Raw genomic sequence first — 170,739 nt, 5'->3', positions numbered from 1 at the left:
ATCACTCCAGCCAAAACCTTCTTTTAAAGACATCATCCCCACCAAAATCTTCACCGAAGCATTGGGACGACCGGTAGACGAAAAAAGAATAGCAAATTTTTCTTCATCAATCCTGGAAATAAAATACTTATAAAAAATATTGTACCAGGCCTTTGGATCGTTTAGCTTCTTATCTTTCTTGTCATCAAGCAATTGGCCAAAACCAGAAAAGAGATCTGATTGAGAAGAATTCTGAGTTTTTCTAAACATGATAGTGAGTTGGAAAGTGGTTTAAAGATAGTCCATTCTTAGTATTATTCGAGTAATTTTGTTTTTAGAGTGGACTCAAGATTAAATTTCGTGTTGTATCTAATTGTCATTTCTACAGAGGAATTTCTTTCGGTAAAAAGACATGGCGACGAGAGATCTCATGATTGAACATTTAAATTCCAATAGTTTTGGCTAAAGTCCCGGGAAGATAAATGTTTAATCCTTCGGCTAAAGCCGGAGCCAATTCACAATAAGATAAATTTTGGAAGTTTTATGGAGGCAATGAATTGCCACCACCTTCAGGTGGTGGTGGGTAGAAAATTTAATTAAATTGGGCTTTAGGCTCAAATATAAAGGGATTTAAAGCCTTCAAAGTTCTCTTTTTCCCGATACTATTTTAAAAACCTCCAGATTTTAAAAATCGAGCAGACGAGAACACAGATTACGGGAGCCTATTGCTCCCGGCTCATATAAATATTCATAAACAGATTATGCGCCATATTCCTGGCTCTGTTTTTTGCAATGTTAGCTCTTTCCCCCTCGAACAGTTCGTCAAGCGTTTGGTACCACATGGTTAACCATTCCCCGAAATGTTTTTGCTCAATAGAATGTTCAAAATGCTCGTCGACCTCCTTGTGAGCTCTCATGGGATTTCCTCTAAATTTGCTAACCATGAACAGATTGGTTTCCCAGAAGTCGGTCAGCTTCTCCAGGTGGGCGGGCCAGTCGTTAATAGTTTCATTAAAGAAGAAGCCAATATTTTCATTGGCTCTTACTTTGTTATAAAAAGTAGAAACCAGGAGAAATACATCCTCCCGGTTTTGAATATCCTGTTTCATTAAATGTTTTTTAATATCTCATCCAGACATTGATCAGTAGCAGAATACTGCTCAAAACCAGACTCAAAATTAAGCTATTAAAAACAAACCTGGGTTTCATTTGAGCAAGAACCGATACCAGGTAGATCATTGCTCCTACCAGTACCAGAAATAACTGGAACATTTGCATAAAATCATGACCATTCATTAAAATAACCATTGCCGCGGCAGCTCCTAAACAGGTTGTAAGGATGATTGCAACGGCTGAATATCCCACAAAAAGGTCCTCAAAATCTTTGTAAAGTGTGTTGTAAAGTCTCATACCTATTTTTTTTTGATGAGGTAAAATTAAAAGTATGAGTGCCCGGAGAATATGATCTGAATCATAAAACCGGACATTTATATCCGGTAAGCTTTAATTAAAAGGTTCAAAATGAGCTTTTAACGGTAAATTTTTCGTTTCTTTATCTGTAGCTCTCCCTTCTTCTCCAGGCTTTTTGTAGCTCTAATAACGGTCTCTACTCTTAAACCGGTGAGATCTGCAAGTTGTTGCCGGGTAAGATCGAGGCGGTAGTCGAATTGTCCTTCCACCTTATCAACCTGTTTGAGGTAATCAATGATCCTTAAAATGCGATGCTCCGGTTCCTGACTGGATATTTCTGAAACCATTATAGCTTTATAATAAAGCCGCTTTGCCAGGGTAGTAGTAATCTTTAAATGTACTTTGGGATTAGAGGAAAGCAGCTCCAGGAATTGCTCTTTGGAAAGCTGAAAAACCTCGGCCTCAGAAATTGCTTCAGCGTTTGCGGGATATTTGACGTTGGCAAGTAAAGGAGGTTCTCCAAAACTCTGGCCTATCGAAAAAATTCCCTGTATGAACTCCTTACCGTCCTCGTTGTAGTTGTTCATTTTGATCTCCCCGGAAACGATCTGGTAAAAATTGTTGGCCGATTCTCCTTCGCGAAACAATTGGTCCCCTTTTGAAAAAGAGACTCTCCTTGCCCCGTATTTTACCAACAGGTTTTCGTCGATCATATAACTACTGGTGAGATTTTATAAGTTGTACCAGGTCAGATTTTGGTACAACCCCAGATTGACGCCACAGCTGCTGCCCGTTCTTGAACAGGATGAGGGTTGGTACTCCACGAACCTGATATTTTGCTGCCAGTGGCTGATTCTTATCGACATCGATCTTTACGATCTTCACGGCATCACCCAGATCGGCTTTGGCCTCCTTAAGAATAGGAGCCAGGGTTTTACAGGGCCCGCACCAGTCGGCAAAAAAATCGACGAGGACCGGCTTCTCATCATTGATGATCTCATTAAAACTACTTTTCATGATCTTTCTTTTTTAAAGCCATCTAAAGGTAGTCAAAAATGATAAAATTTTTAATGATTACCTGATGTTGTTAATTCTGTTAAAAGCTTCTTCTTCCAGGGCCGCTCTATGATTGGGATGTGCGATGGAAATTAAGGCTCTGGCTCTCTGTTTTAAATTTTTCCCATAAAGATTTACCACTCCGTATTCTGTAGCGATATAATGAACATGCGCTCTTGTAGTGGTAACGCCTGCGCCCTCCTTTAGATAGGGAACAATTTTAGAAACTCCTTTAGCCGTTACAGATGGCATGGCAATGATAGCTTTTCCGCCTTCAGAGAGAGAGGCACCCCGAATAAAGTCCATTTGTCCGCCCACGCCTGAATATTGATACTTTCCAATGGTATCTGCACATACCTGCCCGGTTAGATCAATTTCTATAGCACTGTTGATAGCGGTGACCTTTGGATTTCTTCTAATAATTGCCGTGTCGTTGGTATATGCCGCTTCCTTAAAATGTACAAGTGGATTATCATCAATAAAGTCATAAAGTTCTGGCGAACCCATAGCGAAACAGGTGACAATTTTACCTGTTTTAACTTCCTTTTCTTCGCCTGTAATAATACCTTTTTCTATTAGCGGGAGTACCCCATCAGAAAACATTTCGGTGTGAATGCCCAGCCGCCTGTGGTTGGAGAGATTGCTAAGAACCACATTTGGTATTCCTCCAATCCCCATTTGCAAAGTAGCGCCGTCTTCTACAAGTTCTGCTACATGCTTTCCTATTTGCTGCTCAATTTCTGTAGGCTGTGACAGGTGATGAACGTCTACCGGTACATCAACTTCTGTGGCCGCAAAGATCTTGCTTACATGTATAATTCCGTCCCCATGAGTACGCGGTACCTGCGGATTTATTTGTGCTATTACCTTCTTAGCTGTTTGTATGGCCGGGAGGGTGATATCCACAGAAACTCCTAAAGAACAGAAGCCATGCTTATCTGGAGGTGAAACCTGGATGAAAGCAACATCCAGAGGTAGTATGTTCTTTCTGAACAACAGGTGTATCTCACTCAGGAAAATTGGAATATATGCACCATATTTTGAATTGATGGTTTCCCTTACGTTTCCTGCTGCAAAGCAACTGTTGGTGTAGAAGGCTTCCCGGTATGGCTCCTCGGTGTAGGGAGCAGGACCTTCGGTGTGGATATGGATGATCTCCACTTCCCTTAAATCACGGTGCCGTTCAACTAAAGCTTCTATTAAAGTTTTGGGAGTCATTGCAGCACCCTGGAAAAAAATCCGGTCTCCAGATCTCACATGGGAAACTGCTTCGGCAGCCGATACTATCTTCATAGAAATTATTTTTTTACAAGTAGATTAAAGTCTATCTCAATCACGTCTTTCACCACGATCATTCCAAAGAGCTTTTTTGGAGGCTCGAGGTTAAAATTCTTTATATTGACCTCCAGTCGACCCCGGAATTCTGCTATTTCACCATTCTTTATATTCACAGGTACCTCATATTTCTTTTGTTTTTCGGCAATAGTGATATTTACTGTTGCCAGGCCCCGGGAAGGAGAAAGCAGAGTGACCTGATTGATCTCTAACTGAATTCTCGGATATTGATCTGTTTTAAGCAGGTCGTGAAAATCACGGTTTATCCCTTTGCTTCCGCAGTCAAAGCCACGGTTATTTAAAGAGAGTATTGCTCCTGTAAATTTGATCTCGTTGCCGGTCTGGCTATAAGTGATCTGTTGAGTGCCATTAAGGTAAGAGGTTTCAAATTCACACTGGAAAGCGGCAATATTCGAATCCCCTATGATAGTAAGATCACTGCCCGGCAGAACCGTTACATTTCTTTTCTGAAAATCCTGTGCGTGACTCATCGCACCAGTGAAAAGCACCAATAAAACAAACGCAATTTTTTTCATTTTTTTAAAGGTAAAAAAAATGGGGGAAATCATTTCCCCCATTTCGGCTAGTTCAAACGAATCTTGTTGCTTAGAAGCTGATTACGGCTTCAATGTTGAATCCGTTGAATTTGGCGTCATCATAGATGGTTCCGGCAGGATAGTCATTGTACTGCTGGTTTACATACTCCACTTTTGCAAGCACGTTTTTGGTCATAAACCATCCACCACCTACATTGAAACGATTAACGTTTACATCATCTCCAGATCCAAGTTCACCATTTACTGTGTTGTAACGGGCACCTACGTAAAAGTCTTCAGTTGCACCAAAGCGGTAGATAAGCTCACCTGCATACTGATTCCAATCATTATTTTCAGTTGATGCATTTTCATAGATTCCAAAGAACTCTAATCCGCCTACTTTGATGAATGGGTTGATCATGAAAGAAGTAAGTTCTGCTCCAGTGGCAGGGTTTATTCTACCAGCTCTGAAATCACCTTCTATTACATTGTAGTATCTTGTTCCTGCACGGTCACCACTGTAAAGGTATTGTGTAGCTCCTCTTGCACCAATAGGTCTGTAACCAGAGTGAAATACAGATCCGGTTAATCTAAATCTGAAATCTTCACTTATTTGCTTGTCGAAACCAAGTTTTGCAAGGTATGATGGGTCTCTGTCTGTTTCTATGGAACTTTGGTTGATAGTACTGTTGGTAAAACCAACCATTGCTAACCATGGACCGTTCAAATAGTAAACCTCTGCACCAACTTCAGTAGTAAAGCTATCCATTAAATAGTTACCTACAAATGGGTTGTAAAGAGCCATAGCGTTGTCAGATCTTCTAAAGTGAGCGTCACCATAGTTATTCTCCATGTGACCAATTTTTACTCTCCAGTTGTCCATAATCCCTGCCAGGTCTTCGCTGATCCATTCCAGACCATCGATTTGGATGTATCCACCTTTAACATAGGCTTCATTGTGGTGTAAAGAAGAAAGATATGTTCTCAAGTGCATTCTCATACCTGGAGCTAAAAGAACATCAAGATCAAGGTTTGCCGTAGCAAGGTTAAAATTAGTTCCCAGTTCGGCAAGATCGTCAGCAGCATTTTCCTGGCGTAGACCTTGTAATTGAATTGTAGAAGCACCACCCAATCTTACCTGTACACCATCAAAATCATAATCAGTATCTTTTGTTGGTTCGAACTCACTAATACCACGTTGGTCCGGAGCTCTAAAGTTAGGAAGGTCTCTGTCCCAAATTGATTTGTTCTCCTCTTCCACGACGATGACATCTACATCTTGTGCTTGTGCCTGAAAGCCAACGGCCATCATAAGAGCAATACTTGAATATTTAATTAAATTTTTCATTGTGATAAATTAAAAGTTGATAGTTGAAATTTTAAAAATTGTTTTGTATTAGCATTATTTGGTGAAAACTGTTTGAAATTTAACGGTGACTTCATCTCCGGTAGTAATGGTTCCAAACATTGCAGTTGGAGGATCTACCTTATAATCGGTCATTTTTATTTTATGAGCTCCCGTGAGGGTGATTCTGTCGCCTGAGACTTTAGCATCAAATACCATATCTACTGTTTTCTTAGTACCTGCGATTGTCAATACACCGGTTGTAGCGATTTTACATGAGCTTGTGGAAGTACAGTCAAGATTGTTCACTTTAGATAACTGGTAAGTGATCCTTTTATGCTTATCGGTGTTCATGGCCTTATAAGCATTTTTGTCCATTCCGCTTTTCCCGCTTTTCAAGCTTTCGGCAACAACTGCAAAATCCAATTGATCAATCTGCACTAATTGTCCGTCTTCCATTTTTACTTTAATAGCTCCCTGGAGTTCCTTAGCAGTCATTTCCCAGTCGTGGATATTTGATGTTCCTTCAACCTTAACATTAGACGCTGCACTGTTTACATTAAATGTTTGTGCTATTGTTGTGCTGGCCGAAAACACCATTACTAAAAAGCTTCCGATTACTAACCAAAGGTTTTTTGTCGTTTTCATGATTTCTGTTTTTAATTATGGTACAAAGATGGGGCACAAATAGAGTTTATATTATGACGCGGGTCAGCTTTCGGGCAGATTCTTATATATGCATAATAAAATATTATGTTCTCTTTCACATTTCTATAAGATCAATAGAATTCAGGTTTTAGATGCTCCCGTGTCTGCTCATATCTCTATAAATGTGATCCTTCTCATATTTTGACATGGCAAAATTGAGAAAAAAAAAGAGGGAAAGCCTTGACTATAATAAGCTTAAGGTTTTTTTAACCTCAGTGGATAATTCTATAAAGAAAAAGCCGACAAAAAGGTCCTGATTCCTTAAAATTGAGTGACCCATAAAAGGATGCTATAACTTTTTTTTAAGATTTTAGTGGCAGGAAGCGGAGGATGTGATCTCATGACCTATGGAAGCCGGAGATATGTATGGAATACCAAGCCCTAATCCTCTTAGGATAAACAGGGCGCCAATGAGCACCACAAATACAGGAATAAATTTCTGAATCTTTCTCTTCATTGTTCCTCCCAGAAGGGAGCTGAAATATACTGCAGTGGTCATCAAAGGAATGGTGCCCAGACCAAACAGGAGCATATATAAACTCCCCGTATAAATGCTTCCGGCCGCAATTGCTCCGAAGACGGCCATGTAAACAAGGCCACATGGCAGGAATCCATTTAAAAAACCTATAGTGAAAAAAGTGTCAGGGGATTTTTTCTTTAATGCAGCTCCAAGAGAGGACTTAATTCGTCCAATAAATCTATATAATGGCTGTGACAAATTGAATTTTTGAAACCTGCCTGACGGGAGCAGGATCACAAGGATCATAAGAATGCCTATCCCTATTGATAAATGCTGTTGCAATCCGAAAAGATTCAGGCTTTTTCCAATAAGTCCAAAAGTCAGGCCTATAAGGCTATAGGCAAGTAAACGGCCAAAGTGATAAAGAAGGATCTGGAGAAATTTCTTCACCTCATTGTCCCGGGAAACCGGCAGCATAAAGGCAATAGGGCCACACATGCCAATGCAGTGAAAACTACCCAGTAAACCTAATATGAAAGCCGTATACAGCATTAATAAATAATGTCCTGTTTAAAATAAAATTTCTCATCCTGGTATTCCCAGTCCACGATGATGTTCCAGCGACCGCCTAACAAGTTCTTATCAGGTACGAGCAATTGATTAGAAGACAGTGAAAGAGGAATCTCACTGTCCAGTTGCTTGTTCGACGGCCGGTATAGGAACACACTTCCTTTAATTGAAGCAAACTCTAATTCTTCAGGAAAACTTATAAGTAAACCTTCAGTAGTTTGTTTCAGTTGAATATTTTCCGAGAGCAGGGTAGCATTCTGTGTTTTATCCAGTTGCTCCTGGAAAGTAAGTTCATTTTTATAATATTCTTCAACAACCAGATCATGGTCGTATGCTTCATCTGTCATCATTGTCACTACAAAAAACATGATAAAGGCTATAAAACTTATAATAGCCAGGACAATGGAGGAACCCCAGGATAATTTCATGATCTTATTTTTTAATTACCAGAAAAACACTGTCTTCCAATGGTTCGACAGAATGGTATTCCCCAACGGGAATCACATGCTCGTCGTAAATGTTTAATTCTTTTCTCTTGTCACCCGCTATGTATATAATAGCACCTTTGATAACAAGTATTCTCGCAGGAATATCACTTTTATGTTCCTTCAGGATAACATCTTTCCCGAGCCCGATAGCCAGAACATGAGAACCCTCTTCCTGTTCAAATCTTTTAACCAGGGGTTTGGATGCTGTAGTCAACTGCTCAATCATATCTTTCAACATAGGCTCTCTTTTTACCTGAAGCTTCTTGGCCCCATAAAATTTGTACTGGTGGTTTCAATTAATTTTTCACCACTGTATATTCCAATTTCCACGTTATTCTTCTCATTTTTTATAAGCGTCCTGGGGATCTCAATGAAGAGGGTCCCTTCTGCCAGACCTTTACCCGGCACCACAATTCTCTCATGGGTAACCGATTCAATACTTCCGTTATGGGACAATAATTTAAAATGTACATCCTCAAAGCTGCCTGTGGTTTTATTTATCAACTTAAAAGTGTAGACATTGCTAATAATATCATTTTCATGAGTCTCATATAATTGTCCGGGTAATCTCAAAACTGTAGCCTCCACATCAGATCGTAGAAATAACATTCCGGAGAGGATGCCAACCAGGACAAAAAGAATTGCCGCAAATCCTTTCATGCGGGGATTAAACTTCATCTTCTCTTCCTTCTCAATATTCTCTTCAGAATAAAATCCTATGAGTCCTTTTGGAAGATCTACTTTCTCCATCATGTCGTCGCAGGCATCAATACATGCTGTGCAATTGATGCATTCCAGCTGCGTACCATTTCTAATGTCAATCCCTGTAGGGCAAACATGAACACATTGGGAACAATCAATACAATCCCCTTTTCCCAACTCCTGTCTGTCCTCATTTTTTTTGAACTTCGACCTTCCCAGGTCTCTTTCACCTCTTTTATGATCGTAGGCAACTACTACAGATTTTTTGTCGAGGAGTACACTCTGCAATCTTCCATAGGGGCAGGCGATTGTACAAACCTGCTCCCGAAACCAGGAGAAAATAAAATAAAACACTCCGGTAAAGATCAATAGCGCGATAAAGGTGCTGAGGTTCTCCAGAGGCCCTTCTGTAATGTATTGTAACAATCTTTTACTGCCTACCAGGTAGGCCAGGAAAACATTGGCGATTCCAAAAGAGATCAGAAAGAACAAAAACCATTTAAAACCTTTTTTCCTGATCTTTTCATTGTTCCATTCCTGTTTATCTAGTCTTATCTGTGCACCCCGGTCTCCTTCTACCCAATATTCGATCTTGCGGAAGACCATTTCCATAAAAATGGTCTGGGGACATATCCATCCGCAGAATATCCTTCCAAAGGCCGATGTGAATAGGGTAATAAAGAGTACCCCTATGATCATGGCGGTAACCCCTATATAAAAATCCTGCGGCCAGAAAGGCTGTCCAAAAATATTAAATTCCCGACCCAGCACATTGAACAACATGAACTGGTTTCCATTTATATGAATAAATGGAGAGGCAATAAGAAAGATCAACAGGAACCAGGTAAGGACTGTCCTGTACCTGTACAGCCTGCCTTGCGGTTTTTTAGGATACACCCAGGCCCTTTTGCCCTCATCATTCATGGTGCCAATCCTGTCCCTGAAGTTGTTTTCTGTTGTATCCAATTCTTTAGTTTAGATCTTTGTGCTTCCTTCTTACTCAGCTTCCCAAACGTCTCCTTCGGGAGCTTTTGGATTAGCGGGAGTTGAACCCTGCAGACTCAATATATAACTGGAAACCTGCTGTATTTCTGTAGGTTTTAAAATTGATTTCCATGCAACCATTCCTTTTCCTGCACGTCCTCCTTCACTAATAGTGTGGAAAACATCCTGAATGCTGCCACCCAGGATCCAGTGTTCATCAACCAGGTTGGGACCAATTCCTCCCCCACCGTCAGCGGCATGACAAGCCATACAGTTAGTATTGTAAAGAGCTTTTCCTGTTTCAAGATCTGAAGCTTCTGTAAGCATTACTACACTTTCTGCATCAACAAGGTCTGGTGCACTTTTCTTGTATTCCTCGACAGCAATTTTTGCAGCAAGCATTTCCTGTTCGAATTCTGCTGTTTGGTTTTCACCTCCAAGCATATGATAGTAAGCCATATATCCCACAGCAAAAATGATGGAAGCATAAAAGGAATACAGCCACCATGGCGGAAGCTTGTTGTCAAGCTCCCTGATGCCATCATAATTATGGTCTAGCTCCAGTTCTCCTTCTTCAGAAATAGGACGGGTTCCTGCAAGTTTTCTGTAGATCCTCTTAAGGTCATACTTCTTCATTCTTTCCTGGTGAGCAGCCATGTACCGCTCTTTGGCTTCAGGAGAAAGAGATTGGAAAAGCACGTTCTCAAGGGCATCCAGAATGAGTTCCGCAGCAATGAGAAAGAGCAAAATAACCACTAAAACTGCCGATAGCATGGGGTATTCTATAAAGGCAAAGTTTTCACCTGAATCAATAAAATATTCCAGGGCTCCTGCAATGATTAAAAAGATGATGGGGATCCTTATCCAGGCCGGAATTGCATGTCTCATAGGTTCTGGTCGTTATCGGTTTCTAAAGGGATTTGTTCTACAGTGTTGATGTAATCTTTTTTGGCGGTAAATACCCACCAGAATAGGGCTACAAAAAAGAGGAAGAAAATGAGCAGGGAAATAATAGGGTAGACCTCTATCCCTGCAATACTCTCCATATGTCCTTTTACGAATTTTAACATGATAATTAATTTGAGGTTGTTGAATTCACCACTTTTATGTCTGTTCCCAATCGTTGCATATAAGCAATCAGAGCTACGATCTCACGGTCTTTCATCTCTATGAATTCAAGCCCGTTCTCCTGCGCATATTTTTTATCGGCCTCATAACTTTTAACGAAATCTGGATCATTGTACAGGTTTTGCTGAATACCTGCCGCCTGTTCATCCATTAATGCCTGAGCATTTGCAATTTCGGCTTCTGTGTAAGGCACGCCCAGTTTCACCATTGCCTTCATTTTGGCTTCGGTATCTGTGCGATCGTGCTTATCTGTAATGAGCCATTTGTACCCTGGCATAATAGAACCGGAAGAAGTACTTTGTGGATCATACATATGGTTAAAGTGCCAGTTGTCTGAATATTTTCCACCAACCCTCATAAGATCGGGACCGGTACGTTTACTGCCCCAAAGGAATGGGTGATCGTAAACATATTCTCCTGCTTTTGAATATTCTCCATAACGCTCTACTTCGCTTCTGAATGGTCTTACCATTTGAGAGTGACAGGAAACACAACCTTCTCTTATGTAAATATCCCTTCCCTCAAGTTCCAGCGGAGTATAAGGCTTAACACTTGTGATCGTAGGTATATTTGACTTAACCAGGATAGTTGGTACTATCTGAATAATTCCTCCAATAAGAATGGCAATGGTAGCAAGTATGGTAAGTTGAACTGGTTTACGCTCCAGCCAGGTGTGGAAGCCTTCTCCTGCCAGCCTTCTGTTGCTTATCTTTTGAAGCGGCGCAGCTTCTGCCAGTTCATCTGTAACTTCTGTTCCGCTCTTTATGGTTTTATAAACATTGTACAGCAGGATGAACATTCCGAAGATATACATACTACCTCCAATTGCTCTAAACCAGTACATGGGGATAATTTCAGTTACAGTTTCAAGGAAATTTCCGTAAACAAGAGTTCCGTCGGGATTGAATTGTTTCCACATGGACGCCTGTACAAAACCGGCGACATACATAGGCAAAGCATATAAAATGATACCTAAAGTTCCTGTCCAGAAATGTGCGTTTGCCAGTTTAATCGAGTAGAGCTTTGTTTTAAACATTCTTGGAACCAGCCAGTATACCATTCCAAAAGTGAGGAATCCATTCCAGGCCAAAGCTCCTACGTGAACGTGAGCAATTACCCAGTCTGTAAAATGAGCAATTGCATTTACATTTTTTAAGGAAAGCATGGGTCCTTCAAAAGTTGCCATACCATACCCTGTGATCGCAACCACCATGAATTTTAGAACAGGATCGGTTTTAACCTTATCCCATGCGCCACGTAGCGTCAATAATCCGTTGATCATACCACCCCAGGATGGCATAAGGAGCATTACAGAAAATGCAACTCCCAGGTTCTGTGCCCAGTCTGGCAGTGAAGAATATAACAGGTGGTGCGGTCCTGCCCAGATATAAATAAATATAAGTGACCAGAAGTGGATAATAGAAAGTTTATAGGAGTAAACCGGTCTGTTGGCTGCTTTTGGTACAAAATAGTACATAAGCCCCAGGAAAGGAGTGGTTAAAAAGAAGGCTACCGCATTGTGCCCGTACCACCATTGAACAAGTGCGTCCTGCACTCCTGCATAAACCGAGTAACTCTTGAAAAGACCAACAGGAATTGCAAGGCTGTTGAAAATATGGAGGACGGCAACAGTTACAAATGTGGCAATGTAAAACCAAATAGCTACATAAAGGTGTCTCTGTCTTCTTTTAAAAATAGTTGCGATCAAGTTCCATCCAAATACCACCCAAACCACAGCTATTGCAATATCAAAAGGCCATTCCAGCTCGGCATATTCCTTTGAACTGGTATATCCTAAAGGTAACGTGATTGCGGCTCCAATAATGATCAATTGCCAGCCCCAAAAATTAATCTTGCTTAAGATGTCACTGTACATCCTGGCTTTTAACAGCCTTTGGGTGGAGTAATAAACTCCTGCAAAGATCGCGTTCCCCACAAAAGCAAAAATGACCGCATTTGTGTGCAAGGGACGCAAACGACCAAAACTAAGCCACGAAATACCGTCGGTAAGATTAGGAAATAGGAATAAAAAAGCTAAAAGTAGCCCGACTGTCATTCCAATCACTCCCCAGAAAAGAGTGGCGTAAATGAAGTTTTTTACGATTTTGTTGTCGTAGTAGAACTGTTGCAATTCCATGCTTTAATTGTCTTGATTAATTTTTACTCGTTTTGTTTGATTCCTCTTTGACGAGCTCATCCTCAAAAAGAATACGCACAGAAGGGGTATAGTCATCGTCGAACTGGCCGTTCTTTACGGCTATGATAAAAACAACGAAAAAGAATACCGCTACAATAATGCTTATTGTAAGGAGTAAATAGATGACGCTCATACCTATTTATATATGGGGAGCAAAACTAAAGGCATTGTCAATTTGGAAATATGATCTCGGTCATGTTTATCCAAAATGGATCTTTAAAAAATTCATTCATATATGATTAGCATCATAATTCATAGGGCATCTATTTCGGACATTTGTATCTGAAATATTACAATAAACACATCTGATCATGAAAAATTTCAAGAAATCTAAACAAGGAATTACAATCCTTTTCTTTATGGCGGCTCTTGTTGCGGGTCTGCTAACATCATGCGAAAAAGCGGTCGCGGCAAAAGAAAATCCTGAACTTATGAAGGTCTACGGGGAAAGCGAAGCCGAGATGACTGCGCCTCCTATGGTACCAAAACCTGTAGGAAAGAGGGCGGCTACCAAATTAATAGTAAACATGGAGGTCATCGAAAAAGAAATGGAAATGGCTGACGGAGTTACTTATAACTACTGGACCTTTGATGGTTCTGTTCCGGGAAGCTTTATTCGCACCAGGGTAGGAGATGAAGTTGAATTCCACTTTAAAAATCACCCCGACAGTAAATTACCACACAACATTGACCTTCACGCCGTAACAGGCCAGGGGGGAGGAGCCGAGGCTTCTTATGTAGCTCCCGGCCAGCAGGCTACTTTTAATTTTAAAACCATGAACCCCGGTTTATATGTGTACCACTGTGCTACTGCTCCTGTTGGAATGCACATCGCAAACGGTATGTATGGTCTTATATTGGTTGAACCCGAAGGAGGTTTGCCACCGGTAGATCGCGAATATTACGTGATGCAGGGAGATTTCTATACAGAAGGGGAATATGGAGAAAGAGGTCTGCAGGCTTTTGATATGAATAAAGCAATAGACGAAGATGCAGACTATGTTGTATTCAACGGTAAAGTAGGAGGTCTTACAGGAGAAAACGCACTTCATGCAAAAGTAGGAGAGACCGTTAGACTTTTCGTTGGAAACGGAGGTCCTAACCTTGTATCTTCTTTCCATGTAATTGGAGAGATCTTTGACAAAGTATATGTTGAAGGTGGAAGCACTATTAATGAGAACGTTCAAACCACAATTATTCCGGCAGGAGGTGCTGCTATCGTGGAATTCAAAGTAGATACTCCGGGAGAAATGATATTGGTTGATCACTCAATATTCAGAGCTTTTAATAAAGGAGCCCTTGGAGTACTTGAAGTTGAAGGACCGGAGAATACAAAAGTCTTTGCCGGTAGAACTGCAGAAGGAACTTACAATCCAGGAACTACAGTAGCCGGAATAGAAGAAAAAGTGGAAGATTCAGCACCGGTAGCCGAAATGTCCCTTACCGATAAAATGGAAAGAGGAAAACAGGTTTACACTCAAAGCTGTCTGGCCTGCCACCAGGCTAATGGAGCGGGTATTCCAAATGCCTTCCCTCCACTTGCATCTGCAGATTACCTGAATGCAGATGTGCACAGAGCAATTGAAGTCGTCAAATTTGGACTTAATGGTGAGATTAAAGTGAATGGAAATGTATACAACAGCTCCATGCCTGCTCAAAATATCTCAGATGAAGATGTAGCCGCCGTACTTACTTATGTATATAACAACTGGGGCAACAATAAAACTGAGGTTACTCAGGAAATGGTCAAAAAAGCTAAATAGAATAAAAATGAGAACATTAACCAGATTGGCAATATTTATTGGAATTATGATCCAGAGCCAGGCTTACAGCCAGTCTGGTTCAATGGCAAAGGTGACCGGAGGGGAATTCATTCCCCTCTATGGAACCAAAACCGAGGTGGTAATAGGTGATTTTTTAATGGATGTTTTTCCTGTCACCAATGAAGAATTTCTCAGGTTCGTAGAGGAGAATCCAAGATGGAGAAAGTCTCAGGTCAAAAAGCTTTTTGCAGATGACAGTTATCTTGATACCTGGAAAGATGATCTCAATTTTGGAGAGGATAAACAGGGAAATGCGCCTGTTACGAATGTCTCCTGGTACGCGGCAAAGAATTACTGTGAATGTCAGGGAAAAAGATTACCAACTGTAGATGAATGGGAATATGTTGCCATGGCAAACGAAAAACAACCCGATGCGCGCACCGAAAAGTCCTACAATCAGTATATACTTAGCTGGTATGAAACTCCCAGGACCTATAGCAATCCTGTTGGTTCAACCTTTAAAAATTATTGGGGAGTCTATGACCTTCATGGGTTGGTTTGGGAGTGGACTTCAGATTTTAATTCGGTGATGATAGGAGGAGAATCAAGAAAGGACAGTACGGGAGATAACAATCTCTTTTGCGGCGCGGCGGCGGTTGGAGCTACAGATCTTATGAATTATGCTGCTTTTATGCGGTACGCCTTCCGCGGAAGTATGAAGGCACAATTCTCAACCAGGAATCTTGGCTTTCGTTGTGTTCAGGATATTGAAAAACTAAATTTATGACCATGAAAAAAATAATATTAATACTCGTAGTGTCGGTTTTTGCAGCCTGTAATCAGACTCAGAAAGAAGAGGTTGCTATTGAACAGGAAGTAGCCTTAAATGAAACACCCGAAGTAAAACGGGAATTGCCCGAGCTTTCAATTTATAACCTGCCATCCACCTGGACTACCCAGGATAATGAGCATATTCAACTGGAAGATCTTCACGGGAAAGTCCTGGTCATGGTGATGATTTACACCTCCTGTAAAGCTGCCTGTCCACGTTTGATCGCAGATATGCGGAATATTGAAAGGCAGGTGCCGGCCGAAGATCTGGATAAAACAAGGTTTATCATGGTAAGTATAGATCCTGAAACTGACACCCCACAGCGGCTCCATTCTTTTGCAAAAGAAAATGAAATGGAAGACGATCACTGGATGTTCCTTCGTGGTACGCCCGAAGATACCAGGGAATTTGCTGCTGTATTAGCTGTAAGCTATAAAAAGATCTCTCCTATTGATTTTTCTCATTCCAATATCATCAGCGTTTTTGATGAAGAAGGAGTGTTGGTTCATCAGCAGGAAGGCCTTGGAGTAGATAATACCGAAACTGTGGAGGCAATTAAAGCTGAAGTTTCAAACTAGAAAGATTTCATGACAGATAGGAAAAGGCTGCTGCAAAGCGGCCTTTCTTATTTTAGTTGCATTTCCATCTCCGATGTACCCCAATCTGCTGCCCAAAAATCCAACTCAAAATGCACTTTTTGGGTCTTTGGTCCTTCAGGTCTTTACTTCGGAAGGAGGTGAATTCCATAGAGCACCCTTAAAAACTACGGTCTCATATCTTCATATTCTTCCCGGGTAATTTCATAGGTAACTTCTTTTGCAGTTTCTCCTGTTCTCCTGAAATGTAAACGAACCAGGAGGTTAATCGCCCCGAAATTTGTAGATGAAGTTTCCGCAAAGATCTTCTTTAAGCCTATGGTATCAAAACCAAAGCTTATTGCGAGACTCATTGCTTTCGTCATGTAGCCCTTGCCTCTAAAAGCAGGAAGCAACACGCATCCCAGTTCTCCCGAAGCATCTTGAAGACCGCGGTAATAGCCGCAGGTCCCGGTAATTTCTCTGGAGCTTTTATCTTCAATGATCCAATGAATGCTATCTCCCTTAATATAATCCATGTGAATTTTCTGAAGCATTTCTGCAGCTTCGGCTTCAGTTTCTGCCTTTTTGCCATCGTAATAGGAAATCGGTAAAAGCTGTGGGATATCTTTAGCCTGAGAATTCCGCAGGATCAGATCTTCAGAAATTAGAACAGGAAAATGAATATAGGGCGGGAGTGACATTTTGTATTAGAAAAAATTAAAGATAGTTAGAAATGTCATTTTTGAAGCTTCTTAAAATAATCTTCCGCAAAACAAATTACCGGTAATTGATTACAGGGGAACTATCAGTTAATTTTTAAAAGGGAATTATAAGGGGGGAGGTGGAAAATCCAGAGGACAAGAAGCAAGTAGGGGATTGCTTTCTTGTTGGCTCCTTCTGCCCAAGGGCAGAAATAACAAATAATTTAATCACTCTCCTAAAATAGCATTTCCGCCGGATAATTTTCAGATAATTTTTAAAAAATACAGGGAAGGGATTATCAGGCTCCAAAAATGGCATTTTCAGAGCCTGTTTAAATTCAGATCTTTCTGCCAATTAAATTAGTGCAAACCGTGGCAAAAGCGATTATGCTTATTGAGCTTAGAGGCATAAGAACGGCAGCAATAATAGGTGAAAGTTGTCCGGTAACCGCGAAATACAAGCCTACAACATTGTAAAGAAATGAAAGGATCATGCTGACCTTTATTACTGTCATCGCTTTCTTGGATGCCTGTATGAATTTAAACAAACTTCCAAAGCGACTGGCATCCAGAATAGCATCACAGGCGGGGGAGAAGACATTTACATTTTCTGAAATTGCGATCCCCACCTCACTTTTGGCCAGGGCGCCTGCATCATTCAATCCGTCCCCAACCATAATGGTTTTTCGTCCTTCCTTTTGAAGCTCTCCAATATATTCCAGTTTGTCTTCAGGTTTTTGATTAAACCTCATTTCGGTACCTCCCGGCAATAATTTTTCCAGTCGTTCTCTTTCGCCTTCGTTGTCCCCTGAAAGTATGGAAAGCTTATAATCTGGCGCGAAATCCAGGAATAGATCTTCAACTCCCTCCCGGTATTCATTGAAGAATATATAACGCCCTTTGTACTGGTTATTTGCGCTTATATGCACAGAGGTATTAAGTGTGGGTGCCGTTACAGCATTACCCACAAATTCGGCCGATCCCACTCTCATAGCCTGCTTTTGATGAACAGCCTCAATTCCTTTTCCGGTTACCTCCCTAAATTCTTCGGGCGGAGTAATATCATACTCGGCCAGCATATCGTAAAGCGTCCTGCTTAAAGGGTGATTTGAAGCCCGAAGCGTATTTTTTAGCAGCGATTCTTCTGCGGCAGTCAATGTGATGCCTTCATAACTTATACTGCTTTTTTTGTTGGAGGTAATCGTTCCTGTCTTATCGAAAATTACTGTGTCGGCCTTTGCAAGCTGCTCTATTACTCCGGCATTTTTAAGATAGAATTTTTTGTTTCCGAAGATTCGCAACAAATTTCCCAGCGTAAAGGGAGTGGACATGGCGAGGGCACAGGGACAGGCAATAATGAGTACCGCAGTAAAGACATTGATTGCAGTACCAACATCGAGAAAAGCCCAGAATCCTGCAGCTGTAAAAGCGATAATGAGCAGTACAGCGGTAAAATACTTACTTATATGGTTTATAAAAGAGGTAAAGGAATCCTCCTTTTTGACATGGAAGACATCATTACTCCACAGTTTTGTCAGATAACTTTGAGAAACCGATTTTAAAGCTTCCATTTCGATCATTCCTGAAACCTGCCGCCCCCCGGCAAAGAGTTTATCGCCCGATTCTTTTTGTACGGCTTCAGACTCTCCGGTAACAAAACTATAATCGATCCTCGCATTTCCACTTATGAGGATTCCATCTACCGGAATAAGTTCTTCATTGCGAATTAAAATCCTGTCGCCCTTCTCAATGTCATGAACATGAATACTCTCTTCCTTATTTTCTGCAGATATACGTGTAATTCCAATAGGAAAATAAGACTTGTAATCCCTCTCAAAAGAGAGAAAACTATAGGTCTTATGTTGAAAGAATTTTCCAAGGGTGAGGAAAAACACAAGCCCGGTAAGGCTGTCGAAAAATCCTGTGCCCCAATCGAAAATGATCTCCAGGGTGCTTCTTACAAATAATACCAGTACTCCTAGAGCAAGAGGCACATCAATATTTAAAATTTTCGCACGTAAACCTTTATAGGCTGAAATAAAATAATCCTGAGCGGCATAGAAGACCACCGGTAATGAAAAGCTAAACATGAGCCATCTAAAGAGACCCTTATATTGTTCAAGCCAGTACTCATTTACTTCAAAATATTCAGGAAAAGAGAGGAACATTACGTTTCCGAATGCAAAACCTGCTATTCCCAGCTTGTAAATTATGGAGCGGTCAATTTTTTTCTTTGCCCCTTCGGTATCCTCGAGGCTAATGTAGGGTTCGTACCCAATGCTGCTAAGGAACAGCACCAGATCTTTAAGATCGATCTTTTCTGTGTTATAGGTGACCCGGATGGTCTTTTTAGGAAAATCTACCTGGGAAGTACTAATACCCGATCTTAATTTGTTGAGGTTCTCCAGGATCCAGATACAGGAGCTGCAGTGGATATGAGGAATGTAAAGAGAAACGATCTGAACATTGCCATCGCTGAATTCCAGCAATTTGTCAACTATCTGTTCGTTACTTAAGAAATCGTATTTGCCTTCATATTTTGAAGGTGCAGCACCGGGAGCAGCCTCCATATCATAATAGGAAGAGAGACCACTTTCAGAAAAAATTTCATAAACAGTTTTGCAGCCATTGCAACAAAATGACTTTTCATCAAATTTGATGCATGACTTAATGGTATCACCGCAGTGATAACATGAAAGATCCTCCATAAATAATTGCTCGTTTCGTACCTGGGACAAAGGTTGAAAATGAGCACGTTGGAAAATATGATCCTCGTCAGATTTTTAAAAGTTTAACGGGATTGGGTTCTGGCGTATTTTTCTGTTTCAGAGTTTAGTTCTGCTCCCAGGAGAATTATAAAACTTGTGAGAAACAGCCATAACAACATGACGACAACTGCAGAGATGGAGCCGTATACTTCGCCATAGCTTCCGAAGTTTTTCACGTAAAAAGAGAATCCCCAGGAGGCGATCAACCATAAAATTGTAGCCAATAAGGCTCCCGGTAACACCCATTTGAATGCCGGGCTCTTTTTGGCGGGAGCGTAACGATAAACTGCGGCCAGAAAGTAGACTACTATAGCGGCCAAAATTAGCCAGCGACCATATTGAATTATTGATTCCAGTGTAGATGGCAGCCCCAGGAATTCAACAATGGCAGGAAAAACCACAATTACACCCATGCTGAGGATCACAAGAATGATGGCAGCAAAAGTAAAGAGTAATGTAAGACCGTTTTGTTTGAAGAAGCCACGATCATTATTCGTCTCGTATGCAATGTCAATTCCGGTGAAAAGAGATTTTGTCCCCTTATTGGCACTCCATAAGCTAAAAAGAATCCCAATTGCCATACTCCATCCCAAAGCAGTACCCGATGTTGAAACAAGAGATTCCAGCTGACCTTCCAATATTTCCAGGGCCTGATCGGGCATTACAGAAGAGATCTTTTCCAATTGTTGCTGAATACTCTGTGGGTCCATGGCAAGACCATAAATGGATACCAGGGCACCTATAGCGGGAAAAACTGCCAAAAACGCATAGAATGCAACTCCGGCAGAAACTATTGACACATTGTTATCCCCAATTTCATCCTTCACACTAAGAGCTATGGATTTCCATCCTGAAAAGGGAATTTTAGATGGTTTAGAAAGTTGAAATGATCTACTGTATTTATTACTCATTATATTGTCTTTATACTGCTGACTTATTAAAATAATAAAATACTACCTGAAGATCGGTTTTTGAGCCTATAAACTATTGTTAATTCCCTGGTGCGTCAAGGTTTCATACTTCCCTTTTTTCGAAAATGTCCTATTACCGAAGGGGCGGTAAATCCATGGATCACAATTGAAATCAAAATAATATAAGCCGTAATTGCGTAAAGTTCATTTTTATGATCAAAATAATCATAGGAAACAAAAGCCCAGGACAGGTAAAATATTGAGCCGATACCCCTTATCCCAAAGAAACTGACGGCAAGTTTACTTTTGAAACTGTCCTTAAAGCCTGAAAGTGCTATAAGACCGGCAAGAGGTCTTACGAGCAGAACAAAAATAAAAGCAAATGCAATACCTTTCCAGTCGGTTAGGCTAAGCATTCCATTCATAATAGAGCCCCCAAAGAGCAGAATATAGATCACCATGAAAAGGTGTTCCATTTCGGTAATAAAGTCATGAAGCTTCTTTTTGTAATTCTGATCTACTTTTTCATAATATCTAAGGCTGAAACCCGCAAAGAATACAGCAAGAAATCCGTAGCCATGAATGAGCTCGGTGAAACCATAGGTCATGAAAGTAAGAGACAGGGCAAGGAATCCCACAAAGGTTTTCACCCCGGCATATTTATAGAGTCGGTCCATTAACATCCCTATCAACCACCCAATGAAAAGACCTGCAATTACTCCTATGACCACCTTCAGTATCAATTTGTCCCAGAGCCAGTCGGTGAAATTGAAGGCAGCCCAACTTCCTGCCTGCGCCACCAGGACTGCAAGATAGGAGAAGGGAAAGGCGATCCCGTCATTTAATCCTGCTTCGGCAGTTAGGGTAAACCTTATGTCATTTTCATAATCTTCTTCTTCCAGGGGGTCATCCAGTTGCACCTCTGCCGCCAGCACGGGATCTGTAGGAGCAAGCACTGCTGCCAGTAAAAGACTTGAAGGAACACTTAGCAGCAGGAAATATTGTCCTAAAAAATAAGCGGACACCATGCATATAGGCATGGTAACAAAGACGAGTAAAAGAGGCTTGCGCCATGCCTTTAAGGAATAGTTTTCCCCCATCTTTAGACCGGCTCCCATTAGAGATATAATTACCAGCGCTTCCGAAAAGTACATAAGATCCAGGTCATTCCACAATGGGTCTGGCCATCCCAAAGGCAGTCCTACTGCAAAAAGACCGAAACCTATCAGCAATAAAAGTATGGGAGAACTAATTTTAAGCCTTTCAGAAAAAGCCGGAAGCCAGGCCATAATAATAGTAGCAAACCCAAGTCCTGCCAGAATGAGATAGTGTTCCTGCATATGTGTTAAAAATAAGATTTAATCTTTGCCGTAATTCATAAAGCTTTGTTAGTAATTGAGAATAATAGCTTCAGAACAAATTGCTTGGATATTATCCTATAAAAATATTGGATATTTTCCTAAATAGTTTAAATTTGTTTGTATGGGAACAGATATTTCACCGGAGATTAAGAGATTTAAAGAGGTTAGGGATGAAAATAATTTCACCCAGGCCGATTTCGCCCAGTTACTGGGTATCAAAAATTCTACTGCAGATATTGAGCGGGGCCGTACTAAATTATCGGGTAAAGTTGTGGCTGAACTTTTAAGGCAGTTCGGGATCAATCCGCTTTGGTTGTTTGGGGAAAGCAATCAAAAATATCTTCAGGTAAGCAAGGGGGATGTAAGTCCGAAAGTAGTAAGTTTAAATAGTGCAGGAGAAGAAAATATTGCCCTGGTTAATGTGAAAGCTGCGGCAGGTTATCCACACAATGTACAGGATGTGGACTGGTACCAACAGCTTCCTGCTTTTGATATTCCCTTACCCGAGTACAGGAATGCTTCTCACAGAGGTTTTCAGGTAGAAGGGGATAGTATGCTTCCTAACTTCAGGCCGGGAGAATGGGTGCTGGGAAAAGCTGTTCCTACAATCGAGGAAGCCAGTAATAACCGGGTTTATGTAGTGGTATTATATGATTCAGTTCTGGTAAAAAAGATTCAGAAGTTGCCGGATCCTTCCAAACTATTGCTGATTTCCCTGAATGAAGAATATCTTCCAATTGAAGTTAATGTGAATGATATACAGGAGTTGTGGCAGGTGAATTCGAAACTTACCTTTAATCTTGAAGCTCCTTCAGAAAGTAGCCTTCTAAAACAACTACAACAATCTATGGAAGAACTTAAAAGTGAATTTAAATCCATAAGACAATAAAAAACGGCCTGAAATAAATCAGGCCGTTCTTCAGGATCCTGAGATCCCTGGTTAAAGTTGGTTAGTCGATCCTGTTACAGATCATCTTGTCCGCCAAGGCCGGTATTTTCCCTGGTTTCATCTACTCCTTCTTCCACAGCTTCTCCCGTAGCTTCTGCAGCTGTCTGGGTTTCTCTACATGAAATTAATGCCGTAGAAAGAGAAAAAGAAAGTAATAAGAATAAAATATACTTTTTCATAGTTTTAATTGGTGCGGGAAACTCTTAGTCGATTTCATCTTCTAAGTCATCTCCGGCTTCTTCGATGTCTTCACCTACCTGTTCCATGTCATCTCTAACTTCGACATCATCGGCTTCACGCTCTGTCTCGCGACAGGAGATAAAAGCAGAACTGAAGGTAAAGAGCAGTGCAAATAATAAAGCAATACGTTTCATAAGCATAGTTTTAGTTGTTAGCATCAACAAATTTTGGACTAAATATCTAATTTTTAACACATTTAGTGCTAAAGTTTTCAAAACGAAACCTTAAAACTTAGTTGCAGCTTAATTGTCGTCGCCGATTCTATCTATTTCTTCATCAATTTCTTTGTTAACTTCCCGGTCGACCTCTTTTCCGGTTCTTTCAATAAGTCCTTCGCGGTCTTCTTCCACCTCCACTTCTTCCACTTCTCTTTCTCGTACTACTTCTCTTTCTGTAACGGTTTCCCTACAGGATGTAAAAAAAATACTTCCCAAGGCAAGTACTACAAATAAACTTTTGGTTTTCATAAGTTAGTGTTTATGGTTTGAAACAGCCAAAGTATGAAACTCTTCTCCCTGAATAGGGTATTTTGGCAGGAATTTAGGATGCTTTCTGAAGTAAATTTTAAAATGTAATGGGTTTTCTCCTACAATTTCAGATTTCTTTAAGGCTCTAAGGAATTAAAAGTTGATCAAAAGACCTGGATACAATCAGCATCCGGGTTATAAAATATCAGGTCTAATAATAGCCGTTATAAATGTTATTTTTATTTATTTTCAGAGTTATTTCGGGAATTTATGTCGGTCTTCCCGCTATTATTACCCATCATAACACGGTTATAAGTCTGAAACTCCTGTCGGTCAAGAACACCATCGTTATTTCTATCCCATCTTTTAAAGTTGGCACTTATCCATTCCTCCATACTTACAGAATTGTTTTGATCCCGGTCATAAGTCCTGAACCAGTTTGATCTGGAGAATCCTTGATTCCACTCTGTTTCTGATAGCTGATCATTCTCATCGATATCAAAACGTGTAAAATCATCTTCACTGGCATATTCTCCATAGGTGTTGAGGTAGCCTTCCTGCCATTCCTCCCGACTTATATTATTATCACGGTTGCTATCAGCATTTTTAAAGTTGGCACGGGAAAATTCCTCATTATTCAGATTTCCTGAAATATCTGCATCATATCCTGAGAACTCTGCCTGATATGATTCACTAAACTCATTTTCATCCCATTGGTTGTCTCTGTTAGCATCATAACTGCCGAAACCGCCATCCATTGCGCCATCATCTTCATAGAGATCTGGATCTCTTTCTTCCAGGATTTCCACTTCCCCGGCTTCTCTTTCGGTATCCTTACAAGCTAAAAAAGTGCTACTCAGGCCTAATAGAATACTGAATAATAAGATGTTAGTTTTCATGTTTTATAAATTAAAAACTTCTGCGGAAGATTTCCTTCCGCAGAAGTTGATTTCTACTCTAAAATATTCCTTCAAGAGCAAGCATTCCACCAACTGCTGAAGCTGCTGCCGACACAATGCCTGTGGCCACCAGCCACCAGGCTGCCGTCGCGGCTGCCTTGCGGGATTCTTCGGCTGCAATAAGAGCCTTTTCTTTAGCCTCTTCCATTTTTTCATTTACCTTGATCTGTATCTCGTAAGCTTTTTCAAGTACAGTGTCTCTTGCGCTTACTATCTTGTCTGCAATAGGTTCTGCTTCGGTTCGGCTTAGAGATGTTTGAGTGGTGATCATGGTGATCATCTCTTCTTTATTATAGTGCTCCAGCTTGTAGCGCAGATCGGGACCGGCTCCGGAATCCTGAAAGATCGAAGTGAAATCGGAATAGATCCTGTTAAGATCGGCCGTACCGCTGTTGAACATACCTCTAACCTTCGACTCAATATCGCCCTTCTTCTGTTCTAGTTCTCCTTTTTTCGCATCAGCAGTCTGCTGGCCGTCGCTAAAGAAGGCATTCACCTTGTTGAGCACTTTTTCCACCTGGGATATCTTTTGATCGGCTTCCTGTTCACTCATATCCTGAGATGCAAGCAGTTGAACAAGAGTTTTTCTATCCATTGCGCTGGCTTTTGCCTTAGCTATGTTGGTGGCCTGTTTAGGTTCATTAAGTATTCTCTTAAGATCCTGCTCCAGTTTTTCCGGTTGAAGCTCTCTGTTATCGGTGTTTTTCAGAGCTTTTCTAATCTCTTCCTGATATTTTTCAATTTGCTGCCTGTCGGCCGGAGTGAGATCTTCAATTCCTGCCTTGGCCTTTTCCTCAGGAGAGGCATCACTTTGTGCAATGTCTTTGATACTGTTCACATGATCTTTTACAGCTTGTTTGTCTTCTTTCGATAGGGTGCTCTTATCAGCTTCTTCAAGAATTAACTTTTTGACTGAGTTTGGGTAGTCGAAATCTGCTTTTTCGGTAACCTGTAGATCGGTTAAAAGATCTTTGATCTGCTTCTTGATATTATTTATGTCCACCTTCTGTGGTTTTAACTGCTGAACATAATCTTCAACCTTTTTGTCTACATCATGAGTAGTAAAAAGTTTTTCCAGCTGCTTTCTCATTTCTTTTGCCTCAGTTTTGGCTTTTGTCTTAGCCACGTCTTTAGCGACACCGGCATCAGATTTTGAGAAAACCGAACCTGCCGATGATAAACTGCTTTTTACAGTGGAAGCGAGACCTCCAACCAGTGAGGTTACCATGTTCACCTCAAGATAAGTGACCACCATAAAGAAAGCGGCCCAAATTACCAGTCCTAATGTAGCTCCAATAAAATTCGCGCCTACCAATCCCAGTTTTACAGCGAACAAACTGGCAAAGAAAAGTGCTACAGACGTGGTTATTAGGGTCCATGCACCCAGACCTGTTGAGACCTTCTGGCCCACATTCATTCCGTCGTCGTCGTCCTCTTCGTAATTTTCTTTTCGGGCCTTTTGACGACCTTTGTCGTCATTCGTATGTCCTTTCTTCCTTATGTCTCCCACAGCGGTTATTCCTCCTGCTACAGATAATGCAGTGAGCAATAGCTGAAATCCGAGCGCCAGGATTACTCCGGCTACCAGGGCTACAAAGAAGTTAGTGTCTTCAAAAAAGTATGCTGCACCAGCTTCTTCCTGTGCTAATAAAGTTGTGGGAAATAAAATCGATAAAATTAAGATATTCTTTTTCATACCTGATTTTTAATTGGTTATACTTCAATTTATGAAGATTTTCCATCAGGTAATTTTAAAGTAGTCTTAAATCCGTCATTTTTAAGGATACCTTATTATAAGTGCTGCTATTCGTTAAAGCTTTACGGAGGATTTTAAGAATTAAGCTTTGATGATAGCTTCAGGTAGATCTCTTCGCATGCCTGTTTGGAAAGAGGTTTTTCCCTGTAATCGATCACCCGCGAATATTTTTTGGCCTGTTCCCTGTCGCTCCAGTTTATAGAGGAGGTGACCATTACCACATAGACAATATCGCTGTTAGGCATCTGTTCCAGTCTTTCCAGGAAATCCCACCCATTAATTCCCGGCATATTGATATCAAGAAATACAAGAATTTTTCGGGTCCTTTTAGCCTGACTTATGAACTCAAGTGCATCTCCTGCATTCAGAAAATCCTTCACATTAGAAGGTAGCCGGCTCTTCTTAATGAGAACCTTGTGCAGGAACAAAACTACCGCATCATCATCAATAACAACAATGTCTAGATTCATATAAGCAGGTGAAGCAATCCGGGATTGGGGGCAGCCGGTATTGCGGTTGATAAAATCATGTAAAGGATCAAATATAAATAAATTATATCGCCTATAATTAAAATGTAAAAAGGACTTCCCTGTATTCCCAGACTTTGAAAATGAATAAAAGTAGAAATATGGCTGTTACAACAAATTCCATAAAAGTAGAAGCCAAAAGTCCAATAAATGAACCTGATGCAGCTTTGAGAGCCGTGCGGGAATCGGCTTTATTCATGATCTCACCAATATAAGCGCCTATAAAAGGAGCTATGAGAATGGCAAAAGGTATAGGGATGAAGATTCCGGCAAAAAGACCTATGGTAGCTCCAAACATGCCCTGTTTGCTCCCGCCGAGATATTTTGTGCCGATTGCCGGAATTGCATATTGTAACGCAAAAATTATAACAGTGATCAGGAGTGTGATGCCAAGGTACGTGTAGTTTATGGGTATCACAGAAGTGAGATGCAATAGGAGTAAACCACCCCAGCTCACCGGAATTCCGGGAAGCATAGGCAGGAAACTTCCAAGAATACCAACCAGCATAAGAATGCCGGCAAGGACAACCAGAAAAAGGTCCATAAATAAAATTTTCGGCTAAGATAAAGAAACAGCAGAAACAAAAAATAACTAAAACATTAGTTTAAACTAAACAATTAGTTTATATTAGCATTTATAATTCAGGATTATGAAACAATTGACCAAAGCCGAAGAAGAGATCATGCAGATCCTGTGGGATCTAAAAGAAGCTAATGTGGCTTCCATAATAGAGGAAATGCCCGAGCCTAAACCGGCTTATAATACAGTATCCACCATCGTCCGTATCCTGGAAAGCAAGGAATTTGTAGATCATCGAAAAGTGGGAAAAGGTTATATCTATTTTCCGCTGGTTGAAAAAGAGACCTATACCAATCAAAGCATGAACAAGCTTATTGATGGATATTTCAATGGTTCCTTTAAAAGCATGGTATCTTTCTTTATGAAGAAAAATAAAATGGACACCAGGGAACTGGAAGCCATTCTTAAAGAGATCAACAAAAAAGAATAACAATGCTGCACTACATATTACAGATCATCGTCTTTCAGCTGGCCTTTTTACTGGTGTATGAGCTGCTATTAAAGAAGGAGACTTTTTTTACAGCAAACAGGATATATCTTTTGCTCACACCGCTTCTGGCAATGCTGCTGCCCTTACTGAAACTTGAATTTCTTCAACAGGCTATCCCTGCGGAAAGTCTGGTGATGCTTCCTGAGGTCTTTATTGGAGGAAGCAGTGAAGTCCAAACAGGAATTACTTCTAATCCGGTTGCTCCTGAAGCATCCCAAAGTATAGAATGGTGGCTGCTGGTTTATGGCGCCGGATTCCTGTTCAGCCTGGGAATGTTCTTTAATAAATACATGGTGTTGAAACGACTGTTTTCTCATAAACCTGTTTTGCAAAACCGGGAAATGAAAATCGTGGAGGTACCGCAGTCGAAAATTGCCTGCACATTCTATAACACCATTTTTCTGGGAAGCCAGCTTTCTGAAAAGGAACGGGAACAAATCCTTTCTCATGAAATTGTGCACGTCAAACAGAAACATACACTGGACCTGCTTTTCTTTGAGATCCTAAAGATTGTTTTCTGGTTTAATCCACTGGTTTACATTTATCAGAACAGGATCTCTGCTTTACACGAATTCCTCGCCGATGCAGGGGTAGTCAAAAATGTAAAAAAACAGGACTATTTCCAGCAGCTCCTTAATTCAGCCTTTAATACCGAAGACATTTCATTTATCAATCAATTTTTTAATCATTCAATCATCAAAAAACGAATAGTTATGTTGCAAAAAAACAAATCAAGATCGATCTCAAAATTTAAATTTTTGATCATCCTGCCGCTTATGCTGGCCATGTTGACCTATGTATCATGTTCTGATGATCCTGTTGTTAGTGAGTCTGAAAAGGAAGCCACGGCACAGGAGAAATTAGAAGAAATCAAGGCTATTGTCAATAGTGGTGCAGAAATTACTGCCGATGACAAGGAAAAGATCAAAGAAATCCTCAGTACCATAAGTGTCAAAGAGTTTGAAGAAGGCTTTAAAGAGGAAGATGCTAAAAGACGTAAAGCTCAAGCTTTGAAAAAGGCACTTTCCGGTAACGGGGATGTCCCTTTCGCAGTAATCGATGAAGTTCCGGTTTTCCCTGGCTGTGAAGCTTTGAAGACTAACGAAGACAGGAAAGGTTGTATGTCAGAAAAGATCAATGCATTCGTCAGTACAAATTTCGATACCTCTTTAGGGCAGCAACTTGGCCTTGAGGGTATCAACAGAGTTTACGTGCAGTTCAAAATTGCCGAAGACGGAACTGTCGAAGTTCTTGGAGCTCGTGCCCCGCATCCTGTACTTGAAGAGGAAGCAAGACGGGTAGTGAATCTTTTGCCGCAAATGAAACCGGGAAAGCAAAGTGGACAGGAAGTTGGAGTGTTGTATTCTTTACCCATAACTTTTAGAGTAGGTGAATAAATTTCTCTTCCTTTTTATATTATTTATAGCCACTAAAGCCGGAGCTCAAACTTCGGCTTTAGCTATTGCTGACAGCCTCTATGCTGTGGGAAATTATTCCGAAGCCATTGAGGAACTGGAAAAATCCGAAACCCGATCTGACCCCGTTCTGCTGAAGCTGGCGCAGGCGCAAAAAGCGAATGGCAACCCGGCAGCAGCTCTTGAAAATTACAAAACTGTTTTAGAGCAAAATCCTGAAAGGATCCTTACTGCAGTCGAATATGCAAAACTGCTGGCAAACACCGGGAAACTGAAGGAAGCCGACAGCATATTTAAACAGCTGGTGAATAAATATCCCATGAATGCGAATTTCCATTATCAGCTGGGATTGGTTAGGGAAGAGCAAAAGGATTCGACTGCGATGACTCACTACAACATCACGATCCTTCTGCAAAAAAATCACCAGCAGGCACTTGGAAAAGTGGCAAAACGCGCTTTAGTTTCCGGCAAATTAATGGAGGCAGAGCGGCTGAGTAAGCAGGGCCTGGAAACCAATCCGTCTAATCGCACTTTACTTTCCATCCTGGCGCAGGCTTATTATTTTCAGAAAGAATATCAACTGGCAATAGATGAATTTGAAAAGTTGGTGGATTTGGGTGCAGGAAGCGAACTTATCCACACCCGCCTTGGGACCTCATACTACCACCTTAAGAATTATGATAAAGCAATTTTTAATTTTAATGCGGCTCTTGATTATGAAGATCAAAATCACGCCACACATTACAGCCTTGGTAAACTTTATGCCCTAAAAGGAGAATACAAGAATTCCGAAGGCCATTTACTGCAGGCCATTATTTTCAAATCTGTGATCCTGGATGAAGAGTTTACAAGCCTTGGTCTTACCTATAAACACATGGAAAAGCCAAAAGAGGCTTTGAACTATTTCAATAAAGCAATCAAAGAAAATCCCGATAATGAAAGGGCAATGTTTGAACGGGCAATTGCGGCCGACTCCTACTTCGAAGACTTGGAAACAAAAATGAATTATTACCAGGCTTACGTTGACAAATTTCGGGAGACCGGCAGCCGTAATCTTCTTCTGCTTGCACAAAGACGGGTAAAAGACATCAGGGAAGAACTCCACATGCAGGCTTCAGCTCCTGATGAGAACTAGCCTCACTTCGAGATAATCATCTTATTATTTTTTCATCAATAGAAAACTTTCCGCAAACTGCTTTAATTCACTATTTTTGAGTTAAGTTTCCAGTTCGAATGAAGAAAACTTTACTCTTAGCAATTCTGTCCTTCTTGCTTGTCTCCTGTGAAGAATTTCAAACCAGGAAGATCTCTTCGGAAGAAATACTTTCTGAAGAAACCCGGGACTTCAACTGGCATGAGGTAGACCAGTATCCCGCCTTTGAAGAGTGCCGCAATATCACCGAAGTACAGGCAGCCAAAGCCTGCTTTGGAAATAAGGTCTCACAGTATTTCTATTCCCGTCTTGAAGCCAAACAACCTGTGGTAACTGAAGAAATTGATGATACGCTTTTCCTCTACCTCAGGATCTCGGAAAAAGGTACTCCTGCCATTGATTCCATGGAGATAGATTCCCTGGTCCGTATCCAGCTACCCGATATTGATGAATGGTTATACCAAAGCGTGGATTCCCTGCCAAAGATCTATCCCGCTACCAAACGTGGTATTCCTGTGCAGACAACTTTCAGAATGCCTGTGGTTATTAAAGCGGAATAGTGTTCAGTGGTCGGTGATCAGTGATCAGGAGTTCGTCATTTCGACAGAGTGTTTTCTTTTGGTAAAAAGAAAATACGACGAGAAATCTCTTTTTTTAGTGGAGAGTGGAGAGTGGAAAGAGGGGAGGAAGTTAGATTTTAGAAGTAGAAGTACGAAGATTTAATAAGAGGTCAGAGGCCAGTTGATAATCCAATTTAGAAGGAACAACGGAAAACACTAATCGGTAAACCGGTTTTCAAAACTCGCAACTTACTAAGACTAATGTCTTGTTTCCCGGCTCTTGATTCTTTTCCAAAAGGCCACAGGCAACAGACAACCCAACTACAAATTATACTTATACCCAATTGTAAAATCTATCGGGAAATTCCCGTTGCTCTCCCAAACAACGGCAAAAATGTCATTATACCCCACGGTTATGTAACTATTTGTGGTCACCTGAATATCGGTGCCAATCCCAAAACTCAACGGTGCGGTAAAGGAAAATCCGCTTTCCTCCTTTACTGCGATTACCTCACCGCTGTCATTGGTAATAGAGATGCTGTCTTCTGAATAATAAAGCGTGGCAAGACGGGTATCAATATGCAGATCAAAATTGCTGAAATAGAGTGCTTTAAACCTGTAGTTGAGAGAAAGGGCAGTGGAACTGTAACGATAATCATCCTGTTTAAAAGACTGGCGCAATTGGAGAAAGGCCGAGTGCCGGGGTGCGAGATTAGGATCGTAGAATTCATATTCCAGGCCTACAACCGGAGCCAGGATATTCTTCGGGTTCTCTGTGTAAATATTGTTGGTAAGACCTGTGAACAGACCGATTCTTTGTTGGATATTCTCTGTGGCCTCATTGAAGGAATATTCGTCTTCAATAAGAGAATTATAAGTATTGGTAAAATGTTTAAGACTATACAGCACAAACTGCACATCCCGGGTCTTTATATCGGCATCTGCCGTTAGTTTTGCCAACTGCTCCTTATATTCCTGGTTTCCGTCAGTGTTCCGCAGCTCTACCATCCGATCGCCTTTTTGCACAAAATACCTGTAGCGATGAGCTTCTTCTGTCCAGTATAAACTCAAAGTTCCCTTCACTTCCTTGCGCAATTCCAGGGTGTCTTTATCGATTATAAAGGTTTCCTGTGCAGCAAGAGGGATTGCCATACAAAGGAGGAAGCCGGTGAAAATGATCTTAATTTGCTGCATTTTTTAGACTCAGGAAATTAAAGGTAGTAAAAATATTTGGCCGCAATCTATTTTTTAAATCTGCGGCCTTTCCATTCATATCCCGAAAATAAAGAGAACATAGCAACGCTGCTGCTAAAAAAAGGATAAAAAATACTGCTCAAAAAATAACTTTTCACGCTGCTTTTCCTGCCATAAAATTTGGCAGTGTTGTAGATAAGGAAAAAATCAACATTGAATTTTGCAAGGAAAACAACTAGCAGCAGTGATAAAGGCGAAAGGCCGGAAAGAACTCCGGCAAATACAATCAGCAGCATGAAATTCATTCCAAAGACCAGTACTCCTAATGCTTTGGCAAAAGGATTTTTGTATCGGGAGGTTTTAGCTGCCCATCTTACACGCTGAGAGAACAGTTGTTTCCAGGAAGAAGCCGGTTTTGTAAGCACTATAGCTTCAGCCGATTTTAGAAATGCGGTTTTCAAGCCTCTTTTTTGATATTTTTCTAATAGAAATATATCATCTCCACTTCCAATTTGGTCATTGCCTTCAAATCCATTTACCTCAAAAAAGGCTTTTTTTGAGTAACAGAAGTTTGCACCATTACAGAGCAGGGGAATACCCAGCCCAAAACTTCCAATAGTTGCGGCCTGCAAACTTAACATATCCATTTCCTCAAAGCTCCTCAAAAATGCCATTTTTGGCACCCCGTTCTTCAGCATCACAGGACCCGCAACTACCTGCAGTTCCTTTTCCCGGATGATTGCATCAAATTCTCTCAGCCATTTCTCCGGCACCACACAATCAGCATCTGTGGTAAGGATAAAATCTTTAGTCGCGACTTCAATTGCAGTCAATATGGCATCTTTTTTCGGACTTCCCGATTTGCGAATATTCTGAAGCAGCTGAATGTTAAGCTCCGGATACTTCCGCCGGAATTCTTCACAAAGAGCTTCCGAAGCATCTGTTGAAGAATCATTTATCAGGAGGATCTCGAACTGCTCTTCAGGATACTTCAGCTTCAGCAGGGATTCAAAAAGGGAAGGCAGATTTTCAGCTTCATTCCGCAGCGGAATAATGATCGAAAAAGTACATTCTGAAGCCATATTTTTTCCGCAGAAGTGAGAAAGATTAGAAAAGCCGTAAAGCAGAAAGAGCATTGTGAAAACATACAGCAGTGAGATTATTACAGCTGCTGCGATCATGCGATAGCGTGTTTGGCCTTTTTATATTTCAGCACATAAAAACTTCCGGCAAGACCCGGCAGGCCAAAATTCAGGATCCATACGGTAAGTACGATGCTTAAGACAATAATTTGCGGAACCTGTAATAATCCAAAGATCCAAACGGCAAATCCACCTTTGATAAAGGCATCAAAAATGATCATGGTAGGGATGATAGAAGCAAGTATGTAGGTGCTGAAAACAGCTGCTATAAGCAAAGGATAGCATACGTTGACCTGAAATTGTACCAGTAAAAAATAGAATTGATGAGTAAAGATCAAAAATCTGATACTGGCAAAAATGATGGTTTTCCATCTTATTTTTTCAGACACCTTGTGAAAGGATTCCTCGAGACGTTTGATCGAATAGCCTTTAATGCGGATTTTGAATTTCTTCATCACCACATATAAGATAAAGGGAGCGAATAAAAGACCTGTCACCAGGAGAATGTTAAACGCCGGTAAAGCGAGGTCCAGGCTGGTAATGAGAAACAGCAGGCCCGCAATTCCAAAGAAATAGGTAGCAAATAATTGTGCTGTATTTCCAAGGAAATTGAGAAAGACGATCTTTCTCCATGCCGCCCTCGTGTAATAGAGACATTTTGCGCCATATTCCCCAATGCGGCTGGGAGTGAAAATGGCAGCTGTAAAGGAAGCAAGACTCTCCCGCATAGCTGCTTTAAAAGAATTCTCCCTCACGTGGCTGCTTAAGGTCTGCCATTTCAGGATCTCAAAATACCAGTTAAAAATGGTTAAAAGCACCAGTACAGCAATATTGGTAAAGGAAAAGATCCTGTAGCGGTGGAGAATATCCACAAAACGATCAAAGTCCATAGTCTCATCATTGGTCACCTTGTACCAGATAAATGATACTGCGGCCAATACCACCAGGATCTTGAGCAGAAGTGAGAAGAATTGATTAGCTTTGTGCGAGGTAATCCGCATGAATTTATTTAAGAACCGGAACTTTCCGGCATTATTTCACCGGCAGGTTTGAACCTGCAATATTACGAAGCTTTTGAATAGCGAAAAAATCATTTTAGGCATTGACCCCGGAACCACCATTATGGGCTTTGGACTCATCAAGGTTGAGAACCGCAAAATGTCTTTCCTGCAACTCAACGAGCTGCACCTTCAAAAATATGACGATCCATACATAAAGCTCAAACTTATTTTTGAACGTACTGTGGAGCTAATAGACACCTGGCATCCCGATGAAATAGCAATTGAAGCGCCTTTCTTCGGAAAGAACGTGCAATCCATGCTGAAGTTAGGTCGGGCACAGGGAGTAGCTATGGCCGCTGGATTAAGTCGGCAGGTGCCGGTAACAGAATATTCCCCGAAAAAGATAAAAATGGCCATCACCGGAAACGGAAACGCCAGCAAGGAACAGGTCGCGGGAATGCTAAAAAGTCTACTCGCCCTAAAAACCCTTCCAAAAAATCTCGACGCCACCGACGGACTCGCAGCTGCGGTTTGCCACTTCTACAACTCCGGAAAGGTGGAGATCGGGAAAAGCTACACCGGCTGGGAAGCATTTGTTAAGCAAAATCCGGGGAAAACCAAATAAACAATGATCAATAAACAATGATCAATAAACAATGTCTGATAAATAGTAATTAATCAATTCTTAGCTATGGAAAGAAAAGAAAACGTTCTGGATGAAAAGTCTTTTGATTTTGCGGTAAAAACGGTGAAGCTTTACAAAAAGATCATTAAGGAAGAAAAAGAATATGTGCTGCCCAAACAGTTTCTAAGGTCTGGAACTTCCATAGGTGCGAATGTTGCTGAGGCCAATGGCGCAATTTCAACTGCAGATTTTTCTTCCAAAGTATCTATTGCCTATAAGGAAAGTTTAGAAACTAATTTCTGGCTTCGGTTATTTGAAGCTACCGACTACATTGGTCGTAAAGAATTCGAGGAGATGTTTGGTAAGGCAGACGAGCTCTCCAGGATAATGTACAGTATCCTGAAAAAAACCAGAATGAACAAATAATTGTTATCTATTAATTGGTCATTGCTAATAGCTCATTGTCAACTGTTCCCTGTTAATTGCTCATTGCTAATTGATGTATATACACATCCCTTTTTGCAAACAAGCCTGTCACTACTGTGACTTTCATTTCTCGACTTCGGTAAAGAAGAAGCCCGAGATGGTGGAGGCGATTTGTAAAGAATTGCTGCTGCGGAAGGATGAAATTAAAGATGAGGTCGAAACCATCTACTTTGGTGGGGGGACGCCGTCGCTGCTTTCTGCGGAAGAATTGGAGCAGATTTTTGAAGTAATTTTCAATAATTACAAAATAGCCGAAACTCCTGAGATCACCCTCGAAGCCAATCCCGATGATCTTACTGAAGAAAAGATCAAGATGTTGGCGACTTCTCCTGTAAACAGATTAAGCATAGGCGTACAGTCATTTTTTGAACAGGATCTGAAGCTGATGAACAGGGCGCATAATGCAGAAGAAGCTCTTGAATCCATTAAGCTGGCTAAGCAGCAGTTCAACAATATTTCCATTGATCTTATTTACGGAATTCCGGGAATGAGCAATGAGCGCTGGAAAGAAAATCTCAAAATTGCACTGGAGCTGGGAGTGCCTCATATTTCCAGTTATGCCTTAACTGTCGAACCAAAGACCGCATTGAAAAGCATGATCGAAAAAGGAAAGATCGCCCCGGTAGAGGAGGAGCTGGCAAAAGAGCAGTACGAGATCATGATAGAAGAGTTAGCTTCTGCCGGCTTTGACAATTATGAATTCTCCAACTTCGGCAAACCCGGATACTTTTCCCGCAACAACACCGCCTACTGGTTTGGAAAACCCTATTTAGGAATCGGACCTTCCGCACATTCTTTTGATGGTTTTCACCGCAAATGGAACGTCAGCAATAATACGCTGTACATAAAAGCGCTTCAAAAAGGGGAAATTCCCGCAGAGGTTGAGAAGCTTTCGGTTTCAGATCGATACAATGAACTTGTCATGACCCGCCTCCGAACAAAGTGGGGTATTGCCGTCGATGAAGTGGAACGCAGTTTTGGAATAAAATATAAGGATTACCTGCTTCGGGAAGCAGCGAAATTAATTCAGGATGGCATGCTTGAATGGAATGACAGCCGGCTGCAGGTTTCCAAAAAAGGCAAATTTCTTAGTGATGGTATTGCGGCGGAATTGTTTTGGGTGGAGGAGTGAATTTTCCATTTGACCTCTTTGCCCGCTGAAGTTAAACCTGTTTGGCCCTTTCACCTTTGCCCTTCATTTCTTTTGCTCGTCCAAAAGAAATCGAAGATTCACGAACTCCTATTTAAAAAATAGAAAATCGTGAGCTAAACGAAGCAAAGAAAAAGACGCCTTTTCCAAGGAATTTTTTATCCCGCTCTCGCGGCATAAAAACCGGCGGACAAAACTTCGCCGGAGCACCTGAAAAAGGTGCTCCTGAATTTCGAAGTTTTACCGCCTATTCTTCGGAAAAGGACACTACCAAAGAATAATTCCCCTTTCTAAGAAATATTCTTTTCCAAAGTTTAATCTGAACAAAAGGTTCAAAAAAAGCTCCTATTTTTACATCTGTCTACCATCAGAAAAAGAAACTCATTTCATGCAGGCCAGCATTCAGTATAAAGATCAGAATTACAAGATCGATTTCTCCAAACCCCTGGACATCTCCCTGAGCCTGAGAGGAGACGACAAGAATCCGGTAGCTTGGTATCTCAAGGCCCCAAGGATCGAACCTGTTAAGGAAGGGAGCTGGATTGGAAAGGTAAGCAAAGGCGGCTCGGTGAATTTCAACAACATTTATTTTAATCCGCATGGACATACCACCCACACCGAAAGTGTGGGACACATCACTCCGGAATTTCACGGCATCAATGAAAGCCTGAAGACTTTCTTTTTTTCAGCTAAACTAATTTCTGTAGAGCCGGTAAAGTTGGGTGAGGATGAGGTGATCACAAAGGAGCAGCTAAAATCCCATTTTAGAGAGGGAGAGGCGCAGGCGGTTATTATCCGCACGCTGCCGAACAGCATTGCCAAGCGCAGCAAACATTACTCTCATACCAACTGGCCATATCTGCAGGAAGACACAGCGGTTTACCTGCGGGAATGCGGAGTCGAACACCTGTTGATCGACCTGCCCTCTATTGACAGGGAAGAAGACGGAGGCAAACTTCTGGCCCATAAAGCCTTCTGGAATTACCCAAAGCATACCCGCTTTGAAGCGACAATCACCGAACTTGTTTACGTGCCGTCCCGAATTGAAGATGGCTTCTATTTTTTAAATCTGCAGCCGGCCTCATTTGAGAACGACGCTGCACCATCAAAGCCAGTGCTATATAAACCTGAAGACTTATGAAAACGACTTTAAAACTGGAAGAACTGGCCATGCTGCTGCTAGGTATCTATGGCTTTGGATTTCTACCTTACGAATGGTGGTGGTTTTTGGTGCTGTTCCTGGCTCCGGACCTTGGGATGATAGGCTACGCCTTTGGAAATAAAGCCGGCGCATTTTTGTACAACCTTTTCCATCATAAAGGTGTGGCTATCCTGATCTATCTTGCCGGATTCTTTTTTCTCATTCCGGCATTGCAGCTCGTCGGAATTATACTGTTTTCTCATGCCGCTTTCGACCGCATGCTGGGCTATGGATTGAAATATGAGAAAGGTTTCAAATACACACATTTGGGTCCCATAGGAAAGCCGGAGAAAGAAGACGTTCGGCTGTCCTGATTTCTTATCTTTGAGCAATGAATATAGATGCCTTCAGAAATTATTGTCTGGCAAAACAAGGCGTGACCGAAGAATTGCCTTTTGGTCCCGATGCTTTGGTATTTAAAGTAATGGGCAAAATGTTTGCTCTTGCAGCTCTGGAAAGCGTTCCATTCAAGGTAAGCCTTAAATGTGATCCCGAAAGAGCAATTGTCTTACGGGAGGAATATCCCGACCAGATAGAAGGCGCCTATCACATGAACAAAAAGCACTGGAACAGCCTGCAGGTTGAGCATCTTCCGCCACAGCTGGTCCGGGAGCTTACAGATCATTCCTATACGCTGGTGGTTTCAGGTCTTACAAGGAAACTTCAGCAGGAATTACAAAACCTATAGAATCAATGATGCAGGAACCCGCTACTTTTTATAAAGCCCAAATAGATAAATACCGTACTCATCTTCATGCCGCCTCCCGCAAACTGGGAGTATCGAGCCTGTTGAGGTTTCTCGTTTTTCTTGCTATCGTTTTTCTTGTTTATACCTTCTGGGGTAATGTCACGGCCATAGTAGCTTCCCTGCTCATAGGAATCGCAATTTTTGTATTCCTGGTTTCCCGTCATTCAGATCTACGGTATGAGCGGGATAAATTCAGGGAACTGATAAAGATCAATGAGACCGAACTGGAAGTACTAAAGCGGAATTTCCACAGCCTGCCAACGGGTGACGAATTTGCCGATCCTCTCCATCCTTACAGTCAGGATATCGATCTCTTCGGAAAAGCCTCATTTTTCCAGTATCTCAATCGTTCCACTTTAGTCGAAGGTAAGGAGAAACTGGCGCAGCTGCTGCTTTCAAATGATATAGCTCATATTGATCAAAAGCAGGAAGCTATAAAGGAACTCGCGGAAAAAGCCGACTGGCGGCAGAATTTTTCTGCCCTGGCTACATTAGTTAAAACCGAAAGTCGTACCGCAACTATTACTGGATGGCTTAATAATTACAAGAGCTTTGTCCCGGGATTAATGAAGTGGTTGCCTCTTGTTTTCTCAACAATTTCAGGCGTAGTGATCACCGCTTTTTTCCTGGATATCATTGGCGGAATTGAGCTTGCTCTCTGGTTCTTCGCCGGATTGCTCATTACCGGATTTTTCCTGAAGCGAATAAATCTCTTATCGACCAGCGTAAGTAAAGTGCAGGATACTTTTCACCAGTATCACCAGTTGCTTGCCCTTATAGAAAACACCACCTTTCATTCTGAATTATTGAAAAGGAACAAGGAAGAAATAGCTTCTGAAAAACAAAAAGCCTCTGCCATTCTTAAGAAGTTTTCCAAAGCCATAGATTCTCTTGATCAGCGGAATAACATGATCTTCGGAGTTCTTGGGAATGGTTTTATGCTATGGGATCTGCGCTATTCCCGGAAACTCGAGAAGTGGATAAAGGAGCACGGGCAGGTGGTCCAAAAATGGTTCCGGGCGATCGAGTTCCTGGATGCCTATAATTCCCTTGGAAATTTTGCCTTTAATCATCCTTCATACGTCTTTCCCGAACTGCACCACGATTCTCATATATCTGAAGCCACTCAGCTGGCACATCCATTGCTTGATCCCGAGAAAAGAGTGGCGAATGACTTTTCTATTGAAAAAGAGCAGTTCTTCATCATCACCGGTGCAAATATGGCAGGGAAAAGCACCTTTTTGAGAACCGTAAGTCTGCAGATCCTTATGGGAAATGTTGGGCTGCCGGTTTGCGCCACCTACTGTCATTACACACCAATCAAGCTCATTACCAGCATGCGCACCACAGATTCTCTTACAGATGATGAATCCTATTTCTTTTCGGAATTAAAACGCCTGAAGTTTGTGGTGGATGAGATAAAAACCGACAAATATTTTATCATTCTCGACGAGATCCTCAAGGGTACCAACAGCACAGATAAGGCCATTGGCTCCCGAAAGTTCATCGAAAAACTGGTAGGTTCTAATTCTACAGGGATCATCGCCACCCACGATTTGAGCCTCTGTCAAGTGGCAGAAGAACTGCCGCAGGTAAAGAACTACTATTTTGATGCCGAGATCATCAACGACGAATTGAATTTTGACTACCGCTTCAAAGAAGGGGTATGCCAGAATATGAATGCCTCGTTCTTGCTGAAGAAGATGGAGATTGTCGACTGAAGTTAGATTTTAGAAGTACGAAATTAGAAGTGGAATAAGTTTAGACCTCACAGGTTTTTAAAACCTGTGAGGTCTGCTTTAGAAAATTTAAAAGTAAGTTGGCGCGGATTAGCCCCCAACCCCCAAAAGGGGAGCTTTATGTAACATTATACAATATTCATTATACAATATACATTAGAGAGTGGATAGTCTCACACAAATAGTACTCGGTGCCGCCGTAGGCGAAGCTGTTTTGGGCCGAAAAGTTGGAAATAAGGCGATGCTGTATGGCGCTATAGCGGGCACTATTCCCGATCTTGATGCGCTTGCGAGCAATTTTACCGACACCATAACTGCTATAGAAGTCCATCGCGGATTTTCTCATTCCATTGTATTTGCAATACTGGCAGCACCCGTGTTTGGCTGGCTCATTTCGAAGATCGAAAAAAAGAGCGGAGTTGGCTGGAAAGACTGGGCCTGGTTGATGTTCTGGGGTTTGTTCACGCACCCCATCCTGGATTCCTTCACCACCTGGGGCACGCAGCTGTTCTGGCCGCTGGACATCAGGCTGGCGTTTAAGAGCATCTTTGTTATAGATCCGCTATATACCCTTCCCTTCCTTACCTTCCTGATCCTTGCAATGCGACGGAAGAAAGAAGATCCAAAAAGGGCGAAATTTAATCGATTTGGTTTGATCGTAAGTACTTCTTACCTGATGCTTACGCTGGTTTTAAAATTCATTGCGCATCAGCAATTTGTGGAGGACCTGGAGCAACAGGGAATTTTTTATTCCCGTATCGATACACGTCCCACGCCCCTAAATACCATTCTCTGGACCGCAAATGTTGAGGCCGAAAATGATTTTCTCATTGGCTACTACTCCTTTTTTGATGAGAAGATGGTAAGATTTGAAGCCGTACCCAAAAACCATCATTACCTGGGAAGTCTCAAAAATGACAAAAACGTGCAGCGTTTAATCGACATTTCAAAAGGCTGGTTCACCATTACAGAAAAGGAAGGTTTTCTTTATTTCAATGACCTGCGCTTTGGCAAGTTAAATCCGTCAGATGAAGAGTCAAATTTCGCTTTCAGCTATAAACTGGTTCCGGAAGATGGAACTATAAGGGCAGAAGAAGAACCGAAGCGGCCCGGGGACGGCATGCAGATCCTGAAGGATCTTTGGGAACGAATCAAAGGGATTTAACTTCAGAAAAATTCTCCCGGGGAAATTATATATTTACCATTCCTCAAAAACTTGATCATGAAATACCATTTTTGGACCCTCACATTTTTTCTCTTTCTAAGTTTTACGTTACAAAGTCAGAATCCTTCCGAAGCTCTTAACAGGGTAATCGAAAAAATTGATGAGTACGACGGCTATGATCGTAAAGCCAATCCGCTGGGGCTTTATACTGAAGAAAATTATAAAAAAGAAGCCGAATTTGCCCGGGAGCGCTTAAAGGAACTGGAAAAGATCAGCAAAAAAGCTCTTTCTGAGACCGAGAAGATCTCAGCCGAATTGCTGCGTTACAAGCTTCAGGAAACGGTTGACTTTTACCAGTATGAGGCTTATTTGAATCCGTTGCTTTCTGACGCCGGCTTCCATGTGAGTCTGCCGTACCATGTGCGGGATTTCAGCAATTATAATCAGGTAAAGGATTATCTGAACAAGTTAAACGCAATCCCCGCTTATGTGGATCAACACCTGGTATTACTGCGGAAAGGGATCCAAAAAGGCAATTTGCAGCCGGCGGTAATTTTTAAAGGTTATGAAGGTACCTACAACGACCAGATCGTGGATGACCCGAAGCAGAGTTATTACTATTCGCCTTTTTTAAACCTTCCGCCGATAATGAGTCAGCAGCAGAAAGATTCGGTTTTAGCCGCGGCTGAAATTGCAGTTGCTAAGAATGTGATTCCCCAATTCAGGCGGGTAAAGCAGTTTTTTGAGACAGAATACCTTCCGGCGGCAAGGAAGTCATTGGGCGTTTCAGAAATTCCCGGCGGGAGGGAATATTATCAAAACCGACTGAATTACTATACCACCCTGGATCTTTCCGCAGAGGAGATCCACCAGATGGGGCTGGAGGAGGTCGCGAGGATCAATGCCGAAATGAAGGAGATCATTGCAGAAGTTGGTTTTGAAGGCACATTTGAAGATTTTATCCATTTCCTACGGACAGATGAGCAGTTTTATGCGAAAACAGGCGAGGAGCTACTTAAAGAAGCCAGGGACATTTCCAAGCGCCTGGATGCGCAGCTTCCAAAATTCTTTAAGACGCTTCCGCGGAGGCCTTATGGAGTCGCACCGGTGCCCGATGCTATTGCACCAAAATACACCACCGGGCGTTATGTTGGCGGCGGGGATGATACCGAGCCGGGTTATTATTGGGTGAATACTTACAACCTTTCCAACCGTCCGCTTTACGTGCTTCCGGCACTTACCGCCCATGAAGCCGTACCCGGTCACCACCTTCAAATTTCCTTAAACAAGGAATTGGGGGACAGTATCCCGAAGTTTAGAAGAAACTTCTATCTATCGGCTTTTGGAGAGGGTTGGGGATTATATTCTGAATTTTTAGCCGAAGAAATGGGCATTTACAGAACGCCATATGAACGCTTCGGAAAACTAACCTACGAACAATGGCGCGCCGGCCGACTCGTAGTCGACACCGGAATTCATGCACTGGGCTGGACCAGGGAACAGGCGGTGGAGTTCCTGCGCTCGAATACCGCACTTTCAATGCACAACATTAATACGGAAGTCGATCGCTACATCTCCTGGCCGGGCCAGGCGGTTTCTTATAAGATCGGCGAAATAAAGATCCGCGAACTCCGTAAAAAAGCAGAAGAAGCTTTAGGACAGGATTTCGACATTAGAAAATTCCATGAGGTGATCCTCGAGCAGGGAACCGTGACGCTGCCAATTATGGAAGAGCGGGTGGAGGCCTATATTGAGAGGAGTTTGAGGTAAATTTAGGCTCAGCAGGGATTACAAATCCGCGCTATCATAGTTTTGTTTTCAGAGCTGGCGCAGATCTGTGATCTTTGCCGTGATTTTTACTGGGATTATTTGTAGGATTTTATAGTGCTCAGCACGGATTACAAATCCGCGCTATCGAAATATCTTGTTCTGAGCTGGCGCGGATCTGCGATCCGTGACGATAAACTACTTAAATAGTTTAAATTAGCCCCATATTAAAAAATACTCCTCCCCATGAGCCTCGAGCAAGACTTATTTCAAAGAAGCGAATCCCAGTGTGAACTATGCGGTTCAAAAGAAGATTTACAGGTTTATGCCATACCCGACTCCCCTGCAGATGTTGAAAGCCATATCCTCATTTGCGGGACCTGTAAGGAACAGATAGAAGATCCTGAAAAAACAGATTCCAATCACTGGCGCTCTCTGAACGAAAGTATGTGGAGCCCTGTGCCGGCAGTACAGGTTATGGCGTGGAGAATGCTGCACAGATTAAAGGGAGAAGGCTGGCCGCAGGACCTGCTTGATATGATGTACATGGAGGAGGAGCAGCTGGTGTGGGCCAAAGCCGGACAAACTATCGTAGAAAGCAGCGGGGGAGTAGTGCACAAAGACAGCAACGGGCAAACCATAGAGGCAGGAGATACAGTTGTTCTTATAAAAGATCTTCCTGTGCGGGGTTCAAGTCTTGTGGCTAAAAGAGGAACTTCGGTAAGAAGGGTGTCTTTAGTTCATGACAATCCGGAGCAGATCGAGGGTAAAGTCGAAGGTCAGCAGATCGTTATCCTTACAAAGTTTGTCAAAAAGGTGTAATGTAGAGCCGCGGAATATCCGCGGCTTAATTGTCAAAAAGGTGTAAAAACAGAGGCGCGGATATCCGCGCCTGTACTGTTCGACAAGACCTCACGAGGTCTTTGAGACCTGTGAGGTCGGCTTTTGTTATCTTTTGTTATCTGATAATCTCACTGTTTTTCCTGAAGCATTTTCCTCTACCTGTACGCTCAGGTTTTTACCATTATTTTCTTTTACTACCTCAAATGCCTTTTCGCCGGTGACTTTCTTTCCGTTGAGGTAGAATTCTGCACCCTCTTCCATCCAGTTTTTCATAGCCTCTATGGGAGAAGGCGGTGGCGGTGGAGGCATTGGAACATCAACATTTTGAGGTACCGGTGGCGGAGGAGGAGGAAGAGGTATTTCGCCCTGCTGTGTAGTTGGGGGAGTCGGCGGTGGCGGTACATTTCCTTCTTTAGTTACACTTGGAACCGGTGGCGGAGGTGGCGGGGGTGCCGGTACATTACCAACTTTATCTACGGTTGGTGCCGGTGGTGGTGGAGTAGATTGACTATTTGAACCCTTTTTGTCGGTTAATTTTACTATAGGGTTTTCACTGCCTATAATAGGTAATTCAATGAATGCAATTTTCTGAACCTCCACCAGCTCCCTTGCTTTTTCAACATCAATAGTTTTTCCTTTGTAGTAAAAAGCTGCTCCATATGCGGCCAAATCGTAGAGATTTACTCTTTCGGGAGATAATTTATTTCCTTCTTTCGCTTCTGTTTTGTCAACTAATATAGCAACCTTATTTATGCCGTTAATAGGCAATTTTAAATTTGCAGTTTTCTGAACCTCAACCAAGTTTTTCGCTTTTTCAACATCAATAGGTTTTCCTCTGTGGTAAAAAGTTACTCCATCTGCGGCCAAGTCGTAAAAATTTATTTGTTGGGGCGGAGTTGAATTATCAGAATCCTTAGTTGGTGGAGGTGGAGGGGGAGGGTATATTCCAGGTAATGGTTCTGCTTTCTCTTTTTGTTCTTCGGTCATTATACTGTGGAGATATCTCATCCTTTTGATTTCCTTAATTTTTATAGGAGATAAATCTTTTGGCAAAGATTGTCCATTGTTGGATTTCTTGTTGTAATTCTTCAGCATTTTTGCCAGTTCGTTATATTCCTTAACCATTTCTGGAGTAGCGATTTTTTGATAGTTATAATCTTCGGGTATTTTTGGATAAGGCTCTGCATCCCTTTTTTGTTCTGGGGTCATCACTTTATAAATTTCCTGCATTTTAATAAGGTCATTCGGGATGAAGGTCACTTTTGTAGTATTCCAGTCGGAATTGTATTTCTGGGCCAATAGATTATAGTCAGCAACCATTTCGGGTGTGGCTTTTTCCTGAAGGAGTTCGTTGTTCGTCGTATCTTTTTCTACTAGCACTGTTTCCCGGCCACTAAAGCTGTAGAGAAGTACGGCCAGCAGAGGCAGGAAAATAAATGTCCTGAGTAAAACGGCCTTTTGAGAGGGTTGTTTTTTCATAACTGTAAATCGTTTTTTGATTGATTGATAATTGATTGAATTGACAAGTTCGTTCTGCTCCCCCGATGAAAAGGAAAGCAGCATTTGTTGGTAAAGACTGATGTTTTCTGTCCCCCGTAATACTGCACTGTCGGCAAGAAATTCGTGATTGAGCTTTACAGCTTTTTTTAGCAGGTATATAAAAGGAAGGAACCATAGAAGCACCTGCAAAATTTCCATGAATAGAATATCTGCACTGTGTTTTTGCCTTACGTGAGCCAGTTCATGATCCAGTACTTCCTGTGGAATTTGTTTTGTCTCAAATCTTTTCCGGTTGAGATAGATGTAACTCCAGAAGGTGTGGGGAATAACTTCCTCTTTTAAAAGCACATGTATGGCACTGGCAGCTTTTATTTTTGGATTTTTTTTCGCTCTCTTCAGAAGAGAACTAAGGTTGAAAAGGAATCTGCTTCCGAAGAAAAGCACTCCCAAAATATAAAGGCTGCTTAATAGCACTTCAAAAAGGGGAAATTCAGCTGTGGTTTCAGGAGTTGAAATCGTGCTGAAGAAGGCTGTACCTTCAGATGAAACTGTAATATATTCAGGAAAGCTAATTGCAGGAATTCCGAATGAAATCACCGGTACGGCAAGCAGGTAGAATCTTTTGAATACGTGCATGTTCTCCTTCTCCAGCAGCAGCTTATAAAAGAGTATCAAAATTGCCAGGCAGGCAGCTGATTTCAACAGGTACATTTCCATAGCTATTTATTTTTTATTTCGCGGTCTATAAGGCTTCGCAATTCCTCCAGTTCCTCCTTACTCAGATTAGCTTCTTTGGTAAAGAAAGAGGCAAATTGCGATGCAGAATCGTTGAAGAAGTTCTTGATCATGCCGTTTACCTGCTTTGAGAAGTAGTCTTTCTTTCTTACCAGGGGAAAATACTCCCGGGATCTTCCATACTGCTTGTAGTCAACAAAGTTCTTATCCTGCATCCGCTTTAGCAGTGTAGCAACAGTGGTTTGAGCAGGTTTGGGATTAGGATAGGCATCGATGAGGTCTTTCATGAAAGCTTTATCCTGTTTCCAGAGGATCTGCATGAGTTGTTCTTCGGCTTTGGATAATTGCATTTGTTCTACAACTTTAGATGTATATCTACAAATGTAGAATAAATATTTTATTCTACAAGCGTAGAACTAGAAAAATGTTTGTTAAAGACCAGCAAGGTTTTCCGAACCTTGTAGGTCTAAAGAGATAAAGCAAGGAATTTAAAAAAAAAGTAAATTCCTGAACAAAAAGACATTACAGCTCGACGAGTGAATTATCAAACACCCGCTTTCAGGGTTGATAACCGCTGAAAGGGGTTGGTTAAAAAAAAGACCTCACAGATTTCAAAAACTGTGAGGTCTAAAAATTCTGATCACTGATCACCGACCACTGATCACTTTTTCTCCGCTTGTTTCAATTTAGTGAAATGCTTGAAGAAATAGGGAATGGTTTCAATGCCTTTCAGATAATTCCATATTCCGAAGTGCTCATTCGGCGAATGGATAGCATCTGTGTCGAGTCCGAAGCCCATTAGGATAGTCTTGCTGTTGAGCTCCTTTTCGAATAAAGAAACAATAGGAATGCTTCCTCCACTGTGCTGCGGAATAGGATCCTTACCAAAAACTTCAGCATATGCATCATTGGCCGCCTGGTATTCCAGGGTATCGATGGGTGTCACATAGGCTTGTCCGCCATGATGGGTAGTCACCTTCACCTTTACAGACTTTGGCGCCAGACTTTCAAAATGTTTGGTGAATAGCTGACTGATCTTTTTCCAGTCCTGGTCACTTACCAAACGCATGGAGATCTTTGCGTAAGCTTTTGAAGGCAACACCGTTTTGGCACCTTCTCCAATATATCCGCCCCAGATGCCGTTTACATCAAGAGTGGGACGAATAGAAGCGCGTTCGAGGGTGGAATAACCTGCCTCACCCTGCACATCTTCTATGTTCAGTTTCTTTTTATATTCCTCCAGGTCAAAAGGAGCTTCGGCCATTTTTGCTCTTTCCTCTTCGCTGTATTCCACTACATCATCATAAAATCCCGGAATAGTGATACGGTTATCTTCATCCTGCAGGGAGGCGATCATCTTAGAAAGTACATTAATTGGATTGGCTACCGCCCCACCGTAGAGTCCGCTGTGGAGATCGCGGTTTGGCCCCGTCACTTCCACTTCCATATAACTGAGTCCGCGCAGACCGGTAGTAACTGAGGGAGTATCTTTGGCGATCATTCCGGTATCACTTATGAGGATGACGTCGTTTTGCAGCTTTTCCCGGTTCATCTCTATAAACCAGCCCAGATGCTCACTTCCAACTTCTTCTTCACCTTCGATCATGAACTTGATATTACAAGGGAGTTCGTTGTTTTTCGTCATATACTCCAGTGCCTTCACATGCATGTACATCTGGCCCTTATCGTCACAGGCTCCCCTGGCAAAAATGGCACCTTCGGGGTGAGTCTGGGTTTTTTTGATCACCGGCTCAAACGGCGGACTCTCCCATAGCTCAAGAGGATCTGGCGGCTGCACATCGTAATGACCATAAACAAGAACCGTGGGTAAGTTCTCATCAATAATTTTCTCCCCATAGACCACGGGATGTCCGGGGGTTTCATGGATCTCGGCTACATCGCAACCGGCATCAAGTAAACTTTGCTTTACGGCTTGGGCAGTGTTTAAAAGGTCATTTTTATACTTCGAGTCAGCGCTGATTGAAGGAATTTTCAGAAGCTGAATCAGCTCATCTATAAAGCGCTCTTTGTTCTGATCTACATAATTTTTTATGTCTTGCATGCTTTGTTTTTTGGTAAGAAAGTAAAGGTAAAAAATTGTATTGAGTAATTAGTCTTCAGTATTGGTAGGAGTATGGAAAATCTCGATACTCACTACTCATATCTCAATACCAAATAAAAATTTTTCTCCATCAGGGAGAAAAATTTTTATTTTCCTATTTGCAGATTCAAACTTATACTTATATTTGCATCCGCTTACAACAAGCAAACTTATTGAAATTATCAACGCGGGCCTGCCCGCCGGGAAATTCCCGAAAGGCATGAGCAGCGTAAATACCAGGCGGGCGTGGTGGAATTGGTAGACACGCTAGACTTAGGATCTAGTGCCGCAAGGTGTGGAGGTTCGAGTCCTCTCGCCCGCACAAAAAGCCTCTCAGGAAACTGAGAGGTTTTTTATTTCCGCTATTTTCTTAAATATAAGACCTGAAGACTCTATCGTCTTTTTGCATAGAAAGCGGACCGGCTTTTTTTATCTTTGCAATTCCAATCAGCTAAAAATGCTTAATTATCCTATCCGTTTTCAACCCATTCTCAAGGAAAAGATCTGGGGTGGAAATAAACTAAAACAAATCCTTAATAAGCCATCAACTTCTGAAAGAACCGGGGAAAGTTGGGAGATTTCGGGAGTGAAAGGCAATATTTCGGTTGTGGAAAACGGACCCTTAAAAGGAGAGACCTTAAATACCCTTTTAGAGCAGTATGGAGAACGGCTTTTAGGGGAGAAGAATTTTGAGAAGTTTGGTCCTGAATTTCCCCTGCTTATAAAATTCATTGATGCAAATACAGAACTTTCGGTGCAGCTGCATCCAAATGATGAACTTGCTAAAAAGAGGCATAACTCCTTCGGAAAAACAGAAATGTGGTACATCATACAGGCAGATGAGGGAGCAGAGATCAATATAGGCTTCAAAAAGAGCATTTCTAAAGCTGAATACCTGGAGCATCTCAATTCCGGAAAGATCACCGAGCTGCTGAATTTCGAAAAAGTGAAAAAGGGAGACGCCTTTTTTATCAACACCGGAAAAGTTCATGCTATTGGCGCCAGAGTATTATTAGCAGAGATTCAGCAAACTTCAGATATTACCTACCGTATTTACGACTGGAATAGAGTCGATGAACAGGGGAATTCCCGGGAACTGCATACAGATCTTGCTCTTGATGCCATTGATTTCGAAAAGAAAGATGATTTCCGAAAAGAATATTCACGGGTTGAAAATCAGTCCGCTAATGTTGCCAGCTGTGAATACTTCACAACAAATTTCCTTCCGGTGAGCGGAAACATTCGGAAAGACTACTCCCACCTTGATTCCTTTGTCATCTATATGTGTGTAAGTGGGGAAGCGGTAATCAGCGTGAACGGAAATTCAGAAAGAATAGTCCAGGGGCAAACCCTGCTTATTCCGGCAGAAAATAATGAGGTGCAAATAAAATCCGAAGGAGCAGAGCTGCTGGAAGTGTTTGTGGCATAAGCAGCAGTTAATAATAAATGTTTTAGAACCGAATATGCTTATTTGATCTTAGAATATTTTTGATTACTCTATTCTCTTTACCTTTTGTTTTAGAGCATTCAATGGCGGCTAGAGATATTTGATTGCTTTCCTTTTTAAATTACCGATTTTTCAGTTGATTATTGAGGTTTAATCCCCGGATATATTCTACCAAAAAAAGAAGGTCCTGCAACATGGACTATCTCAACGTTCGCATTATTTTTAGGTATATGATCTATGATAAAGCGGGTGATCTTTCCGAAAGATAACCACGTCCCGGAGCGGCCGAATAAGAATGATATTTAATCTGTATATAGCTGAAGCTATTTACGGTTTTCTTACCTGCCTGAGTTTTCTGTCATTTTACATTAAAAATTTGTCCGTTGCTTACCTGTCAAAAAGGGGAAAATCGGACTTTTTTCTTTAAAGGATCATTTTTGAACCTCTTCTCTTTATCATCTAATTAAAAATAGGTTATTAATAATTTACACCCCAATAATTTAGGGGGTGTAAATTATTAATTATGCAAATTTTAGAACTTTAACCTGTTTTATTAGGGGGTGTTGTATGAAATTATATAATTTTATCTGCAGAAAATCATTTGAAATGAAAAAAGTAGAAGCAATTATCCGCAGTGAAAAATTTCAGGAGGTGAAGCAGGCGCTTCAGGAAATTGGCGTGGTATTTTTTACGTACTGGGAGGCTACAGGAGTGGGAAATGAAACCCACGGACATGTCTATCGCGGAGTGGCTTATAGTACGACAGATATTCCGCGGCGCATGTTGTCCATTGTGGTTTCCGAAGAGAAACTGGACGAAACCGTGCAGGTACTCCTAAATACAGCCCACACGGGAAAGGTGGGAGACGGTAAAGTCTTTGTCTCAACCATAGAAGAAGCCTACCGGATTAGAACGAAAGAAACAGGAACTAAATCTCTCAACTAAATGGAAAACTTGAACTTTGCAATCAACAATGTGTGGATGATGCTCTGCATTATCCTGGTCTTTATTATGCACCTGGGGTTTTCCCTGCTGGAAATTGGTCTTACAAGGGCAAAGAATACCATCAATATTCTATTTAAAAATGTAATGGTGATTATCATAGGCATCCTCACCTATACGCTCATAGGCTTTAGTTTAATGTATCCCGGAGAGATCTTCGCAGGAGGAATTTTGGGATTTTCAGGTTTTGGTATTCCGCTTCCCGAGAACGGCTTATCTCCGGAATATGCCGGGGGTAATTACACCTTCTATACAGATTTTCTCTTTCAGGCTATGTTTGCGGCAACAGCTGCGACCATAGTATCCGGTGCAGTGGCCGAAAGGATCAAGCTCACCGGCTTCATCGCCTTTGCAATAATATATGTAGGCCTCGTCTATCCCATTACCGGAATGTGGAAATGGGGCGGAGGCTTTTTAGATGAGCTCGGTTTTTATGATTTTGCAGGTTCTACTCTTGTACATTCTGTAGGGGGGTGGGCTGCTTTGATCGGTATCTATCTTTTAGGTCCGCGGATTGGAAAGTTTGGGGAGGGAGAGATCAAGGTAATTCCGGGGCACAGCATTCCGCTTTCAACGGTAGGAGCCTTTCTCCTTTGGTTTGGGTGGTTTGGATTTAACGGCGGCTCTGTCCTTTCGGCCAATCCCGCCGCCACATCGCTTGTTCTGGTAACCACCTGTATTGCAGCTTCGGCGGGAGGATTGAGTGCCTTTATTTTTACAAGACTCAGGTATAAAGCCAATGATCTGTCTATGGTGCTTAACGGGATCCTGGGCGGACTCGTGGGGATAACGGCCTCCGCCGATGTAATGGGGATCTGGGACGCATTCCTTATTGGAGCTGTATCGGGGATACTTATTGTTCTTTCTGTAGCATTTCTGGAAAAGAAAAAACTGGATGATCCTGTGGGAGCAGTTTCTGTGCATCTTACCTGCGGAATTTGGGGCACGCTTGCGGTTGGCATCTTCGGAAGCATGGCGGGATGGGGGCAACTGTTATCGCAGGTAATTGGAATAAGCGCCGTCGGAATTTTTGCTGGGCTTACCTCCTACGGAATATTCTCACTCCTGAAGCGCTTAAAGGAGCTTAGAGTAAGCGAGCAGGAGGAGATCGAAGGCCTTGATGTACATGAACATGGTACCGCTGCTTATGCAGAATTGAAGTACGAATAGTCGTTTTGAGCATTCTTAACTGTTAAAGAGGTTCCAAAAAAGCCCTTTTTGAGAGGTATTGTTGAGATAACTTTATTGGCAAAGCTGAAGGTTTGAAAATTTGAGCAGGTCGAAATTCTGAAATTCACGATTTAAACCTCTTCATTTTTGCAATTTCATTATTTTCTGAAATTTAACTAAACTGCTCATTTTAAATAGTTTAATTCTGCTAATTTGGCTTCTTTGTAATTATATTATCTGTAGAAGGAATATTTTATTGCTAATCTTTAAAACTAAATATTATGGCGGCTTATGTGACTCAATCTGAAGTGAATGCTCTTTGGAAATCCTCCCTGAAATTGATGATCAGGGAATGCAGAACCACCAAAAAAGTGCCTGAAGCGCTGGTGGAAATAATAAAGCATAATCTGTATGCAAAATATGTTTGCTACAATGCTGCCATGGAGCACATAGAAATTGGTATAAATGAATCACAACAAAGTGCAAAGACCTATCCCACGATCCAGGTTTACAGTTTTCCGCTTACAGAGATTGCCAACAGGCTAACCGCTTCATACAAGAGCAAAAGAGGAGATCTGGAATTTTATGCAAAGGTTTTTCAGGGGAAAAGGCTCGACGACAGGATGTCTATTCTGTAGCTCCCGTTTTTCTTACATATGGAATTGCCTTCTGAAAAGCGTTTTAACCCTCCGCTGAGCTTAAATAACCATAAAAACAAAGCTATGAAAAAAGGATTTTTAATAGATATGGATGGGGTGATCTATGGTAACGATACTCTGATCCCGGGAGCCGATAGATTTATCGAACAATTACAGGAAAAGGAGATCCCGTTCCTTTTCATGACCAATAACAGTCAGCGTACTCCGCTGGATGCCGTGAATAAAGTGGCAAAAATGGGAATAAATATTACCTAGCAGAATGTCTACACCAGTGCTATGGCAACAGCTTCTTTTCTATCGTTTATGAAGCCGCACGGCAGTGCATATGTGCTTGGAGAAGGAGGCCTGATCACCAGCTTGGCCCGCGAAGGTTACAATCTGGTCAATCAGCGACCCGACTTTGTTGTAGTGGGAGAAGGACGCAATTTCACATTAGAAATGGTGAATGCAGCTGTAGATATGATCCTGTCCGGCTCGAGATTAATTGCGACCAATCTTGATCCATCTCCAAAAAAGACAGGCTGGACCAATCTGGGAATCCGTGCTGTAGTGGCAATGATAGAAGAAGCCACAGGTAAAAAGGCATTTTCGGTGGGGAAACCGAGTCCGGTGATGATGCGTTCTGCAAGGAAATATCTAGGTCTGGAAGCAAAAGAGACGGTGATCATAGGCGACACTATGGATACCGATATTCTTGGAGGCGTGCAGCTGGGATATACTACCATCCTAACCCTTTCGGGCATTTCCACAAGAGAAAGTCTTAATGATTATGCCTTCAAACCCGATATTATTGTCGATTCGGTAATGGACCTGGACCTTGAGGAGGTTTTCAATCTTCACAACAAGGCCTTCGCTTAAGCTATTTCTCAGGTAAGTAAGTAAAAACGATAAAAGCTCTTCATCGGGAAACTCAGGGGAAGGGCTTTTCTTCAATATTAAACAGTCAGACTAGTAGAAGCTAATTTTTACTCACAGAGTCTCTGTGAATTGTTATTCCAACAAGAATATTTGCTGAAAGCAGGAGGATGAAGAGAACAGCTTTTCCGGCGAGGTAACCGTAACCATATTCTGTAAGACGATCAAAATCACTAACCAGAATGTCGAAAATCTGTACGGCCAGAAATAATGTGAATAGGAAAAGGATTCCGAAAATGACTTTTTTCATGGGTAAGAAAAAAGGGCGGAATTACCCGCCCGATTAAAAATTACTTGGTAACTGTCGTAGTTGTTGGAGTGTAAAGTCCAAAAGTTAGTGCATTTACCAATCCGTTTACAAAAGTTTGTCTGGTGTGAACGGTGTAGTTCTCTGCTCCATCGGCCATTGCTTTAGAATCTGATACTCCCACGGGGGCCAATCCATAAATTACATAGTGATTCCACTTGGTAACCTCTTGATTACCCTGAGCTCCATTCCCTACTACCGAAGTGTAGGAAAAACAGGAAGTTAGAAGAATTGATGCTGTAAAAGCAACAGCGGTCATTTTTGCCAATTGTTTGATCATTGGATGATTTTTTGGTTAGATAAAATTTAAAAATGGTTCAAACCTTCAGTCCGGTAATAGGCTGAAGAATAGCGTAGGGACTGCGAATATATAAAAATTAGCTATATTTTAAGAAAGTTCTTTGAATAAGTAAAGTTTTTGGGAGTTCTGGATTAGGAACAATGTAATTGACCAAATATTGCTGGGTTTTTGTATTTTGAGCCAAGCAAAATTCACCTTACATGAAAAAAATATTTCCCTTGTTCCTGCTACTTTTTGTAGGTACGCTTGTCTCTGCTCAAAAATCTCCGCTGGAGCTCACAGATTTCTTTGATCTGGAATTTGTTTCAGACCCCCAGATCTCTCCCGATGGAAAGAAGATCATTTACGTGAGGAATTTTAAAGATATTATGACAGATCGCAGTCATTCCAATCTCTGGATCGTAAATGCCGATGGTAGTCAGAACCGGCCGCTTACTTCCGGAAATCAAAATGATGTTTCCCCGCGCTGGTCACCTGATGGGAGCAAGATCGTCTTCCTTTCAAATCAGCAGGATGAGAAAATGAAACTTTTTCTCATGTGGATGGATACCCGGGAAACTTTTCCGCTTACCAATACCTCAAAAACCCCCGGCAATGTGAGCTGGTCCAATAAAGGTGATCAACTGGCTTTTACCATGTTCGTTCCGCAGCAGCAGGAGTCCATTGTTAAACTTCCGCAGAAGCCCGAAGGTGCGAAATGGAATGATGCCCCTGTTTATATTGATCAGCTTAAGTACCGGGGGGACGGGCAGGGATACCTAAAATCCGGAAACAACCAGATCTTTATCGTTTCGACTGACGGTGGAACTCCCAGACAGCTAACTTCTGAAAATGAAAACCTCGGTGCGCCGGAATGGTCAGCAGATGACAGCAAGTTATATTTCTCGGCCAATCTGCATGAGGACTCGGACCTGGAGCCGAATAACTCTGAAATTTATGAGCTGCAAGTAGCTTCCGGAGAAATAAAACCGCTTACTGAAAGACTAGGACCCGACAGCAGTCCGGAAGTTTCTCCCAAAGGGGATCTCATCGCCTTCACCGGCTATGACGATGAATACCTGGGTTACCAGATGAGCGAACTTTACGTTATGAATCCTGATGGGTCAAACATACGGCATCTGTCGGCTGATTTTGACAGGGATATAGAGAATATTCAGTGGGATGGAAAGGGCAGAGGCCTTTATTTCCACTACAACGACCGCGGAAAAACGAAAATTGGACACATCGACCTGAAAGGAAAAACCGAAACAGTTGCCGAAGATCTTGGCGGACTTTCCCTCGGGAGACCCTATAATGCGGCTGCTTTTTCAGTTTCTAATAACGGAAAGCTGGCTTACACACTCGGTACTCCGGCACATCCCGCCGATCTTGCCGTGAAGGACGGAAGAAATGTAATACGAATTACGAACCTAAATGAAGATCTTTTCTCCTACCGCGAACTGGGAAATGTGCAAGAGATGACCTGGAAATCTTCTTTTGATCAAAGGGAAATTCAGGGCTGGCTGGTGACTCCGCCAGACTTTGATCCGAACAAGAAATACCCTTTTATCCTTGAGATCCACGGTGGCCCTTTCGCGAGCTACGGATCTGTTTTTTCAGCAGAGATACAGGCTTTTGCCGCGGCAGGTTATGTGGTGCTTTACGCCAATCCGCGGGGGAGCAGTGGTTATGGTGCAGAATTCGGAAACCTGATCCATCACAACTATCCAAATCAGGATTATGACGATCTCATGAGTGGGGTAGATGCTGTAATTCAAAAAGGCTTTATTGAGGAAAAGAACCTGTTCGTAACCGGAGGCAGCGGCGGCGGAGTACTAACGGCATGGATCATTGGAAAGAACAATCGGTTTAGTGCAGCCGTTGTGGCAAAGCCGGTGATCAACTGGTACAGCTTTGTGCTTTATGCAGATAATCCGGGTTTCTTTTATAAATACTGGTTCCCTTCCAAGCCTTGGGAAGATCCTGAACATTATATGAAGCGATCCCCCATCTCTCTTGTGGAGAATGTGACCACACCTACGATGCTTTTAACGGGAGAGGAAGATTACCGCACACCAATAGCAGAATCTGAACAATATTATACAGCGCTTAAACTGGAGGGTGTTGATGCAGCCATGGTTCGCATCCCCGGTGCCTCACACGGAATTGCCAACAGGCCCAGTAATCTTGTTGCTAAAGTAGCGGCTATTTTGGCGTGGTTTGAGAAATACAGGGAGTAAACCGGTTCCCTGTTGCCGGTTGCCGGTTCCCAGTTGCGGGGTGTGAAAAAGAATCAAGAGCCATGATTTAGGTTTTTGACTGAGTACGCTATTCTGGTTGGAATTTGGCCCTCCTTCGCCTACTATGGCTCCGGCGGGTAAATGCTTGGAATTTCTGTTTCCTGTTACCTGTTGCCGGTTGCCGGTTGCGGGTTGTGAAAAAGAATCAAGGACCAAGAACCAGGAGTTAAGACTTGTTTGAGTAAGCTAATCTATTTGGAATTTGGAATTTGGTGCTTGAGATTTAATCTTATGATAAAGATATAAAAGCCAAAATTTAATTAATGATCTAAAACGATGTAAATTAGAAAGGTAATTACTGCCTTTGCGGGACAATCGAAAGGTTAATTCAATTAACTATGAAAACACCACAAGAAACCACAGATCAACGCACCGGAGGCGATTTTTTGATTTATCGGGCGAAAGTGAATCCTTCTTATAACGAAGGTCTTTCCGAAGAAGAGCAGATGATCCTTGGCAGCGTAAAGGAATTCGTTCAACGTGACGTGCAACCCCTGGCAGAGGAGATAGAACATCAAAAGGAGCACAGCCGCTCGGTGGCCCTGCTGGAAAAAGCGGGGGGTCTGGGGCTGCTGGGGCTTGGTATTTCTGAGGAATACGGAGGCATGCCGGTTTCGTTTACCACCAGCCTCAGAGTGGTGGAGGAGGTGGGCCGGGTGTCTGGATTCTCCCCCACCTTTGGGGTGCAGACCAGCATTGGCATTTCACCCATCCTCTTCTACGGTTCTCCCGCCCAGAAGCAGCGATACCTGCCAAAACTGGTGAGCGGAGAGTGGAAAAGCTGCTATTGCCTTACCGAACCTGACTCAGGCTCTGATGCCAACTCCGGAAAGACCAGAGCCACACCTGTGGAAGACGGCGCCGCTTACCTGCTCACCGGACAAAAAATGTGGATCACCAATTCCGGATTTGCCAATATCTTCCTCGTGTTCGCCAAAGTGGAGGATGACAAAAACCTGTCTGCCTTTATTGTGGAAAAGGATTTTGGAGGCATCAGCCTGGGTGAGGAAGAGCGCAAGATGGGAATTAAAGGTTCCTCTACGCGGCAGGTGTTCTTTAATGAGGTGCGGGTTCCAGCGGAAAATATGCTGGGAAAAAGGGAGGAAGGTTTTAAGATCGCCCTCAGCGTGCTGAATTCGGGTCGCATCAAACTGGGTGCAGCGGCCATAGGTACCTCAAAAAGGGCCTTTGACCTGGCCGTGGAATACGCTAACAACCGAAAGCAGTTCGGGAGCCCCATTGCTCACTTCGGGGCTATTCAGCATAAGCTGGCACAAATGGCGGTAAGGATCTTTGCCCTGGAGGCCGCAACCTACCATACGGGATACCTTATCGATGAGAAAATGGGCTTTTTAAAAGCTGAAGGTCTTTCCGAAGAAAAGGCAGAGAACGCCGCGGTATTGGCTTACGGGATCGAATGTGCCATCGTGAAGGTTTTCGGTTCTGAATGCCTGGGCCTGGTGGTCGATGAGGGGGTGCAGATTTTTGGGGGAATGGGATTTTCTGAAGACGCGCCCATGGCAAGGCTGTACCGTAATGCCCGCATCACCCGTATATACGAGGGCACTAATGAGATCAACCGGATGCTGATTGTGGATATGCTGCTGAAGAAAGCCATGAATGGTGAGCTGGAGCTGCTACAGGCGGCCGAAAATGTCCGGCAGGAAGTCAGCTCCCTTCCGAAGGAAAACGAGAAGGTAGAAGATGCACCGGAAACAGCCTTCGAGGTTCTCGAAAATCTCAAAAAAGTTAGTCTTCTCATTGCTGGTGCCGCTGCAAAGCGGCTTGGAAAGAAGCTAAAGGAAGAACAGGAGGTGCTGATGCATATTTCAGATATGATCATTCAGGCATACGTACTGGAAAGCGTACTAACAAAAACCGGAAATCATGGACCTGGTGCGGGAGAGATAGATACTGTAACTTTTCATGACATCAGCCGCGTCTTTGTGTATGAATCGGTCGAAAATTTAAGGCAGGCAGGACAGGAGGCCATCCTGGGCTTTGCCGAAGGGGAGGAGCGTAGCTTGTTATTAATGGGATTAAAGCATTTCACCAAACCCGTCAGGTTTAACCTGAAGGAGGCAAGGAGAAGGATCGCCCAAAGCATGATAGCTGAAGGGAGGTATGTGTAGGTTCAAGGATTAATGTTTAAGGTTCAAGGAGAGAGCCAAGAACCAAGAGCCAAGACTTTTTTTGAGTAAGTTATTCATTTTGGAATGTGGAATTTGGTGCCTGGGATTTCTGTTCCCTGCTTCCTGTTGCCGGTTCCGGGTTACGGGTTACGTATGTGGCCTTACCCCATTGCGCAGAAACCTTTTAGCGACTGGAGCAATCATAATCCCGCGAATTCAGAGTCTAATTTTAAATGACCTTGTACTTAGCTCAACCTGGTTATGAAAAGCTACAGTGACTAATTCAAATAAATATCCCCAGTTACGGTACTTAAGCTAAGTTGGTTTTCAGAATCCTGAAGGTCTTTAGTAACTTCCTGTCCTACAAGACCTTTTTTCCTTGCGGCAGCCGGATCATAACCGTGAATATTGCCCATAACTGTTTTGGCTTTATACGAGCTGTCTTTGACAGGAAGATCGATCTTTCCGGTGACTGATTTCAACTCGAGATTTCCTTTGAATTTTTCAATATTCACATCCCCCACAACAAGGTCGATCCGGATATTTCCCTGCAGAAATTCTGAAGTCAGGCTGCCGGTAATGCTCGATAATTCCATTTCCACTCCTTCGGGTACAAACAGGGTGTAATTGATCTCCTGTTTAAGATCATTTCTTTTGCCAAATTCGTCGTGGTAAGCCTCAATAAGTTCTACAGAATTAGAACAGATCTCAATGTTTGAATCGCTGCTGTTCAGTTTCAGCTCATACAATTCCTTATACTTTTCATCTTCCATCTTTACGGAAGCCACGATCTTAATAGCCGACTTTTTCCATGTTTTTAGTTCGATGTCACTTGCGAAATCTAAATCTGCAATAACCTGCTGCCCCTTGTAAGCAACTTCTTTTTCCAGCTTTTTCTCAGGCTGTACATTTACGATGAGCAATACGAATAGTAATAAACTTAAAGTTTTCATTGTTCGGTTTTTTGATTGATTGATGTTTACTCTTTCTATAAAGACGAGCAGAAATCTCCCGTGTTGCAAAAATTCTGTTCCCGGTTGCCGGTTGCGGGTCGAAAAAAAGAATTAAGAGCCAAAAAATAAGAACCAAGAGCCTAGAGCCTGGAGCCAAGACTTTGTCTGAGTAAGCTATCAGTTTTGGAATTTGTGATTTGGTGCCTGGTATTTAGAATTTACTTTCTTCATCCTCAAATTTTCAAATCATCACATTTTTTCAAATCTGATTTTGGGATTTGGTGCTTGAAATTTAAAAAGATTGCAGCTCTGGTGTCAGGCTGAGCTATTTTCACGACCGACAGGGAGTGGAAAAATGGTCGAAGCCGTGAGTGGAATCACTAAGTTAAAATGTTTTTTTATCGGTGCTTAGATTTTATCCTGTTCCTTGTTTATTGATCATTGTTCATTGAGAAAAAGCCACGGATTCACAGATATGTTTTATTCACTCATGCTCTAAATCTCTTGAAAATTTTTCCGGCTCCCTTTAGAGGGAGGGGTAAAACGGAAAAATTTCTGTCCTTCAAAAATTTCTCGCAGAGATCGCAGAGATAATCGCTAAGGTCGCAAAGAATTTTGTCTCCAATTTGAATTTGGCCCTCCTTCGCACAAGCTTCGGCGGGTAAATGCCTGGTATTCGGAATTTACTTTCTTGATCTTCAAATTTTCAAATCATCACATCTTCAAATCTGTTTCTGGGATATAGCTCCGCACTACAAACTTCTGATCACTGACCACCAATCACTGATCACTAAATTGTATTTTTGCATTGCTATGAAAAAATCTTTGAGTTACCTGTGGCCACTTACCAAAAAGTTTGAATCTCACTACAGCGGAAAGCTGGAAGTTACCTGGATCAATGGACGGAAAGTACTTGACAGCGCAAATGCGAATTACTCTTATGGAGCATTGCAGGAGGTGCTGGACCGCGGCCTCGCAGAAATCCGTGCAGATCGTGAAGCCCCGGTGCTGCTTTTAGGACTGGGTGGCGGAAGTGCAGTTCCCCTGCTGCGGAACAAATACGGATACTATGGAAAGGTCACTGCCGTGGAACTGGATAAAGCAATCATTGAGATCGCTATCAACGAATTCGGAATAGAAGCACATCAACCTCTTGCACTTATCTGTGAAGATGCTGAACTATATGTGAAATCAACAACAGAAGAATTCGGACTTATTATTATCGATCTGTTTATTGATCTGCAGGTGCCGGAGCAATTCTTTTCAATTGAATTCTGGAAGAATATTGCCGGATTACTAAAACCCGGTGGCAAAGTACTTTTCAACGCCGGAGTAAATTCCGCTCATGACGAGCAGATAAACTACCTGCTCAAAAGTGACATTTTAGGAATACATTTCCGGAAAAAAGAGGATGTTTATAGGAGTAATACCCTGTTGATAGGGGAGAGGAGTTAGAATATCGGTTCGATCCCTGTGAGATTTTATTGCACCGGAGTTACTACAGGTTCTTTACGGCTCTTATCTTTCTTATTTCCCATGTATACCAGCAGCATCGCACCGGGAAACATAATGATGCTATAGATGGCTGCCGGAATGGTCATTACCGAATTTTCCAGGATTCCCGCTGCTATGGCAATGCCCAGGGTGCCGTTCACAATTCCCACTTCAATGCCTACGGCAAGGGAGCGGGCTTTATTTTTCGTGATGGCTTTAGTGATATAATAGCCTGACAGCATCCCCAGCAGGTTCAGCAATAAAGACAGCGGACCCGCTTTGATAAAGAATTCCACCAGATTTGCACGTTCTTTAATAAGTACGGCAGCTATAATTAAAACCAGAAATACAGCCGACAAAATTTTCACCGGTTTCTCTGCCTTATGGGCCAGACGGGGCCACTTTTTAAAAAGTAACATGCCTATAGAAACCGGAAGGATGGTAATAAGCAGGATCTGAATAATCGTTTTGAAGAAGGGAAGTTCGATCATCTGTCCTTCTCCCATAAATTGTATCATCCCCAGGTCCACCAAAATGGGAATTGTAAAAACCGTGATCACACTTGCGATAGCTGTTAAAGTAATAGACAGTGCCACATCCCCTTTTGCAAGATGGGTAATAAGATTGGTTGTTGCACCTCCGGGACAGGCTGCGAGCAAGACGAACCCGACAGCCAGCTCCGGCTGTAAGGGGATGAGGTATAGGAGTCCGAAAGTAAGTGCAGGTATGAAAAGAAGCTTTAAGATCAGTCCGATGCCCACTGCCCTTGGAAAGAGGATCACATTTTTAAAGTCGGCAGGTTTCAGGGTAAGGCCCATGCCCAGCATGATGATAAAAAGAGCAAGAGGTAAAAAGACCTGGGTGAGGAGGTTGGCTTCCATAACCTTAAATTAAATGAAGTATTTCCAAAGATGTTTCAACAGATTCTATGATGTTATTAAAAGCTCAGAATATTTGACCATTTCAGGAGAAACAAAACGAATAATGTACCTCCCGTACCAACAAATACTACTCCTTGCCAATAGAAAAATCTGGTTGCCCATTGCTTCCACACCTTTTGACCATATTCTTTCTGAAAATGGCCACGGGTGATCCTCCAAAAAAGAAAGCTGATTATTATAAATACCAATACCGCTATAATCCAGATTTTTTCCATTTATTGAATTATTTTTCTACCATATTTTATGGGCTCAACTTCAGAGAAATGCAGATTTAAAATATGCAGGCTTTCTGTAAATCTATTAATTTTCTGCAAAGCCTTCTGCGGAAAACCGTAATGCTTCCGTAGATAAGGCTTCAAAAGTGAAATTTTTCTATTAATTTTCTGAAAAGAAGGCAGAAAGCTACGGGAGGAAATTAAAATTTATAATTAAAGTTCAGCAGGATCAGGTACTCTTTTGCTCCGCAATAAACCTATCATGTGTCCCACACCAATTCCCACATAAGTTCTGTCCTTGTTAAGCTGAACCATTGGCGAAAGGGTTAATCCATAAAACCTGCTTAGCGGAAATTCTATCTTGGGATTGATGATAAGGCTTAGGGTACGATATTTATCATACTCCCAGGTATAATTTTCCTGCAAGAGGTGACTTCCGGTGCTTTGCCAGTTTCCAGGTTCCTTGATTGTCGAATAGCCCAGGCCTACAGATAAATTCACGCGAATAGTGGCCTTTTTATTCAGATTGTAAATTCTTCCTGCTCCCAGCTGAAAATGTTTCAGCTGGTCCACGGGAGTTCCAAATCCCAGTAACAGGGCGTTAAAAAGTCCGGAAGTATAATCGTGGGGAAGGGTTTCCGCCTTTCGGATGTTACCGATATAACCCAGCTTGAAAGAATATTTTTCCTTGTATAAATAATTATAGCTGAAATCTAATCCATAGTAATTTCCAAAGCCCAACTCTCCCGATACGTAAAAAGAATGTTTCTGTTCCTCCTGAGCCTGAGCCAGATTGACGCCGGTGATCATTAGCAGAAATAATAGAAATGGTTTTAAAGTCATAATTATCTTTTACATCTGGTACACATCTGATTTCCGCGGGAAAAGATTCCGGATGATCATTGGTTTATATTATCTGGGTGAGATACACTATTGCGAAGATCCAGCCTAAATAGAGCACAGTGTACGACAGGGAATACGCTATAGACGAAAAAATATCTCCCACGGTTTTGTCTGACTTATTAAAGACCAGTTTTAAAGCTCTAAAAAAGATCCAGTACAGCATCATGATAATGATGAACAGCGAAAACCAGAAGATCGCTTCGAGCAGCACTATTGCTAAAATAATGGCAACGGTCATCACGATCCATAAAACTATTGACATGAGTATTCCCGCAATGCCTTCCCCCACATCTGTATCTGGAGTGCTAAATGTTCCGGGGGCGCTGTAGTTGAGAATATCACCGGTTTTATAGGATTGATATTTTGGAAAATCGTCTTCAAGACCAACTCCCTTAAACAGTCCGTAAGCCATAAAAGCAAAAAGTATGAAGCCTATGATAGAAAGGGATAAATACAAATTAGAGGTGACTTCCCTGTTGTAATTGATCCCGGTGAGCCAAACGGTAAGAAAGGTTACACCAATGACCAGAAGGGAAATTATAAAGAGGGTTTTTCCTTTGAAAAAAAGTTTCTTCTGCGAGAGATTCATCTGTAGTCTTGTGAGGATGTAAGGGTAAATCTATTAAAATTCTGTTAAAGCAGCATGTGGGAAACTGTAAGCTTCTGCAGAAAAGTTTATTGAAGCATTCCGGAAGCATAGAAAAGCTTCTTTAATCTCCGCTCAACAATAGAAGCTTGAAATTTTGTGGCTCCCTCACTTTCTATTACTGTCCGGGTTAAGGACAAGTAGAAGTGCATTGAGATTATCCAGGTTGAGAAATTTGTATTGATTCGGGTGGCAATGTTTTTTATCTTAAACCTCTCGCTTTTAATTCACGGGGTAAAATGCAGCTGTAAACGAATTTGTTGATGGGAGTCTCTATCCCATGCTTTTCTCCCATTTTCACGACGCTGCCATTTTGATATTCAATCTCCGATGGTTTTTGATCCCAGACATCTCTGGTTAGGGAGGAAGTAGAAGAGGGTGGGAAAGTGTCAATGAATGCAACTGCCTTCCCGACAAAGTCAGATTCTATTTTCACTCCGGCTTTTTTAGACAATAGAAATATTTCATTGAGGAGCCCGATCATGAGCTGCCGGGTTTCCTTTGTTTCTCTTAATTCCCCGTATGTGGTTTCTGAAACTGCCAATAAGCCACTCACACAAATTAAAATGAATTTTCTCCATACATCGGCTTCAATATCTTCAGATATGGTCGACTCAATTCCGGCGGACTTGAATATGCGGTCGATCCCGGAAATTCTTTCTGTTATTGATTTATCCAGCTCTCCAAAGACTATTGTAGGGGTAACTCCTATATGGTGAATCACTCCCGGGGATTCAATTTTACTAATGATGCGGCATAATCCGCCTAAAACATTTCTTTTATCAATCTTTTCTGACAATTCATCTGCTGCCAGCACACCATTTTGTAATGGAAGAATAACGGTGTCTTTGTGAAGGACTTTCCTGATATCCTCCCGAATCTCTTTTATTTGCCAGGCCTTTACACCCAGTATTATTAAGTCTGGTTGATCAATTTCTGTGATCTTTTCAGTTGCCCTGAGGTTAGCAACTCTAAAATCACCAAGAATGCTCTTCACAACAAGACCGTTGTTTTGTATGGCCTTTAAATGCTCTCCCCGGGCAATAAAATGCACATCATGTCCGGCTTTCACCAGTTTTGCTCCAAAGTATCCTCCAACCCCTCCTGCTCCTATAATTGCTATTTTCATGTAATAAATTATTTTTTAAGATCTGTTCCTCGTTCACAGTTGCTAAAAACCAGTGCAGCAGGAAAAGAAAAGAATGCGGATTCCGGCAAATTTATTGAAATAATGTTGAGGCATATTTGAAAACCGTAAAGCTTCTTCAGAAAGAGGTCCTGAAAATGTCATTTTTGGGAGGTCATGCTGAAGAACGTTTAGCCGAGAGAGAGAATTTGCAGATTTTTTTAGCTGAAGCGGCAGGCTCAAAAACGGAGGCATTCATTTATCGACGGCCTATGCGGGCGTGACCAAAATTAGGGCTGTAGATTTCATGTCTCAGTAAAAGATCGGAGGTGAGAAATCCTATGGCCTGTTGCGCCTTTTCTTCGGATGTCAGTCTCATTAGTAGGTCCCTTTTTATGTGGCGGTCATTCAAAACATATACTTCAAAGGAATTAAAGGAAGAAGCAAGATCGGGTTTAGCCGCCGAAAAAAAGGCGTACTTCCTGCTCCTTCGAAATTTCAGGATCGAGATCACAGGCCGGTCAAGAATATTAATGGAACTGGCAAAAAGCACTTTGCCCCTAAAGAATCTGGCCTTAAAGAGCTTTCCGTCGCTTTTCAGAAAACCTTTTTTTGAAAATGCAATGATTGCCACAATCAAAATGATAGCTGCAAAGAATAAAATGAAAAACGGACTGCTCCAGTGCAGCCCTAATCCCAGGAGATCAATAATGATCACCAGCACCGGACTCGAAAGCCCTAAAAGGTGAATTTTCTGATGTGTTGTGAAGCTGTCTTGCAGGATTAGTTTTTCTCTTTCCATGTATGTTTCCTTTAAATTAAGTCATAAGAACAGCTTCTCGTTATTAATATTGGAGTGGTTCGCTCTGGAGCTGGGAATCCCTGCAGCTGGATACTTTAAAGCCGTTATTCTTTTCCCTGGTTTTTGGAACCGAACTGAAGCATATGACCGCAGGATCGTTCCCTGAAAAAGTGATGTATTGCTTATATGTTCGTACACGATTGGAGCAGCCACAAAGCTGTTTTTGATTCACTTTTCTACAGGTAGGGAACGAGAAAAGAGGAAATTATAAGTAAATATAAATAAAATGATGAATCTGCTGCTGCTGAAGTTGAAATTCCGGTAAGAAATCAGTTAACAGGTAGAATTGTCCCAAAATAAGGTTCCAAAAATGGCATTTTTGAGAGGTGTTCTTTTGGCTTCACTTCTGCAGTATGAAGAGCAGATCGTCTATATTTGATCAAAATTTGATGCAGCTTAACTTTATTTGAGACCAATGATCCTGCTTAGTTTACTCGATACCGGCTTACCTATCACCAACCCGGTGCTCAAGTTTCTATTGATCCTGCTCATTATTTTGGTCGCTCCCCTGCTCCTTAACAGGATCAAAATTCCGCCGCTTCTCGGACTTATTATTGCCGGGGCTGTGGTTGGACCTAACGGATTCAACCTTATGGAAAGGGACAGCGGCATCATACTTTCGGGAACTGCCGGTTTGCTCTACATCATGTTTCTCGCCGGACTCGAAATTGATATGGGCGACTTTAAAAGGAACAGTAAGAAAAGTTTGGTCTTCGGGATGTACACCTTTCTCATCCCAATGGGACTGGGATTTTTAGCTGGATTCTACGTGCTTTCATTTTCTGTTCCTACCTCGATCCTGCTGGCCAGTATGTTTGCTTCCCATACGCTTATAGCCTATCCGCTCATTAGTAAAATGGGAGTGGCAAAGAACAGGGCGGTGAATATTGCCGTTGGCGGCACCATGATCACTGATACTCTGGCACTGCTGGTCCTGGCAGTAATTGTGGGAATGACCGCCGGAGAAGTAAATACTGCTTTCTGGGTGAGGCTTTCGGTTTCCATTTTCGCTTTTGGAATGATCGTGTGGTTCTTATTTCCTGTGATTGGAAGATGGTTTTTCAAGAACTTTCAGGACCATGTTTCCCAGTACATCTTCGTTCTGGTGATGGTATTTCTGGCGGCAGTGTTGGCCGAATTAGCCGGGATTGAAGCCATTATCGGAGCTTTCCTGGCGGGACTGGCCTTGAACAGGCTTATTCCGCAGACCTCGCCGCTTATGAACAGGATCGAATTTGTGGGGAACGCCATTTTCATCCCTTTCTTCCTCATTGGCGTAGGAATGTTAATCGATTACCGGGTGTTCTTTCAGGATCTGGAAACCATAAAGGTGGCAGCTGTAATGACAGTTGTGGCCACCTCGGCAAAATTCACTGCGGCCTGGCTTACTCAAAAAACCTATAAATTTACTGCAGATGAGCGCAGTTTGATCTTCGGACTCAGCAATGCGCAGGCAGCGGCCACCCTGGCTGCGGTTCTTATTGGTTACAATATCATCACCGGGGAAACTGCATCAGGCGAGCCTATAAGGCTGCTGAATGAAAGTGTACTTAACGGAACTATTCTTATGATTCTGGTGACCTGTACCATTGCCTCCTTTGTCGCTCAAAAAGGAGCCAGGAACCTTTCAATGGCCGAGGCTTCAGGAATTGCTTCCGAAGAAGAAGAGGTAAGTGAGAGAATTTTGATCCCGGTGAGTAATTCAGAAACAGTTGAAGAACTGCTCAACATGGGCCTAACTGTGAAATCGAAGAAAAATATTTCGGGGCTGTATGCGCTGTCCATCATCAAGAATGATACAAAGGATGAAGCTGCGGTGAAGAATTCGGCTAAATTGCTCAGTAAAGCTTCTCATATTGCTGCGGCGACCGATAATTTTCTGAATGAACTGGTGCGCTATGACATCAATATCGTCAACGGGATCAACAGCGTGGTTAGGGAGCAGAAGATCACAGACCTTATTCTTGGTCTACATCAAAGGACCGGGATCTCCGATTCTTTCCTGGGGGAGCTTACGGAAGGGATCATCACAAAATGTAACACCACCACCTTTATTTATAAGCCGGTGCAGCCACTAAATACCGTCAAAAGACATGTGATCATTGTGCCCGAAAATGCCGAAAAAGAACATGGTTTCCCATTCTGGCTGATCAAGATCTGGAACATAGGCAGAAGTACCGGCGCGAAACTCGTTTTTTATTCGGCTGCAGAAACCGGAAAATATCTGAAAGAAGTATTCGCCAAACATCCTGTGGAATGTGATTTTAGAGAGTTTAGCGAATGGGAGGATTTTCTCATTCTTTCGCGGGAAGTGCAGAATAATGACAATCTCTTTATTGTCATGAGCCGAAAGGGAAAACTCTCCTATAACAGCAACATGGAAAGAATTCCAAATTATCTAAACTCGTATTTCGACAAGAACAGTTTTATCCTTGTGTATCCGGTGCAGGCAGGAATGTCCGACACAGGAGGTATAGATCTTACGAATCCCTCAATTCTTCAACCGGTGGAGAAACTGGATGAAATAGGAAAAACTATTTCGAGGCTGTTTAGGCGCAAATAAGACAGAGGCAGAAAAGGGCTCCAAAAATGTCATTTTTGGGAGGTAAGGAGGGTGGTTATTCAGAGGCCTCGAATGGTGGAGGGGGAGGAGGTATTGGGGAATATTCGGTAATGAGAATATCGTATTCAAAGAAGTCAGTTTTTTCTCCGGAATTCATTTTTCCGAATACTTCTGCTATTTCGGCCAGCACCTTTTTTGCAGTTGAAATATCTTCGTTTTCTTCAAAATACAAATGAATCAGGCCGCGTTTCATTATATCTTTTTTTATGCGGAAGAAGTATGGTTTGTTGCTGATCTCAGTAACCAGATCCTCCAGGTTTTCTATGGGTTCTTTAATGATTCCGAAAGGGGACCTGACTATGCTGTCATTGATGATAGTGATCTGTATCTGTTGAAAGTGACAACTAGTTTCCCGCGGATTGGGGCAGCGGGCGTTGGCTGTTAAGTGAAATGCTTTCTCATCAAATGTAAATTTTAAACCTGCTGTTTTTCTCTCACAAGCCAGTGCTGCCATTTGTGAGGTTAACTCCGGAATATTATTGACGGAATCAATGTCGATGATGTTGAATTCCTCTTTTGTCAACAACTCTTTATAGTCCGCAGAATAGACCTCTTCCTGAAGGATATGTTCTTCAAGTGTGGAGCAACTATAAAGGCTTAAAAGCAGAATTAAAAAGGAAAATCCGGTTTTCATGTGCAAACGTTTTCAGGCTTCATCAGGAGAAAATTTTTCTTCAATAAATCTGCCACTACCATAAATCTATAGAAAAATGTGGGAAAATTCTTTTGCTGCCTTAAAGCCTTCCGTAGGAAAAGGGTTCAAAAATGGCATTTTAGAAAGGTATTTTTTTGAAGGGATTCTGACTAAATTTGCTACAGCAGATGTGGATCTTCGACGTTGTATATGATATCCACAATTTCCAGTTTCAGCCAGGTCCAGTCTTCATTTTTCAATTTCCAGGTGGCAGTCATTTTTGAAGGAACCCTTATGCCCTCAAATCTTTCATAATCCTCAACCTGCAGCACCCACTCGTGGCGTTTTGCATCAACTTCGTTGCCTTTGTAGCGCATTGCCGAAAATTTGATAAAGTCTCCATCGTCGTTGAAATAAAAGGTGCCGCTGCCCGTAGTTCCCATGTAATCCAGGGTGGCAATAGCAGTATTATCATTCACTTCTTTCCAACTAACGTAAGGGCTGAAGGCTAGAGTAGGGAGCCATACCATTTCTCCCAGGTATCGCTGCAGACTGCCCTCGTCGAGTTTCTCGCCTTTCCCATCCACAACGTTCACCAGTCCCTCTAATTTGATAAGCATTTCTCCTTTCCCGTCTTCGAATTTGTCTCTGCCTTTAAACCCGATGAAATCATTCATCCTGGCATCTACGCTCCAGATAAAAGCAGGGACGTCTACGGTAGAGTATTGAAGGGCCGTAGCCTTGAGCCATTTCTCCTGGCCCGGCTTCATTTTCATTTGCATTTTTTGAATTATCTTACCGTTATTTATAAACGGTTTCCCTACAATTCCGGAAGTTCTGAGCCATTTCTGAACGGGCTGGGGCAGGCCTGTGAGGTCTTTTTCTGAAACCATTTTCTCTTTAGGCACTGTACTCTGGCTTAAAAGTCTGCCGGTATCTGCCTCTACCAGTTTGCTAAAATTATAGGAGCCGAGGGAAATTATAGCCACAACCAGGATAATGAGGTTCGGCAGGGTAGCTGCCCTGGCGTCTTTCCAGTAGAGAATGACAAGTACCTGGGAAACTGCCACAGCGATGAGGGCCAGAAGCCAGCTGAATTTATAACCGGTCCACCAGGAAATCCCGTAAATGAGGATGAGAAGCCCGGTCACCAGCCATATCAGACCTAGGGCTCTGGAAATTGGAAGACTGAGCTCTTTAATTTCTGCGAGGCCGAAACCTTTTACGAATCCTAAAAAATGGAGGAGCCCGTGTAATATTATGAGTATCAGAAAAGCTGTTCTCATCTTAATTAATTTATTTGCCAGGCCGCAGAAAGTCTTGTTTACTATCTGCCGATCCTGATTGTTTTAGCGAGGGCATCAAATAATTCTGAACTGTCCTCCGTCACCTGCCCATCGGTAAAGTTGAGCTGAAAAAAGTAGCTGCCGTAAGGGATTGCATAGGTCCTGCTTCTCACTTTTATACTTTCTCCCGCAGGTGTTTGCATGGTAAATTTGCCAACAAAATAAACCGACTTTACTCCGCCAACTTCAACGACTTTGGGAGCGGTATCGAATGTAAAATCTGAAAAGTATTGTTTAAAGCTGTTCGCACTTTGAGTTATAAGGTTGGTGAATTCTGCAAAGTTTCGGGTAGCGTTTGCTCTTACGTTCAGCTGAATTGTGGGAATTAGACCGGCATGAGATTCTGGATTGTATTTATAAAAGGACGTAAGCAGCAGGGAACCGTTATGATCGCTAATTAGCTTCTGTAATTCCGCTTCTTTAAGATCAAATTTTCCCAAGTTCTGAAGCAGTTCCCGATTGTCTGTCTGCACCCAGTTTTCAGGTTGGGCCATCGCAAATCCATACTGTCTGCTTTCAAATGTTGCCTGCCCTATAGCTCCGGAGCTACAGAAAAGGAGAAATGTCAAAGAAAAAATGAGTTGTTTCATTGGAGCTTTGAGGAATAAATATAAATTTTGTTTCCAGCCCCGCTCTCTGCTTACAACCAGATCATCAGGACTAACATAAATTTATTAAATTTCTGTTAAGGAAACACAAACAGAAAGGATAAAATAAGTGGAGGAAGAGGTGTGAGAAAAGACATTTTAGAGGCAGTTTTTAGTCAAAGCTTCTCTTTTTCCAAAGGCGAAAAAGAGAATAATTTTTCCTGCAGCTCATCCAGGTCATTGAAATCAACTTCGATGACTTTGAAATTTCTGTCTACTACGATTTTCGTGGGGAAACTGGTGATCTTATATTCTCCCTGGATCTTTGAATCAGCACCTGCGTAAAGATTTACCCATTTAATTTCATCTTGTCGGGATGCTGACTCCCATTGCTTCCTGCCCATATCTACATTTATACCTATAACCTCAATTCCCTGTTGTTTTATTGCCTCATACTTTTCCTTATTCGCCTTATTAAATTTTCTGCAGGGAAGACAGCCTGCCCACCAGAAATCAAGAACCGTGTATTCATTCTTTTTGATGATTGCAGAAAGTTGTTGGTCCCTGCCAAGCATATCGGGCAAAGTGAAATCAATGAATTCTTTGTCTTTTCCAGTGTTATTGAGGTTTGCCATAGCAACAGAGACTACATTGTAATTTGGTGTTCCCTCCAGGGCTGTATCTATCTTTTCAAAGAAGGAGATCAATTGTGTTTTCTCTACTTCAGAAAGATCCCGAGGATCAAATAAAAATCGGTCTTCAGTAAGTTGGCGAAGGCGGCTCAGGTTGACTACCGAGTAATCAGGATTGGTATAATATTGCTCATAAACGGAAATAAGACGGGAGCGAATTGCCGGGTAAATGTGCCGTCTCATACTGTCATTTTTGATGCTGTCTCTAAAAACCATTGCTCCGTCGTAAGCTTTTCGGAAATTCTTATTAGTAGCATGATGATACTGATTGATCGCACTCTGAAGGATCGTATCATTTTCAAGAAAAAGGTTGTCGTGTTTTTCCGCCACCTCGGCCTTCAGTTTAATGGTGTCGCCGGTAAGAAATACTTCATAGATGCTCATGTAACCGTCCTGCTGTTCATGTTCCTTTTCGAAGGTGATAAAAGCATTTTCCGGTTTTTCAAGACTACCGCAGAATTCGAACCTGCCATCCACAATTGTGGTAATCTGCCTGTTGTCAAGATTCTGCCCGGGAATGTACAGGGCCAGTCTTTTTCCCTCACCACCGGCAATTTCTCCCTGAATTACATAGCTGCTTCCTTTCGGTTCCGGGGTAACCTCTTTTTCGTTATTGTTACAAGAGGCGGCCAGGTAGATCAGTGCAGTACCAAAGAATAAATTTTTCATGTGTCGGATTACCATAACAGCCGTTTACGATTTATTAAGACTAAAATTCCGTTTGTTTCTTCTTTTCCGTTTTAACTTTAACCTCCTCAATTGGCATAGTATACCTTACAATTGATAAATTATCTATGTCCGCAGGCTTTATTTCACCGGTAAGAGTTTTTAGCTGTAGCTGTTACACTAAAATAATTGATGAAATCTTCTCCGGGTTTCCAGATACTGTCACTCGCTGAAAAATCGATGTACTCAAGCTTAAGGGAGTTCAACACTTCTAGTGCTTTGGAATAAATAGCTTCCCTATTGAGATCTGGATCTGAATCTGTGTGATGTACAATAGGAAAAAGACTCACTGGCTCTTGCAGAACTTTCTGAAGGTGGAGAAAATCCGGAATCATGTGGTCGGGAAAACGAACGGAATCTTGTGCGGTGAGTCCGTTAGCACTGCAAAAAACTAGAATGAAAAGTAATTTTCTAAAATGTAGCATGTAGTTTTAAAGCCAGATATTTCGGAATAAGCCGGTGGATAATTTATAATGTAATCTTCCCTGTAAATCTATTGAAAAAGATTTAAGAAAGCTTCCCGAAACCGTAATTGAAATAATACCCTTCAGAAATGACATTTTTGGAGGGCATTTAAGTCATATCCAAATACATGAGCGCCTGTTCATAAACTCAATCTTCCATATCCCGTAAATCCAGTAGCCTTCAAAGGAAGATAGGTTAAGTGTTAAAAAATAAGTAATTATTCACACTCCAATAGGCGAGGGGGAGAGGGGGGTAGTGTCGTTTCCACCGGGCCCAGCCCCAGTTGTTTACTCCCATTGTTACCCCATACCCAAAGGGTTTTATCCTTTTTAAGAGCTAATGTGTGCAATTCTCCCGTATTAAGAACAAGCCAATCATTTTCAGTTCCAATTTGTATAACTGTCTTACTGTCATTTTGGGAGCCATTACCTAGTTGTCCTGAGTAATTCATTCCCCATGCCCAAAGGCTACCATCATCTTTGACAGCCAGCGAGTGGGCCAAACCTGCACTAATTTCTTTCCAGTTGTTATCTTTTCCTATTTGCATTGGAGCATTTTTTTCTATGGTACTGCCATCACCCAGAGTACTTTCATAGTTCATACCCCAGGTCCAAAGAGTGCCATCATATCTTAAAGCCAGCGAATGAAATTTTGCTACTCTAATTGATATCCAGTTATTATCAACTCCTATTTGAGTAGGACTGGTTCTGTTGTACATGGTTCCATCACCCAGGATACCATTATAGTTAGATCCCCATACCCATAGGCTGCCATCTTTCTTTATAGCAGCACTAGTCCAGTTGCCTGCACTAATGGCAGCCCAGTTATTGCTCACTCCTATCTGGATAGGCTCAAGTTGATCTGTGGTAGTTCCGTCACCTAATCTTCCATAGATGTTAGAACCCCAGGCCCAAAGGGTACCATCTTTTTTTATAGCCAGGGAATGATCTTCACCCGCATCGATCACAGCCCAATCATTGTCTGCTCCTATCCGGGAAGGTTTTAGCTTATTTGTAGTTGTTCCGTCTCCTAATTGACCGTAATAATTTCTGCCCCATGTCCAGAGACTGCCATCATTCTTTATTGCCAGGCTGTGATGATAACCAGCAGCTACAGAACTCCATTCATTACCTGTCTCTATTTGTACAGGTCTGTCTCTTTGAATTTCAGTTCCATCACCCAGTCTTCCATCAAAATTATTGCCCCATGCCCAAAGGCTGCCGTCACTTTGAATTCCTATGCTATGGTGAGCACCTGCACTTACACTTCTCCATGTACATGTTGCAACGGCAGGTTCTTCCTTTTCTCCGGTTTCTTTTTCCTCTTGAATTGTTTCGGTTGAGCAGCTAAAGATCAGAGCACCGAAGACTACAGCAATAAAATTCTTTATTTTCAATTTTTCAGTTTTAATTTAGGTTTGCCTCTTTTGTATAAAGGGTATTATACCTTCAGGGTAAATTTATTAATATTTTGTTAAAGCAGTATGAGGGAAACCGTAATCCATGAAAAAAGTCCCTTCAAAAATACCTTTTTTGAAGAGACTTTAAATTATTGACCTTGTCCACTTAGGTTAGCGCTTGTTAGGAAGTTCAATCCTCCAAATCCCGCGCACTTCATTTTCTGAATAGCCTACTGCCTTGTCCTGTGGATACAGCTTCAGGATCTTCTCTCTTACCTGCGGCTCGATGTCTTCAGGTTTGCCGTGGCATTGAAGGCACATGGTATTGGTGACTATGGGATAGTAGAAGCGGGTTTTGCCTTTTTCAGGAATCAATACCGGCTGCGGATCCTCTCCCGCCTTTATTTGTTCAGCGAAATAATCAACCAACTCTGCTTCCGCGGGAGTTGCTTCGTTCTGCGGATTACGGTTCTTGTCTGAAACCCTTTGCACAGTGGCGTTGTACTTTTCTTCCATGGAAGTAGTCAGCGGGATGGCCTCCACATTACAAAATTCCAGGGCGTGAAGAGTTCCTTCTTTCTGAATGGCTCCCATCAGGTTCTGGCCAAGCAGCTTTTTGGTTTCCGAGGCTATTTCCATGCCTTTATTGGCCGGATTTTGCTGCTGCATGCCCATTCCTCTGCCCATTCCCTGTCCCATACCTTGCCGCATTGGCCGACCTTGTTGCCGGTACATACCCTTGCCGGGACCTCCTTTCCAGTGTTCGGCGAACCATTCGGGTTCTTCGATCTGATATTCATATATGTATTCGGCAATCTTCTCTATGGCCCCGTCAGGATATTGCTGATAGGGCATTAATCCGAAACGTTTGATTGCACCGGGCATCTTTGAATACTCAATAGAAGGTTCATCTACGAAAGAGACTATTTGTTGCACAAACTCCTCCCTCGAGGGCTCTCCCATCAGGTAGTGCGCTTTTACTGCAGCCATTGGCGGACCAATCCTTCCTTCCATCATGGGTGCACTGGGGCTGTGGCAGGTATAGCAATAAGTTTCCATCAACTTTTTGCCGGGATGTTCCTGCTGTTTGGCCGTAAATCGAAATTCAGCTGTGTCCTGCCGTATGTATTCTGCTTTCCTATCCTGGCATCCCGCGAGGAAGAAAAGAGCAAAAACAGAAAAAAGAAGATTCTTCATAAGAATTGATTTAACAGGTTAATTTATAAAACTGCCGGTTCCCGAAAGATGCAATTCGTCATGTTCGGGAAATTTTCAGCTGTACTCCGGTAAAATCCTATGCTTTTGAGCGGGATTCCTTCACTTGTGGCTTTTCATTTTTTATTCCGAATTTCTTCAGAATATCTTCCATCAAACACCATTGTGTAAGGGAAGATTGTAATAAATTCACGCCTACGAAAGCTGTGAACCACAACCAGTTGATGTTTACATAAACTGCCAGTAAAAGGCTTATAAGGATAAATGTTCCGGCGATGCCGCGTATTATTCTGTTTAGCATGATAGTTAATTGTTAATGGTTAATAGTTATTAGTTAATTGTTAATTGATCATTGTTCATTGTTAGATCGATTGTTCTATGGGGACCACCACTGCACGCACAGGGTTATTGGTCTCCAGTTTATTATTGAATTCACGCACATGGCTGAAGAATTCGGTGATCTTCTCCTCATCTGTGAACGAGAAGAACATGGAGGATTCATTGCCTCCCTTTTCCCCCGGAAACCAGCTTTGTGTGGCCACCAGGTTATTTCCGTTCTTATAGCCATCGATCTCCGAAGAGCTGAAGGCTTCAATTTTTGCTTTTTTGAAGAGCTTTAGCACATCCTTCTGAAAGGCGGCTACGCTGGTTACTATTAGTAGTTTCATCTTGTAAATGTTTAAGGTCTAAGGATTAAGGTTTAATGTTGGTTTTCGGTGTTCGGTTTTCTGTTGTCGGTTCTCAGTTCTCGGTTCTCGGTTCGGTTCTCGGTTGTCGGTTCTCGGTTGTCTGTTCTCAGTTATCGGTTCTCGGTTAAAGGCTCGTCTTCGATCTCTTTTTTCGTTCTGCCCCGCCCTATCCCGAAGTGTCGGGAGGAGCCGAAAAAGGTATTGTGGCTTCTAGTATTTTTTAGTTCATTCCTTCGTAATTCTAACTTCGTACTTCGTTATACCCCCCGGCCCCTAAAGGGGGAGAAGGGTTTTTGGTTCCACCGGCAACTAACCACCAGCAACCGTTTAGAAAGCACTTCGATCCTTCGCTAAACTCAGGACAGGCTCGTCGCTCCCTGCAGTTGCTGGCTCAGTGTGACAATCGTATTGCAACCTAACTCACAACACGCAACCCGCAACCCGCAACTCGCAACCCACAATCCACAACCCACAACTGACAACTGACAACTCACAACTCTGTTCTATTCCACTTCTACCGGTTCTTTTTCTTCCACAACCTCCGGTTTCTCCTCCCTGTCTTCATACTTCTTTCTCTCGATCATGTAGTACACCAACGGCACTACCAGGAGCGTAAGGAAGGTTGAAACGATCGTTCCTCCCATCAGCGAGATAGCGAGTCCCTGGAAAATTGGGTCGAAGAGGATCACGAAGGCTCCGATCACTACCGTACCTGCGGTTAACAGGATTGGAGTTGTTCTTACGGCACCGGCTTCGATCACTGCCTGCTTCAACGGAATTCCGTCTTCGAGTCGGAGGTTCACAAAGTCAATGAGCAGCACCGAGTTCCGTACCATGATCCCGGCGAGCGCGATCATTCCTATAAAGGAAGTAGCGGTAAAGAAGGCGCCCATGATCCAGTGGCCCAGCACGATCCCGATCAGCGATAGCGGAATGGCTACCATCATCACAATAGGGGCTCTGAAGTTCTGGAACCAGCCCACGATGAGGATGTAAATGATCACGATCACTCCCAAAAATGCGATCCCAAGATCACGGAATACTTCTAAGGTGATCTGCCATTCTCCGTCCCATTTCACGGTATAGTCATCTTCATATTGCGGCTGACCCATATACAGGTCGCTGATCTCATATCCTGCAGGCAATTCAATCTGCTTTAGTTTGTCTTCCATTCCGAGGATGGCGTAAACCGGACTCTCCAGTTCTCCGGCCATATCGGCCAGTACATATACCACACGCTTCTGATTCTTGCGATAGATGCTCTTGTCCCTAATCACTTCCGTCGGCGTTACCAGGTCGGCAATGGGGATCATCTGTCCCTGTTGGGAAGCGATGTTTATCTGCATGATATCCTGAACAGAGGATTTTTCCTCCTCATCAAGTGCCAGGACAATACCTACCCGCTGGGTAGCTTCCTCGTCATACAGCTGCGTGATCGCTCTTTCTCCCAAAGCAGAATTCAGCGTGTACACGATCTGCTGAGGTGCGATTCCATAAAGCATCGCCTTTTCCTTATCGATCTCGAACTTGTATTCTTTCTGATCGGCTTCGACCATCCAGTCAATATCCACCACGTCTTCTGTGTTGTGAAGGATAGTCTGAATACTGTCTGCCAGCGCGATCTGTGTTTCATAATCAGGTCCGTAGACTTCCGCAACTATAGTTGATAATACCGGAGGTCCCGGCGGAACTTCTACCAGCTTGATATTTGCGCCGTATTTATCTCCTATTGCCTGAATATCCGGGCGCAATAGTTTTGCAATGTCGTGACTCTGCAGGCTTCGGTCGCCTTTAGGCAACAGGTTCACCTGAATATCGGCGGTGTTGCTCGCTCCGCGCAGGTCGTAGTGACGTACGAGTCCGTTGAAGGTGATAGGGGCAGAGGTGCCAATGTAGGTCTGGTAATTCACTACCTGTTCGCTTCCGCTTAGGTATTGACCTACTTCTTTGGTCACTACGGCTGTTCTCTCTAAAGTTGTTCCTTCGGGCATATCGATCACTACCTGAAATTCATTCTTGTTGTCAAAAGGCAGCATTTTCACGGCTACGTCTTTAGTAAAGAACAGGGCTACAGATCCTAATAAAAGGAAGGCGGTTAGACCCAAGAATCCCCAACGGATCTTCGGATTATCGATAAGCGGCTCCTCAAAGCGTTTGTAGACGCGATAGATCATCGAATCTTCAATTTTTTGAGCCTCTTTTACCGGTTTTCCTTTTTTCTCCTTTTCACGCAAAAAGATGAATCCGAGATACGGAGTAATGGTAAGTGCCACGAACAGTGACAGGATCATCGCGATAGAAGCTCCAATTGGCATCGGGCTCATATAGGGTCCCATCAATCCGCTTACGAAGGCCATCGGCAGTACCGATGCAATTACCGTAAAGGTCGCCAGGATAGTTGGGTTCCCCACCTCGTTGATGGCATATAGTGCAGCCTGTTTGAACGGCAGGCGTTTCATCTTGAAGTGCCGGTGCATGTTCTCGGCAATAATGATCGAGTCATCCACCACGATACCGGTTACGAAAACCAGGGCAAATAATGTGATCCTGTTCAGGGTGTAATCCAGCATGTAATAGCTGAGCAGCGTAAGGGCAAAGGTGATGGGTACCGAAAGGAATACTACCAGTCCGCCGCGCCATCCCATAGCCAGCATCACAACAAGAGTCACGGCTATGATCGCACCGATAAGGTGCAGCAATAATTCTCCTACTTTGTGCGATGCAGTTTCCCCGTAGTTTCGGGTCACTTCCACGTGCACATCTTCGGGTATAAGGTTCGTTTGCAGGTGTTCTACTTTTTCCAGGATCACATCGGCGATCTTCATCGCGTCGGCTCCCTTTCGCTTCGCTACAGATAGGGTGACCGCAGGATATTCCCCGGGATATTCCGAAGCATTTATTGCCTGTCCAAATCCAAAGTTCACATAGGAATCTGAGATCTCTGGCCCGTCCTGTACCGTTGCAATTTGCTTCAGGTATACCGGTTGCCCGTTATTGACGCCCACGATGAGGTTCTCCACATCTGCCGGAGATTCCAAAAAGCTTCCGGAGCTAACCAGAACTTCACTGTCGTTGCGGTCAAAACTTCCGGAGGAAAGCTGCTGATTCGAGGCTTTGATCTTTTCAGAAACCCCCAGCATATCAACTCCGCTGGCAGCCATCCGGTCCTTGTCGAGCACCACGCGCAGCTGCCTGTCACGGCCCCCAATGGTGTTCACAATAGAAACATCCTCCACCTTTTCGATCTCGTGCCGCAGCTCGTTGGCCATTTGCCGCAGCTGGTAATCATCATAATTTTCGCTCCACAGGGTAAGCCCCAGCACCGGAACATCGTCAATAGCCCGCGTCTTCACCAGCGGCTGAGTAACATTTGGCGGGAACTGGTCCATATTCTTCATGAGCTCGTTGTAGAGCTTCACATAGGAACGTTCAATATCCTCGCCCACGTAGAACTGCACGATCAACATCCCCTGTTCTTCCATGGAGGTAGAGTAGACGTACTCCACACCCGGAATATTGGAAACCATCTTTTCCAGGGGTTTGATAATGCGCTGTTCCACCTCGGTAGGGCTGGCTCCCGGGTAGCCTACAAAAATGTCGGCCATGGGCACGTCGATCTGCGGCTCTTCCTCGCGGGGAATTAAAAACGACGCGTACACACCCACGATCATGAACACGATCATGAGCAACACCGTCAGTTTTGAATTTATAAAGCCTTTGGCAATCTTGCCTGCTAATCCTTCTTTCATATTGTTTATGGTTGTTTGGGCGTTTCCCCACCTTCGCTTAAGCTTTGGCGGGGTCAGGCTTTCGGCGCTATCTCCCTTCCTGCGGTCGGGAGGATAACTGCCTCAATCCTTAACGCATCTTTACTCCTTTAAACTAACTTTTGCTCCGTTGAACAATTTTCCGTCTGCCGAAACTATATAGGCTTCATCAGGGTTAAGTCCGCTAAGAACTTCTACGCGGTCTCCGTACGTTCTTCCCAGTCTCAACCATCTCAGCATCGCGGTATTCTGCTGACTCACGGTATAAACTCCTTTCAGGTCACCGCGGGTAATGATGGCTTCAGCCGGGATCATTACAGCTTCAGTAGTATTTTCCTGCTTCTCTACCGGAAACCTCACCGTGGCATACATGCCCGATTTCAAATCGGCTTCAGTGTCTTCAAGAGCCACTTTCACCAGGTATTGTCCGCCGGTGTTGCTGGCCGAAGTACTTACCTCGGCAACAGTTCCCGGAACGGTCTGGTCAACAGACTTTACGATCACATCGACACTGGTTCCTGTTTCTATTTTGGAAATACTTGATTCCGGAACCCTCGCAGTCACCTCAAAGTTCCCCGGCGCCTCAATGGCTAAAAGTGGCTGACCAGGATTGGCCATGGTGCCTTCCTCGGCAAATTTGTTGGTGATCACTCCGCTAAAGGGAGCACGGATGTTCACATAAGCAAACTGTGAGTTCACCTCATTTCTCATTTGTTTGGCAGCTTCAAGTCTGGCCTGCGCCATCTCGAAACGTGCAGTCTGGTCGTCCATCTCCTTTTGGGAAGCCGACTGCTCTTCGTAAAGTGCCTTGAAGCGCTCGTAATCTTTTTGGGCGTTGTTGAAAGCGGCTTCAGCTTCGGTGATGCCGGCGTTTACCTGGGCACGCTTGGCCTGCAGATCAGAGTTATTAATGGAAACCAGCAGCTGTCCTTTGCTCACTTTGTCCCCCACGTTCACGTGGATGTCATCGACAAAGCCCATTAGGCGGGTGCTTAGGGTGGCGCTGTTTACCGCTTCAATTTGTCCGCTGGCAGTGAGAAAACGATCTCCCGCCCCCGAAGGTGTTTCCACCTGCACAGATACAACGGGACCTTCATTCACCGCCTGTTTTTTATCATCGCCTCCGCAGCTCGTCGCAAATAATCCCAGGGAAGCAATTATTGTTGTGTAAATCAATTTTTTCATTTTCTATGGTTTGTTGTTTGTTGTTTGTTGTTTTTGGTTTGTTGTTGTCGGTTGTCGGTTTTCAGTTCTCGGTTGTCGGTTCTCAGTTGTCGGTTCTCAGTTGTCGGTTCTCAGTTGTCGGTTCTCGGTTGTCGGTTCTCGGTTCTCGGTTAACTCACAACTGACAACTCACAACTGACAACTCACAACTGACAACTCACAACTGACAACTCACAACTGACAACTGCTAACTACTCAATACTACTCGTAAGGAATTCCAGATACGCCACCGCATAATTATATTCATATACCGTTTGGTAGTATTCCAATTGCTTTTCTGAATATTGTGTCTCGGCGCCTAACAGATCGGTTGTTTTTTCCAGGCCTTGCTCATAGCGATTGTTGCGTATTCGCAGGGCTTCTTTGGATTGCTCCAGGGCCAGTTGGGTGAGCTGCAGTTTGTTCTCTGCATCCTTCAATGCGCGGGTGGCGCGGTTAAGTTCCAGCTGACTCTGGTGTACGTGTTGTTCCAGTTCCAGTTCTGCCTGTTTGAATTCGGCTTTGGATTGCTGGGTTTTTCCAAAGCGTTTGCTTCCGTCAAAAATATCCCAGGTCAGAGAGACTCCGGCCATGTATCCGTTAGCGTCGCCCTGGAAAATCTCGTCATCATAGAGCTCATAACTTCCAAAGGCATTAAGCCTCGGCAAGAATGACAGCTGATCTGCCGTGTACATTTTCCTGCGTGCCTGTGCAGCCAGTTCCATGGCTTTGATATCGGCACGGTCGCCGGGAAGTTTAGGGGTGGTAACGGGATTCAGCTGTACGCTGAGGGAATCTTTTGGAATGAGCACCACGTCAATGGAATCGCCCATGAGGAACATGAGGTAATCGCTCGCATTCTTCACATTGCTCCTGGCGTACTGTAACTGGTTGTTCACCTCGGTCACGCGGACTTCCACTGCCAGCACATCAGAACGCTGCAGGTATCCCTGCTTAAAATTGTTCTCTGCAAGTCTAAGGTTGGCTTGAGCCGTTTCCAGCGCCTGCTCTAAAACAGTCACCGCTTTATGGGCGAGCTGCAGCTGCATATAGGCTTTTTCGGTTTCGAGTTTCATGTAATCCCCGGTGCGTTCACTCTGCAACCCGGTAGCTTCCATTTTGTTCTTCGCAGCGCCACGCTGCCAGAAGCCGTCGAGGTTAATAAGCGGCTGCTGAACTTCCACTTTGGTCGCGAAATTATCGATACGGTCGGGGTTATTCAGCCGGGCGGGATCGAAATCACTTTGGGTGACGCGCTCCTGGTTCAGTCTGGAACCAAAGGCCATGAGAGGATTATTAGTGGTCATCCCGGTGTGGGAGACGCTTATGTTAGGTAAAAAGACCGCGTTGGTCTGCCGGTACTGCGCCCGGGCTGCCAGGAACTCCTGTTGTGAGATCCTTAGCTGACTATTATTCTCCTGTACTCTTTCCAGGATCTCCCTTTTCCCAATTCGCACCGTCTCCTGCGCCTGCAGGAGAAAGCTAAATAACAGTATGGGAATAAGGGCAAGGGTTCTTGTTCTTTTCATCTCTTAAAATTTGTGAGACAAAAATACCCTTAGCATCTCCCGTTATCAGTAACATTTGTTACCTACAAGTGTAGCATTTGTTACAGAAGGGGTGGGGTTAATAAAAATTTTAAAGTACTTATTTACATTGCAGCCAAAAAAATATTCCAATGAGAAAAAACAAAGCTCGTACTAATCAGATTTTTTTAAAAATAGCTTAAATATTTATTCAAACATGGATGAAACATTCAAGAATCCTTTTACTGCTCGATCGGCATCTTATTTAAGAAAAATTTATTGCCACTTTTTCTGCAATTCTTCGAATGAGATATAAGTAGGGAAGAAGTTTATGATTGTTCTTCTGTGAAGGTAGAATAACCTTATTTTCTCTTGATTCTCTTAAATGAACCAACACATTTCTAATTCTTTCAATATTATTTTTAATTAATATTAAATCCCCCTCTTTTAGATTTTCAATGGCGTGTTCCCCTTTTAAAATTCTATTAATCTTTAATCCTCCTTCGAACTCGAGGTCTTTTGAAAAGAAATCTTTATTAACTTCAATTTCATTCTGAATATCCTTAATTGAGCAATTTTCAAGAATAGTTTTTTCGAGCTTAGTGGAATCATCCTTCTGCGAAAAGTGATCTTTTAATTCTTCAATTAAGGTTTTGGAGAAATAATCGGATTTGTCATAAATCTCAGGGTCATTCATAGTTTTCCGTATTTTGTCCTGAATTTTCTTATCCAAATAGTAATAAGAAGCATATTCGAGAACTTGGAAATAAAATATAAACTTTAGTCTAACATTCTCAGTTTGATTCGCCACCATAAAGGTGTCTAGAAGAGTTGAATCAATATTAGTCGAATTAATGGTCTTTGGGAAAGTATCAAATAATTCGTTTAGACACGGATTTTTATATTTCTCCTCTTCATATTCCTTAGCATGAATAACTATTTTGGGTGTCCCTCTATCAAAGAAGGACATATAAAAGTTTAAGGATTTTGATAGACCAACAAAATCAAAGTCAATAAGTTCAAAGTTGCCCGTTACGTAAAAGCTTGTGTTGATCGTTTCCTTGAAGAAATCTTTATAAAAATTATCCGTCAACAAATCTCGCAAAAACCGCAAATGTCTATAATCTGTTTGGCTTTCTGTTGAATTCTCTTTGAATGATTTCGCAATTAGTTTCAATGAATCTGAAAAACCGTCAAAAGAACAATAAAACTTTTCACCCTTGAATATGAAATCAAAACTTCTTGTGACTAGATTACTTTGCTTATCAATTGGGCCGTATATAAATTCTAATTCGGATTTGTTTTTATTAAAAAGAGCAACCAGTTGTTCAGGAAAGGTAATATGTTCCAAAGAACTTAATCTTTGACCCTTCTTTAAAACAAATGAAACCGATTTATCATTCCAAGGGTTTAAAATATGGAAAACATCATCTTTTATTTCAATTTCTATTTTAGGGTTGTTTTCTTTTAAAACTTTAAGATACTTGTTCATACTTTAAATTGGAATTATAGCTCTAGTTGTTACAAGTTGTAGAATGATGAGACATTTTTCTGAATTAGGGTCTAATTTACTTTTCTTTAAATTTTTAGATGCTTTTGTAAATCTATTAAAATTTTGTTAAGGTGCAGTTACGGGAAACCTCATTCTGGTGAATTAGTTAATTGGGGATTGGTTAATTGGTGATTTTTCAATTACCAATGATCAATAAACAATTGGCAGAAGGCGTTCGCGGCCTTTGCGGTTGAACTTTGCGGGCTTTGCAAGAAATTAGACGCTAGACTTTAGACGATAGACGGTAAACTGTAGTTGGATACTAAGATTTCTCAGTCGCTGAAAAAGCTCCTTCGAAATGACATTCATTCGAAATATCAAATTACAAGCACCAAATTCCAAAATAGGTTAATTAGAGAATAGTGATTAGGGATTGGTTGTTCTGCGAAGATCTGCGTGATCTGCGGGAAAAAAGTGATCAGTGGTCAGTGATCAGTGTTCAGGAAGAAAGATTTCTTTGCGCTCTTTGCGGTGGTGCTTTGGGGGCTTTGCGTGAAATTAGACGGTAGACTTTAGACGGTAGACGGTAGTTGAGATTTCTCAGTCGCGAAAAAGCTCCTTCGAAATGACATTTTCGGAGCCTTTTCTTTGTGCTCCTCTTTTTTGACTTTGTGAGCTTAGTGTGAAAATAGTCGTTAGTCGTTAGTCGGTAGTCGGTAGACGGAAGATGGGGAATAGTTGTTGACCTGCGGGAAACTTTTATTTATCGTTTATAAAAAATGTAATCGGTTACGATAGGATCAATTCCGCTTTGTCTTAGATCGGATATTATTTGCCCTTTATGATGGCTGAAATGATTAGCTATATGGAATAGAATTTCCTGGATCGAATTACTGAATTCGACTCCTTTCGAATTTGAATATGAGATGCTGTCTTTCAATTCCCGTTCCTCCAGTATTTTCAATGTTTCCTTGTAATTTTCATTATCAAATCGGGCACATTCGCGCAAGGAATGTACCTCATGTACACCCAATTCTTCTTTTCCCGTTATTCTTGCATTCCAGATTTGGTGCGCATTTATGGAATGGGAAAAGAGCGGGATAGTACGTTCAGGTAATTTAATTTCGTTCTTGAGCAGTTGTTCGGTCAGCTTCTGGTTAAAGTGATTGTGATATGCAAATATGTCCTTGAAAAATTCTTTCATGTTCATTCAGGTTTGTCATGGGAACTGAGAAAGGTTTCGATCTAAATCTGTTTTTTCATCTCAAATTACCCCCATTCCGGAAATTGAGTGGTGTCCAAATCTAAGGTCTTAATGAGTTCCATGTCCTGTTGAGAAAGCTCGAAATCGAAGATGTCGAGGTTTTCTCTCATGTGTGCTTTTTGGGAAGACCTTGGGATCGCCACGACCCCTCTTTGATAATGCCATCTTAGGCATACCTGTGCAATTGTCTTGTCATATTTTTTGCCGATTTTAGCAAGTACAGGGTTACTAAAGATGTTATTCCGACCTGCTGCAAACGGAGACCATGCCTCCATTTGTGTACTTGACTTTTTCAAGTATGGATAGAAATCTTTCCGCTGAAAGAAAACATGTGCTTCGATCTGATTGATGGCGGGATCAAATTTTGAGTAGGTTTTCAATTCCTCCAGGTCTTCCGGTAGAAAATTACTTACCCCAATAGCTTTTATTTTTCCGGCTTCATAAAGTTCCTCCATAGCTTTCCAGGAACCTTTTACGTCTCCTTTAGGACGATGTATTAGATATAGGTCCAGATAATCAACACCTAATTTTTTTATAGAGGTGGCAAAGGCCTGCTTTGTACTTTCATATCCTGCATCATCGACCCAGAGTTTGGAGGTGATGAACAGCTCCTTCCTGTCAATCCCGTTTTGCTTAATTCCTTCTCCAACAGCTTCTTCATTGCCGTAAATATGGGCAGTATCGATAAGCCGGTAGCCTACCGAAATAGCATCGGACACACTACGAATGGCAACATCGTCATTTAAAGTACTTGTACCAAATCCCAGAACCGGTATTTGTAGTCCGTTGTTCAGGGTAAATGTGGGTATTCCAATATTTTCCGGATGACTAAAGGCTCCAAACATTCTTGAAGTAACCGATCCTAAAACTACGGTCGCCAAAGCAGTCTTTCCCAATCCTTTCAAGAACTCCCGGCGGTTTAATCCATTTCCCTGATCTCCCATTTTATTTCTGTTGATGCTTCTGTAAATTTATTGTTTTTCATTGAACAATTAACAATTAGCAATAATCAATTAACAATGATAAAATAACAATAAAGAGAAGAATTATTAAGCAGCAATCACTGAGCACTAAGCACCAAGCACCAAATTCCAATGGGAGATTTGAAAATGTGATGATTTGAAGATTTGAAGATTTGAGAATGAGAAGAAGGAAATTCTAAACACCAAGCACCAAGCACCAAAATGGTTAATTGGTGATTGGTTAATTAGTTAATTGGGGAATGGTTGTTCTGCGAAGATCTGCGTGATCTGCGGGAAAAAAGTAATCAGTGGTCGGTGGTCAGAAAAATGCAAACAGCAAAACCGCACAGCCTTTCTTTGCGACCCGGAGATTTGAGGAACATTTTATATGGAGTCAGGGGTGGATTTTTCGAATTGTATTTCATCGTTTTCATCCATTTCGGGTTGGAACCATTTGAAATGACTAAACACTATTTTTCTTATATAATACATTAAAATAATTCCTCCTAACAGGATTGAGGAATAGATTGCTGTGATGACCAAAAAAATGTCGTAATCAGGATCATATTGATAAACCGATGTCAGTTCACGGAAGGAACCAAAAATGGTCATCGCGAACCAAATAATGCCCGGAAGAAAAAAGCGGCCATCGAATTTCCAAATATTAATTGCAATGTAAAATGATACAATCAGGGAAATGAAAAATCTTAAATCAAAAGAGACAATGAGGTCAAATGCTCCAAGTAATTCTATTAGAATAAAGAATATCCAGATTATTGACAGGATTAAATGCGTTCTTTTGAATTTGAGCCTTAATTCATAAGATGGTCTTGATGCCAGGATTTTTTTAAGAGATTGATCATCAATTATGTTTTTGAATTGATCATATAAATCAGCCTTTGAGATCCCCTGATTTAGCTTTTCATGAATCTCAGATTTTATATGCTTGTCTTTCATCTATGTAATGAATCAATTTTTAAATCCATTTCTATTCAAAATGAGTAATCCCAATTGATTTCCGGTTCCTTAGTAAATTTATTAAAATTTTGTTAAGGAGTAGTTACGGGTGCGTAGAATTTCCAAGCACCAAATTCCAATGGGAGACAAAATTCTTTGTGCTCTTCTTTTTGACTTTGTGGGCTTTGCGATCTCTGCGAGAAATTAGTAGGGAGACTTTAGACGGAGGAGGGCCAAATTCCAATTTGAGTTACAATTTCTTCGTGTTCTTACTTTTTCAGCTTAGTGGTCTTAGTGTGAAACCAAAAAGGAAATTCAAATAATTAAACATCAAATTCCAAGATAGGGTTGAAAAAAATATTAGTAGCTTAAACATAATGAGATTTCTCGTCGCCTCTTCTTTTTTCCAAAAGAAAAGGCTCTGTCGAAATGACATTTAAATTCAAAAATTCCAAGCATTTACCCGCCGGAGCCTTTTTAGGGGTAGGAGGGCCAAATTCCAAGGTCCGGTTGAAAAAATTATTAGTAGGTTAAACATCATGAGATTTCTCAGTCGCTGAAAAAGCTCCCCTGCCTGCCGGCAGGCAGGTTCGAAATGACAGAAATACGGAAAACAAAAAACCTTCCGCAGTGGGAAGGTTTCTATTTGCTTGTTGGCTATTGAACCGGCTTCAGAACTTAATTCCTCTTTTCTTCATTTCTTCCGCCAGTTTGCCTTCGATATTCCGGCAGTCACAGTTTTTCGCATGTTCAAGATGCCAGGAGATCCTTTGATCCATGCTGGGATTTTTGGGCATCTTATGTGCGGCATGCCATTCTTTGTTGATCTTTCCTCCCATGGGTTTAGGATTTTTTCAGTATATATCAGCTGAAAAGCTCATTTTACTGTGCCCTTATCTTCGCCAGCATATCTTTTCCATTCTGGTTATTGGGGTTCATCTCTATGGATTTCTCATAATTAGCAATGGCTTTCTCTTTTTGACGATCCATCATATAAGCCTCTCCCAAACTGTCATAGGTATTAAACGAATCGGGGAATTCGGCCACGTTGATCTTAAAGACTTCTATGGCCTCTTTGATCTTTCCGTTATTCAGCAGCTGATATCCCACCTGGTTCATTTCATCTTCTTTTAGACCAAAAGTGGCATCTTTCTTCAGCGTCTTGTATTTTGCAAGTCCGGCGTCCACGCCTTCTTTTGCGAATACCGGCATTAGCTCCATCGCAATGGATCTTTTTGGTATTTCGGCTGCTTCTCCGTGCAGGATGTTGTTGATGCCCACGGCTATGTCCCTCAGGTTTGTGCCCCCGGTGTTATTCAGCAGCACGATAAGATCGTCCTCCCGGGGCAGGCGAACGATTAAAGTATTAAAACCGTTGATGCCGCCCCCGTGAGCCACGATCGGCAAGCTGTCTCCCGACTTACCTACGGGTAAATTTGCTATTGACCATCCATAGCCGTAATGTGCGTCACCATCAACAATTTGCGGACTGAACATTAGTTCTTTGGAGTCATCAGAAAGTATCTTGTCCCCATATAAAGCCCGGCCCCATTTGTACAGGTCTTCGGCGGTAGAATACAGGGAACCTGCAGCATATGGGATAGACATGTCCAGGTAAGGTGCGTTTATATAATCATTGCCGCGCTTTTCATAGCCGGCGGCTCTGTTCTTCAATATAGTAGCATGATGATCATAGCCGGTGTCCTTCATGTCGAGGGGATCGAGGATCCTTTCCTGTAATACCTGCTCATAAGATTTTCCGGTTACCTCTTCTATAATATGCCCCAGAAGGAAATATCCGGAATTGTTATAGGAAAATTTTTCCCCCGGACTGAATTGCAGGGTAGAATCGGCAAAGGTCTTTACAAATTCCACAGGAGTGAAGGGATCCCGGCTTTGTTCCTGAAAGAACGCCGGAAAGGAAGTATAGCTTGGAATGCCCGAGCTGTGGTTGAGCAGGTGATGAATGGTCACCACATTTGCCGCGGGTCCGTTATATTCAGGTAAATATTTGGAAATAGGCTTGTCCAGTTCCAGTTTTCCCTCTTCGACAAGTTGCAGGATCAACACTGCCGTGAATTGCTTGGTGATAGAGCCAATCCGGTGTTTGGTATTCGGCCGGTTGGGAATATCATATTCCATATTGGCCATCCCAAAGCCTTCGGAAAAGACCACTTTGCCATCATCAGCCACCAAAGCAGAGCCGTTGAACTGACCGTACTCGTGATATTTATTCAGCAGATCTTTTATCTGTTGAGATTTTTCCTGGGCAAAGAGCATCCCGGTGCTAAGGAGCAGAATGGCTATGAGAAAGCCTTTTTTCTGCAGGGTGTGAATTGATTGTGTTATCATTTTTAAATGAATAATTGGTTACGTAGGAAAACGATCTGGGGAGGAGTTCTAAGTTATGGTAATTTTTTATAGGGGTAACTTCTTAATATTCAAAAAATAAACTTTTGTTCTTAACTTCAATTTTTCCTTCGGTCATTAAATATTGGTCTTTATTCATATTTGTTCATTTTTTTGCTGTGCATTCCTCTCCCTCCGGTCGTCGGATGCAGGCAAAACGATTTTTGATAGGTGTTTCCATTTTTGCTCCCGCAAATTGGAACCGTGCTCCCCCGGCTAAATTTTCTCCAAGGCTTCAAAAATTTTGATCCATTTTCGTAAGCCTGGTCCCGAGGCCTCGGGATTGGTTCTTTTTCATCAATGGAAATTAAAGATTCTCGAATTCCAAAAGAAAATAGAAAGCTATGAGTAAAAAGGACAGAAGCCATTTGCTTTTAAACAGAAGGTTAAACCTGATGAGATTTCTCGTCGCCTCTTCTTTTTTCAAAGAAAAGGCTCTGTCGAAATGACACACCAATTTGCGCTCTTTGCGATGGAGCTTTGCGGCGTGAACTTAAGGAAATTGCAATTTACAAGCACCAAATTCCAATTTGAGACAAATTGCTTTGTGCTCTTGTTTTTTGACTTCGTAGTCTTAGTGAGAAGTTTTATTACAATCGTGAGATGTCTCAGTCGCTGAAAAAGCTCCCCTGCCCTTCGGCAGGCAGGTTCGAAATGACATTTTAGAAACCTTATATTTATTTAAGTTTCAGGTTTTTTTCATTTGCGAGGCCAAAGCCAGTCCGGCGAATGTCTGTAGCAGACCAGTCGTGAAGTACAGGGGTTGTAGGAAATCTTTATAACCTATCCAGATCACCTGTCCAATTATCCAGCCCATGAGGATCAGGCCGAACACAGTTCCGAAAGCCGCGCGTTTTGTTTTCCTGTTAAAGGTGAGCCACATTCCCCAGACATTGGTTATTCCTATCAGCAAAAAAAGGACGATCCCCGGGATCAGGTAGTTTGGGAAGGGAGTGTTTTGCAGCCATTGCGCATCCAGTGCCAGGCTTTCTCCTGTCGGATCATCAATGAGCATATATCCGCCCAGCAAAGCACTCAGGCCATTAACCGCCTGAAGGCTTCCAAGAAGAATATTTAAAAACTTACCTTTTTGCATCCCCTTAATTTAATAAATATATCCGAGACAGAATTCTTTAAGCTCATTAGGTGAATCTTTTAAAAAATTCCAAGATACAAGTATTTACCCGCCGAAGCCTGGAAAGTGGAGGAGGGCCAAATTCCAGGTTCAAACGATTTTCTTTGTGCTCTTTCTTTTAGCTTTGTGGGCTTAGTGGGAAACTTTCTAGTGTTACGTATGCCGTAACTTTAATTGCTGCATCAGGCTGTGCGGAAGAATTAAAGGAAAAAGTTTTGTCCTGTTTTTCTTATTTTAACGTTTATTTCAAAAATTGGTCATGAACTTTAGAAAAGTCTTTTACTACTTCATCATTCTCATTAGCTGCATTGTTATAGTCGCCAGCCTGCTTTCTCTTGTCTATGACCTACCGTACTGGTATTCAAAAGTGCTGGATTTTCCACGGTTACAGTATTGGATTCTTGCTGCAATTTGCCTGCTTATCTTTGGTACCCTTACTACAAAATGGAAGTGGCCTTCGCTCTTGCTAGCTTCAGGTTTGATTGCTGCTATAGCCATACAATCTATCCGGATATTTCCCTATTGGTTTGGAAGTAAGACGGTTCCTGATGCCGTTGAAAATTTTTCCGAAGAAAATTCAGTCAGTATTTTGCTGTCAAACGTTTTAATAGATAACCGGGAATCGGCTGAACTTCTGAAAGCTGTTAGAGATTCAGATCCTGATATATTTTTAGCAATGGAAGTTGATCAATGGTGGGTGATCGAGCTGGAAACTCTAAAAGAGAATTATCCATTCTTCATGGAGGAGCCCAATGATCAGGCCTACGGAATGGCTTTGTATTCCAAACTTCCACTGAAGGAAAAGAAGGTGAAATACCTCAAGCATAAAAATGTCCCATCTTTTCATGCGAAGGTGGAAATGCTTTCAGGTAAGACTTTTATGCTTCACGCCGTTCATCCGGTTGCCCCAATGCCCAGTGAGGAGTATCCCGACAATGTTGGAGAAGCAGAAGTGGCTCTGCTAAAGGTGGGGGATCTTGTTGCCAGTGAAAATGTCCCATCTTTAGTGGCAGGAGACTTTAATGATGTCTCCTGGTCTCAAACAGCAAGGCTCTTTGAACAGTCGGGTGATCTACGGAATGTGCGGATAGGACGGGGGCTGTACAATAGTTTTGACGCAACTTCTATGGTGATGAGGTGGCCGCTTGACCATTTCTTCGTGACTAAAGAATTTTTTGTTGCAGATTTGAAGAAATTACGAAAGGTAGGGTCTGACCATTTTCCTGTTTATGCGAAGTTTGTTATGAGAGAGTAAAATTTTACCAATTCCAAGCACCAGGCATCAAAATGGTTAATGGTGATTAGTTAATTAGTGAATTGGGAAATGCTTGTTCTGCGAAGATCTGCGGGAAACCCTTTAAAGGTATAATGTATATTGAATATTGTACAATGTAAAAGCTAAAGAGAGCGAATTTAAGATGTGGGATTTGAGAGTTTGAAGATGAAAGGAAAATAGTAATCAGTGGTCGGTGGTCAGAAAAATGGTATCAGCGAATGTTTTGCAACTCAGAACGTGCATTTAGGAGAAATTAAAAATTATCTGTGGCATCCGTGGCTTTTTTCAATTACCAATGATCAATTAACAATGAACAGGATTTCTTAGCGAGAAATTTTCATTGCACATGATGAGATTTCTCAGTCGCTGAAAAAGCTCCCCTGCCCTTCGGCAGGCAGGTTCGAAATGACAAACTGCAAAGAAATTGGCTGTTATTTTTAGATCTAAAAAACCTCGTAGTACCTCATTAGAACCAGCACCACTCCAAGAAGAAAAATAGAAGTAAAAATTTCCTTGTTGTACTTCGCCAGCCACTCAGGTAAAAAGATGTCAAAATTTGCCTTTTCTGAATCTGAGTATTTCCGCGCCATAATAGTAAGCGGACAGAACATCTTAAAGATCAGCAGGACAAAACCTTCTCCCAGCACCAGCCCAATTGAAATCCAGGTGAGGGTGGTAATGTTGTCGGTAATTCCCGAGTAGACAACATAGAAAATGACAGCCACAAAGAACACCCACACCAGGGTGTGCAGGAGTTTGATCGCCAGGAGCTTTTTTTGAATTTCCATAGCTCAGCAGGTAAAAGGCAGTTGACAAAAACAATTACCAGGCAACAGCCGGAACATTATTTCCTTTTAATAAATAAATATTAGCAATGATTGCAGTGAGCAACATGACAAAATCCTGATACACTCCGAAGTTAACAGCAGCAAAAGTTCCTATTAGCGCCCAAATAGTTGGGATGATCAAAAGGTATCGTGGAAATTTGCTGTTGGTAAGCATGAAGAATCCGAAGGTTAGGATGGTGGTAGGGCAGGGTAATCCGAGCGAGATCGTCGTGCTGAATTTAGCTCCAAGGAGGTAACCAATCAGCGGGTAAATGATCAGCCCAAAAAGAATAAAAAAGTATCCAAGAAAAATTTTTGGTTTTCTTTGGAAGCTAAATTCCAGGTTGTTTCTGAACATCTCCCCCACAAAAAATAATCCCTGAAGAATAAACAGGATCCCAAAACCATACGCGGCTTTGTTGATAGAAGTGAAGAAGCCGAAATGGTAAACCATCCCTATCCAGAGCCATAAAAATCCAAGAAAGCCGGTGATGAAGTAATTGCTATAATTTCTTCGGGTATGAATAAGGATAATGGCCAGAATGCCTAATCCAATAAAAATAAATTGAGCCGGAAATACTGAGGTATTGTATTTCTCGAATACCTCAAAAAATTGTTCTATAGTAAACGGAGTTTCCATATTCCATTGTTATCATCATACTCCTTTGGCTATTGCAATGCCTGTTAAATTTACAGCATTTTTCCTGAAAAGGAATTTGAAAATGAGGGAAAAAATTCCAAGCACCAGGCACCAAAATGGTTAATGGTGATTAGTAACTAGTGAATTGGGAAATGCTTGTTCTGCGAAGATCTGCGTGATCTGGGGGGGAAAAAGTGATCAGTGGTCAGTGTTCAGTATTCAGAAAAAAAAGATCTCTTTGCGCTCTTTGCGGTGGAGCTCTGCGCCCTTGCGAGAAACCTTTTAATTGGATATTGTATATCGAATATTTTATATTGAATAATTTTTTCAGCTAATTAGATAGAATTCAAGTGACTGCAAAAAGAGTTACAATTTCTTTGTGCTCTTAATTTTTTTGGCTTAGTGCTCTTAGTGTGAACCTTATGGAAAATTCCGAATTACAAGCCATTGTTGTCCGATGAAAACAGAAGGAACCTCTGAAAAAGCCCGCTAATGCTGATCAGAGATCTTATCTATCAGTCTGAGGGGGGGTGGTCTTTAGTTCTTTGAATTTCAAATATTCTACCAATGAAGATATATTTTCACAACATTGAATTTCAATATCTTATGAAAAAGTCTTGGTTCTAGATTCTAGAAGTGGAGCGGTCTCGATTCTTTTTCCGGACAACAATGATTACAAGCACCAAATTCCAATTGAGACAAAACTTTTCGCTCTTTCTTTTTAGCTCTGCGCCCTTGCGAGAAACCTTTTAATTGGATATTGTATATCGAATATTTTATATTGAATATTTTATATTGAATAATTTTTTCAGCTAATTAGATAGGATTCAAGTGACTGCAAAAAGAGTTACAATTTCTTTGTGCTCTTAATTTTTGACTTCCTTGCTTTGTGTGGAATTTTATTGCTGAATAAAATCCCTCTCTAATAAAGAATAGATCTCAGTATCTAAAAACCTTCCGTTGTAATTATAATTCTCCCTGAAGAAAGCCTCCTTCAAAAACCCCATTTTTAAGAGTAATTCCCGGGAGGTGGTATTGGCGGGGTTGATATTGGCTTCGATGCTGTGAAGCCCCAGGTCCTTAAATCCAAAAGAGATCACCGCACGCATGGCTTCTTTCATATAGCCCCGGCCCCAGTAGTCGGGCTTTAACGTATATCCTATCTCTGCCCGAAAGTTGGTCCTGTCGATCTTTCGCAGGATGATATCCCCTAAATAATTTCCGGTTTCAGCGGCTGTGATGTCCCAGAAGAATCCGGTTTTCTGTTCGTAGCTCTCAAGGTTCCTGGCGATAAAGGCTTCCGAAGCTTTTATATCCTCATGCCGGTCTGAATCCATATACAGCATCACCTGCTCATTGGAACGCATTTGTTGCAGGTGAGGCGCATCCTTCAGCTCCTGTTTCCGAAGCAGGAGTCTCTCAGTTTTCAGCTGCGGAAATTCCTCAAAGTATTTCTCATTGATCATAACAAAAGCTAAGATAGCATTTGCTGCTGTATAAAGAACGGCGGAAGCTTTCTGAAGCCCGAGTGAGCATTGCACCAAAAATAATTTTTATCAATATCTTAGGCCACAGTATAAAAATACAAGGTCCTATGCGATTCCCTCTTTTGTTATTATTAAGTTTTTTGTCCCTGTTTTACATCCCTGCCGCTGCACAGCAGGATTATTTCTTTCCGGATAAATCTAATTTTGATCCCAATATCCCCACACCCGAAGAATTTTTGGGCTACGGAATCGGCGATTTCCATACCCGTCATGACCGACTCGTTGCCTATTTCTATGAACTCGCAGAGAAGTCAGACAAGGTGCATATTCAGGAAATAGGAAAGACCTATGAGCAAAGGCCTATGATCGTTGCGACCATTACGGCGAAGGGAAATTATGATGATCTCGAAAATATAAGACAGGAGCATTTGCGGCTGACAGATCCCGCGGCTTCCATCTCTTCATTTGAGGAGATGCCCGTGATCATTCAGCTTGGCTATAACGTCCACGGAAATGAACCTTCCAGCAGTGAAGCAGCCATGCTCACCGCCTGGTATCTTACTGCTTCACAGGAGCCGGAAGTGCTGGAATACCTGGAGAAAGCGGTGATCTTTATAGAGCCCGTTCTTAATCCGGACGGAAGGGACCGCCACACCACCTGGGCCAATATGCACCGCGGATTCCCGCCGGTTGCCGATCCGCTGGACAGGGAACACAACGAAGCCTGGCCGGGCGGAAGGGTGAATCACTACTGGTTCGACCTTAACCGCGACTGGCTTCCCCTGGTCCATGTGGAAAGCAAGGCCCGGCTTAATTTTTACCATAAGTGGTATCCCAATGTGGTGACCGATTTCCACGAGATGGGCACCAACAGCACTTATTTCTTTGAACCTACCAAACCTCATGGATCCGAAAATCCTATTATTCCGAGGGAGAATTACGATCAGTTGAACAATCTGCTGGCACCTTATTTTGCAGATGCCATGGATGAGATTGGGTCCCTGTATTTCACTAAAGAGGTGTTTGATAATTCTTATCCGGGTTACGGTTCGACCTATCCCGATATCCAGGGCGGACTGGGGCTGGTCTTTGAACAAGCCAGTTCCCGCGGACATCTGCAGGAAAGTATTCACGGCGAGGTTTCCTTTGCCTTCACCATTCGTAATCATTTGGTGAACAGCCTGGCAACCCTTAAGGCCACGGTGGAGAATAAGGACATTTTCCTGCGTCATCAGAAAGATTTCTTTGAATCGGCAATGGAGCAGGCGCGGAATAATTCCGCAAAGGGATATGTGTTTTCGGATGGAGGAGACCCAAACCGGGCAAAGGCTTTCATGGACCTGCTGTTAAGACATAAGATCAGGGTATATGAAGCAGGTGGGAATGTGAAGTCTGGCAGGGAGAACTTTTCCGCGGCAAATTCCTTTATAGTGCCCGGGGAGCAGCCGCAGTTCAGGATGGTGGCCACCATGTTTGACACTGTGACCAAATTCCATGACAGCCTGTTCTACGATACAACCGCCTGGTCTATGGTGCACGCTTATGGCCTGCCGTCTTCACCGCTGAATTCACGACAGCTTCGGAATTCGAACCTTGGGCAGCAAATCGATTCCACTTTTCTAAAGGCTGAAGAGTTTCCGGTTGAAAAGAGCAATTATGCCTACATTTTTAACTGGGAAAGTTATAATGCCCCGGCGGTGCTTCAGGAGCTTCTGAAGCATGACCTTATCACCAAAACCGCATTTAAACCCCTTAGTTTACAAACGCAAAATGGAGTTGAGGAATTCAGTTACGGAAGTATTTTAGTTCCGGTGGCCATGCAAAAGATGCCTTCAGCAGAAATTCATGAACTACTGCAAAGACTGGCTGCGGAACATCAGATTTCCATAGAAGCCGTAAGCAGCGGACTCAGCAGCACCGGAATAGACCTGGGCAGCGGAAATTTCGAAAAAATTGAAAAGCCGAAGCCTTTAATGCTTATTGGCGAAGGAGTTTCCTTATATGAAGCCGGAGAAGTATGGCACCTGCTGGACAGCAAATTGAATATGCCGCTTCCAAAAGTGGATTTGCTGGATTTTAACCGCATAAAGCTTCAGGATTACAACGAGCTGATCATGGTCAACGGAAGTTACGGTCTGCTTAAAGACAAAGATGTAGATAAGATCAAAAGTTGGGTAGAGCAGGGAGGAACGCTGATTGTTCAGAAAGGTGCCGTGAAATGGGCTGCCGAAAAAGGCCTGCTTCCCGAAGATCTTATCATCAAAAAGGACAGCCTTGCAAAGGAGGAAATGAAAGGGCAACGCTTTGATTTTGCCAGTGCAGCCGAAAGAGAAGGTCCTAAATTAATCGGAGGATCCATTTACAGAACAGATCTTGATAACAGTCATCCGCTCGGCTTTGGGTATAGAGACAGGGAGCTCATGGTCTACCGCAACAGTAACCTTTTTGTGAATCCGGCAGAAAATCCGTACAGCACCGTGGCGGTCTATAAAGAAGATCCGTTGGTAAGTGGATATGTTTCAGAAGAGAACCTTGAGAAACTTCCGGGTACAGCTTCTATTTTCGTTCACGGACTGGGAGCAGGAAGGGTGATCTCTTTTGTGGATAATCCTAATTTCCGCGGAACCTGGTTTGGTACCAATAAGCTGTTTTTTAACGCGCTCTTTTTTGGACCGCTTATCGATGTTCCTAATTTAGTGGAGTAAAGAATATATATTTTTTCAAAGCAAAGGGAATCCATAAGCCTTCAATAATAAGGAGCTTCAAAAATGACATTTTTGGAGCTCTTTATTTTTTTACATGTTTTTATTCTTTAGAAAGTGATCTGTTAAGAGATGCAGGAAATCTGGTTCAGAATAAATTTCGACATAAATAATTTATACAGTCTTTAAATAACAGCTGCAGCCGAAAAGTAATGAAGCCTCGGGAAAATTTCTGTCGGCATAAAATTGTCGCAAAAGCCCCCGGTCAAAAGCATACAAGCTGATAATTGTCATATTTTTTTTGGCTTTAGGAAGGTATTTTTACCAGCCAAATTTTGGTGTATGAACCAACCAGCCAAAAAGAAATCTTTTTTTCGTCGCCTTTTGCCTCCGAGAAAATGGGGTCTTGCTGCTGCCATTTCAATGGGAGCACTTTTAGGTCTAGGATTCTATGTGCTGAAGCTCAGCAATGCCGCTTCTTATCTCTCCGATGACCCCAAGGCTTGTATCAACTGCCATGTAATGACCCCTCAGTACCTCACCTGGAACAAGAGTTCTCATAGGGAAGTTGCGAGTTGTAACGACTGCCATGTGCCACAGGATAATGTTTTCAATCAATACTATTTTAAGGCCATGGATGGGCTTTATCACTCTACCATTTTTACTCTCAGAGCCGAACCGGAGGTGATCGTGGCAAGAGAAGCTTCCGCAGAGGTTATTCAGAACAATTGCATTCGCTGCCATGATGCCCGCATCACAGATCCAAAAATTGCAGCCACAGTAGAGAACCATGATTTTCACAGAACAGACCGCACCTGCTGGGAGTGTCACCGCGAGGTGCCTCATGGCAGAGTGAAAAGTCTTTCAGCGGTGGGATATCAAATAGAACCTGTAGAAATGCATGTGCCCGAGAAAAGGGATATTATTCCCTCCTGGTTAAAGAGCCATATAGCCGAAGAAGAAAAAGATTCTGTTCCGGCAACAAAACAAACCACTCCTTAATGATAAATACAGCCTTTACCTTTAGATATTAACCTTAGACCTATGAAAAACTGGATCATTTTTTTAGTAACCATTATAGCCGTATTCCTTCTGGCGCTGCTCGCCTATACCATTATGGACCGGAGAGCAGAGGCCCGATTCGCCTATCAGCCCAAGGTGGAGATAGAAGGCATTGAACCCCGTGATTCTGTTTGGGGTCTTAATTATCCGCGGCAGTACCAATCCTACAGAAAAACTGCCGATACTACCTTTAGAGGGCTGTACAGTACCAGTGGCTTTGCCGATGTACTTGATGATCAACCTGAGCTGGTGATCCTATGGGCCGGATATGCTTTTAGTAAGGATTACAATCAGCCACGCGGGCATGCTCATGCAATAACCGATATCCAGGCCACTGCAAGGGTTGGTTCTCCCTGGAATAAAGGAGAAGGTCCTATGCCCAGTACCTGCTGGACCTGTAAAAGTACAGATGTGCCAAGACTCATGGATGAAATTGGAGTAACCGAATTCTACAGCCACAAATTTTCTGACTTTGGCAGCGAAATGATCAATCCCATTGGTTGTGCAGACTGCCATGACAGCGGTACGATGAATCTTACCATTACCCGTCCCGCTCTGGTAGAGGCTTTTGAAGCCATGGGTAAGAACATAAATGATGTTTCCCACCAGGAAATGCGTTCGCTGGTTTGTGCACAGTGCCACGTGGAATATTATTTTGCAAAAGACCTCCCCGGGAAGGAAGGAGCAGCTTATCTTAAATTCCCATGGGATGGCGGACTTACCGTTGAAGCCATGGAGGAATACTACGACAACATAGATTTTGCAGATTGGGTACATCCTCTAAGTAAAGCGAAGATGATCAAAGCCCAGCACCCCGATTATGAGATCTTCTCTATGGGAGTTCACGCAAAAAGAGGAGTGTCATGCGCAGACTGTCATATGCCGTACAAAACTGAAGGCGGACAGAAATTTACCGACCATCACATTGGGTCTCCACTTACCAATGTTGAAAATTCATGTTTTGTATGTCACAGGGAGAGTAAAGAAGACCTGGTGACCGACGTGTATGAGCGTCAACGCAAAATAAAAGAGGGGACAGGATATTTACAGAAGCAAATCGCCAGGGCTCATATAGAAGCTAAAAAGGCATGGGATCTTGGAGCAACCGAAGCTCAGATGGAGGAAATTCTCAGGAAAATAAGACATGCACAATGGCGTTGGGATTTTTCTGTAGCTTCTCACGGAGCAGCTTTCCACGCTCCTCTTGAGACGAGTAGAATGGTCTCTTCGGGAACAGGAAAAATTCAGGAAGCACGCATCGAGCTTTCCCGCCTGCTTGCAGATCTTGGACATAACCAACCTGTTGAGATGCCAGACTTTACCAGTAAGGAAGTATTACAACGTTACATTGGCCTTGATATGCCTGAAGAACTTGAGACCAAGAAACGATTTCTCAAAGAAGTCATTCCTCACTGGATGAAAGAAGGTAAGGACCGGGAAGCAGCTAATATTCCCGTTAAAAATGTAAGTAGTAGATAGTTATAGAGTTTGTAGTTGCCGGCCGGCCTGAGAATAACAGTTACCGGAATTTTCAGGCCGGCCTTTTTTATGAAAATTTTGGAGGCAGGCTTACTGCCGGAGTGTTCAGGATAAATTGATCAAAATGAAATTAGGAAGAATCTTGTTGTCGACCAAGGTGTCATTTTTACTAATAATTGCCTTTGCGGCAGCTATGGCAGTGGCCACTTTAATAGAAAATGATCATGGAACCCTAATCGCCAGAGAACTGGTTTATGAAGCCTGGTGGTTTGAAGTAATTATGATCTGGCTTGCAATAAATTTTATTGCTCATATAGGTCAGTACAAACTCTTTTCAAAGAAACGCTGGCCCCTCGGAGTTTTTCATATCGCTTTTGTGATCATGATCCTGGGTGCAGGAGTGACCAGATACTTCAGCAATGAAGGAATTATTCACATTAGAGAGGGAGAGACCAAACACACCTATTTTTCCGCCAAAAAATTTATTCAGCTGAGTGAATCGGGCATTGATGGCAGGAATCTGCGATTTGAAAAGCCCCTGGAGATCAGTACCTATAAGTTTGAACCCCAAACTGTCGTGGCATCCATGAATGATAAAACATTCCATGTAAGTCTTGACAGGTATGTGAAAGGAGCACGGGAGGAATATTTACCGGGGAAGGATACACTTATTGATGTCGCCCTGGCTTTTGGATCGGACAGGGAAGATCATTTTATACCTCAGGGGGAGGATCTCCCTTTCGGACAAATGATGCTTTCCACTTCAAAAGAGAGCTCCGGGAATATAAAACTCTTCAAGGAAGATGACAAGTGGATGATCTACAGCGACCGGAATATGCACGTGGTGGAGATGACTACCCAGGCGATGGGAGTTTTGAGAGCCGGGGAAGTTGCTCCGCTGCAGGTAAGACATCTTTACCAGGCAGACAGCTCTGCCTTTTTGGTCAAGGGAATTTATGAAGGCAGGCAGCTGGTCTATTTTGCTGAAGAAGACGAAGAGATCGCAAAAGAACTACCCAATATGCTCAGACTAAAGGTTACCGATGAGCATGGAGAGCAATTATTGAGCACCTATACTCCCATGGTAAGCAGGGAGCCGCAGAGACATGTTTTTTTTGCAGACGGAGAAAAATATTATTTGTCCTATGGTCCCCGGCAGGAAGTCCTGCCTTTTGCCCTGCAATTGCGGGATTTTCAACTGGAGCGATATCCGGGTAGCCAGAGTCCTTCCAGTTATGCGAGTGAATTGCAGGTGATCGATGAAGCCTCGAATTTTCCTTACCGGGTTTATATGAATAATGTACTTGACCATAAAGGATTCAGGTTCTATCAGGCATCTTATGATACAGATGAGAAAGGTACAGTGCTCTCTGTGAGTCAGGATCGCCCGGGAACTTACATCACTTATTTGTCGTACACCCTACTTACTATAGGGATGTTCTTTACCTTCTTTGTAAAAGGTAGCCGGTTCAGTGTTCTTAACCGCCGGATCAAGACCCTTAATGAGAAGGGCCCAAAAATGCCAAAAGGAGCTAAGCATTCAGAAAGAAGAGCTGTTAAGGAAGAAAATATTGAGGTGGTGCCAAAATTCAGAATTCCGAAGACCACGGCACTTACTGTACTGGCCATTCTTGTTTCCCTGTTCATTGGTCTGAAGATGTATGGACACGGACAGGTGCCAGATATCAGGGAAGCTGTTGTTCCGGTTTCACAAGCAGAGGCTTATGGAAATCTCGTGATCCAGGATCTGGATGGGCGCATGAAACCCCTCAACACTCTGGCCAATGAGATCACCAGGAAGTTAAGCGGTCGTTCTACAATTACTATCGATCAACCGGGAGGAGAGATCAAACTTACTGCCGAACAGTTTTTGCTTGCAGTGCAACTGGATCCCGGAAGATTTAGCGCCCTGCCGTTGATCAAGGTGGATGAGAAAAAAGGTGCAGCCATATTTGAGGCCATGGGACATGCTCCGGTAGACAAGATCAGCTTTCAGGAACTTATCGACCCCGATGGGAGATATCTCCTGCAGGGAATGGTTGAGGAGGCAAACAGGCTTAAGCCGGCAGAAAGGAACGAAGCCCATAAGGAGCTTTTAAAGGTTGATGAGCGTTTCAATATATTCTATGCAATTTTGAGAGGAGATTTTCTAAAAATCTTCCCCAACCGGCATGACGCTAATAATACATGGTTTACAGCCAATCAGCACAACATGGGATTTGATGAAGAGGATGCGGTTTTTGTAAAGAGCATCACTCCGCTATACCTGTCTGCGCTGAATAAAGGAATCGCTTCAGGAAATTATACAGAAGCAAACGAAGTGCTTTCTTATATACAGCTGTTTCAGGAGAAAGCCGGAGCTGAGGTGCATCCGGGAGAGGACAGGATCAATATTGAAATTCTCTACAACAAGCTGAACCTTGGCAACAGGCTGTTTGGTATCTTCTGGATACTCGGTGCAGTAATGCTGATCCTGGCTATTATTAAGCTGTTTTTGCAGCCCAAGTGGTTAAAGTATCTATGGATTGCAGGACTCGCTGTTGCATGGATAGGATTTACTTTTTTTACAATTCATTTGGGACTTCGCTGGTATATTGCCGGAAGGGCTCCCTGGAGTGACGGCTTTGAGATGCTGGTGTTTGTAGCCTGGTGTATTCTGTTGTTCGGATTGATCTTTGAGAAAAAATCACATTTTACAGTACCCCTGGGAATTTTGTTTTCGGGTACGCTGTTATTTGTTGCTTTTCTCGACTGGCTCAACCCGGAGATCACCAATCTTATGCCTGTGCTTCACTCTTATTGGCTCAAGATACATGTAGCTGTAATTGTGAGTGGATATGCTCCGTTGGCGTTGGCTGCCTTACTGGCACTTTTCAGTTTAGTGCTGTTAATATTCAAGCCTATTCAACCTTCGGCAAAGTGGTGGAAGAGTATGCAGGAGCTGAGTATGGTGAATGAGATGTCAATTACCATAGGTCTGTTCCTCCTGGCTGTTGGAACATTTCTGGGTGGTGTATGGGCCAATGAAAGCTGGGGACGCTACTGGGCATGGGATCCAAAGGAAACCTGGGCTTTAATTTCTATCATGGTATATGCTTTTGTTCTACACCTGAGATTAATTCCCAAACTCAAGAATTCCCTGGTGCTCAACATAGCCAGCCTATGGGCTTTTTCTTCAATAATTATGACCTCTTTCGGAGTGAATTATTATCTCTCCGGCTTGCACTCCTATGCTTCGGGAGATCCCGTTCCTATTCCTCAATGGGTGTACTGGATGACCGCAATTCTGTTGGCTATAACAGTAGTGGCCATTGTACGTTATAACAGGATGTCAAAGCAGGAACGAAAGAATCTGTTGGCTGCTTAAAAAGACATTTTTGAAAAAAGAGAAGCTTTCCATTTGGGAGGTTTTTTTTCTCCCATTGGAATTTGGTGCTTGTAATTTGGAATTTATTAAAAGGTTTTACACTAAGTTCACGAAGACAAAAAAGAAAAGCACGAAGAAACTGTTACTCTATTTGCAGCCATTTCCATCATTTCAAGAGTTTTTCAGCTTATATAATATACAATATTCAATACAATAAAAAAGTTTCCCGCAGATCACGCTGATCTTCGCAGAACAAATATTCCAATGAACCAATCACCGATTAACTAATTAACCATCTTTAAAAAATCTACTGCCCACTAATCACTGCGCACTGCCCACTATCTTCACATGCTTCCCATAAGAAGCAGGAAAAATATCAGCGCTATTCCGATAGAGATAAGGGTAGGTTTGATCCAGCTTTTCTTTTTATAAGCGAAGTCACTGCCAATATATTTATTCCAGAAGAACTCATTTAAAATAGCGGCACCAAGTACATTTGCCACTATGGTCATGGAAGGGGAGAGGCTAAAACCCTGCATTACCAGGGCGGTGGCTATGATATAAGCTATTGCGAAAAGCAGTACCCAGCCCGCTTCTTTTATTTTTCCGAGAGTCCGGAGATTAACAATGAGCAGGGCAGCGGCAAAGATGGTGGAGAAAAGAATGGCGAATATAAGGATCAGGCTCTTAGAGTATAATTCAGGTAATCTCTGTTCCGGGTGCTCTTCCTCTGCAATCATTTTATAGTTATTTAGCGGGTGCAAATTTAAGATTTTGAAGGGGGAAAATGCCATTTAGGAGAGGAATTCAGTCGGAAATTTTGAAGATTTCCTCCCGGCTGACCTCAGTCATATTTTTTTGATGCCAACTGCTTTTATTTTGCCTGATATTCTAAAAGACTTAAAATCTTTCTCTCATGGGAAAAGTGAAAAATAGGTGGCTTATAGCCGCGTCTGCTGTCGGCATCCACATTTCTATTGGTTCTGTTTATGCATGGAGTGTTTTTACCAAACCCTTGATCCAGAAATTTGGATGGGAGCTGGCCGATACACAATTTACCTTTAGTCTTGCCATTTTCTTCCTTGGAATTTCGGCTGCATTCCTGGGGCATTACCTGGAAAAGAAAGGCCCCCGAAAATCGGGATTGCTGGCAGCGATCTTTTTCGGAATAGGGATCGCAGGTTCAGGCCTGGCTATTTACCTGGAATCTATTTACCTGCTGTATCTCTTTTACGGTGTATTTGGAGGTATAGGTCTTGGTTTGGGATATATTACCCCGGTTTCCACCCTTGTAAAATGGTTTCCCGATAAACGCGGACTTGCCACCGGTTTGGCTATCATGGGATTTGGTTTTGCGGCACTTATAAGTAGTCCGCTGATGGTTTTCCTTATCTCTAAAGTAGGAATAGCCAATACCTTCTTCATTCTGGGTAGTATTTATTTTGTGATCATATTTTTTTCTTCTTTATATCTGGCTCCTCCGCCAAAAGGATGGGTACCCAAAGGATTTTATGCTTCTGATGCTTCCGGAAAGAAAAAAGTGCAACAGGATCTTTCTCAGTTAACAGCCAATGAAGCCGTCAAGACGAAACGTTTCTGGTATCTGTGGCTTATGCTCTTTATCAATATTTCCTGCGGAATTGCTATTATTTCTGTTGCTTCCCCCATGGCACAGGAATATGCAGGAATGACTGTTGTGGCTGCGGCTACTATGGTGGGGATCATGGGACTTTTTAACGGAGTGGGACGAATTGGATGGGCAAGTTTTTCTGACTATATAGGAAGACCTGCTATGTACACCATCTTTTTCTCAATCCAGGTGGTGGCATTCTTTCTGCTTCCCACAGCCACCAATCCAATTGTATTTCAGGGGATCATATTCCTGATCTTGTCCTGCTACGGCGGTGGTTTTGCTACTATCCCGGCTTATATTGGAGATGTGTTTGGCACCAAACAGCTGGGAGCCATACATGGTTATATTCTGACCGCCTGGGCAGCAGCAGGAATGGCAGGACCATTGTTCGCCGCCTGGACCAGGACAATTTCAGACAACTATAATGTCACTCTGTATTTCTTCGCAGGCCTGCTGGGAATAGCTTTATTATTCTCTTTCCTCATTCGCAGGGATATTAAAAAGCTTAGGGAAAAGAATATAAAAAATGAAATTGAGGCACAGCCGCTGACTCCGGTTTTGGAGACTGTAAAAAGTTAGTTTTAGGTTTAGTTTAATAAGGATGGAAAGATGGAGCGGGAAACCGTTCCATTTTTTCGTTTTTATCCGCCCTGAAATTTCCCGTAGAAGAGTATGAAATCTCAGGTCAAAACCTTTAAAATCCAACTTCGAAATTTATTTATTAACTAAAACGATTGAAGCTTTTCAGGAAAATTCAGGTGGGCAGAATTATGATAATTGTCATGTTAAAATGATTCATTCCGGTAGAAATTTGCATAAAATTTAAAACGGAAGATGGCCTAAGACTAAGAAATAAAGCCACTTCAGCTAAAACAGAAGTTATGCTTAACCTATCTCGAGAAGTACTTGCGCTCCGCGAAGGAGACTGGAACAAAAGGATTGATGTCAGGGATTTTGTGACTTTGAATGTTACTCCATATTATGGTGATGCTTCTTTCCTGGCCGGTGCCACCGAAAGAACCAAACAGCTGTGGCAAATTTGCATTGCTGCCATGAAAGAGGAAAGAGAAAGGAATGGCTGCAGGGCTATTGACACCGAAACAATTTCGGGTATTACAAGTCATGGACCAGGTTATATAAATAAAGAACTGGAAGTCATTATGGGTTTACAAACCGATGAGCTTCTAAAGAGAGCTATGAAGCCTTTTGGCGGAATCCGGGTGGTTGAAGGAGCAGTGGCCGAAAAGGGTCAGCAGGTAACACAGCGTGTTAAAGAGATCTTTGATTATACCAAAGACCATAACAACGCTGTGTTTGCTGCATACGACGAGGAGATAAGAAATTATCGCTCTCAGGGTATCCTTACAGGATTACCCGATAATTATGCCCGCGGAAGGATCATTGGAGATTACCGTCGTCTTGCGCTCTATGGAATAGATCGTTTGATTGAAGCCAAAGAAGAAGACAAACGTCTTGTGGACGGGGAAATGACCGAACACAAAATACGTCTTAGAGAGGAGATCACAGACCAGATCATAGCCCTTAAGGATATCAGGAAAATGGGCAGCATGTACGGTCTCGACCTGAGCAGGCCTGCACAGAATGCGCGTGAAGCCGTACAGTGGGTATATATGGCCTACCTCGCTGCTGTAAAAGAGCAGGATGGTGCCGCAATGTCTTTGGGTAATGTTTCGTCTTTCCTTGATGTATATATTGAAAGAGATCTTGCTGAAGGTTTTATAACCGAAGAGGAAGCACAGGAATTCATTGACCAGTTTGTCATGAAACTGCGAATGGTAAGACATCTGCGTCCCGAAGCTTATGATGAGATCTTTGGCGGGGATCCAACCTGGGTGACCGAAGCTATTGGCGGACAATTTGCCGACGGAAGAACCAAGGTGACCAAAACCTCTTTCCGGTTCTTACAAACGCTTTACAACCTCGGACCTTCTCCTGAACCTAACTTAACTGTACTTTGGTCACAGGACCTGCCCGAAGGTTTTAAAGAATTCTGTGCGCAGGTTTCTATAGATACGTCTTCCATTCAGTATGAGAATGATGATTTGATGAGACTCGTGAGAGGTTCTGATGATTACGGGATTGCATGTTGTGTTTCTTACCAGGAACTTGGAAAGAGGATCCAGTTCTTTGGTGCAAGGGTGAACCTTCCAAAGACGCTTTTAATGGCTCTTAATGAAGGCCGTGAAGAAAATGCCGGTGCGAAATTACTGGAGAACATTCCTTCTTTGGAAGGTGAATACCTGAACTATGAGGAAGTAATGACCAACTTCAAAAAGTCGATGGTGGAAGTGGCAAGAGTTTACTCCAAGACCATGAACATCATCCATTACATGCACGACAAGTATTACTATGAAAAAGCACAACTTGCTTTTGTAGATTCAGATCCCGGTATCGATATGGCCTATGGAATAGCCGGTATTTCCATTATTGCCGATTCACTTTCAGCCATAAAATATGGTAAGGTGAAGGCAATCCGTAATGAAAAAGGACTTACGGTAGATTTCAAAGTGGAAGGAGATTATCCTAAATTCGGAAATGATGATGAAAGAGTGGACAGCATTGCCCGTGAGATCACTAAATTCTTTTCAGAAGAACTGGCTAAACACAAGTGCTACAAAAATGCCTTTTCCACACTTTCCTTACTTACCATCACCTCAAACGTGATGTACGGTAAAAAGACCGGTGCGACTCCCGATGGAAGAAAAGCCGGGGAAGCTTTCGCTCCCGGAGCAAACCCGATGCATGGCCGTGATGAACACGGAGCGATAGCATCTTTGAACTCTGTGGCAAAACTGGATTACCGGGATGCACAGGACGGTATCTCCAACACCTTTTCTATAGTGCCTAAGTCTCTTGGCAGTGACAGGGAGGATCAAACCGATAACCTCGTTGGATTACTGGATGCATATTTCAGACTCAACGGGCACCACCTTAACGTAAACGTGCTAAACCGGGAAACCCTTATGGATGCTTACGAGCACCCTGAGAATTATCCGCAGTTGACCATAAGAGTATCGGGATATGCAGTGAACTTTATAAGACTTTCAAAAGCACACCAGCTGGAAGTGATCGCGAGAACCTTCCACGAAAGAATGTAAGTGTTGATTTCTGTAGCATTGGGAGGTTTCAGTCATTAGTCCCCTATATGAAACCTCCTGATGCTTTTTATTAATCCGGAGTAAAAGGAAAGCTCATGATCAAAGATGGTTTGCTGGTTGCACAAAAAGTAGAACAGTTAAATTCGGAAGCTTCCAACCGGCTGAGGGTGCATTCTATTGAAACTTTTGGCACCCACGACGGTCCGGGAATTCGTATGGTGGTATTCGTTCAGGGCTGCCAGTTTCGATGTTTATACTGTGCTAATCCCGACACTATGGACGTTAAGGGTGGCCATTTTCTTGAGATCGAAGAGCTTGTAGAACGGGCTATAAAACAAAGATCTTACTTCGGTAAAAAAGGAGGAGTGACCGTTTCAGGGGGAGAACCACTGCTACAGCGCTCCATTCTGAAAAAGCTTTTTAACAGGCTACACGAGGAAGGAGTAAATACTGTACTAGATTCCAACGGCCGGCTTATAGACCAACAGGCCAAAGACCTGCTTGAGGTGACCGATCTGCTGATGCTGGACGTAAAGCATTTTAACAACGAATGGCATAAAAAACTCACCGGACTTTCAAATGTCAATACCTTTAAGGTAGCCGAACATAGAGAATCTACAGGAAAACCCATGTGGCTTAGATATGTGCTGGTGCCCGGCTGGAGTGATCAGGAAGAACATCTGCATGAATTGGGAAATCATTTTAAAGATTACAAAACTATCGAGCGGGTAGAGATCCTGCCATATCACCAGTTAGGCGTTCATAAATGGGAAGCTCTGGGAATGGAATATAAGCTGAAGGATGTCTCTCCGCCCGATGCTCAAAAAGTGGAAAAAACAGCCTCGATCTTCATGAGTTATTTCAAAGATGTGCGGGTGAATTAGGGAAGACAGAGTTCGTCTAATACGCTTCGGGTACCGGCACCAATTTTCGTTGGAATGGAAATCAGGTGTTATTTTTTGAGTATTTATAATATAAAAATGATCATGAGTTCCGGAAGTTTTATTTTTAATTCTCTTTCAAATATTTATTCAATTAGTTGAATCTTTACAGGCTAAAAATTGTGCCCCGAAAAGCCATTTTTGGAAGGTGATTTTCTGGTTCAAAAATTTAAATCTTAAATAAAACATGTCTTCACTCCTTGACTTCCTAAGCATTGATTATGTGGCTCTTTTTATAATCATTGGTATAGGTATCATCCTGGGAAAGTTTTCCTACAGAGGGCTGTCTCTTGATTCTTCGGCCGTAATATTTGTAGCTATGTTCTATGGTTACATAATGTTCTCCCGGGGCGTGGAATTTGCACTGCCGGGGATAATTCAGCAAATAGGTCTGCTGCTTTTCATTTTTACGATTGGAATGCAGGCGGGGCCAACCTTTTTTGAAGTTTATAAGGCACAGGGAAGGAAACTTATAAGCATGGCTTTTTTGACAGTTGTGGTAGGTGCTGTTACAACTTTTGTCCTGGCAATAGCTTTTGATATTGACCACAGGATCTCTGCAGGATTATTTTCGGGTGCATTAACCAGCACCCCCGGTCTGGCAGCCGCTATTGAAGCCACAGGCTCATCTTTGGCATCTATTGGCTACGGCATAGCCTATCCTTTTGGAGTTATTGGGGTGATTCTTTTTGTAAGGCTGGCTCCCAGGATTTTTGCCACTAATATGGCTAAGGAAGAACAGAAATATGCAGAAGAAACCCAGATCCAGATCCCCAAAGTAACCCATAAGAACTTTATTATAACCAACGAAAATGCCGACGGAAAAACTATCCGTGAATTGGACATTAGAATGATGACCAAGGCAAATATCTCCCGGGTCATGAGGGCAAATGAAACATCTATTCCCCCGTCAGCAGATCTTGTATTGCGTAAAGGTGACCTGGTAAGGGCAGTAGGAACAATAGAAGCACTTAAAAGGGTGGAGTTGCTTCTAGGAAAACCAACAACTATCGATATTCCTGAGAGCGGGATGTTTGAAGTTAGATGGTATGTAGTTTCCAAACGGAATGTGGTAAACACTACTGTGGGAGAATTAAATTTAAGAGAGAACTATAAAGCTACGGTTACCCGGATTCGAAGAGCAGGCATTGATCTTCCTGCAAGGCCATCTGTAAAACTGAAATTTGGCGACCGACTTTTCATATCCTCAACAAAGGGAAATGTCAATGGTCTTAGTCAGCTTTTTGGAGATAGCATGAAAGAGGTGGAAACTACCAGTTTTTTGCCGGTAGCGCTGGGTATAGTAATTGGATTGATCCTTGGAGCCATTGAAATACCTCTGCCCGGAGGCACTTCCTTTTCTCTGGGAATTACAGGCGGTGTTTTATTAGCTGCCCTTGTATTGAGCAGAATCGGGAAAACAGGACCAATTCTCTGGAATCTCCCGGGCACCGGTAATCAGATTCTGCGACAGTTTGGGCTGTTACTCTTTCTAATTCCTGTAGGTCTGGCAGCCGGTAGTCAGTTAGGACCGACCATAGAGGAATACGGACTAAGTCTTTTTGCAGTTGGAGCGGCGATTACCTTAATTCCTATGATAGTAGGGGTTCTTGTTGCGAGATTACTTCTTCATATGAACTTTCTCTCAGTCCTGGGAGCTTTGACGGGTGGGATGACCAGTACTCCCGGGCTAAGTGCTGTGGATTCCATGACGACCAGCGAAGGCCCACAGGTTGCTTATGCCACTGTGTATCCCTTTGCACTGGTTGCGATCATTATCTTTACACAAGTGCTTAGCTACGTTTTATAGGTTTCCCAAGAGATATCTAACGGATTTAAGCTGAAACTGAAGGTGTCGGATTTATTCTACTCTTGAAATTCTATTTCCTGTAAGAAAACCGTCCAGCAATTCTGCAGAAGAAATATTTCCCTCGCTATCTTTAAGAAATCTTATTGCCGAATCCCCCTGTTCCATAAAAAACTGATTGTCCGACTGTGGCTTTAAATGCACTTTTTGAGGCCCCATGAGAACGAACAGGCTGTCATTATTTGTAATAACCTGGAGTTGCATTTTAGGATTAAGAGCATAGTTGCCGGCATATTCTTTTAGTAATGCAGGGGCAATTTGTATCTCTTTGCGAGGGAGCGGTAACATGTAATTTTTGTCTTCAAGAATCGACTTAATACCTTTTGTCATTTCATCGGCGACAGGATGCCTGCGGTTGCTAAGGACGATCACATTTAGGTTCCCCGTTTTTCTTATGGCATAACTGAATCCACCGTTTTCAGAATAACCGTCCTGAACCAGGCTTTTGTCTGTTATTGTTGTTATCAATTTTTGCAGATCTGCAGCATTGGTCCAAAGTTGTAGTTCTGTATCCTGAGATACCGGAGTCGTGTCGATTCCCTGTGGCCCTATGTTGTGAACGTATCCCGTGGCGGCATTCCCGGGCGCTTCCGTTTGCAGGAATGTATTTTTCAGATGTAGTTTAGTAATGAGAGCCACGACTGCTTTCTGAGATTCAGATTTCATTGAATCTGAATTTACTTCCGATTGTAGTTGCTCACAGGTATGGTTCAGAATTAATTCTGAAAAGGGGCCCAAAGAAAAAACTGTGCTTTCAGAAAATAACTTACGTGATTCATAATCTGCTTTTCCAAAAAAGTTGCTGTAAATAATTTCACCATCTGCTGCCACAAGGATGCTTCCGCTGAAGCGTCCCAATTCTGTATAGCGTTCCCCCAGTTCATTTATTTTCTTCTTTACATCCGAAGATTTTTGCAACTGCAGCTCTCCTAAAGTAGAGGCACAAATGAACAGGTAAAATAAAACGACAAGCATTTTCATAATTTCAAATATTGATTGGCATCAATTACTTTAAATTCAGGGTCGTCCCTCAGTATATTTCTTAGAGAGCCAATATGACCCACGCCAATTACCAAAACAATTCGTTGCGGTTCTTTTTCCATTACATTAGTTACTATATTAGAATATATCTTATAGTCCCTGTTCTTGAAAACTGAGATGAGTTCTGCGCCTATGTAATCATTATTGATAAACTCAACAGGAACTCTTTCATCGGGATTTGTGAAAGTCCCATGGGTAACACGGGCAGGAGCTATGTAGCGCACATTGTAGATCGCCTTATAAGCTTCAGGCTGATTGAGGAAAGTGAGGTATTCTTTTAGCGAAATATCACCCTCTGCTAGAGCCCTTTTTTTCTCACCTGCCAGGCTTCCTAATTGCTGTAAAGCCGAATTAAAAAAGGCTATGTTTTTGCCATTTTTGAGTATGTTATGAGAGGTACCTCCGGGAGCATCCACACAAAAGATCTCCTCAAGGTGGGCCTCACTTGCAATTCTGAAGGCAATTTGGAACACTTCACTCCGACCGTATTCCAGCTCGGTAAGATTCAGCTGATTTTCTTGGTAAAGCCTGTAAAGGCTGTCTGTCTCCGGTTTCTCTTCGGGTAAGTTTTCAACCATGACCATATCTGGCCTGAAATTTTTAAAAGCAGAGACGAATTCAGCTATTCCCTGTTGATTTTTTTCAGTAAAAACGTCCGTATTTGAGGAATTGCTGTTGTAGACCTGCGTGAGATGATCAGATCCCAGAAGAAGGATTTCTGTTGGCTGTTCCTGTGAATGACCCTTTAGACAAACAAGGAAGAAAACAGCGGCAGATAATAATATTTTCATTTGATGATTTAGTTGATAAAAGATAAATCTATCGAATTTTTTCTACAGCTGCTGCTGTTTGATTATTGAAGACCTAAAAAAGGGCTTTATTTTCCCATTTTTGGAAGGTATAGAGAATTACGATTATATTTAAATTCCCAATATTCCTTCATGAAAAAGATTGTTACTGCCCTTCTTATTTTTATTTTTCTGGCACTGGGAGTTGTGGGTTATATTTACTACCCCCGCCTCATTCTTATCACCGGCTTTGCTGCAAAAAATGTTTGTTCCTGCGTGTATGAAGCAGGTCGTGATCCCGAAACTGTCGCCACACAGGACAATAATTTCGATCCTGTCCACCTTTCAGATTATGAGATAGATCGTGATAATAAGGCTGCATCATCTACTGTCTTCGGACTAAAGAAACGGACCGCAATGTTTAGTCCCGGGCTCGGCTGTATCCTTCTTCCCGAAGGCGGAGACAGAAATGACTTCCCTGATGTAAGTCCGCGGCGTAATCAGACTGCCCTGCCGCTGCCTTTTCCTTTCGGCCACGAAAAACCTGTAGATACTCTTTTTCCTGAAGTGAATTATGATCAGCTGGAAAGAGCCCTCGAAAATGCCTTTTTTGAGGAGCATAAAACCCGGGCTGTTGTTGTGCTTCATAAGGACCATCTCCTTGCTGAAAAATATACTGAAGGTTTTACTGAAGACACAAAACTCCTTGGCTGGTCCATGACCAAAAGTATAACGAGTGCTGTTCTGGGCGTTTTGGAAGAGCAGGGCCGGATTTCTGTCGAACAGGATCATCTTTTCCTGGAATGGAAGAATGACAAGAGGGCGCAGATTACGCTGAACGATCTCCTGCAAATGAACAGCAGCCTGGAATGGGAAGAGGATTATTCAAAAATATCTGATGTTACGAAAATGCTTTTCCTTGCCGAAGATATGACCAGTGTACAGCTGCATAAACCTCTGGTAGGGGAGCCGGGTGAGATATGGAATTATTCTTCGGGTACTTCCAACCTGCTTTCGGGTTATATCAGAGATCAATTTGAGAGTCAGCAGGAATACCTGGATTTCTGGTATAGGGAATTGATCGATAAGATCGGAATGCATTCCATGACAGTGGAAGCCGATCTTTCAGGAAATTATGTCGGCTCTTCCTATTCCTGGGCTACGGCCCGCGATTGGGCGAAATTCGGTTTATTGTACCTCAATAAAGGTAACTGGAATGGAGAGCAGATCCTCACTGAAGACTGGGTGGATTACACTGTTCAGCCAGTGGAAGGATCTGATGGACAATATGGCGCCCATTTCTGGCTCAATGCCGGCGGAATTTATCCAGATGTGCCGCGGGACCTTTTTTCGGCCAATGGTTTTCAGGGGCAGCACGTTTTCATCATCCCCTCCAAAGACCTGGTCGTTGTCCGCTTCGGACTCGCAGAACACCCGGAATTTGATTTGAATGTTTTTCTGAGGGAAGTGATCAATTCAATTGGCAATGATCAATAACTGATTTAATGATCTGGTGATTTGAGGATTTGAAAATGAATTTTTCAATTAAAAAGGATGAATGAACAACGATCAATTATTGATTTGCAAATTTGGTGATTTGAGGATTTGAGAATGAAAAGAATAAGGGTATGAGTAAATAGAATTATCCGTGAATCCGTGGCTTTTTAAATAGCAATAATTAAATTCCAATCACCAATCACCAATCACCAATCACCAATCACCAAATTCCAAAAAGGGTTAATTGGTGATTAGGGATTAGTTGTTCTGCGAAGATCAGCGGGATCTGCGGGAAACATTTGTATTGTATAAGGTATATTGAATATTTTATATTAAATAAGCTGAAATAATAGACTTTAAGACCTCTATTGAAATGAAATAAAAAGCAGCAAATGAATTACAATTTCTTTGTGCTCTTCTTTTTTGACTTCGTGAGCTTTGTGTGAAACCTTTTAAATGAATAATGTATATGGATTATTGTATAATGTAACGTTTTCACTTTCTTCAGAAATCCAGTTCATTTCAGAATCAGAAAGTGCGGCAGCGATCATGCCTTCTTCCGAAGATCTTCCGCAGCTATAAAAGAGGAGGAAACAAAGAAAATAAATACCTCCCGAAAATGCCCTTTTTGGAACCCTATTGATGATCATAACTCAGCACCCTTTTTAAGGTCCATTTCTCGTCCTCAAGAAGCCATACATGAGTGAATAAGGCGGAACTGGTCTGGTATAATTCTTTGCCGGGTTCTTTGATAAAAAAGTCGTGCCTGCCTTTTTGGATGGCGCCATATAATTTTCCGTTACTGTACAGCGGGAAAACCTCCAGGCTTTCCGCATCCAGCTTGCGAATTGGTTTTTTATCGGGCGAGGAGCAGATGTTGTTGCGTACGTTGTTCAGGAAATCTTCTTTGTTGGTGGTAAGTCCGCCCTGATCATGGTAGAACTCAAGATCCTCACCAATAAGGTGCTCAAAAGCTGAAATTTCGCAGTTGTTGAATCCTGCATCAAAGAGCAGGCTGTCGTTCTTTTTTAGCGCCTCAAAAAGTTCTGAATCTTTTGGTACCTGCGCAAAGGCAGAAGCAGTGAGTAAAATGATCAGAAAAAAAAGAGAAGCTTTAAATGTCATTTTTGAAGGTTTATAGATGAAAGTAATTTTTGAAGTGCTTCCGGCTTTTGGGTTCCCAGACAGAATTTTTTACCATTTTTTAGTTCAACCGCCAGGCCTTTGCTGCCTTTTACATTATAGATGGTACCATAAGGGGTATATAACCGGATGCCCCAGCCACCGGCAAAGCCATAATCGACCACCTGTGCAGAGGCAATTTCCTGCCATTTATACGCTCTTTTCAGAAAAGGAAAATAGTGAAATTTTATTCCCTTTTTATCCACTTCTGTAATAAGGCGCAGGGAAAGGAACAGCAGGCTTATCACCACCAGGATAAGTGCGCCAAGATTTGCTGCCTGGTTATATATCAAAATGATGCCGAGCGAGAGCAGCAATAACCACAGCCACCATTGGGTGAATTTTTGAACTTCCCTAAAGCTTTCCCGACTCATGATCTAAAGCTATTAAAACTTCTTCAATTGGGGGAGCGGGGAAAGCTTCAGACTTTAATATTTCTTCCTGTTGGCGTAATTCACCAGCGACAACATCACCGGAACTTCCACCAGAACTCCCACCACGCATACCAGCGCCGCCGGACTTTGCAATCCGAAGAGACCTATAGCCACGGCCACAGAAAGTTCAAAAAAGTTACTGGCACCAATCATCGCTGCCGGGGCACAAACCTGGTGTTGCAGGTTGAGCTTTTTTCCGGAAAACCAGGTAACAAAGAAAATGAAATAGGTCTGGATGATAAGCGGGACGGCAATAAGAACAATGATGAACGGATTGTTCAAAATATTCTCCCCCTGAAAAGCGAAGAGCAAGACCAGGGTAAGTAGTAATGCAATGACACTTACAGGTTTGAATTTTGGAAGGAATTCTCCCGTGAACCACTCCCTGCCTCTTGAGCTTATAAGAAGTTTGCTGGTAAGGATCCCGGCCACCAGCGGAATTACAACGTAAATAAGAATGCTTAATATGAGGGTTTCATAAGGCACCACCACATCTGTAATTCCTAAAAGCAGTCCCACGATAGGGACAAAGGCAAACAGGATGATGAGGTCGTTCACCGATACCTGCATGAGGGTGTAATTCGGGTCCCCGTCGGTAAGGTAAGACCAGACAAAGACCATTGCGGTACAGGGCGCGGCGCCGAGAATAATGGCTCCTGCGATATATTCCCCGGCCATTGAAGGATCAATGAATGCGGCAAAGATCTTTGTAAAAAATATCCATGCAAAAAATGCCATGGTAAATGGCTTGACCAGCCAGTTCATGATCACTGTCAGCACGATTCCCTTGGGCCGGCGGCCGATTTTTTTGATGCTGGTAAAATCGATCTGCAGCATCATTGGATAGATCATCATCCAAATGAGAATGGCAATTGGAATATTTACCTGATAGATCTCCCAGCTGCTCACCACCTGCATGGCATCTCCTGCGAGATTACCAATCAGGATTCCGGCAGCTATACATAAGGCGACCCAGAGACTCAAATATTTTTCGAAAAAGGCGATTCGTTTTTGTTCTGGCATGGGGGTTAGTTTTTGAGGAATTTATTTTCCGTTTCTGAGGTTTTCTGCATAAGCATTAGGCAGTCGGCTGCCTTCCACGGCTTGTGCGGCTTTCTCGACATCGTATTCAAACCTGATGAATTCCGGTTTAATGCTGTCTTTGTTGAGAACAGAAGAAGTTTCATTTATGTTAAGGATCACGTAGCAACCGCGGGGATCGCCGTCCTTAGGTTTACCTATTGATCCCAGGTTGATCGCGTGCCGGTAATGCGGAGTTTCTTCGGTCCCGGAATTCAGGATGCGGTGGTAAGGCTTATGGGTGTGGCCAAAGCACATAATATCGGCATCGGCATCTTCCATGATGCGCAGCAGACTTTTTTCTGCCCTGTCTTCGAACAGGTATTCATTGATCTTTCGGGGACTTCCGTGAACCAGGAGCAAATTGAGCTTATCCTCATTCAGCTGAAATTCCACCCGTATATGCGCCGGAAGACTTCTCAGGTAAGCACGATTCTTATCTGAAATTAACTCATTCGTGAGGGAAATGGAAACGGCGCCATTGGCTTTTTCCTCCTCGGTTTTGTAAGCACAACCGCATTCGTCGCTGTTCCTGCCAATACCGAAATCATAATTCCCGGCAATGGTGGGAATATTTCGCTTTCTAATTTCTTCGGTGACCTCGTTTGGCCAGATATTATACCCTACCAGATCGCCAAGACAATAAATGGCATCTACTTCTCTTTTTTGAAGATCTTTAAAAAAAGCTTCTAAAGCTGGGAGGTTGGAGTGGATATCACTGAAAAGTGCAATTTTCATATTCAGCTTTTTAAATGGTTAGCAGCATTGTGAAGTTGTGGAAATATCATGGTCCAGAAAGGAAATGAGCAATTTCTTCATGGCGACCCAGTTTTCTCTGTGGATGCAATAACAAACACTGGTGCCTTCCACATTTCCTTTGATGAGTCCGGCGTTTTTCAGTTCCTTCAGGTGTTGAGAAATGGTGGGCTGGGCCAGACCGATCTTATCTACCAGGTCCCCACAAATACAGGTGTTACTTTCAAAAAGCTGCTGCAGGATTGAGATCCTGGCGGGATGACCTAATACCTTGGCCATAGAAGCAATTTTGTTCTGTTCTTCAGAAAATATTTCGGATTTAGTGATTCCCATGATCTCTAATTATTTATTAAATGCAATATTACAATAAAATGCATAAACAGTGGCTTCCGAGAAAACTATTTGAATCCTGGTAGAGAAACTTCTGTAGATTCATTGTAAAAAGATTTGATTTAAGAAATGATATTGATCTTCCTTTTAGCAGAAGAGAATTTACTTCCTGTATTGATCCGGGAGGCAACAATGAAAACTGCTGTACAAAAGAAAATGCAGCTTTTACAATTTGTCGATGAATCAAGTCTTTCATCGAATATAATCACAAAAAGGAACTAAAGCTTTGTTAAGAATGTATTACGGAAAACCGTAATTCATACATTTATTTCAGAATCAAATCTGAGAATGAAATTTAGGATCAATAAAACTGTATTATTTGCTGTTTTTGTTTTCGGTGTAATAGCAGCTATTTATATAAACTACTTGCTTTCACAAATTTGATTCGGGTTCTTAATAGTGTTATAGAAAAATCCGGAGGGCACTCCGGATTTTTTTTATGTCTTTTTTCTGTGAGATCTCCCAGAATTCTTTCTGATTTTGTGTTCTAATCCAGGATCTCGTAGTGGATAGGTTTGAAGCTGCCGTTGTTGCTGTCTTCGGCAGAGCAGGCGGTGAGGGCGACGATGAGGTCCATTTCGGCTTCGAAGAGAATGTAGTCTCCGGATTGGCTCAACGGCGGATCCACACTTAGTTTGCCATTCTCATCAAACTGCACGTTCATAAAAATGTTGAAAGCCGTGGGCACATCATCGGGTTCTATTCCGAAAGGGGCGAGGTTGGTATAGAGGTTTTCGAAGCAGCTGGGATGATAGTTAGGGTTGTTATACATGATCTTAAAAGTTTCCGGGCTGCAGGGTGCTAAAAGGAAATCATTTCGCCCATTAGTATCTTCCAGGATCTTCATCATCTTATTGCTGCGGTTACTCCACAACCAGTTGCCTTTGGTGATCAATATGCTTTCTTCAAAATCAAGGGTTTTTCCGGAGGAGATCTTTTCCCGTGTATCTTCGGCATTGAACAGTACCATGTCGCTTACCTGTTCCCCCTGCGGATCAATAACCTTTAATTTTTGCCCTTTTTGGAGCTTAAATGCCGCGCCGCTTTGTTTTTCAATGATCTGTACCATGTTCTTTTTTCAAATTTTCGCTAAGTTTCGAAGATAAAGGATCCTGCCGCTCTTCCAGGTGCCGGCGCACCGATTCTACATCATCTTTCTCAAAACCCTGGTGAAGTTTCGCTATGGCCTGTACTTTTACAGGTTCACACCAGAACCCTGTGATGAGAGGAAGATGATCTTCCACCATATCATCCGGAAGATCCTTGTAATAGATCGGGCACCTCTGATCTTTCTCAAACTTCTGAATAAGGTTTTGCAGGCTGTTTTCCAGTTCTTCCCGGGATTGCAGTTTCAGCTTTACATTGACATGTACAGCCGAATAATCCCAGGTGCTAATATTCATGTCTTTATACCAGGAAGAGGATACGTATCCATGAGCACCCTGGAAGATAAGCAGCGCTTCAAGCCCATCTTTCAGAAATTTGTACTGTTCATTAGCTTCAGCAATATGTCCGTATAAAAGGAATTTTTCCGGAGTACCGGTGATCAATACGGGAATGTGAGTAGCCAGCAATTCTTCTCCCTGCAGCACGAAAGTTGCAAAGGGATGCTGTTGTATAAAATCGTAAATGTACTGCGGATCTTTCTTTAGATATTTCTGTTGCCGGAACATGTTTATTTTTTGTGGTTAAGAAAAGGACATTTCCACTCTTCTCCAACTTTTCTTCCACTATATTGCCTGGCTTCACTGCGCTCTCCAAAATCCTCGAGCATAGGATTTATATTTCCCTGCAGCTCAATATCCCGCTCCCTTATTTTATCTCTTACGGTGTGATAGGTATTCATTTCCCGCAGCTTCTCAAACTGCCAGTGGAGGTTAAAAGCTATAGCAGGATAAGGAGCCTGCCGGGCTTTTCGGGAGCTGTTTGGGTGCAGACCAACTATATAAAAAGCTTTGCCCCCCAGGCTAAAGCTGAAATTTTTATCTTCCGGATCGGGGCTTACCGCCTCATCCCAATCGGCATCATCGACCTCATGCAGATGTTGTAGCTGCTCCCAGAGTGTTTTTTCAAATTCCTCTTCAGAATTATCCTGTTTGCCTTTAAAGGCAGCCAAAAAAGTGAGGAATTCATTAGATTCAAAATCGAAAGCGGCTATGTATTGCTTCAGGTCGGCAAGAATGGCTTTGGCCGTTTCCCTGCTTCCGAAGTCATTATATTCATGGAAGTCCACCTTGTCCATGCTAAATACGGTCTGAGCCATTAAGCATGGATGGTCTTTTCCAATTATAAAATCTTCAAATTCTGCTCTAGAAGAAGCGGATTCCTTTTCCACTCCGGGGGCTGTAACACGGGACATAAATTATATTTTGATAAAAATAACTTCTGAAGGCTCATCTACAAAAGTGTTTAAGAATCTGTTAGTTGAGATTTAAGTAAGATTAACAGCTTATGGCCTTATGAGCTAAACTTTCTCGCGATACCGGTAAATAAGGAATAGCATAAAGACATTCAGACAAAACGCCACTCCGTTGGTGGCGATGATGGGGATATCTCCGGTTAATACTCCGTAGATCACCCACAGGGCGAGTCCTGTGATGAGCACAAAGAACATCCCCGGGGAAACATCATCCACCTCTTTGGTCTTCCAAGCCTTCCAGATTTGCGGAGCAACGGCCGCAGTAGTAAAAATTCCGGCTGTAAGGCCCAAAACTTCTGTCCAGCCTATCATCTATGCTCCTACTACTTCGCCACCATTGACGTGGATCACCTGCCCCGTAATATAACTACCGTCCTTACTGGCTAAAAAGACATAAGCCGGACCAACTTCACTCGGCTGTCCCGCTCTTCCCAACGGAACTTTTTTACCGAATTCCGCCACATGTTCTGCGTCAAAGCTCGCCGGAATCAGTGGTGTCCAGATAGGACCCGGAGCCACGCCATTTACCCGAATGTTCTTTTCTGCAAGCATTTTTGAGAGGGAGCGGGTATAGGCGGTAATTGCCCCTTTGGTGCTGGAATAGTCGAGCAAATGTTCACTGCCGCGGTATGCCGTTACCGAAGTTGTATTAATGATACTATCCCCTTCAGAAAGGTGTTTTAAGGCTTCATTCACCGTAAAAAAATAAGGATAAATATTAGTTTCAAAAGTCGTCCGAACCTGCTCTGAAGTCACTTCCTCCGGCTCTTCTTTAGGAAATTGCATGGCAGCATTATTCACCAGGATGTTGAGTCCGCCGAACTTATCCACCGTCTTCTGTACCACTTCCCTGCAAAACTTCTCATCTTTAAGATCACCTTTTATAGCCAGGCCTTCAGAGCCTGCTTTTTCGGTCATTTTGACCGTTTCTTTGGCGTCCTTGTCTTCAGAAAGATAGACTATAGCCACTTTGGCGCCTTCTTTGGCAAAATGAACAGCTACGCTCTGGCCAATTCCGCTATCGCCACCTGTAATTAGAGCGACTTTCCCTTTCAGTTTATCACTGCCCTTATAGTCTTTTCGAATCACCTCTGGCTCGGGATGCATTTTTTGCTGTTTCCCGGGCTGCTTTTCCTGTTCCTGCTTCGGAAGATCCTTTGGTTTGCTCATAACTTCTCGCTTTTGAACTTAAAGTTATAGAACAGCTTTTAAGGCTGCCGAATGTTTAAGAAAGATTTAGCGTCTATTAGATGATGTTTTTATGCACCTACCACCATTCCGCCATTCACATGAATGACCTGCCCCGTAATATACGTGCTGTCTTCGCTGGCGAGAAAAACATAGGCCGGTGCCACTTCACTGGGTTGGCCTGCGCGGCCCATTGGCGTATTCTGGCCAAATTCTGAAACTTCATCAAAAGTAGCCGGAATAAGAGGAGTCCATATGGGTCCCGGAGCCACACCGTTAACCCTGATGTTTTTCTGTGCCAGCATTTTTGCAAGTGACCTGGTGTAGGAGGTAATCGCTCCTTTTGTACTGGAATAATCCAGCAGCATCTCGTGACCCCAGTAAGACACGACTGATGTTGTATTGATGATCGTATCGCCTTCCTTCAAATGTTTAAGCGCTTCTTCTACAGTAAAGAAAAAAGAGTAGATATTGGTCCTGAAGGTATCATGCAGTTGCTTTGCATCTATTTGCCCGGGAGATTCTTTCGGGTACTGGATGGCAGCATTGTTGACCAGAATATTGAGTCCGCCAAAACGCTCTACGGTTTCCTTTACGATCTGCCGGCAAAATTGCTCCTCCTTCAAATCTCCCTTTAAGACAAGGCATTCCTGCCCTGCTTCTTCCACCATCTTTTTTGTGTCTTCAGCATCTTTGTCGGCAGCGAGGTAGACAATAGCAACATTGGCACCCTCATGGGCGAAATGTACGGCCACGCTACGACCAATACCGCTGTCGCCACCTGTTATAAGGGCCACTTTGCCCTTTAATTTTTCACTTCCTTTATAATTCTTCCTGATTACTTCAGGTTCCGGATTCATTTTATGCTCTTTGCCGGGTAGATTTTGATCCTGTTCCGGAAAATTTTCTGGTTTACTCATAATTTTCATTTTTATTAAGTTAATAAAACAACGGCCTGAAATGAAGGTGTTTAAGAAAGATTTAGCGCAGCTTTAAACAAAGAATAACGTCTGTGAGAAATCTCTACCTTTGGGGCTGAAAAATGACATTTTTGGAACCTCTTTCTTTTGACATTGTAATAATTGGTGGCGGTGCTGCCGGATTCTTTGCAGCTATAAATGCTGCGGAAATGGCTCCTGAAGCCAAAATCTGTATCCTCGAAAGAGGAAAGGATGTGCTGAATAAGGTACGCATCTCCGGCGGCGGAAGATGCAATGTCACCCATGCCGAATTTCTTCCCAAAGAACTAACCCGGAATTATCCCCGGGGGGAAAAAGAACTCCGCGGACCTTTTCACTCCTTCATGACAGGCGATACTATCGAATGGTTCGAAAAGAGAGGGGTACCACTGAAGATCGAGGAGGACGGGCGAATGTTTCCGGAGTCGAATTCTTCAGAAACAATAATAGACTTGTTTCTACAGGAGTCAAAAAGGTTAAAAATTGAGCTGCTTACCAAGAGAGCCGTGCAGGGGCTGCAGCAGAAAAATGATCACTGGGAGATCTCTACTTCACAGGAAAATTTTGTCGCTAAAAAAGTGATGATTGCCACAGGAAGCAACCCAAAAATGTGGAATTTACTGCAGGATCTTGGTCATAGCATTGTCCCCGGTGTCCCCTCGCTGTTCACCTTTAATATTAGCGATAAACGGATAAAGGATCTGCCCGGAGTTGCCACAAATGCCGTGGTCAAACTGAAGCGGACAAAACTGGGAACCTCCGGACCTTTATTGATCACCCACTGGGGTATGAGCGGACCGGCAATCCTGAAACTTTCCGCCTGGGGTGCGCGAGAGCTCAGCGACAAAAAAAACTTCGAAATCGAGGTGAACTGGCTTCCCGAAATTTCTTCTGAAGAAGTGGAAGCAGAACTGCTGCGCTTAAAAAAGGAAAATGCAAAGCAATTTCCACATAAATATGCGCAATTCGAACTTCCAAAAAGACTGTGGCAGAGTCTGTTGAATGCTTCAGGAATTGATGCTGAAATACGATGGGCAGACCTCAATAAACAACAGCTTGAAGAATTGCAGCAACAGCTTACCGGCGGCAGTTTTCAGGTGCATGGGAAAAGTACCTTTAAGGAGGAGTTTGTTACAGCCGGTGGCGTGGAGCTTAAAGAGGTGAACTTTAAAACTTTTGAAAGCAAGGTCTGCAAAAACCTCTTCCTGGCAGGGGAAGTTTTAAATATCGATGCCATCACGGGAGGTTTCAATTTTCAGAATGCCTGGACCGGTGGGTATTTGGCTGCGCAGGCTATGACTGCCCTGTAATTAATACATTTTAAAGCAATTATTTATAGTCATGAAGTGTTAGCCACGGGGCCTTACTTTGTTTTCCGATCCTTTTCTTTCAAAGTAATCAATGATTTCGGATTTAGTCATTTTTGTTAACTTCTCGCTCAATGTCTTCCGTTGCTCCCGCATGAATCCTACAGCATCAAATTTTTTTTTATTCTTCGTTTCCATAACTCATTAATTCTCTTGGGGAGCGAATTTCCAATTGGTTATAACCATTTTTAATGTTAATGGAATATAGCCCCGTATCCGCTCGATATTTACAATGCGTTTAAAGTTCCAGCTTAATAAAATATCAGCTCGATTAATTGTCGCCAATGCAATATGAAGACAGTCAGCATAACTTGTTTTGCCAACTACGTACTCATTAATAATTCTGCTGCCAACTCAACTACTTCGTCATCTGTTTTATTTAACTCTGTTAGATCCTCTTTTAGTCCCGTTACAAGTTTTTTGACCTTTTCAGGCGCAAATTCTAATTCTTCCTGGGTAACATCTGAAAATAGAATTATAAATTCCTCCTTTTGCATTCGTTCAAAAAGCGGGACTGTAAATTCTTGAAATTCATCATCAATATAACCGCCAAAGACCGACGTGTCAATATAAATCCGCTGATTTTTCACTCTTTAAATTTACTGAATTTTGAGATATATTCTTGATTAGCACTTTATTTCCTATCTCCAGTAAATTTAGCCATAGGAAAGAGGCACCTTTAATTATACTTTTGGGCAAGAGAAGTTTTAAATATCGACGCTATCACCGGCGGCTTCAATTTTCAGAATGCCTGGACCGGTGGGTATTTGGCTGCGCAGGCTATGACTAACGATTCTGCTGTTTGAGCACCATTTTGTTAAACCAGGAAGTTGGCAGGATCTTCCTGGCGAACAGCACTGCGCCCGCACCTTTACCGGTAGGATAGCGTAGTTTTTGACTGCCATCGTTCGCCGCTTTCCAAACTGTTTCTGCCACTACTTCGGGACCCGAAGCCTTTTCATTCCGCTTTCTCATTCCGCTGAGAATATTTTTCTCCATCTTCTCATAACCTTTAACGGAATCATTTTCAAAGACCATAAGCGACCTGCCGTGGAAATCTGTTTTTATGGCTGCGGGTTCGATCATTTTTACCCTGATATTGAATTGCCTGAGTTCATATTGCAGGGCTTCGGTAAAACCTTCAAGCGCCCATTTGCTCGAACAGTACAGGCTGTACAGCGGAATGGTAAACCGGCCGACTACGGAGGAGGTGTTAATGATCATTCCCTCTCCTTTGTTTTTGAAATAGGGAATGAATTCGCGGGTGAGCTCCATTACCCCAAACACATTCACTCTGAACTGCTGTAGCACCTCTTCTTCTGTAGATTTTTCAAAAGCGCCCACGGCGCCATAGCCGGCATTGTTGAACAAGACATCTATAGAGGCGAAATCATCTTCCACCTGTGAGATAATATTTTGCAGATGCTCCTTTTTTGTCACATCCAGCCTGTAAAGTTTCAGGTTTGATCTTTCCCTTAGCTCGCTTTCTTCTTCGGGGGAACGCATGGTGGCGGCCACATTCCAACCTTTTTCAGCAAAGAGTTTAGCGGTTGCACGGCCAATTCCGCTGGAGGCGCCAGTTATTAGAATTGTCTTAGTCATAGTTCTTTTTTTATTGAGTCACTCCCGCATTTTGTGGAAGAAATAAAATTTAAAGCCCTGAGGGGGCGTAATATACCAGCATCCCGTGAAGCGGGATGAAAAATAACAAAGCCATCACATCAAAGCCCTGCAGGGGCGTAATTTAATAGGCGCTATTTCGATATCAATCCCAGACATAGCGCTCGTCAAATTCAACATTATATTTTTTCAAAAAATCCCGATATTCATCCTGAAAAGTTTTCTTTCGATGATGTTCGTGTTGCTTTGAAATGTAAGTGGTAACAGTATCTACCTCAGAAGGGTTTACCGAGAAGGCTCCGTATCCATCTTGCCAGTAAAACTTTTCATATCCCACGCCTTTGGTTTTTATCCATTTTGATGAGTGCGATTTTAATTCTTCAATTAGTTTTATCAGGGCTAATTTTTTTGATAACATACAAAGTATGTGGATATGATCGAAATGGCCTCCAATTTTTATTACCTGACAGTCGAGTCGATTGCAAATCCCACCAAGGTAGTTGTGCAGTTCCACTTCCACAGGTGCGTATATCAATGGTTGCCGATGCTTGGTGCTAAAAACCAAGTGGATATAGTTCTTTACGAGTGACTGTCCCATGATTATTATATTACGCCCTTTCAGGGCTGATAAAATTCTCCGCTTTTTATACGATGGGCTGCACCCATCGTTAGTATATTGCGCCCCTTCGGGGCTTCACTCATTCACTTATTCACTTATAGCCTGCGCTGAAAAGGCGTAATATCTAGCAAAGGAACATCCATGATTTCAACATTTATAGGGTTTAAATATTGCTTTAGGATTTTGTTCTAAGAATTAAAATAGCAAATTTTTCGAACACCCGGGAGTGGTGAAGAGCTATTATCTCTTTTAGATTGACTAATATTCTATCACAAAGGCGACAATTTTATTTCAACCCCTCTTTCGAAGTGATATAAATATCCAATGAAGTTTCAAGGCTTTTGCAGGAAAATCTATCTTTGTGCTATGACCGAAAAAGATTTTATTCCGAAGTCCTACCCGGCGCAGGTAGAGCAGGGGGAAGTAACCTGGCAAAGCCCCAGCAACATTGCGCTTGTGAAGTATTGGGGGAAGCTCGAAAACCAGATTCCGGCGAATCCTTCCATAAGTTTTACGCTGGATTCCTGCAGGACTACGACCACATTGAAATTCAAGAAAAAGCAACAACGTGCAGATAATTTCCACTTCGACCTTAGTTTTGAGGGAGAGAAAAAGGAATCCTTCCGACCAAAAATTCAGAAGTTTCTGGAAAGAATTGATCCGTATTTGCCTTTTTTGAGGGATTATGACCTGAGTATTGAAACTTCCAATTCCTTTCCGCACAGCAGCGGGATTGCCTCTTCGGCCAGCGGGATGAGTGCGCTGGCACTTTGCCTTATGAGCCTTGAAAAGCAACTGAATCCCGAAATGAATGAAGAATATTTCACCCGGAAAAGCTCATTTTTGGCAAGGCTGGGATCGGGAAGTGCCTGCCGCAGTATTGAGGGAGACCTTGTAGTCTGGGGGATGCATAATAATATTTACAGGAGCAGTGATCTTTATGGAGTGCCGTTCAGGGATGAGGTGCATGACAACTTCAAAAATTACCGGGATACCATTCTGCTTGTCGATAAAGGAGAAAAGCAGGTGAGCAGTACTGTCGGCCATGACCTCATGAATGATCATCCATACGCCGAACAGCGTTTTCGACAGGCACATGACAACCTGGACAAGCTAAAAAAGATCTTCCGCAGCGGAGATCTGGATGAATTTATTAAAGTAGTGGAAAGTGAAGCTTTAACCCTGCACGCCATGATGATGACGAGTCAGCCATACTTTATTTTAATGAAGCCGAATACGCTGGCCATCATTAATAAGGTTTTTAAATTCCGTGAAGAAACCGGGCTGCATCTGTGTTTTACCCTGGATGCCGGTGCCAACGTGCATCTGCTGTTTCCGGAAAAGGAGGAAGAAAAGACGCTCCAGTTCATAGAAAATGAGCTTAAGCAGTACTGCCAGAATGGCCAGTATATTACCGACAGAGTGGGCAGCGGAGCGAAGAAATTGGCGTGAAATTTGGTTATACATTTCTAATAATCAGTAACATTGCACGTCAATTTTAAGCTGTATATTTGCCCCTTTCAGTAGGAACGAAAAATGTCTTAACAAGATTTTATCATAATCTGATCATAATCATGTGGCTGAAAGGATGTTGAATGCAGGATGTTAATTAGTTTTGCTAACTTTGATTAGTTTACAATAGGGAGCTTTTTTTAATTTTTGAAATCCCTGCCCCAAAAGAGATATAGTATGAAAGGACCTTTATTTTATTCTAAAATATTACTCTTCGGAGAATATGGGATCATCAAAGATTCCAAAGGTTTATCTATTCCCTATAATTTTTATAACGGGGCATTGAAAGTGGATGAAGATCCGTCTGAAGATGCACAAAAATCCAACAGGAGCCTTAAAAGGTTTGCAGATTATCTTGAGAATCTTCAGCAGGAAAAACCGGAACTTGTTCAATTCGATCTTGAGGACCTTAAAGCAGATATTGAAAAAGGGATGTACTTCGATTCCAGTATTCCGCAGGGATACGGAGTGGGAAGTAGCGGTGCTTTAGTGGCTGCTATCTATGACGAATATGCAATTGAAAAGATAACTGTTTTAGAAAATCTTACCCGCGAAAAATTACTGAAGCTGAAAAAGATCTTTGGAGAAATGGAATCTTTTTTCCACGGAAAATCTTCAGGGCTGGATCCTTTGAACTCCTATTTAAGCATTCCGATCCTCATTAATTCTAAAGACAATATTGAGCCTGCGGGCATTCCGTCACAAACTGTGAACGGGAAAGGCGCTGTGTTCTTACTTGATAGTGGCTCTGTTGGGGAAACTGCTCCCATGGTAAATATTTTCATGGAGAACATGAAACAGGAGCCTTTCAGGAAAATGCTGAAAGATCAGTTTGTAAAACATACCGATGCCTGTGTAGATGATTTCTTAAAAGGTGATGTAAAATCCCTATTTGGAAATATTAAGAAGCTTTCGCATGTGGTGCTGGATAACTTCAAACCGATGATCCCTGCACAATTCCACAAGCTTTGGAAAAACGGAATTGAAACCAACGACTACTACCTCAAGCTTTGCGGCTCCGGGGGTGGAGGTTATATTCTTGGATTCACAGAAGATATTGAAAAAGCCAGAAAAGCATTGAAGGATTATCGCCTGGAAGTAGTCTACAACTTCTAAGATCCCACAATGACCTCTATTTCAAAGAAGCGGCTTCTGCTAAAGATTCTCAGCTTTATTTCGGTTATCAGAGGTTATAACATCCTGGTGCTGGTCATCGCCCAATACCTGACCTCTATTTTTATCCTTGCTCCCGATCATCCAATGGGGCAGGTGCTGTTTGATCCCAATTTGTTCTTTATGGTGCTGGCAACCGCCTCTATTGTGGCTGCGGGTTATATCATCAACAACTTTTACGACAGCGAAAAAGATCTTATTAATCGGCCGCAGAAGACCATGCTGGATCGTTTTGTAAGTCAGCGGACAAAGCTTTCGGTTTATTTTATTCTGAATCTTGCAGGGATCTTCTTTGCAAGTTATCTCTCGTTTAGAGCTGTATCTTTCTTTGCTGTATATATCTTCGTGATCTGGTTCTATTCCCACCGATTCAAAAAGATCCTTTTTCTGAACAATTTAATGGCATCGGTCATTACCATAACCCCATTCTTTGCGGTCTTCTTGTACTACAAAAATTTCGATACGGTCATACTTGTGCATGCTGCTTTCCTTTATCTCATTATTCTAATGAGGGAGCTGGTGAAAGACCTGGAGAACATGAAAGGTGATCTTATTCAGGGGTACCGAACCATCCCCATTGTCTACGGGGAAAACCTGAGCAAAATCCTGCTCACTGTATTGACTTTTCTTTCCATGATCCCGGTTTATTTTTTGATCTTTAAGTTTGAGATCGGGAAGATGTACTACTTCTTCTACGGAGCCGTGGGTTTACTGTTTCTGTTCCTTTTGATCCTTTACTTCAGCAAAGCCAAATGGCAGTATCTGCTTCTGCATAATCTACTAAAGTTCATTATTGTTGCCGGGGTTTTCAGTATTCTGCTGATCGATGTGGATGCGCTTTTAAGTAGAGTGTTTTAATTGAATATTTTATATCGAATATTGTATAATGGCCTCATGGTGACATGACCTGAAGCTTCGGCAGGAAGATATTTCAATTTAAAATCGCAAAAGATTTCACGCAGAGATTGCAAAGACTTACGCTAAGAGCGTAAAGAAATCCTGTTCATTGTTACTTGATCACTGTTAATTGAAAAAGTTTCCCGCAGATCACGCTGATCCTCGCAGAAACCAATCACCAATTAACTGCTCTCTAATTAACCATTTTGGAAATTGGTGCTTGTAATTTGGAATTTACTATTTCCCGCAGATTCCGCTGATCTTCGCAGAGCACCAATCACCAATTAATTGTTCTCTAATTAACCATTTTGGAATTTGGTGCTTGTGATTTGGAAATTAATTTCCTTTATCTTCAATTTTTCAAATCCTTACATCTTCAAATCTTTTATTAAACAAACCACTATCTTTGTACAAAATATAATTTAATATGAGTAGAAATGACAGGTCGGCCGGAAGCAGGGGAGACCGTTCTTCCGGAAAATCATCGGGAAGACAGGGAGACGGAGAGCGCTCCAAATCCTATGCCCGCGGAAATGCGCCGGTGAACCAGAATGAAAAGGATCCAAAAAATATGTCCCGGGGCAATGCTCCGCTTAAAAAGAAGCAGGGAGGAGCCGGGAAAAGTGAAGGAATAAGACTGAATAAATATATTGCTAACTCCGGAGTTTGCTCCAGGAGAGATGCAGATATCTATATTGCTGCGGGTAATATTACAGTGAACGGACAGGTGGTGACCGAAATGGGGCACAAAGTGCAGCTGAAAGATGAAGTGAAGTTTGACGGCCGCCGCATCAATCCCGAAAAACCGGAATATATTCTTTTAAACAAACCCAAAGGTTTTTATGTAACCGGTAGTTTGGAGAAAAAGAACCGCACCGTAATGGATCTTGTTGCCAATGCGTCCAAATCCAAACTCACACCCGTTGGCAAGCTGGATACCCAGGCCACGGGTTTATTGCTGTTCACCAATGACGGTGCACTGGCAAAGAATCTGGCTAACCCGAAGAACGGTATCAGGCAGATCTATCATCTTGAACTTGATAAGGATCTTGCCTACGATGATCTTCAGAAGATAAAAGAAGGTGTTAACCTGGAAGATGGGACGGCAAAGGTGACTGAGGTAAGTTATGTTGAGAACAAGCCAAAAAAGGAGGTAGGTCTTGAAATAAAGAGTACAAAACCTCATATTGTGCAACGGATCTTCAAAAGCCTCGGCTATGAAATCGTGAAGCTGGATCGTGTAGTTTATGGAGGGCTCACCAAAAAAGACCTCACCCGCGGTCACTGGAGGGTGCTGAGTCAGCAGGAGGTGATCAACCTTACCAACATCTGATTTTGTTCAGAAAATGGAAGAAAATCCGAACCGGAAAGTTGTGACTGGAGATATTAAAAAAGTCCTGCAACTTTCTGGTTTTTTAATACATTTGCTTTTGCTAAGCTAAAATGATGAAAGAAACACCTCGGGCGTTATCCGATTGGTTTTTAGAATACTCCTTCCCCGGCACCTGTAGCCTTAACAAACTTTTATCACCTTATTTTTTCAGCATTGGCTTATAATTTCTACTTTTTAATTTTAAACCTTATTACGTAAAAATTGAATACGAAGTATAGCGATTTAATCGACCAGACTTATTATTTCCCCCAGGAAGAATTTACGGTAGAAGATGGTGAACTGCGTTTCCACGGAATTGACCTGATGGAACTTGTGAGAGAATATGGAGCACCGCTTAAGTTCACATATCTCCCCAAGATTTCAGAAAATATCAACAAGGCCAAAAAATGGTTTGCCGATGCTTTAAAAAAGCATGATTATCCAGGTACTTATAACTACTGCTACTGCACTAAAAGTTCCCATTTCGAACATGTGCTAAATGAGGCTTTAAAGAATGATATACATATTGAAACTTCGGCTTCCGTAGATATCAATATCGTGGAGAACCTGAAGAAGCACGGAAAGATCACCAATGATACGTATGTGATCTGTAATGGTTTTAAGAGGAACGGCTATATCACCAATATTGCCAATCTCATAAATAATGGTCACCACAATTGTATCCCGATCATAGATAATTATGAGGAGATTGACCTGCTTTCTGAAGCTATTGACGGTAAATATAAAATAGGGATAAGAATTGCTTCGGAAGAGGAGCCAAAATTTGAATTCTATACTTCCCGACTGGGGATTGGATATAAGAACATTGTTCCATTCTTTAATAAGCAGATCAGGGATAATGAACAGGTGGAGCTGAAGATGCTGCATTTCTTCATTAATACCGGAATCAGAGATACTGCCTATTACTGGAATGAATTGCTGAAATGTCTTAGAGTTTACATCAACCTGAAGCGCATTTGTCCTTCCCTTGACAGCCTTAACATTGGAGGTGGTTTTCCGGTAAAAAATTCTCTTCACTTTGAATATGATTACCAGTATATGGTGGAAGAGATCGTGAACCAGATCAAGATTGCCTGTGACGAGGCTGAAGTTGAGCCGCCGCATATATTTACAGAATTCGGCTCCTTTACTGTAGGAGAAAGTGGCGGAGCGATCTATGAGATCCTTTACCAAAAGCAGCAAAATGACAGGGAGAAATGGAATATGATCAACTCTTCCTTTATTACTACCCTACCCGACACCTGGGCGATAAGCAAGAAATTTGTGATGCTCGCGGTGAACAGATGGAATGACGAATATGAGCGGGTGTTACTGGGAGGATTAACCTGTGACAGCGATGATTACTACAACTCCGAACAAAATACCAACGCCATATATTTGCCAAAATATAAACGGGATAAACCGCTGTATATCGGGTTCTTTAATACAGGTGCCTATCAGGATACCATTGGTGGATTTGGCGGATTACAACACTGTCTTATCCCGCAGCCCAAACAGATCTTGATTAACAGAGATAAAGACGGAAAACTTGAAACTACCTTATTCAGCGATCAGCAGGAGCCTCAGGATTTCCTAAGAATTCTCGGATACGAGAAATAGTCTGGAATTTTTATATTTTTAATTATATATAATTGAAGCAATTAGAACACAACAATCGCTAATAAAATGAGTAAAAAGAATTATGCCGGCATCCCGGACAAGTATGCACGTTTAGATGACGCAAAAGTAGTTTTGATCCCGGTTCCCTATGACGGAACGAGTACATGGGGTAAGGGTGCCGATAAAGGTCCCGACGCTTTTCTGGAAGCTTCAGAAAATATGGAGCTTTTTGATATCGAGACCCGTACAGAAGTCTACAAAAAAGGAGTTTATCTGGCTCCGCCGGTGACCGAAAATTCCTCTCCGGAGAAAATGGTGGAAGCGGTTCACAAGACCGTAAAAAACTACATCAAGCAGGAAAAATTCGTTACGATTTTTGGCGGCGAGCATTCCATTTCCATTGGAACTATCCGTGCTTTTAATGAAAGCTTTGAAGACCTTACCGTAGTGCAGATCGATGCGCATGCAGATCTGCGTCCGGAATACGAAGGCACTACCTGCAACCATGCCTGTGCAGTGCATGAGGCCAGTAAAAAAACAAACCTTATCCAGGTAGGAATACGCTCTATGGACATTTCCGAACTGGACCACATGGATGAGAATCAGGTTTACTGGGCGCATGATCTTTATGAGGACTGGATGGATGACGCCATTGGACAAATGACTCCAAATGTTTTCATTACCATCGACCTTGACGCCTTTGATCCTTCCATCATGCCATCTACAGGGACGCCCGAGCCGGGTGGAATTTTCTGGTATGAAACCCTGGAATTCCTAAAGTTGATGTTCAAGAAGAAGAATGTAGTGGGTTTTGACATCGTAGAGCTTAATCCAAATGAAAATGAAAAGTCTTCGGACTTTTTGGCGGCTAAGCTGTATTACAAGATGTTGAGTTATAAATTCAGATATTTAAATAGAAACGAAGAAGACGAAGACGATGAGTAAAGGAGCGATAACAGAATTCCTCGAACGACATTTTAAACATTTTAATGCTGCAGCCCTTGTGGAAGCCGCAAAAGGCTATCGGGAGCAACTGGATAAGGGTAACAAGATGATGGTTACCATGGCAGGAGCTATGAGCACAGCCGAAATAGGTAAAAGTTTTGCTGAAATGATACGCCAGGACAAGGTGCATTTCATTTCCTGTACAGGTGCTAACCTCGAGGAAGATGTGATGAACCTCGTTGCTCACACCCACTACGAGAGATTGCCGCACTACCGCGATCTTACCCCGCAGGACGAATGGGATCTTCTTGAACGCGGTTTGAACCGTGTTACCGATACCGCTATTCCTGAAGAAGAGGCTTTCCGAAGAATTCAGAAACATATTGTAAAGATCTGGAAAGATGCTGAAGCTTCAGGCGAGAGATATTTTCCGCATGAGTTCATGTACAAGCTCTTGCTTAGCGGAGTAATGGAGGAATATTACGAGATCGACATAAAGGATTCGTGGCTGTATGCCGCCGCTGAGAAAAATCTGCCAATGGTGGTTCCGGGTTGGGAAGACAGTACCATGGGGAACATCTTTGCCTCTTATGTAATGAAAGGCGAGCTAAAGGCGAGCACCATGAAATCCGGAATTGAATACATGGGCTTCCTGGCCGACTGGTATATGAAACATACCGACATTGGTGTGGGATTCTTCCAGATCGGTGGAGGTATAGCCGGGGATTTCCCGATTTGTGTTGTTCCTATGTTATATCAGGATATGGAGATGCATGAAATTCCGTTCTGGAGTTACTTCTGCCAGATCTCAGATTCTACAACCAGTTATGGAAGTTATTCCGGTGCCGTTCCAAACGAAAAGATCACCTGGGGGAAACTGGATAAGGACGGACCTAAATTTGTCATTGAAAGTGATGCAACAATAGTTGCGCCATTGGTATTTGCGTACATACTTGGTATGTAGATCTATACCAGATATAAAATAAATGAACAAATCCCGAAGGCAAAACCTTCGGGATTTTGCTTTTTTGAAGCTGTTGTGCCTCATCCCTTTTCACTGTTTATTTATTCTTAAATTGTGATGAATTTAGCTCTTGCGGCTGGGAACGTCACTATTAATGGGGAAATGACACACAGGTGACATATGAATGTCACCCAAAAAACAGGCCTTTTGAGGTAGTTTTGTTTCAAACAAATAACCGATATGGACGAAAAAAATAAACTTGCTGAAAATCTGGTATACCAGAGAAAATTAAAAGGGCTGACTCAAAAAGAGCTTTCAGATAGAACCAATGTAACGGTACGAACTATTCAAAGGATTGAAAAAGGAGAAACAGATCCGCACCTGCAGACCGTGAAATTATTAGCTGCTGCTTTGGAAATGGAAGTAGATGAACTTTTGGTTCTGGAAGATCCAAAAGAGGAAAGTATTCAGAAGAAATGGCTACTGCTAATTCACGCAACTCCATTTATCGGATTTGTAGTGCCATTGGCAAACATCTTCATTCCATTGTTTTTATGGATACATAAGCGGGAGGATAGTAAGATCTACGATGACCACGGAAGAAAAGTGGTGAATTTTCAAACCACTATGGTCCTGGCTTTTATTGTGGCTCTGGTTATGATGATTTTTTCAGGAAATGCCTTTATTAGTGCCGGTCCCCTCATCACCATAGTTATGGTCATTATCCCCTATGCTTCGCTTATGATGTTGATCAACATATTTACAGCCGTTGACAAACAAAAATCATATTATCCCCTTTCTATTCCTTTTATCAGGAAGAAGAGGAAAAGAAAAACAGTTAATAAAACGGCCACCGCTGCGATTATTTTCCTGTGTTTTTCGGGTTCGGGTTTTGCCCAGGGAATTGAACGACTGGATGGTTCTGAAATTTCATCAGATTCGCTTAACCGGCATGTTAAATTTTTAATGAAAGAGGCTAAAGTACCCGGACTGGCTATCTCTGTTTTTGATGAAAATGAGCCGGTTTATTCAGAAGTTTTTGGCTACGCAAATAATAATGATGGGCGGGAGCTGCATAAATCCACCAATATTTACGGTGCTTCTTTAAGCAAGGCTGTGTTTACAGTGATCGTGATGAAGCTGGTTGAGGATGGCGTCATAGATCTTGACACTCCTTTAGAGTCTTACCTTCCGAAGAAAATATATGAGTACGAGCCTAAAGCCGATTGGCACGATGATTATTCCGATCTCAAGAATGATTCTCTATACCACAAGATTACAGCGCGAATGGCGCTGGCGCATACAACCGGTTTTCCAAACTGGAGGTTTTTTGAACCTGACAAGAAATTGCGGGTAAAACAAGAGCCTGGGAGCGGATATATGTATTCGGGAGAAGGAATGGTTTATTTGCAGGTAGTACTCGAGAAGATCACAGAAGAGCCTTTTGAAGAACTTGCACAGGAGATCGTTTTCAAACCTTTAGGTATGGAAAACTCCAGTTTCGAGTGGCAACCGCAATTTGAGAAAGATTATGCGCTTGGGCACAATGAGAAAGGCCAGGCTTACAAAAAAGACAAGGATAATGAACCCCGGGCTCCCAGTACAATGGAAACGACCTTCGGAGATTATACCAGGTTTTTAACTGCCGTCCTAAATCGGGAGATACTCAGTAATGGGTCATGGAATGAGATTTTCAGTCCGCAGGTAAGGATCCGCACGTTGAGGCAATTCGGACCTTTGGCACAGGAGGAAGGGGATCTGAATGATGATATTCAAATGTCTTATGGGCTCGGTTCAGGATTATTTAAGACCCCATACGGTTGGGCAGCTTCAAAAGGAGGTAATGGTAGCGGCTTTGAACATTATTCAGTAATATTTCCGAAAGCCGGAAAAGGAATTCTAATAATGACCAACAGCGAAAATGGAGAAAGTATCTTCAAAGAATTGCTCGAGCTAGCTCTCGAAGATGTCTACACCCCCTGGGAATGGAAGAATTACGTGCCTTATGATCAGGAGGAGTTGGGTGTAAAGAGGAAGTAATAAAGACATTTCTCTCATGAAGAAAAAAGCCAAGGCTGAACAGATAATTTTTTAATCCTCTTGTCTCCTCGAGCGGAGTCGAGAGGTTATTTTCTTACTGAATTCTTCGTGCTCTTCTTTTATCTTACTCTGCTTTGTGTGAAAATCCCGGGAGCTCATCTGCGGCGATAAGAGAGATCAGCGGGAACTCTTTACACTCTCTGCGGGAAACCTTTGCGCCCTCTTCGAGAAAACTTCGTAAAGCAAAACTCCAAGGACTACTGAATATTCAAGTACAATCAGCCAAAGATTCTCCTCATATTCCAGTTGCGAATAAGCGAAATAACTCAGCACCACCATTAAACTCCACACCTGCACAAATTTGTATCTGGTGAAAACAGAGAGCAGCAGCGGAGTAGCCAGATACCAGGGATGCACTGTAGTGGCCAGCAGTAGATAGATCACCATGGCAAACATCATGCTGGTGAGCAAGCCTTTCATATCTGAATTTCTTTTTAGAGAAGACAAGACCAACACTAAAAGAAAAACAACAGCCGCCAATGCCGGTCCGGCGTAGCCAATGATGTTGTAACCTTCAACTTGATATCCAATCCACCTGATGAGGTAGTAGAAGCTCGCGTTGAATTCGAACTTCTGAAACCAAAGGCCAATACTGGCAAAGAAATTTTCTGCAAATACATCGGAAAGGAAAGGCAAAAAGAACAGGAGAACCACACCTCCGGTAAGCATGTAATAACCTAATGCTTTTTTCCATCCGAGTCTTCTAAACAGGAGTGGCAGGAACATTAATGGAATTAATTTTACAAGTATAGAACAGGAAAATAAGAGAGCGCTAAAAAGCCCTTTTTGACGCTGCAGTAAATACAGAGCTGCTATAAGGAAAAACAGCATCACTCCTTCAAAATGTAGATTTCCGGTGAGTTCAATGAGGATCAGCGGATTCAGCAGATACAGAAAGATGTTGCTCTCCGGTAGGTTGAGGTTTTTCAGCAATTTCCTTCCGAAGTAGAAGATCCCGATGTCGGCGGCAATGATGAAGATCCGCAGCCAGATCACGGATGCCAGAATGCTTTTCCCGCCGATGAGTGCGGCCAGCGCAAACCAAAGCTGATTCAGCGGCGGATAATTAGTGGGATTTCCGGCGCTAAGGCTGCCCATGCCTTGATAGAGTTCCTTAGCTCCTGCTATTGGAATGCTTCCGGAAGAAAAATATTGATCCGGAGTCATTAAATAGGGACTGATTCCTTCCAGTAACAGCTTGCCGTCCCAGATGAACCTGTAGAAATCCTGTGAGAGGTTCGGAATTGCAAATAAAAACAGCAATCGGAAAATAATAGCGGCAGCGAGAAGGATATTAAGATTAGAACGCTGCATCCGGAAAAATTTCCAGCTTAAAAAGAAGAGTCCGCCGTAGAGGGTCAAAAGTTTGAAAAAATCGGTCCTTTCGAGGTCGTAGGCGAAGGCCAGGTAAAAGGCGCAGCAGCTTAGGAAAATAAGTAGCGGGATCTTGTGGAGTTTGAGAAACGTTTTCATTCCTCTCCAGACCTAACAGGTTTTGGAAACCTGGTAGGTCTCCCAATCTCAATATTAAAGGATGTCAAAACCACATAAGAAAACCCAAAAAACATCATAAGATGAAATGGCAATAAACTGTAACTGCCAGTTCTGAAGGCAGAGAATATTCCAAAGGCGAAAAGCAGCATTAATAGGATCTCAAGAAGCAACTGGAAATTCCATTTTAAAGAAGTCTTCTTTAATGATTCATGTCTGCTGCCCAGGTTGAATTTTGGAGTTCTGATAAATTCACTCTTCTTTCCAAAATGCCCTTCGAGAATAGCGATACTATTGTGCAGGGAAAGCCCCATGGCAATGGAAAAGAAGGTGAGAAATAAACCTATGAACTTAAAAAATGAAAGGCGGTCGTTCTTATGTAGTTCCTTGTAAGCCGAATAATAGGTGATAAAAAAGATCAGCGGACTTAACACAAAAATCGTCATGCCGGTGAAAATTTCAGAATAAGCAGGATCATTCAATAAAAATAGCACCGGGATACTGACAATTCCCATCAAAAGCACCACAAGAAAGAAGCTGCTGTTCAAAAGGTGAAAAAAGCTGTGTACGCGGGTGCCAAAACTGAGCTTTTTTTCCAGAAGCACTTTTTTATAATTCTTCTGAAAATTCTCTGCCGCTCCTTTATTCCACCTGAATTGCTGCGAACGTGCTGCTTCGATGGTGATGGGTAATTCGGCCGGAGTTTCTACCTCCCGTAGGTATTTAAATTCCCAGCCTTTGAGTTGCGCCCGGTAACTCAGATCCAGATCTTCGGTGAGTGTGTCGCCTTCCCAGTTTCCGGCGTCCAGGATGCAGCTCTTTCTCCAGACTCCGGCTGTTCCGTTGAAGTTGATGAAATGTTTTCCGAAATTACGACCGGTTTGTTCAAGGATAAAATGATAGTCGAGCAGGAAAGCTTGTAGCTTGGTTAGCAGGGAATAATTCTTGTTCAAATGTCCCCAGCGGGTCTGCACTACGCCCAGCTTTTCATTTTTGAAATAGGGAACGGTCTTTTTTAACCAATCCGGCTTCGGAAGAAAATCCGAATCAAAAATAGCAATGAATTCGCCCTTGGCATACTCTAGTCCGGCTTTCAGGGCTCCTGCTTTAAAGCCTTTACGATTTGTTCGGGTGATGTGTTCAATGGGAAAACCTTCAGCTTTTAGTTCAGAAATAATTCCGGCAGTTAAGGCTGCGGAATCATCGGTGGAATCATCCAGTACCTGCACTTCGAATTTGTCGTGAGGATAATCGATAAGTGCGATATTTCGAAGCAGACGCTCCACAACAGGTTTGTCATTGTAAAGCGGCAGCTGAATTGTAACATAGGGAATTTGAGAAGGGTCTGAAAAATCCCATTTTTGAGAGGTATCTTTTTGCCTTCGGCTTTTTCGGAAATTGATGAGCAGGTGCAAAAGGGAGAGGCTGTAGAGAAATACTACAAACATCAACAGTCCAAAAATGATCAATATTGCCGTTTCCATTATTTGAAACTGTATTTGAAGATCCAGGTGAGGATCTTAACTCCTGCCATGAAAGCGCCTTTTACAGTACCCGAAACTTTTGATTCGCCAATGCGATTGCGGTAATGCACCGGCACTTCTTCATAGCTGTAATTCTTTTTAAGCGCCTTTAGCTGCATTTCCACCGTCCAGCCGTAGGTCTTGTCCTCCATTTCTAGCGCAAGCAATTTGTCATATTTGATTGCTCTGAAAGGTCCAAGGTCAGTAAACTTCGCATTGAAGAACCATTTCATGAGACTTGTAGCCAGCCAGTTTCCAAAGATCTGCGGAAAGGTCATCGCTCCTTTTTCCCGCCACCGTTTTACTCTTGCGCCGATGACCAGGTCAAAATCCCGCTGCAGAATTGGTTCCACGATCTTCTCCAGTTCCTGCGGATAGTCGCTGTAATCTCCATCTAAAAATACGATAATTTCGGGCTTTTCCGGAAGCTTTGCGATGTAATCCATCCCTTTCAGGCAGGCATAGCCATAGCCTTTTCGCGGCTCCCGTAAAACGGTGGCTCCCGCTTTTGCAGCAACTTCTTCGGTGGCATCTGTGGAATTATTACTCACTACGATGACTTCATCCACAATTACAGGAACATCGGCAACAACAAGTCCGATGGAGCCAGCTTCATTGTATGCGGGAATAATGACTTTTATCTGAGGCATTTCAGCAGAAGTTTTTGCTGAACCAAAGGTCAGGAATTGAAAGGAGAACTGTGAGGATCGCGGGTGGCTTTTTTCTGTTCCCGGATGAGGTCAAGAAGATCCACGTCATTTCCTAATAATACTGCATCTGAATTGATCCTGCCATGGAGAGAGCCATTTTCAAGCTTTAACACTCCCCGCGGACAAACCGCACTGCAAATTCCGCAGCCAACGCAGCTGGAGCGAACGATATTTTCGCCTTTTTGAGCATATGCCCGTACGTCGATTCCCATTTCACAATAAGTGGAACAATTTCCGCAGGAGATACATTGTCCGCCATTGGTTGTGATCCTGAATTTTGAAAAGAGTCGCTGCTGCATTCCCAGAACCGCGGCCATAGGGCAACCGAAACGACACCACACCCTGTTTCCGAAAATGGGATAAAAGCCGACTCCTATGACTCCTGAAAAAGCCGCACCAATTAAAAAACCGTACCACTGTCTTAGGAGATAACCGTAGGTCATTCCGCTGAAGTAGAAAACTGCAATGATGGCAAGCACAATGCTCAGAGAAATAATAGCTCCTTTTTTTGCATCCCTCGCAAGCCTGTGCCTTTTAAAGATAAAGATGAGGCCAAACAGCAGCACGAGAAATGCTACCGATCCCAACAGAAATACATTCTTATCGAGCCAGAACTGGTCCGGATTTTCATTGAGAAATGAGTAGACCACAGCAATGGTCATGACTACGACCAGAACAAGAACGGTATGGATAATATATCTCTCAAATTTCCAGGCAGACCGGCTTTTGTCTGATAAATGTCGATATGGATCTCCCGCGGTTTCTGCAAGTCCGCCGCAGCCGCAAACCCATGAACAGTACCATCTTTTTCCGTAGAAATAGGTGAGAATTGGAGTGATGACAAAAATAGAAGCTAATCCGAAGAAGAGCATAAGCAGGCCAATGTTTCCGGCAGAAAAGAATTCCGATAATTTATAGCCGGCAAAAAGATCATAATTCAGTGGCCAGATGTTCACGGGATTGAAGTACGGCTGATTGAGCCGCATGAGGATCTCCGGAATCAAAAAGGCAAAACCAAGCTGAAAGAACATTACCGAATAGGTGCGAAGTACTTCGTACTTGTTGTGCCTGTACTTTAGCAGGAATTTGTAGCCGAAAGTGAGGATGGCCAGGGTGTATAAAGTTCCATAAACAAACCACTGACTCGCCGGTTGCCCGCTTATCAATCTGCTTAACGGATCAAAAAGTGCGACGAGTCCGCTGTTGGCACCATCTGGGTTATATCCGAGGTACTGTGGGAACCAATAGAGAACGATGTAAAATAGTGTAAGTACAATCCCTGTACCCCAGGCGAGTATGCCACGTGCCGTCATCGATCTGAACCAGATGCCGTCGTTTTTAACCCCTGCAGATTTTCCCAAATATTGATCATTTGCGAAAATGATCACTCCCAGAGCAATAAATGTAAGTGCAGACCATAAAAAAGTAGGGGGTAACTCCGGGTTAAAAAATGCCAGGCAAAATATAAAAATTCCTGTCCAGCCAAGCCCCGTGGCTACCTTTTGAGTAGTAGAGAGCTTTGCGGATGTTTCCCCGGAGAGAGACATATTATGTTGGGCTGCGGACATATGTAGGAGTTTTAGACCTAACAGTCCCGATAGCTATCGGGACTATTAGGTCTGGGGTTTCATCATATTTTCCTTAAAACTACTAAAAATCTCTTTCTCGTGGCGGTCGTAAAATTCAGGATCGAAATTGGCCTGTCTGAGGTGTCTCAGGACATATTCCAGGTCACGTTTTTCGGTAAGCCAGCGGTCAAAAACCTCGTGGCGCATTCTTATTCCGTAGGTATTAATTCCTAGGAATGTCGAGGAGGCAGGATCAAAGGCAATTGTCATAGCTTTGGTTCCATCCCTATGTTCCCAATGAAAATGCTGTTCGTCCTCTTCCGGATTTGCACTGACATTTCCGTAGGTTTGATATTCGATATCGAAAAATTTAGCACTGTTAAACCAGTTGCCGGGATTGTATTTAAAAGGTTTTCCGCAGATAATCTGGGCCACGGTTTCTCCCATCATCCTGGCGGTGTACCAAACGGCTTCAATGTCTTTTCGGCCTTTGATTGGCTCCCGGTGCTGGGCGCAGTCGCCTATCGCATATATGTCGGAAACATTGGTCTGTAGATATTCATCAACCAGAATTCCCCTGTCGGTTTCAATTTCTGAACCTTCCAGAAAGGCAATATTCGGCTTCACTCCCACAGAAATCCCCAGCAGGTCGCATTCAATCTCCTCTCCCGAAGAAGTCTCTATGGAACGTACTCTTCCATTTTGTCCGTTTATTTTCTTTAGCTCCGTTTCATGCATTAATTTGATTCCGTGACTTTCTATATGGCGGGAGATGAATTGCGCATCTTTTAAAGGCAGCGCATTTTGCCAGAAGGCTTTCTCCCGTATGAGCATAGTCACCGGGATATTTCTGGTATGCAGCATTTCGGCCAGTTCCACGCCTATGAGTCCGCCGCCTACGATCACTGCGCTTCGGCACTTTCTGGTATTTTCTTCCAGCAGTTCAAGATCTTGTTTTGAGACCAGACCCTGCACGCCTGACAGATCTTCGCCTTCAATTCCCAGGAACCGTGGAACAGAACCGGTGGCGAGAATAAGCTTGTCGTAAGACATCTTTTCCTCAGCTTCCAAAAAGAGCATTTTTGAAGCGGTTTCTATTTTCTTCACCCGTGCTTTTTTCAGCTCAATGCGGTTCTCCTCCCAAAACCAGTCTTCATAAGGTTTCAGGTGTTCCCATTTCATATGACCCATGTACACGTACATCAAAGCGGTGCGTGAAAAAAAGTAATCACTTTCCGCAGAAATGACTGTGATCTTTTTATCAGAGATACGGCGAATGTGCCTTGCGGCCGTAATTCCGGCCACGCCGTTTCCAATGATTACTACATGTTCGGGAGTAGGCATTATTCCGCAGGTTTAAGTTCGATGCGCTTGATTAGTTCTCTGAACAAAGTGATCATTTGAGGTTCGGCTTTACCCGCGGTTTCAATAATATCCTGAATATTCACCGGTTGCAGATCCTCGGGATTTCCTTCATCTGTCAAAACGGAAACTGCAGCAATCGGAATCTTTAAATGATTGGCGACGATAACTTCGGGCACGGTGCTCATTCCAACGGCATCGGCGCCTATGGTGCGTAAAAAGCGATATTCTGCCCTTGTTTCCAGTTGCGGACCAACAACAGCTACATAAACTCCCTTATGAAGTGGAAAACCATGTTCTTTAGCAATCTCCTGCATGATGTGGCCACTTTGCTGATCGTATGGCGCGCTCATATCGGTAAATCTTGTGCCAAGCTGCTCGACACCTCTAAAGGCCAGGGGAGAACCGCCTTGCAGGTTGATGTGGTCGTCAATAAGCATGATCTCTCCCTTTTTGAATTCCGGATTAAGAGACCCTGCTGCATTTGAAATTAGTAGTTTTTTAATGCCGAGTCTCTTCATTACCCTAACCGGAAATGTCACATCCCACAGTGAGTAGCCTTCATAAATGTGGAAACGCCCCTGCATCACCACCACCTTTTTATCATCCAGTTTCCCGAAAATCAGTTTTCCCTTGTGGAATTCTACTGTAGCGGTGGGGAAGCCGGGGATATGATTGTAACTGACTTCAGAAATTACTTCCAGTTCATCAATCAGTTTTCCCAGGCCGGTGCCTAAAATGATCCCTATTTCGGGTTTATCGAAGCCTCTGGCCTCAAGGAATTCTGTAGTATTTATTAAATCTTGAATCATGTTTTTATCATTTTCAAAAGGTCAGGATGCTGCTTTAGATCCTCAAAACGATCTATATCATTCCGCGCCTCCAGTTGTTTTAATTTTAAATTATTCAGGTCTTTTAATGTATTCTCAAGTACCGTATTGCTGCCCCAGTTCTTGTTTCTAAAGACCTGTGAAGGTAAGGATTTTAGTCCTAATAAATAGTATCCACCATCGGTCGCAGGGCCAATCACAGCTTCGGAATGCTGCAGTGTCAAAAATGCAATTTTCAGATCCTCTTCTGAAAGATCGTATAAATCACTGCCAATGATGATGATACTGCTGAAGCCTGCCTCGAATCCGCTACTGAAGGCGTTCTCCATGCGCTCTCCCAGATCCTCTCCCTGCTGCAGCTTTTTCCTGAAAACATTTTTGTCCCAGATATCCTCTCCCGGAATTTCTTCGGAATAACACACCCATTTCTCCACCTGAAGGTTTTTAGTAATGTTCACTGTATGCTGCAGCAAATGATTGTATATCTTCAATGCTGCCTGGTCGCCAATATCTGTGGCCAGCCGCTTTTTTACCTTTCCTACTTCCGGATTCCTGGTAAAAATGAGGAGCAATTCCCCACCTGTAGAAGATTTATTTTCCATCATATAATGTGACGCTTCCCTGGCAACTGCTTCCTGCCCCGGCCGTGCAGCCGTAGCAATGTTGGGAAATACAGATCTCCCTGTCTCGCAGTATTTCCGCTTCAAAATCTTTCAAATGCTGCACTTTCGAATCCACTTTCAATCCCAGCATCTGGTTGAAATCGCAATCGTACAACCAGCCATCCCAGCTTACGGAAAGTGTATTGGTGCACATCACATTTTGCACCGCCGCCGGATTAAAAGCTTCCACCAAAGCGTTCATGTAATCTTCATAGTTTTCGGAAGCAATGAGGTATTCCAGGAAGCGGCTTATCGGCAGATTAGTGATGCAGAACAACTCATTGAATTCAATGTCAAAATCGGCTTTTAAAGCTTTTTTGAAATCCCGCTCCAATGCTTGCTGGTTAGCCGGTAAAAATGCTCCTGCGGGATTGTACACCAGGTCGAGTTTGAGTCCGCTGCCTTCGCGGCCGTAGCCAACGGCATTCAACATTTTTAAAGCTTCAATGGATTTATCAAAAACTCCGCTGCCGCGCTGTCGATCGGTTTTCTCTCTTTTATAGAACGGAAGTGACGAAACCACATGTACGTTGTGCTTTTTAAAGAAGTCGGGCAGATCGTAATATTTTTTATTGGCGACAATGATCGTAAGATTGGAGCGCACAATGAAATCGTCAATTCCGGCTTTTGAAGCTTCTTCCACAAACCACCTGAAATCGGGATTCATTTCGGGTGCCCCGCCGGTAAGATCCAGCGTATGTGCACCTGATTTTCTTATGACTTCCAGGCAAAGCTGCATGGTTTCCCTGGTCATGATCTCCTTACGATCGGGACCCGCATCCACATGACAATGCGAGCACACCTGATTGCACATATACCCAAGGTTGAGCTGGAGGATTTCCAGTTTTTTTGGTCGTAACGTGTATGTTCCCCCACTGGCGATCTTATCCTTAAAAAGCGGTAGCTCTCCATCTCCAAAGATCCCGTTGCTAAGATATTTTAGCTGTTCCTGCGGATTAGAGAGGAGGTTTTTTCGGGCTTGTAGGGATTTTGTGGGCATGTTGCTTTGTGTTGGATTGTGGAGACGTTGCGTGCAACGTCTTTACCTTTGGTGGGCCTGTGGCCCTTGAGACCTGACTTCGGAGCCGTTGCATGCAACGGCTTTACTTACTGAGATTGAGATCCCTCCTTCGTCGGGATGAGCGACTCCTACGTCAGCCGTTCCGGCTTCCTTGGATCTGCTCACATTGACAGCTTGTTGTACTTGTTCATCATCTGGACACCGTGGACGAGGGTGGCACCGCCTTTTATGGCTGCGCCAACGTGGATGGCTTCCATCATTTCTTCTTTTTCTATTCCGCGCTGGAGTCCATCTTTGGTGTAGGCATCAATGCAATAAGGGCATTGCACTACATGAGATACGGCAAGTGCTATAAGGGATTTTTCACGGGCAGTTAAGGCTCCTTCTTCAAAGACGCTATTGTAGTATTCGAAGAACTTGCTGCCCAGCTCCTCATCCCATTCAGATATACTGCCGAACTTCTTAAGGTCGGCGGGATCGTAATATGTTTTTGACATAGATATTTTTTTGAGCCCCTAAGATAACAAGTGCCGCGGGAATTGCCCTGTAAAGCATATAAAAATACAGGTGCCAAAAATGACATTTTTTGAAGATCCTTATGCGAAGACGTTTGAAAAGAACAACAGTCCCAGCACAATAATGGCAATAATCACTATAATAGCGATCATTCCAAGATTACCACCGGTCTTTTGTTCGGTTGACTGATTGACATGGTACTTTTTGTCAGTTTTCTTGTTTTCTACCGGAGTAGATTTCTTATTTTCTGTACGATCGTTAGTTTCCATGATAAAAGCTTTAAAACTTTAAGGTACAAAAATGCCTGTAGATACCGCTGTTTCTGAAATTCTACCCGTCACAATTAAGAAAAGTTTAGAAGTTGCAGGCTTAGTAAAGGTTTTTCCAGTTTATTTTTTGCAATATTTCCTGAAGTTCCTGCTTCGGAAGTTCTCGTGGAGTGGCAGGTAGTTTATCTCCTTCTCCCGGGGTGAGGGGGTAGCCAAAAATGCGCATTAAAAGACCCGCTTTGACTGAAGCTGTTTCAATTTCTGAAACCTCCAGCTTATCGACCCACTTTCGGCTTCTGCCTTTTTGCAAATGCCGCGGACTATCAGCTTTCATGCTGGAAAATCTCACCTCTTCCTCAACTTGTTTTTTCTCTTCAGCAGAGAGATCTATCTGTAAATACTTCAGCAGGGAATCATATTCTTTAGGAAAAGATTTCAGTAGATTTTCGTAGAAAACAAAATGCAGGTCGAGCTCTGCGGACTTCAGCAGGTAATTTCCGTAGAACCAGACCCACTGTTCCAGGAGCCGGTCATATTCTGCAGCAAAGAATTCATCTACTGAATTATAAGTTGTGGGATAATGCTTCTGCATATATGGTGTAAAAGCGAATTTTGCTGCCGAAAGTGCCGTGTCCCGGGGATCCCGTACAATGACAACTTTCCTGTCAAAAAAGCCGAAAACTTCAGCAGTTTTGCTGCACCAGGTGGAATGTGTCCAGGCAAGAGTGGCTTTTTGGGAATATTCAGCCAGGTTCGGAACCGGTTCTTTAAGCAGAGAACTTACCCTAAAATTTAAACCGGTTTCATCAATATCGAGCATATCAGTCCCTGCCTGGTCCTTAAAGCTTAGTTTTTCCTTTTTCAGATCTTCATATTCGGGCCGGGAACGAATATAGTAGGAGATGGAGTCTCCGGCTCTATTAAGGGTTTTCTTCAGAATGGTATTGAGCCAAAAGCTGCCCGATTTCGGTACACTTATTTGCAAAATATTCATATCACTTTTTTTATAGTCAGAAGTTAGAAAAAATCAGATAGACTGTCGCTATGGTTTTTGCTGCTCTTATAGGTTAAGTCAACGGCGTTATGATTTGGATGGCATGGTAGTTGGTCTTTCTATTGAAAACAAGAAAACTTTTATTATGATTAGATCAAACAAACTGGCAGGAATGATTATGTTTTTCATGATGTTAGGTAGTACTGCCGTATTTGCACAACAACTTCCGCAGCAACAGCAACAACAAGAACAAACAGAAGTTAGCGATGCAGATCTGCAAAAATTTGTAGCGGCTGTGCAACAAATTCAGGTGGTGTCACAACAGGCACAACAGGAAATGATGCAGGTAGTGCAAGAGGAAGGAATGGAAATTCCCCGTTTTAATGAAATTCACGAGGCGTCTATGAATCCTGAAGTAGAAGTGGAAGTAACTGCCGAAGAAAAAGCTAAACACAAAGAGATCATCGTGCAGCTTGAAGGAATGCAGGCAGATATTCAGAAACAAATGGAAAAGCTGATTACAGATCAGGGACTTTCACTTGAAAAGTATGAGCAGATTGCGATGAGACTTCAGTCAGATCCCGCACTGCAGCAAAGAATTCAACAAATGATCCAGGGATAGAAATCAATTTCCCCAAGATAATTAAGCGGCAGGTTTGCCGCTTTTTTTATGCCCGAAATTTCCTGCCGATTTGTTAGCAGCATCCTAAAGTTTCGAATCTGCGCCTAAAGTATAGTTAAATACTTTTATTGAGAAGCATCATTCTTTAAATTTAAATGTCAGGATATCAGGTAGATGTATTTCGTCTGTTGTCCTCAACATGCTTTGTAAAAGAAAAATTTAAATGATATGCTAGCAATGAACTTTCGCGGGCCATTCCGGGTCCGTGCCGACCGCGACCGTCCTTTTCCTGAAATTGAACATCCCGAAGATGCTATTGTAAAGGTGATTAGAACCTGTATTTGTGGGTCTGACCTGCACCTGTATCACGGCCTTGTGCCAGATACCCGGGTAGGAACAACTTTTGGACATGAGTTTATTGGGGAAATAGTGGAAGTAGGATCTTCTGTCGAAAAAGTGAAAGTGGGAGACCGGGTGATGGTGCCTTTTAATATTGCCTGCGGGAAATGTGTATTCTGTAAGCAGGAAATGTATGGCATGTGCCATGAATCCAATCCGCAGTCTACAGCGGCAGGAGGGATCTTTGGATATTCACATACCACAGGTGGCTACCACGGTGGGCAAGCTGAATATGTGCGGGTACCATATGCCAATGTTGGTCCAACTGTCATTCCCGACTGGATGGATCCCGATGATGCGGTGCTGCTGACCGATGTTGTACCTACCGGATACCAGGCTGCCGAAATGGCCGGTATTCAGGAAGGAGATACTGTTGTGGTATTTGGTGCAGGTCCCATTGGAATTATGGCTGCGAAATGTGCCTGGCTCTTTGGAGCCGGTAGGGTAATAGTCATTGATAAACTTGATTACAGGCTGGAATTCGTAAAGGATTTTGCTCAATGTGAGGTTTATAATTTTCAGCATCTCGAAGATCCTGTTGTTTTCATTAAAAAGATCACCGATTCTTTAGGCGCCGATGTTTGTATTGATGCCGTGGGAGCCGAAGCTGCAGGAGATACAATGAATACTATGCTGGGAAGAAAAATGCTCATGCAGGGAGGATCTACAACAGCGCTGCACTGGGCAATTAATTCCGTGAAAAAAGGCGGAATAGTTTCTATTGTAGGAGTATATGGTCCAATCGACGCCCTGGTGCCCATAGGAAATGTTGTCAACAAGGGAATCACTATAAGAGCAGGTCAATGTTCGGTAAAGAGACTACTTCCTAAAATGATCGAGCATGTGAAAAATGGGAATATCAGTCCTAAGGATATGATCACGCACAGGATTCCGCTGGAAGAGGTGGCTGAAGGTTATAACATCTTCAGCAAGAAACTTGACGGTTGTATCAAGACTGTATTAATTCCGCCTTCAGCATAAAAAATAATATAAAATTAAAAGATACACCAATGATAGGAGATGAAACCAAACCCGAAAATTTCAGAAATGAAAGGGGTGGCGACCATAGCCATATAAAGGGATGGGGTGTAGACCGGGATCCCAAGAATGATCCAACTTACCCCATGAAGCACAGAACAGATGAAGAAATAGAAGGTTACACCTGGGAACGCCCCGAACAGCAACCGGTAGATATTGAAGTCCTTAAATCTGTAGAAAGACCAAATATTCCGGCTGTATTTGGGACTTCTGTACCACCTTCGGGCCTTAGCGGAGCTATTCGCAGACTGGCTTTCAAGTACAGTGAATCCAGCTATGGGAGATGGCTGCCTCTTGTGATGGCCGACCGTGTGGGGGAGATAGAAGGGATCATTGAAGATCTTAAGCATGGGCATGTACCAAATATCTTCGCGGAAAAAGGTATGCGGTCGGAATGGAAGTACAACCGGAAAACCTTTGTAATTAAGACTGCCGTCACAGTTGCCGCAGCAGTTGGAGCATACCTGCTATTGACCAGAAACAAAAAAGATTAAGGCTTTAAAAAAGGATTTTCCTTAAGCTTCCTATATGAGAGATCACCAAGAGCATCTGTATTCGCAGGTGCTTTTTGTTTACCTCCAAACCAGTTTTTTACTCTGTTATAATCCAGATAATAGCTGATCCTTAAAGAAAGGCTGTTCAATTGTTCCTGCTCAAAAAGGTGATTAAAGTTGTTCCCTATATTTACATGTGACCGGTTTGTAAAACTGGTAATTGCGTTACGGTATAGTAAAGTCATCTGACTTCCCGGGGCAAACCACCAGGAAAATCTGAGATCGAGATTCCAGCTGTTGTATGTGGTGTCATATTCATCATTACGCGGTGCAAGATAATCCAGTTCGCCATTTTCCTGCAGCGTATAGAATTCGGTGTAGAACACTTCAGAGTAATAGTGCCTGAAGGCGAGGTTGAGGGCCATCTTGTTGTTAAAGATATAATTGGCACCTAGTGAATTGACTATAGTGTTACGATCGCGTTGCCCAAAAATGATCTCATCATTTTTCATATCTACAAAACCTTCATCCTTGTCTGAAAGTACAAGATTGGTGGACCAGTTAACCTTGAATTTATCTGAGAACCTGTAGCGGGGATCAAAATCAATGATAAGATTCCCTCTTCCTTTTTCATCAAATTTATACCAGTCTACTACCGTTCCAAATGAAAATGGTTTCCTGTAATCTGTAGAAAACCACAGCCAAATGTCATAATATGCAGGAACATCCACATGCCTGCCTTCGACGCGGGGTTCATAGATGTCATTTGTTCCAAAAGGTGTAGTTTCAAAGCCACCACCAAAATTCAGGAAATCACGGGTTGTAAAACTTGAATTGAAGTTAAACCTGAAGGTATTGAATAGATCCGGCTCGAGTCTGCGTTCATGCTGAAGGTTAAAATTGAGGAACATGTTATTCAAAAAACCTTTCGGCTGAAGCAGCCTGTGGTTATACCCTCCAAAGTACCTCACATAATTGGTGGAACTGGAATATCCAAGGTCATTGATGTTGTAGTCCTGGGTGCGAAGGTCTATTCCCCCCTGAAATCTGTTTTTGCCATTCGTTTTCATGACGCGGACTTCAAGTTCAGTTCCGAAAATAGTTTCATCCTGCATCACCCAACTGCCTTCTGCACTGGCAGTGTACCTCATCGTATTTGCCTTATTAGTAAGGTCCATATAAAGACCGGTAGCGTTTGCGTCCCGAAAATGTCCTTCCCGGGTCGTATTGGTATTAACCAGAGAGACAGATGAATTATCGCCAAAGCGCTGGTCGAGCACCAGGATGTTGTAATTAGCAAAAGGTTCCACCAGTTCCTTTCTTAGTTCATTGGTTTCGTCATTGCGGATCTTAGCATATGTTTTTTCTGTGATCGCGTTAAAAAATCCAATTCCGAGGCCGCTATCTATTCTTCCCGAGACTTTTATGGCATTAATTAAGTCAATGGTTGAAGGATATTCCTCTACAGATTCGTAATCTTCAAGAAATAACCTTCCCGAAGGAGCGCCTCCCACCCTGCGGCTGTAGAAAAGATTTCCTTTTGTGAAAAGCTCTGTTCCTTCTGTGAAGAAGGCACGATTCTCCTGATATTGTACTTCAAAAGCGGAAAGGTTGAGCACATCGGCATCAAATTTTGTTTGCCCAAAATCGGGGATCAGGATCATATCGAGGGTGAAAGCATCATTGATCCCGTATTTAAGATCCAGTCCCCCGTTAAAATTCACTTCGGTATTTCCTGCGTAATTTGTGAGGTAGGAGGAGACGTAAGGTTGAAAGGAGAGCCTTACCTGTGTCTCAATATTTTCAATTCCGTGGATCTCTCCATCGTAGATTGAAAAGGAACCTTTTTTGTTGTCGATGTGGTTCCAGCTGTAGCGGGTTCCGGTCCTTCTAAAGTCCCTTTCCATCTGCAGACCCCATTCCTGGATCTTTTTTTCGGGAAAACGCAGTTCTGAGTAGGGGATGAACACCTCTGCTACCCAGCCGGTATCGGTGATTTTTACGTCGCTGTACCAAACTGCATTCCACGAAGAATCTTCAAAACCATTGGTCATTTTAGCATCATACTGCACTCCTGCTGAGGTAACAATAAACTGCATACTTTGCTGCCTGTCATTGTAACCGTTCAGAAGAATGAAGAAAAAGTCTGATGCTCCTATGTTGTCTCTTTCTGTAAGTTCGGTCATTATTTTGGCGGGTTCAGGATCTTTTAGATGAGCGCCGAAATAGATTCCCAGATCATCGTAGATTATTTTCACATCTGTTTTAAGACTATCGGGAATAGCCCTGCCATTGACAGGAGTGCGTTCAACAAATCCTGTTGCGACGGGAGCGTTCTCCCATACAGCTTCATCCAGTACGCCATCAATTTTTGGTACCTGTTCGACCCTGTGGATGTGGATCTTTTTCCGCGGAATAGAGTCTGCTGCCTGAGCAAAAATCGGGGAATAGGTGATCCCGAGAAACAGGATCAGAAAAAGCAACTTCATGGTTAGGTTTTACTAAAAGACGGCAAGAACCGACTTTTGTTGCAGTTCTTTCAATATTTTTTCCCAGAAGGAGAAAAATTTATGGATAATGAATATCGGGACTTATTTAAAAGTTTATAGAATTACCTCTGTTAAACAAAAGCTACGGAAAGAGAGGGTGTGTTATTGCTCTACTTCTTTATTTAATTCTAAAAGAGGGATCTCTACCTTGTAATGAAGGTCAGTTTCCTCAACCTCAACAGTTTCATTTGAAAAATATTCGTATTTCTCTTTTATGAGATCGATTTTTTTTTGAAGCTTGTCCTTTGCGGGCATATGGTAGCGGGTATTTTTCACAATGAGTTTTTTTCCGGTTGTGGAAATTTCAACGTGAAGCGGGTGGGCACCTTGAATGTCTGTTTGAGGTCCAGCGTTTTCAATGAGCACCTGAAGAGTGCCGGGCGGTAAGTACAGGGAAAGACTTTCAGGTTCTGTATCAATGCTAAACCGGATGTTAGCTCCATATTGCACTTTCAGAATAGCAATATATGCCCCGGCCAGCTCCAGTTCCTTTTTTAATTTGATGAGTTGTTCGTTGGTGTTAAGAAATGAACGATAGACAGAAGAAAGATGTCCAACGAATTCTACTGCTTTCTCCGGATGCTGTTCAATGAGCGAATCAAGCGTGTCAAGGCTTTTAAAAAGAAAATCGGGATTAACCCTGTTCTTTAATCTTTCCAACTGATTTTTAAACTCTATGCTTTGAAGTTGCGCAAATCTCAAATGCTCGGCACGTATTTTTTTTCTCAGTCTTTCTCTTTCTACAAAATAATAAAAGAAAAGCCCCAGAAATGCGTGAATAATGAGGCTGCGACGAACTGCTTCAAAATCGAATCTACCATTGAAACCTTCTAAAATTCGGTTAAGGATTAAGAGGAGCACCCATAAAGGAAATATCTTAGTAAGTCCGGTGAGCAGGAAAGTGCTTATTACTACTAAAAATCCCTCCACAAAATTTACCATATTTTCTGAAAGTTCCTTTAGCCGTGGAGAATGAACGAAACCGGAAATTTTTGGATATAGCCAGAAGAGTGAAAGGAAATAAATAAAAGTAAAAATAATTTCCAGGGTGGAGGCAAGGGATATTACAGAAGAGAGTTCTCCATAGGTTATATAGGTAGCGATGATATGTATTGCAAGGCTTATAAGTGCTATAACTCCAATTCTTTGCAGCCATTCACCTTTCAGTGTAACTTTTTTTTGATTAATAAAAGTTGTCTTCATCTTACCTGTCTTGGATTAAAGGTCCAGCCATTCCTTAAAAGCTGATGCTTTGTTACTGCTAATGATCTGCTCCCCGGCAAGCCCCCCGCTAAGGACAAGGTGGAGCCGGCCCTTAAAGTAGGGATTTACTTCTTTTACTGCGTCAATATTCACAATGAGCTGGCGATTGGCTCTGAAAAATCTTTCGGCTGAAAGCAACTCCTCCAATTGATCCAGGGTATAGTTGATTACATAACGTTTGCCTTTAAAAGTGGTTAGGAGAACAACTCCTTCTTCGGCCAGAAAAAGAGCGATGTCCTCACTGGAGACGGTTTTAATGGTTTGGCCGGATTTTACCATAAAGCGGGATTTCTTTTCCACCGGCATAGTTCCTGTAAGAGTGTTCTGGAGAAGACCCTGGAGATTCTGGATTTCCCGGCTCATATTAGTGCCTTTCAGGTCCTCATATTTTTTGATGGCTTCTGCCAGTTCCTTTTTGGATATCGGCTTTAGAAGATAATCCACACTGTTTACCTTGAAGGCTTCTATAGCATATTCATCATAAGCAGTGGTAAAGATCACCGGACTTTTTATTTCTCTTGATTTAAAAATTTCAAAGCTATTACCGTCGCTCAGGTGGATATCGCAAAAAATAAGGTCGGGAGAAGGGTTAAGATCAAACCATTCGACAGCTTCTTCAATTGATTCAATCTTATCAAGGACCTTAGTTTCCGGTCTTAATTCGAGAATTAAGGATTCCAGAGCACTGGCTGCGAATGCTTCATCTTCAATAATTAGGATCTTCATGGGCTTGAATTTCTAATAAAGGCAAGAGCACTGTGAACTCTTTATCGGTGATTTCTATTTCTACTTCCCGGTCGGAGAGGAATTTGTACCTCCTGCGGATATTCTGAAGGCCAGTTTTTGTGGATTCAATTTTTTCCAGTCTGGGCTGAAGGTTATTTTTCACCTTTAGAATCTTATCCTGAGACATTATGTCAATATACAATGGATTTTTTCGTGTAGAGCCATTATGTTTTATGGCATTTTCTATGAGCATCTGTACCGAACCCGGAGGCAGAAGTAGCTGTAAATGATCTTCTTCAATATTGATGTTGAACTGAAGGTTAGTTCCAAAGCGGGTGCTAAGGAGGTAGATATAAGCCCTTGATAATTTCATCTCTTCTTCCAGAGTTACCAGTTGTTTTTCACTATGTACCAGTAGAGAACGGTAAACGGTAGAGAGTCTCGCCACAAACTCCCGGGCCTGGATCTTATTATGAGTGATGAGGGAGCTTAGTACATTGAAGCTGTTGAAGAGGAAATGTGGATTTATCTGGTTCTTAAGCCCCTCGAGTTGTGCCTGGAAATTTTCCTTCTGAAGCCGCGTGGAGCGGATAATTTTTTCCTGCAATTTTCTTTTACTGCGCTCCCTTTCCACGAAATAGTAAAAGAACAGGGATAGAATAGCCATAAAAGCGATATTGAACCTTATGCGAATTGGCAGCACCTCAATGTCCGGGAAAACCATGATGAAAGGAACAAGAACAAACAGGAACAGGAGGATCGTTGAATTTACAATGACCAAAATAGCTTCTACTATCTTTTTCGCTACGGAAGTATCGGAAAGAAAATTTCGTTCATTGACCAGGTATGAGATTCCCCGATGAGTGATAAAGGTGGATAAAAGAAAAATAAACGTAAACAGGAATTCAAATGCTGCTATCCTGTTAAATATAGAAGAACCGTCTGCGTTAAAAAATACCGAGCCCTGGTGGTAGTAGACAATAGTAAAGAAAATCAGGATACTTGTAAAGAAGGCTTTTACTACCAGCTTCCTGAACCAGTTTTTATCAGACTTTTTAGAAGTAGTCTTTTCTTTAGCAGCAATTCGGCTATGGATTTGTCCTGTCTTGATGAGGTATAAAATTTCTTTACTCTGGTAAATGTAAAGAATAAATAATTTTTTGAGGAATTTCATAGTGTCGGCATTTAATAAATCCTTCAGGTAATACGAATATCACCCGATTGGGGAAAACTGCTTCCCATTTCATTCAGCCTATATCCCATTCCATTGCCTAAAAATCCCACTTCATTATTTTCTGGTTTCCTAACGGGTCTTCCATCCTCATCTTTGTGCCGTTAGCTAGCGAAAAATAGAATGTCTAACCACAAAATTTTTACAAGATGAAGTTGCATAAAAAATTAATCACAGTCTTTTTAAGTTTAATAATCACTTATTCAATAAACGCCCAGGAAGGTTCTCTTAGCGGAAGTCTTATAGACCCTAAAGAAGAAACTATTCCCTTTGCCACGGTCGCAATGGTAAAACTGCCAGATTCTACTGTAGTAACAGGAACTACTACAGATTTGGATGGAGCTTTTGAACTTGGTACTCCCGAAGAGGGGAAATATTTACTGCGATTTAGCGCCATTGGATTTACTTCCACTTTCACCGATGCCTTTAATATTTCAAGCCCCAACTATAGCAGGGATTTTGGGCAGGTGATCATTAAAGAAGAAATGACCATGCTTAATGAAGTTATGGTCCAGGCCTGGAGGCCGAGGGTGGAACTGGAAGCAGGAAAAATGGTTGTCCGCGTTGAGGGTACTGCCATGGCCGCGGGAAGCTCTGCCTTTGAGATTGTATCAAAATCCCCGGGAATATCGGCAGATCAGGATGGAAATCTAAGACTCAACGGAAAAACCGGAGTAAAGATCATGATCAATGGCCGTCTCACCTACCTTTCGGCCGATCAACTAAAGACTATGTTGGAATCTATGCCGGCAGAAAACATCAAGAACATTGAACTCATTCATAATCCCTCTGCGAAATATGACGCCGAAGGTTCGGCCGGGATCATCAATATCATTTTAAAAGAAAATCTGGGAGCCGGATTTAATGGGAGCGTTTATGGCGGAGTAGAATTTAATGAGGAGAACTGGTATAATGCCGGGGCTAATCTTAATTACAACTCAGGTAAGTGGAACACGTATTTCAGTGCCGATCTCTCCAAAAGAGGATTTATGAGAGAGCAGGAGATATGGAGAGAATACACCTATGATTTCGAATATGATTATTATCACCAGACGGGAGTGCAACTGGAGACCAAATGGATACCTTCATTCCAGGCCGGTGTGGATTATCAATTAAATGAAAATCATTCTATTGGCTTCTCCGGAAATTATTCGTTCTATGAAGAGAACGGAATATGGAATACCGAGACAGAACTGGGGCAGGATGGAATTGGAGACCTTGAGACGATCTCTGCCAAAAACAGAATGATCGAGGATTACGGGAATGGCAGGTTCAATGTGCATTACGATGCAAAATTGGACACCGTGGGCACCAATCTTTCTGTTAATCTGGACTACGTACAGTTGTCAAAGGACCTGGATTCCTATTTTACCAATAATTATTTCTTTCCGGTAGACGAAGAAACAGATGTGGAAAAACTTTTCAACAGGAGTGTTTCAGACTATGAGATCTTTGCAGCCCAGGCAGATCTTAGCCTGCCGCTAAACTCCCGGTCGGAATTCAGTATAGGAGTTAAAGGAAGTAAAGTAATATCCGAAAGTGACCTTCAGTTCTATTTAGGAGAGGATACAGGCGGAGAGTTAGATCGAACCCGAAGCAACAGCTTTACATATGAAGAAGAGATCTATGCTGCTTATGCCAGCTATAGTAACAGGCTGAGTGATACATGGGATCTACAGCTTGGATTGAGAGCGGAAAAAACTGTGGGTAAAGGAATCTCCCCCACCATGAACCGGATTAATGAAAAATCTTATCTCGATCTTTTTCCAAACTTTCAGCTAAGCCAGAAAGTGAGCGAAAATTACCAGTTAAACTATTCCTACAGTAAAAGGATCAATAGGCCTAGCTATAGCCGACTCAATCCCTTTCTATTCTATCTTGACCCATACACCTATATTGTGGGTAATCCCGATCTGGAAGCAGAGATCACTTCCTCTTATGGGGTCAACCAAACCCTCTTCGGAAAATATATGCTAATGCTTAATTACAGCCGCACGAAAGGTGCGACAGCCGAATATCCACGAACCGATATGGAAACCGGGCAGGCAATACTTACTACAGCCAACACAGATCACAAGGATTCCTATTCAGCTACTTTGGTGGTGCCAGTAGAGATCACTTCCTTTTGGAATGCCGAAAATACAGCGGTGGTGAATCAGACTAATTTTGATATACCCTATGAAGAGGGAGTTGTTGAGAATGATGTCTTGTACTATTCTTTACAGTCGAACCACAGGATAAGCCTTCCCTGGGATCTAAATCTTGAACTAAATGCCAATTACAGCGGACCCATGGCTTATGGAGTTGCCACTATAGGAGAGCGCTGGTATCTCGATGCCGGTCTCAAAAAGAGTTTTTTGAATGAGCGTTTGGATCTTACCGTAAAAGCGACAGATATTTTTGCAGGTCAGCAGATCAATGTGGAGTCAGAATATCCCGGAAGTACTTTCAGATTGGAGCAGCACTTTTTTACCCAGGGAGTCAGTTTCAATCTGAGATACAGGTTCAATGGTTCTGATGCTCCAAAGAAATCCCGCCAAAATCAACTGGAAGAATTGAACAGGGCGGGTGGCTAACAGTGTTCATTCTTCTGCAACTTCATCAGGAAACCCGGCAAAAGCCGGGTTTCTTTTTTTCAGTTTTCTTCTTTGTCAACCAAAACTTATTAAAATCCGGCAGATCTCTTCAGAAGTCATCTCGAAACTATAGCTAATAAATCCCCGGCGATTCTCAGTGCGCGTTCTTCATGATTATAGTAAAACCGGAAAGCACAATAAATCCCTGAATGTTCATTACCTAAATATCCCGATTCACCGGTTAAATATCCCGCTTCATCATTAAGAGGTTTCTGTGCCGGACTAACTGGCTCATATTTGTCCTGTTAGCTAATTCAAAAACAGTTTTCTAACCACAAAATTTGTTCAAGATGAAGTTGTATAAAAAATTAATTACAGTCTTTTTAAGTTTCATAATAACTTATTCAATAAATGCACAGGAAGGCTCCCTTAGCGGAAGCCTTATGGACCAGAATGAAGAGTCCATTCCTTTTGCAACCGTAGCGGTAATGAAATTACCCGATTCTACGGTGGTGACAGGATCCACGACAGAAATGGATGGAAGCTTTAACCTGAAATCCCCTGAAAATGGAAAATATGTACTAAGATTCAGTGCCATTGGATTTGAATCTATTTTCACGCCATTATTTGAAATAGCCAGTTCAGATTACAGGAAGGATTTCGGGTTGCTTACCATGCAGGAAGAATTGACAATGCTTAATGAGGTGATGATCCAAACCTGGAGACCCCGCGTAAAGGTGGAGAATGGCAAGATGGTAATGAAAGTAGAGGGAACAGCTGTTGCAGCCGGTAAAACAGCTTACGAAATGCTTTCAAGAGCTCCGGGAGTTTCGGTAGGGCAGGACGGGGAGTTCATGATCAATGGGAAGAGCGGTGTTAATGTGATGCTGGATGGGCGCATGACCTATCTTTCAGCTAAAGAACTTCAGACACTGCTGGAAAGTATGCCTGCAGAAAATATTGAAGAGATCGAAGTGATCCACAACCCTTCAGCAAAATATGATGCCGAAGGTACTGCTGGAATACTGAATATCAGCCTTAAGAAAAACACCAATACCGGACTATCTGGTAGTGTCTACGGAGGATATAAAGTTAATAATCAGCGTTTGTTCAATGGGGGTGTCAATCTTAATCATAGTGCCGGCCGCTGGAATTCTTATGCCAGTTTAGACCTTTCTGAAGGAGGAAGATACAGACCGCAAAAGGTGACAAGAACCTTTCCGGGAAATGAGAATTTCACAACCTACAAACAAAATGGTATCGATATCAAAGAAGAATTCACGCCCTCTCTTCGCATAGGAACAGATCATGAGATGAGCAAAAATCATGAGATTGGCGTTATGGCCAACCTTATCTACAAGAATATTGATGCCGACTGGAATACTTATACTGCACTAACTCATCCTGTAAATGGAACCTATGTCAATGTAGAAGCTTTGAACCACAGGGATGAACAATTTTACAATGGACAGTTCAACCTGCATTACACCGGGAAACTTGACACTGTGGGAACTACCATATCTGCAGATGTAGATTACATAAGGCTTGAGAATGAAGAAAGTTTTGATTTCAGGAATACGTATTCTTATCCGGCAGATGGTTCCACGAGACTGGAATTGCTAGACAACATCAGCCTTTCAGACTACAGCATATATGCTGCAAAAGTCGATTTTTCAACACCTCTTTCAGTCAGCTCGAGCCTGGGACTGGGAGTCAAAGCCAGTAAGGTAGAATCAGACAGTGATCTGAAATATTTCGTAACAGAAGATAATGAGCGAAATTTGGATCCTTCCAATAGTGACAGGTTTAGATATGAAGAAGAGATCTACTCTGCTTATGTTGAATACAGCAATAGATTCAACGATACATGGAACTTACAGGCAGGGCTCCGGGCTGAACAAACCTATGGGAAGGGAAGATCCTTTACGATGAATGAAACTAATAAAAGAGATTACCTGGAATTCTTTCCGAATCTTATGCTGGAGCAAAAAGTAAGTGACAATTACCAATTGAACTATTCCTATAGCCGAAGGATCTTAAGGCCAGATTACAGTACCTTCAATCCGACTATTTTCTACCTCGATCCCTATACTTATACCGAAGGAAATCCAGATCTACAGGCGCAGATCACCGATTCCTTTAAAATGACCCATACTTTCTTTAAGAGATTTAATCTTCTTTTAAGCTATGACAGTACAAACAATCACTTTATTGAAGTTCCTGCGGCCGATGCTGAGACAGGGAAAACGTCCTTCACCAGTAGAAATCTGGATAATTTTAGCAGTTATGGAGCTACACTTGTGGCCCCTGTCGAATTGGCGAAGTTCTGGAATGTCAACAATACTGTAGTGTTTAATCAACATACTTATGATCTTACCATAGATGGAACTTCAGTGGAGAATGATAATCTGTTTTACCTTTTTCAGTCAAACCATCAGGTTAACCTTCCATGGGATATAAAACTTGAAGTTAATGGTACTTACAGAGGTCCAATGGCTTATGGGGTATATAATATTGAGAAGCAATTTTGGGTAGATGCCGGACTTAAAAAGTCATTTTTGAATGACAAGCTGGACGTAACCCTTAATGCGACTGATATCTTTAAGGGAATGGAAATGAACGTAACGGCCGATTATCTTGGCAATACGATTGAAATAGACCAATATTTTGATCATAGAGCTGTAAGTCTGAATTTGAGATATTCCTTCAATCCGTCAAACTCCAAACAACAATCCAGAAAAAACGAACTGGAAGAATTGAACAGGGCGGGAGGTTCATAATGTTCCTTCTTCTACAACTTGATCAGGAAACCCGGCACTAGCCGGGTTTCTCTGTTGTACTGCCAGATATTTTTATAAATTTTGATTAGTTTACAAGAGCACCTGATTCTCTTGCACTTGAATCTTTTCTCCTTTTCTTTGTATTTTCACCTTCAGAAAAACTTTCATGTTACAGATAACAAGACCTACTTTATTACTTCACGAAGAGACCTGTAAAGCTAATATTCGGAGAATGGCCGAAAAAGCCTTAAAACACAAGGTGCAGCTAATTCCGCATTTCAAGACACATCAGTCTGCCAGGGTGGGGGAATGGTTCAGAGAGGTGGGAGTTACGGCGATTACTGTGACTTCTGTAAAGATGGGGACTTACTTTGCAGAACACGGGTGGAGGGATATTACGATCGCTTTTCCGATTAATGTTCTGGAAATAGCGGAGCTTAATTCCCTCGCAGCACGGGGAGATCTCCGGATCTTCATAAACAGCAGGGAAACTGCCGGCCTTCTGAAGCAGCAGTTAAAAAATACGGTAAGATTTTTTATTGAAGTAGATGCAGGAGACGGCCGCTCCGGGTTGGGGGTAAGGGACCTTGATAAGATCGGTGGGATTCTTGAGTTGACAAAAAATTCTCAGTTAAAATTTGATGGTTTCTATACTCATCCGGGGCATACCTATAGTGCAGCTTCTCCCCGGGAAGTCCAAAAAATTTCTTCTGAAGTACTCGAAAAACTAAGGTCTCTAAAAAGGCATTTTAGAGAGGAATTTCCGGAGCTTAAGATCGGATTGGGAGATACTCCTTCCTGCAGTATTGCTGAAGATTTTGCTGGTGTTGACAGTATTCATCCTGGGAATTTTGTTTATTACGACCTGGTACAGGAAAGTATTGGCGCCAACAGCTTTGAGGAGATTGCCATTTGCCTTGCGGTACCCGTGGTTGCGGTTCATCCCGAAAGACAGGAGGTAATCGTACACAGCGGTTGGGTGCACCAGGGAAAAGATTCGCTTACCGATAGAGCCGGAAATAGTCATTACGGACTGGTGGTACAGCTGACAAACGACAAATGGTCTGCACCCATTCCCGGAGCAGGGGTGAGCAAGATTTCACAGGAGCATGGGGTGCTGAGTTTGCCTGGAGAAATTATGAAACAGATAAAAGTTGGTGACCTGTTGGGAATACTTCCGGTTCACGCCTGCGCCACTGCAGTAATGATGGGGGAAATATGGACAACAACAGGAGAAAGACTGGAGATGATGCCCCGGTAGTTCAGGTGTTTAACCTCGGAATTTTTATTCTACTCCCGGTTGTTTTAATTCAAATTCAGTATCCTGTTTTCTCTTTTCGACCATTGTCTTTACATCATCAAGCAGGGCTTTTGCATCGTAAATGATACCATCCTTGATCGTGTATTTTACTCCGCCAACCCGCACTACCTCATTATCTTCGGTCAGTTTAATGGCGCCGGTGCCGTAAAGTACTTTGAGGTTAGCCAAAGGATTCTCCTCTACGATGACGAAATCTGCCAGCTTCCCCACTTCTACAGATCCTAATTGATCTGCCACACCAAGGGCTTCGGCGCCATTAAGTGTAGCGGCCATTATTACTTCCATAGGATGAAATCCTGCTTCTCTTAATAGTTCCAGCTCTCTGATAAAAGCAAAACCATAGAGCTGAAAAATGAAGCCGGAATCGGAGCCGGCAGTGACTCTTCCCCCGCGGTTCTTGTATTCATTGACAAAGGTCATCCAGAGCTGATAATTTCTCTTCCAGGCAATCTCTTCCTCTGTGCCCCAGTAATGCCAGTAGGAGCCATGGGAGATCTTGCTGGGCTGATAGAATTCCCAGAGGGAAGGCAGCGTATAATCTTTATGCCATTCGGCTGTGCGGGCTCTCATCAGATCCCGGCTTGCCTCATAGATGTTGAAAGTAGGGGAGAGCGTAAAATCTAGTTCCAGAAGTTCGTTCATCACCCGGTTCCATTTTTCTGAATAAGGAGGAGCTGCCTGCTCCCATAGTTTTCCTGCTTCGCTAAAACGATGCTGCTCATTGTTGTAATTATAGTCTGCCGGATAATCCTGCACAGTACGATCTGTAAACAATGCTTCAGGCAGTCCATACCAGTGTTCCATGCTGGTGAGTCCTGCACGCGCCGAATGCAATACATTCCATTTGGCTACGGCCATCTGGGCATGATGTGCTGCGGCCCTTAGCCCCAGCTTTTTGTTCTCCTCAAGAGCAGCTTCCATTATTGCAGGGGGAGCTCCGAAAAATTTTATTCCGTCGGCACCTTTTTTGGCATTTTCCCGCACCCAGCTTCGTGCCTGTTCGGGATTGGAGATGGGACCCTCGCTTCCCTGTCCAAAGGCGGTGTAGGCAAATATTCGCGGCGCCACAATTGAATTGGTGGCACTCTTCTTCTTCTGGTCCAGTACCCAATCCAGGCCGTTCCCTGCTGAAGGATCCCGCACCGTAGTGATCCCATGTGCCATCCAGAGTTTAAAAACATATTCGGCGTCTGCTCCCTGGGCTTCTCCGCCAATATGGCCGTGTACATCTACAAATCCTGGCAAAAGGAACATTCCTTCGGCATCAAGTTCTTTTCCTCCCGGCTTCAGTTTCGGCCTGCTTTCCTGTTTAATGGGCACTCCGGGGTAGCCAACAGTCTGTACGCGGCTGATCTTGTTATTTTCCACAACTATGTCTACAGGTCCCGTTGGAGGCGCGCCGTTGCCGTTAATCAAAGTGACCCCACGAATAATTAGTTGCGGCCATGGGCCTTCTCCTTCTGTACGCGGGGGTGCTTTTTCCACCTGTGCCGTAGCGGTAAATCCAAAAATGAGCAGTAGCAGGCTTAGCAGGGATTTTAAATAATATTTCAAAATGTACTTATTTTTTATTGTTGTTACTTAGTCGGTGTATGAGCAAAGCAGCTCTTTCTGTTAACGGAATAAAAGTGCTCAAGTCTATGGTCTCTGTAGGGGAATGTGCGCCACTGCCCATTACTCCCAGTCCGTCAAGGCCGTCAACATATTGAGCAATAAAGGAAATGTCTGCTGCCCCTCGTTTTCCGGGATCGTAAGCTTTTACTTCGCCATAGCCCAAATCTCTGCTCACTTCATCGAGCGTTTCCAGGAGGGCCATATTCCCTTCAGTGGGTTTCATAGCCGGATAGGAATCTGTAAATGCTATAGTAGCTGAGGTTTGTGGCAGATTATTTTTCACAATCTCCTTCATTTTGCTGCGGGCATTTTCCTTTTGTTCTTCAGAAATAAAACGGAGTCCGCCGTGGACCACTACATCACCTGCCACGACATTGGTCTTTCCAAATGCAGTGCCTTTGGATTGTGTGGGATCATAGCTTACTTCAGTCCCTCCCAGGATGATCCCCGGATTGAAGCTGAGAAGTTCTTCCCCTTTGACCTCGGTGTAAAAAGAATTCAGGATACGTGCGGTTTCAAAAATGGCTCCTGCGCCTGTACTTTCGCTGAATATTCCTGAAGAATGTGCCTGCTTTCCCTTTACTTCGAGACTCCAGCCGCTGGAACCTCTTCTGGCCACAGTGGCATAATCCATTCCCGAAGCAGTTTCAAATCCCAGGGCAATATCTGCTTTCTTTCCGGCTTCCACAAGATCGTGCCGACTAACACTTAGGGGTTGGCCCGGTTTTTCTTCATCTCCGGTAAAGGCGACAATAATACTCTTGTTCTTCAATTCGCCGGCCGCATGCAGGGCTTTTAATGCATAAATAATCATGGCATTTCCGCCTTTCATGTCGTTCACTGCAGGACCTGTTCCAATGTCGCCATCACGGCTGAAGGTCCGGAATTCATGATCTTTCTCAAAAACTGTATCCAGGTGTCCAATCAGTAAAATAACGGGACCTTTTCCGCCCTCCATTTCAGCAAAGAGATGTCCGCCGCGGTTGAGGCTGTCCGGCAAGGAGATCCAGCGGGTTTTAAATCCGAGTGCATCCAGCTCCTTTTTATAAAGCATTCCTACTTCCTTTACGCCTTCAGGATTCATGGTGCCACTATTTATATTTACTGTTTGCTCCAGAAAATCGATCTGTTCCTTTTCATGGGATCGTAAAAAATCGATCATTTTTTGTTCAGAAGAAGAGATCTCCTGCGCGGAAACTACTGTGGAAAGAAGAAATAATAAAAGAGGGATAATTTTTTTCATAATAAGATCTATGCCTTAAATATAGAAAAAATCGGCAGTTACAGGTATTCTTAAACAAGGTGCCAAAATGATATTAAGGTGGGAGCGGAAGTTAAAAGGAAGGTCAGGCTCGATCCTTTCTTATTGAAGGAAATCTGAAATTGGTGATCCCCTTCCATAGCCACTCAACAGGACCCTGTTTAAAAAGGCTTAACCACCACTCACTGAATTTTAGTTGTAAATAAAAGACAACTATGCCTATAACGACATTTACTGCCGGTGAGGTTCTGTCGAACAGTCCCAGTCCAAAATGGTAGAACAGGAGCAGACCAAAGAAGGTCTGCAGCAGGTAGTTGGTAAGTGCCATTCTGCCCATTGCTGCCAGTGGCTTAAGGAGTTTATGAAATATATATTTTTGAAATAAGAGGGTGATTCCGGTAATGTAGAATATGGTTAAAAAGGCATTATAGATGCTGAAGAGGAAGCTTGCCAGCCATTGTAGTTCAGGCACTACTTTAATTCCGGGGATAGTGACCAGGTCAAACAGATACATGAGCAAACCGAGGAACAATAGAAAAAGAACTGCTCTTCCCGTAAATTTATTCCAACTTTTGAATTTTCTAAGATGTTTTTCAATAGAACTGAAAAGACCTTTCCGGCCGACATACAGTCCCAGGAGAAAATATCCGAAGGTCATAAGGAGTCGGCCACTTTCCAACTGATACTCAATCTTTGCAGGCCAGGATCGCCAGTTATCCCTTAAGACAGTGAGTAAATCTGCATTTTGTACAAGCGCATAATATCTTTCTGCCTCTTCTGCCATGGGGAACTCGACCTGAAGATGGGGTGTTTTATAGTTTAAAGCGTCGTAAAGATGTGTGGGCAGATCTATGATGAGCAGTAGGGAAAGAAAAAGGACAAGGTTCAGATTGAGATGCCGGAAAAGTATTAAGGCGATTCCGAGGACAGCATAAATGACAAGGATGTCCCCCCTCCACAAAACATGATGTGCCAGGCCAATAAGAAATAACAGGAACAGGCGCCAGGTGTAAACCAGGAGATAATTAGGATTGGATCTTTTCTTCTGAAAATGCAGAAAGAAGCTGAGGCCGAACAGGAAGGAAAATACCGAAAAGAATTTCCCGAACACCAGGGCCCCGAAGATGCCAAGAGCTATTCCGTCGGCTGTACTGTCAAATCTAGTATAAGTATTGGGGGGTAGGGCTGCTCCTGTATACCAGATCACCATATGAGCATATAGGATACCTGTCAATGCGAATCCCCGTAATACATCTATGGTGTCTATCCTGCTTTTTGAAGTTGTGATCGTGCTTTCTTCCATGGAATGCTATCGCGCAGGACATGAAATTAGAACTTCCTGTAGTTGGACTATAGCTTTTAACATAGATTGAAGGAATTATCCTTTTCCATTTTCTTCGTTTAATTCATTAGGAGGAATTTAAAGAAGATTTTATAAGAACATTCAGCTCTTCATTTTTTTCCAAAGTCTCATAACTAATTTTATGATAAGTAAGACAATAAAACCGATTACAAGACCCATAATAAATTCCCCGATTATCGCCGGGATACTTTCTACCAGATCGTGTAAAAAATGGATGTTATGAACAAAAATACCGCCCGAAACCAATATTAGGGCTATTGTACCTATTACCGAAAGGCTCTTGATCACCTTTGGAAGCGCACTAACCAGAAATCTCCCGGCTTTATCAGAAATACTATTTTCCTCATCATTCCACGCAATAAGTTTTGTGCCAAATTCATCCATTCTAACGATTAGTGCTACCAGACCGTACACCCCAACAGTAGCAATAAGTGCTATAAGCGTAACTACTATGATCTGGGTTAGAAGTGGGACATTTGTAATGCTGCCCAGGGCGATAATTACGATCTCTACAGATAAAATGAAGTCGGTGAGTATGGCCGATTTTATTTTTTCCTTTTCCCTGCTCAGTACTTCCTCTTTGGAAAGATCTTCGAGTTCAGGGGTTTCAGCCTGATGAGGATGAGGAAAGATGAACTCATAGATTTTTTCGGCTCCCTCATATGCGAGATATAAACCACCAAGGACAAGAATAACCGTTATAGCAGCAGGAAAAAATGCGCTTAACAGAAAAGCGAGAGGCAGGATAATAAGCTTGTTTAAAAAAGAACCTTTAGTGATGGCCCAAAGGACAGGGAGTTCTCTTGATGACATAAATCCGGAAGCTTTCTCGGCATTTACAGCCAAATCATCTCCCATTATTCCTGCTGTTTTTTTTCCGGCGACCTTACCCATTACCGCCACATCGTCCATTAAAGCTGCAATATCATCTAGAAGTGCAAAAAATCCTGAAGCCATTGTTTGATTTTAATTTGGTAAAGCAAGGTAAGGGTATTGAACTAATTGAATTTACTTGAAAGAAATTTTTAATAAGGTTTTAATATTAAATATTCCCTGTAAAATTTACTAAGAGTGGTGCTTTCTGCTCAACATACCGGGTCTTTAAAATCGTATTATATAAAGTGGGCGTTCTCATGTATTTTAGAATTTGAGGATACACATCAGGTTCTTTTGCCCGAAATCTCTGTTCTCGACAAGTGCCATAAGCTTCCGGTAAAAATTCCTTGACAGAGTGAATCTTCTTCGTTCTGCCATCACGGCCTAACATAGATAGCAATATGAGGTTTCAGAGAATTTTTCTGTAAAACTTACCCTCTGAGAAACTTATATGCCGAAGTAGTAGTTTATCTTTCGGAAAGAATTTCTTGCAGTATTTGAGGTTTGTCTAATACTTTTTCTAAGAAGGTTCTGCCCTTGGTCTTGTTAAGATGTTTTTGAAGGTAAACTGCCTCTTCTCTCGTTTTGCACCGGAATATAAGTTTGGTTTCCCAGTCGTATGCAGCTCCGGTAAAGGCTTTGATTTTCTTATGCATTTATGTTGTTCAACTCTTGCAGGGACATTACTGGTTTCACCGGTATAATATTTATCGGCTGTAGGGCTGTAGATGATATAGAGAAAATGCATAATTAAAAGTAAAAAAGCGGGTACAAAAAGAGTTATGTCAGAGAGTTCGAAATTGAACTCAGATATGAGGAGCGGCAATTACCCGCTGTTCTTTATTTCATAATTGTAGCCTAATTAAATACGGGCTGCTATCTGTAAATAAGTGCGTATAAACCGGAAACAATTAATCATTTTGTTCTTCTGTTTCAGCTATTCCATTTCTAAAGGGGGAGGACCTTCAGGTACCATTCCTTTATAGATATAATCTCCTTTTCTTTCTTTGAATTCCGCTTTCATTTCTTTCCGCAGTTTTTCATCCTCATAAAAATCGATCATGGTCATTGCCATTGCTTTTGAAGCATATTCCATTCCCTTATGACCGATAGACATGCCACTGCAGGCGACAACGGCCCACGAATGCCAGGGGGTGCCTTTTGGTGCGGTTGTGGCCCGCAATCTAACTGTGGGAACCACGTAACTAACGTCGCCGACATCGGTGGAGCCACCCATTGGGTGTTCTAGGGTCTCTTCCAAAGGTTCAATTTCAGAAACTGACCCTACCTGTTCCTTTCCTGTAGCTGCCTGAATTTTCCTGGCAAAATCCTGTTCACCTTCTGAGTATTCAATAGGTCCAAGAGATTCCAGGTTCTTTTGAAGCACTGCAGCTCCGGTTCTGTTAACCAGTACCTCATGTATTCCCGAGATCAATGTGATCTTATAATCAACATTAGCCATTAAAGCTGCGCCTTCGGCTATCTTTTCTATTTGTTTCCAAACAGGAACTAATTCATCTCTTTTGGTGTCACGTACCCTGGTCCAGATTTTAGAATAGTCAGGCACCACATTTACTACTTCTCCGGCGTTTTGAATATCGTAATGGATCCTTACTGTGGGCTTGACATGTTCTCTGTAATAATTGATACCAGTAGTATACAACTCCAGAGCATCTGATGCGCTCCTTCCGTTCCATGGATCGGCAGAAGCATGAGCGGCCTGACCGTGATATTCGACCAGGAAATCAACCAGTGCGAGACCGGCCTGCACATCTGCCTTGGTCTCGGCTGAGGGATGCCAGTCCATAACAATATCGACGTCATCAAAGAGCCCCTCCCTTACCAGCCAAAGTTTTCCAAAAAACTTTTCTTCAGCCGGGGTGCCGTAAAAGCGAATAGTACCTTTAATTTTCCCATCATCTATTAGTTCCTTTATGGCTGTTGCTGCACCCATAGATGCCACCCCAAAAAGGTTATGCCCACATCCATGTCCTGCTCCTCCCGGGTTCCGGGGATCTTTCTCGGGTACAGTTTTTTGAGATAAACCGGGTAAGGCATCAAATTCGCCTAGTATTCCTATTACAGGCTGTCCGGAACCATATTCGGCTGTGAAAGCGGTGGGGATGCCTGCAACACCTCTCTTTACGGTAAAGCCCTGCTCCTCTGCATAATCAGCAAGAGCTTTGGAAGATCTATTCTCTTTGAAAGCAACCTCTTCATAGGACCAAATTTCATCACTCAATGAAATGAGCTCTTCGATCCTGTTTTCTATAATTTCTATTGCAGCTTTTTTCTTGTTGGTAATTTTTGATTTTTTCTGAGCATGAGCTGAGATACTGAATAAGATAATCAGGTAAAGGAGGAGATTTTTTGTCATTGCTGTAAAATTTCCGTTAGCAGGATTAATTATACGATTATTCTCTCAAATAATTATTGAAATTCTCAAACATGTAAAAGGGAATTCCAATTGAAATTTGTTCTAGATCCGTTCCTGGTTCTTGACCTTTGTAAACAAAAAAAGCCCCTTTTGTTTCCAAAAGGGGCTTTAACTTTAATGGTGGTGCCTCCAGCCCCGAAGCATCGGGGGAACCAGGGACACTATCTCTTAG

Annotated in this window: 158 protein-coding genes, 1 tRNA gene and 1 pseudogene; 54 read left to right on the top strand and 106 right to left on the bottom strand. The window is 42.5% G+C overall.

Going from position 1 to position 170,739, the window contains the following annotated elements; all coding sequences use genetic code 11:
- From G564_RS0105405 to ccoS, 17 genes are all read right to left on the bottom strand, one after another.
- The coding region (locus tag G564_RS0105405; RefSeq protein WP_029036760.1) for a hypothetical protein at positions 1-249 on the bottom strand (249 nt) is incomplete at its 3' end.
- Positions 250-701: 452 nt separating this feature from the next.
- Complete coding sequence (locus G564_RS0105400) at positions 702-1,088, bottom strand: group III truncated hemoglobin (RefSeq protein ID WP_029036759.1); 387 nt, start codon at positions 1,086-1,088, stop codon at positions 702-704.
- 10 nt (positions 1,089-1,098) lie between these two features.
- Positions 1,099-1,389: a hypothetical protein gene (locus tag G564_RS0105395; protein WP_029036758.1), complete on the bottom strand. Its 291-nt coding sequence runs from the start codon at positions 1,387-1,389 to the stop codon at positions 1,099-1,101.
- 119 nt (positions 1,390-1,508) lie between these two features.
- Positions 1,509-2,102: a Crp/Fnr family transcriptional regulator gene (locus tag G564_RS0105390; RefSeq protein ID WP_029036757.1), complete on the bottom strand. Its 594-nt coding sequence runs from the start codon at positions 2,100-2,102 to the stop codon at positions 1,509-1,511.
- 4 nt (positions 2,103-2,106) lie between these two features.
- The gene (gene trxA / locus G564_RS0105385) at positions 2,107-2,406 is read right to left on the bottom strand and encodes a thioredoxin (RefSeq protein WP_029036756.1); all 300 of its coding nucleotides are present in this window, start codon (positions 2,404-2,406) and stop codon (positions 2,107-2,109) included.
- Between the two features lie 57 nt (positions 2,407-2,463).
- Positions 2,464-3,738, bottom strand: coding sequence for an acetyl-CoA hydrolase/transferase family protein (locus G564_RS0105380; RefSeq protein ID WP_037373532.1), 1,275 nt, complete (start codon positions 3,736-3,738; stop codon positions 2,464-2,466).
- A 5-nt stretch (positions 3,739-3,743) separates the two neighbouring features.
- Complete coding sequence (locus G564_RS0105375) at positions 3,744-4,316, bottom strand: YceI family protein (protein ID WP_169578112.1); 573 nt, start codon at positions 4,314-4,316, stop codon at positions 3,744-3,746.
- A gap of 70 nt (positions 4,317-4,386) precedes the next feature.
- Positions 4,387-5,664 carry a dehydroquinate synthase/iron-containing alcohol dehydrogenase family protein gene (locus G564_RS0105370; RefSeq protein WP_029036753.1) on the bottom strand — a complete coding sequence of 426 codons (1,278 nt, stop codon included), beginning with the start codon at positions 5,662-5,664 and terminating at the stop codon, positions 4,387-4,389.
- Positions 5,665-5,718: 54 nt separating this feature from the next.
- Complete coding sequence (locus tag G564_RS0105365) at positions 5,719-6,309, bottom strand: YceI family protein (protein ID WP_029036752.1); 591 nt, start codon at positions 6,307-6,309, stop codon at positions 5,719-5,721.
- A 370-nt stretch (positions 6,310-6,679) separates the two neighbouring features.
- Entirely contained in the window at positions 6,680-7,381 is a 702-nt protein-coding gene (locus tag G564_RS0105355; protein ID WP_029036751.1) for a sulfite exporter TauE/SafE family protein, read from the bottom strand.
- Complete coding sequence (locus tag G564_RS0105350) at positions 7,381-7,827, bottom strand: FixH family protein (RefSeq protein ID WP_029036750.1); 447 nt, start codon at positions 7,825-7,827, stop codon at positions 7,381-7,383. The genes G564_RS0105355 and G564_RS0105350 overlap by 1 nt, the downstream gene beginning before the upstream one ends.
- A gap of 4 nt (positions 7,828-7,831) precedes the next feature.
- On the bottom strand, positions 7,832-8,125 hold the full coding sequence (locus tag G564_RS0105345) for a cupin domain-containing protein (protein ID WP_029036749.1): 294 nt from the start codon (positions 8,123-8,125) through the stop codon (positions 7,832-7,834).
- Positions 8,126-8,136: 11 nt separating this feature from the next.
- Entirely contained in the window at positions 8,137-9,555 is a 1,419-nt protein-coding gene (gene ccoG, locus G564_RS0105340; protein WP_029036748.1) for a cytochrome c oxidase accessory protein CcoG, read from the bottom strand.
- A gap of 30 nt (positions 9,556-9,585) precedes the next feature.
- Positions 9,586-10,461, bottom strand: coding sequence for a cbb3-type cytochrome c oxidase N-terminal domain-containing protein (locus tag G564_RS0105335; RefSeq protein ID WP_029036747.1), 876 nt, complete (start codon positions 10,459-10,461; stop codon positions 9,586-9,588).
- Positions 10,458-10,643 carry a cytochrome c oxidase subunit IV gene (locus G564_RS0105330; protein WP_029036746.1) on the bottom strand — a complete coding sequence of 62 codons (186 nt, stop codon included), beginning with the start codon at positions 10,641-10,643 and terminating at the stop codon, positions 10,458-10,460. The genes G564_RS0105335 and G564_RS0105330 overlap by 4 nt, the downstream gene beginning before the upstream one ends.
- Before the next feature lie 5 nt (positions 10,644-10,648).
- A complete protein-coding gene (gene ccoN / locus G564_RS0105325) occupies positions 10,649-12,838 on the bottom strand; it encodes a cytochrome-c oxidase, cbb3-type subunit I (protein WP_029036745.1) in 2,190 nt (729 codons plus the stop codon).
- Between the two features lie 16 nt (positions 12,839-12,854).
- Positions 12,855-13,031 carry a cbb3-type cytochrome oxidase assembly protein CcoS gene (gene ccoS / locus G564_RS20110; RefSeq protein WP_084625581.1) on the bottom strand — a complete coding sequence of 59 codons (177 nt, stop codon included), beginning with the start codon at positions 13,029-13,031 and terminating at the stop codon, positions 12,855-12,857.
- Between the two features lie 172 nt (positions 13,032-13,203).
- On the opposite strand from ccoS, the gene nirK reads away from it, so the two are divergent.
- From nirK to G564_RS0105305, 3 genes are read left to right on the top strand one after another with little or no spacing between them, the layout of a single operon-like run.
- Positions 13,204-14,661, top strand: coding sequence for a copper-containing nitrite reductase (gene nirK / locus G564_RS0105315; RefSeq protein WP_394330241.1), 1,458 nt, complete (start codon positions 13,204-13,206; stop codon positions 14,659-14,661).
- A 7-nt stretch (positions 14,662-14,668) separates the two neighbouring features.
- On the top strand, positions 14,669-15,448 hold the full coding sequence (locus tag G564_RS0105310; RefSeq protein WP_029036743.1) for a formylglycine-generating enzyme family protein: 780 nt from the start codon (positions 14,669-14,671) through the stop codon (positions 15,446-15,448).
- A 2-nt stretch (positions 15,449-15,450) separates the two neighbouring features.
- Complete coding sequence (locus tag G564_RS0105305; RefSeq protein WP_029036742.1) at positions 15,451-16,071, top strand: SCO family protein; 621 nt, start codon at positions 15,451-15,453, stop codon at positions 16,069-16,071.
- Between the two features lie 185 nt (positions 16,072-16,256).
- Here G564_RS0105305 and G564_RS0105295 read toward each other — a convergent pair whose 3' ends face one another.
- From G564_RS0105295 to G564_RS0105275, 4 genes are all read right to left on the bottom strand, one after another.
- A complete protein-coding gene (locus G564_RS0105295) occupies positions 16,257-16,772 on the bottom strand; it encodes a GNAT family N-acetyltransferase (RefSeq protein WP_029036741.1) in 516 nt (171 codons plus the stop codon).
- A gap of 338 nt (positions 16,773-17,110) precedes the next feature.
- Positions 17,111-19,480 (bottom strand): heavy metal translocating P-type ATPase, encoded by a 2,370-nt coding sequence (locus G564_RS0105285; RefSeq protein WP_029036739.1) that lies wholly within the window; start codon positions 19,478-19,480, stop codon positions 17,111-17,113.
- 83 nt (positions 19,481-19,563) lie between these two features.
- Entirely contained in the window at positions 19,564-20,451 is an 888-nt protein-coding gene (locus tag G564_RS0105280; RefSeq protein WP_029036738.1) for a YihY/virulence factor BrkB family protein, read from the bottom strand.
- Between the two features lie 95 nt (positions 20,452-20,546).
- Positions 20,547-21,791 carry a cation:proton antiporter gene (locus G564_RS0105275; RefSeq protein ID WP_029036737.1) on the bottom strand — a complete coding sequence of 415 codons (1,245 nt, stop codon included), beginning with the start codon at positions 21,789-21,791 and terminating at the stop codon, positions 20,547-20,549.
- A gap of 142 nt (positions 21,792-21,933) precedes the next feature.
- Between G564_RS0105275 and G564_RS0105270 the strand changes: the two genes are divergently transcribed.
- Positions 21,934-22,701 carry an XRE family transcriptional regulator gene (locus G564_RS0105270; RefSeq protein WP_029036736.1) on the top strand — a complete coding sequence of 256 codons (768 nt, stop codon included), beginning with the start codon at positions 21,934-21,936 and terminating at the stop codon, positions 22,699-22,701.
- 74 nt (positions 22,702-22,775) lie between these two features.
- On the opposite strand, the gene G564_RS20465 is transcribed toward G564_RS0105270, so the two are convergent.
- The 7 genes from G564_RS20465 to G564_RS0105235 form a co-directional block, all read right to left on the bottom strand.
- Positions 22,776-22,940 (bottom strand): hypothetical protein, encoded by a 165-nt coding sequence (locus G564_RS20465; RefSeq protein WP_169578111.1) that lies wholly within the window; start codon positions 22,938-22,940, stop codon positions 22,776-22,778.
- 24 nt (positions 22,941-22,964) lie between these two features.
- Positions 22,965-23,159: a hypothetical protein gene (locus G564_RS20270; RefSeq protein ID WP_156879177.1), complete on the bottom strand. Its 195-nt coding sequence runs from the start codon at positions 23,157-23,159 to the stop codon at positions 22,965-22,967.
- Positions 23,160-23,243: 84 nt separating this feature from the next.
- Positions 23,244-23,468: a hypothetical protein gene (locus G564_RS0105255; protein WP_029036735.1), complete on the bottom strand. Its 225-nt coding sequence runs from the start codon at positions 23,466-23,468 to the stop codon at positions 23,244-23,246.
- A gap of 239 nt (positions 23,469-23,707) precedes the next feature.
- A complete protein-coding gene (locus G564_RS0105250; protein WP_029036734.1) occupies positions 23,708-24,367 on the bottom strand; it encodes an EF-hand domain-containing protein in 660 nt (219 codons plus the stop codon).
- 58 nt (positions 24,368-24,425) lie between these two features.
- Entirely contained in the window at positions 24,426-26,123 is a 1,698-nt protein-coding gene (locus G564_RS0105245; protein ID WP_029036733.1) for a hypothetical protein, read from the bottom strand.
- Between the two features lie 134 nt (positions 26,124-26,257).
- Entirely contained in the window at positions 26,258-26,653 is a 396-nt protein-coding gene (locus G564_RS18635; RefSeq protein WP_037373531.1) for a response regulator, read from the bottom strand.
- A gap of 97 nt (positions 26,654-26,750) precedes the next feature.
- Positions 26,751-27,254, bottom strand: coding sequence for a DUF456 domain-containing protein (locus G564_RS0105235; RefSeq protein ID WP_029036732.1), 504 nt, complete (start codon positions 27,252-27,254; stop codon positions 26,751-26,753).
- Between the two features lie 106 nt (positions 27,255-27,360).
- Between G564_RS0105235 and G564_RS0105230 the strand changes: the two genes are divergently transcribed.
- From G564_RS0105230 to G564_RS0105215, 4 genes are all read left to right on the top strand, one after another.
- Entirely contained in the window at positions 27,361-27,720 is a 360-nt protein-coding gene (locus tag G564_RS0105230; protein ID WP_029036731.1) for a BlaI/MecI/CopY family transcriptional regulator, read from the top strand.
- Between the two features lie 2 nt (positions 27,721-27,722).
- Positions 27,723-29,177 (top strand): M56 family metallopeptidase, encoded by a 1,455-nt coding sequence (locus G564_RS0105225; RefSeq protein ID WP_029036730.1) that lies wholly within the window; start codon positions 27,723-27,725, stop codon positions 29,175-29,177.
- On the top strand, positions 29,170-30,330 hold the full coding sequence (locus G564_RS0105220; RefSeq protein ID WP_029036729.1) for a tetratricopeptide repeat protein: 1,161 nt from the start codon (positions 29,170-29,172) through the stop codon (positions 30,328-30,330). Before G564_RS0105225 ends, G564_RS0105220 begins: the two co-directional genes overlap by 8 nt.
- 98 nt (positions 30,331-30,428) lie before the next feature.
- Positions 30,429-30,908: a hypothetical protein gene (locus G564_RS0105215; protein WP_029036728.1), complete on the top strand. Its 480-nt coding sequence runs from the start codon at positions 30,429-30,431 to the stop codon at positions 30,906-30,908.
- Between the two features lie 321 nt (positions 30,909-31,229).
- Here G564_RS0105215 and G564_RS0105210 read toward each other — a convergent pair whose 3' ends face one another.
- Genes G564_RS0105210 through G564_RS0105200 form a run of 3 tightly spaced genes read right to left on the bottom strand, consistent with a single transcriptional unit; the run spans position 31,230 to position 34,245 of the window.
- On the bottom strand, positions 31,230-32,102 hold the full coding sequence (locus G564_RS0105210; RefSeq protein WP_029036727.1) for a hypothetical protein: 873 nt from the start codon (positions 32,100-32,102) through the stop codon (positions 31,230-31,232).
- Between the two features lie 47 nt (positions 32,103-32,149).
- On the bottom strand, positions 32,150-33,283 hold the full coding sequence (locus G564_RS0105205; RefSeq protein WP_029036726.1) for a glycosyltransferase family 2 protein: 1,134 nt from the start codon (positions 33,281-33,283) through the stop codon (positions 32,150-32,152).
- Complete coding sequence (locus G564_RS0105200; protein ID WP_029036725.1) at positions 33,280-34,245, bottom strand: hypothetical protein; 966 nt, start codon at positions 34,243-34,245, stop codon at positions 33,280-33,282. Before G564_RS0105200 ends, G564_RS0105205 begins: the two co-directional genes overlap by 4 nt.
- A 73-nt stretch (positions 34,246-34,318) precedes the next feature.
- On the opposite strand from G564_RS0105200, the gene ruvC reads away from it, so the two are divergent.
- The 10 genes from ruvC to G564_RS0105150 all read left to right on the top strand — a co-directional run bounded on the left by ruvC (position 34,319) and on the right by G564_RS0105150 (position 43,948).
- The gene (ruvC, locus tag G564_RS0105195; RefSeq protein WP_029036724.1) at positions 34,319-34,870 is read left to right on the top strand and encodes a crossover junction endodeoxyribonuclease RuvC; all 552 of its coding nucleotides are present in this window, start codon (positions 34,319-34,321) and stop codon (positions 34,868-34,870) included.
- A gap of 66 nt (positions 34,871-34,936) precedes the next feature.
- Positions 34,937-35,296, top strand: a complete 360-nt coding sequence (locus G564_RS0105190; protein ID WP_029036723.1) for a four helix bundle protein — start codon at positions 34,937-34,939, stop codon at positions 35,294-35,296.
- A 73-nt stretch (positions 35,297-35,369) separates the two neighbouring features.
- Complete coding sequence (gene hemW / locus G564_RS0105185) at positions 35,370-36,488, top strand: radical SAM family heme chaperone HemW (protein WP_037373530.1); 1,119 nt, start codon at positions 35,370-35,372, stop codon at positions 36,486-36,488.
- A 406-nt stretch (positions 36,489-36,894) separates the two neighbouring features.
- A complete protein-coding gene (locus tag G564_RS0105180; protein ID WP_029036721.1) occupies positions 36,895-37,647 on the top strand; it encodes a cyclase family protein in 753 nt (250 codons plus the stop codon).
- Entirely contained in the window at positions 37,644-38,021 is a 378-nt protein-coding gene (locus G564_RS0105175; protein ID WP_029036720.1) for a DUF4260 domain-containing protein, read from the top strand. The genes G564_RS0105180 and G564_RS0105175 overlap by 4 nt, the downstream gene beginning before the upstream one ends.
- A 17-nt stretch (positions 38,022-38,038) precedes the next feature.
- The gene (locus tag G564_RS0105170) at positions 38,039-38,395 is read left to right on the top strand and encodes an MmcQ/YjbR family DNA-binding protein (RefSeq protein WP_029036719.1); all 357 of its coding nucleotides are present in this window, start codon (positions 38,039-38,041) and stop codon (positions 38,393-38,395) included.
- A gap of 8 nt (positions 38,396-38,403) precedes the next feature.
- Positions 38,404-40,176, top strand: coding sequence for a MutS-related protein (locus G564_RS0105165; protein ID WP_029036718.1), 1,773 nt, complete (start codon positions 38,404-38,406; stop codon positions 40,174-40,176).
- Between the two features lie 181 nt (positions 40,177-40,357).
- A complete protein-coding gene (locus G564_RS0105160; RefSeq protein ID WP_029036717.1) occupies positions 40,358-41,359 on the top strand; it encodes a metal-dependent hydrolase in 1,002 nt (333 codons plus the stop codon).
- Between the two features lie 57 nt (positions 41,360-41,416).
- On the top strand, positions 41,417-43,129 hold the full coding sequence (locus tag G564_RS0105155; RefSeq protein ID WP_029036716.1) for a DUF885 domain-containing protein: 1,713 nt from the start codon (positions 41,417-41,419) through the stop codon (positions 43,127-43,129).
- Between the two features lie 243 nt (positions 43,130-43,372).
- The gene (locus G564_RS0105150) at positions 43,373-43,948 is read left to right on the top strand and encodes a PhnA domain-containing protein (protein WP_029036715.1); all 576 of its coding nucleotides are present in this window, start codon (positions 43,373-43,375) and stop codon (positions 43,946-43,948) included.
- A gap of 126 nt (positions 43,949-44,074) precedes the next feature.
- On the opposite strand, the gene G564_RS20775 is transcribed toward G564_RS0105150, so the two are convergent.
- The 3 genes from G564_RS20775 to G564_RS0105135 all read right to left on the bottom strand — a co-directional run bounded on the left by G564_RS20775 (position 44,075) and on the right by G564_RS0105135 (position 48,266).
- Positions 44,075-46,186: a M56 family metallopeptidase gene (locus G564_RS20775; protein WP_051205319.1), complete on the bottom strand. Its 2,112-nt coding sequence runs from the start codon at positions 46,184-46,186 to the stop codon at positions 44,075-44,077.
- Between the two features lie 2 nt (positions 46,187-46,188).
- A complete protein-coding gene (locus G564_RS0105140) occupies positions 46,189-46,554 on the bottom strand; it encodes a BlaI/MecI/CopY family transcriptional regulator (protein WP_029036714.1) in 366 nt (121 codons plus the stop codon).
- Positions 46,555-46,865: 311 nt separating this feature from the next.
- Positions 46,866-48,266: a dipeptidase gene (locus G564_RS0105135; protein ID WP_029036713.1), complete on the bottom strand. Its 1,401-nt coding sequence runs from the start codon at positions 48,264-48,266 to the stop codon at positions 46,866-46,868.
- A gap of 279 nt (positions 48,267-48,545) precedes the next feature.
- Between G564_RS0105135 and G564_RS0105125 the strand changes: the two genes are divergently transcribed.
- From G564_RS0105125 to G564_RS18620, 7 genes are all read left to right on the top strand, one after another.
- A tRNA-Leu gene (locus G564_RS0105125) sits at positions 48,546-48,627 on the top strand.
- A 135-nt stretch (positions 48,628-48,762) separates the two neighbouring features.
- Complete coding sequence (locus G564_RS0105120) at positions 48,763-49,734, top strand: type I phosphomannose isomerase catalytic subunit (RefSeq protein WP_029036712.1); 972 nt, start codon at positions 48,763-48,765, stop codon at positions 49,732-49,734.
- Positions 49,735-50,358: 624 nt separating this feature from the next.
- Positions 50,359-50,697 (top strand): P-II family nitrogen regulator, encoded by a 339-nt coding sequence (locus tag G564_RS0105115; RefSeq protein WP_029036711.1) that lies wholly within the window; start codon positions 50,359-50,361, stop codon positions 50,695-50,697.
- Complete coding sequence (locus tag G564_RS0105110; protein WP_029036710.1) at positions 50,698-51,924, top strand: ammonium transporter; 1,227 nt, start codon at positions 50,698-50,700, stop codon at positions 51,922-51,924.
- Positions 51,925-52,205: 281 nt separating this feature from the next.
- On the top strand, positions 52,206-52,562 hold the full coding sequence (locus G564_RS0105105) for a hypothetical protein (RefSeq protein WP_029036709.1): 357 nt from the start codon (positions 52,206-52,208) through the stop codon (positions 52,560-52,562).
- An 84-nt stretch (positions 52,563-52,646) separates the two neighbouring features.
- Complete coding sequence (locus G564_RS20660; RefSeq protein ID WP_245583660.1) at positions 52,647-52,838, top strand: HAD family hydrolase; 192 nt, start codon at positions 52,647-52,649, stop codon at positions 52,836-52,838.
- Between the two features lie 21 nt (positions 52,839-52,859).
- A complete protein-coding gene (locus G564_RS18620) occupies positions 52,860-53,441 on the top strand; it encodes an HAD hydrolase-like protein (RefSeq protein WP_245583659.1) in 582 nt (193 codons plus the stop codon).
- Positions 53,442-53,541: 100 nt separating this feature from the next.
- On the opposite strand, the gene G564_RS0105095 is transcribed toward G564_RS18620, so the two are convergent.
- Both G564_RS0105095 and G564_RS0105090 read right to left on the bottom strand, forming a co-directional pair.
- Complete coding sequence (locus tag G564_RS0105095; protein ID WP_029036708.1) at positions 53,542-53,748, bottom strand: hypothetical protein; 207 nt, start codon at positions 53,746-53,748, stop codon at positions 53,542-53,544.
- Positions 53,749-53,788: 40 nt separating this feature from the next.
- Positions 53,789-54,085 (bottom strand): Bor family protein, encoded by a 297-nt coding sequence (locus G564_RS0105090; protein ID WP_051205318.1) that lies wholly within the window; start codon positions 54,083-54,085, stop codon positions 53,789-53,791.
- A gap of 221 nt (positions 54,086-54,306) precedes the next feature.
- Here G564_RS0105090 and G564_RS0105085 point away from each other — a divergent pair, with 221 nt between their 5' ends.
- A complete protein-coding gene (locus tag G564_RS0105085) occupies positions 54,307-56,325 on the top strand; it encodes a S9 family peptidase (protein WP_029036706.1) in 2,019 nt (672 codons plus the stop codon).
- 398 nt (positions 56,326-56,723) lie between these two features.
- Positions 56,724-58,517, top strand: coding sequence for an acyl-CoA dehydrogenase family protein (locus G564_RS0105080; protein ID WP_029036705.1), 1,794 nt, complete (start codon positions 56,724-56,726; stop codon positions 58,515-58,517).
- 278 nt (positions 58,518-58,795) lie between these two features.
- Here G564_RS0105080 and G564_RS0105075 read toward each other — a convergent pair whose 3' ends face one another.
- Positions 58,796-59,470, bottom strand: coding sequence for a DUF4097 family beta strand repeat-containing protein (locus G564_RS0105075; RefSeq protein WP_156879176.1), 675 nt, complete (start codon positions 59,468-59,470; stop codon positions 58,796-58,798).
- 813 nt (positions 59,471-60,283) lie between these two features.
- Between G564_RS0105075 and G564_RS0105070 the strand changes: the two genes are divergently transcribed.
- The gene (locus G564_RS0105070) at positions 60,284-60,925 is read left to right on the top strand and encodes a spermidine synthase (RefSeq protein WP_029036703.1); all 642 of its coding nucleotides are present in this window, start codon (positions 60,284-60,286) and stop codon (positions 60,923-60,925) included.
- Positions 60,926-60,951: 26 nt separating this feature from the next.
- On the opposite strand, the gene G564_RS0105065 is transcribed toward G564_RS0105070, so the two are convergent.
- The 6 genes from G564_RS0105065 to G564_RS0105030 all read right to left on the bottom strand — a co-directional run bounded on the left by G564_RS0105065 (position 60,952) and on the right by G564_RS0105030 (position 65,597).
- On the bottom strand, positions 60,952-61,845 hold the full coding sequence (locus G564_RS0105065) for a bile acid:sodium symporter family protein (protein WP_029036702.1): 894 nt from the start codon (positions 61,843-61,845) through the stop codon (positions 60,952-60,954).
- A 56-nt stretch (positions 61,846-61,901) separates the two neighbouring features.
- On the bottom strand, positions 61,902-62,120 hold the full coding sequence (locus tag G564_RS0105060; RefSeq protein WP_051205317.1) for a hypothetical protein: 219 nt from the start codon (positions 62,118-62,120) through the stop codon (positions 61,902-61,904).
- 213 nt (positions 62,121-62,333) lie between these two features.
- Positions 62,334-62,963: a hypothetical protein gene (locus G564_RS0105050; RefSeq protein WP_051205316.1), complete on the bottom strand. Its 630-nt coding sequence runs from the start codon at positions 62,961-62,963 to the stop codon at positions 62,334-62,336.
- Between the two features lie 64 nt (positions 62,964-63,027).
- Entirely contained in the window at positions 63,028-63,612 is a 585-nt protein-coding gene (locus G564_RS0105045; RefSeq protein ID WP_029036699.1) for a hypothetical protein, read from the bottom strand.
- A gap of 259 nt (positions 63,613-63,871) precedes the next feature.
- Positions 63,872-64,798, bottom strand: a complete 927-nt coding sequence (locus G564_RS0105040; RefSeq protein ID WP_029036698.1) for a ketopantoate reductase family protein — start codon at positions 64,796-64,798, stop codon at positions 63,872-63,874.
- A 256-nt stretch (positions 64,799-65,054) separates the two neighbouring features.
- The gene (locus G564_RS0105030; protein WP_029036696.1) at positions 65,055-65,597 is read right to left on the bottom strand and encodes a hypothetical protein; all 543 of its coding nucleotides are present in this window, start codon (positions 65,595-65,597) and stop codon (positions 65,055-65,057) included.
- Between the two features lie 475 nt (positions 65,598-66,072).
- Here G564_RS0105030 and G564_RS0105020 point away from each other — a divergent pair, with 475 nt between their 5' ends.
- Entirely contained in the window at positions 66,073-68,220 is a 2,148-nt protein-coding gene (locus G564_RS0105020; protein WP_029036695.1) for a cation:proton antiporter, read from the top strand.
- Positions 68,221-68,275: 55 nt separating this feature from the next.
- Here G564_RS0105020 and G564_RS0105015 read toward each other — a convergent pair whose 3' ends face one another.
- The 19 genes from G564_RS0105015 to G564_RS19820 form a co-directional block, all read right to left on the bottom strand.
- Positions 68,276-68,914: a hypothetical protein gene (locus G564_RS0105015; protein WP_029036694.1), complete on the bottom strand. Its 639-nt coding sequence runs from the start codon at positions 68,912-68,914 to the stop codon at positions 68,276-68,278.
- 179 nt (positions 68,915-69,093) lie between these two features.
- The gene (locus G564_RS0105010) at positions 69,094-70,200 is read right to left on the bottom strand and encodes a DUF6544 family protein (protein WP_029036693.1); all 1,107 of its coding nucleotides are present in this window, start codon (positions 70,198-70,200) and stop codon (positions 69,094-69,096) included.
- A gap of 41 nt (positions 70,201-70,241) precedes the next feature.
- Positions 70,242-70,850: a hypothetical protein gene (locus G564_RS0105005; RefSeq protein ID WP_029036692.1), complete on the bottom strand. Its 609-nt coding sequence runs from the start codon at positions 70,848-70,850 to the stop codon at positions 70,242-70,244.
- A 173-nt stretch (positions 70,851-71,023) separates the two neighbouring features.
- Positions 71,024-72,208: a TlpA disulfide reductase family protein gene (locus G564_RS0105000; protein WP_169578110.1), complete on the bottom strand. Its 1,185-nt coding sequence runs from the start codon at positions 72,206-72,208 to the stop codon at positions 71,024-71,026.
- Positions 72,209-72,351: 143 nt separating this feature from the next.
- Complete coding sequence (locus G564_RS0104995; protein ID WP_029036690.1) at positions 72,352-72,690, bottom strand: hypothetical protein; 339 nt, start codon at positions 72,688-72,690, stop codon at positions 72,352-72,354.
- A gap of 257 nt (positions 72,691-72,947) precedes the next feature.
- Positions 72,948-74,126: an RCC1 domain-containing protein gene (locus tag G564_RS18615; RefSeq protein ID WP_051205315.1), complete on the bottom strand. Its 1,179-nt coding sequence runs from the start codon at positions 74,124-74,126 to the stop codon at positions 72,948-72,950.
- Positions 74,127-74,300: 174 nt separating this feature from the next.
- Positions 74,301-75,326 (bottom strand): c-type heme family protein, encoded by a 1,026-nt coding sequence (locus tag G564_RS0104985; RefSeq protein ID WP_029036689.1) that lies wholly within the window; start codon positions 75,324-75,326, stop codon positions 74,301-74,303.
- Positions 75,327-75,423: 97 nt separating this feature from the next.
- Entirely contained in the window at positions 75,424-75,645 is a 222-nt protein-coding gene (locus tag G564_RS18610) for a YgaP family membrane protein (protein ID WP_037373525.1), read from the bottom strand.
- 61 nt (positions 75,646-75,706) lie between these two features.
- A complete protein-coding gene (locus tag G564_RS0104975; RefSeq protein ID WP_029036688.1) occupies positions 75,707-76,012 on the bottom strand; it encodes a hypothetical protein in 306 nt (101 codons plus the stop codon).
- A gap of 524 nt (positions 76,013-76,536) precedes the next feature.
- Positions 76,537-79,782 carry an efflux RND transporter permease subunit gene (locus tag G564_RS0104970; protein ID WP_029036687.1) on the bottom strand — a complete coding sequence of 1,082 codons (3,246 nt, stop codon included), beginning with the start codon at positions 79,780-79,782 and terminating at the stop codon, positions 76,537-76,539.
- Between the two features lie 120 nt (positions 79,783-79,902).
- Positions 79,903-80,985, bottom strand: a complete 1,083-nt coding sequence (locus tag G564_RS0104965; protein WP_029036686.1) for an efflux RND transporter periplasmic adaptor subunit — start codon at positions 80,983-80,985, stop codon at positions 79,903-79,905.
- Positions 80,986-81,215: 230 nt separating this feature from the next.
- Complete coding sequence (locus G564_RS0104960; RefSeq protein ID WP_029036685.1) at positions 81,216-82,532, bottom strand: TolC family protein; 1,317 nt, start codon at positions 82,530-82,532, stop codon at positions 81,216-81,218.
- Between the two features lie 262 nt (positions 82,533-82,794).
- Positions 82,795-84,021 (bottom strand): hypothetical protein, encoded by a 1,227-nt coding sequence (locus G564_RS0104955; RefSeq protein WP_029036684.1) that lies wholly within the window; start codon positions 84,019-84,021, stop codon positions 82,795-82,797.
- A gap of 763 nt (positions 84,022-84,784) precedes the next feature.
- Complete coding sequence (locus tag G564_RS0104950; RefSeq protein WP_029036683.1) at positions 84,785-85,225, bottom strand: DinB family protein; 441 nt, start codon at positions 85,223-85,225, stop codon at positions 84,785-84,787.
- A gap of 65 nt (positions 85,226-85,290) precedes the next feature.
- Positions 85,291-86,229, bottom strand: coding sequence for an aldo/keto reductase (locus G564_RS0104945; protein ID WP_029036682.1), 939 nt, complete (start codon positions 86,227-86,229; stop codon positions 85,291-85,293).
- Positions 86,230-86,631: 402 nt separating this feature from the next.
- A complete protein-coding gene (locus G564_RS0104940) occupies positions 86,632-87,204 on the bottom strand; it encodes a hypothetical protein (protein ID WP_029036681.1) in 573 nt (190 codons plus the stop codon).
- 671 nt (positions 87,205-87,875) lie between these two features.
- Positions 87,876-88,043 carry a hypothetical protein gene (locus G564_RS20460; RefSeq protein WP_169578109.1) on the bottom strand — a complete coding sequence of 56 codons (168 nt, stop codon included), beginning with the start codon at positions 88,041-88,043 and terminating at the stop codon, positions 87,876-87,878.
- 43 nt (positions 88,044-88,086) lie between these two features.
- Positions 88,087-89,556, bottom strand: coding sequence for a serine hydrolase (locus G564_RS0104925; protein WP_245583658.1), 1,470 nt, complete (start codon positions 89,554-89,556; stop codon positions 88,087-88,089).
- Between the two features lie 745 nt (positions 89,557-90,301).
- Complete coding sequence (locus tag G564_RS19820) at positions 90,302-90,709, bottom strand: hypothetical protein (protein WP_051205313.1); 408 nt, start codon at positions 90,707-90,709, stop codon at positions 90,302-90,304.
- Positions 90,710-91,007: 298 nt separating this feature from the next.
- On the opposite strand from G564_RS19820, the gene G564_RS0104910 reads away from it, so the two are divergent.
- The gene (locus G564_RS0104910) at positions 91,008-92,003 is read left to right on the top strand and encodes an endonuclease/exonuclease/phosphatase family protein (protein WP_029036678.1); all 996 of its coding nucleotides are present in this window, start codon (positions 91,008-91,010) and stop codon (positions 92,001-92,003) included.
- Positions 92,004-92,467: 464 nt separating this feature from the next.
- Here G564_RS0104910 and G564_RS0104900 read toward each other — a convergent pair whose 3' ends face one another.
- The 3 genes from G564_RS0104900 to G564_RS0104885 all read right to left on the bottom strand — a co-directional run bounded on the left by G564_RS0104900 (position 92,468) and on the right by G564_RS0104885 (position 95,032).
- On the bottom strand, positions 92,468-92,812 hold the full coding sequence (locus G564_RS0104900) for a hypothetical protein (RefSeq protein ID WP_029036677.1): 345 nt from the start codon (positions 92,810-92,812) through the stop codon (positions 92,468-92,470).
- Positions 92,813-92,846: 34 nt separating this feature from the next.
- A complete protein-coding gene (locus G564_RS0104895; RefSeq protein ID WP_029036676.1) occupies positions 92,847-93,491 on the bottom strand; it encodes a DUF6064 family protein in 645 nt (214 codons plus the stop codon).
- Between the two features lie 899 nt (positions 93,492-94,390).
- Positions 94,391-95,032, bottom strand: coding sequence for a GNAT family N-acetyltransferase (locus G564_RS0104885; RefSeq protein WP_245583657.1), 642 nt, complete (start codon positions 95,030-95,032; stop codon positions 94,391-94,393).
- Between the two features lie 53 nt (positions 95,033-95,085).
- Here G564_RS0104885 and G564_RS0104880 point away from each other — a divergent pair, with 53 nt between their 5' ends.
- The 4 genes from G564_RS0104880 to ccsA all read left to right on the top strand — a co-directional run bounded on the left by G564_RS0104880 (position 95,086) and on the right by ccsA (position 103,588).
- A complete protein-coding gene (locus G564_RS0104880) occupies positions 95,086-97,683 on the top strand; it encodes a M14 metallopeptidase family protein (RefSeq protein ID WP_037373523.1) in 2,598 nt (865 codons plus the stop codon).
- A gap of 339 nt (positions 97,684-98,022) precedes the next feature.
- Positions 98,023-98,682 (top strand): cytochrome c nitrite reductase small subunit, encoded by a 660-nt coding sequence (gene nrfH, locus G564_RS0104875; protein WP_029036673.1) that lies wholly within the window; start codon positions 98,023-98,025, stop codon positions 98,680-98,682.
- Between the two features lie 42 nt (positions 98,683-98,724).
- Complete coding sequence (gene nrfA / locus G564_RS0104870) at positions 98,725-100,221, top strand: ammonia-forming cytochrome c nitrite reductase (RefSeq protein WP_029036672.1); 1,497 nt, start codon at positions 98,725-98,727, stop codon at positions 100,219-100,221.
- A gap of 124 nt (positions 100,222-100,345) precedes the next feature.
- Positions 100,346-103,588 carry a cytochrome c biogenesis protein gene (gene ccsA / locus G564_RS0104865; RefSeq protein ID WP_029036671.1) on the top strand — a complete coding sequence of 1,081 codons (3,243 nt, stop codon included), beginning with the start codon at positions 100,346-100,348 and terminating at the stop codon, positions 103,586-103,588.
- Positions 103,589-103,932: 344 nt separating this feature from the next.
- Here ccsA and G564_RS18600 read toward each other — a convergent pair whose 3' ends face one another.
- Positions 103,933-104,328: a hypothetical protein gene (locus G564_RS18600; protein WP_051205312.1), complete on the bottom strand. Its 396-nt coding sequence runs from the start codon at positions 104,326-104,328 to the stop codon at positions 103,933-103,935.
- A gap of 176 nt (positions 104,329-104,504) precedes the next feature.
- On the opposite strand from G564_RS18600, the gene G564_RS18595 reads away from it, so the two are divergent.
- The 4 genes from G564_RS18595 to G564_RS0104840 all read left to right on the top strand — a co-directional run bounded on the left by G564_RS18595 (position 104,505) and on the right by G564_RS0104840 (position 111,091).
- Positions 104,505-105,800 carry an L-lactate MFS transporter gene (locus G564_RS18595; protein WP_051205311.1) on the top strand — a complete coding sequence of 432 codons (1,296 nt, stop codon included), beginning with the start codon at positions 104,505-104,507 and terminating at the stop codon, positions 105,798-105,800.
- Positions 105,801-106,102: 302 nt separating this feature from the next.
- Positions 106,103-108,340, top strand: a complete 2,238-nt coding sequence (gene pflB / locus G564_RS0104850; RefSeq protein WP_029036670.1) for a formate C-acetyltransferase — start codon at positions 106,103-106,105, stop codon at positions 108,338-108,340.
- Positions 108,341-108,435: 95 nt separating this feature from the next.
- Complete coding sequence (gene pflA / locus G564_RS0104845; protein ID WP_084625580.1) at positions 108,436-109,224, top strand: pyruvate formate-lyase-activating protein; 789 nt, start codon at positions 108,436-108,438, stop codon at positions 109,222-109,224.
- A gap of 244 nt (positions 109,225-109,468) precedes the next feature.
- Complete coding sequence (locus G564_RS0104840; protein WP_029036668.1) at positions 109,469-111,091, top strand: aspartate:alanine exchanger family transporter; 1,623 nt, start codon at positions 109,469-109,471, stop codon at positions 111,089-111,091.
- A 51-nt stretch (positions 111,092-111,142) separates the two neighbouring features.
- Here G564_RS0104840 and G564_RS0104835 read toward each other — a convergent pair whose 3' ends face one another.
- Together G564_RS0104835 and G564_RS0104830 are read right to left on the bottom strand one after the other, a co-directional pair.
- A complete protein-coding gene (locus G564_RS0104835; RefSeq protein ID WP_029036667.1) occupies positions 111,143-112,129 on the bottom strand; it encodes a DUF3471 domain-containing protein in 987 nt (328 codons plus the stop codon).
- Positions 112,126-112,980, bottom strand: a complete 855-nt coding sequence (locus G564_RS0104830) for a DUF5694 domain-containing protein (RefSeq protein ID WP_029036666.1) — start codon at positions 112,978-112,980, stop codon at positions 112,126-112,128. The genes G564_RS0104835 and G564_RS0104830 overlap by 4 nt, the downstream gene beginning before the upstream one ends.
- A 150-nt stretch (positions 112,981-113,130) precedes the next feature.
- Between G564_RS0104830 and G564_RS0104825 the strand changes: the two genes are divergently transcribed.
- Complete coding sequence (locus G564_RS0104825; protein ID WP_029036665.1) at positions 113,131-114,474, top strand: serine hydrolase domain-containing protein; 1,344 nt, start codon at positions 113,131-113,133, stop codon at positions 114,472-114,474.
- A gap of 452 nt (positions 114,475-114,926) precedes the next feature.
- On the opposite strand, the gene G564_RS20455 is transcribed toward G564_RS0104825, so the two are convergent.
- From G564_RS20455 to G564_RS0104760, 12 genes are all read right to left on the bottom strand, one after another.
- On the bottom strand, positions 114,927-115,124 hold the full coding sequence (locus G564_RS20455) for a hypothetical protein (RefSeq protein WP_029036664.1): 198 nt from the start codon (positions 115,122-115,124) through the stop codon (positions 114,927-114,929).
- Positions 115,111-115,599: a nuclear transport factor 2 family protein gene (locus G564_RS0104815; RefSeq protein WP_029036663.1), complete on the bottom strand. Its 489-nt coding sequence runs from the start codon at positions 115,597-115,599 to the stop codon at positions 115,111-115,113. Before G564_RS0104815 ends, G564_RS20455 begins: the two co-directional genes overlap by 14 nt.
- Positions 115,596-116,030, bottom strand: a complete 435-nt coding sequence (locus G564_RS0104810) for a hypothetical protein (RefSeq protein WP_037373520.1) — start codon at positions 116,028-116,030, stop codon at positions 115,596-115,598. Before G564_RS0104810 ends, G564_RS0104815 begins: the two co-directional genes overlap by 4 nt.
- A 54-nt stretch (positions 116,031-116,084) precedes the next feature.
- Complete coding sequence (gene arsB, locus G564_RS0104805; RefSeq protein WP_029036661.1) at positions 116,085-117,113, bottom strand: ACR3 family arsenite efflux transporter; 1,029 nt, start codon at positions 117,111-117,113, stop codon at positions 116,085-116,087.
- 21 nt (positions 117,114-117,134) lie between these two features.
- Positions 117,135-117,908, bottom strand: coding sequence for a metallophosphoesterase family protein (locus G564_RS0104800; protein WP_029036660.1), 774 nt, complete (start codon positions 117,906-117,908; stop codon positions 117,135-117,137).
- Between the two features lie 18 nt (positions 117,909-117,926).
- Positions 117,927-118,259, bottom strand: coding sequence for an ArsR/SmtB family transcription factor (locus tag G564_RS0104795; protein ID WP_029036659.1), 333 nt, complete (start codon positions 118,257-118,259; stop codon positions 117,927-117,929).
- 544 nt (positions 118,260-118,803) lie between these two features.
- A complete protein-coding gene (locus tag G564_RS0104785; RefSeq protein ID WP_029036658.1) occupies positions 118,804-119,385 on the bottom strand; it encodes a DUF1989 domain-containing protein in 582 nt (193 codons plus the stop codon).
- Positions 119,369-119,989 carry an FMN-binding negative transcriptional regulator gene (locus G564_RS0104780; RefSeq protein WP_029036657.1) on the bottom strand — a complete coding sequence of 207 codons (621 nt, stop codon included), beginning with the start codon at positions 119,987-119,989 and terminating at the stop codon, positions 119,369-119,371. Before G564_RS0104780 ends, G564_RS0104785 begins: the two co-directional genes overlap by 17 nt.
- 2 nt (positions 119,990-119,991) lie before the next feature.
- The gene (gntA, locus tag G564_RS0104775) at positions 119,992-120,675 is read right to left on the bottom strand and encodes a guanitoxin biosynthesis heme-dependent pre-guanitoxin N-hydroxylase GntA (protein ID WP_037373518.1); all 684 of its coding nucleotides are present in this window, start codon (positions 120,673-120,675) and stop codon (positions 119,992-119,994) included.
- 105 nt (positions 120,676-120,780) lie between these two features.
- Positions 120,781-121,047, bottom strand: coding sequence for a SemiSWEET family sugar transporter (locus tag G564_RS0104770; protein ID WP_029036655.1), 267 nt, complete (start codon positions 121,045-121,047; stop codon positions 120,781-120,783).
- Positions 121,048-121,905, bottom strand: coding sequence for an SDR family oxidoreductase (locus tag G564_RS0104765; protein WP_029036654.1), 858 nt, complete (start codon positions 121,903-121,905; stop codon positions 121,048-121,050).
- Positions 121,906-121,994: 89 nt separating this feature from the next.
- A complete protein-coding gene (locus G564_RS0104760) occupies positions 121,995-122,843 on the bottom strand; it encodes an SDR family oxidoreductase (RefSeq protein ID WP_029036653.1) in 849 nt (282 codons plus the stop codon).
- 122 nt (positions 122,844-122,965) lie between these two features.
- Between G564_RS0104760 and G564_RS0104755 the strand changes: the two genes are divergently transcribed.
- Positions 122,966-124,192: a BaiN/RdsA family NAD(P)/FAD-dependent oxidoreductase gene (locus G564_RS0104755; protein ID WP_029036652.1), complete on the top strand. Its 1,227-nt coding sequence runs from the start codon at positions 122,966-122,968 to the stop codon at positions 124,190-124,192.
- A gap of 380 nt (positions 124,193-124,572) precedes the next feature.
- Here G564_RS0104755 and G564_RS20575 read toward each other — a convergent pair whose 3' ends face one another.
- The 3 genes from G564_RS20575 to tnpA form a co-directional block, all read right to left on the bottom strand.
- On the bottom strand, positions 124,573-124,839 hold the full coding sequence (locus tag G564_RS20575) for a PIN domain-containing protein (RefSeq protein WP_051205310.1): 267 nt from the start codon (positions 124,837-124,839) through the stop codon (positions 124,573-124,575).
- 196 nt (positions 124,840-125,035) lie between these two features.
- Positions 125,036-125,851, bottom strand: coding sequence for an SDR family oxidoreductase (locus tag G564_RS0104740; protein WP_029036651.1), 816 nt, complete (start codon positions 125,849-125,851; stop codon positions 125,036-125,038).
- A gap of 163 nt (positions 125,852-126,014) precedes the next feature.
- The gene (gene tnpA, locus G564_RS0104735; protein WP_029036650.1) at positions 126,015-126,467 is read right to left on the bottom strand and encodes an IS200/IS605 family transposase; all 453 of its coding nucleotides are present in this window, start codon (positions 126,465-126,467) and stop codon (positions 126,015-126,017) included.
- 387 nt (positions 126,468-126,854) lie between these two features.
- On the opposite strand from tnpA, the gene G564_RS0104730 reads away from it, so the two are divergent.
- From G564_RS0104730 to G564_RS0104690, 8 genes are all read left to right on the top strand, one after another.
- Positions 126,855-127,940, top strand: a complete 1,086-nt coding sequence (locus tag G564_RS0104730; RefSeq protein ID WP_029036649.1) for a diphosphomevalonate/mevalonate 3,5-bisphosphate decarboxylase family protein — start codon at positions 126,855-126,857, stop codon at positions 127,938-127,940.
- Between the two features lie 237 nt (positions 127,941-128,177).
- Complete coding sequence (locus G564_RS0104725; RefSeq protein WP_029036648.1) at positions 128,178-129,116, top strand: mevalonate kinase family protein; 939 nt, start codon at positions 128,178-128,180, stop codon at positions 129,114-129,116.
- A gap of 9 nt (positions 129,117-129,125) precedes the next feature.
- Positions 129,126-130,031, top strand: a complete 906-nt coding sequence (locus tag G564_RS0104720) for a geranylgeranylglycerol-phosphate geranylgeranyltransferase (protein ID WP_029036647.1) — start codon at positions 129,126-129,128, stop codon at positions 130,029-130,031.
- Positions 130,032-130,497: 466 nt separating this feature from the next.
- Positions 130,498-131,403 carry a pseudouridine synthase gene (locus G564_RS0104715; RefSeq protein ID WP_029036646.1) on the top strand — a complete coding sequence of 302 codons (906 nt, stop codon included), beginning with the start codon at positions 130,498-130,500 and terminating at the stop codon, positions 131,401-131,403.
- Positions 131,404-131,664: 261 nt separating this feature from the next.
- Complete coding sequence (locus G564_RS0104705; RefSeq protein WP_029036645.1) at positions 131,665-133,062, top strand: type III PLP-dependent enzyme domain-containing protein; 1,398 nt, start codon at positions 131,665-131,667, stop codon at positions 133,060-133,062.
- 66 nt (positions 133,063-133,128) lie between these two features.
- Complete coding sequence (gene speB / locus G564_RS0104700; RefSeq protein ID WP_029036644.1) at positions 133,129-134,007, top strand: agmatinase; 879 nt, start codon at positions 133,129-133,131, stop codon at positions 134,005-134,007.
- Positions 134,000-134,971, top strand: a complete 972-nt coding sequence (locus tag G564_RS0104695) for a deoxyhypusine synthase family protein (RefSeq protein ID WP_029036643.1) — start codon at positions 134,000-134,002, stop codon at positions 134,969-134,971. Before speB ends, G564_RS0104695 begins: the two co-directional genes overlap by 8 nt.
- A 240-nt stretch (positions 134,972-135,211) precedes the next feature.
- Positions 135,212-137,011, top strand: coding sequence for a serine hydrolase (locus G564_RS0104690; RefSeq protein ID WP_084625579.1), 1,800 nt, complete (start codon positions 135,212-135,214; stop codon positions 137,009-137,011).
- Between the two features lie 177 nt (positions 137,012-137,188).
- On the opposite strand, the gene G564_RS0104685 is transcribed toward G564_RS0104690, so the two are convergent.
- The 11 genes from G564_RS0104685 to G564_RS0104635 form a co-directional block, all read right to left on the bottom strand.
- Complete coding sequence (locus G564_RS0104685; protein ID WP_029036641.1) at positions 137,189-138,544, bottom strand: mannosyltransferase; 1,356 nt, start codon at positions 138,542-138,544, stop codon at positions 137,189-137,191.
- The gene (locus tag G564_RS18585) at positions 138,541-140,046 is read right to left on the bottom strand and encodes a cellulose synthase family protein (protein ID WP_051205309.1); all 1,506 of its coding nucleotides are present in this window, start codon (positions 140,044-140,046) and stop codon (positions 138,541-138,543) included. Before G564_RS18585 ends, G564_RS0104685 begins: the two co-directional genes overlap by 4 nt.
- On the bottom strand, positions 140,046-140,735 hold the full coding sequence (locus tag G564_RS0104675; RefSeq protein WP_029036640.1) for a glycosyltransferase family 2 protein: 690 nt from the start codon (positions 140,733-140,735) through the stop codon (positions 140,046-140,048). Before G564_RS0104675 ends, G564_RS18585 begins: the two co-directional genes overlap by 1 nt.
- Before the next feature lie 29 nt (positions 140,736-140,764).
- Positions 140,765-142,363 carry a 4Fe-4S binding protein gene (locus tag G564_RS18580; RefSeq protein WP_051205308.1) on the bottom strand — a complete coding sequence of 533 codons (1,599 nt, stop codon included), beginning with the start codon at positions 142,361-142,363 and terminating at the stop codon, positions 140,765-140,767.
- Positions 142,364-142,408: 45 nt separating this feature from the next.
- A complete protein-coding gene (locus G564_RS0104665; RefSeq protein ID WP_037373516.1) occupies positions 142,409-143,707 on the bottom strand; it encodes an NAD(P)/FAD-dependent oxidoreductase in 1,299 nt (432 codons plus the stop codon).
- The gene (locus G564_RS0104660) at positions 143,707-144,537 is read right to left on the bottom strand and encodes a purine-nucleoside phosphorylase (protein WP_029036638.1); all 831 of its coding nucleotides are present in this window, start codon (positions 144,535-144,537) and stop codon (positions 143,707-143,709) included. The genes G564_RS0104665 and G564_RS0104660 overlap by 1 nt, the downstream gene beginning before the upstream one ends.
- Positions 144,534-145,160 carry a TIGR04282 family arsenosugar biosynthesis glycosyltransferase gene (locus tag G564_RS18575; RefSeq protein WP_037373512.1) on the bottom strand — a complete coding sequence of 209 codons (627 nt, stop codon included), beginning with the start codon at positions 145,158-145,160 and terminating at the stop codon, positions 144,534-144,536. The genes G564_RS0104660 and G564_RS18575 overlap by 4 nt, the downstream gene beginning before the upstream one ends.
- Positions 145,147-146,217, bottom strand: coding sequence for an arsenosugar biosynthesis radical SAM (seleno)protein ArsS (arsS, locus tag G564_RS0104650; RefSeq protein ID WP_029036637.1), 1,071 nt, complete (start codon positions 146,215-146,217; stop codon positions 145,147-145,149). Before arsS ends, G564_RS18575 begins: the two co-directional genes overlap by 14 nt.
- Before the next feature lie 182 nt (positions 146,218-146,399).
- A complete protein-coding gene (locus G564_RS0104645; RefSeq protein ID WP_029036636.1) occupies positions 146,400-146,735 on the bottom strand; it encodes an arsenosugar biosynthesis-associated peroxidase-like protein in 336 nt (111 codons plus the stop codon).
- 99 nt (positions 146,736-146,834) lie between these two features.
- On the bottom strand, positions 146,835-147,023 hold the full coding sequence (locus G564_RS0104640) for a hypothetical protein (protein ID WP_029036635.1): 189 nt from the start codon (positions 147,021-147,023) through the stop codon (positions 146,835-146,837).
- 100 nt (positions 147,024-147,123) lie between these two features.
- Positions 147,124-148,017, bottom strand: a complete 894-nt coding sequence (locus G564_RS0104635) for a sulfotransferase domain-containing protein (RefSeq protein WP_029036634.1) — start codon at positions 148,015-148,017, stop codon at positions 147,124-147,126.
- Positions 148,018-148,162: 145 nt separating this feature from the next.
- On the opposite strand from G564_RS0104635, the gene G564_RS0104630 reads away from it, so the two are divergent.
- From G564_RS0104630 to G564_RS0104615, 3 genes are all read left to right on the top strand, one after another.
- Positions 148,163-148,639: a DUF4168 domain-containing protein gene (locus G564_RS0104630; protein WP_029036633.1), complete on the top strand. Its 477-nt coding sequence runs from the start codon at positions 148,163-148,165 to the stop codon at positions 148,637-148,639.
- A 228-nt stretch (positions 148,640-148,867) separates the two neighbouring features.
- The gene (locus G564_RS0104620; RefSeq protein ID WP_029036632.1) at positions 148,868-150,019 is read left to right on the top strand and encodes a zinc-dependent alcohol dehydrogenase; all 1,152 of its coding nucleotides are present in this window, start codon (positions 148,868-148,870) and stop codon (positions 150,017-150,019) included.
- A 29-nt stretch (positions 150,020-150,048) separates the two neighbouring features.
- Positions 150,049-150,570 (top strand): hypothetical protein, encoded by a 522-nt coding sequence (locus G564_RS0104615; RefSeq protein WP_029036631.1) that lies wholly within the window; start codon positions 150,049-150,051, stop codon positions 150,568-150,570.
- Here G564_RS0104615 and G564_RS18570 read toward each other — a convergent pair.
- The 4 genes from G564_RS18570 to G564_RS19805 all read right to left on the bottom strand — a co-directional run bounded on the left by G564_RS18570 (position 150,567) and on the right by G564_RS19805 (position 156,282).
- Positions 150,567-153,059, bottom strand: coding sequence for a DUF5916 domain-containing protein (locus G564_RS18570; protein ID WP_156879174.1), 2,493 nt, complete (start codon positions 153,057-153,059; stop codon positions 150,567-150,569). The genes G564_RS0104615 and G564_RS18570 overlap by 4 nt on opposite strands.
- Before the next feature lie 162 nt (positions 153,060-153,221).
- On the bottom strand, positions 153,222-154,322 hold the full coding sequence (locus G564_RS19810) for a sensor histidine kinase (RefSeq protein ID WP_051205307.1): 1,101 nt from the start codon (positions 154,320-154,322) through the stop codon (positions 153,222-153,224).
- 15 nt (positions 154,323-154,337) lie between these two features.
- Positions 154,338-155,108: a LytR/AlgR family response regulator transcription factor gene (locus G564_RS0104600; RefSeq protein WP_029036630.1), complete on the bottom strand. Its 771-nt coding sequence runs from the start codon at positions 155,106-155,108 to the stop codon at positions 154,338-154,340.
- Positions 155,089-156,282, bottom strand: coding sequence for a sensor histidine kinase (locus tag G564_RS19805; RefSeq protein ID WP_051205306.1), 1,194 nt, complete (start codon positions 156,280-156,282; stop codon positions 155,089-155,091). Before G564_RS19805 ends, G564_RS0104600 begins: the two co-directional genes overlap by 20 nt.
- A gap of 206 nt (positions 156,283-156,488) precedes the next feature.
- Here G564_RS19805 and G564_RS0104590 point away from each other — a divergent pair, with 206 nt between their 5' ends.
- The 3 genes from G564_RS0104590 to G564_RS0104580 all read left to right on the top strand — a co-directional run bounded on the left by G564_RS0104590 (position 156,489) and on the right by G564_RS0104580 (position 162,956).
- Positions 156,489-158,915 (top strand): TonB-dependent receptor domain-containing protein, encoded by a 2,427-nt coding sequence (locus G564_RS0104590; protein ID WP_029036629.1) that lies wholly within the window; start codon positions 156,489-156,491, stop codon positions 158,913-158,915.
- 350 nt (positions 158,916-159,265) lie between these two features.
- A complete protein-coding gene (locus tag G564_RS0104585) occupies positions 159,266-161,695 on the top strand; it encodes an outer membrane beta-barrel family protein (RefSeq protein WP_029036628.1) in 2,430 nt (809 codons plus the stop codon).
- A gap of 166 nt (positions 161,696-161,861) precedes the next feature.
- Positions 161,862-162,956 carry an alanine racemase gene (locus tag G564_RS0104580; RefSeq protein WP_029036627.1) on the top strand — a complete coding sequence of 365 codons (1,095 nt, stop codon included), beginning with the start codon at positions 161,862-161,864 and terminating at the stop codon, positions 162,954-162,956.
- A 24-nt stretch (positions 162,957-162,980) separates the two neighbouring features.
- Here the strand turns inward: G564_RS0104580 and G564_RS0104575 are convergent, their stop codons facing one another.
- The 8 genes and pseudogenes from G564_RS0104575 to G564_RS20570 form a co-directional block, all read right to left on the bottom strand.
- Complete coding sequence (locus G564_RS0104575) at positions 162,981-164,528, bottom strand: amidohydrolase family protein (RefSeq protein ID WP_051205320.1); 1,548 nt, start codon at positions 164,526-164,528, stop codon at positions 162,981-162,983.
- 49 nt (positions 164,529-164,577) lie between these two features.
- Complete coding sequence (locus G564_RS0104570) at positions 164,578-165,873, bottom strand: M20/M25/M40 family metallo-hydrolase (protein ID WP_029036625.1); 1,296 nt, start codon at positions 165,871-165,873, stop codon at positions 164,578-164,580.
- Between the two features lie 103 nt (positions 165,874-165,976).
- Positions 165,977-167,194 (bottom strand): DUF418 domain-containing protein, encoded by a 1,218-nt coding sequence (locus G564_RS0104565; protein WP_029036624.1) that lies wholly within the window; start codon positions 167,192-167,194, stop codon positions 165,977-165,979.
- 141 nt (positions 167,195-167,335) lie between these two features.
- A complete protein-coding gene (locus G564_RS0104560) occupies positions 167,336-168,211 on the bottom strand; it encodes a DUF808 domain-containing protein (protein WP_029036623.1) in 876 nt (291 codons plus the stop codon).
- A gap of 386 nt (positions 168,212-168,597) precedes the next feature.
- Positions 168,598-168,786, bottom strand: a complete 189-nt coding sequence (locus G564_RS20655) for a hypothetical protein (RefSeq protein WP_029036621.1) — start codon at positions 168,784-168,786, stop codon at positions 168,598-168,600.
- A 32-nt stretch (positions 168,787-168,818) separates the two neighbouring features.
- Positions 168,819-168,878 (bottom strand): annotated as a pseudogene (locus tag G564_RS20875) (GIY-YIG nuclease family protein); the annotation flags it as partial.
- A 189-nt stretch (positions 168,879-169,067) separates the two neighbouring features.
- Positions 169,068-170,507, bottom strand: coding sequence for an amidohydrolase (locus G564_RS0104545; protein WP_029036620.1), 1,440 nt, complete (start codon positions 170,505-170,507; stop codon positions 169,068-169,070).
- A gap of 37 nt (positions 170,508-170,544) precedes the next feature.
- The coding region (locus G564_RS20570) for a hypothetical protein (protein ID WP_037373509.1) at positions 170,545-170,739 on the bottom strand (195 nt) is incomplete at its 5' end.

Origin of the sequence: Salinimicrobium xinjiangense DSM 19287 (assembly GCF_000423585.1) — a bacterium.
Taxonomy (GTDB): domain Bacteria; phylum Bacteroidota; class Bacteroidia; order Flavobacteriales; family Flavobacteriaceae; genus Salinimicrobium; species Salinimicrobium xinjiangense.
Note: the sequence above shows the minus strand (reverse complement) of the source record. Positions and strands in the feature narration are given on the sequence as shown.

Bases quoted from the DNA above. Each gene is read 5' to 3' on its own strand.
- G564_RS0105225 (WP_029036730.1), top strand. From the start codon at position 27,723: ATGCTGCACTACATATTACAGATCATCGTCTTTCAGCTGGCCTTTTTA.
- G564_RS0104910 (WP_029036678.1), top strand. From the start codon at position 91,008: ATGAACTTTAGAAAAGTCTTTTACTACTTCATCATTCTCATTAGCTGC.
- G564_RS0105170 (WP_029036719.1), top strand. From the start codon at position 38,039: ATGAATATAGATGCCTTCAGAAATTATTGTCTGGCAAAACAAGGCGTG.
- G564_RS18580 (WP_051205308.1), bottom strand. From the start codon at position 142,363: ATGTCCGCAGCCCAACATAATATGTCTCTCTCCGGGGAAACATCCGCA.
- G564_RS0104800 (WP_029036660.1), bottom strand. From the start codon at position 117,908: ATGAAAATTGCACTTTTCAGTGATATCCACTCCAACCTCCCAGCTTTA.
- G564_RS0104835 (WP_029036667.1), bottom strand. From the start codon at position 112,129: ATGAAAATGCTTGTCGTTTTATTTTACCTGTTCATTTGTGCCTCTACT.
- G564_RS0104975 (WP_029036688.1), bottom strand. From the start codon at position 76,012: ATGAAACTACTAATAGTAACCAGCGTAGCCGCCTTTCAGAAGGATGTG.
- arsS (WP_029036637.1), bottom strand. From the start codon at position 146,217: ATGCCCACAAAATCCCTACAAGCCCGAAAAAACCTCCTCTCTAATCCG.
- G564_RS0105150 (WP_029036715.1), top strand. From the start codon at position 43,373: ATGAGCCTCGAGCAAGACTTATTTCAAAGAAGCGAATCCCAGTGTGAA.
- G564_RS0104945 (WP_029036682.1), bottom strand. From the start codon at position 86,229: ATGGGAGATCAGGGAAATGGATTAAACCGCCGGGAGTTCTTGAAAGGA.
- G564_RS0105275 (WP_029036737.1), bottom strand. From the start codon at position 21,791: ATGCAGGAACACTATCTCATTCTGGCAGGACTTGGGTTTGCTACTATT.
- G564_RS0105020 (WP_029036695.1), top strand. From the start codon at position 66,073: ATGATCCTGCTTAGTTTACTCGATACCGGCTTACCTATCACCAACCCG.
- G564_RS0104765 (WP_029036654.1), bottom strand. From the start codon at position 121,905: ATGAGCAAACCAAAGGATCTTCCGAAGCAGGAACAGGAAAAGCAGCCC.
- G564_RS18620 (WP_245583659.1), top strand. From the start codon at position 52,860: ATGGCAACAGCTTCTTTTCTATCGTTTATGAAGCCGCACGGCAGTGCA.
- G564_RS18595 (WP_051205311.1), top strand. From the start codon at position 104,505: ATGGGAAAAGTGAAAAATAGGTGGCTTATAGCCGCGTCTGCTGTCGGC.
- G564_RS19820 (WP_051205313.1), bottom strand. From the start codon at position 90,709: ATGCAAAAAGGTAAGTTTTTAAATATTCTTCTTGGAAGCCTTCAGGCG.
- G564_RS0104675 (WP_029036640.1), bottom strand. From the start codon at position 140,735: ATGCCTCAGATAAAAGTCATTATTCCCGCATACAATGAAGCTGGCTCC.
- pflA (WP_084625580.1), top strand. From the start codon at position 108,436: ATGATCAAAGATGGTTTGCTGGTTGCACAAAAAGTAGAACAGTTAAAT.
- G564_RS0105200 (WP_029036725.1), bottom strand. From the start codon at position 34,245: ATGCGGATTACCTCGCACAAAGCTAATCAATTCTTCTCACTTCTGCTC.
- G564_RS0104900 (WP_029036677.1), bottom strand. From the start codon at position 92,812: ATGGAAATTCAAAAAAAGCTCCTGGCGATCAAACTCCTGCACACCCTG.
- G564_RS0105295 (WP_029036741.1), bottom strand. From the start codon at position 16,772: ATGTCACTCCCGCCCTATATTCATTTTCCTGTTCTAATTTCTGAAGAT.
- G564_RS0105060 (WP_051205317.1), bottom strand. From the start codon at position 62,120: ATGGAAAAAATCTGGATTATAGCGGTATTGGTATTTATAATAATCAGC.
- G564_RS0105190 (WP_029036723.1), top strand. From the start codon at position 34,937: ATGGAAAGAAAAGAAAACGTTCTGGATGAAAAGTCTTTTGATTTTGCG.
- G564_RS0104895 (WP_029036676.1), bottom strand. From the start codon at position 93,491: ATGGAAACTCCGTTTACTATAGAACAATTTTTTGAGGTATTCGAGAAA.
- G564_RS18575 (WP_037373512.1), bottom strand. From the start codon at position 145,160: ATGATGGAAAATAAATCTTCTACAGGTGGGGAATTGCTCCTCATTTTT.
- G564_RS20660 (WP_245583660.1), top strand. From the start codon at position 52,647: ATGAAAAAAGGATTTTTAATAGATATGGATGGGGTGATCTATGGTAAC.
- G564_RS0104780 (WP_029036657.1), bottom strand. From the start codon at position 119,989: ATGTTCCGGCAACAGAAATATCTAAAGAAAGATCCGCAGTACATTTAC.
- G564_RS0105370 (WP_029036753.1), bottom strand. From the start codon at position 5,664: ATGAAAAATTTAATTAAATATTCAAGTATTGCTCTTATGATGGCCGTT.
- G564_RS0105075 (WP_156879176.1), bottom strand. From the start codon at position 59,470: ATGAAAACTTTAAGTTTATTACTATTCGTATTGCTCATCGTAAATGTA.
- G564_RS0105135 (WP_029036713.1), bottom strand. From the start codon at position 48,266: ATGCAAGACATAAAAAATTATGTAGATCAGAACAAAGAGCGCTTTATA.
- G564_RS0104830 (WP_029036666.1), bottom strand. From the start codon at position 112,980: ATGAAAATATTATTATCTGCCGCTGTTTTCTTCCTTGTTTGTCTAAAG.
- G564_RS20270 (WP_156879177.1), bottom strand. From the start codon at position 23,159: ATGCTAACAACTAAAACTATGCTTATGAAACGTATTGCTTTATTATTT.
- G564_RS0104660 (WP_029036638.1), bottom strand. From the start codon at position 144,537: ATGATTCAAGATTTAATAAATACTACAGAATTCCTTGAGGCCAGAGGC.
- G564_RS0104570 (WP_029036625.1), bottom strand. From the start codon at position 165,873: ATGAAAAAAATTATCCCTCTTTTATTATTTCTTCTTTCCACAGTAGTT.
- G564_RS0105110 (WP_029036710.1), top strand. From the start codon at position 50,698: ATGGAAAACTTGAACTTTGCAATCAACAATGTGTGGATGATGCTCTGC.
- G564_RS0105310 (WP_029036743.1), top strand. From the start codon at position 14,669: ATGAGAACATTAACCAGATTGGCAATATTTATTGGAATTATGATCCAG.
- nrfA (WP_029036672.1), top strand. From the start codon at position 98,725: ATGAAAAACTGGATCATTTTTTTAGTAACCATTATAGCCGTATTCCTT.
- G564_RS0105180 (WP_029036721.1), top strand. From the start codon at position 36,895: ATGCAGGCCAGCATTCAGTATAAAGATCAGAATTACAAGATCGATTTC.
- G564_RS0105380 (WP_037373532.1), bottom strand. From the start codon at position 3,738: ATGAAGATAGTATCGGCTGCCGAAGCAGTTTCCCATGTGAGATCTGGA.
- G564_RS0105175 (WP_029036720.1), top strand. From the start codon at position 37,644: ATGAAAACGACTTTAAAACTGGAAGAACTGGCCATGCTGCTGCTAGGT.
- G564_RS0105015 (WP_029036694.1), bottom strand. From the start codon at position 68,914: ATGAAAACCGGATTTTCCTTTTTAATTCTGCTTTTAAGCCTTTATAGT.
- G564_RS0104740 (WP_029036651.1), bottom strand. From the start codon at position 125,851: ATGACTAAGACAATTCTAATAACTGGCGCCTCCAGCGGAATTGGCCGT.
- G564_RS0105375 (WP_169578112.1), bottom strand. From the start codon at position 4,316: ATGAAAAAAATTGCGTTTGTTTTATTGGTGCTTTTCACTGGTGCGATG.
- trxA (WP_029036756.1), bottom strand. From the start codon at position 2,406: ATGAAAAGTAGTTTTAATGAGATCATCAATGATGAGAAGCCGGTCCTC.
- gntA (WP_037373518.1), bottom strand. From the start codon at position 120,675: ATGTCCCGTGTTACAGCCCCCGGAGTGGAAAAGGAATCCGCTTCTTCT.
- G564_RS0104590 (WP_029036629.1), top strand. From the start codon at position 156,489: ATGAAGTTGCATAAAAAATTAATCACAGTCTTTTTAAGTTTAATAATC.
- G564_RS0104635 (WP_029036634.1), bottom strand. From the start codon at position 148,017: ATGAATATTTTGCAAATAAGTGTACCGAAATCGGGCAGCTTTTGGCTC.
- G564_RS20455 (WP_029036664.1), bottom strand. From the start codon at position 115,124: ATGATCATCAATAGGGTTCCAAAAAGGGCATTTTCGGGAGGTATTTAT.
- G564_RS0104715 (WP_029036646.1), top strand. From the start codon at position 130,498: ATGAGTAGAAATGACAGGTCGGCCGGAAGCAGGGGAGACCGTTCTTCC.
- G564_RS0104695 (WP_029036643.1), top strand. From the start codon at position 134,000: ATGAGTAAAGGAGCGATAACAGAATTCCTCGAACGACATTTTAAACAT.
- ccsA (WP_029036671.1), top strand. From the start codon at position 100,346: ATGAAATTAGGAAGAATCTTGTTGTCGACCAAGGTGTCATTTTTACTA.
- G564_RS0105050 (WP_051205316.1), bottom strand. From the start codon at position 62,963: ATGACTTTAAAACCATTTCTATTATTTCTGCTAATGATCACCGGCGTC.
- G564_RS0105005 (WP_029036692.1), bottom strand. From the start codon at position 70,850: ATGAAACAACTCATTTTTTCTTTGACATTTCTCCTTTTCTGTAGCTCC.
- G564_RS0104925 (WP_245583658.1), bottom strand. From the start codon at position 89,556: ATGATAACACAATCAATTCACACCCTGCAGAAAAAAGGCTTTCTCATA.
- G564_RS20465 (WP_169578111.1), bottom strand. From the start codon at position 22,940: ATGAAAAAGTATATTTTATTCTTATTACTTTCTTTTTCTCTTTCTACG.
- G564_RS0104560 (WP_029036623.1), bottom strand. From the start codon at position 168,211: ATGGCTTCAGGATTTTTTGCACTTCTAGATGATATTGCAGCTTTAATG.
- speB (WP_029036644.1), top strand. From the start codon at position 133,129: ATGAGTAAAAAGAATTATGCCGGCATCCCGGACAAGTATGCACGTTTA.
- G564_RS18570 (WP_156879174.1), bottom strand. From the start codon at position 153,059: ATGAAGTTGCTTTTTCTGATCCTGTTTCTCGGGATCACCTATTCCCCG.
- G564_RS0105210 (WP_029036727.1), bottom strand. From the start codon at position 32,102: ATGCAGCAAATTAAGATCATTTTCACCGGCTTCCTCCTTTGTATGGCA.
- G564_RS0104985 (WP_029036689.1), bottom strand. From the start codon at position 75,326: ATGAAGAATCTTCTTTTTTCTGTTTTTGCTCTTTTCTTCCTCGCGGGA.
- G564_RS0105105 (WP_029036709.1), top strand. From the start codon at position 52,206: ATGGCGGCTTATGTGACTCAATCTGAAGTGAATGCTCTTTGGAAATCC.
- G564_RS0104880 (WP_037373523.1), top strand. From the start codon at position 95,086: ATGCGATTCCCTCTTTTGTTATTATTAAGTTTTTTGTCCCTGTTTTAC.
- G564_RS0105070 (WP_029036703.1), top strand. From the start codon at position 60,284: ATGAAAAAATCTTTGAGTTACCTGTGGCCACTTACCAAAAAGTTTGAA.
- G564_RS0105045 (WP_029036699.1), bottom strand. From the start codon at position 63,612: ATGAATCTCTCGCAGAAGAAACTTTTTTTCAAAGGAAAAACCCTCTTT.
- G564_RS0104615 (WP_029036631.1), top strand. From the start codon at position 150,049: ATGATAGGAGATGAAACCAAACCCGAAAATTTCAGAAATGAAAGGGGT.
- G564_RS20655 (WP_029036621.1), bottom strand. From the start codon at position 168,786: ATGCATAAGAAAATCAAAGCCTTTACCGGAGCTGCATACGACTGGGAA.
- G564_RS0105270 (WP_029036736.1), top strand. From the start codon at position 21,934: ATGGGAACAGATATTTCACCGGAGATTAAGAGATTTAAAGAGGTTAGG.
- G564_RS0104795 (WP_029036659.1), bottom strand. From the start codon at position 118,259: ATGGGAATCACTAAATCCGAAATATTTTCTGAAGAACAGAACAAAATT.
- G564_RS0105350 (WP_029036750.1), bottom strand. From the start codon at position 7,827: ATGAAATTATCCTGGGGTTCCTCCATTGTCCTGGCTATTATAAGTTTT.
- G564_RS18610 (WP_037373525.1), bottom strand. From the start codon at position 75,645: ATGCTAAACAGAATAATACGCGGCATCGCCGGAACATTTATCCTTATA.
- G564_RS0104580 (WP_029036627.1), top strand. From the start codon at position 161,862: ATGTTACAGATAACAAGACCTACTTTATTACTTCACGAAGAGACCTGT.
- G564_RS0104630 (WP_029036633.1), top strand. From the start codon at position 148,163: ATGATTAGATCAAACAAACTGGCAGGAATGATTATGTTTTTCATGATG.
- ccoN (WP_029036745.1), bottom strand. From the start codon at position 12,838: ATGGAATTGCAACAGTTCTACTACGACAACAAAATCGTAAAAAACTTC.
- G564_RS0105400 (WP_029036759.1), bottom strand. From the start codon at position 1,088: ATGAAACAGGATATTCAAAACCGGGAGGATGTATTTCTCCTGGTTTCT.
- G564_RS18600 (WP_051205312.1), bottom strand. From the start codon at position 104,328: ATGATTGCAGAGGAAGAGCACCCGGAACAGAGATTACCTGAATTATAC.
- G564_RS0105365 (WP_029036752.1), bottom strand. From the start codon at position 6,309: ATGAAAACGACAAAAAACCTTTGGTTAGTAATCGGAAGCTTTTTAGTA.
- G564_RS0104785 (WP_029036658.1), bottom strand. From the start codon at position 119,385: ATGGTACAGATCATTGAAAAACAAAGCGGCGCGGCATTTAAGCTCCAA.
- G564_RS0104995 (WP_029036690.1), bottom strand. From the start codon at position 72,690: ATGCTACATTTTAGAAAATTACTTTTCATTCTAGTTTTTTGCAGTGCT.
- G564_RS0105330 (WP_029036746.1), bottom strand. From the start codon at position 10,643: ATGTTAAAATTCGTAAAAGGACATATGGAGAGTATTGCAGGGATAGAG.
- G564_RS0104825 (WP_029036665.1), top strand. From the start codon at position 113,131: ATGAAAAAGATTGTTACTGCCCTTCTTATTTTTATTTTTCTGGCACTG.
- G564_RS0105120 (WP_029036712.1), top strand. From the start codon at position 48,763: ATGCTTAATTATCCTATCCGTTTTCAACCCATTCTCAAGGAAAAGATC.
- G564_RS18635 (WP_037373531.1), bottom strand. From the start codon at position 26,653: ATGAATCTAGACATTGTTGTTATTGATGATGATGCGGTAGTTTTGTTC.
- G564_RS0104815 (WP_029036663.1), bottom strand. From the start codon at position 115,599: ATGACATTTAAAGCTTCTCTTTTTTTTCTGATCATTTTACTCACTGCT.
- G564_RS18585 (WP_051205309.1), bottom strand. From the start codon at position 140,046: ATGGAAACGGCAATATTGATCATTTTTGGACTGTTGATGTTTGTAGTA.
- tnpA (WP_029036650.1), bottom strand. From the start codon at position 126,467: ATGGGACAGTCACTCGTAAAGAACTATATCCACTTGGTTTTTAGCACC.
- G564_RS0104640 (WP_029036635.1), bottom strand. From the start codon at position 147,023: ATGGAAACTAACGATCGTACAGAAAATAAGAAATCTACTCCGGTAGAA.
- G564_RS0105065 (WP_029036702.1), bottom strand. From the start codon at position 61,845: ATGGAAGCCAACCTCCTCACCCAGGTCTTTTTACCTCTTGCTCTTTTT.
- G564_RS0105030 (WP_029036696.1), bottom strand. From the start codon at position 65,597: ATGGAAAGAGAAAAACTAATCCTGCAAGACAGCTTCACAACACATCAG.
- G564_RS0104970 (WP_029036687.1), bottom strand. From the start codon at position 79,782: ATGAAAGAAGGATTAGCAGGCAAGATTGCCAAAGGCTTTATAAATTCA.
- G564_RS0105255 (WP_029036735.1), bottom strand. From the start codon at position 23,468: ATGAAAACCAAAAGTTTATTTGTAGTACTTGCCTTGGGAAGTATTTTT.
- G564_RS0104665 (WP_037373516.1), bottom strand. From the start codon at position 143,707: ATGCCTACTCCCGAACATGTAGTAATCATTGGAAACGGCGTGGCCGGA.
- ccoS (WP_084625581.1), bottom strand. From the start codon at position 13,031: ATGAGCGTCATCTATTTACTCCTTACAATAAGCATTATTGTAGCGGTA.
- G564_RS0104760 (WP_029036653.1), bottom strand. From the start codon at position 122,843: ATGAGTAAACCAGAAAATTTTCCGGAACAGGATCAAAATCTACCCGGC.
- G564_RS0104690 (WP_084625579.1), top strand. From the start codon at position 135,212: ATGGACGAAAAAAATAAACTTGCTGAAAATCTGGTATACCAGAGAAAA.
- G564_RS0105245 (WP_029036733.1), bottom strand. From the start codon at position 26,123: ATGAAAAAGAATATCTTAATTTTATCGATTTTATTTCCCACAACTTTA.
- G564_RS0104585 (WP_029036628.1), top strand. From the start codon at position 159,266: ATGAAGTTGTATAAAAAATTAATTACAGTCTTTTTAAGTTTCATAATA.
- G564_RS0105095 (WP_029036708.1), bottom strand. From the start codon at position 53,748: ATGAAAAAAGTCATTTTCGGAATCCTTTTCCTATTCACATTATTTCTG.
- G564_RS0104960 (WP_029036685.1), bottom strand. From the start codon at position 82,532: ATGAAAAGAACAAGAACCCTTGCCCTTATTCCCATACTGTTATTTAGC.
- G564_RS0104950 (WP_029036683.1), bottom strand. From the start codon at position 85,225: ATGAAAGAATTTTTCAAGGACATATTTGCATATCACAATCACTTTAAC.
- G564_RS0104600 (WP_029036630.1), bottom strand. From the start codon at position 155,108: ATGAAGATCCTAATTATTGAAGATGAAGCATTCGCAGCCAGTGCTCTG.
- G564_RS0105215 (WP_029036728.1), top strand. From the start codon at position 30,429: ATGAAGAAAACTTTACTCTTAGCAATTCTGTCCTTCTTGCTTGTCTCC.
- G564_RS0105230 (WP_029036731.1), top strand. From the start codon at position 27,361: ATGAAACAATTGACCAAAGCCGAAGAAGAGATCATGCAGATCCTGTGG.
- G564_RS0104620 (WP_029036632.1), top strand. From the start codon at position 148,868: ATGCTAGCAATGAACTTTCGCGGGCCATTCCGGGTCCGTGCCGACCGC.
- G564_RS0105140 (WP_029036714.1), bottom strand. From the start codon at position 46,554: ATGCAATTATCCAAAGCCGAAGAACAACTCATGCAGATCCTCTGGAAA.
- G564_RS0105115 (WP_029036711.1), top strand. From the start codon at position 50,359: ATGAAAAAAGTAGAAGCAATTATCCGCAGTGAAAAATTTCAGGAGGTG.
- G564_RS0104755 (WP_029036652.1), top strand. From the start codon at position 122,966: ATGACATTTTTGGAACCTCTTTCTTTTGACATTGTAATAATTGGTGGC.
- G564_RS0105085 (WP_029036706.1), top strand. From the start codon at position 54,307: ATGAAAAAAATATTTCCCTTGTTCCTGCTACTTTTTGTAGGTACGCTT.
- G564_RS19810 (WP_051205307.1), bottom strand. From the start codon at position 154,322: ATGAAGACAACTTTTATTAATCAAAAAAAAGTTACACTGAAAGGTGAA.
- G564_RS0105250 (WP_029036734.1), bottom strand. From the start codon at position 24,367: ATGAAAACTAACATCTTATTATTCAGTATTCTATTAGGCCTGAGTAGC.
- G564_RS0105235 (WP_029036732.1), bottom strand. From the start codon at position 27,254: ATGGACCTTTTTCTGGTTGTCCTTGCCGGCATTCTTATGCTGGTTGGT.
- G564_RS20460 (WP_169578109.1), bottom strand. From the start codon at position 88,043: ATGGGAGGAAAGATCAACAAAGAATGGCATGCCGCACATAAGATGCCC.
- pflB (WP_029036670.1), top strand. From the start codon at position 106,103: ATGCTTAACCTATCTCGAGAAGTACTTGCGCTCCGCGAAGGAGACTGG.
- G564_RS19805 (WP_051205306.1), bottom strand. From the start codon at position 156,282: ATGAAATTCCTCAAAAAATTATTTATTCTTTACATTTACCAGAGTAAA.
- G564_RS0105205 (WP_029036726.1), bottom strand. From the start codon at position 33,283: ATGATCGCAGCAGCTGTAATAATCTCACTGCTGTATGTTTTCACAATG.
- G564_RS0104955 (WP_029036684.1), bottom strand. From the start codon at position 84,021: ATGAACAAGTATCTTAAAGTTTTAAAAGAAAACAACCCTAAAATAGAA.
- arsB (WP_029036661.1), bottom strand. From the start codon at position 117,113: ATGCCAGAACAAAAACGAATCGCCTTTTTCGAAAAATATTTGAGTCTC.
- G564_RS0105040 (WP_029036698.1), bottom strand. From the start codon at position 64,798: ATGAAAATAGCAATTATAGGAGCAGGAGGGGTTGGAGGATACTTTGGA.
- G564_RS0104545 (WP_029036620.1), bottom strand. From the start codon at position 170,507: ATGACAAAAAATCTCCTCCTTTACCTGATTATCTTATTCAGTATCTCA.
- G564_RS0104940 (WP_029036681.1), bottom strand. From the start codon at position 87,204: ATGAAAGACAAGCATATAAAATCTGAGATTCATGAAAAGCTAAATCAG.
- nrfH (WP_029036673.1), top strand. From the start codon at position 98,023: ATGAACCAACCAGCCAAAAAGAAATCTTTTTTTCGTCGCCTTTTGCCT.
- hemW (WP_037373530.1), top strand. From the start codon at position 35,370: ATGTATATACACATCCCTTTTTGCAAACAAGCCTGTCACTACTGTGAC.
- G564_RS0104840 (WP_029036668.1), top strand. From the start codon at position 109,469: ATGTCTTCACTCCTTGACTTCCTAAGCATTGATTATGTGGCTCTTTTT.
- G564_RS0105280 (WP_029036738.1), bottom strand. From the start codon at position 20,451: ATGAGTAATAAATACAGTAGATCATTTCAACTTTCTAAACCATCTAAA.
- G564_RS20775 (WP_051205319.1), bottom strand. From the start codon at position 46,186: ATGGAAATGTACCTGTTGAAATCAGCTGCCTGCCTGGCAATTTTGATA.
- G564_RS0105335 (WP_029036747.1), bottom strand. From the start codon at position 10,461: ATGAGACATGCAATTCCGGCCTGGATAAGGATCCCCATCATCTTTTTA.
- G564_RS0105390 (WP_029036757.1), bottom strand. From the start codon at position 2,102: ATGATCGACGAAAACCTGTTGGTAAAATACGGGGCAAGGAGAGTCTCT.
- G564_RS0105355 (WP_029036751.1), bottom strand. From the start codon at position 7,381: ATGCTGTATACGGCTTTCATATTAGGTTTACTGGGTAGTTTTCACTGC.
- G564_RS0104720 (WP_029036647.1), top strand. From the start codon at position 129,126: ATGACCTCTATTTCAAAGAAGCGGCTTCTGCTAAAGATTCTCAGCTTT.
- G564_RS0104685 (WP_029036641.1), bottom strand. From the start codon at position 138,544: ATGAAAACGTTTCTCAAACTCCACAAGATCCCGCTACTTATTTTCCTA.
- G564_RS0104730 (WP_029036649.1), top strand. From the start codon at position 126,855: ATGACCGAAAAAGATTTTATTCCGAAGTCCTACCCGGCGCAGGTAGAG.
- G564_RS0105345 (WP_029036749.1), bottom strand. From the start codon at position 8,125: ATGTTGAAAGATATGATTGAGCAGTTGACTACAGCATCCAAACCCCTG.
- G564_RS0105285 (WP_029036739.1), bottom strand. From the start codon at position 19,480: ATGGAGGATCTTTCATGTTATCACTGCGGTGATACCATTAAGTCATGC.
- G564_RS0105010 (WP_029036693.1), bottom strand. From the start codon at position 70,200: ATGAGAACAGCTTTTCTGATACTCATAATATTACACGGGCTCCTCCAT.
- G564_RS0105090 (WP_051205318.1), bottom strand. From the start codon at position 54,085: ATGATCAAACAATTGGCAAAAATGACCGCTGTTGCTTTTACAGCATCA.
- G564_RS0104810 (WP_037373520.1), bottom strand. From the start codon at position 116,030: ATGAGTCGGGAAAGCTTTAGGGAAGTTCAAAAATTCACCCAATGGTGG.
- G564_RS0105395 (WP_029036758.1), bottom strand. From the start codon at position 1,389: ATGAGACTTTACAACACACTTTACAAAGATTTTGAGGACCTTTTTGTG.
- G564_RS0104725 (WP_029036648.1), top strand. From the start codon at position 128,178: ATGAAAGGACCTTTATTTTATTCTAAAATATTACTCTTCGGAGAATAT.
- G564_RS0105000 (WP_169578110.1), bottom strand. From the start codon at position 72,208: ATGAAAAATTTATTCTTTGGTACTGCACTGATCTACCTGGCCGCCTCT.
- G564_RS0105080 (WP_029036705.1), top strand. From the start codon at position 56,724: ATGAAAACACCACAAGAAACCACAGATCAACGCACCGGAGGCGATTTT.
- G564_RS0105305 (WP_029036742.1), top strand. From the start codon at position 15,451: ATGAAAAAAATAATATTAATACTCGTAGTGTCGGTTTTTGCAGCCTGT.
- G564_RS0104965 (WP_029036686.1), bottom strand. From the start codon at position 80,985: ATGAAAAAATTGATTTACACAACAATAATTGCTTCCCTGGGATTATTT.
- G564_RS0104565 (WP_029036624.1), bottom strand. From the start codon at position 167,194: ATGGAAGAAAGCACGATCACAACTTCAAAAAGCAGGATAGACACCATA.
- G564_RS0104645 (WP_029036636.1), bottom strand. From the start codon at position 146,735: ATGTCAAAAACATATTACGATCCCGCCGACCTTAAGAAGTTCGGCAGT.
- G564_RS0105155 (WP_029036716.1), top strand. From the start codon at position 41,417: ATGAAATACCATTTTTGGACCCTCACATTTTTTCTCTTTCTAAGTTTT.
- G564_RS0105165 (WP_029036718.1), top strand. From the start codon at position 38,404: ATGCAGGAACCCGCTACTTTTTATAAAGCCCAAATAGATAAATACCGT.
- G564_RS0104770 (WP_029036655.1), bottom strand. From the start codon at position 121,047: ATGATAGGCTGGACAGAAGTTTTGGGCCTTACAGCCGGAATTTTTACT.